This window comes from Wolbachia endosymbiont (group A) of Andrena fulva (genome assembly GCF_964026815.1).
GTDB lineage: Bacteria > Pseudomonadota > Alphaproteobacteria > Rickettsiales > Anaplasmataceae > Wolbachia > Wolbachia pipientis.
Map to the genome: position 1 here is coordinate 57,672 of NZ_OZ034701.1, position 230,686 is coordinate 288,357.

Annotated in this window: 226 protein-coding genes, 6 tRNA genes and 15 pseudogenes (2 of these 247 only partly in view); 114 read left to right on the top strand and 133 right to left on the bottom strand. The window is 35.4% G+C overall.

Annotated features, from left to right (window positions below):
* A protein-coding gene (locus tag AAGD84_RS00270; RefSeq protein ID WP_264723472.1) for a WPE palindromic element domain-containing protein crosses the window boundary here: on the top strand, positions 1-1,886 show its 3' portion. The gene continues 913 nt to the left of window position 1, outside the view; 1,886 of the gene's 2,799 nt are visible here — the last part of the coding sequence; its start codon lies off the left edge, out of view; the stop codon is at positions 1,884-1,886.
* A 117-nt stretch (positions 1,887-2,003) separates the two neighbouring features.
* Here the strand turns inward: AAGD84_RS00270 and AAGD84_RS00275 are convergent, their stop codons facing one another.
* A complete protein-coding gene (locus tag AAGD84_RS00275; protein ID WP_341818023.1) occupies positions 2,004-2,621 on the bottom strand; it encodes a transposase in 618 nt (205 codons plus the stop codon).
* Positions 2,622-2,687: 66 nt separating this feature from the next.
* Between AAGD84_RS00275 and AAGD84_RS00280 the strand changes: the two genes are divergently transcribed.
* Positions 2,688-3,547, top strand: a protein-coding gene (locus AAGD84_RS00280) for an IS630 family transposase (RefSeq protein ID WP_264705388.1) whose coding sequence is annotated in 2 segments (ribosomal slippage) — positions 2,688-3,012 and positions 3,012-3,547 — 861 coding nt in all. Because the reading frame shifts where the segments join, the coding sequence is not laid out codon by codon here.
* A gap of 28 nt (positions 3,548-3,575) precedes the next feature.
* On the opposite strand, the pseudogene AAGD84_RS00285 reads toward AAGD84_RS00280, so the two are convergent.
* Positions 3,576-3,959, bottom strand: a pseudogene (locus tag AAGD84_RS00285) (IS66 family transposase); the annotation flags it as partial.
* Between the two features lie 124 nt (positions 3,960-4,083).
* Between AAGD84_RS00285 and AAGD84_RS00290 the strand changes: the two are divergent.
* From AAGD84_RS00290 to AAGD84_RS00300, 3 genes are read left to right on the top strand one after another with little or no spacing between them, the layout of a single operon-like run.
* The gene (locus AAGD84_RS00290; RefSeq protein ID WP_341818024.1) at positions 4,084-4,674 is read left to right on the top strand and encodes a hypothetical protein; all 591 of its coding nucleotides are present in this window, start codon (positions 4,084-4,086) and stop codon (positions 4,672-4,674) included.
* A complete protein-coding gene (ltrA, locus tag AAGD84_RS00295; protein ID WP_338476458.1) occupies positions 4,659-5,960 on the top strand; it encodes a group II intron reverse transcriptase/maturase in 1,302 nt (433 codons plus the stop codon). The genes AAGD84_RS00290 and ltrA (AAGD84_RS00295) overlap by 16 nt, the downstream gene beginning before the upstream one ends.
* 11 nt (positions 5,961-5,971) lie before the next feature.
* Positions 5,972-6,154 (top strand): hypothetical protein, encoded by a 183-nt coding sequence (locus AAGD84_RS00300; RefSeq protein ID WP_341818025.1) that lies wholly within the window; start codon positions 5,972-5,974, stop codon positions 6,152-6,154.
* Here AAGD84_RS00300 and pnp read toward each other — a convergent pair.
* From pnp to AAGD84_RS00330, 6 genes are all read right to left on the bottom strand, one after another.
* On the bottom strand, positions 6,096-8,369 hold the full coding sequence (pnp, locus tag AAGD84_RS00305; RefSeq protein ID WP_095742791.1) for a polyribonucleotide nucleotidyltransferase: 2,274 nt from the start codon (positions 8,367-8,369) through the stop codon (positions 6,096-6,098). The two genes, AAGD84_RS00300 and pnp, sit on opposite strands and share 59 nt — an antisense overlap.
* A 14-nt stretch (positions 8,370-8,383) precedes the next feature.
* The gene (gene rpsO, locus AAGD84_RS00310; protein WP_006279944.1) at positions 8,384-8,656 is read right to left on the bottom strand and encodes a 30S ribosomal protein S15; all 273 of its coding nucleotides are present in this window, start codon (positions 8,654-8,656) and stop codon (positions 8,384-8,386) included.
* Between the two features lie 12 nt (positions 8,657-8,668).
* A complete protein-coding gene (locus tag AAGD84_RS00315) occupies positions 8,669-8,929 on the bottom strand; it encodes a hypothetical protein (protein ID WP_265038372.1) in 261 nt (86 codons plus the stop codon).
* Positions 8,930-9,014: 85 nt separating this feature from the next.
* Positions 9,015-9,422 (bottom strand): transposase, encoded by a 408-nt coding sequence (locus AAGD84_RS00320; RefSeq protein WP_007548764.1) that lies wholly within the window; start codon positions 9,420-9,422, stop codon positions 9,015-9,017.
* 19 nt (positions 9,423-9,441) lie between these two features.
* Complete coding sequence (locus AAGD84_RS00325; protein WP_010082383.1) at positions 9,442-9,642, bottom strand: hypothetical protein; 201 nt, start codon at positions 9,640-9,642, stop codon at positions 9,442-9,444.
* Complete coding sequence (locus AAGD84_RS00330; RefSeq protein WP_007548762.1) at positions 9,626-9,955, bottom strand: transposase; 330 nt, start codon at positions 9,953-9,955, stop codon at positions 9,626-9,628. Before AAGD84_RS00330 ends, AAGD84_RS00325 begins: the two co-directional genes overlap by 17 nt.
* Before the next feature lie 264 nt (positions 9,956-10,219).
* Here AAGD84_RS00330 and AAGD84_RS00335 point away from each other — a divergent pair.
* The 3 genes from AAGD84_RS00335 to petA all read left to right on the top strand — a co-directional run bounded on the left by AAGD84_RS00335 (position 10,220) and on the right by petA (position 13,739).
* Positions 10,220-10,292: transfer RNA gene (locus AAGD84_RS00335), tRNA-Val, on the top strand.
* Between the two features lie 52 nt (positions 10,293-10,344).
* Positions 10,345-13,047: a DNA gyrase subunit A gene (gene gyrA, locus AAGD84_RS00340; RefSeq protein WP_264723032.1), complete on the top strand. Its 2,703-nt coding sequence runs from the start codon at positions 10,345-10,347 to the stop codon at positions 13,045-13,047.
* 92 nt (positions 13,048-13,139) lie between these two features.
* Complete coding sequence (gene petA, locus AAGD84_RS00345; RefSeq protein WP_010963095.1) at positions 13,140-13,739, top strand: ubiquinol-cytochrome c reductase iron-sulfur subunit; 600 nt, start codon at positions 13,140-13,142, stop codon at positions 13,737-13,739.
* 9 nt (positions 13,740-13,748) lie between these two features.
* On the opposite strand, the gene priA is transcribed toward petA, so the two are convergent.
* Positions 13,749-16,091: a primosomal protein N' gene (gene priA / locus AAGD84_RS00350; protein ID WP_265038200.1), complete on the bottom strand. Its 2,343-nt coding sequence runs from the start codon at positions 16,089-16,091 to the stop codon at positions 13,749-13,751.
* A gap of 144 nt (positions 16,092-16,235) precedes the next feature.
* Here priA and AAGD84_RS00355 point away from each other — a divergent pair, with 144 nt between their 5' ends.
* On the top strand, positions 16,236-18,020 hold the full coding sequence (locus AAGD84_RS00355; RefSeq protein ID WP_341818026.1) for a hypothetical protein: 1,785 nt from the start codon (positions 16,236-16,238) through the stop codon (positions 18,018-18,020).
* Positions 18,021-18,092: 72 nt separating this feature from the next.
* Here the strand turns inward: AAGD84_RS00355 and thyX are convergent, their stop codons facing one another.
* The 7 genes from thyX to ltrA (AAGD84_RS00390) all read right to left on the bottom strand — a co-directional run bounded on the left by thyX (position 18,093) and on the right by ltrA (AAGD84_RS00390) (position 25,831).
* Positions 18,093-18,947: an FAD-dependent thymidylate synthase gene (thyX, locus tag AAGD84_RS00360; RefSeq protein WP_015589436.1), complete on the bottom strand. Its 855-nt coding sequence runs from the start codon at positions 18,945-18,947 to the stop codon at positions 18,093-18,095.
* A gap of 9 nt (positions 18,948-18,956) precedes the next feature.
* Complete coding sequence (murA, locus tag AAGD84_RS00365) at positions 18,957-20,234, bottom strand: UDP-N-acetylglucosamine 1-carboxyvinyltransferase (RefSeq protein WP_006279833.1); 1,278 nt, start codon at positions 20,232-20,234, stop codon at positions 18,957-18,959.
* Positions 20,235-20,389: 155 nt separating this feature from the next.
* Positions 20,390-20,986, bottom strand: a complete 597-nt coding sequence (locus AAGD84_RS00370; protein WP_341818027.1) for a CPBP family intramembrane glutamic endopeptidase — start codon at positions 20,984-20,986, stop codon at positions 20,390-20,392.
* Positions 20,987-21,282: 296 nt separating this feature from the next.
* A protein-coding gene (locus tag AAGD84_RS00375; RefSeq protein ID WP_264705388.1) for an IS630 family transposase occupies positions 21,283-22,142 on the bottom strand; the annotation gives its coding sequence in 2 pieces (ribosomal slippage) (positions 21,283-21,818 and positions 21,818-22,142; 861 coding nt in all).
* A 146-nt stretch (positions 22,143-22,288) separates the two neighbouring features.
* On the bottom strand, positions 22,289-22,612 hold the full coding sequence (locus AAGD84_RS00380; protein ID WP_264329539.1) for a hypothetical protein: 324 nt from the start codon (positions 22,610-22,612) through the stop codon (positions 22,289-22,291).
* A gap of 4 nt (positions 22,613-22,616) precedes the next feature.
* Positions 22,617-23,588 carry a group II intron reverse transcriptase/maturase gene (gene ltrA, locus AAGD84_RS00385; protein WP_341817975.1) on the bottom strand — a complete coding sequence of 324 codons (972 nt, stop codon included), beginning with the start codon at positions 23,586-23,588 and terminating at the stop codon, positions 22,617-22,619.
* Positions 23,573-25,831, bottom strand: a complete 2,259-nt coding sequence (gene ltrA / locus AAGD84_RS00390; protein ID WP_341817974.1) for a group II intron reverse transcriptase/maturase — start codon at positions 25,829-25,831, stop codon at positions 23,573-23,575. Before ltrA (AAGD84_RS00390) ends, ltrA (AAGD84_RS00385) begins: the two co-directional genes overlap by 16 nt.
* A gap of 892 nt (positions 25,832-26,723) precedes the next feature.
* On the opposite strand from ltrA (AAGD84_RS00390), the gene AAGD84_RS00395 reads away from it, so the two are divergent.
* The 3 genes from AAGD84_RS00395 to lepB all read left to right on the top strand — a co-directional run bounded on the left by AAGD84_RS00395 (position 26,724) and on the right by lepB (position 30,528).
* The gene (locus tag AAGD84_RS00395; RefSeq protein WP_264722857.1) at positions 26,724-27,749 is read left to right on the top strand and encodes an extracellular solute-binding protein; all 1,026 of its coding nucleotides are present in this window, start codon (positions 26,724-26,726) and stop codon (positions 27,747-27,749) included.
* A 203-nt stretch (positions 27,750-27,952) separates the two neighbouring features.
* Positions 27,953-28,840, top strand: coding sequence for an aspartate carbamoyltransferase catalytic subunit (locus tag AAGD84_RS00400; protein ID WP_264722858.1), 888 nt, complete (start codon positions 27,953-27,955; stop codon positions 28,838-28,840).
* A gap of 941 nt (positions 28,841-29,781) precedes the next feature.
* A complete protein-coding gene (gene lepB, locus AAGD84_RS00405) occupies positions 29,782-30,528 on the top strand; it encodes a signal peptidase I (protein WP_010962911.1) in 747 nt (248 codons plus the stop codon).
* Between the two features lie 7 nt (positions 30,529-30,535).
* Here the strand turns inward: lepB and AAGD84_RS00410 are convergent, their stop codons facing one another.
* Genes AAGD84_RS00410 through iscU form a run of 4 tightly spaced genes read right to left on the bottom strand, consistent with a single transcriptional unit; the run spans position 30,536 to position 33,738 of the window.
* Positions 30,536-32,500: an Hsp70 family protein gene (locus AAGD84_RS00410; protein ID WP_264722860.1), complete on the bottom strand. Its 1,965-nt coding sequence runs from the start codon at positions 32,498-32,500 to the stop codon at positions 30,536-30,538.
* The gene (locus AAGD84_RS00415; protein ID WP_319803697.1) at positions 32,478-32,936 is read right to left on the bottom strand and encodes an iron-sulfur cluster co-chaperone HscB C-terminal domain-containing protein; all 459 of its coding nucleotides are present in this window, start codon (positions 32,934-32,936) and stop codon (positions 32,478-32,480) included. Before AAGD84_RS00415 ends, AAGD84_RS00410 begins: the two co-directional genes overlap by 23 nt.
* Entirely contained in the window at positions 32,929-33,342 is a 414-nt protein-coding gene (locus AAGD84_RS00420; RefSeq protein ID WP_007548854.1) for a HesB/IscA family protein, read from the bottom strand. The genes AAGD84_RS00415 and AAGD84_RS00420 overlap by 8 nt, the downstream gene beginning before the upstream one ends.
* 12 nt (positions 33,343-33,354) lie before the next feature.
* Positions 33,355-33,738 carry a Fe-S cluster assembly scaffold IscU gene (gene iscU / locus AAGD84_RS00425; RefSeq protein ID WP_151808025.1) on the bottom strand — a complete coding sequence of 128 codons (384 nt, stop codon included), beginning with the start codon at positions 33,736-33,738 and terminating at the stop codon, positions 33,355-33,357.
* A gap of 178 nt (positions 33,739-33,916) precedes the next feature.
* On the opposite strand from iscU, the gene ftsY reads away from it, so the two are divergent.
* A complete protein-coding gene (gene ftsY, locus AAGD84_RS00430; RefSeq protein ID WP_264722862.1) occupies positions 33,917-34,828 on the top strand; it encodes a signal recognition particle-docking protein FtsY in 912 nt (303 codons plus the stop codon).
* Here the strand turns inward: ftsY and radA are convergent.
* The 10 genes and pseudogenes from radA to AAGD84_RS00480 form a co-directional block, all read right to left on the bottom strand.
* Positions 34,815-36,158, bottom strand: coding sequence for a DNA repair protein RadA (radA, locus tag AAGD84_RS00435; protein ID WP_265038219.1), 1,344 nt, complete (start codon positions 36,156-36,158; stop codon positions 34,815-34,817). The genes ftsY and radA overlap by 14 nt on opposite strands.
* Positions 36,159-37,067: 909 nt before the next feature.
* A pseudogene (locus AAGD84_RS00440) lies at positions 37,068-38,056 on the bottom strand (IS630 family transposase).
* Between the two features lie 116 nt (positions 38,057-38,172).
* Complete coding sequence (locus tag AAGD84_RS00445) at positions 38,173-38,910, bottom strand: putative folate metabolism gamma-glutamate ligase (protein WP_264705944.1); 738 nt, start codon at positions 38,908-38,910, stop codon at positions 38,173-38,175.
* Position 38,911: 1 nt separating this feature from the next.
* Complete coding sequence (locus AAGD84_RS00450) at positions 38,912-39,391, bottom strand: dihydrofolate reductase (protein ID WP_341818028.1); 480 nt, start codon at positions 39,389-39,391, stop codon at positions 38,912-38,914.
* The gene (folP, locus tag AAGD84_RS00455; protein ID WP_341818029.1) at positions 39,388-40,668 is read right to left on the bottom strand and encodes a dihydropteroate synthase; all 1,281 of its coding nucleotides are present in this window, start codon (positions 40,666-40,668) and stop codon (positions 39,388-39,390) included. Before folP ends, AAGD84_RS00450 begins: the two co-directional genes overlap by 4 nt.
* Positions 40,665-41,051, bottom strand: a complete 387-nt coding sequence (locus tag AAGD84_RS00460) for a dihydroneopterin aldolase (RefSeq protein ID WP_264722868.1) — start codon at positions 41,049-41,051, stop codon at positions 40,665-40,667. The genes folP and AAGD84_RS00460 overlap by 4 nt, the downstream gene beginning before the upstream one ends.
* Positions 41,052-41,090: 39 nt before the next feature.
* Positions 41,091-41,747, bottom strand: a complete 657-nt coding sequence (locus AAGD84_RS00465; RefSeq protein ID WP_265038212.1) for a CADD family putative folate metabolism protein — start codon at positions 41,745-41,747, stop codon at positions 41,091-41,093.
* Positions 41,748-41,825: 78 nt separating this feature from the next.
* A tRNA-Ile gene (locus tag AAGD84_RS00470) sits at positions 41,826-41,902 on the bottom strand.
* A gap of 42 nt (positions 41,903-41,944) precedes the next feature.
* Positions 41,945-42,268: a thioredoxin gene (gene trxA, locus AAGD84_RS00475; RefSeq protein WP_006279168.1), complete on the bottom strand. Its 324-nt coding sequence runs from the start codon at positions 42,266-42,268 to the stop codon at positions 41,945-41,947.
* Positions 42,269-42,384: 116 nt separating this feature from the next.
* Positions 42,385-43,005, bottom strand: coding sequence for a ribonuclease D (locus AAGD84_RS00480; protein ID WP_264722875.1), 621 nt, complete (start codon positions 43,003-43,005; stop codon positions 42,385-42,387).
* Between the two features lie 172 nt (positions 43,006-43,177).
* Here AAGD84_RS00480 and AAGD84_RS00485 point away from each other — a divergent pair.
* The 5 genes from AAGD84_RS00485 to AAGD84_RS00505 all read left to right on the top strand — a co-directional run bounded on the left by AAGD84_RS00485 (position 43,178) and on the right by AAGD84_RS00505 (position 46,322).
* Positions 43,178-43,250, top strand: a tRNA-Gly gene (locus AAGD84_RS00485).
* 1,093 nt (positions 43,251-44,343) lie between these two features.
* Entirely contained in the window at positions 44,344-44,853 is a 510-nt protein-coding gene (locus tag AAGD84_RS00490) for a hypothetical protein (protein ID WP_341817816.1), read from the top strand.
* Positions 44,838-45,809 carry a group II intron reverse transcriptase/maturase gene (ltrA, locus tag AAGD84_RS00495; protein WP_341817975.1) on the top strand — a complete coding sequence of 324 codons (972 nt, stop codon included), beginning with the start codon at positions 44,838-44,840 and terminating at the stop codon, positions 45,807-45,809. Before AAGD84_RS00490 ends, ltrA (AAGD84_RS00495) begins: the two co-directional genes overlap by 16 nt.
* A 4-nt stretch (positions 45,810-45,813) precedes the next feature.
* Complete coding sequence (locus tag AAGD84_RS00500; RefSeq protein ID WP_264329539.1) at positions 45,814-46,137, top strand: hypothetical protein; 324 nt, start codon at positions 45,814-45,816, stop codon at positions 46,135-46,137.
* 11 nt (positions 46,138-46,148) lie between these two features.
* A complete protein-coding gene (locus tag AAGD84_RS00505) occupies positions 46,149-46,322 on the top strand; it encodes a hypothetical protein (RefSeq protein ID WP_264722855.1) in 174 nt (57 codons plus the stop codon).
* A gap of 51 nt (positions 46,323-46,373) precedes the next feature.
* Here AAGD84_RS00505 and AAGD84_RS00510 read toward each other — a convergent pair whose 3' ends face one another.
* From AAGD84_RS00510 to rsfS, 6 genes are all read right to left on the bottom strand, one after another.
* Positions 46,374-47,120, bottom strand: coding sequence for a hypothetical protein (locus AAGD84_RS00510; RefSeq protein WP_264722940.1), 747 nt, complete (start codon positions 47,118-47,120; stop codon positions 46,374-46,376).
* Positions 47,121-47,206: 86 nt separating this feature from the next.
* Positions 47,207-48,187, bottom strand: a complete 981-nt coding sequence (gene ruvB, locus AAGD84_RS00515; RefSeq protein WP_264722939.1) for a Holliday junction branch migration DNA helicase RuvB — start codon at positions 48,185-48,187, stop codon at positions 47,207-47,209.
* Positions 48,184-48,765, bottom strand: a complete 582-nt coding sequence (gene ruvA, locus AAGD84_RS00520; RefSeq protein WP_264338838.1) for a Holliday junction branch migration protein RuvA — start codon at positions 48,763-48,765, stop codon at positions 48,184-48,186. The genes ruvB and ruvA overlap by 4 nt, the downstream gene beginning before the upstream one ends.
* A gap of 862 nt (positions 48,766-49,627) precedes the next feature.
* Positions 49,628-49,957, bottom strand: a complete 330-nt coding sequence (locus AAGD84_RS00525; protein ID WP_007548583.1) for an SWIM zinc finger domain-containing protein — start codon at positions 49,955-49,957, stop codon at positions 49,628-49,630.
* Positions 49,958-50,920: 963 nt separating this feature from the next.
* Positions 50,921-52,171, bottom strand: a complete 1,251-nt coding sequence (gene tyrS, locus AAGD84_RS00530) for a tyrosine--tRNA ligase (RefSeq protein WP_007548582.1) — start codon at positions 52,169-52,171, stop codon at positions 50,921-50,923.
* Positions 52,172-52,402: 231 nt separating this feature from the next.
* On the bottom strand, positions 52,403-52,720 hold the full coding sequence (rsfS, locus tag AAGD84_RS00535) for a ribosome silencing factor (protein ID WP_006279567.1): 318 nt from the start codon (positions 52,718-52,720) through the stop codon (positions 52,403-52,405).
* Positions 52,721-52,899: 179 nt separating this feature from the next.
* Between rsfS and AAGD84_RS00540 the strand changes: the two genes are divergently transcribed.
* From AAGD84_RS00540 to AAGD84_RS00550, 3 genes are read left to right on the top strand one after another with little or no spacing between them, the layout of a single operon-like run.
* The gene (locus AAGD84_RS00540) at positions 52,900-53,517 is read left to right on the top strand and encodes an AAA family ATPase (protein ID WP_022626414.1); all 618 of its coding nucleotides are present in this window, start codon (positions 52,900-52,902) and stop codon (positions 53,515-53,517) included.
* 34 nt (positions 53,518-53,551) lie between these two features.
* Positions 53,552-53,998 (top strand): RNA pyrophosphohydrolase, encoded by a 447-nt coding sequence (locus AAGD84_RS00545; RefSeq protein ID WP_007548581.1) that lies wholly within the window; start codon positions 53,552-53,554, stop codon positions 53,996-53,998.
* On the top strand, positions 53,995-54,762 hold the full coding sequence (locus AAGD84_RS00550) for a TatD family hydrolase (protein WP_010082353.1): 768 nt from the start codon (positions 53,995-53,997) through the stop codon (positions 54,760-54,762). Before AAGD84_RS00545 ends, AAGD84_RS00550 begins: the two co-directional genes overlap by 4 nt.
* 27 nt (positions 54,763-54,789) lie before the next feature.
* Here AAGD84_RS00550 and mdh read toward each other — a convergent pair whose 3' ends face one another.
* From mdh to AAGD84_RS00585, 7 genes are read right to left on the bottom strand one after another with little or no spacing between them, the layout of a single operon-like run.
* Positions 54,790-55,740, bottom strand: a complete 951-nt coding sequence (gene mdh, locus AAGD84_RS00555; protein WP_007548577.1) for a malate dehydrogenase — start codon at positions 55,738-55,740, stop codon at positions 54,790-54,792.
* Between the two features lie 3 nt (positions 55,741-55,743).
* Positions 55,744-56,316: an NADH-quinone oxidoreductase subunit C gene (locus AAGD84_RS00560; RefSeq protein ID WP_006279573.1), complete on the bottom strand. Its 573-nt coding sequence runs from the start codon at positions 56,314-56,316 to the stop codon at positions 55,744-55,746.
* Positions 56,309-56,815 carry a NuoB/complex I 20 kDa subunit family protein gene (locus tag AAGD84_RS00565; RefSeq protein WP_006279574.1) on the bottom strand — a complete coding sequence of 169 codons (507 nt, stop codon included), beginning with the start codon at positions 56,813-56,815 and terminating at the stop codon, positions 56,309-56,311. The genes AAGD84_RS00560 and AAGD84_RS00565 overlap by 8 nt, the downstream gene beginning before the upstream one ends.
* A 3-nt stretch (positions 56,816-56,818) precedes the next feature.
* A complete protein-coding gene (locus tag AAGD84_RS00570) occupies positions 56,819-57,172 on the bottom strand; it encodes an NADH-quinone oxidoreductase subunit A (protein ID WP_006279576.1) in 354 nt (117 codons plus the stop codon).
* A gap of 18 nt (positions 57,173-57,190) precedes the next feature.
* The gene (locus AAGD84_RS00575; RefSeq protein ID WP_010082356.1) at positions 57,191-57,559 is read right to left on the bottom strand and encodes an HIT domain-containing protein; all 369 of its coding nucleotides are present in this window, start codon (positions 57,557-57,559) and stop codon (positions 57,191-57,193) included.
* A 3-nt stretch (positions 57,560-57,562) separates the two neighbouring features.
* Positions 57,563-57,820, bottom strand: a complete 258-nt coding sequence (locus AAGD84_RS00580; protein ID WP_006279579.1) for a hypothetical protein — start codon at positions 57,818-57,820, stop codon at positions 57,563-57,565.
* Positions 57,821-57,836: 16 nt separating this feature from the next.
* Positions 57,837-58,613, bottom strand: a complete 777-nt coding sequence (locus AAGD84_RS00585; RefSeq protein WP_264722935.1) for a hypothetical protein — start codon at positions 58,611-58,613, stop codon at positions 57,837-57,839.
* Between the two features lie 183 nt (positions 58,614-58,796).
* Here AAGD84_RS00585 and AAGD84_RS00590 point away from each other — a divergent pair, with 183 nt between their 5' ends.
* The gene (locus AAGD84_RS00590) at positions 58,797-60,326 is read left to right on the top strand and encodes a UDP-N-acetylmuramoyl-tripeptide--D-alanyl-D-alanine ligase (protein ID WP_264722934.1); all 1,530 of its coding nucleotides are present in this window, start codon (positions 58,797-58,799) and stop codon (positions 60,324-60,326) included.
* Between the two features lie 50 nt (positions 60,327-60,376).
* Positions 60,377-61,327: a complex I NDUFA9 subunit family protein gene (locus AAGD84_RS00595; RefSeq protein ID WP_012673411.1), complete on the top strand. Its 951-nt coding sequence runs from the start codon at positions 60,377-60,379 to the stop codon at positions 61,325-61,327.
* An 8-nt stretch (positions 61,328-61,335) separates the two neighbouring features.
* Here the strand turns inward: AAGD84_RS00595 and AAGD84_RS00600 are convergent.
* Positions 61,336-61,409, bottom strand: a tRNA-Arg gene (locus AAGD84_RS00600).
* Between the two features lie 754 nt (positions 61,410-62,163).
* Between AAGD84_RS00600 and terL the strand changes: the two genes are divergently transcribed.
* The 6 genes from terL to AAGD84_RS00630 all read left to right on the top strand — a co-directional run bounded on the left by terL (position 62,164) and on the right by AAGD84_RS00630 (position 69,552).
* Positions 62,164-63,624: a phage terminase large subunit gene (gene terL / locus AAGD84_RS00605; protein WP_341818030.1), complete on the top strand. Its 1,461-nt coding sequence runs from the start codon at positions 62,164-62,166 to the stop codon at positions 63,622-63,624.
* Between the two features lie 276 nt (positions 63,625-63,900).
* Positions 63,901-66,351: a type I DNA topoisomerase gene (gene topA, locus AAGD84_RS00610; RefSeq protein ID WP_341818031.1), complete on the top strand. Its 2,451-nt coding sequence runs from the start codon at positions 63,901-63,903 to the stop codon at positions 66,349-66,351.
* 57 nt (positions 66,352-66,408) lie between these two features.
* A complete protein-coding gene (locus AAGD84_RS00615) occupies positions 66,409-67,608 on the top strand; it encodes a hypothetical protein (RefSeq protein ID WP_341818032.1) in 1,200 nt (399 codons plus the stop codon).
* A complete protein-coding gene (locus AAGD84_RS00620) occupies positions 67,575-68,084 on the top strand; it encodes a hypothetical protein (RefSeq protein ID WP_341817816.1) in 510 nt (169 codons plus the stop codon). The genes AAGD84_RS00615 and AAGD84_RS00620 overlap by 34 nt, the downstream gene beginning before the upstream one ends.
* A complete protein-coding gene (ltrA, locus tag AAGD84_RS00625; protein WP_338476458.1) occupies positions 68,069-69,370 on the top strand; it encodes a group II intron reverse transcriptase/maturase in 1,302 nt (433 codons plus the stop codon). The genes AAGD84_RS00620 and ltrA (AAGD84_RS00625) overlap by 16 nt, the downstream gene beginning before the upstream one ends.
* A gap of 11 nt (positions 69,371-69,381) precedes the next feature.
* Entirely contained in the window at positions 69,382-69,552 is a 171-nt protein-coding gene (locus AAGD84_RS00630) for a hypothetical protein (RefSeq protein WP_265038132.1), read from the top strand.
* A gap of 41 nt (positions 69,553-69,593) precedes the next feature.
* On the opposite strand, the gene AAGD84_RS00635 is transcribed toward AAGD84_RS00630, so the two are convergent.
* Together AAGD84_RS00635 and AAGD84_RS00640 are read right to left on the bottom strand one after the other, a co-directional pair.
* Complete coding sequence (locus AAGD84_RS00635; RefSeq protein ID WP_341818033.1) at positions 69,594-70,400, bottom strand: rhodanese-related sulfurtransferase; 807 nt, start codon at positions 70,398-70,400, stop codon at positions 69,594-69,596.
* 89 nt (positions 70,401-70,489) lie between these two features.
* Entirely contained in the window at positions 70,490-70,720 is a 231-nt protein-coding gene (locus tag AAGD84_RS00640; RefSeq protein ID WP_264723484.1) for a hypothetical protein, read from the bottom strand.
* On the opposite strand from AAGD84_RS00640, the gene AAGD84_RS00645 reads away from it, so the two are divergent.
* Positions 70,611-72,128 carry an iron ABC transporter permease gene (locus AAGD84_RS00645; protein WP_341818178.1) on the top strand — a complete coding sequence of 506 codons (1,518 nt, stop codon included), beginning with the start codon at positions 70,611-70,613 and terminating at the stop codon, positions 72,126-72,128. The two genes, AAGD84_RS00640 and AAGD84_RS00645, sit on opposite strands and share 110 nt — an antisense overlap.
* 10 nt (positions 72,129-72,138) lie before the next feature.
* Here AAGD84_RS00645 and AAGD84_RS00650 read toward each other — a convergent pair whose 3' ends face one another.
* Both AAGD84_RS00650 and apaG read right to left on the bottom strand, forming a co-directional pair.
* Positions 72,139-73,032: an Rpn family recombination-promoting nuclease/putative transposase gene (locus AAGD84_RS00650; RefSeq protein WP_264374022.1), complete on the bottom strand. Its 894-nt coding sequence runs from the start codon at positions 73,030-73,032 to the stop codon at positions 72,139-72,141.
* Between the two features lie 177 nt (positions 73,033-73,209).
* On the bottom strand, positions 73,210-73,611 hold the full coding sequence (gene apaG, locus AAGD84_RS00655) for a Co2+/Mg2+ efflux protein ApaG (RefSeq protein WP_179951370.1): 402 nt from the start codon (positions 73,609-73,611) through the stop codon (positions 73,210-73,212).
* A 99-nt stretch (positions 73,612-73,710) separates the two neighbouring features.
* Here apaG and AAGD84_RS00660 point away from each other — a divergent pair, with 99 nt between their 5' ends.
* The gene (locus tag AAGD84_RS00660) at positions 73,711-74,775 is read left to right on the top strand and encodes a 5-(carboxyamino)imidazole ribonucleotide synthase (protein WP_006279559.1); all 1,065 of its coding nucleotides are present in this window, start codon (positions 73,711-73,713) and stop codon (positions 74,773-74,775) included.
* Positions 74,776-74,783: 8 nt separating this feature from the next.
* Here AAGD84_RS00660 and AAGD84_RS00665 read toward each other — a convergent pair whose 3' ends face one another.
* The gene (locus tag AAGD84_RS00665) at positions 74,784-74,945 is read right to left on the bottom strand and encodes a hypothetical protein (RefSeq protein ID WP_264723110.1); all 162 of its coding nucleotides are present in this window, start codon (positions 74,943-74,945) and stop codon (positions 74,784-74,786) included.
* Positions 74,946-75,557: 612 nt separating this feature from the next.
* Positions 75,558-76,751 (bottom strand): bifunctional 2-C-methyl-D-erythritol 4-phosphate cytidylyltransferase/2-C-methyl-D-erythritol 2,4-cyclodiphosphate synthase, encoded by a 1,194-nt coding sequence (locus AAGD84_RS00670; RefSeq protein ID WP_155969285.1) that lies wholly within the window; start codon positions 76,749-76,751, stop codon positions 75,558-75,560.
* Between the two features lie 263 nt (positions 76,752-77,014).
* Between AAGD84_RS00670 and AAGD84_RS00675 the strand changes: the two are divergent.
* Positions 77,015-77,413, top strand: a pseudogene (locus AAGD84_RS00675) (AI-2E family transporter); the annotation flags it as partial.
* Between the two features lie 503 nt (positions 77,414-77,916).
* Here the strand turns inward: AAGD84_RS00675 and AAGD84_RS00680 are convergent.
* Positions 77,917-78,936 (bottom strand): IS110 family transposase, encoded by a 1,020-nt coding sequence (locus tag AAGD84_RS00680; RefSeq protein ID WP_265037747.1) that lies wholly within the window; start codon positions 78,934-78,936, stop codon positions 77,917-77,919.
* Positions 78,937-79,052: 116 nt separating this feature from the next.
* Between AAGD84_RS00680 and AAGD84_RS00685 the strand changes: the two are divergent.
* Together AAGD84_RS00685 and AAGD84_RS00690 are read left to right on the top strand one after the other, a co-directional pair.
* Positions 79,053-79,724, top strand: a pseudogene (locus AAGD84_RS00685) (AI-2E family transporter); the annotation flags it as partial.
* Between the two features lie 129 nt (positions 79,725-79,853).
* Positions 79,854-80,489 (top strand): DnaA ATPase domain-containing protein, encoded by a 636-nt coding sequence (locus tag AAGD84_RS00690; RefSeq protein ID WP_006280257.1) that lies wholly within the window; start codon positions 79,854-79,856, stop codon positions 80,487-80,489.
* 86 nt (positions 80,490-80,575) lie between these two features.
* Here AAGD84_RS00690 and AAGD84_RS00695 read toward each other — a convergent pair.
* Positions 80,576-81,435 (bottom strand): IS630 family transposase gene (locus tag AAGD84_RS00695; RefSeq protein WP_264705388.1). Its coding sequence is split into 2 segments (ribosomal slippage): positions 80,576-81,111 and positions 81,111-81,435, totalling 861 coding nucleotides; the frame shifts between segments, so codons are not numbered across the junction.
* Positions 81,436-81,806: 371 nt separating this feature from the next.
* Between AAGD84_RS00695 and AAGD84_RS00700 the strand changes: the two genes are divergently transcribed.
* The 4 genes from AAGD84_RS00700 (at position 81,807) to AAGD84_RS00715 (ending at position 85,226) form a co-directional block, all read left to right on the top strand.
* The gene (locus AAGD84_RS00700) at positions 81,807-82,793 is read left to right on the top strand and encodes a tyrosine recombinase (RefSeq protein WP_341818035.1); all 987 of its coding nucleotides are present in this window, start codon (positions 81,807-81,809) and stop codon (positions 82,791-82,793) included.
* A 55-nt stretch (positions 82,794-82,848) separates the two neighbouring features.
* Positions 82,849-83,574 carry a lysophospholipid acyltransferase family protein gene (locus tag AAGD84_RS00705; RefSeq protein ID WP_010963063.1) on the top strand — a complete coding sequence of 242 codons (726 nt, stop codon included), beginning with the start codon at positions 82,849-82,851 and terminating at the stop codon, positions 83,572-83,574.
* A gap of 51 nt (positions 83,575-83,625) precedes the next feature.
* Entirely contained in the window at positions 83,626-83,895 is a 270-nt protein-coding gene (gene rpsT, locus AAGD84_RS00710; RefSeq protein ID WP_012673338.1) for a 30S ribosomal protein S20, read from the top strand.
* 80 nt (positions 83,896-83,975) lie between these two features.
* Entirely contained in the window at positions 83,976-85,226 is a 1,251-nt protein-coding gene (locus AAGD84_RS00715; protein ID WP_264723112.1) for a citrate synthase, read from the top strand.
* A gap of 189 nt (positions 85,227-85,415) precedes the next feature.
* On the opposite strand, the pseudogene AAGD84_RS00720 reads toward AAGD84_RS00715, so the two are convergent.
* A pseudogene (locus tag AAGD84_RS00720) lies at positions 85,416-86,559 on the bottom strand (transposase).
* Positions 86,560-86,880: 321 nt separating this feature from the next.
* On the opposite strand from AAGD84_RS00720, the gene AAGD84_RS00725 reads away from it, so the two are divergent.
* From AAGD84_RS00725 to AAGD84_RS00735, 3 genes are all read left to right on the top strand, one after another.
* A complete protein-coding gene (locus AAGD84_RS00725; protein ID WP_265038427.1) occupies positions 86,881-87,237 on the top strand; it encodes a hypothetical protein in 357 nt (118 codons plus the stop codon).
* A gap of 24 nt (positions 87,238-87,261) precedes the next feature.
* Positions 87,262-87,564 (top strand): hypothetical protein, encoded by a 303-nt coding sequence (locus tag AAGD84_RS00730; protein WP_231115838.1) that lies wholly within the window; start codon positions 87,262-87,264, stop codon positions 87,562-87,564.
* Positions 87,565-87,671: 107 nt separating this feature from the next.
* Entirely contained in the window at positions 87,672-89,198 is a 1,527-nt protein-coding gene (locus tag AAGD84_RS00735) for an acyl-CoA carboxylase subunit beta (RefSeq protein ID WP_341818036.1), read from the top strand.
* 53 nt (positions 89,199-89,251) lie between these two features.
* On the opposite strand, the gene AAGD84_RS00740 is transcribed toward AAGD84_RS00735, so the two are convergent.
* Positions 89,252-89,324, bottom strand: a tRNA-Thr gene (locus AAGD84_RS00740).
* Positions 89,325-89,571: 247 nt separating this feature from the next.
* On the opposite strand from AAGD84_RS00740, the gene mutM reads away from it, so the two are divergent.
* Together mutM and pdxH are read left to right on the top strand one after the other, a co-directional pair.
* Positions 89,572-90,387, top strand: a complete 816-nt coding sequence (mutM, locus tag AAGD84_RS00745; RefSeq protein ID WP_264723476.1) for a bifunctional DNA-formamidopyrimidine glycosylase/DNA-(apurinic or apyrimidinic site) lyase — start codon at positions 89,572-89,574, stop codon at positions 90,385-90,387.
* A gap of 16 nt (positions 90,388-90,403) precedes the next feature.
* Complete coding sequence (gene pdxH / locus AAGD84_RS00750; RefSeq protein ID WP_022626142.1) at positions 90,404-90,997, top strand: pyridoxamine 5'-phosphate oxidase; 594 nt, start codon at positions 90,404-90,406, stop codon at positions 90,995-90,997.
* Positions 90,998-91,000: 3 nt separating this feature from the next.
* Here pdxH and AAGD84_RS00755 read toward each other — a convergent pair.
* A tRNA-Met gene (locus AAGD84_RS00755) sits at positions 91,001-91,077 on the bottom strand.
* 62 nt (positions 91,078-91,139) lie between these two features.
* Between AAGD84_RS00755 and AAGD84_RS00760 the strand changes: the two genes are divergently transcribed.
* From AAGD84_RS00760 to AAGD84_RS00775, 4 genes are all read left to right on the top strand, one after another.
* Complete coding sequence (locus AAGD84_RS00760; RefSeq protein ID WP_341818037.1) at positions 91,140-93,299, top strand: ComEC/Rec2 family competence protein; 2,160 nt, start codon at positions 91,140-91,142, stop codon at positions 93,297-93,299.
* Positions 93,300-93,360: 61 nt separating this feature from the next.
* Positions 93,361-94,719 (top strand): hypothetical protein, encoded by a 1,359-nt coding sequence (locus AAGD84_RS00765; RefSeq protein WP_341818038.1) that lies wholly within the window; start codon positions 93,361-93,363, stop codon positions 94,717-94,719.
* Entirely contained in the window at positions 94,685-95,038 is a 354-nt protein-coding gene (locus tag AAGD84_RS00770; protein ID WP_341818039.1) for a hypothetical protein, read from the top strand. The genes AAGD84_RS00765 and AAGD84_RS00770 overlap by 35 nt, the downstream gene beginning before the upstream one ends.
* A 71-nt stretch (positions 95,039-95,109) precedes the next feature.
* Positions 95,110-95,982 carry an RluA family pseudouridine synthase gene (locus AAGD84_RS00775; protein ID WP_264723477.1) on the top strand — a complete coding sequence of 291 codons (873 nt, stop codon included), beginning with the start codon at positions 95,110-95,112 and terminating at the stop codon, positions 95,980-95,982.
* 11 nt (positions 95,983-95,993) lie between these two features.
* Here the strand turns inward: AAGD84_RS00775 and AAGD84_RS00780 are convergent, their stop codons facing one another.
* The 4 genes from AAGD84_RS00780 to AAGD84_RS00795 all read right to left on the bottom strand — a co-directional run bounded on the left by AAGD84_RS00780 (position 95,994) and on the right by AAGD84_RS00795 (position 98,989).
* Positions 95,994-96,344 (bottom strand): diacylglycerol kinase, encoded by a 351-nt coding sequence (locus AAGD84_RS00780; RefSeq protein WP_151807638.1) that lies wholly within the window; start codon positions 96,342-96,344, stop codon positions 95,994-95,996.
* A gap of 97 nt (positions 96,345-96,441) precedes the next feature.
* Complete coding sequence (locus AAGD84_RS00785; protein ID WP_264723103.1) at positions 96,442-97,203, bottom strand: EndoU domain-containing protein; 762 nt, start codon at positions 97,201-97,203, stop codon at positions 96,442-96,444.
* A 124-nt stretch (positions 97,204-97,327) separates the two neighbouring features.
* Positions 97,328-98,515 (bottom strand): phosphoglycerate kinase, encoded by a 1,188-nt coding sequence (locus tag AAGD84_RS00790; RefSeq protein ID WP_265038432.1) that lies wholly within the window; start codon positions 98,513-98,515, stop codon positions 97,328-97,330.
* Between the two features lie 336 nt (positions 98,516-98,851).
* Positions 98,852-98,989, bottom strand: coding sequence for a hypothetical protein (locus AAGD84_RS00795; RefSeq protein WP_213863637.1), 138 nt, complete (start codon positions 98,987-98,989; stop codon positions 98,852-98,854).
* A gap of 618 nt (positions 98,990-99,607) precedes the next feature.
* Between AAGD84_RS00795 and AAGD84_RS00800 the strand changes: the two genes are divergently transcribed.
* The 7 genes from AAGD84_RS00800 to AAGD84_RS00830 all read left to right on the top strand — a co-directional run bounded on the left by AAGD84_RS00800 (position 99,608) and on the right by AAGD84_RS00830 (position 108,811).
* Positions 99,608-100,129 carry a cytochrome b gene (locus AAGD84_RS00800; RefSeq protein WP_010082022.1) on the top strand — a complete coding sequence of 174 codons (522 nt, stop codon included), beginning with the start codon at positions 99,608-99,610 and terminating at the stop codon, positions 100,127-100,129.
* Positions 100,130-100,134: 5 nt separating this feature from the next.
* Entirely contained in the window at positions 100,135-101,163 is a 1,029-nt protein-coding gene (locus AAGD84_RS00805; protein ID WP_077188405.1) for an NAD(P)H-dependent flavin oxidoreductase, read from the top strand.
* Positions 101,164-101,286: 123 nt separating this feature from the next.
* The gene (locus tag AAGD84_RS00810) at positions 101,287-102,537 is read left to right on the top strand and encodes a hypothetical protein (protein ID WP_265038434.1); all 1,251 of its coding nucleotides are present in this window, start codon (positions 101,287-101,289) and stop codon (positions 102,535-102,537) included.
* Between the two features lie 94 nt (positions 102,538-102,631).
* Positions 102,632-103,006: a hypothetical protein gene (locus tag AAGD84_RS00815; RefSeq protein ID WP_265038465.1), complete on the top strand. Its 375-nt coding sequence runs from the start codon at positions 102,632-102,634 to the stop codon at positions 103,004-103,006.
* A 44-nt stretch (positions 103,007-103,050) separates the two neighbouring features.
* On the top strand, positions 103,051-105,405 hold the full coding sequence (locus AAGD84_RS00820) for a type VI secretion protein (RefSeq protein ID WP_265038435.1): 2,355 nt from the start codon (positions 103,051-103,053) through the stop codon (positions 105,403-105,405).
* A complete protein-coding gene (locus AAGD84_RS00825) occupies positions 105,386-108,202 on the top strand; it encodes a hypothetical protein (protein ID WP_341818040.1) in 2,817 nt (938 codons plus the stop codon). The genes AAGD84_RS00820 and AAGD84_RS00825 overlap by 20 nt, the downstream gene beginning before the upstream one ends.
* Positions 108,203-108,325: 123 nt before the next feature.
* Entirely contained in the window at positions 108,326-108,811 is a 486-nt protein-coding gene (locus AAGD84_RS00830) for a hypothetical protein (protein ID WP_010082090.1), read from the top strand.
* Here the strand turns inward: AAGD84_RS00830 and AAGD84_RS00835 are convergent.
* Positions 108,808-109,149 (bottom strand): SH3 domain-containing protein, encoded by a 342-nt coding sequence (locus tag AAGD84_RS00835; RefSeq protein WP_341818041.1) that lies wholly within the window; start codon positions 109,147-109,149, stop codon positions 108,808-108,810. The genes AAGD84_RS00830 and AAGD84_RS00835 overlap by 4 nt on opposite strands.
* Positions 109,150-109,369: 220 nt before the next feature.
* Here AAGD84_RS00835 and AAGD84_RS00840 point away from each other — a divergent pair, with 220 nt between their 5' ends.
* Both AAGD84_RS00840 and AAGD84_RS00845 read left to right on the top strand, forming a co-directional pair.
* Positions 109,370-110,734 carry a pyruvate dehydrogenase complex dihydrolipoamide acetyltransferase gene (locus tag AAGD84_RS00840; RefSeq protein WP_006280214.1) on the top strand — a complete coding sequence of 455 codons (1,365 nt, stop codon included), beginning with the start codon at positions 109,370-109,372 and terminating at the stop codon, positions 110,732-110,734.
* Between the two features lie 69 nt (positions 110,735-110,803).
* Positions 110,804-111,628: a hypothetical protein gene (locus tag AAGD84_RS00845; protein WP_341818042.1), complete on the top strand. Its 825-nt coding sequence runs from the start codon at positions 110,804-110,806 to the stop codon at positions 111,626-111,628.
* A 45-nt stretch (positions 111,629-111,673) separates the two neighbouring features.
* Here AAGD84_RS00845 and AAGD84_RS00850 read toward each other — a convergent pair whose 3' ends face one another.
* Together AAGD84_RS00850 and recR are read right to left on the bottom strand one after the other, a co-directional pair.
* Positions 111,674-112,894 carry a P-loop NTPase fold protein gene (locus tag AAGD84_RS00850; RefSeq protein WP_155969219.1) on the bottom strand — a complete coding sequence of 407 codons (1,221 nt, stop codon included), beginning with the start codon at positions 112,892-112,894 and terminating at the stop codon, positions 111,674-111,676.
* Between the two features lie 3 nt (positions 112,895-112,897).
* Positions 112,898-113,497, bottom strand: a complete 600-nt coding sequence (recR, locus tag AAGD84_RS00855; RefSeq protein WP_400772272.1) for a recombination mediator RecR — start codon at positions 113,495-113,497, stop codon at positions 112,898-112,900.
* Between the two features lie 623 nt (positions 113,498-114,120).
* Here recR and AAGD84_RS00865 point away from each other — a divergent pair.
* Positions 114,121-114,297, top strand: coding sequence for a hypothetical protein (locus AAGD84_RS00865; protein ID WP_179945710.1), 177 nt, complete (start codon positions 114,121-114,123; stop codon positions 114,295-114,297).
* Between the two features lie 311 nt (positions 114,298-114,608).
* Here AAGD84_RS00865 and ndk read toward each other — a convergent pair whose 3' ends face one another.
* Positions 114,609-115,028 (bottom strand): nucleoside-diphosphate kinase, encoded by a 420-nt coding sequence (ndk, locus tag AAGD84_RS00870; protein WP_182309846.1) that lies wholly within the window; start codon positions 115,026-115,028, stop codon positions 114,609-114,611.
* Positions 115,029-115,141: 113 nt separating this feature from the next.
* Here ndk and AAGD84_RS00875 point away from each other — a divergent pair, with 113 nt between their 5' ends.
* From AAGD84_RS00875 to AAGD84_RS00885, 3 genes are all read left to right on the top strand, one after another.
* The gene (locus AAGD84_RS00875; protein WP_264719055.1) at positions 115,142-115,963 is read left to right on the top strand and encodes a hypothetical protein; all 822 of its coding nucleotides are present in this window, start codon (positions 115,142-115,144) and stop codon (positions 115,961-115,963) included.
* Positions 115,964-116,911: a ferrochelatase gene (gene hemH / locus AAGD84_RS00880; protein ID WP_341818043.1), complete on the top strand. Its 948-nt coding sequence runs from the start codon at positions 115,964-115,966 to the stop codon at positions 116,909-116,911.
* Between the two features lie 70 nt (positions 116,912-116,981).
* Positions 116,982-117,779 (top strand): hypothetical protein, encoded by a 798-nt coding sequence (locus tag AAGD84_RS00885; protein WP_006280195.1) that lies wholly within the window; start codon positions 116,982-116,984, stop codon positions 117,777-117,779.
* 3 nt (positions 117,780-117,782) lie between these two features.
* Here the strand turns inward: AAGD84_RS00885 and gshA are convergent, their stop codons facing one another.
* The gene (gene gshA, locus AAGD84_RS00890) at positions 117,783-118,943 is read right to left on the bottom strand and encodes a glutamate--cysteine ligase (protein WP_341818044.1); all 1,161 of its coding nucleotides are present in this window, start codon (positions 118,941-118,943) and stop codon (positions 117,783-117,785) included.
* A 115-nt stretch (positions 118,944-119,058) separates the two neighbouring features.
* Here gshA and hslV point away from each other — a divergent pair, with 115 nt between their 5' ends.
* Both hslV and hslU read left to right on the top strand, forming a co-directional pair.
* Entirely contained in the window at positions 119,059-119,613 is a 555-nt protein-coding gene (gene hslV, locus AAGD84_RS00895) for an ATP-dependent protease subunit HslV (RefSeq protein ID WP_006280198.1), read from the top strand.
* Between the two features lies 1 nt (position 119,614).
* On the top strand, positions 119,615-121,105 hold the full coding sequence (hslU, locus tag AAGD84_RS00900) for an ATP-dependent protease ATPase subunit HslU (protein ID WP_006280200.1): 1,491 nt from the start codon (positions 119,615-119,617) through the stop codon (positions 121,103-121,105).
* Positions 121,106-121,173: 68 nt separating this feature from the next.
* Here the strand turns inward: hslU and AAGD84_RS00905 are convergent, their stop codons facing one another.
* Together AAGD84_RS00905 and AAGD84_RS00910 are read right to left on the bottom strand one after the other, a co-directional pair.
* Positions 121,174-122,115 (bottom strand): FKBP-type peptidyl-prolyl cis-trans isomerase, encoded by a 942-nt coding sequence (locus AAGD84_RS00905; protein WP_010963087.1) that lies wholly within the window; start codon positions 122,113-122,115, stop codon positions 121,174-121,176.
* On the bottom strand, positions 122,108-123,115 hold the full coding sequence (locus tag AAGD84_RS00910; protein ID WP_341818045.1) for a polyprenyl synthetase family protein: 1,008 nt from the start codon (positions 123,113-123,115) through the stop codon (positions 122,108-122,110). The genes AAGD84_RS00905 and AAGD84_RS00910 overlap by 8 nt, the downstream gene beginning before the upstream one ends.
* Before the next feature lie 145 nt (positions 123,116-123,260).
* On the opposite strand from AAGD84_RS00910, the gene acpP reads away from it, so the two are divergent.
* The 5 genes from acpP to AAGD84_RS00935 all read left to right on the top strand — a co-directional run bounded on the left by acpP (position 123,261) and on the right by AAGD84_RS00935 (position 127,056).
* Positions 123,261-123,521 carry an acyl carrier protein gene (gene acpP, locus AAGD84_RS00915; RefSeq protein WP_341818046.1) on the top strand — a complete coding sequence of 87 codons (261 nt, stop codon included), beginning with the start codon at positions 123,261-123,263 and terminating at the stop codon, positions 123,519-123,521.
* 13 nt (positions 123,522-123,534) lie between these two features.
* The gene (gene fabF / locus AAGD84_RS00920) at positions 123,535-124,806 is read left to right on the top strand and encodes a beta-ketoacyl-ACP synthase II (RefSeq protein WP_264723027.1); all 1,272 of its coding nucleotides are present in this window, start codon (positions 123,535-123,537) and stop codon (positions 124,804-124,806) included.
* Positions 124,807-125,057: 251 nt separating this feature from the next.
* Positions 125,058-125,570, top strand: coding sequence for a hypothetical protein (locus tag AAGD84_RS00925; RefSeq protein ID WP_341818047.1), 513 nt, complete (start codon positions 125,058-125,060; stop codon positions 125,568-125,570).
* Positions 125,555-126,856: a group II intron reverse transcriptase/maturase gene (gene ltrA, locus AAGD84_RS00930; protein ID WP_341818048.1), complete on the top strand. Its 1,302-nt coding sequence runs from the start codon at positions 125,555-125,557 to the stop codon at positions 126,854-126,856. Before AAGD84_RS00925 ends, ltrA (AAGD84_RS00930) begins: the two co-directional genes overlap by 16 nt.
* Before the next feature lie 11 nt (positions 126,857-126,867).
* Positions 126,868-127,056, top strand: coding sequence for a hypothetical protein (locus AAGD84_RS00935; protein WP_341818049.1), 189 nt, complete (start codon positions 126,868-126,870; stop codon positions 127,054-127,056).
* 40 nt (positions 127,057-127,096) lie between these two features.
* Here the strand turns inward: AAGD84_RS00935 and AAGD84_RS00940 are convergent, their stop codons facing one another.
* Together AAGD84_RS00940 and AAGD84_RS00945 are read right to left on the bottom strand one after the other, a co-directional pair.
* Positions 127,097-128,560 carry a leucyl aminopeptidase gene (locus AAGD84_RS00940; RefSeq protein ID WP_233395611.1) on the bottom strand — a complete coding sequence of 488 codons (1,464 nt, stop codon included), beginning with the start codon at positions 128,558-128,560 and terminating at the stop codon, positions 127,097-127,099.
* 135 nt (positions 128,561-128,695) lie between these two features.
* Positions 128,696-129,337 (bottom strand): protocatechuate 3,4-dioxygenase, encoded by a 642-nt coding sequence (locus tag AAGD84_RS00945; RefSeq protein WP_010962336.1) that lies wholly within the window; start codon positions 129,335-129,337, stop codon positions 128,696-128,698.
* 870 nt (positions 129,338-130,207) lie between these two features.
* On the opposite strand from AAGD84_RS00945, the gene ltrA (AAGD84_RS00950) reads away from it, so the two are divergent.
* From ltrA (AAGD84_RS00950) to AAGD84_RS00975, 6 genes and pseudogenes are all read left to right on the top strand, one after another.
* Positions 130,208-132,466, top strand: a complete 2,259-nt coding sequence (gene ltrA, locus AAGD84_RS00950) for a group II intron reverse transcriptase/maturase (protein WP_341817974.1) — start codon at positions 130,208-130,210, stop codon at positions 132,464-132,466.
* Positions 132,451-133,422, top strand: a complete 972-nt coding sequence (gene ltrA / locus AAGD84_RS00955; protein WP_341817975.1) for a group II intron reverse transcriptase/maturase — start codon at positions 132,451-132,453, stop codon at positions 133,420-133,422. Before ltrA (AAGD84_RS00950) ends, ltrA (AAGD84_RS00955) begins: the two co-directional genes overlap by 16 nt.
* A 4-nt stretch (positions 133,423-133,426) precedes the next feature.
* Positions 133,427-133,750, top strand: a complete 324-nt coding sequence (locus AAGD84_RS00960; RefSeq protein ID WP_264329539.1) for a hypothetical protein — start codon at positions 133,427-133,429, stop codon at positions 133,748-133,750.
* A gap of 124 nt (positions 133,751-133,874) precedes the next feature.
* Positions 133,875-133,982, top strand: a pseudogene (locus tag AAGD84_RS00965) (DUF3168 domain-containing protein); the annotation flags it as partial.
* Entirely contained in the window at positions 133,957-134,346 is a 390-nt protein-coding gene (locus AAGD84_RS00970) for a phage tail tube protein (RefSeq protein ID WP_209473189.1), read from the top strand. The pseudogene AAGD84_RS00965 and the gene AAGD84_RS00970, both read left to right, overlap by 26 nt.
* A 65-nt stretch (positions 134,347-134,411) precedes the next feature.
* Positions 134,412-135,197: a hypothetical protein gene (locus AAGD84_RS00975; RefSeq protein WP_319803699.1), complete on the top strand. Its 786-nt coding sequence runs from the start codon at positions 134,412-134,414 to the stop codon at positions 135,195-135,197.
* A 383-nt stretch (positions 135,198-135,580) separates the two neighbouring features.
* Here the strand turns inward: AAGD84_RS00975 and AAGD84_RS07480 are convergent, their stop codons facing one another.
* The 4 genes from AAGD84_RS07480 to AAGD84_RS00990 are packed head-to-tail and all read right to left on the bottom strand — an operon-like array spanning position 135,581 to position 136,624.
* On the bottom strand, positions 135,581-135,745 hold the full coding sequence (locus tag AAGD84_RS07480) for an IS3 family transposase (protein ID WP_410541709.1): 165 nt from the start codon (positions 135,743-135,745) through the stop codon (positions 135,581-135,583).
* A complete protein-coding gene (locus AAGD84_RS00980; protein WP_010082071.1) occupies positions 135,738-135,899 on the bottom strand; it encodes a DDE-type integrase/transposase/recombinase in 162 nt (53 codons plus the stop codon). The genes AAGD84_RS07480 and AAGD84_RS00980 overlap by 8 nt, the downstream gene beginning before the upstream one ends.
* A 3-nt stretch (positions 135,900-135,902) precedes the next feature.
* Entirely contained in the window at positions 135,903-136,337 is a 435-nt protein-coding gene (locus AAGD84_RS00985) for an IS3 family transposase (protein ID WP_341815110.1), read from the bottom strand.
* Positions 136,322-136,624 (bottom strand): transposase, encoded by a 303-nt coding sequence (locus AAGD84_RS00990; RefSeq protein ID WP_081818090.1) that lies wholly within the window; start codon positions 136,622-136,624, stop codon positions 136,322-136,324. The genes AAGD84_RS00985 and AAGD84_RS00990 overlap by 16 nt, the downstream gene beginning before the upstream one ends.
* Positions 136,625-136,778: 154 nt before the next feature.
* On the opposite strand from AAGD84_RS00990, the gene AAGD84_RS00995 reads away from it, so the two are divergent.
* From AAGD84_RS00995 to AAGD84_RS01010, 4 genes are all read left to right on the top strand, one after another.
* The gene (locus AAGD84_RS00995; protein ID WP_265038404.1) at positions 136,779-136,997 is read left to right on the top strand and encodes a hypothetical protein; all 219 of its coding nucleotides are present in this window, start codon (positions 136,779-136,781) and stop codon (positions 136,995-136,997) included.
* Between the two features lie 100 nt (positions 136,998-137,097).
* On the top strand, positions 137,098-137,508 hold the full coding sequence (locus tag AAGD84_RS01000) for a hypothetical protein (protein ID WP_264723206.1): 411 nt from the start codon (positions 137,098-137,100) through the stop codon (positions 137,506-137,508).
* Between the two features lie 7 nt (positions 137,509-137,515).
* The gene (locus AAGD84_RS01005) at positions 137,516-138,511 is read left to right on the top strand and encodes an Mrp/NBP35 family ATP-binding protein (RefSeq protein WP_265038402.1); all 996 of its coding nucleotides are present in this window, start codon (positions 137,516-137,518) and stop codon (positions 138,509-138,511) included.
* Positions 138,512-138,570: 59 nt separating this feature from the next.
* On the top strand, positions 138,571-138,747 hold the full coding sequence (locus tag AAGD84_RS01010) for a hypothetical protein (protein ID WP_007548294.1): 177 nt from the start codon (positions 138,571-138,573) through the stop codon (positions 138,745-138,747).
* A gap of 142 nt (positions 138,748-138,889) precedes the next feature.
* On the opposite strand, the gene AAGD84_RS01015 is transcribed toward AAGD84_RS01010, so the two are convergent.
* The gene (locus AAGD84_RS01015) at positions 138,890-139,057 is read right to left on the bottom strand and encodes a hypothetical protein (RefSeq protein WP_160142642.1); all 168 of its coding nucleotides are present in this window, start codon (positions 139,055-139,057) and stop codon (positions 138,890-138,892) included.
* A 180-nt stretch (positions 139,058-139,237) separates the two neighbouring features.
* On the opposite strand from AAGD84_RS01015, the gene ubiH reads away from it, so the two are divergent.
* Together ubiH and AAGD84_RS01025 are read left to right on the top strand one after the other, a co-directional pair.
* Positions 139,238-140,386: a 2-octaprenyl-6-methoxyphenyl hydroxylase gene (gene ubiH / locus AAGD84_RS01020; RefSeq protein ID WP_213863120.1), complete on the top strand. Its 1,149-nt coding sequence runs from the start codon at positions 139,238-139,240 to the stop codon at positions 140,384-140,386.
* A gap of 442 nt (positions 140,387-140,828) precedes the next feature.
* On the top strand, positions 140,829-141,791 hold the full coding sequence (locus AAGD84_RS01025) for an IS481-like element ISWpi4 family transposase (RefSeq protein WP_341818050.1): 963 nt from the start codon (positions 140,829-140,831) through the stop codon (positions 141,789-141,791).
* 2 nt (positions 141,792-141,793) lie between these two features.
* Here AAGD84_RS01025 and pth read toward each other — a convergent pair whose 3' ends face one another.
* Both pth and AAGD84_RS01035 read right to left on the bottom strand, forming a co-directional pair.
* Positions 141,794-142,342, bottom strand: coding sequence for an aminoacyl-tRNA hydrolase (pth, locus tag AAGD84_RS01030; RefSeq protein WP_065094970.1), 549 nt, complete (start codon positions 142,340-142,342; stop codon positions 141,794-141,796).
* The gene (locus tag AAGD84_RS01035; RefSeq protein WP_010962412.1) at positions 142,342-142,953 is read right to left on the bottom strand and encodes a 50S ribosomal protein L25/general stress protein Ctc; all 612 of its coding nucleotides are present in this window, start codon (positions 142,951-142,953) and stop codon (positions 142,342-142,344) included. Before AAGD84_RS01035 ends, pth begins: the two co-directional genes overlap by 1 nt.
* Positions 142,954-143,098: 145 nt before the next feature.
* Between AAGD84_RS01035 and AAGD84_RS01040 the strand changes: the two genes are divergently transcribed.
* Positions 143,099-143,398, top strand: coding sequence for an NADH dehydrogenase ubiquinone Fe-S protein 4 (locus AAGD84_RS01040; protein WP_015588813.1), 300 nt, complete (start codon positions 143,099-143,101; stop codon positions 143,396-143,398).
* A gap of 301 nt (positions 143,399-143,699) precedes the next feature.
* On the opposite strand, the gene AAGD84_RS01045 is transcribed toward AAGD84_RS01040, so the two are convergent.
* Together AAGD84_RS01045 and rsmH are read right to left on the bottom strand one after the other, a co-directional pair.
* On the bottom strand, positions 143,700-144,011 hold the full coding sequence (locus AAGD84_RS01045) for a hypothetical protein (RefSeq protein ID WP_007548286.1): 312 nt from the start codon (positions 144,009-144,011) through the stop codon (positions 143,700-143,702).
* Positions 144,008-144,889 carry a 16S rRNA (cytosine(1402)-N(4))-methyltransferase RsmH gene (rsmH, locus tag AAGD84_RS01050; RefSeq protein WP_265037912.1) on the bottom strand — a complete coding sequence of 294 codons (882 nt, stop codon included), beginning with the start codon at positions 144,887-144,889 and terminating at the stop codon, positions 144,008-144,010. Before rsmH ends, AAGD84_RS01045 begins: the two co-directional genes overlap by 4 nt.
* A 218-nt stretch (positions 144,890-145,107) precedes the next feature.
* On the opposite strand from rsmH, the pseudogene AAGD84_RS01055 reads away from it, so the two are divergent.
* A pseudogene (locus AAGD84_RS01055) lies at positions 145,108-146,354 on the top strand (MFS transporter).
* A 27-nt stretch (positions 146,355-146,381) separates the two neighbouring features.
* Here the strand turns inward: AAGD84_RS01055 and map are convergent.
* Positions 146,382-147,164 carry a type I methionyl aminopeptidase gene (gene map, locus AAGD84_RS01060; protein WP_006279681.1) on the bottom strand — a complete coding sequence of 261 codons (783 nt, stop codon included), beginning with the start codon at positions 147,162-147,164 and terminating at the stop codon, positions 146,382-146,384.
* 132 nt (positions 147,165-147,296) lie between these two features.
* The gene (ftsA, locus tag AAGD84_RS01065) at positions 147,297-148,535 is read right to left on the bottom strand and encodes a cell division protein FtsA (RefSeq protein ID WP_264723220.1); all 1,239 of its coding nucleotides are present in this window, start codon (positions 148,533-148,535) and stop codon (positions 147,297-147,299) included.
* A 138-nt stretch (positions 148,536-148,673) separates the two neighbouring features.
* On the opposite strand from ftsA, the gene def reads away from it, so the two are divergent.
* Positions 148,674-149,213, top strand: a complete 540-nt coding sequence (def, locus tag AAGD84_RS01070; RefSeq protein WP_006279678.1) for a peptide deformylase — start codon at positions 148,674-148,676, stop codon at positions 149,211-149,213.
* Complete coding sequence (locus tag AAGD84_RS01075) at positions 149,203-150,024, top strand: uracil-DNA glycosylase family protein (protein ID WP_264723219.1); 822 nt, start codon at positions 149,203-149,205, stop codon at positions 150,022-150,024. Before def ends, AAGD84_RS01075 begins: the two co-directional genes overlap by 11 nt.
* Before the next feature lie 768 nt (positions 150,025-150,792).
* Here AAGD84_RS01075 and AAGD84_RS01080 read toward each other — a convergent pair.
* Entirely contained in the window at positions 150,793-152,118 is a 1,326-nt protein-coding gene (locus tag AAGD84_RS01080; protein WP_341817859.1) for an IS4 family transposase, read from the bottom strand.
* A gap of 159 nt (positions 152,119-152,277) precedes the next feature.
* Between AAGD84_RS01080 and AAGD84_RS01085 the strand changes: the two genes are divergently transcribed.
* Together AAGD84_RS01085 and AAGD84_RS01090 are read left to right on the top strand one after the other, a co-directional pair.
* On the top strand, positions 152,278-152,793 hold the full coding sequence (locus AAGD84_RS01085) for an ankyrin repeat domain-containing protein (RefSeq protein ID WP_341818051.1): 516 nt from the start codon (positions 152,278-152,280) through the stop codon (positions 152,791-152,793).
* Positions 152,794-152,853: 60 nt separating this feature from the next.
* Complete coding sequence (locus AAGD84_RS01090; protein ID WP_265017841.1) at positions 152,854-153,072, top strand: hypothetical protein; 219 nt, start codon at positions 152,854-152,856, stop codon at positions 153,070-153,072.
* Here AAGD84_RS01090 and AAGD84_RS01095 read toward each other — a convergent pair whose 3' ends face one another.
* Positions 153,073-153,594: a phospholipase D family protein gene (locus AAGD84_RS01095; RefSeq protein WP_265017840.1), complete on the bottom strand. Its 522-nt coding sequence runs from the start codon at positions 153,592-153,594 to the stop codon at positions 153,073-153,075. It abuts the gene before it with no gap.
* On the opposite strand from AAGD84_RS01095, the gene AAGD84_RS01100 reads away from it, so the two are divergent.
* A complete protein-coding gene (locus AAGD84_RS01100) occupies positions 153,593-154,522 on the top strand; it encodes a patatin-like phospholipase family protein (protein WP_341818052.1) in 930 nt (309 codons plus the stop codon). The genes AAGD84_RS01095 and AAGD84_RS01100 overlap by 2 nt on opposite strands.
* 9 nt (positions 154,523-154,531) lie before the next feature.
* Entirely contained in the window at positions 154,532-154,747 is a 216-nt protein-coding gene (locus AAGD84_RS01105; RefSeq protein WP_341818053.1) for a hypothetical protein, read from the top strand.
* Between the two features lie 222 nt (positions 154,748-154,969).
* Here AAGD84_RS01105 and AAGD84_RS01110 read toward each other — a convergent pair.
* Positions 154,970-155,584 (bottom strand): annotated as a pseudogene (locus AAGD84_RS01110) (DMT family transporter); the annotation flags it as partial.
* A 64-nt stretch (positions 155,585-155,648) separates the two neighbouring features.
* Here AAGD84_RS01110 and AAGD84_RS01115 point away from each other — a divergent pair.
* Positions 155,649-156,508, top strand: a protein-coding gene (locus AAGD84_RS01115) for an IS630 family transposase (RefSeq protein ID WP_264705388.1) whose coding sequence is annotated in 2 segments (ribosomal slippage) — positions 155,649-155,973 and positions 155,973-156,508 — 861 coding nt in all. Because the reading frame shifts where the segments join, the coding sequence is not laid out codon by codon here.
* A 134-nt stretch (positions 156,509-156,642) separates the two neighbouring features.
* Here AAGD84_RS01115 and AAGD84_RS01120 read toward each other — a convergent pair.
* The 12 genes from AAGD84_RS01120 to AAGD84_RS01170 all read right to left on the bottom strand — a co-directional run bounded on the left by AAGD84_RS01120 (position 156,643) and on the right by AAGD84_RS01170 (position 167,436).
* Positions 156,643-157,410: an IS630 family transposase gene (locus AAGD84_RS01120; RefSeq protein WP_341818054.1), complete on the bottom strand. Its 768-nt coding sequence runs from the start codon at positions 157,408-157,410 to the stop codon at positions 156,643-156,645.
* Positions 157,326-157,532, bottom strand: coding sequence for an IS630 transposase-related protein (locus AAGD84_RS07485; RefSeq protein WP_410541710.1), 207 nt, complete (start codon positions 157,530-157,532; stop codon positions 157,326-157,328). Before AAGD84_RS07485 ends, AAGD84_RS01120 begins: the two co-directional genes overlap by 85 nt.
* 69 nt (positions 157,533-157,601) lie before the next feature.
* Positions 157,602-159,188: a tetratricopeptide repeat protein gene (locus tag AAGD84_RS01125; protein WP_341818055.1), complete on the bottom strand. Its 1,587-nt coding sequence runs from the start codon at positions 159,186-159,188 to the stop codon at positions 157,602-157,604.
* Positions 159,189-159,279: 91 nt separating this feature from the next.
* The gene (locus AAGD84_RS01130) at positions 159,280-161,208 is read right to left on the bottom strand and encodes an ankyrin repeat domain-containing protein (protein ID WP_341818056.1); all 1,929 of its coding nucleotides are present in this window, start codon (positions 161,206-161,208) and stop codon (positions 159,280-159,282) included.
* Positions 161,209-161,481: 273 nt separating this feature from the next.
* Positions 161,482-162,090, bottom strand: a complete 609-nt coding sequence (locus tag AAGD84_RS01135; RefSeq protein WP_341818057.1) for a hypothetical protein — start codon at positions 162,088-162,090, stop codon at positions 161,482-161,484.
* 130 nt (positions 162,091-162,220) lie between these two features.
* Positions 162,221-162,418 (bottom strand): hypothetical protein, encoded by a 198-nt coding sequence (locus AAGD84_RS01140; RefSeq protein ID WP_341818058.1) that lies wholly within the window; start codon positions 162,416-162,418, stop codon positions 162,221-162,223.
* Positions 162,399-162,800: a hypothetical protein gene (locus tag AAGD84_RS01145; protein ID WP_341818059.1), complete on the bottom strand. Its 402-nt coding sequence runs from the start codon at positions 162,798-162,800 to the stop codon at positions 162,399-162,401. The genes AAGD84_RS01140 and AAGD84_RS01145 overlap by 20 nt, the downstream gene beginning before the upstream one ends.
* A 255-nt stretch (positions 162,801-163,055) precedes the next feature.
* On the bottom strand, positions 163,056-164,336 hold the full coding sequence (gene bioA / locus AAGD84_RS01150; RefSeq protein WP_341818060.1) for an adenosylmethionine--8-amino-7-oxononanoate transaminase: 1,281 nt from the start codon (positions 164,334-164,336) through the stop codon (positions 163,056-163,058).
* The gene (bioD, locus tag AAGD84_RS01155) at positions 164,333-164,944 is read right to left on the bottom strand and encodes a dethiobiotin synthase (protein WP_065095357.1); all 612 of its coding nucleotides are present in this window, start codon (positions 164,942-164,944) and stop codon (positions 164,333-164,335) included. The genes bioA and bioD overlap by 4 nt, the downstream gene beginning before the upstream one ends.
* Positions 164,929-165,687, bottom strand: a complete 759-nt coding sequence (locus AAGD84_RS01160; RefSeq protein WP_065095356.1) for a methyltransferase domain-containing protein — start codon at positions 165,685-165,687, stop codon at positions 164,929-164,931. Before AAGD84_RS01160 ends, bioD begins: the two co-directional genes overlap by 16 nt.
* Positions 165,650-166,303, bottom strand: coding sequence for a hypothetical protein (locus tag AAGD84_RS01165; protein WP_065095355.1), 654 nt, complete (start codon positions 166,301-166,303; stop codon positions 165,650-165,652). The genes AAGD84_RS01160 and AAGD84_RS01165 overlap by 38 nt, the downstream gene beginning before the upstream one ends.
* Complete coding sequence (locus AAGD84_RS01170) at positions 166,300-167,436, bottom strand: aminotransferase class I/II-fold pyridoxal phosphate-dependent enzyme (RefSeq protein WP_065095354.1); 1,137 nt, start codon at positions 167,434-167,436, stop codon at positions 166,300-166,302. Before AAGD84_RS01170 ends, AAGD84_RS01165 begins: the two co-directional genes overlap by 4 nt.
* Positions 167,437-167,460: 24 nt before the next feature.
* On the opposite strand from AAGD84_RS01170, the gene bioB reads away from it, so the two are divergent.
* Entirely contained in the window at positions 167,461-168,411 is a 951-nt protein-coding gene (gene bioB / locus AAGD84_RS01175; protein WP_395462600.1) for a biotin synthase BioB, read from the top strand.
* A 483-nt stretch (positions 168,412-168,894) separates the two neighbouring features.
* On the opposite strand, the gene AAGD84_RS01180 is transcribed toward bioB, so the two are convergent.
* From AAGD84_RS01180 to AAGD84_RS07490, 4 genes and pseudogenes are all read right to left on the bottom strand, one after another.
* Positions 168,895-169,551, bottom strand: a complete 657-nt coding sequence (locus AAGD84_RS01180; RefSeq protein WP_264329542.1) for a hypothetical protein — start codon at positions 169,549-169,551, stop codon at positions 168,895-168,897.
* A gap of 174 nt (positions 169,552-169,725) precedes the next feature.
* Positions 169,726-169,998, bottom strand: a pseudogene (locus AAGD84_RS01185) (TrbC/VirB2 family protein); the annotation flags it as partial.
* Between the two features lie 2 nt (positions 169,999-170,000).
* Positions 170,001-170,306 (bottom strand): annotated as a pseudogene (locus AAGD84_RS01190) (DDE-type integrase/transposase/recombinase); the annotation flags it as partial.
* A 7-nt stretch (positions 170,307-170,313) separates the two neighbouring features.
* A pseudogene (locus AAGD84_RS07490) lies at positions 170,314-171,095 on the bottom strand (IS5 family transposase).
* Between AAGD84_RS07490 and AAGD84_RS01205 the strand changes: the two are divergent.
* Entirely contained in the window at positions 171,087-171,359 is a 273-nt protein-coding gene (locus AAGD84_RS01205; protein ID WP_065095500.1) for a hypothetical protein, read from the top strand. The pseudogene AAGD84_RS07490 and the gene AAGD84_RS01205 sit on opposite strands and share 9 nt — an antisense overlap.
* A gap of 531 nt (positions 171,360-171,890) precedes the next feature.
* Positions 171,891-173,204 (top strand): hypothetical protein, encoded by a 1,314-nt coding sequence (locus AAGD84_RS01210; RefSeq protein ID WP_264373832.1) that lies wholly within the window; start codon positions 171,891-171,893, stop codon positions 173,202-173,204.
* Between the two features lie 523 nt (positions 173,205-173,727).
* Here AAGD84_RS01210 and AAGD84_RS01215 read toward each other — a convergent pair.
* The 27 genes and pseudogenes from AAGD84_RS01215 to AAGD84_RS01340 form a co-directional block, all read right to left on the bottom strand.
* Positions 173,728-175,251, bottom strand: coding sequence for a recombinase family protein (locus AAGD84_RS01215; RefSeq protein WP_065095503.1), 1,524 nt, complete (start codon positions 175,249-175,251; stop codon positions 173,728-173,730).
* Between the two features lie 10 nt (positions 175,252-175,261).
* The gene (locus tag AAGD84_RS01220; protein ID WP_065095498.1) at positions 175,262-175,693 is read right to left on the bottom strand and encodes a DUF2924 domain-containing protein; all 432 of its coding nucleotides are present in this window, start codon (positions 175,691-175,693) and stop codon (positions 175,262-175,264) included.
* A 28-nt stretch (positions 175,694-175,721) separates the two neighbouring features.
* The gene (locus AAGD84_RS01225) at positions 175,722-176,126 is read right to left on the bottom strand and encodes an ankyrin repeat domain-containing protein (RefSeq protein ID WP_264951911.1); all 405 of its coding nucleotides are present in this window, start codon (positions 176,124-176,126) and stop codon (positions 175,722-175,724) included.
* A gap of 182 nt (positions 176,127-176,308) precedes the next feature.
* Positions 176,309-177,610, bottom strand: a complete 1,302-nt coding sequence (gene ltrA, locus AAGD84_RS01230; protein ID WP_338476458.1) for a group II intron reverse transcriptase/maturase — start codon at positions 177,608-177,610, stop codon at positions 176,309-176,311.
* Positions 177,595-178,107: a hypothetical protein gene (locus AAGD84_RS01235; RefSeq protein WP_245611107.1), complete on the bottom strand. Its 513-nt coding sequence runs from the start codon at positions 178,105-178,107 to the stop codon at positions 177,595-177,597. Before AAGD84_RS01235 ends, ltrA (AAGD84_RS01230) begins: the two co-directional genes overlap by 16 nt.
* 33 nt (positions 178,108-178,140) lie before the next feature.
* Positions 178,141-178,866, bottom strand: coding sequence for an ankyrin repeat domain-containing protein (locus AAGD84_RS01240; protein WP_264329719.1), 726 nt, complete (start codon positions 178,864-178,866; stop codon positions 178,141-178,143).
* Positions 178,867-179,050: 184 nt separating this feature from the next.
* Positions 179,051-180,211 (bottom strand): phage tail protein, encoded by a 1,161-nt coding sequence (locus AAGD84_RS01245; RefSeq protein WP_264329720.1) that lies wholly within the window; start codon positions 180,209-180,211, stop codon positions 179,051-179,053.
* Positions 180,211-181,005 carry a baseplate J/gp47 family protein gene (locus tag AAGD84_RS01250; protein WP_065095511.1) on the bottom strand — a complete coding sequence of 265 codons (795 nt, stop codon included), beginning with the start codon at positions 181,003-181,005 and terminating at the stop codon, positions 180,211-180,213. The genes AAGD84_RS01245 and AAGD84_RS01250 overlap by 1 nt, the downstream gene beginning before the upstream one ends.
* Positions 181,006-181,007: 2 nt before the next feature.
* The gene (locus tag AAGD84_RS01255; protein WP_065095512.1) at positions 181,008-181,343 is read right to left on the bottom strand and encodes a GPW/gp25 family protein; all 336 of its coding nucleotides are present in this window, start codon (positions 181,341-181,343) and stop codon (positions 181,008-181,010) included.
* A 21-nt stretch (positions 181,344-181,364) separates the two neighbouring features.
* Entirely contained in the window at positions 181,365-181,619 is a 255-nt protein-coding gene (locus AAGD84_RS01260) for a PAAR domain-containing protein (protein WP_065095513.1), read from the bottom strand.
* Between the two features lie 5 nt (positions 181,620-181,624).
* Positions 181,625-182,089 carry a phage baseplate assembly protein V gene (locus tag AAGD84_RS01265; RefSeq protein ID WP_065095514.1) on the bottom strand — a complete coding sequence of 155 codons (465 nt, stop codon included), beginning with the start codon at positions 182,087-182,089 and terminating at the stop codon, positions 181,625-181,627.
* Positions 182,076-182,558 (bottom strand): hypothetical protein, encoded by a 483-nt coding sequence (locus AAGD84_RS01270; RefSeq protein WP_065095515.1) that lies wholly within the window; start codon positions 182,556-182,558, stop codon positions 182,076-182,078. Before AAGD84_RS01270 ends, AAGD84_RS01265 begins: the two co-directional genes overlap by 14 nt.
* A gap of 9 nt (positions 182,559-182,567) precedes the next feature.
* Positions 182,568-183,059, bottom strand: coding sequence for a phage tail protein (locus AAGD84_RS01275; RefSeq protein WP_065095516.1), 492 nt, complete (start codon positions 183,057-183,059; stop codon positions 182,568-182,570).
* 1 nt (position 183,060) lies between these two features.
* Positions 183,061-183,366 (bottom strand): hypothetical protein, encoded by a 306-nt coding sequence (locus AAGD84_RS01280; RefSeq protein WP_052265018.1) that lies wholly within the window; start codon positions 183,364-183,366, stop codon positions 183,061-183,063.
* Positions 183,367-183,449: 83 nt separating this feature from the next.
* Positions 183,450-183,524: pseudogene (locus tag AAGD84_RS07495) on the bottom strand (major capsid protein); the annotation flags it as partial.
* Between the two features lie 13 nt (positions 183,525-183,537).
* Complete coding sequence (locus AAGD84_RS01285) at positions 183,538-184,863, bottom strand: IS4 family transposase (protein WP_341817859.1); 1,326 nt, start codon at positions 184,861-184,863, stop codon at positions 183,538-183,540.
* Positions 184,864-184,928: 65 nt separating this feature from the next.
* The gene (locus tag AAGD84_RS01290) at positions 184,929-185,894 is read right to left on the bottom strand and encodes a major capsid protein (RefSeq protein WP_341818061.1); all 966 of its coding nucleotides are present in this window, start codon (positions 185,892-185,894) and stop codon (positions 184,929-184,931) included.
* A gap of 32 nt (positions 185,895-185,926) precedes the next feature.
* On the bottom strand, positions 185,927-186,295 hold the full coding sequence (locus AAGD84_RS01295) for a head decoration protein (protein WP_065095519.1): 369 nt from the start codon (positions 186,293-186,295) through the stop codon (positions 185,927-185,929).
* A 76-nt stretch (positions 186,296-186,371) separates the two neighbouring features.
* Complete coding sequence (locus AAGD84_RS01300; RefSeq protein WP_264328556.1) at positions 186,372-187,403, bottom strand: S49 family peptidase; 1,032 nt, start codon at positions 187,401-187,403, stop codon at positions 186,372-186,374.
* Positions 187,403-188,812 carry a phage portal protein gene (locus AAGD84_RS01305; RefSeq protein WP_264328555.1) on the bottom strand — a complete coding sequence of 470 codons (1,410 nt, stop codon included), beginning with the start codon at positions 188,810-188,812 and terminating at the stop codon, positions 187,403-187,405. Before AAGD84_RS01305 ends, AAGD84_RS01300 begins: the two co-directional genes overlap by 1 nt.
* The gene (locus AAGD84_RS01310; RefSeq protein WP_065095024.1) at positions 188,813-189,037 is read right to left on the bottom strand and encodes a gpW family head-tail joining protein; all 225 of its coding nucleotides are present in this window, start codon (positions 189,035-189,037) and stop codon (positions 188,813-188,815) included.
* Between the two features lie 3 nt (positions 189,038-189,040).
* Positions 189,041-190,867, bottom strand: coding sequence for a phage terminase large subunit family protein (locus tag AAGD84_RS01315; RefSeq protein ID WP_065095469.1), 1,827 nt, complete (start codon positions 190,865-190,867; stop codon positions 189,041-189,043).
* Positions 190,864-192,333, bottom strand: a complete 1,470-nt coding sequence (locus AAGD84_RS01320) for an ankyrin repeat domain-containing protein (RefSeq protein WP_065095471.1) — start codon at positions 192,331-192,333, stop codon at positions 190,864-190,866. The genes AAGD84_RS01315 and AAGD84_RS01320 overlap by 4 nt, the downstream gene beginning before the upstream one ends.
* 19 nt (positions 192,334-192,352) lie before the next feature.
* Positions 192,353-192,832 (bottom strand): hypothetical protein, encoded by a 480-nt coding sequence (locus AAGD84_RS01325; RefSeq protein ID WP_065095468.1) that lies wholly within the window; start codon positions 192,830-192,832, stop codon positions 192,353-192,355.
* Positions 192,833-193,015: 183 nt separating this feature from the next.
* Entirely contained in the window at positions 193,016-194,908 is a 1,893-nt protein-coding gene (locus AAGD84_RS01330) for a hypothetical protein (protein ID WP_264328554.1), read from the bottom strand.
* A gap of 131 nt (positions 194,909-195,039) precedes the next feature.
* Positions 195,040-196,260 carry a DNA modification methylase gene (locus AAGD84_RS01335; RefSeq protein ID WP_065095466.1) on the bottom strand — a complete coding sequence of 407 codons (1,221 nt, stop codon included), beginning with the start codon at positions 196,258-196,260 and terminating at the stop codon, positions 195,040-195,042.
* A gap of 103 nt (positions 196,261-196,363) precedes the next feature.
* Positions 196,364-196,828, bottom strand: coding sequence for a Holliday junction resolvase (locus AAGD84_RS01340; RefSeq protein ID WP_065095465.1), 465 nt, complete (start codon positions 196,826-196,828; stop codon positions 196,364-196,366).
* 218 nt (positions 196,829-197,046) lie between these two features.
* On the opposite strand from AAGD84_RS01340, the gene AAGD84_RS01345 reads away from it, so the two are divergent.
* Positions 197,047-198,279, top strand: coding sequence for a hypothetical protein (locus AAGD84_RS01345; protein ID WP_065095464.1), 1,233 nt, complete (start codon positions 197,047-197,049; stop codon positions 198,277-198,279).
* Positions 198,245-199,360 (top strand): hypothetical protein, encoded by a 1,116-nt coding sequence (locus AAGD84_RS01350; RefSeq protein ID WP_065095463.1) that lies wholly within the window; start codon positions 198,245-198,247, stop codon positions 199,358-199,360. The genes AAGD84_RS01345 and AAGD84_RS01350 overlap by 35 nt, the downstream gene beginning before the upstream one ends.
* A gap of 1,228 nt (positions 199,361-200,588) precedes the next feature.
* Here the strand turns inward: AAGD84_RS01350 and AAGD84_RS01355 are convergent.
* From AAGD84_RS01355 to AAGD84_RS01380, 6 genes are read right to left on the bottom strand one after another with little or no spacing between them, the layout of a single operon-like run.
* Positions 200,589-202,670, bottom strand: a complete 2,082-nt coding sequence (locus AAGD84_RS01355; RefSeq protein ID WP_341818062.1) for an AAA family ATPase — start codon at positions 202,668-202,670, stop codon at positions 200,589-200,591.
* 35 nt (positions 202,671-202,705) lie between these two features.
* Positions 202,706-203,902 carry an AAA family ATPase gene (locus AAGD84_RS01360; protein WP_245611004.1) on the bottom strand — a complete coding sequence of 399 codons (1,197 nt, stop codon included), beginning with the start codon at positions 203,900-203,902 and terminating at the stop codon, positions 202,706-202,708.
* Positions 203,887-204,378: a hypothetical protein gene (locus tag AAGD84_RS01365; protein ID WP_065095312.1), complete on the bottom strand. Its 492-nt coding sequence runs from the start codon at positions 204,376-204,378 to the stop codon at positions 203,887-203,889. The genes AAGD84_RS01360 and AAGD84_RS01365 overlap by 16 nt, the downstream gene beginning before the upstream one ends.
* Before the next feature lie 32 nt (positions 204,379-204,410).
* Complete coding sequence (locus tag AAGD84_RS01370; protein ID WP_065095313.1) at positions 204,411-205,217, bottom strand: AAA family ATPase; 807 nt, start codon at positions 205,215-205,217, stop codon at positions 204,411-204,413.
* Positions 205,218-205,240: 23 nt separating this feature from the next.
* Complete coding sequence (locus AAGD84_RS01375; protein WP_065095314.1) at positions 205,241-206,053, bottom strand: ATP-binding protein; 813 nt, start codon at positions 206,051-206,053, stop codon at positions 205,241-205,243.
* Between the two features lie 52 nt (positions 206,054-206,105).
* Positions 206,106-206,594, bottom strand: coding sequence for a sigma-70 family RNA polymerase sigma factor (locus AAGD84_RS01380; RefSeq protein ID WP_065095315.1), 489 nt, complete (start codon positions 206,592-206,594; stop codon positions 206,106-206,108).
* A gap of 251 nt (positions 206,595-206,845) precedes the next feature.
* On the opposite strand from AAGD84_RS01380, the gene AAGD84_RS01385 reads away from it, so the two are divergent.
* From AAGD84_RS01385 to AAGD84_RS01465, 17 genes are all read left to right on the top strand, one after another.
* On the top strand, positions 206,846-207,529 hold the full coding sequence (locus tag AAGD84_RS01385) for a hypothetical protein (RefSeq protein WP_065095316.1): 684 nt from the start codon (positions 206,846-206,848) through the stop codon (positions 207,527-207,529).
* A 21-nt stretch (positions 207,530-207,550) separates the two neighbouring features.
* Positions 207,551-207,847, top strand: coding sequence for a hypothetical protein (locus AAGD84_RS01390; protein ID WP_065095317.1), 297 nt, complete (start codon positions 207,551-207,553; stop codon positions 207,845-207,847).
* A 17-nt stretch (positions 207,848-207,864) separates the two neighbouring features.
* Positions 207,865-215,163, top strand: coding sequence for a neuraminidase-like domain-containing protein (locus AAGD84_RS01395; RefSeq protein WP_065095318.1), 7,299 nt, complete (start codon positions 207,865-207,867; stop codon positions 215,161-215,163).
* A 1-nt stretch (position 215,164) separates the two neighbouring features.
* On the top strand, positions 215,165-217,117 hold the full coding sequence (locus tag AAGD84_RS01400; protein WP_265038507.1) for a DUF4815 domain-containing protein: 1,953 nt from the start codon (positions 215,165-215,167) through the stop codon (positions 217,115-217,117).
* A gap of 17 nt (positions 217,118-217,134) precedes the next feature.
* Positions 217,135-218,310: a hypothetical protein gene (locus tag AAGD84_RS01405; RefSeq protein ID WP_341818063.1), complete on the top strand. Its 1,176-nt coding sequence runs from the start codon at positions 217,135-217,137 to the stop codon at positions 218,308-218,310.
* Positions 218,311-218,314: 4 nt separating this feature from the next.
* Complete coding sequence (locus AAGD84_RS01410; protein ID WP_264329726.1) at positions 218,315-218,515, top strand: hypothetical protein; 201 nt, start codon at positions 218,315-218,317, stop codon at positions 218,513-218,515.
* The gene (locus AAGD84_RS01415; protein WP_265038505.1) at positions 218,512-219,771 is read left to right on the top strand and encodes a hypothetical protein; all 1,260 of its coding nucleotides are present in this window, start codon (positions 218,512-218,514) and stop codon (positions 219,769-219,771) included. The genes AAGD84_RS01410 and AAGD84_RS01415 overlap by 4 nt, the downstream gene beginning before the upstream one ends.
* Positions 219,772-219,781: 10 nt before the next feature.
* Positions 219,782-220,342: a hypothetical protein gene (locus AAGD84_RS01420; RefSeq protein ID WP_264329729.1), complete on the top strand. Its 561-nt coding sequence runs from the start codon at positions 219,782-219,784 to the stop codon at positions 220,340-220,342.
* Entirely contained in the window at positions 220,335-221,510 is a 1,176-nt protein-coding gene (locus tag AAGD84_RS01425) for a phage tail sheath subtilisin-like domain-containing protein (protein WP_264329730.1), read from the top strand. The genes AAGD84_RS01420 and AAGD84_RS01425 overlap by 8 nt, the downstream gene beginning before the upstream one ends.
* A gap of 11 nt (positions 221,511-221,521) precedes the next feature.
* Positions 221,522-222,028 (top strand): phage major tail tube protein, encoded by a 507-nt coding sequence (locus AAGD84_RS01430; protein ID WP_264329731.1) that lies wholly within the window; start codon positions 221,522-221,524, stop codon positions 222,026-222,028.
* A gap of 46 nt (positions 222,029-222,074) precedes the next feature.
* Positions 222,075-222,332, top strand: coding sequence for a phage tail assembly protein (locus AAGD84_RS01435; protein WP_264329732.1), 258 nt, complete (start codon positions 222,075-222,077; stop codon positions 222,330-222,332).
* On the top strand, positions 222,329-222,460 hold the full coding sequence (locus AAGD84_RS01440; RefSeq protein ID WP_265040494.1) for a hypothetical protein: 132 nt from the start codon (positions 222,329-222,331) through the stop codon (positions 222,458-222,460). The genes AAGD84_RS01435 and AAGD84_RS01440 overlap by 4 nt, the downstream gene beginning before the upstream one ends.
* Positions 222,442-224,727 (top strand): phage tail tape measure protein, encoded by a 2,286-nt coding sequence (locus tag AAGD84_RS01445; RefSeq protein WP_264329733.1) that lies wholly within the window; start codon positions 222,442-222,444, stop codon positions 224,725-224,727. The genes AAGD84_RS01440 and AAGD84_RS01445 overlap by 19 nt, the downstream gene beginning before the upstream one ends.
* Entirely contained in the window at positions 224,727-225,074 is a 348-nt protein-coding gene (locus AAGD84_RS01450) for a phage tail protein (protein ID WP_265038504.1), read from the top strand. The genes AAGD84_RS01445 and AAGD84_RS01450 overlap by 1 nt, the downstream gene beginning before the upstream one ends.
* Positions 225,075-225,100: 26 nt before the next feature.
* Positions 225,101-225,280: a tail protein X gene (locus AAGD84_RS01455; protein WP_265038503.1), complete on the top strand. Its 180-nt coding sequence runs from the start codon at positions 225,101-225,103 to the stop codon at positions 225,278-225,280.
* Positions 225,277-226,242, top strand: coding sequence for a phage late control D family protein (locus AAGD84_RS01460; protein ID WP_265038502.1), 966 nt, complete (start codon positions 225,277-225,279; stop codon positions 226,240-226,242). Before AAGD84_RS01455 ends, AAGD84_RS01460 begins: the two co-directional genes overlap by 4 nt.
* 151 nt (positions 226,243-226,393) lie before the next feature.
* Positions 226,394-226,825 (top strand): ankyrin repeat domain-containing protein, encoded by a 432-nt coding sequence (locus tag AAGD84_RS01465; protein ID WP_319606855.1) that lies wholly within the window; start codon positions 226,394-226,396, stop codon positions 226,823-226,825.
* Positions 226,826-226,954: 129 nt separating this feature from the next.
* On the opposite strand, the pseudogene AAGD84_RS01470 reads toward AAGD84_RS01465, so the two are convergent.
* A pseudogene (locus tag AAGD84_RS01470) lies at positions 226,955-227,227 on the bottom strand (transposase); the annotation flags it as partial.
* A 63-nt stretch (positions 227,228-227,290) separates the two neighbouring features.
* Between AAGD84_RS01470 and AAGD84_RS01475 the strand changes: the two are divergent.
* The 4 genes and pseudogenes from AAGD84_RS01475 to AAGD84_RS01490 all read left to right on the top strand — a co-directional run.
* A pseudogene (locus AAGD84_RS01475) lies at positions 227,291-227,985 on the top strand (IS630 family transposase); the annotation flags it as partial.
* Between the two features lie 60 nt (positions 227,986-228,045).
* Positions 228,046-229,371 carry an IS4 family transposase gene (locus tag AAGD84_RS01480; protein ID WP_341817859.1) on the top strand — a complete coding sequence of 442 codons (1,326 nt, stop codon included), beginning with the start codon at positions 228,046-228,048 and terminating at the stop codon, positions 229,369-229,371.
* Between the two features lie 13 nt (positions 229,372-229,384).
* A pseudogene (locus AAGD84_RS01485) lies at positions 229,385-229,591 on the top strand (transposase); the annotation flags it as partial.
* Positions 229,588-229,806 (top strand): hypothetical protein, encoded by a 219-nt coding sequence (locus AAGD84_RS01490; RefSeq protein WP_341818064.1) that lies wholly within the window; start codon positions 229,588-229,590, stop codon positions 229,804-229,806. The pseudogene AAGD84_RS01485 and the gene AAGD84_RS01490, both read left to right, overlap by 4 nt.
* A 42-nt stretch (positions 229,807-229,848) precedes the next feature.
* On the opposite strand, the gene AAGD84_RS01495 is transcribed toward AAGD84_RS01490, so the two are convergent.
* A protein-coding gene (locus AAGD84_RS01495; protein WP_341817957.1) for an IS630 family transposase occupies positions 229,849-230,686 on the bottom strand; the annotation gives its coding sequence in 2 pieces (ribosomal slippage) (positions 229,849-230,384 and positions 230,384-230,686; 861 coding nt in all) (it continues 22 nt past the right edge of the window).

Consider the following 230,686-nt stretch of genomic DNA (forward strand, 5'->3'; position numbering starts at 1 on the left):
TAGATTACGTCTTTGATACAACTGCCGATCTAAGCAAAGTTAGTAGTGGACATGTTGGCAATATTGAAGTCATCACTTGTGATTCCAGAGAGGAAGAAGCACAAGTGACATCATTAATTATAGAAAATGAAGGTTATGAAAACATTTCTTTGGTCGTCTTTGATAAATTACTTGCAGCTCGTATAGCATGTTTATCAAGGCAACACAGTGCCATACCGGAAAATTACCCTTATATAACGCTTCTGCTTTATAGTATCGAAGTTTTGACCTCAAATTGGAGCAGTGTGTCATTACTTTCGCTCCTTAAACATAGGCTAGTGACTTTTGGTTACACTCAAGAAGAGTACACTCGGATTTTATCTGAATTTGAAATAGAGATATTACGCAACTTTAGTACAAATGGCCTGAGCGATATTATAAATGCTATCAATGCCCATAAAAAGCTAAAACATAAAGAAGATATATTACTTATTATCAATAAGTTAGAGGCTATATTTAATCCTTTGCTTAATTCTATAAATTACTCTATTTCTGATGTGGTAGCAACTCATTTGCAGTGTATTAATATATTATCTGGTATAAATTTTTCAGAGCTAAATAGTGAAATAGGTAATTTCACCTGTAATTTCTTGAATGCATGTGAGGGTGTAGAAATTAAGTGCTCCTTAGAGTTATATAGCCAAATTCTGACCTTATTTTTAGAGAAAGAGTTTTTCTCTGTAGCAAGTGACTTGAATAAATTCAGCTTATATCACAACAAAGTTGTAATACTTGCTGGATTTAATGAAGCGCCAAGCTTTCAAAATCCGCTTTTGAATGCATTTACGAGAGAAAAATTTAATCTTCCTTCCGTGCAAGAAGAGCAGGGGTATTTTTTTTATACTTTACACAATTTGTTTTGTGCAAGTAAGGTTTATATTACAAGATCGCTAAGCCATAGAAAACCAATTCTATTGCAGCGTTTGGAAATTCTACTCAAGGAGGGGAAGCAGCCGTATCGTGATTGGCTAAGGATATTAAATACGCCTGAATGTACTGTTCCATGTACTCAGCCTATGCCAAAACCTCAAACCGAAGTTAGAAAAGAAAAAATGCAGGTGATGTCTTGCAGTGCAATAGAAAAGCTAATTCGTAATCCTTATTCATTTTACGTTGAATATATACTGGGCCTTAAACAATTAAGAGACTTGAATTTTAAGCCATCGATATTGGAATTTGGCACTATGGTACACAACATTCTTGCAAGATATTTACGCAACAAAAAATCTCCAATGAGCATTGCACGAGAAGCATTCTCGACTAGTCAGTTTAATTTTTCAAATATGTGGTGGGTAAGACTACAAAAGATAATTCAATCTTTTGTCGAATTTGATGAAACTCGAAGCAATTATGTTGAGTTGGAAAAGAACTTTTCCTGTCCGATATTTCATATTCCAGCGCGTGACACTGGTTCTTGTGATCAGTATGAAACTGCTTGGATGACAAATAAGCCACAAGAAATTTCACTGATAGCAAGATGTGATAGAGTTGAGTATCTACCAAGTGGGCAAGTGGCAATTATAGACTATAAGCTTGGTACACCACCTTCCAATGAAGAAGTAATGTCGGGATTTTTTCCGCAATTAATTTTACAAGCCTTAGCGGTAGAACATATAACAAAAAGAGAAGTCTCAGAACTTGCTTATTGGAAACTTGATTATGATAAAATAAAAGTTATTTCTATACAAAATTATAGATACAAAATGCAAGAATTAAAAAATGATCTGCCTGGTTTTTTATCTAACTATTTAAGTAATTCCACACCCTTTATTGCCTCTCCATATTTTGATAAATTCCTGAGATTTAACAGTTATAAACAGCTAGAAAGGGTAGGAGAGTGGTTGTAAATGGTGTCATCCGAGTACCTGACACTGGTTTCCATCCAAAAGGGTGTCATCCCAGTGCCCAGACACTGGGATGGCTTTGTTGCATCACACTTTATGAGATGGTGATTTATGGTAAATTCATGTAACTATCTCAAATTTAGCCATACCAATATCAGTGAATTTATTAAGCAAATAGCATTTGATTAGCAGTTCTTTTTCTCGATTTATCTCAGATTTATTCCTAAAACTAAATCCGAATATTTGCTTTAATCTTGAGAAAAACCCTTCAATATAAGATCTTTTCCCATAATTTACTTCTTTTTTCCATTCTTTCATGCCATCTTCACAGTATAATTTTATTAACCTAATAGCAGCATTCCTGTCAGACATATAATCTATTTCTGGATGTTCTGCCGCATTGTTTATTGGTGGAATTTTTGTCTTTATATCATATTCGTTACACAACTTATAAAACTTGTGCCTATCACATGCTCTATCTGCATATAGTGCTTTTATGGCATGCTGAAAATCAACTTCTTTTAGCAAATCACAAGCTCCATAGTGATCAGAGTAGACACCGTTACTGTATTTTACAGCTATGGCTTTTTTGTTGTTTATATTCAACATTACGTGCAATTTTCTCGTTTGCTCATAGCCACGATATTTTCTGTCAGTGCTATTTTCCTTGCTGTGACCAGGAGTGTTGTTGTATATACTAATTCCTGTACTGTCTATAGCAATTTCGATATCTTCCATATTATAGCTCTTTCCATAAAAGTCCGGATGTGATAGGATAAGGGTAGATGATGATAAGGAGGTTGAATGCCAGCAGCATATAGTTATGATTTAAGAAAAAAAGCAATGGAAGCGCTAGACGAAGGAGAAAGCAGAGAAACAGTGGCAGCAAGATTTAAGATTGGACGAACTACTTTATGGGAGTGGCAGCAAAGAAGAAAAGAAACAGGAGACTTTCAATCAAAAAAACTTGGAAATGGGGGTTACAATCACAAAATTACCGACTGGGATACCTTTGCCAAATTTGCCAGAGAACACGGAGGAAAGACTCTATCGGAAATGGCTAAACTTTGGAACAACGTTAGTATCCAAACGATCTATCGAGCCCTTAAAAAAATTGGATTTACGCGCAAAAAAAGACATATGGATACAAGGAAAGAAACGAAGAAAAACGTGCTGAATTTTTGAAAATTATAGCGACAAAAGAACCTAAAAACTTAGTGTATATAGATGAGTCTGGCATTGATAACACCGAAGACTACCCCTACGGATATTGCCAGAAAGGACAGCGGTTTTATGCCTTAAAATCTGGAAAGAAAACTCAACGAATCAGTATGGTTGCAGCCTTAAGTGGAAGAAAGATAGTTGTTCCGTTAACCTTTGAAGGCCACTGTAATATGGATGTTTTTAATGGATGGTTTGAGCAATTTTTGACACCGATCTTGGAACCTGGACAGACTGTCATTCTTGACAATGCTACTTTTCATAAGTCTGATAAGATTATCGAGCTTGCTAAAGGGGTTGGTGCAGAAATTTTGTATCTGCCGCCTTATTCTCCAGATTTCAACAAAATTGAGCATCATTGGTTTGCTATAAAAAACAGAGCCAGGAAAAACATTCCTCTATTCGAATCCTTTCGTCGTGCTGTTGATTCTGCCTTCCTATGACCTGTTCGGACTATTATGAGAAATGCTATACTACATAAGGCCTAATTTCCGGAAGATCAACTTTTTGGTGAACATAAGGTTTTTCGCATATTACAAGCTCTCCTCCGCATTCGCAAATATTAGGCAACTCTATTTTTACTACTTTATCCGCTTCCATTGTAGCATGAAAATTTCCTTTATGCCCAACCTGATCGCCAACATTCCTTTCGCTTTTTGGCTTGTCCTTTTTTGTTTTGTACAATTCTTTAGAGCTCGGTAGAGATGAATTTTTCGAGTTTAAACCAAGCCTTTCCTTTAATTCAGCGTTCTCTATCTTTAAAGCTTTATTTTCTGCTTTTAAGTTTTCTATCTCTGCTTTCAGTTTTTCTATTTTTTGCTGTAAATTTTTGCAAAGTTCTAAAAGGTTTACCACATTACCTCACTTTTGCTCTATGATTATCTTTTTAGATCACTTTGTCTACCTTATTCTACCACTCCGCTGAACGGATACCTTGGGTTAGCTATAGCTAACACCACAATTGTACTAACATTGTGATTTGAGAACAACCTTCACCAGAAAGGGTGTCATTCCAGTGTTAAGCACTGGAATGACGAGAGGTAACGCAAGGTGCGCCAAGGTGCGCCAAGAAGTGCTTGGAGAACAGTTGGTGAAAATCCAACACAAACAAAGTCTAGCCAACAGTTTGGAACAGACCACTATGTTGCATGAGGTAACGAGTGTAATAGAGCTAGTGGGATGGACAATGCAGGGCACAACGGAAGTGAAGGAGTGGAGTCCCGAAATACCTGAAGACATAGAGGTCGACATGTTCATGGCCATGGAAGACAGCATGAAGGATAACGTAAAGGCAAGTTATCACTCACTCTATCGGGATCTGAGACCGTGCCATGTATTGAAATGGACTTCAAGTGAACTTGGGAGATCCCATGCATTCCTATTAAGGTACGTTGGAACAAGTCAACAAAGGCAAGAACTAGCGGAAGATGCAGGGGAAGTCGGACTGATTGATAGTACTCAGAATGTGGGAAAGCCACGTACAAGGGGAAGCGATCAGCAATATAGTAACTGGAATAGGGATTGCTATGCCAATACAACGGAGGTAGGAATAACATGCGATATAAACTAAACCAGATAGCAGTAAGAGCAAAGCAAGATAAGCGACTAAAATTCACATCGTTAGTCCATCTGATAAATACAGAGAATCTTGCGAGATGTTATAAAGAACTGAAGCGTAACAAGGCTTGTGGAGTAGACCAGATAACAGTGGAATCATACGGAGAAAATCTGAATGAGAAACTCGAAGTGCTAGTAGAAAGTATGAAGAGGAAGCAATATCAACCACAACCAGTAAAGAGGGTATATATACCGAAAGCTGGAAGTAAAGAGAAACGCGGACTCGGAATACCATCGACCGAGGATAAATTAGTACAGATTATGCTGAAGAAGATATTAGAAAATATTTACGAGGCAAACTTTCTGGACAGCTCATATGGATTTCGACCAGGAAGAAACTGTCATCAAGCGGTAAATGCACTAGATAAAGCAGTTATGTACAAGCCAATAAACTACATTGTAGAAGTGGATATCAAGAAGTTCTACGATAATATACAGCATAAATGGCTAATGAGGTGTCTAAGGGAACGAATAACTGACCCAAATTTGCTGTGGTTAGTAAAGCGGTTTCTCAAGGCAGGGATAGTCGAAGCTGGAAATTATGAAGCAACAAAACAAGGTACACCACAAGGCGGTATAGTAAGTCCTGTATTAGCAAATATATACTTACATTATGTGTTGGATTTATGGATAGAAAAGAAATTTAAACCAAGATCCAGAGGATATATACAAGTAATAAGGTTTTGCGATGATTTTGTGGTTTGTTGCGAAAGTAAGGTAGACGCGGAAGAATTTCTGGAATTACTGAAACAAAGGCTAAATAAATTTGGGTTGGAAGTATCTGAAAACAAGACCAGAGTAGTAAAGTTTGGCAAGAGGGAGTGGCAACGAGCGATAAGAGAGAAACGAAGGACGGAAAGTTTCAATTTTCTGGGGTTTACGCACTATGGTGCAAAAAGTCGTCGTGGTAGATTAATGATGGGACATAAAACCTCTAAGTTAAATCTAGCCAGAAAACTAAAAGAAATCAAGGAGTGGTTGAAAATAGTCCGCGGAAGTATTCGACTTAAAGATTGGTGGCAAGTACTGAAGGCTAAATTAACAGGACACTATAACTACTTTGGTATTAGCGGAAATTATTGGTGTTTGAAACAATTTTACACATCAGTAAGAAAGCTAGCATTTAAATGGATAAATCGGCGTAGTCAGAAAAAGAGTATGACCTGGGAACAGTTTGTACACTACGTAGAAGTAAATCCATTACCAAAGCCAAAAATACATTTTTCTTTATATGCATAAGAGGGACGACTGTGAAAACTAATATTGATGAGCCGTGTGCGGGAAATCTGCAAGCACGGTTCTTTAGGGGGAGTTGTAGTAATAAAACTCAAACGAGAGGAGTAAAGCTACAGCTTCTACCGAACAAGTTTACTCTTAATAAAAACCTGATGATGAATCATTATTACCAAATTTCGGCCTATTTCTGTTGCTGAAACCAGAACGAGGACGAGGAGGCCTCTTATGGTGACTTCCTCCAGGTTTTCTACTAAATGAATTATTGTAATAATTATCCCTGTCATTTGGACCATCTTTCCTTTCCTCGTTGTAAAGCTCACCTTCAAAAAACTCTCCCGTCTCTTGATCAACCCGACGTCTTGACAACTTTGGACACCCACCTTTTTCGAAGTCAATTACTAGTGCTTTGAAAGTATCATCTTGTTTAAGTACGCTCTCTATAGAATCTATATGTTCATTAGCTACTTCACTTATGTGCATTTTTCCTTTTCTGCCATTAAGAAATTCAAGCTCTACAATAGACTTCTCTATTCTTACAACCTTGACATCAACTATAGAACCTTGTTCTAGTTCTGTTATTGAATCAATCATCATACTCTTTGCAATTTCAGCTTCAGTGCCACTCGTAGCAAAAACAGAAACTTTACCATCATCTCCTATTTCAATTTTTGCATTACTTCTTTCACACACACTGCGTATATTTTTCCCCTTAGAACCTATAGCAGCAGAAATTTTGTCTTTATCTATGTAAAATGATAACATCCTTGGTGCATGGTCTTTGACATCATCACTGTGTTCTGAAATCACTGCATTCATTTTTTCTAAAATATGTAATCTTCCAGCTTTTGCCTGTTCTAAAGATTTTTCAACAATTTCAAAGCTTATACCAGAAATTTTCATGTCCATTTGTAGCGCCGTAACCCCTTCACTAGTTCCTGCTACTTTAAAGTCCATATCACCAAGATAATCTTCATCACCAAGTATATCGGAAAGTATTACATACTCGTCTTTATCTTTGATGAGACCCATAGCAATTCCAGCAACAGGGGCCTTTATTGGCACACCCGTATCCATTAAAGCAAGAGAAGTCCCACAAACTGTTGCCATAGAAGAAGAACCATCAGACTCCAAAATTTCGGACACTACTCTTATTGTATAAGGAAATTCAGACTTATCGGGTAAAACAGGATGAATTGCTTTCCAAGCAAGTTTGCCATGACCGATTTCTCTTCTTCCTGGTGCACGCGCAGCAGAAGTTTCTCCAACAGCAAATGAGGGAAAGTTATAATGCAACATGAAATGCTCACGTCTATCCCCTTCAATATCATCCACAATTTGCTCATCTTGAGTGGTGCCAAGAGCAGTAACAACCAGTGCCTGAGTATTGCCTCTTGTAAATAGTGCAGAACCGTGAGTTTTGGACAGAATATCAACTTCAACTTCTATCTGACGTATCTCATCATGCTTACGACCGTCTATCCTTACACTTTTCTTCCTAATTATTTCACGTACTAAAGATCTTTCAAAGTTTTTTACTGCATACGTAATTAACTTTTCGTCTTTTCCAGTTTCTTTAAGAGTATTCAATATATTCTCTCTGATCGCTTCTAGAGCTTGAACTCGCTCTTGTTTTACTGTTTGCGAATATGCTTTTTCAAAATCTTTACCGTATTTTTCGAGCTCTTGTGTTATATCTGATGCATCAATAGGGGCAAAGCTCTCAGGTTTATTGCCAATTGTATCAGCAAACTCTTTTATGAGCTTAATGACAGGCTTAAGGTGTTCATGGCCAAATTTTATTGCATTAAAAACATTTTCTTCAGAGAGCTCTTTCACTTCTGATTCAACCATTAAAATTGAATTTTCATCACCAGACAAAAACAGATCCAAGCTGCTTGCTTTCATCTCTTGAACAGAAGGGTTGAGTATATAGTTATTATTTTCATCACAACCAACCATCACTCCAGCTATAGTAAAGTGAAAGGGAACACCAGAAATTGCAAGAGCTGCAACAGCACCAATCAATGCTGGCACTTCAGGAGGATTGACTGTATCATAAGTTAATAGATTGCACACCACACTAATTTCATCATGAAATCCTTCTGGGAATAGTGGTCTTATACTTCTATCTATTACTCTTGAGATTAAAGTTTCTCTATCAGATGGCTTGCCTTCTCTTTTAAAAAACCCGCCAGGGATCTTACCCATGGCATAGCTTTTTGCGATAAACTGCACATTTAAAGGTAGGAAATCAACGCTTTCTTCCTTCTTTTTACGTACAACAGTTACTAAAACAGAAGTATCACCGTAATTTACAACTACTGAACCATGAGCTTGGCGTGCTATTTTTCCTGTTTCTAAAGATAAGGCACGACCACCCCACTCTATAGATTTTTTTATAATTTTAAACATATTAAATTCCTCGATTATTTTCTAATGCCTAACTTCTCTATTAATTCCTGATAGGCTTCATTACCAAATTTACGCTTTATATAATTTAAGTGCTTGCGTCTTCTACCTATCAATATAAGTAAACCACGCTTAGAGTGATGGTCATGCTTGTGCACTTTAAAATGCTCAGTTAAGTTACTGATCCTCTCGGTCAAAATTGCACATTGTACAAAAGATGAGCCTGTATCATCTTCTTTAATTGCATATATATTTATCAAACTCTTTTTCTTTTCGGATGTTATCGACATCTAAACCTCATTTTAAATATTAAAAACACGAATAGGTTTCACACAACCATAAATAAAACTGCAGATTGCAATAGGTACACTACCCACCACCGTACAACAAATATCATGATTCTTTAAATTACGCAAGTTATTTAATACAACTTCCTGACCTTTTCTGATTTTCCCCGAATCTTCTAGGGAAATTTCAACTTTGAACATCGATTTTAAAGCCGATTCAATGGGGATGACGAAACTTTTTGTATTACTCCCTGTCACTCCATCATCTTCTGTCATCCCACCCCCCTCTGTCATCCAAGTAGCTGACACTGGGATGGCTTTGTTGCATCGCTCTTCGGATAGTAGGTAACGCACAATAAATTTATGAAGCTATCTCAAATTTAGCCATACCAATATCAGTGAACTTATTGAGCAAATAGCATTTAACAAGTAGTTCCTTCTCTCTATTTGTCTCAGATTTATTCCTAAAACTAAACCCGAATGTTTGTTTCAGTCGCGAGAAAAAACTTTCTATATAAGATCTTTTTCCATAACTCATCTCTTTTTTCCACTTCTTTATACCATCTTCATCATATGACTTTATGAGCTTGACTGCAGAATTTCTCTCAGCCATATAGTCTAACTTTGGATGCTCTGCTGCGTTGTTTTTCGGAGGAATTTTCGTTTTTATACCATATTGATTACACAGCTTATAGAGCTTTTCTCTGTCATATGCCCTATCTGCATATAGTACTTTTATGACATACTGAAAATCGACTTCTTTTAGCAAATCACAAGCTCCATAGTGATCAGCCGTTACTGTATTTTACAGCTATGGCTTTTTTGCTGTTTGTATTCAACATTACATGCAATTTTCTTGTCTGTTCATAGCTGCGATACTTTCTATCTTCGCTATTTTCTTTGCTATGACCAGGAGTGTTGTTGTATATACTAATTCCTGTACTGTCTATAGCAATTTCGATATCTTCCATATTATTTTCTGCAATCATTGATCTTAATATTGAGTTTCTTAAACCTTCTTGATGATTGTGAATAGCTGATAACTTGCAAATTTTTCCCAATTTGCTCAAGGTATCCTGCTATAAACCCAACTGTTTGCCTCAGGCCTATTCTAAATAAACAAGTTATTATGTGCACCAAAATTACAACTTTATCGCTATAAATATTGTTGCCACCTGGTATTTTTGGACCATTCTCGTACCACTTTTCTATGGCTTCGTTGATATAATGAAAAATATTTCCTCTTTTTTCTAGAAATTTGTTATATTCGCTATGGTTACTGACCCTCATTTTTTGTGGCATATTTTTTCTTTCAAGGTTAAATGGCTATTTTATAATGAATTTTGTCAGTAGCCACCAGATTTTTTCAGTTGCTATGCAACAAAGCCATCCCAGTGTCGGCTACTTGGATGACACCATTTATTGTAAGGACTTACCTCACATTTACTCTATGATTATCTTTTTAGATCACCTTGTCTACCTATTTTGCCACTCTGCTGAACGGATACAATTTATTGCTATTTTTGTTTACAATAATAATATTGAGCTATAGAATTAGATCTAAAGGGGCAATTAGCTCAGCTGGTAGAGCATCTCGTTTACACCGAGGAGGTCGGCAGTTCAAGTCTGTCATTGCCCATTTGCTTAACTGAATGTTAGTATTATTAATTACTTCAATTAAAGTGTAGAAAATGCAGGATAATATAGTACCAATCTCAATAGTAAAAGAGCTGGAAGATTCTTATCTTTCCTACGCAATGAGCGTTATCATAAGCCGGGCTATACCTGACGTGCGGGATGGATTTAAACCTGTTCACAGGCGCATATTATATGCAATGTCAAGAGCTGGATTCGATGCCGGTAAGCCATATAAAAAGGCAGCTCGTATAGTTGGGGATGTAATGGGGAAATATCACCCACATGGTGATGCAGCTATTTACGATTCCTTGGTTAGAATGGCCCAAGATTTCTCTCTTCTTTTACCACTTGTTGATGGGCAAGGTAACTTTGGTTCGATAGATGGAGATCCACCAGCTTCAATGCGATACACAGAAGCAAGACTTCAAAAAGTGTCGCACTTTTTACTGAATGATATTGATGAAGATACAGTTAATTTTAGGCCAAACTACGATGGAAATGAAACAGAACCAGTTGTGCTGCCTGCAGAGTTTCCGAATCTATTGGTAAACGGTGCAAGTGGTGTTGCAGTTGGTATGGCAACCAATATTCCTTCTCATAATCTTGGAGAAATAATAGATGCTTGTATATTATATGTAAATAATCCTGAAGTTACTTTGGATGAGTTACTTGAAGTGATGCCAGGGCCGGATTTTCCAACTGGGGGAACAATTCTTGGAAGGTCTGGAATAAGATCAGCATTTGCAACTGGTCGTGGATCAATTGTTGTGCAAGGCAAGACTCATATAGAAGATCTGCCACAAGATAGGCAAGCAATAGTGATTGATGAAATACCTTACCAGGTAAATAAAGTAAAATTAATTGAGAAGATAGGTGAGCTTGTAAAAGAAAAAAGAATTGATGGTATAACAGAAATTAGGGATGAGTCCGATAAGTCTGGTATTAGAGTAGTAATTGACCTCAAAAGAAATGCTGAAGCAAGTTTTATACTTAATCAAATATTGGGGCTAACTCCACTAAGAAGTAGTTTTAGTGTTAACACTTTAGTGCTCAATAACAACAGGCCTGCTTTGATGTCATTGAAAGAAATCATAGAGGCCTTTATTGATTTTAGAAAAGAAGTGTTAATCAGGAGAACAGAATTTCGTCTAAGAAAAACGAGAGAAAAAGCTCATATATATATAGGGCTCTACATTGCGGTCCTCAGCATAGATGAAGTGATAAAAATCATCCGCGGTGCAAAAGATCCTGCGGAAGCAAGTAGAGAACTTTTAAATAAAGAATGGAAAACTTCGAATGAAATCAACACTATTATCGAGTTGATTTCAGATAGCGCAAGTTTTTTGAAAGATGGAGTGTATAGATTAACTGAGCTACAAATTAAAGCTATCCTTGATATGAAACTGCAGCGTTTAACAGGCCTTGAAAAAGACAAATTAGAAGCTGAGCTAAGTTCAATGATCAACCTGATAAAAGAATATATCGCTTTTCTTGGCTCAGGAGAGAAGTTGATGAAAGAAATAAAAAACAATCTACAAGAAATAAAGAACAGATTTGCTGTGCCGCGAAAAACTTCAATAGAAGAGTCAGACGCGGACATTGAAGCTGAAGATCTAATTCCACAAGAGGATATGGTGATAACCGTAACTATGAATGGTTATATCAAGCGTGTAAAACTTTCTCACTACAGAACTCAGCGTCGTGGTGGAAAAGGAAAGCTAGGACAGGGATTAAAAGAAGAGGATGTAATCACAGAATTATTTGTTGGAAATACCCATACTAGCTTTTTATTCTTTTCTAACATTGGTCGAGTTTATAGATTAAAAGTTTATAAGTTACCTCTTGCAGAGCCAACCGCACGTGGAAGAGCACTTGTTAACATATTTCCGCTTAGCGATGGTGAAACTATAACTAATATCATGCCATTGCCAAGTGAAAATGACGAAAATCAAAACATAGTTTTTGCTACTGCCTATGGAAACATAAGGCGTAACTCCTTAGCGGACTTTCACTATATTCCAAGCAATGGAAAAATAGCAATAAAGCTCGATGAAGGAGACAAATTAGTATCGGTTAAGGTATGTAATGAAATTGACCATGTTTTACTTTCAACAACGCTTGGAAAAAGTATCAGATTTGTTGTAAGTGATGTGCGTCAATTTAAGAGTCGCAATTCAGATGGCGTAAGAGGTATCAAACTTGTAAAGAATGACAGCGTGATATCCATGACCATATTAAATGGGATAGGTGTAGCAACAGAAACAAAAGAACTTTACTTAAAAGTTCCACTTGCAAAAAGACTGGGGACTGCAATTAATAACTCCATTGATTCTAAATTGGAAAAGACTTTGAATGATTTAGGAATAGATAACGAATTATTCTTAAAACTTGCAGTGAATGAGGAGTTTATATTAACTATTACTGAAAATGGCTTTGGTAAAAGAACTTCTGCGTATGAGTATAGAGTAACTAACAGGGGTGGTGTTGGTATCACCAATATTCTTACTACTAGCAGAAACGGTAATGTTGTTGCTAGTTTTCCAGTTGAGCAGGGTGATAATATAATGCTTATTACAGATAAAGGAAAGTTAATTCGCATTTCGGTCAATGAGATTAGAATTGCAGGACGCAGCACTCAAGGAGTCACTCTGTTTAAAACAGAAAGTAGAGAAAAAGTGGTGTCAGTAGCGAAAATTGAAGATCCTGATTCCACTGAAGATAGTATTTTTGAAGTTGAAAACTCTATCGCTTCTTAACCGTAGTATAGGTTAAACAAAAAGCGCAAGTTTTTGTTGATTAATACGCAGTATTTAAATTAAAATATATACTTATGGCTAAGTAAAGATCAATGGACAAAAAATTAACTAAAAATAAAAAACCACTGGCAGACAAAGAGGATAAAAAAACACCTCCTGTTAAAGATCTTACTAAAAATAAGAGTAGGAGAGATTTTATAACATTAACTACATGCGCTATGGCAGGTATAGGAGCTGCAAGCGGACTTTGGCCACTGGTTAAATCTATGAATCCTTCTGCTGAAGTTCTAGCAACTTCCACAGTGGAGGTGAATTTGTCTGGAATTCAGGAAGGACACGGAGTAAAAGTAAAGTGGCAAGGTAAACCAGTATTCATTCGTAGACGCACAAAGCAAGAAATTGAGGCTGCAAGAGCTGTGAATGTGAAGAGCTTGAGGGATCCTCAATTAGATGAGCAGAGAGTATACGAAGGAAAAGACGAATGGTTAATTATGCTTGGAATATGTACACATCTTGGGTGTGTACCGGTTGACCACGCTACAAGAGATGGTAATGGTTGGTTCTGTCCTTGCCACGGTTCATATTATGATACATCAGGCCGAGTGATTGGGGGTCCTGCACCGAAAAATATGGCTGTACCTGATTATTTTTTTCCCAGTGAGAATGTTGTGGTAATTGGCAAGAAGGCTTAACGGAACTCGTTAAAAAAAACTCACAGGATCAACATCTATTATCACTGCAATACTCGAATTCAAGTTACAATTTTTAATCCAATATTTCAGCTTTTTTTGTATAGATAAACTGTGTTTATTGTGTATTTTTAATAATACCCTATGCCGATACTTATTATTTAAAAAATTTATTGCTGCTGGTGATGGGCCAAGAATTTCAAATTCCTTTTTGTCTACACCTACATTTTTTTCCTGGATACAAGTAGTTAAGCTACTTGGATAACAAAGAAGAGATTTTACTATTTCATTCGCTGCTTTTTGTGTTGCAATCTGATTCTTACCACAAATTATAAGCGCTATTAATCTGCTAAATGGTGGCATTTTGGCTTCGCGTCTTGACTTAAGTTCGATTTCATAAAATGAGTCTCTTTTTTGATGCAGCAATGCTTTTATTATTGAACTTTCAGGATTATTAGTTTGCACTATTACCATTCCTTTTTCATTAAACCTTCCTGATCTGCCTGCAACTTGGTGCAATAATTGATACGTCTTTTCCGCTGCTCTTAAATCAGAATTTTCGAGGCTCAAATCTGCATTTATTACTCCAACCAAAGTTAATTTGGGAAAATTGTGCCCCTTAGCAATTATCTGTGTGCCGATTATAATGTTCACCTCTTCCTTTAACACTAAATCAATGATGTTACTAACCGACTTCTGATCGCTGCTTATCATCGCAGTTTTTGCGTTTGGTATTAATTTCACCATTTCTTCAAGTAACCTTTCAATTCCTATGCCGTAGAGGGACAATGGCTGTTCACTTTGGCAATTAGAGCATTTTTCTGGAAGTTTCAATTGATAAGAGCAGTGGTGGCACAAAAGAGCATTTTTTTTCTTGTGATATGTAAGCCAAACAGCACAATTTAAGCAGGAAATTTTATATCCACACTTTTTACAAATTGCCAGTTGTGCATACCCTCTGCGGTTTAGAAAAAGCATAACCTGCTGTTTTTTCTCTATGGTTTGTTTGATGCTTTCAAAAAGCTCAGAGGAGATCCATTGCTTGTTGTTCCTCATATCTACTACTTTAATGAGTGGCAATTCTGCACCACCAAATCGCTTAGTTAGCTTTACATGATTGTAATTCCCGTTTTTAACATGATGAATCGTTTCAAGCAGTGGAGTAGCTGATGATAAAATAATCGGAATATTTTCAAATTTGGCTAAGATTATCGCCATATCTCGAGCATTATATATAATTCCCTGTTCTTGTTTAAAAGATGAGTCGTGCTCTTCATCAACGATAATCAATTTTAGGTTTTTATAAGGCAAAAAAAGCGCTGACCGTGCACCAATAATTATCTGCGCATTTCCATTTGCTATATTGAGCCAATTATTCCGGCGAGTTTTTGGAGTGAGCCCTGAGTGCCATTCAACTAAGTTTTTTGATATCTGACCGCGAACACGATTTACCAATTGTGAAGTTAAAACAATTTCAGGTAGGAGGATTAAAATTTGTGTATTACCTTCTCCTGATGTCATTTCAACATATTCTGGTGTCATACTAGTACGTGGCAAAGACGGTATGCTAAATGTTACAGTGGGTTTTGCCTTGAGTATAAAGGTGTCATTCCAGTGCTTGACACTGGAATCCAGGAATTTTGATTGTAAATTAGGTATTGGTTTTAAGTTAAAATAAACATTTGTAATGAGGTTATATGAAAAACTGGATCCCAGTGTCAGGCTACTCGGATGACACCCTCTTGGTAGACCCAAATCACAATGTTCGTACAGTTGTGTCTCTGGGCACTGGGATGGTAAAGTCTGAGCAGCATTTGGAACGGCAGTGTAATTCTTAATCAATTGTGCAATCACAGAGAGATAAACTTCCGTTTTTCCAGATCCTGTCTCACCGTCAAGCAAAGTCACTGAATACTCGTTCAAATTGCTGATTATTTTATCACTAGCTATCTGCTGTTCAGGGCTTAATTGGCAACTTATTTCACTTGTTTCCTGCTTTTGTTCAACACAAACCAATTTATCTATGTGATTTACTTTTAACACTCCTCCCATTATCACTTTGGCAAGCATACCAATAGGTATTAAATTGTATTGTGCAACCCACTCTGCAAATGCAATCAATTTTGGTCTAATATTTGGTAAATCGATTTTTTGCTCAATAAATTTTAATTCTCGGTTACTTTTATCACTGTATTTCCAAACTATTCCGATTAAGCGTTTTTTGCCAAATGGCACCACTACGTAATCTCCAAGTAAAATCTCAGTATTTTCCTCAATTGCATATGAAAATAACTGATCAATTGGAAGTGATAGTAATACGTCAACTGTTTTTGCCATAGTGATTGAGTTTAACATTGTTTTAAAGAGCTTGTAACTTTATTAAGCTTGGCAATATAGATGAATCGGTACAGAGAAAATCTTAACGTTTAACACATTTTTCATAGTACAGACCGTATGATTGATAAATAAAATGATTTATAGAATTTGTGGAGGCTACCAATGGTCAACGACAAGATTAATTTGAACTTTGAAATAGAAAAAGGCGAACCTATAGATCGATACTACTTTTCTGCACATATAAAGCTTACAGATGAAAGCAAAAATCTTTTGCGCGAGAAGCTTGGCAGTACAATTCAATTCGATAATCTAGATGATCACTTCAATCTTAACCATGAGAATTTTTATATCTACTACAACAAATATAGTGAGCACAATGGTAGAAGTGAGCTACACGTTAGGGATGATAACGGTAAATATTTAACCTCCAATCTTCCACTTAATTACTATGGATTCTCAATGGAACTATCACCTGACGGAGCGTCAATTGCAGATTATGGTTTTTATCCTCTGTATGCAATCTATAACCCAAATCACTATGATAAAGCAAAGGAAAAAGTATTTGATGATCACGGTGAATTGTCACCAATTGCATCAAATGTGTTAGATAATTTTTTAAGCAACACAAATAGCTTAACCACACAAGATATATTACAAAATGTATTCTCACAACTGCAGAAGAAAGCTGATGAAGAAGCAGAAAGATTGGCAAGAGAGAGAGAAGCAGAAAGACAAAGGGAGGAAGAGTTAAATGAAAAGAACGAGGAGTTAAAAGAACTTGTAGAAAAGGATGAGATTAAAATATTCAAAGTGGTAAAAGGTAATGATTTAGGTAATGGGCATTCAGCAGTAGTTTTACAACTTGATGGGGAAGAAGGTGACAAGATACCTCTCGACTCTAGTAAATACTACATAGCAGAGTATAGACACCACCCAGAATGGGAAGGCGATGAATATTTAAATTTTGTTAGCCCTGATAGTGATATGCTGGTTAATTATGAAAACTTATTTTTTGTGCTCAATCAAAGCTCCTACTCAGACTTTGAAAGTGGGTTTTATTCAGAAAACAGAACCGATCCCCATAATTATGCTAAATATTCAAAGGAACCATATTTGAGTGGTGACCAGCTATCTGAAAAATTATCTAATGAATTGGAGGAAGATAGCAATCAGATAGGTACTGAATTTACAATTGATGATGAGCAAGTAGACGAAGAAGTTGTGGTAGAGAGTGAAGCCAAGTCTGGGGAGAAAGGAACGGTTGGTGAGGATAACGCAAAAAATACTATACAGGAAGAAGAATCTAACTATATAGATCAAATGCAAGCGGATGATAGCAGCAGTTATAAACCAGCTTTGCAAAGCAATCGTGATGATTATGCTGATACGAAAAAAGCTCTGCAGGAAAAATTGCATGGAGATGAAATACACAAGCAAAGTAATGAGAAAGCTCAAAAAGATATAGAAGTAAAAAAAGTAACTGTGGAAACTGACAGTAGCAGTAATAAGACTGAAAAACAAACAAAACCAACAGAAGATGAACAAGAAACTGTTATGGCAAGTGTGATAGAAAATATGGATAAAAATTCTGATATTGAAGCAGAAACTTCTAACAGTGTTGCAAATTCACAACATCCCTTAAAAATAAAGACAGGAAGTCCTCTTGAAGTGGGAAAGTATAAGGTGGAGCTGCAAGTGACATATGATGATGTAAAGAATTTTTATGATACCGTACGTGGTAAATATCATGCTGGCGATGGATATAACTACGAACAAGTAATGGTTTTATATAATGAAATTGTTAGGCCCGCTCACAATCATCATTACGAGCTGTTTACTCTTGATGAAGCACATGTTGCTAATGATCACCTGTTTATCAAGGGTCAGGATTTTGGAACTCTAAATGATTTTAATGAGATGTTCTATAAAAGTGATGAGTTAATGTGATGTAAAAAGCAAGATTCAATCTGGTGAACGAGAGTTAACTGACAGAGGAGATTGACACGTATGCCTTTATCTTTAAGATTGTTTATCAAGTATAGACATCAGCTCGCCCCATTCTCTTTTACCAATATTACTTTCTTCTCTAGTAACGTTTTCCCCTTTAATTAATTTGCGAATTATTTCTAGACCAGTTCTTGAAATACAGGCTGATTCTAGGCAATATTCAACAAAGGCATTGTAGGCCAGTGGAACCCATTTTTTTATTATATCCAGCATAACTTCTGCATAAACTCTGATTTCATATTGGGCATGCTTATCAGCTCTAAGCTTCAAAAAATGAAGGAGATTATGCAGATCTATTTTCCAATAAAATTGCGTGTAGTAATTAAGCATTAGGTTAGTTCTGGCAATTTCTCTTGCAAGACCCTGCTCAATAAATTTTTCATAATGAGAATATACTAAATTAGAGTCATTTGTTAGAGAATCTATTATTTCCTTTGAGGTATCTGGATCAAAAGCTTCCCCGCTACCTTGTTTATTATTGTCAGATTGTTTTGCAACTTGTTCTGGTTTAGGTGTATAAAATTCATTATCAAGTATTGAATACCTTGCTGAATATTCATTCACATTTGCAGTTCTATGCCTTATCCATTGCCTTGCAACAAAAATTGGAAGTTTCACGTGAAACTTAATTTCACACATTTCAAATGGAGTTGTATGATGATGTCTCATTAAATACTTTATAAGTGCTTCATCCTGACTTATCTGTTTTGTTCCCTTGCCATAAGAAACACGAGCAGCTTGAACTATAGCGCTATCAGAGCCCATATAATCCACTACTCGAATAAATCCATGGTCTAATACCTTATGTTCTTCATATAAGATTGCATCTATTTCTTTTACTATAGTTCGTTTGGTTGCTTCATTCATAAAATATCCTCAAGACGAAATGGAGATATCAGCTCCACATGAATTGAGTTTTTCATGCATTGCTTCATATCCTCTCCATAAATGATGTGAATTGTTTATTATAGTTTCTCCACCGGCTACCAAAGAAGCAAGCACCAAAGCTGCTGTTGATCTTAAGTCAGTAGCATATAGATTAGCTCCAGATAAGCTTTTTATTCCACTTATAGTAGCTTTGCTTTTCTCGATGCTGATATTAGCACCTAACTTTCTCAATTCATCTGCATGTGTAAATCTGTTTTCAAAAATGTTCTCTTCAATTACTGATATCCCATCAGCGATGCACATTGCAGACATCAGTTGTGGTTGCATATCACTGGGAAAATTGGGATATGGATCTGTCGCAACGTTAGCAGACTTAATAGAGCCATTTTTTCTGGAAATAACAATGCCTCCATCATACAGTTCAACCATAGCTCCTATAGTCTCCAACTCATTTGTAATACACCTTATATCAGATAGATTTATTCCTTCCAACTCCAACTTACCACCGGTTATTATAGCAGCTAGTGCATAGGTGCCTGCTTCTATGCGATCTGGTATTATTTTATGAACACATCCATTTAGTGCTTCAACTCCTGTTATTATGACCTTTGTATTATCAATTTCAATATCAGCACCCATTTTCTTCAGAAAATCTATTAAATCAAGAACTTCCGGCTCAGTTGCAGCATTGTTTATTGTTGTCACTCCTTCTGCAAATGTTGCTGCCATTATTACATTTTCTGTTGCGCCAACACTTATTTTCTCAAATGTGATTTCTTTTCCTTGTAGCTTTCCTTTCACTGTTGCAATTATATTATAGCCGTCAATTTCAATTTTAGCTCCCATTTCTTCTAATGCTTTAATATGCATATCAACGGGACGCTTTCCAATGTTGCATCCACCAGGAAATGCTGTTCTCGCTTTGCCAAATCTGCTAAGCATTGGACCCAATATTAGAAAAGAAGTTCTTAGCTTACTTGCGGTTTTATATGGCATCACGTGATTGTTGATATTGCTGCAGTCAATTTTCAAAGTATGGTTCGCTTTATAATTTTTATTGTGCATAAAGTTCACTTCTGCTCCAAGACTTTCAAGCAACTTAGACATTAGATGCACATCAATTAAATCAGGTACATTATGCAAAATTACCGGGGAGCTACTTAATAGACTTGCTGCCATTATTGGTAAAACAGCATTTTTTGAGCCATTAATCTTGATTTTTCCGACCAAAGGTTTGTAGTTATTTCTTATTAATATCTTGTGCATTTAATTAGATATAAAGTATAATTCATTAGTTTATTGAAGTCTTACTAAGTATAATAGATTGACCGTAAAAGGCAAAATTTGCTTTTTCTTCCTCATCATCCCAGTGTCATGCTACCTGCATGACACCTGATGCGAATTGCCCCCGAAATTTTATACTATGAATTACTCAAATGACGCTCTCGAGCTTTATCAAACCAAATAACACCAATTGCAACAATGAAATAACCAGCTGCTCCTAATGTAACGCGAATTACTGCATCGAAAGTTGACAGAGGAGGAGACGGCATTAGAATGCTCAAAACACTATACACAAGATTATTTGTTGCATGAGCAATAGTTACTGGCCAAATCGAGTTGTCTTTTTCAAACAACCAGGTAAACATTATAGACATTGCACAAATATAAAGGGTATAAGCACAAATAGTCGGGAATGTAAAGCCATCCTTCCACAAAGCTGAGCCAGCAACCACATAAGTTGGTATGTGCCATACTGACCAAATAATACCGACAATAATTGCTCTGATATAAAAATTTGATATTTTGCTTTTAAGATTTTTCAAAAGATAGCCACGCCAACCGATCTCTTCACCAAGAGACATAATGATCCACATCACAAAGGTTGATAATAAAACAAATAACATCACTAATGGACTCAAAACTGCACTCAAATCCTTTACACGGTCTAACGTAAAAGACTCTCGGAAAAATGAAAAACCGCAGTAAATTGACAAAAGACCATTGGAAATTAGCATACTTACCAGAATAAGTATAAACCCTAATAGACAGTTTTTTGGCGAACTAAGTTTAAAAAGATCCCTTACCTTCTGTTTATTATAAATGGTTAGCAAAATTGCAACTGAAGCCGGAACAAATGTTGTTAATAATGTTATGTCTTTGAAAGGTAAGCACCAAGCTATAATGCACGTCAAAAAATATGTAATTACAACAAATAATGTACAATTAATAGTGGTTAAATTGTTCGGTAGAAGCTGTAGCTTTACTCCTCTCGTTTGAGTTTTATAGCATTTCTCATAATAGTCCGAACAGGTCATAGGAAGGCAGAATCAACAGCACGACGAAAGGATTCGAATAGAGGAATGTTTTTCCTGGCTCTGTTTTTTATAGCAAACCAATGATGCTCAATTTTGTTGAAATCTGGAGAATAAGGCGGCAGATACAAAATTTCTGCACCAACCCCTTTAGCAAGCTCGATAATCTTATCAGACTTATGAAAAGTAGCATTGTCAAGAATGACAGTCTGTCCAGGTTCCAAGATCGGTGTCAAAAATTGCTCAAACCATCCATTAAAAACATCCATATTACAGTGGCCTTCAAAGGTTAACGGAACAACTATCTTTCTTCCACTTAAGGCTGCAACCATACTGATTCGTTGAGTTTTCTTTCCAGATTTTAAGGCATAAAACCGCTGTCCTTTCTGGCAATATCCGTAGGGGTAGTCTTCGGTGTTATCAATGCCAGACTCATCTATATACACTAAGTTTTTAGGTTCTTTTGTCGCTATAATTTTCAAAAATTCAGCACGTTTTTCTTCGTTTCTTTCCTTGTATCCATATGTCTTTTTTTGCGCGTAAATCCAATTTTTTTAAGGGCTCGATAGATCGTTTGGATACTAACGTTGTTCCAAAGTTTAGCCATTTCCGATAGAGTCTTTCCTCCGTGTTCTCTGGCAAATTTGGCAAAGGTATCCCAGTCGGTAATTTTGTGATTGTAACCCCCATTTCCAAGTTTTTTTGATTGAAAGTCTCCTGTTTCTTTTCTTCTTTGCTGCCACTCCCATAAAGTAGTTCGTCCAATCTTAAATCTTGCTGCCACTGTTTCTCTGCTTTCTCCTTCGTCTAGCGCTTCCATTGCTTTTTTTCTTAAATCATAACTATATGCTGCTGGCATTCAACCTCCTTATCATCATCTACCCTTATCCTATCACATCCGGACTTTTATGGAAAGAGCTATATTACTACAACTCCCCCTAAAGAACCGTGCTTGCAGATTTCCCGCACACGGCTCATCAATATTAGTTTTCACAGTCGTCCCTCTTATGCATATAAAGAAAAATGTATTTTTGGCTTTGGTAATGGATTTACTTCTACGTAGTGTACAAACTGTTCCCAGGTCATACTCTTTTTCTGACTACGCCGATTTATCCATTTAAATGCTAGCTTTCTTACTGATGTGTAAAATTGTTTCAAACACCAATAATTTCCGCTAATACCAAAGTAGTTATAGTGTCCTGTTAATTTAGCCTTCAGTACTTGCCACCAATCTTTAAGTCGAATACTTCCGCGGACTATTTTCAACCACTCCTTGATTTCTTTTAGTTTTCTGGCTAGATTTAACTTAGAGGTTTTATGTCCCATCATTAATCTACCACGACAACTTTTTGCACCATAGTGCGTAAACCCCAGAAAATTGAATTTCCGTCCTTCGTTTCTCTCTTATCGCTCGTTGCCACTCCCTCTTGCCAAACTTTACTACTCTGGTCTTGTTTTCAGATACTTCCAACCCAAATTTATTTAGCCTTTGTTTCAGTAATTCCAGAAATTCTTCCGCGTCTACCTTACTTTCGCAACAAACCACAAAATCATCGCAAAACCTTATTACTTGTATATATCCTCTGGATCTTGGTTTAAATTTCTTTTCTATCCATAAATCCAACACATAATGTAAGTATATATTTGCTAATACAGGACTTACTATACCGCCTTGTGGTGTACCTTGTTTTGTTGCTTCATAATTTCCAGCTTCGACTATCCCTGCCTTGAGAAACCGCTTTACTAACCACAGCAAATTTGGGTCAGTTATTCGTTCCCTTAGACACCTCATTAGCCATTTATGCTGTATATTATCGTAGAACTTCTTGATATCCACTTCTACAATGTAGTTTATTGGCTTGTACATAACTGCTTTATCTAGTGCATTTACCGCTTGATGACAGTTTCTTCCTGGTCGAAATCCATATGAGCTGTCCAGAAAGTTTGCCTCGTAAATATTTTCTAATATCTTCTTCAGCATAATCTGTACTAATTTATCCTCGGTCGATGGTATTCCGAGTCCGCGTTTCTCTTTACTTCCAGCTTTCGGTATATATACCCTCTTTACTGGTTGTGGTTGATATTGCTTCCTCTTCATACTTTCTACTAGCACTTCGAGTTTCTCATTCAGATTTTCTCCGTATGATTCCACTGTTATCTGGTCTACTCCACAAGCCTTGTTACGCTTCAGTTCTTTATAACATCTCGCAAGATTCTCTGTATTTATCAGATGGACTAACGATGTGAATTTTAGTCGCTTATCTTGCTTTGCTCTTACTGCTATCTGGTTTAGTTTATATCGCATGTTATTCCTACCTCCGTTGTATTGGCATAGCAATCCCTATTCCAGTTACTATATTGCTGATCGCTTCCCCTTGTACGTGGCTTTCCCACATTCTGAGTACTATCAATCAGTCCGACTTCCCCTGCATCTTCCGCTAGTTCTTGCCTTTGTTGACTTGTTCCAACGTACCTTAATAGGAATGCATGGGATCTCCCAAGTTCACTTGAAGTCCATTTCAATACATGGCACGGTCTCAGATCCCGATAGAGTGAGTGATAACTTGCCTTTACGTTATCCTTCATGCTGTCTTCCATGGCCATGAACATGTCGACCTCTATGTCTTCAGGTATTTCGGGACTCCACTCCTTCACTTCCGTTGTGCCCTGCATTGTCCATCCCACTAGCTCTATTACACTCGTTACCTCATGCAACATAGTGGTCTGTTCCAAACTGTTGGCTAGACTTTGTTTGTGTTGGATTTTCACCAACTGTTCTCCAAGCACTTCTTGGCGCACCTTGGCGCACCTTGGCGCACCTTGGCAATGCCCGTGCAATAAAGACAAATTTCCTATGGTATTATTGTTCCTATTTTTGTCTTGATGATGCACTTCAATTATGTCCTCTGACCTAAAATATAGCTGACAATAATTACATTTACCCTGTTGCATCTTCAGTAATTTTATCACTCTTAGTGACTTATCTGGTACTCTACGACTGCTCCAATATATCCAGTCTCCATCATATGGAGATTTTGCTCCTCTCACTTTGATATGCCGCTTAATAGCATGGTCTCCATGTTTGATAAGATATTTTCCATTACTTGTCATAAACCTCCAATTATCATTCTTATACCTTTTAAAGTATTTCCTCTTTATCCAGTATTTGCCTTTATTTGTATGTTTACGTACTGCCCATTTCCATAGTTTTCTAAACATAACGCTATCTAGTAACTCGAAGACTTTCCTTGAAATCACTGAAGTATAATACTGACACCATCCTCTAATAAGTGGATTTAGGTTTTTTATAATAGCTTCTTGTGGTGCTCCACACATTTCTTTAAGTTTGTACTTAGCGGTTAATGTATATCGTTTTATAGAGTTGCGGCTCGGTTTTATTAGTAACTTGTATGTTTTCTTACCTTGTTTTACTGTATGCTGTCGTATTGTAAATCCAAGAAAATCAAAGCCTGGTTTTTTTTCCTTTAGAGGATTCAATGAATGAGAAATTTTTGTCTTTGATGACTTTAATTCTAATCCAATGGTTTTTAACCATTCCTTAATTAAAATCTCTGCCTTAAGCACAATTTGCTTACTTTCATGAAATACCACAAAGTCATCGGCATAAGTAATTATGCTGAGTGATCTTTTTGCCTTTTCTCTACATGATCTACCAAGTTTTTCTTTTCTATAGCTTCTTATCTGATCTGCCATTGTTTCTTTTAAATAGCTTTCTAAACCATTTAGAGCGATACAGGCGAGCAATGGAGAAATTGTTCCTCCTTGGATAGTACCACTTTCAGTTGGTTTATATATTCTATTTTCCATAACACCTGCTTTCAACCACCCTCTTAATATTTTCTTTAACGTTGGTGTGGTATTGAGCTTTTCAAGTAGTTTATTATGGTTAATATTGTCAAAGCACCCAGATATATCAGCATCTAAGATGAATGCTGTCTTTCGACTCAACGCTTGAAATATTGCTTCAATGGCATCATGACATGATCTACCAGGTCTAAAACCATAAGTGTTTGGCTCAAATTTTGCCTCCCACTCAGGTTCTAAAGCCATTTTTACAAGTGTTTGTTTTGCTCGACACGATATAGTGGGTATCCCCAATGGGCGTTTCTCATTCTTTCCAGGTTTTGAAATCCAAATGCGTCTTGATGGCTTTGCTTTCTCCCTTATATCTAAGGAGTTTGCCAATTGCAATCTTTCTTTTTGACTAAGGTTAGCTTTTCCATCAATACCTGCAGTTTTTTTCCCTCTGTTGTCCTGAGTTACCCTTCTAACTGCTATCGTTCTTGCACTTGTTGATTTGAGTAATAATCTCTGAAGATTGTGCATCTTTTTGATATCATTACATTGTGAAGCTCGGTAAATTCGTTTTTGTAGCTTAAACGAAAATTTCTCTAGCTTGCGCCAAGGAATTTCATTCCATTCATACCTAACATTTTGTTGGCTCATAACATATTCACTACTATTTACAACTTTACCTTCCAAATTACAGTGTCCACGTCTGCATATCCTAGACATTACCCTAGGCATTAGCTTCTTAAACAATCCCTCCACACAGAGACTTGCGGTTGGCTACCTGCTTGTTACTCTTATAAAGATTAACAAGAGCTTCCATGTGGTTACTCCGTTCCATGAAACCATTTCGTGTTGGATTTAGGTTCTTACTTTTTGCCGAGAGATCGGAAACATCTTGATTAAACGTGAGCATTTTAATCATCCATTCTCTGTACCTTTTGGTTTATGCGTATCAACCTTTTTTTTCGCATATTTGCAATGACGACAATTCAAACATAAGTTTCTTTCGTAACCATATCTAACTCTTCTCGAGAGGATTTATTATAAGGTTTAATATTACTCCCTTTTAGTTCATGCTTGCACCCTAGAAAATTGCCAATTTCCTAAAATGTGAACTATGATTTCAACCAGATGTTATGGTGGATGGAATTTAACCATCATGATTTCATGACATCGGATCGCACACTCACTTTTGCTCTATGATTATCTTTATTATCTTGCTTTGTCTACCTTATTCTACCACTCCGCTGAACGGATATAATTTACTAAACAGAAAAAAAGGCAAAAGAAACCCTAGGGTAGCTAGTTATTCACTATCCATTTTTTAAGTTGGCGTTTTTTAATGTTTTAAATAGCGCATTTCAGCTTATATTAGGTAAAAACCTAGAAATATTGTGAAGACATAAGGTGCACATAGTGCAAAAAATTAAAAATAAGACGCCAACTACGTTGTTTTCTTGCTGTTTAATCTGCACAGATGAAGATAACTGAATACCTTCAGTTTCATGATAAGGGGGCTGGCGAAGGGTGTCAAGAAAGTTTTTATGATTTATCTAACGAACTTTGCACTTGCTAAAGTTGTACCATCTTGGTAACTTTAACTGAAAGAAGTTATTTTTTATCCAATATGAAAAAAGCCTTTATATTCACATCCTTAATAGCAATTATATTGATAGTTATTACTTATTTATACAGAAACGACGGAACTAATGACTCACAAGTGGTAAATGTTTATTCATCGCGCAAAGAAGAATTAGTACGTACTTTGTTTGATGAATTCACGAAAAATACAGGTATTAAAGTACGTTACATCATTGATGATTATTCTCAGCTACTTTCACGAATGGAAAACGGTGGTGAAGCTGACTTATTTTTGACTGCTGATGCAATCAACTTAATTCTAGCAAAAAAAAGAAGACTTTTATCTCAAGTAGATTCAGAGGTTTTAAAAAGTGTTATACCTGCAAGATTTAGAGACAGTGAAGATTATTGGTTTGGTCTTACAAAAAGAGCTAGGATATTGGTTTACAATAAAGAGTCAGTAGACCCTAAGGACTTAAGTACTTATGAAGATTTAGCAAATGAAAAATGGAAAGGAAAAATATTAGTGCGTTCTTCTACAAGTCCATATAACAGATCGTTAATTGCTTTTATGATTGCAAATAATGGTTTTGAAAAGACGAAAGAATGGGTAAGCGGAATTGTGAGCAATATGGCAAGAAAACCAAGTGGTGGTGATACTGATCAAATTTACGCCGTAGCAGCGGGTGAGGGAGATGTTGCAATAGTAAACAGCTACTACTTTGCGAGAATTCTTTCATCAGAAAATAAAAAGAATGTTGCAGACAAGCTAGGGGCTTTTTTTCCTAATCGCAACGATCACGGTGTAATGGTAAACATCAGTGGTGCAGCAGTAACAAAAAACGCAAAAAACAGGGAAAATGCTATAGTCTTATTGGAATTTTTAGTAAGCAAGCAGGCTCAAGAGTTATACGCTAAAAAAAACCAAGAATATCCTATTATTGAAGGCGTTGAAACTTCCGATATACTAAAATCTTGGGGAAATTATTCACAAAGTGATTTGCCTCTAAGTGAACTTGAGAAGCATCTTTTTGAGGCTGTTATGATAGCGGATGAGTGTAAGTGGAAGTAATCCCCAGCGCCACTAAACATTGGGATGAAAGATTTATGCTAATATACCTTACTCTTGACTCGCTGAACTTTTTCTTCCTTCTAACTTAATTTTGACTTTACTATCTTTTTCCGTTCTTTCACCAAAACAATTGCTGCACAAGAAGTCTATTGAAAAAAGGTAATAAGAAAGTAGAATAGGTTCAAGTAGTTGAAAAGGAAACTATGAACAAGAGAAGGAATTTGTTAAACATCTCAGACCTTACAGTCGATGATGTAGAAAATATAACTAAGTTGGCCAACCAGTACCTTAAAAAAGAAGTTACAAATGGTCATATCTTGGAAAATAAGACAGTAATAAATTTATTCTTTGAAGATTCAACGCGTACACTTGCGTCTTTTGAAATAGCAGCAAAAAGCCTTGGAGCAAATGTTGTAACTTTGCCAATAAGATCTTCTTCTATTAACAAGGGAGAAGATCTAAAAGACATGATCAAAACATTAAATGCAATGAATCCTGATTACATAATAATCAGGCATAAAAGTAGTGGTATCATTAATACACTGGCAAAGTATGTTAACTGCTCGCTAATCAACGCAGGCGATGGAAGCAGTGAACATCCAACTCAAGCTCTTGCAGACTATCTTGTAATCAGCAGTCATAAAAAGCAAATAAAGGATCTCAAAGTTGTGATATGTGGAGATATTCTGCACAGCAGAGTTGCAAGGTCAAATATAAGGTTGCTAAAAATGTTTGGAGCAGAGATAAGCTTGGTCGCACCACCAACTTTAATTTGTAAGCATTTTCCTGAAGTAGATTCAGTCCATTATTCATTAATTGAAGGTATAAAAGATGCTGATGTAATTATGCTTTTAAGGCTGCAGAGAGAGCGCATGAATAATAGTTTTTCAGAGAAAGAATATTTTCATTTGTATGGACTTGATTCACAAAAGCTATCATACGCAAAACCAGATGCGATTGTTATGCACCCAGGGCCAATAAACAGAGGGATTGAGATTAGCAGTGATGTAGCAGATTGTGTTATTTTACAGCAAGTAGAATTTGGATTGGCAATACGTAAGGCAGTGTTGCACTATTATAGGCCTTGCTAATATTAAAAGATGCTACACAACTAATGCAAAAAGGGGGGGGCATGAAATGACAAGGCTTGTAAATGGTTTGAGAATGGCCATTAAGATGTTAAGGCCGAGGATATGGTGTGGAAGTTTTTACGAAAGCCTGAAGTCAATCAACAACCTTGCAGAACGGCAAATTAGACGGCTATCGTAAAAACAGCTTTTTCACCTGGTCGGAACATGGAGAAAGATTTGTGGAAAGAATGTTGTCGATATTTTTGACATCACGTCTCAATGGCCAAAATCCCTTCCAAAAGTTACGACTGCTTAGTTCTTTATTCATTCTCACAATCCGTGAACGGTTACAACCTGGATTCCAGTGGGCTTTGTTGCATCGCTAGCTATGATGGATTAAAGATAAAAAAGATAGGGAATATCAGTAGCTTATTATTCTGGTATTTATAACAAGAACGGTCAATGAATACCTAAATTTGAGTAAAAGAAATTTCACTACCATTTACCAATCCGGCTAAAATTCAAGAATTTCAATGCTTTAGCTATTTTCAATAGAATTAAATTTATTAATATAAATAACAAATTACTATTCTTAAATTTGATCAGATTGATTGCAAAAAAACAAGATTTTCAATAGGTTGCTTATAATCCTAACTATAGTTAGCCTTTCATAAGTAGCGATGCAACAAAGCCATTCCAGTGTCAGCTACTTTCATAACACCATATTACCTTAACAAAAGCAAATGTTCGTACAGATGTGCATCAGCTACTTTCATCTGCCACCTGCAAATTGCAATGTTCGTACAGTTATGTGTCACGCTACTTGGATGACACCGTTGAAAGAAATGAACCGCCTTTTCAAAATTGTTTTGAATAGAGGAATAACATTCACAAGTAAAATTTCATATTACCATTTTTTAATTTATGTATTATAATAAGCTTAATTTATAAGAAAAACAAAGTTGGAAGAACTAAGCAAAAACTGGGTGATAAGAACGGGAAGATTTTTATCTTCATTGTTTTTTTTACTGTTGATTGCGCTATCAATACGTAGTTTTTTATTCGAGCCATTTCATATACCTTCTGGTTCAATGAAAAGCACCCTACTTGAAGGGGATTACATTTTTACTAGTAAATATTCATACGGTTACAGTAAACACTCCTTTCCATTTTCTCCAAACATTTTTAGCGGCAGGATTTTTTACACCCCTCCAAAGCGTGGCGACATAGTAGTTTTCAAACCCACAAGAAATGACAGCATCAGGTTTGTTAAGCGAGTAATAGGAACACCAGGTGACAAAGTGCAAATGATAGAGGGAGAATTATACCTAAATGATCAGAAAGTAGAGCGAAGGCAAATTGAAAGTTTTTTTGATTATGAGTCAAATCGTAACATACCAAGATATATAGAAACGCTTTTAAGTGGCAAGGAACATGAGATTTTGGTAGATGACATTTCTAATAAGCTATCATATAATACTCCGGTTTATTATGTACCTAACGATCAATTTTTTGTTATGGGAGACAATAGAAATAATTCTTTAGATAGTAGGTTTCCTGAAGTTGGTTTTGTACCAATGGAAAATATCATTGGGCGTGTAAGCATAGTTGGTTTATCGTTTAAATTGGGAAAGGTCGATTGGTTACCATTTAATTTCAGATTACCTGTTGCTTTGAGATTAAATAGGGTATTGCACAAGGTTGTGTAAGCTTTTTCTACCTATTTGTTAATTCACACAACTCTAAAGAAGAATTTTCTAACTCGGCGATAGTGTTGTTAATTTCATTCAAGTCATTGCCTTGTAAAGCTTTTTTTGCATTTTGTAATAGGTTTTTCAACTTTTGATCAGTGGAAAAGTTATTATTGTTTTCAACCAAGTGTATGAGTTTATTTCCATTAATTTTAGCACCTGCAAGGGAACGAGCCTTCATATCTTCATCAAAGCTGTTTATTGACTGGTTAACCATATTTTGAACATCAGCTTCACTCAAGCCAAAACTTGAATTTACTTCAACTGTCTGCTCGATTCCAGTAGTTTTTTCTCTTGCAGTAACAGTCAAGATTCCGTCAACGTTAACTATGAATTCTATTTCAACTCTTGCAGAACCTGCAGGCAGTGGCGGTATACCTTTTAGTTCAAACTGCGCTAGAGATTTGTTATCCTCTATCATTTCACGTTCTCCCTGACAAACGTGAATTTTCATTGCTGTTTGCCTATCAACATAAGTTGTAAACTCTTTTATCTCTGAAACTGGTAGTGGCGTATTTCTTGGTATGATTTTTTCAACTATGCCTCCCATAGTTTCTATGCCAAGTGATAAAGGTAGAACATCCAGGAGAATATTCCTATCTTTTGAGCTCGAAGTTAAATCATGAGCCTGCAGAGCTGCCCCAATGGCAACTGCTTTATCTGGATCCACGTCATTTAGTACTTTATTTCCAAAGAGTTTGACTAGTGAATTTTGAACCAATGGTGTTCTAGTTGCACCACCAACTAAAATTACTCCTTTTATATCGTCAATTTTAAGATCTATATCGCTTATAGTACGAGTGACTATATTGATAGTCTTATTGACCAAAGAACTGATTGCCTGCTCGAATTCTTCTCTGGTAATTTCACATTCAAATGGCTTGCCGTTAATGCTGAATTCAAAAATGCCTGAGGTGTTTTTGCTCAGATATTCCTTCACAGTACGCATATTGTAGATTCCAGCGTCACGCGCTTCAGGTTGCAATTTGCAGGTAGTTTGCGCAGCAGGTGGTGTCATTCCAGTGCTTGAAACTGGAATCCAGTTCTTACTATACAATTGCCTGGTGTGCTCATTTGCAATTAAATTTTCTGGATCCAAGTAGTCAGGGCACTGGATGACATCTTTCTTAATGGAAATCATACTTACATCACAACGTTCGTACAGTTGCGCGTCAAGCGCTGGAATGATATTTGATACTTTCTCTCTATACTTATCAATCACAATTGAACTCAGCAAATGATCAAAATCATCACCGCCGAGTTTGGTGTCACCACCAACTGCAAGAACTTGAAACACTCCTTGATGCAATTTCAATATCGAAATATCAAATGTTCCACCACCAAGGTCATACACTGCATATATTCCACTGCTATTGTTCTTTTCAATGGAGTAAGAAAGCGCTGCAGCGGTTGGCTCGTTAACGAGGCGAAGAACTTCTATTCCAGCTAATTTTGCCGCATATTTAGTTGCGTTACGTGCTGAATCGTCAAAGTAAGCTGGCACAGTAATCACTGCTTTTTTTACTTCCAGTCCCTTAGACTTTTTTACCCTCTCACATAAAGCTTTTAATATCTCAGCAGAAATCTCAATAGGAGTAAGATACTTTTCCTCTGCGCATTTTATTCTAATAACTTTTTCGCTTTCATGATCTATTTCAAAATTGACGCCTTCTTTATTTAATTCTTCAACACTTTTACCCATTAAACGCTTTATTGAGTAGATTGCATTTTGACCGACGTCACAGCCAGTTTTCAATGTATTATTTTCATACGAAATAACAGAAGGCAGTAGCTCTCTTCCCTGTTTATCTTTAAATATCTCCACATTGCCAGCTTTATTCACCATAGCAATCAAAGAATTGGTGGTGCCAAGGTCTATACCAAAAACTACTTCACTTGAATTTGGTTCAGAAATTTGAATTGGTTGCATTCTTTTTCACCTCCTCAAATGACTTATATAAATATTTCAATCTTAAGACTTGTGTAGCAGCTCCATCAAAATTCTTTACAGCAAAAGTGTTAATTAGGTTTTTAATGCAACCTTTTATTTTTTCATCAATCATCCTGCTTGCAAATTGTAGATCGTCGCAGTCTAGTAAGTACTCTCTTATTTCCATTGATTCACTTAATATTTCAGAATTTAAGTAGTCCTTTTGGCTTTTCACATTAAAAAAATCCAGCAAATGCTCAGCACGTTTTAGCGGTGACTTTAGTATCTGATAAGCTCTGTTAATATTTTCCATGTTTTGGGACTGTCTTTCATTTATATCAGTCCTGCTTAGCTCAATATATTTTTTCTCTAACTCATCAAAGCTGATATTGAAAGCTGGTTCAATTTCAAACAATGCAAAATAGTTGCTAGACATGAAAACTCTCTCCACAACCACATTTTCCTTTCTCATTAGGATTTTTGAAAACAAAACCCGATGAAAATTTTTCTTCTACATAATCCATTTCAGAGCCAAGAATAAACATGACGGATTTTGGGTCGATCAACACTTTAACTTTTTGGCCATCACTACAGTTTTCCTCAATTATCGACTCTAAAGGACGAGTATCATATGCATATTCAATGTCATATTTTAAACCAGAACATCCTTTTTGCTTAATTAGCACTCTTATTCCTATTGCTTCTTCCGGTTTCTCAAGGTTAGTATGCTTCTTTTGGTCCAATAAATACCTTATCCTTTCTACTGCTTCCGCAGTTATAGTGATAAGTTTTTTATTCTTTTTTACAGTTTCACCTCCGCCTACTTCTTGATATTCACCCATGTTCGTAGCTTCTTAATTCTTTTGTTTACTTTGATAGTCATGAATAGCAGCCTTTATAGCATCTTCAGCAAGTACCGAACAGTGTATCTTCACTGGAGGTAAAGACAACTCTTCCACTATTTGAGTATTCTTTATCTGTGTAACGTCACTGATGGTTCTTCCCTTTATCATCTCTGTTAACAAGGAACTTGAAGCAATGGCAGAACCACAACCAAAAGTTTTAAATTTTGCATCTTCAATAACACCTTTGTCATTGACCTTTATCTGCAATTTCATTACATCACCGCACGATGGTGCACCAACTAGACCAGTGCCAACACTTGGATCATTTTTATCCAGAGAGCCAACATTCCTTGGATTTTCGTAATGATCTAAAATTTTCTCATTATAACTCATAAAATTACCTGTGAACCGCTATTCTACATTATAACATATTTAGGTTAAAAACTAAAGTAAAATACACTAGCAAACAGTATATTTTACTCACAAAATATATGGGTTACGAGTGTATTTACTTTACAAATACATGTAGTGCATGTCATTCTCTATATTGTAATTAAAAAGGAGTATTCTCTTGAGTTTATTTGGTAACCTTTATAAAGGCTTGTTAAAAACTTCTTCTCGCTTTAGCGACGGGGTGAAAAGTATTTTTTCTGGCAAAAAAAAATTAGATCAGTCGCTTTTAGATGAGCTAGAAGAATTGCTAATTAGCATGGACATTGGTCATAAAACTTCCAAGTTGATTATTGACAGGCTCACAAGCATCAAGTTTGACAAGGAAGTTGAACATAATATTATCTCGCAGCAGTTAATGAACGAAATAGAAGCTATATTGAGCCCAGTTGTACAGCCGTTAATTTTAAATAAAAAACCACATATAATAATGGTATGCGGAGTAAACGGTAACGGTAAAACCACAACTATAGGTAAGCTCGCATATAAATATAAGGAGATGGGAAAATCCGTTATGCTTGTTGCATGCGATACATTTAGAGCTGCTGCTAGTGAGCAATTAAACATTTGGGCAGAACGTTCTGATTGCTTAATTGTTACTGGAGAGTACGGTAGCGACTCTGCAAGTGTGGCATATAGAGCTGTAAGTCAAGCTATAAAAGATAACATTGATGTTGTTCTAATTGACACAGCAGGAAGGCTGCAAAATAATGTGAACCTTATGGAGGAGTTATCAAAAATATATAGAACGATAAAGAAATTGGATGACACTGCCCCTCATGACGTTATTTTAGTTCTTGATGCAACTACCGGCCAAAATGCTTATAGCCAATTAGAAGCATTTAGCAAAATGGTTAATGTTACCGGGCTAATCGTAACAAAGCTAGATGGCACTGCTAAGGGTGGAGTGGTAATTGGACTCGCAGAAGCCTATAAGATAAAGTTATATGCTATAGGAATTGGCGAAAGTATAGAGGACTTAAGGGAGTTTACTAGCAAAGAATTTGCTGAAGCGTTATTTAATTGTAATTAAAGACTTCTCTTAATTCCCTTACGTGACCAAGCTTGATTATTTCAATATCATGAGAAGAATAATTGCCATTTTTAGGCATAATTGCTTTTTTGAATCCTAACTTTTGTGCTTCTTTTAGTCTGAGATCAGCATGCGAGATGTTCCTAATTTCTCCTGAAAGTGCAACTTCACCGCAGATTATTGAAGAAGTTGGCAGCGGTAAATTTACTACACTTGAAATAAGGGAAGCAGCAACAGCAAGATCAGCCGATGGTTCCTGTATTTTGAGTCCCCCTGCAATGTTTAGGTATACCTCTTTATCATGCAAAAACATTTTGCAACGAGCATTTAGCACCGCAATGATCATAGCCAATCGATTAATATCCCACCCAACTACTGCCCTTCTTGGGGTTGCCATATTAGTCCCTGCTATTAATGCTTGCACTTCCATTAAAATTGGTCTTGAACCTTCAATTCCTGCAAATACGGCGCTGCCAACTACTTCTCTGTCATGGGCCATCAGAAACAATGATGATGGGTTATCAACAGGCACAAGTCCTGCTTCAGACATCTCAAAAACACCAATTTCATTTGCAGGGCCAAATCTATTTTTAATAGTACGTAAAATGCGGTATTGATTGCTATTTTCACCTTCAAAATATAATACCGTATCCACCATATGCTCCAAAGTTTTAGGTCCAGCTATTTGTCCATCCTTAGTTATATGGCCAACTATTAAGAGGGAAATACCATATTGTTTCGCAAGAATGGTTAATTCATGTGCGCAAGTGCGGACCTGAGTTACAGTTCCTGGTGCTGATGTAATTCTGCTATCATACATTGTTTGTATAGAGTCAATTACTAAGAATTTAATACTTTTGTTTTCCTTTATTGTTGCTACTACATCAGTTAAAGACACTGTAGACAAAAGCTTAATTTTAGGTTCATTTATCTTAAGACGCTTTGCTCTGAGGCTCACTTGCTCTAAAGATTCCTCGCCGGATACATAAAGACATTCAAAAGAGGAAAGTTGCACAACATTAGCTGCAATTCTAAGCAAAAGGGTAGATTTCCCAATTCCAGGTTCGCCACCAATTAAAATGCTAGCACCTTGAACGATACCCCCACCAAAAACTCTATCTAATTCTTCTATTCCTGTTAAAAAACGACTTGGAGTGATAATTTCGCTACCCGATAACGTCTTTATTAAAATTGGCGCAGATATACTTCTTTTGCCCGTTTTTACTGCTATTTCCTCAACAACTGTATCCCAATTGTCACATGCAATACACTTCCCTACCCACCTACCAGTGCTGTGACCACAGGATTGACATACATATACAGTTTTCATCAAAGCCAAAATTATTTTGTTGTAATTGTAATAAAAATTAGCTGAATATGCGAAGTAAATCTATAGCTAACCCAAGAAAGGGTTCCCTATGTCATACCGCGATTCATTCGCGGTATCTCTAGATCCCGCTAACAAGTAGCGGGATGACGAGCTTATCGTCACGCCGCCGCGAACCGTCATACCGCGATTCATTCGCGGTATCTCAAAGCATAGATCCCGCTAACACGTAGCGGGATGACGAGGTCATGCCACCGCGCGAACCGTCATACCGTCACGGTATCTCTAGATCCCGCTAACACGTAGGGGAATGACGAGGTCATGCCGCCGCAAACCGTCATACCGCCGCGGTATCTCTTAGCCGCTAACACGTAGCGGGATGACGGTTGTCGTTTAGCTACAAACGTTAAGAAATTTACCAAATGAAAAAAAAGGCAAAAGAAGCCCTGGGGTTATTATCCGCTTTAAAATATTGGCGTTTTTTATGTTTTAAACGCTTGACAAGCAAGATTAAGCTGCTTTTAATTGCAACTAACTTACGCTGCAAATGTTTAAGAAGTTTACTAAGCAGAAAAAAAGACAAAGAATCCCCGAGTTAGCTAGTCTTTTACTATCTCTGTCGAGTATTGGCATTTTTTGATGTCTTGTAACGCTTTATAAGCGCGTTCAGCTTATTTAGATAAAAATCTAGATGTAGATGAAGTTTTGTAAAGACATACAGTATCTATGTACTGCAAAAAATTAAACATAAGACGCCGATACATTAAGTAATCCTTACCTTTTAATCTGCAGATTGGCGAAAGCAAATACAATAGCTTCAATTTTATGATAAGGGGGCTGGCGAAGGGTGTCAAGTAAGTTTTTTGTTTCTATTCCCAATGTTATATGGTTATGTAATACCAATTCTCATTACTAACGAATCAAATAAGCGGCATTGCAGAGTTTTTTAATTGTGGAGTGAGAAAGAGAGGTAATAAATTTGCACAAAGCGCTCTCAAGCAAAGCAATTGTGTCGTAGATTTTGTTACGCAAAATGTTCTGTTTTATATATAACCAAAACCTCTCAACAGGATTGAGGTCAGGTGAGTATGGTGGTAGGTATATAATGTCGATATTTTTAGGTACTTTTAAATTTTTTGACTTATGCCAACTAGCACAATCCATGATAAGAAATGCCTCCCTTGTTGCTAAATATTGTGACATCTGCTCAAGGAATATATTCATACAATCAGTATTGACGTTTGAGCTAGAACTTTCTCCATTTCTGGGATTAACTGCACTATAGAGATAAAAATTTTGCCTACCTAGTTTTACCTTAACCTGTGTCCTAATGCCTTTTTTAAACCACCCGTGTCCAATCTTTGAATGTGTGCCAAACCCCGATTCATCGAAGAAAAATAGCTCTTTTTCAGGATACATGACAATAGTTTCATTAAGATTTTTTTTTAAATTCCTCTTGTTTACTTTTATCTTGTCCGTTATGCACTGGTCTTGGTGTGATATATGAGAATTTCATTCTTTGCATATTACGGTGTACTGTAGATTTGCTGATATTCAAACCAAACTTTTCTTGAATTCTTATTTTCATTTCTTTTATAGTAATATTGGGGTTTTCCTCTATCCACACCTCAACTTGTTCACGTTGACTTTGATTCAATATAGTTTTTCTACGGCGTTGAGGCGGAGCAAATAATTTTTCTTCTCTGCCAAATTTTAGGTCATGCAGTAAGTGCCTTTCTTGAAATGCAGCATATCTTTGCTACGGCTGTTATACTGTGCTTTTTTGCTGCAATTACAGCATTTAGTTTTTTTGCAACATATGCGTTATTTCTTACTTTCTTCAGCATTTCTTTTGCTGATTCCACCACTTTTTCATCCAATAATTTTGATCTTAATGCCATTTAAACCTCGCTACTTTACTTACTTCAGTATGGCTTTTTTTCTATTATTGTCTATCCGTTACTTGTGTAGCGGGAATTGGTATAAGAAGTCTAATAGCAAATTTTTAAGTTCCTCTTTAACTCTTTAACCAGCGGGCTCGCATGAGGAGAGGAGAGTAAAGGTCCTCTTCCATAGATATCTTCACACTTTTTTCTTCTTCTGTAGTTGGCGGACGAGTAAGAAAGTGAATCTTTGGTGCGCCACTAATTATTGCCATTGGTGTTTGCTCCGCCCCTTCTCCCATAACTAAAACAGCAGACGTTGCCAGCGCATCAAGAAGATTGACTTGTGTTACTTGCAGTGGTTGATCATAAAGATCTGGCTTGCCTATATAGGAATAAAATGGTTCAAATCCACACCAACCAAGAGCAACGCCCGTAACCCCAAGGCGCATAGGTGTTATGTTACTATCTGTAATCAAAATACCAAGATGTTTTATGCAGTGTTTTGTCTTGAGATAGTTCCATATTGATAGAGCTGTTTTCTGAACATCCTTTGGGTATAAAATATACATTTCATTACCATTTGATTCATCAATACCAGCAGATGGAATTAAGATATTGTCTTTGATTGTTAAATAGATGCCGTAAGAATTATGGTCTACATCAACAATTGCATCAGCTTCTCTTTTGATTAGCTCTTCTTTAGAACAAGCAGTTTTGCAAACCACTTGTTTTTGACAAATAGAAATGATTTTTGATGTGATAGCAAGAACAACTTCCTCTCCTAGCAACTCTGAAACATAGCGATCAAGAACCTGCTCTAATACTTCCCCACATTCAATGCGGTGGGTATAAATTGCTTTAACATGCATATTAACGTATTAGCCTACATATAGTATAATCTTTCGTTTTGGTGAGAATAGTTTTATGCCATCCATCAAGAAGTGTTAAGTTGAAATATACATCACCTTTATAGGGTTTGTGAATTTCTGTTATGATAAATTCTGAGATTAGATCATACTCCAAAAAAAGATGCGCTATTTGTGCTCCACCAATCATGAAGACTTTAGAATTACTTTGGATTGACAAAAACTCTTGCATAGAAGAAATAATAGTGCATTTTACTCCTCTGTTAAAACAAGAATTTAATTTGTCACGAGAAAAAACAACAGGGATACAATCCTTTAATATGTTTTGAGACATAGTTTCAAATGTTTTTCTTCCCATAACAATAACTTGTTTGTCAGTCACCTGACGAAAATGATCTAACTCACTTGGATAATGCCAGGGCAATCCATTATTTATTCCAATTACCCCCTTGGGATCAACAGCCATAATTCCGATAACTATCATCCCTGTAAAGCAGCTTGAGCTACAAAGAATCGCATGTGATCACGCACATTATGCACTCGAAGGAAATCAACCTTGTTGTGCAATGCAGATGATAAAGCAATTGTTTCTAAATCTCGGTTAAAGACAGGTTCTATAGAAAAAGAAGAAATAAATGACTTTCTAGAATGACCAACCAGAACTTTGCAGCCAAAACTTTGCAATGCTTCTATATTGCGTAAAATCCAGATATTCTGATATAGAGATTTGCCAAAACCAATACCAGGATCAATAATGATCGAGCTTTGATCAAAACCTAGAGCTAGTAATCTATTAATGTTCCTTTCTGCCCAATTATTTATGGTATCAATTGGATCAATGTCACTTGGGATAATGTTGTCACTATATGGTGGTATGGAGAGTGAATGCATAATAACGATACTACATCCACTGCTAGCAATCGCTTTTAAGGTATTATCATCTAGATCTCCCTTCTGATCGTTTACCCAGGCAATGTTGTAGTGCTCCAAAACGTTCAAAATAACATCTGGCCAGAAACTATCAATGCTGACTTTAATGTCACCAACTTTCATATATTGATTAAGGTCATCAAGTACTGGTTTTAAGCTTGCATACTCTGCTTTTGGAGTTTGTATTGAGGAGCCAGGTCTTGTTGATTGAGCACCAAGTTCAACTATGCTTGCACCATCTGATAACAGCCGCAGTGCCTGCTTGGTTGCTTGATCTGCATCATAATAAAGACCACCATCTGAAAATGAATCAGGAGTAATATTGACAATACCTATAAGCTCTGGTGAAAGCGTAAAACTCCTTAAAAAGCAATCCTTAATGTTAGGGTTAACAGTACCAAACGTTTTGTTAACTACTGCCATAGGGTTCAGCATTGTCATCAAGTGAAGCAAAAATGGTCTGTTTATCAATTCTGGGTGAGGAATCTTAAGGTAGGGTGTATCAAGTGTCAGGTCATCCCATAACAAAATATCCAAATCAATAACGCGAGGTGCCCATTTTTCATAGACCTGCAGACGGCCAATGTCACATTCAATTTGTTTAAGGCCCTTTAACAGCTCTTCAGGAGAAGAAGAACAACTTCCATACACAACCATATTTAGAAATGGCCTGTCCCACCCAGGTGGAGCATCATTTGGTAAAATAGCCTTAGTTTCCAGAATAATTGAAGATTTTAAATTTTTAAAATAGCGTTCCTGCAGTAACTGAGCAGCCTTTTGTAAATGGGAAAAGCGATTCCCCATATTTGAGCCAATAGAAATGTAAATCATTCTTGCAACGCATTACGATAAGTAAAGAAAACACCTCCATGCACACTGGGGACAGGTGGTGCAACTTTGTGAATAGTTACGCCTATAGAAGAAATAATAAGCTTTTTTTGCATCACAAGGTTATTAATGGTCCTGTATATATCATGAGTTAAATGCTCGATTAAGTTGAATTGCTTGCTTTGAACGAGAGATTGAATACTCTGAACTACCTCCAAGTAGCATATAGTATCCTCAAGCCGGTCAGTTGTAAGTCCTAAAGGGGGGGATTTAAAGGTAAAATCAATATTAACACTAACTAATTGAGAATGATACTTCTCTTCTGCACTATAGCCTAAATGAACCCAAAGCCGTAAGTCAGATATAAGAAGATTACATGCAAACATTGCATTCCAACATCACTGAGTTTAAGCTACTTACAACTACTAACACACGCTAGCATTCATCATTCCATCAAGAAAACCCCACAAGAGCCTTGCTCCCTTTTGAGCACCCTGCATAACTTTATCTTGCTCTTTTTCATCTAGATCTTCAATAAGATTTGCACATTCCTCAGAATGCCATTCATCAGCATGCATATGGACCGTAAAAAATTGAAGAGAACGCTCATCACTTATTGAATAGTGTTTTTTTAAACCTTCAATTTTAGACTTAGAAACCTCTGGAGTTTGACGTTCATAAGCATAAAGTGCACCCAAACCGGAAGCAAAATCTGATCGTACAATATCAAAGTAACCGTCAACTAATTCTTGTGTCTCCTTAACTTGTGCATCTTCAAGAAGATCAGACCGTGCTACTCCAAGTCCTTCAGCAAAACGCTTCCATAACTCTGGATGATTTTCATCACCTTGTTCTTCTTCTATCAAATTACCAAGCAAAACCTGTCGCATTTTTAGATCTGGGCACAGAAAATGTATACCACTGATATAACGAGGAAACGCAGCAACGTGGTGATAATATTCCTTAGCGTAGGTTTGTAGAGCTTCAAGGCTCAATTTTCCTTCATTCCATGACTGGTAGAATGGATGATTTAGTAAGTGCAATTCATCTAACTTGTTATTTAGAGACTTAGTAAATTCCATCATTTCCCCCATTACATTAATATATAGTTCATATACTATAGTTTTCTCATTGTTACGATCATGCTAAGATCAATACAATGGTGGGATTGGTAGGACTCGAACCTACGACCAATTCGTTATGAGCGAACTGCTCTAACCGACTGAGCTACAATCCCTTTTATCAATATTTATAATACACACAAAAGCAAATTTGTCTATTAGCTTATTTCACTATCAACCCAACTTGACAAATCATTTGTTGCACCAATTTTGCGTGCAATTTCCTTACCATCTTGAAATATGATTAAAGTGGGTATAGATTGCACTCCATACTTACTCGGCACTTCAGTCCCTTCATCTATGTCGAATTTGCAGATCTTAATCTTGCCTTTCCTGTCTTTAGCCAATTGTTCGATACGTGGCATTAGACTTTTACATGGCCCACACCATTCTGCCCAAAAGTCTATCAGAACAAACCCTTTATAGTCAGTGACTTCAGATTTGAAATTTTGATCATTTACCGATGTAATATCATCACTCATAAAATACCTAAATTTTTGTAAAATATAGCGTATCTATTAGCAACTAATCAACTAAATTCTTACCGCAGAGCTTGAAAAATTGCCCTAGAGTGTTTTGCACAAACAAAAAACTTCTATTACATCTGGTGGTTAAAGATATCCACGTTTTCCCAACCCATTAAATCCAACTCAATACGAGTAGGAAGAAATTCAAAGCACTTTTGGACCAATTCTTTTCTATTTTCACGTTCCAACATTAAATCTAGCTTTTCCTTTATCCTGTGGAGATACAAAACATCAGATGCAGCATAACTTTTTTGCTTGTCTGTCAAATTTTCATTTCCCCAATCAGAAGATTGCTGCTGCTTATTTAGTTTGGTATCAAGCAGCTCTAAGCACAACTCTTTTAAGCTATGATTATCTGTGTAAGTGCGAACTAAACGTGAAGCTATCTTTGTGCAATAGCACGGAAGTGCCCAAGTTTCCAAGTAATAACGTATTATGCTCACATCAAATCGCGCGAAGTGAAATATTTTAGTTATATTTTTATCCTCTAATATTTTTCTCAAATTTGGCGCTGTATAATCGTTCTTGAGTTGAACTAAGTGAGCGTTGCCATCATTAAAAGAGAGCTGCACAAGGCATAATCTATCTCTGCTATGAAGTAGCCCCATTGCCTCGGTATCAACAGCTATAGACCTTATATCATCTGGTATTGAACTAGCTGGCAAGTCGTCTTTATATAAAAATATTCCCATAAAGCTTTGTGGAATAATTAAAAACTTATGATAATCAAAAATAAGCCTTAAGTATACGAAAAGATCATAGAAGGAACCACGCAAATTTATGGGCTCTCACATTTTTCATGTACACGGGGTTTACAAATCGCTGTATATGCCTATAATTAAGTAAATTTAGGTTAATTTAATTGCGGGAGTAGCTCAGTTGGTAGAGCGCAACCTTGCCAAGGTTGAGGTCGAGGGTTCGAACCCCTTCTCCCGCTCTTTGCTTTCAAAATCATTTCGTCAAAAATCCCTTGACAAACTCCGCTAGCCCCCTTATCATGAAACTGAAGCTATTGTATTTGCTTTCGCCAATCTGCAGATTAAAAGGTAAGGATTACTTAATGTATCGGCGTCTTATGTTCAATTTTTTGCAGTATATAGATACTGTATGTCTTTACAAAACTTCATCTACATCTAGATTTTTATCTAAATAAGCTGAACGCGCTTATAAAGCGTTACAAGACATCAAAAAATGCCAATACTCGACAGAGATAGTAAAAGACTAGCTAACTCGGGGATTCTTTGTCTTTTTTTCTGCTTAGTAAATTTCTTAAACGTTTGCAGCGTAAGTTAGTTGCAATTAAAAGCAGCTGAATTTCGCTTGTCAAGCGTTTAAAACATAAAAAACGCCAATATTTTAAAGCGGATAATAACCACGGGGCTTCTTTTGCCTTTTTTTTCGTTTGGTAAATTTCTTAATGTTTATGGCTAAACGACAACCGTCATCCCGCTACGTGTTAGTGGGATCTCTTGTTAGCAGCTGAGATACCGCGAATGAATCGCGGTATGACGTAGGACTGCTGTCATTCCAGCGCGTGACGCTGGAATCCAGTTCTTATTACCTGGTGTAAAGTTAAGTTTCCTGGATCCCAGTGTCTGGGCACTGGGATGACAAGAAAGGAGCACTGGGATGACAAGAAAGAGGCTACTTGGATAACAGAAGAAGGAGGCTACTTGGACAACACCCTGACAACCATCATCCCGCTACGTGTTAGCGGGATCTGGAAATACCGCGGCGGTATGACGTAGGACTGCTGTCATTCCAGTCTGGAATCCAAAAAAGGATGATGTCATCCCAGTGCTTGACACTGGGATCCAGCTTCTGTGCAACCTCATCAAAAACATTCATTTAGTATAAACTTTCCATGCTAGTTTGCTTGCTTACAAGCAAACTTTCCTGGATCCCAGTGGGCTTTGTTGCATCGCTCAAGTGAAAAGAACTGGCAGTTACTGACAAAATTCATTATAAATAGCCATTTAACTGTTGAAGAAAAAATATGCCACAAAAAATGAGAGTCAGTAACTGCCAAGGTGCGCCAAGAAGTGCTTGGAGAACAGTTGGTGAAAATCCAACACAAACAAAGTCTAGCCAACAGTTTGGAACAGACCACTATGTTGCATGAGGTAACGAGTGTAATAGAGCTAGTGGGATGGACAATGCAGGGCACAACGGAAGTGAAGGAGTGGAGTCCCGAAATACCTGAAGACATAGAGGTCGACATGTTCATGGCCATGGAAGACAGCATGAAGGATAACGTAAAGGCAAGTTATCACTCACTCTATCGGGATCTGAGACCGTGCCATGTATTGAAATGGACTTCAAGTGAACTTGGGAGATCCCATGCATTCCTATTAAGGTACGTTGGAACAAGTCAACAAAGGCAAGAACTAGCGGAAGATGCAGGGGAAGTCGGACTGATTGATAGTACTCAGAATGTGGGAAAGCCACGTACAAGGGGAAGCGATCAGCAATATAGTAACTGGAATAGGGATTGCTATGCCAATACAACGGAGGTAGGAATAACATGCGATATAAACTAAACCAGATAGCAGTAAGAGCAAAGCAAGATAAGCGACTAAAATTCACATCGTTAGTCCATCTGATAAATACAGAGAATCTTGCGAGATGTTATAAAGAACTGAAGCGTAACAAGGCTTGTGGAGTAGACCAGATAACAGTGGAATCATACGGAGAAAATCTGAATGAGAAACTCGAAGTGCTAGTAGAAAGTATGAAGAGGAAGCAATATCAACCACAACCAGTAAAGAGGGTATATATACCGAAAGCTGGAAGTAAAGAGAAACGCGGACTCGGAATACCATCGACCGAGGATAAATTAGTACAGATTATGCTGAAGAAGATATTAGAAAATATTTACGAGGCAAACTTTCTGGACAGCTCATATGGATTTCGACCAGGAAGAAACTGTCATCAAGCGGTAAATGCACTAGATAAAGCAGTTATGTACAAGCCAATAAACTACATTGTAGAAGTGGATATCAAGAAGTTCTACGATAATATACAGCATAAATGGCTAATGAGGTGTCTAAGGGAACGAATAACTGACCCAAATTTGCTGTGGTTAGTAAAGCGGTTTCTCAAGGCAGGGATAGTCGAAGCTGGAAATTATGAAGCAACAAAACAAGGTACACCACAAGGCGGTATAGTAAGTCCTGTATTAGCAAATATATACTTACATTATGTGTTGGATTTATGGATAGAAAAGAAATTTAAACCAAGATCCAGAGGATATATACAAGTAATAAGGTTTTGCGATGATTTTGTGGTTTGTTGCGAAAGTAAGGTAGACGCGGAAGAATTTCTGGAATTACTGAAACAAAGGCTAAATAAATTTGGGTTGGAAGTATCTGAAAACAAGACCAGAGTAGTAAAGTTTGGCAAGAGGGAGTGGCAACGAGCGATAAGAGAGAAACGAAGGACGGAAATTCAATTTTCTGGGGTTTACGCACTATGGTGCAAAAAGTTGTCGTGGTAGATTAATGATGGGACATAAAACCTCTAAGTTAAATCTAGCCAGAAAACTAAAAGAAATCAAGGAGTGGTTGAAAATAGTCCGCGGAAGTATTCGACTTAAAGATTGGTGGCAAGTACTGAAGGCTAAATTAACAGGACACTATAACTACTTTGGTATTAGCGGAAATTATTGGTGTTTGAAACAATTTTACACATCAGTAAGAAAGCTAGCATTTAAATGGATAAATCGGCGTAGTCAGAAAAAGAGTATGACCTGGGAACAGTTTGTACACTACGTAGAAGTAAATCCATTACCAAAGCCAAAAATACATTTTTCTTTATATGCATAAGAGGGACGACTGTGAAAACTAATATTGATGAGCCGTGTGCGGGAAATCTGCAAGCACGGTTCTTTAGGGGGAGTTGTAGTAATAAAACTCAAACGAGAGGAGTAAAGCTACAGCTTCTACCGAACATTATTTACATAGGAGTGTGTATGACAAACACCAAGTTAGAGAGAAGCCGGATGTGGTGAAAGTCACAAGTCCGGTTTCGAAGTCGAGTGGGGAGAGGTGACTTTCCTCACTTAGATAACTAATGCTTCATGTAAAGGTTTTGCTTCGTATTGTCTTCCTATTTTTGCCTCTTTATTCGCACGTAGCTGTTCTTCAGTAACACCATTACTCTCAAGAAGTTCTACAGAACCATTATCATGAATATTAATTTTAATATTACATTCTTTTTCTTTGGCATACCATTTTAAAGCCATTTGATATGATCCATTAGCTACTTCATAAATTCTTGCCCCATCCTTATCAATTTGGCAACGTGCCCCCCTTGTTTTTTGGTCAGGTAGTAGCAACGTAACTGTCTTTACATCGTACTTTTTGCACATATTACCACTTAGAATATCATGCAAGTTTACTTCTTTTGTATAATCGTTCAGCGCAATTCTTATGACAGGCTTAACACTGTTATCTATATTTTTAGTTTCTCTTAATTTTATAAGCTTTGCATCAATATTTTTAGATATCTCTTCTTCAATTTGTTTAGCAGCTTTGCCTACAATTTCCTGACCATGATATTTGGTCTCCTCAGCAGTATATCTATACATACCATCGCTATTCTTATGAATATGAGGTTTCACTATTACTTTATTAGTAATATTAGTAGAAGGGTTGTTCTGATCTACAAAGAACTTCTTCCATGTTTCTTCATCACCAAGAGTAACGTACCTACGTTTATCCTTATTCGGTATTAACCCAGGTGCGCTACCAGCAGCAATATTTTGATCAACGATCAAAGATACAGTTTCAGTACTATTAGTTAACATATATGCCTCCATTATTTTTAATATATAAATGTTAGCATATAGATATCACGCCAATTGGTCAACATAAATTATTGATGGCAAAGCTTTTAATGTTGAAAGCTCAAATACTCCTTTGCTTGGTCGGTTAGAACGCGTCCTCTTGGTGTGCGCTTTACAAAACTAATTTTGATTAAATAAGGTTCTACTGTTTCTTCAATATTGCCAACATCCTCAGATAGCGCAATAGATATAGTGTCAATTCCAACAGGTCCTGAGGTGTTGAATAAAAATCTTAGATAATGCACATCAAGTTTATTGAGTCCCATTTTATCTACACCCAATTTTAGCAATACAGAATCAGCGACTTCATAAGTGATTTTTTTATCATCTTTCACTTCAACAAAATCCCTTATCCTTCTGAGTAACCTCAAAGCAATTCTTGGAGTACCGCGCGCACGGCAGGCAATTTCCCGTGCAGCACCCTCTTCAATTTCAGCAGAAAGAACTCTTGCGCCTCTTTTTATAATATCGACTAGCTCCTCAAAAGAATAAAACTCAAGATGCAAAGGAATGCCAAAACGATCTCTGAGTGGCGCAGAAAGTAATCCAAGCCGTGTAGTTGCTCCAATTAGCGTAAATGGTGGTAGATCTATCCTTAAAGTGCGAGTAGATGGACCTTCACCTACTAATATGTCCAAGCAAAAATCTTCCATAGCAGTATATAAAACTTCTTCGATGCTGCGATTTAATCTATGGATTTCGTCGATAAATAGAACATCTTTTGCATTTAAAGTGGTAAGCACTGCAGCCAAGTCCCCAGCTTTACTAAGTAAAGGACCAGAAGTTGCGCGAAAGCTAACTCTTAATTCTTTAGAAACAATTTGTGCTAAAGTTGTTTTGCCAAGCCCTGGAGGACCGTACAATAAGACGTGATCTAAAGCTTCAGTTCTCGTCTGTGCAGCGTTTATAAACACTTTTAAATTTTGTATTAAGTCTTTTTGCCCGACAAAATCATCAAGTTGCTCAGGCCTGATGTTAATATTGCGCACATCTTCAGTATATTCTTTACCGCACGATATTGATTTCATAATGTTAAGAGCTCCTTAAGCGCCATGCGAATAATGTCCTTAGTGTCCAGGTTTGACGATTCGTCTTGTATTTTTTTTATCGTATCATAAGCTTTCATTTTTTCATACCCAAGATTGATCAATGCTGAAAGGGCATCTTCATTAATTGGATTAAAGTTATTGTTATTTATTTCTAGTTTACTTACTTTGCCACTCAATTCAGTGATGATTCGATTTATGAGTTTCAGGCCAAGTCCGCTCATCTTGAGTGTTACTTTATCTTCATTCATAATTGCCAAAAATAGCTGTTCTGGAGTTAATTTACTCAAAATTGACATTGCAGTTTTATAGCTAACACCGCTTACTTTAACTAGCAACCTCAAGCACTGCTGTTCTTCTTTGCTTATAAAACCATATAGCTGAGTAGTGTTTTCTCTGTTATTTGCATAGGTTTCGATAAGTAATTTGATTCTACTTCCAATTGCACAAGCACTTAAAGTTTTGGCTGAAAGATACACCATATAGCCAACATCATTCACGTTCAGGATTATGTGATCACTGCGCACTTCATCAACTATTCCGCTTAGATTTCCTATCATTTTTAGCACTGTATAGGGTTCAGTTTAAATACTCCTGGATCTTAGGTCAAGCAAACGAACATTATAACAGGGAAACGTGGCTAAAAAACCACTTGACAAACTCCGCCAGCCCCCTTATCATAAACACTGAAGCTATTTATTTATCTTCTCTGTACAGATTAAATGACAAAAAAACTCACGTATCTGGCGTATCATGTTTAATTTTTTGCACTATGTGCACCTTATGTCTTATAAAATTTCTACCTACATAAGCTGAAACGCGCTTATAAAGCGTTTAAAACATAAAAAAACGCCAACTTAAAAAATGGATAGTGAATAACTAGCTACCCTAGGGTTTCTTTTGCCTTTTTTTCTGTTTAGTAAATTTCTTAACGTTTATAATTTAGATTAGTTGCGGTTTAAAAGTAGCTGAATCGCGGTTATTAAGTGTTTAGAATAAAAAAACGCCATACTTGAAAGTATAATGTAAGTAATTAGCCAATCATGGGGCTTTTTTTGCCTTTTTTTTCGTTTGGTAAATTTCTTAATGTTTATAGCTAAACGACAACCGTCATCCCGCTGCTTGTTAGCGGGATCTATGCTAAGAGATACCGCGGATGAATCGCGCGGTATGACGGTTCGTGGTGGCATCTCGTCATCCCGCTACGTGTTAGCGGCTAAGAGATACCGCGGCGGTATGACGTCTTAGCCATAGATTACCTGATCTCACCATCTTTCCGGTTGTTTTATACATAATTCTCGGATTTTGAAAGTTCACTTTGAATAAATTGCTCATATTCTTTATCCTCTAGTTCTTCAAAAATCTCAGGATAATGTTTACTGGAACGAGTAATTATTGAAATTAGCTCTTGCTTTGTTTTTCTTAGTAAAACCTTTCAAAGAGAGTCTGTTCATCTGGGCGCGCAGACGATCGATACTCCTTTCTATCAAGTGCAACCAAAGCAAAACCTGTTGCAGCCATATGCTTACATGGACCATAATACACAAATGCAGGACAGGAACATGTTCCACTCAAAAGAGGACCATCGTGCTTTAGTGTTACTCGATATACATTTGATCCAACTACCTTTGATTTAGCTTGAGATTCATTAACAGATATAATCTGTACCTTTCTTTTGTCAAAATAATCCCTTCCTCTGGAGCGGTAGGGTTCTTTGATAAGACCTGTGATATCTTTATAATACAGTCTCATTTTTACCTCCTTTAAAACCCTCAATTTTCTAATATATCCTTTCTTCCATAAAAATTTATTAACTCACCACGACTTTTATATGGCCCTGCGGACAATTTTATAGTGCTATAGCTAACTCAAGAAAGGTTTCCCTACGTCATACCGCGATTCATTCCATAACTGTATGAACATTCATTTTTGAAGGTAAATTGCACAGCAAATGGTGTCATGAAAGTAGCTGACACTGGAATCCAGCCTTGCCGTAATCTCATCAAGAACGTTGTGTTTTAACATAAAACGGCTACTTTTATACTTACCAACTTAATAAAATTCCTGGATCCCAGTGGGCTTTGTTGCATCGCTACTTATGAAAGGCTAACTATAATTAGGATTATAAGCAACCTATTGAAAATCTTGTTTTTTTGCAATCAATCTGATCAAATTTAAGAATAGTAATTTATTATTTATATTAATAAATTTAATTCTATTGAAAATAGCTAAAGCATTGAAATTCTTGAATTTTAGCCGGATTAGTGAGTGGTAGTGAAATTTCTTTTACTCAAATTTAGGTATTCACTGACCGTTCTTGTTATAAATACCAGAATAATAAGCTACTGATATTCTCCACCTTTTTTATCTTTAATCCATCATAGCTAGCGATGCAACAAAGCCATCCCAGTGTCAAGCACTGGGATGACAAGAAGAGGGTACTTGGATAAGAGGCATTGCCCTCCTGGTAGGCCCAAATTGCAATGTCCGTACAGTTATGGATTCATTCGCGGTATAGATTCCGCTAATGAGTAGCGGAATGACGAATTTGTTGTTTTTCAAATTGTAGGTAAACCTAAGCCACTTTAGCTATATATAATAGAATTTCGCTTTCTACTATCTTTCCAGTTGTTTTATACATAATTCTCGAATTTTGAAAATTTGCTCCATATCTAATTTCTCACTTGTATAAAATTTGTTTTCTTACTTCGAGACCTAATCTACCACAACTTTTATATGGCGTTTCTTTCCTGCAGATAATTTTATAAATGGCTGATCTTTAAAGCTTTCGAAATTTATTACATGATCAATATTGTTTACAACATTATCATTAATCTTGCATCCGTTGCCCTGTATTAAACGCTTTGCAGCGCCTTTTGAAGGTTCAAAACCGGTGTCATGTAGTAGGTCTACTAAGGATATGCCGCTTGCAACTTGTTCTTTTTTTATGATGTAATCAGGAAGTAGTGAGCTATCTTCATTCTCAAAAGCAGAAATTGCAGCAAATTGTGCAAGTTCCGCTTCTTTGTCACCATGACATATTTTTGTCACTTCTGTTGCCAAGACCTTTTTTGCTTCATTTATTTCTTGATCCTTTAAAGACTCTAATTTTCTAATCTCATCAATTGGCACATCAGTGAGCAATCTTAAAAAACGTCCAACATCTTGATCATCAACGTTGCGAAAATATTGCCAGTAGTCGTAAGGCTTTAGCATATTATCATCAAGCCACACTGCTCCACTTTCAGTTTTGCCCATTTTTTTTCCTTGTGCATTTAATAAAAGAGGCATGGTAAGGCCAAATAGCTCAGGTAAATTCAACTTTTTTCCAAGTTCAATTCCGTTTACTATATTTCCCCACTGGTCTGACCCTCCAATCTGCAGACGACAATCATATTTTTTGTTTAATTCAATAAAGTCGTAAGCTTGCAATAGCATGTAATTAAATTCCAGAAAGCTTAAGGTTTGCTCTCTATCCAGCCTGGTTTTCACACTATCAAAACTTAGCATACGATTTACAGAAAAATAAGCTCCTATATCACGCAAAAAATCTATGTATTTTATGTTATCCAACCAATCTGCGTTATTTACTATCATTGCACCAGTCTTGCTGTCATTAAAAGACACCATTTTCTCTAATATTCTCCTTATACTGGATGTATTTTGATTGATGTTCTCTACAGGCAAGATGCTTCTTGCTTTATCTTTGAAGGATGGGTCACCAATTTTTGTTGTGCCACCTCCAAGTAAGACTATCGGCTTATAACCAAATTTTTGTAGGTGACAGAGCATCATAATCTGAATTAGGTGACCAGCATGAAGACTTGGTGCTGTGCAATCAAACCCAATGTATGCAACTATATAATTGCTCTGCAATAATAATTGATCTAGTCCTTCAATGTTTGTGCATTGGTATAGGTACCCTCTTTCTTGGATGAAATTTAAAAATTCAGATGCGTGTTTCATTTTATAAACCCCAGTCTATCCTGTCATTAATGCCGAAGGTAACCCTAATAGAGAAGCCAGTGCCCAGACACTGGAACTTAATTATAAACAAGCACACTATACAACGTTTCCGATGAAATTGCATGAAAAACTGGATTCCAGTGTCAGCTACTTTCATGACACCACTACCTGTGCAGGAGTTGCCTTCAAAATTACAACGTTTGTGCAATTGTGTACCAGCTATCTGGATAATCAATTCCATAACTCTTCTATTTTATAATACTCCCTTACTTCCGGCCTGAATATGTGAACCATTATGCCTTGAAAATTCAAAACCACCCAATTGCCTTCATCCATACCTTCTACATCTATTTTATCATGTGGCTTGAGGCTTTTTATTACGTGCTCAGCTAAAGCTTTAACGTGACGGCTTGAATCACCAGATGCAATAATCATATATTTTGCAATAACGGTTTTATTCTGCACATCAAAAGTTACTATATCATGACCTTTATTTTGATCTATTATCTCTTCAATTGTACTTCTTATCGATTCCATATCGCTAAGCATTGTTTACAGGTTATATGATTCATTTATAATTATATACTCAAAATTTCTAAATATGAACTATTTTCAACGCAACTACTTGTTAAAGGTATTACCTGCATCTATTTTATCATCATGTTTTTAGCATGTACAATGTATATACTTTTTATATAATTGAAAATAGCTTTTTACTAGTATTCATTATGGGCAAGACTCTCATCTACTTAATCGGCTTTCCAGGCAGTGGTAAGTTTACTACTGCAAAGGAACTGTGTAAAATCATTGGTGCAGTAATAGTAAGCAATAATCTATTCAATAATATTATATTTGATATTGTTAAATTACAAAACGCTGAAGTTCCAGATGACCTATGGGAAAAAATTTTTGCAGTTAGGGAAAATGTATTAGCAATACTGGAAAAACACTACGTAAAATCAAAACATTATATATTTACAAATGAATTGATAGAGGGTGATCCCTATGACCAAAGATTATATAACTCAGTGGTAAATTTAAGTAAAAAAATGGACATGGAAATTTTTTCTGTAGTATTACATTGTAATAATGAAAAACTAGTAAGACGTGTCCAATCAGAAGAGAGATATCAGGAAAATAAAATTACTGATCCGGATTTTGCTATAAAGAAAATTGAAGGGAAAAGGCTATTTATACCTGAGGGTTCGCTTGAAATTGATAACTCGAACTTGAGTGCAAAGGAAGTTGCAAAGAAAATTGTTGAAGAGATGAAGAAAGAAAAAAATGGAAAATTAATTAAAACTTCTGTAACAAATCATTTAAAAACAGAGCGTACTCGTGGTTGAGCAGAAAGATAAGTACCGTCCTTGTGTTGGCATAATGCTATTTAACAGACAAGGACATGCCTTTATTGGAAAACGCTTTGATAGCGATTCTTACTGGCAGATGCCACAAGGAGGTGTTGATGATGGTGAGGAACTGGAACAAGCAGCGTTACGTGAGTTGCTAGAGGAGGTTGGTACTAATAAAGTAAAGGTTATAACTAAAAGCAAGGATTGGATATACTACAACTTGCCTGAAGAAGTTATACCAATATGCTGGAATGGAAAATATTCTGGTCAAAAGCAAAGGTGGTTCTTAATGAAGTTTTGCGGAGAGGATGAGGACATTGATATTAATTATACTGGTCATCCAGAGTTCAAAGAGTGGCGTTGGCAAGGTATAGATAGTTTAGTAGCCAGTGCTATATCATTTAAAAAAGAAGTTTATAAAACAGTGATAGAAGAGTTTTCTTCTATAATAAAAGCCTCAACAATAAGCTCATGATAGTAGATTCTCATTGCCACTTGATTTATTTTTCTGACGATGAAATACCAAAAGTAATTTCAAGGGCAGAGCAAAATGGTGTAAAGGTTTTGCATAACATATGCGTAAGCATTGACGATGTTCCTAAGTTATTAAAAATTTCTTCATCCTATGATCAGGTCTACTCCTCTGTTGGTATACATCCGCTTGATGCTGCTATAGAAAACGGTGAGTGTATACATGTTGATGAATTAGTTGAATTTACCAAGAACCAAAAGGTAATTAGTATCGGTGAAACCGGGTTAGATTTTTATAAATCTGACAACAAAGACAATCAGAAAAAAAGTTTTGCATTACATATAGAAGCGTCAAGAATAACTGGACTACCTTTAGTTATTCACACAAGAAGCGCTGATAATGAGATGATCGATATGTTAAGGTCAGAAATGAAAGCCGGTGCTTTTAGTGGAGTAATGCACTGCTTTGCTTCCTCTAAAGAACTTGCTTATCAATCTATAGATTTGGGGTTATATATTTCATTTTCTGGAATTATTACTTTTAAAAATGCGAGCTTACTCAGAGAAATTGCACAAAATGTACCACGCGAGCGTGTTTTAGTCGAAACTGATGCACCATATCTATCACCTGAGCCTTATAGGGGAAAAAAGAATGAACCAGCAATGGTGAAATACGTTGTTGATTGTTTGGCAGAGTTGTGGAATGAGTCACCAGAACAAGTAGCGAAGGTAACCACAAGCAACTTTTTTAGGCTGTTTGAGCTATAAAGAAGCTCTATAAAACCATTAATTTGCTTATGAACCTAAAGATTTCACCAGCTCTCTCACCGAGTTTACAGACTTATTAAACATTTCTTGTTCACTATCATTCATTTTAACTTCTAGGATCTTTTCAATTCCGTTTTTTCCAATAATTACAGGAACACCAATAAACAACTCTTCTACACCATATTCACCATTAAGGTAAGCAGCACATGGTAATATGCGCCTCTTATCTTTTAAATATGATTCTAACATGCATATAGCTGAAGATGCAGGAGCGTAGTATGCAGATCCAGACTTAAGCAGATCAACTATTTCTTTACCGCCATTGCGAGTGCGTTCAACTATTTCATCGACTTTTTTCTGTGTGATAAGACCCATATCGATAATTTGAGTAAGTGGAACTCCAGCAACTGAAGCACAATTGATTAGTGGTACCATAGTGTCGCCATGTCCTCCAAGCACAAAAGCAGATATATCTTCAACTGAGATATTTAACTCACTTGCAAGAAAGTAACGAAAACGGGAAGAATCAAGCACTCCTGCCATGCCAACAATCATATTAGTTGGAAGGTTTGAAAATTTATGCACCACTGAAACCATGGCATCCAAAGGGTTGGTAACCACTATTACAAACGCGTTTGGAGAATATTTTTTAATATTTTCGCCAACCTCCTTCATTACTTTAGCATTGGTTTGCAGGAGGTCATCCCTGCTCATTCCAGGTTTTCTAGCGATGCCAGCGGTTATTATAATTGCATCGGAGTTTTTTATATCTTCATACCTATTTGTGCCAGTAATATTGACATTAAATCCATCAATAGGGGATGATTCTGCTATGTCGAGTGCTTTACCTTGTGGTATTCCATCACTAATATCAAGTAAAACAACATCACCGAGTTCCCTTAGTGCAATCATATGGGTGAGAGTTCCACCGATATTTCCTGCACCGATTAAAGATATTTTTTTTCTTTGTACTGTCATTTTCTACTCCTTTGTATTTACTTTTATGGTTTTACCTTCCCAAGGCGATAAGCTATCAAACATACGAAAATCTTGCGGTAAATCTATAGGATTATACACAACCTTTTTTGTCTCTATATCATATCTTACTTCCTCATAACCAGTGAGAGGGAAATCTTTTAACATTGGATGACCTTTGAATCCATAGTCTGTTAGAATCCTACGCAAATCAGGGTGATCAGAAAACTCTATTCCATACATATCAAACACTTCACGCTCAAACCACAAAGCCGTACTAAATATCTTCGCTACACTTGGAGGCATGTCGCTTTCACATAACTGAAGCTTTATGTGTACTCTAATATTATGCACAATGCTGAGCAGATTGTATATTAGCTCGAAACGCTTCTCTCTATTTGGATAGTCAACCCCAAAAATATCAACTAATAGTTCAAACCTACACTTTTCATCATCACGTAGAAAGAATAGGTACTTTTCAATTTCATCTAAAGTTGAATATATTACAATAATGCCATCATCTTTTTGAATGCACTCGCATTTGGTCTTTTTTTGTATATACTTTGCAGTTTTATCCATTCCGAGTCCGTTTTATTTTGTTTTGTAGGCATAGCATTCCATATAGCAACGCCTCAGCGGTTGGTGGGCATCCAGGGACATACACGTCAACTGGCACAATTCTATCACAGCCTCGGACTACTGAATAAGAGTAATGGTAATAACCACCACCATTTGCACAACTTCCCATGGAAATAACATACTTCGGGTCTGCCATTTGATCATAAACCTTGCGCAATGCTGCTGCCATTTTATTAGTTAGTGTGCCAGCAACAATCATCACATCTGATTGACGTGGGCTTGCACGAAACATTATACCATATCTATCAAGATCATAACGGCTGGATGCAGTATGCATCATCTCAACTGCGCAACATGCAAGACCAAATGTCATTGGCCACAATGAACCAGACCTTGCCCAATTCATTACATAATCTGTTAAATCACCAAATTTAGTGACAAGAAACCCTTCTTTTTTATAACGACCCCAGTCATCATTAGATAGAATTTGATTTGTCATAAACTACTCCCACTCTAATGCACCTTTACACCATTCATAGATAAAACCTATAGTGAGTATTGCAAGAAATACCATCATAGACCAAAATCCACCATAGCTTATCTTAGATAAAGAAACAGCCCAAGGAAAAAGAAAAGCAATTTCTAAGTCAAATATTATAAATAATATTGAAACTAGGTAAAATTTAATGTCAAAATTTTTCCTTGCACTGGATAGTGGATTGAAGCCACACTCATATGTGGAAAGCTTTTCACCATCTGGCTTACTCACTGCAAGAAACATAGGCAATATACCTAAAGCAAAAGATACTACAATTGATACGCAGATAAAGATTACTATGGTTAAATATTCGCTCATTTAACAAAACATATAACACTATGAGTTTACATGCTTTCCTAACTTTTTACCACCTAAAATATGCACGTGAAAGTGTGGTACAACCTGCTCTCCATTTTCACCGTAGTTAGTGACTAATCTATATCCTGTTTTTTCTAGATTATATTTGTGTGCTATCTCTCTTACAGTTTTGAAGAAATCCGCTATTTCCTCTTCAGGAGCTTTTAGAATGAAATCATCATATGAAATATATTGATTTTTTGATATAACTAAAATATGAACTGGTGCGTCAGGGTACTTATCATGAAAAGCTAGTACATTTTCATTTTCATGTACCTTCTCACAAGGTAACTCACCTCTTAATATTTGAGCAAAGATGTTATCGCTATCATAAACTTCATTGCTCATATTTTAAGAGCGACCTTTCCCTCTTTCTTCGTTTTTCTCTACATTAGGTGTAGATAGTGGTTTTATCGCTTCACCAGAAGCATCTTCAAGATTTAAAGAGCTTACAAGTTCCCTTACTTTTACCATGTCCTGCTGTTCTTTCAAAAAGGGTTCTATTCCACTTACCCTTTTTCCAGTAATAACTCCTGGTTGTAAGTGATACATATCCCCAGGAACAGTTAGACTATGATGTCTTTCCTCTATTTTTTTAGCTTCACTCATAATACTCCCCTATAACTTATTTTTGCATTCCACAACTTTGCGACTTACCTGCTTTTATAGCTTCTTGCGCCCATTTTTTCTCACCTGAAGCTATAGTTTCTGAAGGCTGACCAACATCAGACTTCACAACTTTGTCTGATGACTGCTTTTGATTATCATAATACAATTTTTCTGCAATACCATTTAGCAATTTTAAGTCTGTATGAATTTTAAATTCTCCACCGGTAATTTTTGCCAGCTTCTTAAGGTCTTCGTCAACTTTATTAGCAATTCCTTTAAGAACAAGCTCTTTTATTTCTTTCTCGCTCTTTCCTTTGTGTTTAGGATCGTTTTTAATGTCATTGGTAATTTTTTTAACATTAACTTCAACTACAATTTTGTTTTCTCCTCTAAAAATAGTTACATTCGATAAATCTTTTTTTATTGTATTTAATTGCTCTGGGCTCAAGTAAGGTATATCTCCTGTCAAAGTCCTTGATGCTAAAAAACTTACCTTTCCTGTCCCTTTCTTTTGCTCTGTTATTTCTACACCAAGATCTTTACTAGCTTGTGTGGTTTTTATGGGTGGATCATATTCTTCAAGTGGGTTGCCAATAATAGAACGCCCGCCATTTTTTATGTCGTGCCGCATTTCATCCCAGGACTTAAACCAATTCTTTGGCCATATAGGGTATACTGCACCCTTGACTAGAACTTTTACACCTCTACCCAGAAAACTTCCTACTCCCGAAGCTGCATTACCAACTTTAGCTAGTATAGAAGTAGATTCTTCATTTTGGTCGTCTTTTGGCATACACACCTCCAAGTTACTTTCTACAACTAAATACATTTTAATTATAGACGAAAAAATTTAAACTTCTATATCCATTATAAGATAGAATTATAGGGATTGCAACCATTATTTGTACATTATCTAAAACATGTAGTATTTTCGCTACTTTTATTGTTCAATTTATTATAAAGAATACTCTAAATTATGTTTAAATGGAACACAAATAATATCATTGATGCAACTGGCGGAAGAGACGTAAATGGTTGTAATTGGATACATAGCTCAAATATTTCAACGGACACAAGAAGCATAAAAAAAGGTGATTTATTTATTGCCCTCAAGGGAAAGAATTTTGATGGCCATAATTTTTTGCATGAAGCGTTTTTAAAAGGGGCTGTCGCTGCAATAGTGAGTGAGGGTAAATATAAAAGTTTCCCTCTCATTATTGTACAAGATACCCTGAAAGCTTTGCACGATATGGCATCATATTACATTAGAAATGTTCTTATTGATGCTAAAGTTATTGCAGTTACAGGCAGTGTCGGAAAAACCACTACAAAGGATATGCTACACACTGTTTTATCGCAATATGGAGTGTCCCATGCAAACGAAGGTAACTTAAATAATAATATAGGGTTGCCTTTGACAATTCTAAAAGCTCCAAAAAACTGTCAGTACTTAATTCTTGAAATGGGAATGAATAAAGCTGGTGAAATAAAAGAATTATCAAAAATTAGTAATCCGAATATTGCAGTTATTACCAACATCGAACCTGCACATACTGAAAATTTTTCATCACTATTTGACGTTGCACAAGCGAAGTTAGAAATTCTGTATGGTATGAAAAATAACGGTACTTTGGTTTTAAGCAGAGATAATAAATATTATGATTATCTCTCATCACACGCCAATAGAAATGTAATAAGCTTCGGTAAAGATAAAAATGCTGAAGTTTGTTTACTAAACTTAATAAGAAACGATGAATCTTCTGTCATTTCAGCACTATCTTCTTTCATCCCAGTGCTTGACTACTTGGATCCAGGAAGTTCAATTGCAAATGAGCATATCAGACGGTTGTATAATAAAGACTGGATTCCAGCGTCACGCGCTGGAATGACATCAAACCGAGTTGCTAATAGATTAAGTTTAAAAATCAGGCTGAGTGATAATCAAATTATAAACTGTAATTTACGTGTACAAGGTGAGCATTTTGCTTATTCGCTACTTGCTGTTGCAGCAGTTGTGCAAAGCCTCGGACTTGATTTATCAAAATTACCACTTGCACTTAAGAATTTTAGTGTAGCGAAAGGTAGAGGCAATATTCATAAGGTCAAATGCAATAAAAAATATATACATTTAATTGATGACTCCTATAACGCCAGCCCTGCTTCGATGAAAACTGCAATAAAAACTTTGAGTACATATTCTAATCAGAGAAAAATAGCTTTGCTTGGTGATATGTTGGAACTTGGTGATGAAAGCATAGAGTTTCATACAGATTTGGTTAAGATTATCACAGAAAATAATATAGATAAAGTTTATACAGTTGGTAAATTTATGTTAGAATTGCATGAGCTTTTGCCAGATAATATAAGAGGCACGCATTTTAATGATTCTAATCAATTGAAAAGTGATTTAGCTAACATTATTCAGAATAATGACGCAATTCTAGTTAAAGGCTCACGAGGAATGAAAATGGATCTTATTGTACGGGAATTCGTAATAAAATATTAAGCGAAATCATTGTATTAATTTACAGTAACAAATTATTAGGAACTTTAATTGTGACAAAACGTGTAATTATTTTTGGTGGAACGGGGTTTATAGGGAAACACATCGTAAGACGCTTGGCAGCAGAAGGATATTTAATAAAGATATTCACTCGTAATCAGGAAAAAGCTGCTTGTTTAAAATTGTGTGGCAATTTAGGACAAATATCAATATTTAAAGGCGATTTTTTTGATGAAAAATCAGTTCTGGAGGGTATGGAAGAATGTGATGTAGCTATAAACTTAGTGGGAATATTATATGAAGCAAAAAAGCACGATTTTTACGCTGTTCACGTTAAAATAGCTGAAAGGATAGCAAAAGCTGCAAAAATGAAAAATGTACCTATGATGATACATTTTTCTGCTATGGGAATAGAAAATAGCAAGTTGTCAAAATATGCCAAAAGTAAATTGGAAGGTGAAAAAGCTGTAACTTCAGCATTTCAAAAAGCAATAATAATTAGGCCAAGCCTTGTATTTGGTAAAGAAGACAACTTCTTTAATAAATTTGCAAGATTAGCAACTATTCTTCCTTTCTTACCACTAATTGGCAATGGAACAACTAAATTTCAGCCAATATGTGTAACAGACTTAGCTGAAGTGGTATATCGTATTATCAGTTTTAATAAGCAAGACAAGAAAATTTATAACATGGGTGGACCAAAGGTTTACTCTTTCAAAAGCTTATTGAAGTTTATTCTGAATGTTACTAACAGAAAGTGTTTGTTGATCAATGTATCTTTTCCAATGGCAAAGTTAATAGCTTTCTTTTTAGAAAATAAAATTATTTCTATGCTGCTAAAACCAATAACCGGAGATACGAACCCTATGCTTACTCAAGATCAGGTGAAAGTTATGATGAATAGTTCAATCGAAAAGTCAGTTGACCTTGAAACAATGAAGGTTCGACCATTAGCAATTGAAAATGTGGTGCCAGAGTACTTGAAGATTTATAGAAAGTATTGATAAAAGAGTGTGCCCGGTGGGATTCGAACCTACGACCCACAGCTTAGAAGGCTGTTGCTCTATCCAGCTGAGCTACGGGCACACAACATATATAAAATGCTTCTTAGTACAAGTGAAGTCAAGTACTTCGTGTGAATATGATGTTTATCTTGCGACACCTTGTCATTGCAGTTGTGTGTCGCGCGCTGCCAAAATTGGATGCGAGAAGTCTATTTATTTTAGAAAATATTATATAGAAACTTGCTTGACAAGCCTTGCCAGTCCCCTTATCATGAAACTGAAGCTATTGTATTTGCTTTCGCCAATCTGCAGATTAAAAGGTAAGGATTACTTAATGTATCGGCGTCTTATGTTCAATTTTTTGCAGTATATAGATACTGTATGTCTTTACAAAACTTCATCTACATCTAGATTTTTATCTAAATAAGCTGAACGCGCTTATAAAGCGTTACAAGACATCAAAAAATGCCAATACTCGACAGAGATAGTAAAAGACTAGCTAACTCGGGGATTCTTTGTCTTTTTTTCTGCTTAGTAAACTTCTTAAACATTTGCAGCGTAAGTTAGTTGCAATTAAAAGCAGCTTAATCTTGCTTGTCAAGCGTTTAAAACATAAAAAACGCCAATATTTTAAAGCGGATAATAACCACGGGGCTTCTTTTGCCTTTTTTTCATTTGGTAAATTTCTTAATATTTATAGCTAAACAACAACCGTCATCCCTAAGTATCCCGCTGCTTGTTAGCGGGATCTAGAGATACCGCGACGTCTCACCTATAGCCTTCAGTGCTCCTTTTTTTGTCATCCCAGCGTCACGCGCTGGTTTCAACATTATATCATGAACTTTCTAAAATTCATTGAGTTATGCTTTCAAACGGTAGTGCCGGGGTGTGAGTATAATAATTATCGGTACATAAAAGTCATAGCAGATAGGCTGGAAGCAGCGAGCGCTGGTGAAGTGAAACGAATAATATTCAATATGCCTCCGCGTTCGATGAAGTCCATATGTGTAAGTGTTGCGTGGCCCGCATGGATACTGGGAAATCAGCCAACTGCAAGAATAATAGTTGCAAGTTACTCCCGGCTGCTTAGCGAAAAACACTCGCTCGACACCAGGTGCGTGATGCAGTCTAGTTGGTATAGAGCGCTATTTCCAGAAGTAGAACTATCCAAAGATCAGAATACTAAATATAAATTTCAAACAGTGCAGAGAGGATACAGAATTGCAACATCAGTTGGAGGGACGTTAACCGGTGAAGGTGGAGATTTCATCATCGTGGACGATCCGCTCAGTTCTGCTCAAGCTTTGAGTGAAACGTTTAGAAAGCGTGCTACAAACTGGTTTGACCAGACTTTAGTAACCAGGCTCAACGATAGAAAAAAAGGAGTCATCGTTCTTGTGATGCACAGGCTACACCAGGAGGACTTAACCGGGCACCTTCTCTCCAAACCGAAAAACATATGGAACCATACTTGTTTACCGATGATTTCTGAAAATAAGGAGATCATTTATTCAATCAAAAAGCCAGCGCCTCCTGTTCCTGTCATCCAAGTAACTATAAATGAGCGCATCGGGTGGCTGTATAATAAACCAGTATCACGCATTGCACCTGCAAGGATTTTATACTCAAGAGAAGAAGGTCAGTTGCTATATCCCCTCGATGGAGGAAAAGAAGAAGTTGAGATGATAAAGGTTGAACTTGGGAGTTACGCTTTTGCTGCACAATATCAACAGAACCCTCTGCCACTTTCAAGTGGTATAATTAAACGAGAGTGGTTGAAGCGCTATAGAAATTTTCCTGACGATCTTTCGCATGTAACTCAAAGTTGGGATACTGCGGTTTCAACAAGTAACATGAGCAACTTTAGTGTCTGCACCACCTGGGCAAAAATAGATAATAAATTCTATTTACTTGATGTATATCGCGCAAAGCTTGAGTATCCAAAGCTTAAAGAACAAGTTTTATCACTAGCTGCAAGATGGTCACCACACGCGATTTTGATCGAAGCCAAAACAAGTGGTCAGCAATTAGCACAAGAGCTGAAGGCAAACAGTCATTTGCCCATTATCGAAATAGTGCCACATGATGGTAAGCTCACTCGATTCCACCGGATTGCTCCGATGATAGAGTCTGGCAAGGTTTTTCTGCTGCACCAAGCAGTATGGCTGAACGATTTTGAGTATGAGATTTTAATGTTCCCAGAAACGCGCCACGACGACCAAGTGGACAGTACCGTGCAATATTTGCAGTGGGTGAGAAACAGTACCTCTAGGGTTACGGCTGTACGGGCATTGTGATTTGAGAGCAATTTCCACAAGGGAGGATGTCATCCCAGCGCTCCTTTTTTTGTCATGCAAGTAGCTGACACTGGAATCTAGCTTCTCGTTGCTGCTGCGATCATATACTATTGTAATGAGCCTTCAAAGTCGCTTGAAAATATCAACGTCCAAGGGTTTTCTAAAGAGGGTCAAGAACCTACTTTGTAAAATTCACAAGAACCATTAAAATATTTTTTTACTTTTCATTGTATATTTCTCAACATATTATCTTTAAGTACTAAAATAATTAACAATATGGCATTATTAATAGTTGAATCACCTGCGAAAGCAAAGACGATAGGTAAATATTTGGGTAAAGAGTTCAAAGTAGCTGCATCCTTTGGACATGTGAGGGATCTTCCAGCAAAAAACGGCTCCGTCGATCCGGATAATGATTTTGCTATAAAGTATGAGACCATTGAAAAAGCAGAAAAGTATATAAAAGAGTTAGTAAAAGCCGCAAGCAAAACATCAGATATATATCTTGCAACAGACCCAGACAGAGAAGGGGAAGCAATGGCTTGGCATGTGATAGAGACATTAAAAGAAAAGAAAGCAATCAGTAATGAAAACAACATTTATAGAGTAGTCTTTAATGAGATAACAAAAAGAGCAGTACAAGAAGCAATAAAAAATCCACGTGAAATTAATATGGATTTAGTGCGTGCACAACAAGCACGTAGAGCTTTGGATTATCTAGTTGGATTTAGTTTGTCACCACTGCTGTGGACAAAATTGTCGGGAAGCAAGTCTGCAGGGCGAGTGCAGTCTGTTGCATTAAAGATTATATGCGAACGAGAAGATGAAATTAGTAAATTTATAACACAGGAGTATTGGAGCATAAAAGCAGAAATGCAAAATAGCAAAGATGAGGCTTTTTTTGCTATGCTAAGCCACTATGACAATAAAAAGCTAGAAAAATTTGATATTAAGAATGAAGAAGAAGCAAAGAACTTAGTCAGGGAGATTGAATCAAGGCAATATGCTGTAAGCACAGTAGAACGCAAGCAAGTTAAGAGAAACCCGCTTCCTCCGTTTATTACTTCAAGTCTTCAGCAAGATGCAGTGAATAAACTGTATTTTAATGTGAAAAGTGTTATGCGCATAGCGCAAAATTTATATGAAGGTATCGATATTGGTGGTGAAACTGTAGGGTTGATAACTTACATGCGTACAGATGGGTTTCATATTGCAGATGAGGCTATAAACTCAATTAGAGGGTCAATTAAGTCATTATATGGTGATAAATATTTACCGCAGTCTCCTCGTAAATATGTAAAAAAGGTCAAAAATGCTCAAGAAGCACATGAAGCAATTCGTCCAACTGATATCAATAGAACACCGGGTAGTATTAAGGATTACTTAACGCCAGAGCAATTTAAATTGTATGATTTAACCTGGAAAAGGACCATTGCAAGTCAAATGGAGTCGGCGATTCTTGATCAAGTGGTAGTCGAAATTAGTTCTACTGACCAGAAAGTAGTTCTGCGAGCAAGTGGGTCGAGTATATTCTTTGATGGTTTTTATAGAGTCTACCAAGATAACATGGAAGCCGAAAATGAAGGCCTGCTACCTGCCATGAAGGAAGGGGAAGCATGTAAGCTGATTTCAGTTGAGCCAAAACAGCATTTCACTCAGCCGCCACCTCGTTATAGTGAAGCAAGTATCGTTAAAAAAATGGAAGAAATCGGTATAGGTCGCCCATCAACTTATGCAACAATTATTTCGGTATTACAAGATCGTGAGTACGTTTCATTGGATAGCAAAAGGTTTATTCCAAGCAGTCGTGGTAAAATCGTTACTATATTTTTAGAAACTTTTTTTCAGCGTTGTGTAGAGTATGATTTCACAGCACAAATGGAAGAAAAGCTTGACTTAATTTCAAATGGACATGCAGATTGGAAAAAAGAATTAGGCCACTTTTGGGTGCCATTTTTTGGTCATGTAAACTCTGTCAAGCAAATGACGCATGATGAAGTTTTCAGCGGCATTCACGATTTGGTAATCGATTGGTTTTGTTCAGAAGAAGGAAAAAAAGAGGTGAATACGAAATGTCCTGATTGCTTAGGTGGCATATTGAAATTGAACTTTGGAAAAGCCGGGATGTTCCTTGGATGTTCTAACTATCCTGAATGCAACCATACAAAAGAAATTACGGGCAGTAACGACAATTCAGAATATCCAAAAAGTTTAGGTATAGATGATATAACAGGACAAGAGGTAGTAATTAAAAAAGGTCCTTTTGGGCTTTACCTGCAGTTTAATAATGAGTCAGAAAAGAAAAAGGCGGTTTCTATACCAAAAGATATAAATGTTAATGATATTGATCTGAGCACCGCTACTCAGTTACTTTCCTTGCCGAAAGTAATCGGAGAACACCCTGAAACCGGAAAGGAAGTAAAAATAGGCCTTGGACGATTTGGATACTATATTTTCTATGATGGTAAATACTTTTCTCTTAAGAAAAGCTCCAAAGAGGTGCTGAATACAGAATTGAGCGAAGTTGTACAAATTATTGCAAACAGTCCACGCAAAGAGTTAAAATCTCTCGGGGTTAATGAAAAGGGAAAAGAAGTTTTTATCTGCAACGGTAGGTACGGATTCTATATAAAATGCGGTAAAACAAACGTTGCTTTGGGCAAGAGTGCAGATATTGAGAGTATAGATCTGGAGAAGGCTTTAGAGTTGATTAAGGGTAAGAAGTAGACTTTTATTGAAATATTAGGTAAAGTTAAAATATACTCTAATAATGCGGTGGGATAAATGATATTTTACACACAGGGCGACACTCCAGCTTTATGTAGGTTAGATTACACGGATGTAAGTAAGTTAGTAGGCATACCAAATATCACAAGACTTGATTTAACTGAGTGCAAGATTAGTGTTGAAATTGTAAAAGAATTAGCTGAGCTCAAAAATCTTACTTCACTTCATTTAGGTAAGTGCAAGATTAGTGTTGAAGTTGCAAGAGAATTAGCTAAGCTTATAAATCTTACTTCACTTGATTTAAGTGAGTGCAAGATTAGTGTTGAAGCTGCAGGAGAATCAGCTAAGTTCACAAATCTTACTTCACTTAATTTAGCTGGGCACAAGATTAGTGTTAAAGATGCAAAAGAATTAGCCAAACTTACAAATCTTACTTCACTTGATTTAGGTAAGTGCAAGATTAGTGTTGGAGTTGCAAAAGAATTAACCAAACTTACAAATCTTACTTCACTTGATTTAGGTAAGTGCAAGATTAGTGTTGGAGTTGCAAAAGAATTAACCAAACTTACAAATCTTACTTCACTTAATTTAGCTGGGCACAAGATTAGTGTTAAAGATGCAAAAGAATTAGCCAAACTTACAAATCTTACTTCACTTGATTTAGGTAAGTGCAAGATTAGTGTTGGAGTTGCAAAAGAATTAACCAAACTTACAAATCTTACTTCACTTGATTTAGGTAAGTGCAAGATTAGTGTTGGAGTTGCAAAAGAATTAACCAAACTTACAAATCTTACTTCACTTCATTTAGCTGGGTGCAATATTGGTGTTGAAGTTGCAAAAGAATTAACCAAACTTACAAATCTTACTTTACTCAATTTAATTGGTTGCAAGATTAGCAATGAAGTTGCAAAAGAATTAGATAAACTCAAAAAAAATCTTCCTTCACTTAATATAATTGGTTACAAGATTAGCGGTAAAGGTGCAAACGTAAAATTGCAGGATGAGGTATCAAACTCGCAAGAAAAACTTAAAAGCAGTAGCAAATACTATATTTGTGGAGCAACAGTTGGTTTAGTTATTGGTCTAGTTGCAGCATATTGTTTAGGGGCTGCTGCTTTAACTCCTGTTGGTGTTTCTGTTGCAGCGTTTATTGCATCTGCTGTGGTTGGCGCGTTACTCGGAGCTGGGGTGGGTTATGCTGTGGTGCGCCAAGGTGCGCCAAGGTGCGCCAAGAAGTGCTTGGAGAACAGTTGGTGAAAATCCAACACAAACAAAGTCTAGCCAACAGTTTGGAACAGACCACTATGTTGCATGAGGTAACGAGTGTAATAGAGCTAGTGGGATGGACAATGCAGGGCACAACGGAAGTGAAGGAGTGGAGTCCCGAAATACCTGAAGACATAGAGGTCGACATGTTCATGGCCATGGAAGACAGCATGAAGGATAACGTAAAGGCAAGTTATCACTCACTCTATCGGGATCTGAGACCGTGCCATGTATTGAAATGGACTTCAAGTGAACTTGGGAGATCCCATGCATTCCTATTAAGGTACGTTGGAACAAGTCAACAAAGGCAAGAACTAGCGGAAGATGCAGGGGAAGTCGGACTGATTGATAGTACTCAGAATGTGGGAAAGCCACGTACAAGGGGAAGCGATCAGCAATATAGTAACTGGAATAGGGATTGCTATGCCAATACAACGGAGGTAGGAATAACATGCGATATAAACTAAACCAGATAGCAGTAAGAGCAAAGCAAGATAAGCGACTAAAATTCACATCGTTAGTCCATCTGATAAATACAGAGAATCTTGCGAGATGTTATAAAGAACTGAAGCGTAACAAGGCTTGTGGAGTAGACCAGATAACAGTGGAATCATACGGAGAAAATCTGAATGAGAAACTCGAAGTGCTAGTAGAAAGTATGAAGAGGAAGCAATATCAACCACAACCAGTAAAGAGGGTATATATACCGAAAGCTGGAAGTAAAGAGAAACGCGGACTCGGAATACCATCGACCGAGGATAAATTAGTACAGATTATGCTGAAGAAGATATTAGAAAATATTTACGAGGCAAACTTTCTGGACAGCTCATATGGATTTCGACCAGGAAGAAACTGTCATCAAGCGGTAAATGCACTAGATAAAGCAGTTATGTACAAGCCAATAAACTACATTGTAGAAGTGGATATCAAGAAGTTCTACGATAATATACAGCATAAATGGCTAATGAGGTGTCTAAGGGAACGAATAACTGACCCAAATTTGCTGTGGTTAGTAAAGCGGTTTCTCAAGGCAGGGATAGTCGAAGCTGGAAATTATGAAGCAACAAAACAAGGTACACCACAAGGCGGTATAGTAAGTCCTGTATTAGCAAATATATACTTACATTATGTGTTGGATTTATGGATAGAAAAGAAATTTAAACCAAGATCCAGAGGATATATACAAGTAATAAGGTTTTGCGATGATTTTGTGGTTTGTTGCGAAAGTAAGGTAGACGCGGAAGAATTTCTGGAATTACTGAAACAAAGGCTAAATAAATTTGGGTTGGAAGTATCTGAAAACAAGACCAGAGTAGTAAAGTTTGGCAAGAGGGAGTGGCAACGAGCGATAAGAGAGAAACGAAGGACGGAAAGTTTCAATTTTCTGGGGTTTACGCACTATGGTGCAAAAAGTCGTCGTGGTAGATTAATGATGGGACATAAAACCTCTAAGTTAAATCTAGCCAGAAAACTAAAAGAAATCAAGGAGTGGTTGAAAATAGTCCGCGGAAGTATTCGACTTAAAGATTGGTGGCAAGTACTGAAGGCTAAATTAACAGGACACTATAACTACTTTGGTATTAGCGGAAATTATTGGTGTTTGAAACAATTTTACACATCAGTAAGAAAGCTAGCATTTAAATGGATAAATCGGCGTAGTCAGAAAAAGAGTATGACCTGGGAACAGTTTGTACACTACGTAGAAGTAAATCCATTACCAAAGCCAAAAATACATTTTTCTTTATATGCATAAGAGGGACGACTGTGAAAACTAATATTGATGAGCCGTGTGCGGGAAATCTGCAAGCACGGTTCTTTAGGGGGAGTTGTAGTAATAAAACTCAAACGAGAGGAGTAAAGCTACAGCTTCTACCGAACAGTACATATCTTGAAAGCACTGAATTAAACAATATGCAACCACGAAGGAGTTGTTGAAGATCCGTGTTAAATTCTAGTACAGGAGCTTTTTTCTAATGCTAAAGTTTACAGTTGAAACAAACCACCTGGCCACGTGGAACTGATTTCAGTTTATCAGTTGAAACTTGATTTGAGCAGAGTATGCATTTTATTGTGTTGCTTGGAGTAAGTGAGTTATCAACAGCAATTCTATCATCAAAAACAAAACACTCACCTTCCCAATTACCATTTTTATTATAAGTTTTTTCAAGGTAAGAAAGAATGCCGCCTTTAAGATGGTAAACATCACTAAATCCAAGATTTTTCATGTACGCTGTTGATTTTTCGCATCTAATCCCACCAGTGCAGTACATAGCTACTTTCAGGTCTTTACTCTCAGAGAAAGACTTTGCCCACTCAGGAAAATCGCGAAAACGCTGAGTATGTGGATTGATTGCATTTTTAAACTTGCCTAATTTCACTTCATACTTATTTCGTGTATCTATTACTAAAACGTCAGGTTGAGAAGTAAAATCATCCCAATGCTCTGGATCAACATATTTACCTTTAAGGGAAATATCAAGATTGCCTACACCAAGATTCACAATCTCTCTTTTTAATTTTACCTTCATCTTGCTAAATGGTTGATATTCTGCTGCACTCTCTTTCCATGTAAGGTCCCTTAGCCTATAATCAGAACGTAGAAAATCGAATATTTTATCAATCGCGTTTCTTTCACCAGATACGGTTGCATTAATACCCTCTTCTGCAAGGAGTATAGTACCCTTTAATTCAATGTTGTCGCATGCAGTTTTTATTTCGTCTTTCATGTCATAATAATTAGAGAGTTCTACAAAGTGATAGAAAGTTGCAATGACGAAGCTCATGATTATTCACTTATCAACTAAAAACATGATATACAAAATTATAAAGATATTCAATAGTACGGCTGTTAATTACTGGATATCTTTAGTTTTTACATATAACATTTTAATATCAAATATAGATCCAAATTAATGTTTTTGAGAGTATTTAAAAATATATTCTTATTTTCAGTAAGTATATTATTCGTCTGTCCTATACTATCGTTAATATCGATTCTATTTACAGAATCAGCAAATTCTGGATGGGTAATCAGCACACTTTTCCCTGAATATATACTGAGTACGCTAATTTTGATGATAGGAGTGGGGGGGATATCCTTCATATTTGGAGTGATTCCAGCATGGCTCACCACATTTTTTTCATTTCCTGGAAGTAAAATTTTTGAGATTGCTTTGTTCTTTCCGATATCGATTCCTGGATATATAGTAGCGTTCGTCTATGTGAATACACTAGAATTTTCAGGTCCGGTGCAGAGCTCATTAAGAGACATTTTAGAGTGGGGCAAAGGTGACTATTGGTTTCCTGAAATAAAATCCCTAGGTGGTGGAATATTAGTAATGGGATTTAGTTTATATCCATACGTTTATATGCTAGTCCGCTCAAGTCTAAAGAATGTTAGTAACTCAGTCACTATTGCGTCAACACTTGGGTTCTCCTCATTGAAGAGCCTGTTTTCTGTCATCATACCTTCCATACATCCATCAATTATAGCTGGGTTGTCCTTGGTGCTAATGGAGGTAATTACAGATTTCGGCACACCACAGTTTCTTGCTATCGATACTTTTACGACAGGAATATATCGCACCTGGTTTTTACTGCATGATAAATATTCAACTACTGTTTTAGCAGTTGCAGAATTGATTTTCGTTGCAACACTAATAGCTATCGAAAAAAAACTACAAAAAAAAGGAATATCTTACTCTTCAATCAACACTAATGCAGATTATCACAACAAACGGGGTGTAAGTGGTGCTATACCGTTAATTTGCACTTATGTTATGTGTGCATTACCAATATTGATAGGGTTTATTTTGCCAATGATTCCACTCATATATTGGAGCATAGAGAAGGGGTTTTTCATATACGAAGCAAGGTTCTATAATATAATAGCAAATAGCGTTAGTTTATCATTTATTACCGCATTAATCTCAATTAGCATTGCAATAATGATTGGATATACGGCGCGTAAAAGTAAGGTAATCAATAATGTAGCACGTCTCATTTCTTTAGGCTACACAATTCCAAATGCAATTATCGCAATTAGCATAATAATATTTTTAAGCAGAATATCTTCTTTCATTACTCAATATATTGTGGAAATTAGCTTGGTAGGAACTATTGGCGCATTAGTTTACTCATATTTATTTCGTTTTTTTGCTATATCTTTCAAGGCGGTAGAATCAGGGCTCAAAAAAACACCAAATGAAATTGAGTGGACTGCATATACTATGGGTCATGGACCTATTTCCACATGTTTGAATGTTCATATCCCTCTCATCAAGAAGAGTATATTATCGGGATTTTTGCTCGTATTTATGGATACTATCAAAGAGCTCACAGCAACACTTATTATAAGACCATTTAATTTTGAAACTATATCAACTAGAATATATGAACTTGTAAGCGATGAGCGCTATAGAGAAGCTGCCCCATTTTCGTTAATAATAGTTATAATAGGCTTAATCTCTACAATAACCTTATTTACACTTGATGATAAGGATAAAAAATAAACGTAACCGTTCACAGATTTCCACTTAATTCTTCAATCTCACTAATAGAAAGGCCAGTAAACTTGACAATAGTGTTGACATCAACATTATTAGCCAGCATTGCTTTTGCGACTTCAATTTTCCCTTCAATTTTCCCTTCCTCTTTACCAATTTTTTTGCCTTTTTCAGTAGCAAGATCAAGTCTGTATTCAAGAATGGCTTCTTCTTTCCGTAGATCCATTATCCTTTCTTCGTAAGCTACTAAATCTTTTTCGTTCCAACGAAACTTGTCTAATTCATCATATGCTAGCTTTATTATTGGCGCTTTTTCTGCTATCTCTTTTAAGTCCTCTTCTGTTGTTTCTTCTGCGTATTTAAAAAAGAAACACCACCTTTCTACTATACTTTCTAACTGCTCTACTTTATTTTTTGCGAATTTAGGCAACTCAATAAAGACAAACTGAAAATCTTTTAAGTAATGGCCGTTAGTTTTTATATCACGTATATTGTGAGTAGAAATATAATCAACTTCTTCAGGAAGTAAGTTACAATTTGATATAGCAATAAAGAAGACTTTCTTTAAATCAATGTAGTTGCCAGATTTATCTAATTGTCTTGAGTAGGCTTTAGCGGCATATAATTGAGCGCGTTTTTCGAAGCCCTTGTCTCTAGCGAGCTGCATTTCTGCTATATATCTATTTCCGTGAGAATCCTTGCAGAGAACATCAACAATACTTTGTTTATCAGAGGCAACTTCGGGATCCATAATAGTGCTAAGAAACTCAACTTCTTGTATTGCATTTATCTCAGTAAACCCTAAAATATCGTTCAAAAAGTGGATCAGGATATTCTTATTTTTTTCCGTTCCAAAGATTTTTTTGAAACACAAATCATTGCGAGGATCGAGAAATTTTGAAAGAGCCATGGCAAAAATGCTTGAAAATATTAATAATTATACACTATTATTAACAATTATTCAACCATATTTTTGAAGATAGCTAGTTTCTGTATTTATTTTAAATTGAAGAAAGCTCAAATGAAAGATCGTGCTTTGCTAAAAATCACAGAATGCAGTCTGGTTACAAATAAACTATTTTGACAGTTAATGGGGTCTAGTTTTGATGTATGGACTATCCAAAGAAAAGGGTGGTATCATAACTTCAAAAACTTTTATGCTTTCTTCATTCAGAAATTCATACTTACCCTGCATTATTCCTGACGGTACATTTAAGTAGGTTCCACTTGTGTATTTAAATACCTCTCCAGATTTTATCACAGGCTGTTCTCCGATAACACCAACTCCGGCAATTTCATTTACTTTGCCCTTATAATCTATTATTTGCCAATGACGACTTAACAATTGAATAGTTGATTGGCTTTTGTTTTTTATCTTAACGTTATACATCCATACATAGCAATTTTCATAAGGAATGGATTGCTCTTCAATGTAAATTGGTAAAACTGTAACTTCAACAAAGTTGGTAGTCAATGTGTATTCTAGAATCATTATAGAATATTCATGATAAAAAGATAACATTCTAATTATATACTTTTTTCATAGATTTTTCAAGTATACTTTAATTAGGAAATATCAATTTATAGTATGAATGAACCAGATGCGCTGAGCAAAAAAGTAATAGGAATAATAGGTGGTGGACAATTAGGTAAAATGACTGCTATCGCTGCAACAAAACTTGGACAAAAAACACATGTTTTTGCCAGTGCTAAAGACGATCCGGCTTGCTCTGTTGCTGATGATTTCACAATAGCAGATTTCTCTGATAAGAAAGCTCTTGAATCTTTTGCACAGAGTGTGGATTTAGTTACTATTGAGTCTGAAAATATTCCATGTAGTGCAATTGATATCGATGTAAATTTTTATCCGGGTAAAAAAGCGTTACACATTTCGCAGAACAGACTGAGAGAAAAGGATTTTATTAAAAACTTGGGTATAAAAACTGCTAACTATAAGAGTATACAAAATTATAATGAGCTACTGAAAAGCAGTAGAGCTTTTGGCTATCCAATAAGGCTGAAAACAACAGAAATGGGTTACGATGGAAAAGGACAATATGTGCTTGAGAATGATTCTGAAGTGAAGCAATTTGCTTCCTTTGATTGGAATACAGAGTACATTCTTGAAGCAAGTGTTGATTTACTGAAAGAGGTTTCAATAGTCGTTGCAAGAGATAAAAACTGTAAAGTAGCTTTTTTTCCTATAGCAGAAAATTACCACGTTGATGGAATACTTGATACTTCAACAGTGCCAGCTAAAATAGATAGCAAATTAACTCAAGAGGTACAACGAGCTGCAAAGAAAATAGCAAATGCGCTTGATGTAATAGGAATTCTGGCTATTGAATTTTTTGTTACTAAAGATAACGAATTGTTAGTTAATGAACTAGCTCCCAGACCTCACAATTCTTGCCACTGGAGCTTGGATGCATGTAACGTTAGTCAATTTGAACAGCTAGTTAGGATAATATGCGGGCTACCTATGCAGGAAGTAGTATTACGCTTTCCTTGTATGACAAAAAATATAATAGGTAATGATATATATGATTCTCATAAGTATTTGAGCAACGAAAAAGCTAGTTTAACCATATATGGGAAAAAAGAGGTTAGAGATAAGCGTAAAATGGGACATGTCAATATAGATTTAAGTTAACAGTTTTTCTACGTCATACCGCCACAACTGTACGAACATTGTGATATGAGAATAATCTCCGCCAGGAAGGGTGTCATCCCAGTGCCCAGACACTGGGATCCAGTTTTCCATATAATCTCATCGAAAACGTTGTAACCACTTTCTATGCTAGTTTGCTTGCTTACAAGCAAACTTTTCTGGATCCCAGTGTCTGGGCACTGGGATGACACCCTCTTGGATGGAAACCAGCGTCAGCTACTTGAATGACAGCAGTCCTACGTCATGCCGCCGCGGTATCTCTAGATCCCGCTAACACGTAGCGGGATGACGGTTGTCGTTTAGCCATAAATGTTTAAGAAATTTACCAAACGAAAAAAAAGGCAAAAGAAGCCCCGTGGTTGGCTAGTTACTTACATTATACTTTCAAGTATGGCGTTTTTTTATTCTAAACGTTTAATAACCGCGATTCATCTGCTTTTAAGCCGCAACTAATCTAAATTATAAACATTAAGAAATTTACTAAACAGAAAAAAAGGCAAAGAAAACCTAGGGTAGCTAATTACTCACTATCCATTTTTTAAGTTGGCGTTTTTTGATGTTTTAAATGCTTTATAAGCGCATTTTAGCTTGTATAGCTAGAAATTTGATAAAGACATAAGGTGCACATAGTGCAAAAAATTAAACATGAGACGCCAAATACGTTGAGTTTTTTTGTCATTTAATCTGTACAGAGAAGATAAATAAATAGCTTCAGTTTCATGATAAGGGGGCTGGCGAAGGGTGTCAAGTAAGTTTTTTCGTTTCTATTTCCAATAAAAGTTTGTATGCAATAACACAGAAGCATGCACTGCTATTCCTTCATTTCTTCCAATATAACCTAATTTCTCTGCAGTGGTTGCTTTGATATTTACAAATTCATCATCAATTTCTAATGCTTTTGATATGAATTTCTTCATTTCTACTTTGTAAGGCGATATTTTAGGCTCTTCACAAACTATAGTAATATCTAAATTAGACACGCTGTACCCTTTTTCTTTTGCTTTTTTAGCAGCAAAGTCAAGAAAGTGAGATGAATTGCAATCTTTCCATTCAGAGGAACTAGGAGGAAAGTGCTCTCCTATGTCGCCACATCCCAGTGCTCCGAGTATTGCATCAACGATTGCATGTATTGCAACATCACCATCAGAGTGCGCTTCTATTGCCATGTTGTGTTCAATTTTCACACCGCAAATTTTTATAAAGCTTTCAGCACCATTTTGAACTTTAATGAACTTATGTATATCATAACCGGCTCCGACACGAAATTTTGGCTCTTCAAAAAGAAGCTTTGCCATATTGATATCCTCTTTTGTGGTTAACTTAAAATTGCTTTTCTCACCTTTAATAATCGCAACATGTTTTTTGTGCTCTACCATTAGTGATGAATCGTCAGTAAATTCTTTGACTGATTGATGGCATGATAATAATTCTTTGAAATTAAAAATTTGAGGGGTTTGTATGGCTCTGAGCTTTCCTCTTGAAATCGTAGATTCAATAAAACTATTACTCACCAATGACATAGTGTCTTCAACTTCTATTGCTGGAACTACTCCTGTATATTGATCATTAATCATAGATTCAACCAAGTTATCTATCAGAACATCTGACACAAAAGGCCTACAAGCATCGTGTATAACTACAAAATCTGGGTTAACTTTTTGTAAGCTTTCAAGCCCTAGTTTAACTGAACTTTGCCTGTTTTCTCCTCCGTATACAGGGCTTAGTAATTTAGTGTCTGTAATTAGTGATATAGCTTTCTCATAGAAACTTTCATGGTCTCTATTAATTGCTATTCTTATGTAATCTATATATTGGTTAGCCAGAAATCTTTTAATTGTATGAAATAAAACAGATTTACCTGCCAGTTTTATATATTGCTTAGGAATCGTAGAATTGCATCTACTGCCTACTCCCGCTGCAACTATTAATGCTGCTATTTTGTATTTCTTAGCGCACATATTTCTTTTTGTAGAAGCTTTCCTCTCTATCCAAGATTCTTTCCGAAAAATAAAATTTCTGACATCATATAAAAGTTACTTCCCCTATTAACTAGCATAATTATAATAGCAAAAGAGATATTTAGAGAGCTCAAAATCTATCTTTGCCTGCGGATTAAACAACTAAATTTTAGTAAAAAATGATAGTATTACAAATCGTAAAATACTTTCAACATAGGAAAAATAAATTGCATATTTTTCAGTAAATTAGCTATGCTAAACACATGCAAAAACGTCATATAACTATTTGTTTCATACTGCTTTTTATAATAGGGATGTTATTCCTGATGCGTCCTATGATTTTTCCATGTTTAATATCTATTATTATTGCATATTTGTTTAATCCGCTAGTAGTCAAGTTTGAAAAGTATAGAATACCACGTTCATGTTCTGTAATTTTTATAATACTTATTTTATTAATAGCTTTTATACTAGTCATAACATTTGTTTTACCTATTATATATGTTCAAATTACTTCAATATTAAATTTCTTAGTGAGTAAAGTGCCTTCATTAAAGTTTAAAGTAATCCCCTCTGTATTAGAATTTCTTAATATGAAAATCGAGGATAGCTTATTTGATCATTTATCTAAAAATCTAGCAGAAAATTACAGCAACTATGTTCTCTAATTGCATGAAAGTCAATAATAATTTTTTGTATCATGAAAAATATTTTTTGATGTAAAACTCAGGTCTGATACAACCTTTTATTTACTATCGTATTATCTTATTCAATCAAAAGGGGTTTTATTGGCAATAAAAACACCAGCACTAAATTTCTAATTAATCCCTTTTAAATTATGCAGCCAATGAATATGTGGATAAATACGCCACACACGCCACACACATTTAAAGTATTTATCCACATATTCATTAAGCTTATAAAAACTAAGGTATCATTCTTTCCCTCCATAGTCTTAATATAAGTTAAAATAGCATGCTTCCATGGTTCTCTCCGCGGTCTGATATGGCTAATTTGTATTTTAGCCAAGCCGCACTATACTTGTTAGGCGGAAGTGGACGGCAACATGTGTCTTACGAAGTCTATGCTTCAACCTAGGATCTTGCTTATCCCTTCCATCGGCATTGCTATCTTTACTTTACATCAAATTATCTACTTTTTGCATTTATTGATAACAAAATTCTGTTTTACTAACCAATATCCTATGCATAATTACAGACAACTTCCGCGCTACGGCAACAATTGCTTTCTTCATACCCTTCTTTTTTGCAAGCCTCAATCCCCAGCTTCTCAATTTAAATTTCCTTTTACATTTTACCAGTAAGACTTGTGCTGCTTCGTACAACACATTCCTACATTCTACTGGTCCCATTTTTGATATACTTCCATGCCGATCAATCTCTCCAGAAGCGTACTGTCTTGGGCTCAATCCCATATAGGCTCCAACTGCATAAGATGTTTCAAACCTATATGCATCATCTATCGCAGCTTTGTATGTCATTGCTACTATAATACCAACTCCTGGAACAGTAGTTAATAATTTACAATCCTCATCTTTTTTACCTTGCTCTGAGAGCATTTTGTCAAGTTTTCTTATCGATTCTTCTATTGTTTCTAAGCTATGTACTAATACTTCAATTGAGTTCTTGCTAATTTCATCTAGCTCATTAATTATTTCTTGCACTTTTAAAACGAAACTTGTAGATCTGGCACGCTGATCAATTTTTATCCCGTATATTTTTAATAATCCTCTTATTGTTCCCTCAATTTTCCCTCTGCTACGTGTTAATTGTCTTCTGCTTCCAAGCATTATTTTAATCTGACAAGCTTCATCTGACTTTACTAATACCTCTTTAAATAGCCCAACTCTCATCATTTGTGCTATACCTCTTGCATCATTTTTATCATTCTTATTGATTCTTGCAGACAATGCTGCTGCCATATGCCTTGCATCTACACAAGTTACTGGCAATCCAAATCTCCTCAATTCTTTGCACATTGATATTGATAGTTGTCCACTTTCTATCCCTATTGCTTCATATTTTTTGCTTTGACTAAGCAAATACTCCGCTATTGTACTGCTTTCACTTACAATAACTTCTTCTTTAACAATTTTTCCTTTCTCATCAATGATACTGATAAAAGTTTCCTTGAGTGAGACATCTAATCCACTATAATATTTCATGAGGCTGCTCCTACTGTAAAAGTTTAAATTATTTTTGAAGAACTAATTCTATTGAACTTGTTACTTCGTGCTAAAATAATGGAGTATGTCTCTCCATCATTCAATAGCAATTACAGTATGTATCTTATTTCATGAATGCTCTTGATATTGCTAGTAACTTTATAATCCAAGTGTTAAGTTCAAGCTTTAACACGGTATCATTAATGGTGATTACTCCTGTAGTGTTTTTCTATATATTACGTGATTGGCCTTTAATTATAGAAAAAGCTAGTAAATTAATCCCTATTCCTTACAGAGGAAAAATTGCAGATTATTTTTCCAAAGTGGATTTCATTATATCTAATTATCTAAAGGGGCAGGTAAATGTATGTATTGTCATGATGGTCTTTTACTCTGTGAGTCTGAGCATAATTGGATTGGAACACTCTATTGTTATTGGAATTTTATCAGGAATGTTAACGTTCATACCTTACGTAGGGCCATTATTATATACCATTATTGGGTTTTTGAGCGCTATCACTCAATTTAGTGGATGGTTTGAAAGTGCTGCTGTTTTGCTATTATTTGGTGTTGGACAATTAATAGATTCAAATATATTAGTTCCTTTATTAATAGGAAAAAAAGTTCATATACATCCAACTGTAATTATTCTGGGAATTACTATATGCGCTTCATATTTTGGATTTACAGGTATATTACTTTTTATTCCAATAATAGCAATGTTCAATGTATCAGTAGAATATGCAATCAATAAATATTTTAAAAGTGAGCTTTATAAAAACGGCTAACAGACCTTTTGCATAATCAATTTATGGTAAGAGGAGAAATGAGCCCAGAATACCTGACACATTTGAGGAGCGTAAGTAAATTTCTGCGCAAAAATTACTACCAGAAAGAGGTTACGTAAGAGGTTCAACGTGCAATTAAATTTATTTAACAACAATCAAGCTGATTATAGCCGGCAAAATTACATCATCTTAGATGAAAATAAGCACGTATATAATTCGGTAGTTAATGATTTATCTTGGAAATGTCTGATTCTTTTTGGACCTAAAAGCTCCGGTAAAACTCATCTTGCTCATATTTGGCAATCAATAAACGATGCAATCTTTATCAATGTGAATAACTTCGTAAGCGAGATTAGGTATAGCGATGCTTTTATTTTAGAAGACGTACAAAACATTAAAGATGAAGCAATGTTATTACATTGTTACAATTACATGAAAGAAAACGACAAGAGGCTGCTAATCACTTCTTCAATTTCACCAAAAAAGCTTAACTTCAAACTAAGAGATTTAAGTTCTCGAATATTATCAACTATCAGCGTAAAAATTTTGCCTGCAAGCGAGGAATTATTAAGAATTATGCTAATAAAACGATTTTCAGATAAACAGTTAAAAATTGATTTAAAAGTGATTAATTATATTTTAGCAAGAATAGAACGTTCTTTCTATAGCATTGATAAAATTATAGAAAAGATAGATAATGAATCTATAGGGTCAAATGTGACCGTTCCTTTTATTAGCACTTTATTAAAAAAAGATGCCATTTGATTTCTTCTTTTGTAAAGGTGTATATTAAAAATTTATTAACACCCATAACACTAACGTATAGCATTTCTCATAATAGTCCGAACAGGTCATAGGAAGGCAGAATCAACAGCACGACGAAAGGATTCGAATAGAGGAATGTTTTTCCTGGCTCTGTTTTTTATAGCAAACCAATGATGCTCAATTTTGTTGAAATCTGGAGAATAAGGCGGCAGATACAAAATTTCTGCACCAACCCCTTTAGCAAGCTCGATAATCTTATCAGACTTATGAAAAGTAGCATTGTCAAGAATGACAGTCTGTCCAGGTTCCAAGATCGGTGTCAAAAATTGCTCAAACCATCCATTAAAAACATCCATATTACAGTGGCCTTCAAAGGTTAACGGAACAACTATCTTTCTTCCACTTAAGGCTGCAACCATACTGATTCGTTGAGTTTTCTTTCCAGATTTTAAGGCATAAAACCGCTGTCCTTTCTGGCAATATCCGTAGGGGTAGTCTTCGGTGTTATCAATGCCAGACTCATCTATATACACTAAGTTTTTAGGTTCTTTTGTCGCTATAATTTTCAAAAATTCAGCACGTTTTTCTTCGTTTCTTTCCTTGTATCCATATGTCTTTTTTTGCGCGTAAATCCAATTTTTTTAAGGGCTCGATAGATCGTTTGGATACTAACGTTGTTCCAAAGTTTAGCCATTTCCGATAGAGTCTTTCCTCCGTGTTCTCTGGCAAATTTGGCAAAGGTATCCCAGTCGGTAATTTTGTGATTGTAACCCCCATTTCCAAGTTTTTTTGATTGAAAGTCTCCTGTTTCTTTTCTTCTTTGCTGCCACTCCCATAAAGTAGTTCGTCCAATCTTAAATCTTGCTGCCACTGTTTCTCTGCTTTCTCCTTCGTCTAGCGCTTCCATTGCTTTTTTTCTTAAATCATAACTATATGCTGCTGGCATTCAACCTCCTTATCATCATCTACCCTTATCCTATCACATCCGGACTTTTATGGAAAGAGCTATAATTGGAATCTCTATCTGTCCATGTTAGAATTATAATCAATGTTATGTTATAATAAATATAGATAGATACAGCTAAGAAGTATTCTATATTTATAGTAGAGCTCACTTTATAAGGTGTTTTTTATAGATTTAACGTTATAATTTAACTATGATAAGAGTAAGATTAAATTTAAGAAAAAGGTTAAAGCAAAAGTTTGTGATGTTCGCTCTATTGATAAATGCTTTATTTGTCTCATATTTTCTCATAAGAAACACAGGGAACACTTCTAATCAAATTATAGCCAAAGAAATAAATATAGGAACTGATAATGAAAAATAAACAGTCGCAAAATAAAAAAGAAAATCTTTACATAACATATTACATAGATGCTTTAGCTTCAGAGAGGTCCGCTGCACAAAATACTCTGGAAAGTTATCGTTCGGATTTACACCAGTTTGAAGAATTTTTATTGGAAAGCGGCACTACCTTGGTTGGTGTAAACAAAACCAATATTAAAGATTATGTGAAATCTTTATGTACACAAAAAAAATATAAAAGTAGCTCTATATCAAGAAAAATATCCGCTATGAAAAATTTTTACAAGTGTCTATTTAATGACGGAATAATAGATTTTAATCCAGCGCCGGCTAATGATGCTGAATTAAAGAATCCAAAAGTTTCTCGTCCTTTGCCTAAGTATTTAAGTGTCGAAGAAATATTTTTGCTAATGGACACAGTGAGAAAATCAGCAAGCGAATCGAATAAAGAGATAAGCAGTAAAAGGCTATGTGTGATTTTAGATATCCTTTACTCTTCTGGAATGCGTGTTTCTGAACTAATTAGTATGAAATTATGTGAAGTGTCACATTTAATAAACAGTAATAACAAAGAATGCTATATAATAATAAAAGGAAAAAGTGGTAGAGAGAGGCAAATTCTTTTTAATGAACAAGCATTGCAGAGCCTTAGAAATTATTTATCAGTTCGTGATAATCTGATCTCTAAAGAAAAGGAATCCGATTGGCTATTCCCAGGTGATAAACCTAATAAACCAATTACAAGGCAGAGGGTCGGTCAATTAATGAAGGAGTTGGCAAGAAAATGCAATATTGATGAAAATAAGATCTCTCCACACGTGATTAGGCATTCTTTTGCTACCCATCTACTAAATAGCGGAGCAAATATTGTGTTGATACAGAAAGTTCTTGGCCATACTAACCTTTCTACAACACAAATATATACTCATATTGCTAACGAAAAGTTAAAGGACAAATTAGCTGATTCGCATCCTATTACTCAGATGATCAATAATTAAATTTATTGTTTTTAATTTGTAATAAAGTTAAATTTAAATAAATTTATGTGAGTTTGTGATTTCAAGTTTATTGTTTAATTTCTTTCTTATATTATGGGAGGTATTCTATACTTTCATTACTCTCCCTGTAATTTTCTTTTCTGAGTGTGTAATAACCATTTTCCTCGTCTGTTCGGTGAGAGTTGTATTATTCATGCTGCGTTTATTATGTGGCATTAAATATGAAGTGAGGGGAATGGAAAACATCCCTAAGCAACCTTTTATCATTGCATCTAAACACCAATCTCCATTTGAAACATTTATTTTTATACTACTATTTAGAAAAGCGGTTTTTATTTTAAAACGTGAATTGAAATGGATTCCATTCATTGGTTTGCATCTTATAGCGCTGAAAATGATTTTTATTAACCGTTCAGATGGTATCAGTTCTATACGCCATATAATCAAACTAGCAAAAATGCGTATAAAAGAAAATAGAAGCATAATAATATTTCCTGAAGGTACAAGAACAACTATAAACCAAAATATAAAATATCAACCAGGTATTGCTGCTTTATATAGCGTATTATCTGTTCCTGTGTTACCGGTTGCTTTAAACACTGGTTTGTTTTGGCCAAAAAGCATACTTTCTCTGAGAAAGAATCCCGGAAAGGCAGTAATAGAAATATTGCCCCCAATATATCCTGGGTTAAACAAAAATGAATTCTTGCAAAGTTTAGAAAAAATTATTGAAGAGAGAAGCAGTAGATTAACCATAGGAAAAACTGATATTGCAAATTAACAAAAAAACTTTATAATTAAAAGAAAAGTACAGTATTTTAGGTATTAATATATGGCAAATCATAAGAGTGCTAAAAAAATGATAAAGGTAATAGCAAAGCGCACTTTAATAAATAAGATGCGGAAAAGTAAAACTCGCACCTCTATTAGAAAATTGGTTGATATAATCAAGTCTGGCGACAAAGAAAATGTTGTTCTGGCATTTCGGAATGCTGAATCTAATTTACACAAGTGTGTGAATAAAGGTGTTATTCATAGGAATACTGCTGCGCGTAAAATAAGTCGCTTAAATGCAAAAGTAAAAGCATTGATGACCGCTTAATACGGTTAATGTAAAGTTAACTGTATTAATATATACTCCTCAGTTTGTATATTCTGTATAAAATTTAAGTAGCTTAAGTGATGGATAAAAAAGTGCTATTAGAACTAAGTAATGGATTAAAAATCGAGCTACCTGTATTAAGCGGAACAACAGGTCCTGATGTGTTAAATATCAAGGATTTATATAAGATGACAGGATTATTCACTTACGATCCAGGGTTTGTTTCTACAGCTTCATGCTCTTCTACAATTACATTCATTGATGGAGATGAAGGAGTTCTTAAATATAGGGGACATAATATAGCTGATTTGGCAGAGAATAATAATTTTACTGCTGTGATTTATTTATTGCTCTATGGTGAATTACCCAGTTCAGAGCAACACAAAAAATTTCTTCTCAAAATACAAAAATTATCCAAAGTATCAGAGCAAGTTACAAATGTAATCAAAGCATTTCCAAAGACTGCTCACCCTATGTCGATTTTAATTGCATGTTTTGCAAGTTTGTCAGCATCTTACCATGAAAAGCATGGCAACAATGTCAATGGTGAAGACCTAGATTTTGGAATTTCTGCAATAGCGCAAGTTTCCACAATTATTGCAATGATTTATAGGCATATCAACAATCAGGAATTCATAAATGCTAACAATGAATTAAGTTACAGTGAAAATTTCTTGAAGATGATATTTGGCGATGCTGTTGATAATGATAAAAGCGCCCTTTTTGCAAAAGCTCTGGATAAAATATTTACTCTCCATGCTGATCATGAACAGAATGCTTCTACGGCGGCTGTCAGATTGGTGGGATCGGCTGGTTCTAATCTGTTTGCAAGCCTCTCTGCAGGAGTTGCTACACTTTGGGGACCAGCACATGGTGGAGCTAATGAGGCAGTTATAAATATGCTAAAAGAGATAGAGCAAAGTGGAGATATAGATAAATTCATCGAAAAAGCTAAAGATGATAAAGATCCATTTAAATTGATGGGATTTGGACATCGTGTTTATAAAAATTATGATCCGCGCGCGCGTATATTGAAAGGCGCTTGCCATGAGGTTCTAAGTAAACTAGAACAAAATAATGAACTGCTTAAAATTGCAAAAAAACTTGAAGAAATAGCTTTAAAGGATGAATATTTTATTGTGCGTAAGTTATATCCAAATGTTGATTTTTACTCAGGTATAATAATGAATGCTATCGATATTCCCTCAAATATGTTCACACCTATTTTTGCACTTGCAAGAACCACTGGTTGGGTTACTCAGTGGTATGAAATGATAAATGATAAAGAAACTAAGATCTGTAGACCAAGGCAACTCTATTTTGGTAAATAAATTTATTTTCACTTCATTAGACTTCTTGCATAACCCAAACTAAGTAGAAAAAAGGTGTCATCCGAGTAGCTGACACTGGTTCCTTTACGACGGAAGTGTCCAGAGGTGTCATTCCAGTCTGGAATCCAGAAAAAAGGATGGTGTCATTCCGTATCCGTTCAGCCAATGGCGTCAACTTAAGAACTTTCATTAGCAAACTCTCCTAAAGACATGATGGCGTTTAGGCTTATCTACTTTATTGCGGCTGTCCCGGTCGGATTTTAACTTTAGCGCGTATACTTAAAAAGGGCTTGAAAGTTTTTTGGCGCAATAAGTACCTGATAGAGTTTCTGTCTCATTACACTAAATAAAACTGAAAAATTTAAACGATACTCAGTAATTTGATCTGGGTTCCAAGGCCCTTGTGCATCACATATATGAAGCGATAATATATTGCACATGACCAAGTTTGCCCAAAATTCTTGTAATACAGCCTCTCCAGAAAAATTCTCTAACTCTGCTCCTACTTTGAGTCGTTTATAGCACTCCTCTATGTGCCACCTTAACACATAAGCTTTGCTCCAAAGTCTCGGTCAAAAACTCTGTTTCTCAGTTGGCTAATGTCAGCACTATAACTCTTACTTTCTGTCCTTTCATTTTATTTTTTAGCTTTTCATTTTCTAATATAAAATCAAAATCTAATTTGCCAGCGTTCCCATAGCTTACTATAATTTCTTTTTTGCAAGCGAAAAATAAAATCTACTTCCAAATCATAATGCTGCTGAATGAATTTTACTGAAGACGATCATAGATAAATAATAATTTCTCTTGATTTAATAAACGCATTTGAGTGATAACTTCGGGTAATTGCTCTGCCGCCAACGTTTGTTCACCTATATTCCAAGCTGCAAGACGAGCACTGCAAATTAATGAAGTACACAAATCAACAAACAAATTGCCAATGGTGCCTGTTGTTCCATTTGGTTCAAACTCGGATACAATTTCCCCAGAGCTGGGTAATCTCATACCAGAACCATCTGCTGCAATAAGTCTATAGCCTCTCCAACTCAGGTTCATCCTGATAGGCTGTTTGGATGCTTAAATTCTTGAAAGCCTGTATGGCAAATCTTATACCTTGCTTTAGAAAAAGCTTGCTTTGAGGGTACATGTCAATGGCTCCATAAGTTCACATTCTATTCCCAAACTTTTTTTAACTAACTTTAAAATCATAGAAAATACTGTCGAAAAAGGAAGTTTTCTTGTTCGTGTAAAACTCAACACAATGGATTTTCTGAAAAGTTTTCGAGTATATTGCATTTTTAATTTGTAAGATAAGATCTTTTCCTTTTTGCATGCCTCACCTAAAAAAGACACATTTTAAACTTTTTTGTTGCAATAAAATAGAAACAAAAGTGCTGTCCCTTGCACTCTTTGGATAATTTAATGATAAAAAATTTGGAGAGAAATTTTATACACAATCTCTGACATTTTTCCTTAAGTTGACGCCATTGCCTGAACACTTACCTAATGATGAAGCTATCGAAAACATAGCAAAGAGACTTCAAAAATCTATAGACGATGCAAAAAAGCACAAGGTCATGTTTAGTGTTGATGTATTCCAAGGAGAAAAAAGTCATCAATAATAGATTATTCGATACTGATCTTATACCACCTCATGGAGCAAGATAAAAATGTTACTGAGACTGGAAAAGAAAAACTACGGCCTCTTATGTTAGAAATGTTTAATCTAGTTTCAACAGGCACTGATGTGAGCCAAGAAGTTCGGAGATTATTGCCAGAAGATATACTGAAAGAACGCGGCGAATATTTGTCACGTCTAAAACAAATTGTAAGTGATAGTATTGAAAATGACAAAAAAAAAGAAATTGTAGTAGAAAGAGATAATAAATTTTATTATGTACAGTGTCCAGAAAAAAGTGTGATCACTCCTGCAAAATTTATGAACTCCCCGGAATTTAAGGACTTAGGATATGGTGCATTGCGAATAGGAGAAGGAGATAATCTAATCTGAATAAAAAGCTGGCAATATCATGATATGCAAGGCAAAGTAAAAATGACCTTTAGGGTAGGCGATGAAAAGATCGAAATGATTTTATCTTCTGAAAAAGCTGAAAGTTTTGGTAAAATAATGGTACATATGGATGACAAAAGTTGTGAAATCTTCTCAAAGTACCTAAAAGAGCTAGAAAAAGAACCTCGTATAAGCAAGGTTGTTGAAGCTGCTAAAAGTTTTGCACAAACAAAAAGCAGTGCAGTTAGTCCACCTCTTTCTAATATGAAAAGTGTTGACACATCGCAACATTTTCAAAGTAGTGACCATGAATCACCAGAGCATTAACAATTATCATACATACATTGTTGCATATAGCAATAGTGTATGTGTATAGTTAGTAGGGTTTGTAAACTTAATAAAGTCTACAACTAATTTGAAAACTACTTTATTGTATGCAAGACTTTAAAATACTAGAAAATCTAAAAACCAAAGCACTAGAAGCTGAAAAAGGAGGCGGTTCTGACAGGATTACCAAACAACATGAAAAAGGGAAATTAACTGCTAGAGAAAGGCTCAGTATATTGCTCGATGAAAGTTCTTTTGCAGAATACGATAAATTCGTAAAACATCATGCAAATGATTTTGGCATGCAAAATGCTAATTTTTTAGGTGATGGGGTAGTGATTGGTCATGGTACTATTTATGGCAGAAAAGTTTTTGTTTATTCTCAGGATTTTACTGTCTTTGGTGGTTCACTTGGTGCGTCACATGCAAAAAAAATATGCAAAATTATGGATATGGCAATTAATGCCAGAGTTCCAATTATCGGACTAAATGATTCTGGTGGAGCCAGAATTCAGGAAGGAGTAAATTCTCTTGCTGGTTATGGAGAAATTTTTCAAAGAAACGTAAATGCATCGGGTGTTATACCACAAATTTCTTTAATTATGGGCCCATGTGCAGGAGGTACAGTTTATTCCCCAGCATTAACTGACTTTACTTTCATGGTGAAAAACAGTTCATATATGTTTATAACCGGGCCAGATGTAGTAAAAAAGGTTACCTACGAAGATGTAAGTTTCGAAGACCTCGGTGGAGCAAAAATTCATACAAGCAAAACAGGAGTAGCGGATTTTGCATTCAATAATGATGTTGAAATGCTGCTAAAAATGCGTGAATTCTTTACTTTCTTACCAGCAAATAATCAAGAATCACCAAAATCTGCACCAATCTGTAATGATGTTGACGACATTGATGAATCCTTAAACACTCTAATTCCTACCAATCCTAATACTCCTTATGATATGTATGAACTCATTGAAAAAGTTTGTGATGAAAGGAATTTCTTTGAACTGAAACCTGATTTTGCTCGTAATATCATAACTGGTTTTGGTAGAATTGGAGGAAATACTGTCGGTATTGTTGCAAATCAACCTATGCACCTTGCAGGATGTTTGGATATTGATTCTTCAAGAAAAGCTGCGAGGTTTGTAAGGTTTTGTGACGCATTTAACATTCCGATCATCACACTTATTGATGTTCCAGGATTTTTGCCGGGTACAAATCAAGAATACAATAATATAATACAACACGGAGCGAAACTGCTTTACGCTTACGCTGAAGCGACCGTGCCGAAAATTAGCCTTATCACTAGAAAAGCGTATGGTGGTGCATACATTGTTATGAATTCGAAACATCTAAAAGGTGATATAAATTATGCCTGGCCAACTGCTGAAATAGCTGTGATGGGCCCTGAAAGTGCAGTTGAGATTATATTTCGACACGAAAAAGATCAGCAAACGTTAATTAAAGAATATAAAGAAAAATTTGCTAACCCATTTTTTGCTGCATCATATGGATACATTGATGACATTATAGTGCCAAGTAAAACAAGGTATCACTTTTGTAAAGCATTAGAGCTACTCAAAAACAAGAAGGTAGAAAGGATATGGAAAAAGCATGACAACTTACCTCTGTAACTTTCTTCTAAGCCTTGCTTACAAGTTATGCAATATTATAAGTATAATCAGTGTGCCGTTACCAAGACTCGAACTTGGGACCTCGTCATTACCAATGACGTACTCTACCACCTGAGCTACAACGGCAAGTTTATATATTATGATAATGAATAACACAAAAAAGAATAAGGAAAAAGAAGAGGAGAAAAAAAGATTAGCGAAAGCTTTAAAGCAAAATATTTTGAAAAGAAAAAAGCAGCAACAGAGTAGACAGAGAACCCTTTCAAAACTCGTTTGTGGTGAGGAATTTTTAGGAGAAAGCACCGCAGAATACTCGAATGTATTTGAGAACGACAAAATTACCATCAGAAACTTAAGTTTTGAAGGAGGTATCATGCCAGAACTACCGGAAGTGGAAGTAATCTCTAATTTTTTGCTTGATAAAATTAAAAACAAGCAAATCAGTAATGTTATAGTGAATAATTGGAATTTACGTGCCCCAATAACAAAAAATATTGATGATATGCTAAAGGGCAAAGTCATACGCAACATCAAGCGTAGAGGTAAGTATACCATCTGGAATACAGATGGTAGTGTGGCTGTAATCATACATCTTGGCATGAGCGGAAAGCTTATATATGCTGACCACGATCAAATGCGGAATAAGCATGATCACGTGGTATTTTTATTTTCTGACAATACTTCAATAATTTTTAATGACCCAAGAAGATTTGGATTAGTTATCGTTTTAAATAAAGAACAAGAAACGGATTTTTTTAGCGATTTTGGAATAGAGCCCCTCACGGATGAATTCAGTGGAGATTATTTACAGGAGTTGCTGAAAAACAAAGAAGTGAATATCAAATCAGCGTTAATGGACAATAAATCAATAGTTGGCGTAGGCAACATATATGCTTCTGAGAGCTTGTTTAGAGCCTGTATATCACCACTCAGGTCAGCAAAAAACTTGACCTATAGAGAGTGCGAAAAACTTGCTGCTGAAATAAAAAATACTCTGGGTGATGCAATTGCTGCAGGTGGCTCAACACTGAAAGATTATGCACAGCCATCTGGATCTGCTGGATACTTTCAAAATAACTTTTACGTATATGGTAAAGTTCAAAAACCTTGCAAGATTTGCAATAATATCATAACACTTATACGACAAAATGGCCGTAGCACTTATTTTTGCAACGCGTGCCAGAATTAAGATTTTATTTTTTGATATGATATTTTCACTTGAAAAAGATCCATTTGATTTGTTTTCAAAGTGGTACAAAGCAGTACTTAATTCTCCGTGTGAACAACCAACTGCAATGACGCTAGCAACTTGTAGCAAAGACTGTATTCCATCTGCAAGAGTGGTATTACTAAAGGAATATAGCAAAGAAGGTTTTGTGTTTTTCACTAACGTAAACAGTAAAAAAGGGAAAGAATTGACTGAGAACCCCAAAGCTGCGTTAGTGTTTCATTGGATAGAATTTGCTAGGCAAGTGCGAATTGAAGGAGAGGTTAAACTTCTAAACGATGAAAGAACTGACAAATACTTCTCTTCTCGAGCGCTGGGTAGTCAAATTAGCGCATGGTGCTCAAAACAATCGAGCATTCTGAAAGATTGGCAAGATTTTGAGCAAGCTATAAAATTGAAGGAAAAAGAATTTCACAATACACAAGTTTCTCGTCCTGATTTTTGGGTGGGATTTTGCGTAATCCCAAAAGTAATTGAATTTTGGCAAGAAGGTGAATATAGGAAGCATATTAGATTTAGATACACTCTTGTTGAGGGAAGCGATTGGAAAGTGGAACAACTATATCCTTAAAAATGGTTGCGGGAGTAGGATTTGAACCTACGACCTTCAGGTTATGAGCCTGACGAGCTACCGAGCTGCTCCATCCCGCGTCGTTGCTTATTTAGTTATTATATATACAAATAATGAAAAAAGAAAAATAAAATTTCACCACATGCAAATATCGACACACTTATTAACTTTTCTTGACATAATAGTTAGTTATATACGTAACAATCTGCGCAATGAACAATATAACTTGATACTGTGGTTTCCTGTTTTTCAGTGTGTAGGAATTCTAACCTATTTTTCCCTAAGTTTTGAACCAAGCTGCATATCTATTTTTCTTTTGCTTTTACCCACACTAATTTTGATTGCAATATTGTATAAAAGGTACGCGATATTGTGTATCGCTTTAATTGCAGTGCTCATAGGATTTACAGCTAGTAAATTAAGAACAGCTTTAGTTGATACTCAAATTCTTGATAAAGAGAGATATGTAAAAGATATCGTTGCCACAGTGAAGGATATTAACGACAGGGGCTCATATAAACAATTTCTGCTTTCTGTTGAAAAATCCCCTACTATCTCAAAATCCTCTCCTGTCATCCCAGCGCCCCCTTTTGTCATCCCAGTACTTGACCTTACCCAGAAAAAAAAGATATGGATTCCAGCGTCACGCGCTGGAATGACACCGGATAGAGCTCTAGATAACATCAGAATATCAGTTAGAACCAAAGTGGAAAAAGGCATTAAAATAGGCGATCAAGTAAAATTATCAGCAAAACTCTTCCCTCCAAAAATTGCGCCTTCGGAGTATGCATACGATTTTGCAAGAATAGCATATTACCAGAAAATAAGTGCAACAGGTTTTGCAACAAGCAAAATAACCCTGCACAAAAAGGCTGAAGCAAGGAAATTTCTAGAGTATATAGAATCTTTCCGTCAATACATTTATGAAAACCTGCAGCAAAATATCAAAAAACCACATGTAGACATAATTTCTGCATTACTGATCGGTAAAAAAGACGGCATAGATCAAAAAACTATGGACGCGATACGAGATTCAGGTATAGCACATTTGTTTGCCATATCTGGTTTGCATTTATCATTCGTTGCTGGTCTGTTTTTTGTAGTGTTTCGTAATTTATTCGCAATATCTGAAACTTTGACTCTTAAGTATAACACCAAGAAAATATCTGCATTTCTTACCATTTTGCCAACCACGTTTTATTTGTTGATTACCGGTATGCAAATTTCTGCTCAGCGTGCCTACATCATGGTGATTTTAGTACTCGTTGCAATAATGATAGAGAGAAAATATCGAGGGTTAATAGCAATTGCGTTTGCTGCTGCAGTGATACTTATCATAGAACCAGAAGTAATTTTAAAGCCTGGCTTTCAGATGTCATTTTCTGCTGTTTTGGCACTGGTTGCCAGTTATCAAATTAATGATAATAAATTGTTCAAAATAAAAATAATGAAATATTTTGTGTCGATAATGATTAGCTCAGTAATAGCAAGTTTAGCAACTGTTCCGTACACGATATACAATTTTAATTATTTTTCAATTAGTGGCATTATCACAAACTTAGTTGCTATACCAATAGTTACATTAATTATTATTCCACTTGGAATAATTTATGTCTTATTGATTCCTTTGGGTATTGAATGGATTATAGCGCCATTTATAGAGCGCCCAATTGACAGTATTTTGTATATAACAAATGCAATCGCTAGTCTTCAGTATTTGGTTATTCCCATTCGTACTTTTCCTGCATCATCAATTATTATAATAACACTTGGTTTATTGTGGTTGTGCTTGTGGGAAAGAAATTGGCGTTTCTTCGGAATTTTCTTTATTGTACTGGGTATTTGTTTTAGTGCCACATATAAAACTCCTAATATTTTAGTGAGTAGCAACAATATTGCTGTAAAAGAAAGTGATAACTTACTATATTCTCTCACCAGAAAAAATAGGAACTTTGTTGTCAAAACATGGGCGAAACAAAATGGGCAGAACCAAATTTTGAATCATACAAAATATAGCAACCCAGATAAAAGGCTAAAGTGTAACGATTATGGCTGCATATATAATAAAGGAAATAATAAATCAGTACTGCTTGCTTATAAAAAAGAAGATATTTCAGAAAATTGTGATAAAGTTGATTTAATAATTCAATTAAGTGAATTCGACTATTCAGTTTGTAATACTAGAACTATTAAATACACCAATTTAAAAACATATGGCACACATTCAATTTGGTTAACAAATCGTTACGTAAAGATTAATAAAGTGCGCTCTAATAGGCCTTGGCACATGTTGAAAAATTAAGAAACTTGATTTTAAGGTTTGGTTAATGTATACCTAAATAAATTAAAACTAGAAAAATGTTATGGTTACAGACACTAAAGATCCTTTCAAAGACTATTTTGATTTTTTAGGATTTAGAAAACTTTCTGACCAGCCCAGTAGAATTTTGAGCTCTATAAGAAAGTATTCTGGTACTATATCGATAGCAAGTACCATTGCTACTCTTATAGCATTTACTGCCTTTTCTATTCATCCTGTTACAGTAAGTATTGCTGGGTTTGCGTTCACGCCAGCACCTCTTGCCTTTATTCCTCTTATAGTTCTCTTATTTACTGCTGTTATAAACTTTATAAATACACAAAAAATAAAAGAGAATGAAATAGATAAAAAAATAGGAAACTATCAAGTTGATGAACAGTACAGCCAGATTGCTCAAGAAGCTAAAAAAATTGAAATTGTAACAAATTTAGATCGTAAGAGGAAAAAGCTTTCAATAGTTTTACCAATTTCTAAGACGCAGAGAGAAATACTAGAAGATATAGAAGCAGAAAATAGAAATAGGATTCTCTTGTTTACTGGATCATATGTATTTGGTACTATTATAGTAGTTTCAGCAATATCACAATCCATTAATGCTCCAATAATATTAATAGCTTTATTAGTCGCTATTCTTTTATGCATCATATCAACACTTAGCAATCTAATAAGTAATAGCGTGGATCATGAAAATCATACTATTAGAAAACACAGTTCTTTAGGTCTTCTATTTCCATACTGGTCTGGAAAGGGCATGGTTGTATCAGTAGTAGAAAATAAGCTTGGTAAAAGGGAAAATGAACTAATATCTCTAATGAAAAAACTACTTAGTCCGCTTTGCAACTCATTTGACAGTAACCTTAAAAAAGCTTGCGATTTACTTGATAATAGTCTTTTAAAGCCTGCAAATATTAACATTAAAGAAACGCTTGATCACCTAAAAAAAATCAGAGAAGACATCAAAAAAGATTTAGATTGGCTACATGCAGAAATTTCAGAAGTTTTAAACAACACTAAAGAATTGACAAAAAAAGCACATTCACTAGATATTGAAGGTACTTTTTCTAGGTTAGAGAATGCTATTAAAATTGCTGAAGATAAAATTGAACGATTTGAACCAAGCCGCCTTGTAGGCTGGCTTCGATCAACTACGCAGTCTAATGATAACGAGTTCCTTAGCATGCTAGAAAAGTTAAAAGAGGATGCAGAAAAGGAGAAAATAGAATTGAAAGAACAATTAAAAAAAGTAACCGATGAACTAGAAGAGTTAAAAAATAAACAAACTCAACCAAGTACGCCTGATTCAGGAGCTAAAAATGAAAATAGTACTAATAATTTATTAACATTAGAAAATAAAGTCAAAGAACTACGTGACACAGTTAGAGCTGGAAGCAGAACAAAATAAGCTGCAGCAAAAGAAGGAAAAGTTAGAGCAAAAAAAATCTGAACAAGAAAAAACAGATGAATGGAAAGAAAAAATCAATGGCAACCCAAGTGACTTTCTATATTATTTATTAGAATCTATTAAGCTGGAAGAAAAAGATAATAAAGAAAAAAAGGTTGAGGCAACATTACGGGATTTTGATAACAAAATAATAATTCACTGGAAAGATGGCTCTCAAACAATTTGCCATATTAAAAAACAAGGTGATCTTCCTAGTACAAAAGTTGATTTTGTAGATCAAAATATTCAAGCAGCATTTGCAGTAGCTCACGCGGGGTAGTTGTTATAGACCACTTAGAAGTAACCTTAAGTGTTAATAATGATAAAGAGAAATTAAGGTTAGACACCTATATAGCTGAAAAATGCAACATATCACGCAGCAAAGCGCAAAGATTGATACAAAATGAGCAGGTGAAATTACTTGGCACACCGATAATTAATAATGACTACATAGTAAAACCAGATGAAGAGTATGTGGTGCATCTCGTTCAACCTGACATATCCACATCAATTGAGCCTAATTATGACATAAAACTTGATATCGTCTATGAAGATGAGGACATTATAGTTCTGAGTAAACAAAGTGGATTAACAGTGCACCCAGGTGCTGGGACAAACAATGATACGCTTTTGAACGCAGTTATCGCTCACCTTGATGTAAGACCAGGAATTGTTCATAGACTCGATAAAGATACTAGTGGGCTAATGGTAATTGCAAAAAATGAAGCAGCCCATAGTTTTTTGTCTGAATTGTTATCGAATCGCAAAATAAAGCGGGAATACTTAGCAGTAGTTTGGGGAATATTATCTTCCCAGCAGGGAACTATAGAAACTAACATTGCTCCAAAGCGTGGTAATAAAGAAATGATGTGTGTTACAAAAACAACGGGCAAATTAGCAATCACTCATTACTCAGTAGAGAAAGTTATAGGACAAGCAAGCCTCGTTAAATGCACTTTAGAAACAGGTAGAACGCACCAAATTCGAGTCCACATGAGCCACATAGGACATTCTATAGTTGGTGATCAAGTTTATGGGAAAAATAGTAGTAAAAGCACAAAATATGCTAAAAACTCTAGTTTTATTCGTAATTTCAATAGACAAGCACTACATGCTTATACACTGGGCTTATATCACCCCAAAAGTAAGGGATACATGGAATTTGTCTCTGATTTACCGCAAGATATAAAAACTTTAATTGGTGAGTTTGACAACATATCTTAATAACATTCGTATTAACCTGTCAATATTATCATCCATGTTATCAGGAAGTTAATTAATGAAAGAAAAACTGCTGCACTACCTAGATCTTTCACCTTTTTTGAAAGTATGTGTTGTTCACTGGAAATACGCTCAATTGTCGTTTCAAAAGCAGTGTTAACAATTTCCACAATTAACACCAGGAATAGACTGCTTATCATTACTGCACGTTCTAGATTACTTACATCCAAAACAAACAAAATTGAGACACATACTATAAAAAGCAGTAACTCCTGTCTGAACGCAATTTCTGATATAAAAGCTGATTTTATTCCTTCACAAGAGTATTGAATTGCTTTTATTAGACGAATAATGCCCTTCTTCATTATTATTCACAAAACCCTTTAATCAAAATTTTAACTCATTTGGATTTGCTACACCCTATAACATTTTTATCATTTGTTCACCCTATTGGTTTTGAAATTAAGATTTACTGCAACTACAATAAGTACTCTTATCATCACATTTTGGTGTTAAGTCGGGATAGAACATGAGTATAGCATCATTCTTTCTTACAAACACTGATTGATAATCGTCATCTTCCATTTTATACAGGCACATTCCATCCTTTCCTAATTCCTTAAACGCCTTAGTTGCAGAAATTAAAATATCATCAGCATGAAGGTTATATGCGTATCCATTTGGGCATTTAACTTTCACTTCCCCATCCTTACCTAAATATTTCATTCCAAATGTATAAACTGGCGGCTTAATATCTGATTTATTGCATAGGGACTTATCATTCCAAATTGCACCTGCCCATTTATCTTCTTGAGCTTCAACATATCTACCTACAAAATGCATGCCACCTAATTTATCGTTTGGCTCACCACAAAAAATATGTCCAAACCCTACAGTTTCTTTTTCACTTCCACTATTTGTAAACCAAATGTTAGCCAGCTCATCTTTAAATAACTCCAAATCCGCATCTGGTGTGACAATTTGATGATCAAGCTCATCATATATTCCTTTCACTACTTCTTGATGCTGCGGACAACTAAGTAAAATTTTGAAATCTTCTTTATCTGGATGTGCTCCCCAATCTCCACAAACTTTCAACACTCCTCTATCGAAGTCAGTTAATTCTGGAAACGGTGGTATATAACCTGGTTGTGAACTGAAAAATGGTTCAAAATTGACCTCAACATTTTCTTCTACATAGCCGGTGTGAAAATAATGATCCATAATATAAAAAATAAACCCTATTATTGGTATTATTAAACACAAAATTAGTTTAACTGTCTTCGACATAATCACGTTCACAAAAAAGCTAGCTTACAAGAAACAATTTAAAAAAGTTTTAATCTAATCATTTTTGCAGAGCAGCAACTCCTGGCATTTCGTCACCACCCAGCCAACTTAAAAACGCTCCTCCACCAGTGGAAACACATGTAAAATCCTTATCGGTAAGGCCTGCAGCGCTTATTGCAGATAGACTATCACCTCCCCCTATTATGCTGGTTAACTTTCCTTTGTGCGTTAAGTCACTTACGACTTTCATTACCCCTATTGTACCATTTGCAAAAGCTGAATGTTCAAAAACACCAATAGGTCCATTCCACAGCAGAGTCTTACTGCTCGCTATTATACTGCTTATTGTACTCAAAGTTTGTGATCCGATATCCAAAATTATATCACCGTCCAAAATGGACTCAGTTTTTCTTGAAATACTAGTGCTGTAATCAGAGTTTACTGCAACCAGAACGTCTTCTGGCACAACTATTTTGCAATTGTTTTTATTTGCTGTTTCAACAATATTATGTAGAAGGTCGTCAACACCATTTTGAAAGAAAGATTTCCCTATATTTACTTTGCTAAATGACAAAAAATTATTGGCTATTGCACCACCTAGAACTAGGTAATCAACCTTTTCTGTTAGCTTCATAAGCACTTTTATTTTAGTTGATATTTTAGCTCCCCCAACTATCGCAGTAATAGGTTTAGCTTTAAACGATACAGCTTTTTCAAGACACTTTAGCTCATCTTGTAAGCAAAATCCCGCGTAGGAAGGTAAAAACTCTGTAATGCGTGAAATAGAAGCGTGAGCTCTGTGAGAGCAAGAAAATGCATCATTGACATATGTATCCGCCAGAGATGCTAATTGTCTGGCAAAGTTTGCATCATTCTCCTTTTCACCTTCATAAAATCTTAGATTCTCTAGTAATATTATATCTCCTGCATCCATAGCACTCACTGCTTTTTGCACTTTTTCACCAACGCAATCATCAATGAATTTCACTTTTTTATTTAGTAACTGTGATAAAGTGTCAATTATATTTTTTAGTGACAGATTATCGTCTCTAGCCTTTGGGCGTCCGAAATGCGATATAATAATAATCTTTGCACTCGCATTCACTAAATAATGAATAGTAGGCAATGCTCTCAAAATACGAGTGACATCACGAATTTCTCCATCTTTTATAGGAACATTGAAGTCAACTCTGAGTAAGACGGTTTTATTGTGAAGATCACAATTTTCTATACTGGGTATATTCATTGTAAAACTAAAGCTATAAAGCCACTATACAGCAGTTTGACCTAAAGTAAAGTTTTGAGTTATACGAACGTTTAAGGAAATTTGCACGCCAAACGCTTGACACTGGAACCTTATCGTCATGCCACCACGAACCGTCATACCGCGATTCATTCGCGGTATCTCTAGATCCCGCTAACAAGCAGCGGGATGACGATTGTCAGGGTGTCATCCCAGCGCCCCTATGATGTCATTTAAGTAGCTGACACTGGTTCCTTTATGATGGCAGTGCCCCTATGGTGTCATTCCAGTGCTTGACACTGGAATCCAGCCTTTCCATAATCATCAAAACATTGTATTTTAACGTAAAACAGCTATTTTTATGCTCACCAACTTAATAAAATTCCTGGATTCCAGCGTCACGCGCTGGAATGACATCACAGGAGCACTGGAATGACACCATTTGTTGTGTTTAACAAAGTTCGTACTTAGCTTCATGTTAGCTATAAATATTAAGAAATTTACCAAATGAAAAAAAAGGCAAAAGAAGCCCCGTGGTGGTTGGCTATTTACTATGTACTAAAATATCGGCGTTTTTTTATTCTAAAACGCTTGATTAAGAGCGATTTAGCTGCTTTTAACTTGCAACTAACCTACACCGCAAGTGTTTAAGAAATTTACTAAGCAGGAAAAAAGGCAAAGAAACCCCGTAGTAGCTAGCATTCAAATTCTCCCTTGTCAATTTGACGTTTTTTGCTGTCTTAAACGCTTTGTAAGCGCGTTTCGGCTTATATAGGTAAAAATCTAAAAATTTTTAAAGACATGCGATGCACGTAGTGCGAAAAATTAAACATGAGACGCCAAATACCCTAAGTTTTTTGTCATTAACCTGCACAGATTGCGAAGATAAATAAATAGCTTCAGTTTCATGATAAGGGGGTTGGCGGAGTTTGTCAAGTAAGTTTTTCGTTTAATCCGTTTCTTGATTTAGGTGCCCTTGACTTCCGGCTGGGTCGAATTTGTATAGCTACATTGTCGGTAAATCTAAATTGCTTTAATGATTTTGATTGAAAAATAGTTTTTCTATTATATAAATGCTACTTTAGGGTAATCAAAATGGAAGACGATAAATATAGCCTAGGTTTAAGAGTTATCCATTGGTTGATGGCTGTTTTTATTATCGGTATGCTTTGTTCTGGACTTTATATGAAAAGCCTGCCACTTAGCAATGAAATTAAGTTCAACATATACGCTATTCATAAGGCTTGCGGTATCACTATTCTTGGATTAATCATAGTACGCATATTTTTTCGCGTCTTTACTTATGTTCCACCACTTCCAGCAAATTTTTCTCGGTTTGTAATCAATATAAGTAAAGCAGTACACTTTGGTTTATATTCTTTAATGGTGCTAATGCCACTATCTGGCTATGTCATGTCTTCTGCTTCTGGCAAACAGATCAAATATTTTTTTCATATCCCTTTGTTGATTAATCAAAACAAAGATCTAGCTAACACGGCTAACGAGCTACATTCGATGCTTGCATATTTTATGGTACTCTTTATAATCTTACATATACTTGGCGCCTTAAAACACACATTTATAGATAAACAAAACATTTTTAAACGTATGATATAGGTTATATGTTAAGTAGCCTCTGGAAAAAAGGAACAGATTTTCTTGGCAGTGAGTTTGCTATAATGGGTGGTGCTATGAGCTGGGTTTCAGAGAGAAACTTGGTCTCAGCAATCTCAAACGCTGGTGGTTTTGGTGTGATTGCATGTGGTGCAATGTTCCCAGACTTACTGGAAAAAGAAATCATAGAGACACAAAAATTAACTAACAAGCCATTTGGTGTAAACCTAATTACTATGCACCCAAAGTTGAGTGAGTTGATAGATGTGTGTATTGAAACGAAAGTGAGCCATATAGTGCTTGCCGGTGGACTGCCAACAAAGCCTAATATAGAAAAAATCAAGGGTGCAGGCATTAAAGTTATGTGCTTTGCACCAGCATTAAGCCTTGCGAAAAGGTTAGTAAAAATGGGAGTAGATGCATTAATAATAGAAGGAATGGAAGCAGGTGGGCATATAGGTCCAGTTAGCACTTCTGTTCTTGCACAAGAGATATTGCCTCATTTTAAAAATGAACAAATACCAGTGTTTGTTGCAGGTGGAATAGGAAGAGGTGAAATGATAGTTAATTACCTGGAAATGGGAGCAAGTGGCTGTCAAATAGGTACATTATTTGTCTGCACTAATGAGTCAATTGCCCACAAAAATTTTAAGGAAGTGTTTATTAAATCGGCCGCACGTAATGCAATACCTTCTGTACAGATAAGTGCTGATTTTCCTGTAATTCCTGTAAGAGCTATAGCCAACAAAGCAAGCGATGACTTCATGAAGCGTCAAAAAGAAGTTATTGATGAATACCAAAAGGGACAGATCTCAAAAGAAGATGGGCAGCTTGAAATAGAAAAGTTCTGGGCTGGAGCTTTAAGAAGGGCAGTGATTGAAGGAGATGTTGAAACAGGATCTTTAATGGCCGGCCAAAGTGTTGGCATGGTTGATAGGGAAAAGCCTGTAAAAGAAGTAGTGGATATGTTAGTTCAACAAGCAAAGAATCATATTAATAGCAAATCTGTAGAAGTAGAAAGCCCAGAAAGCAAATAGTTAAGCGACCTTCCAATAAGCAAGTTGCCGCAATTATTTATAATATGGCATAATTGCCCAGTTTTAATGTAAAATTAACGCTAAAGAGGTATCTATACATTTTATTATGTATGGAGGAATGTTATGCACAGTCCCTTTAAAAAACCTAAGAGTAAGGAAGGAGATATTAACCAACAATTGAGCAACACTATATACAGAAAGGTAACAGCAGAAAATTATCAAGAAAATCAAGATGAGACTTCCAAAGAATGCAAAAGGTTGTTCAAGCAGGGAGCTAGTCCTAAAACATTGGCTGAATTGGAAAAAATACTGAGAGAACGACAAAATGAGCAGGCTATTGCAAAACACTTAGAGTCATCCAAGCAAGGAACTAGTCCTGAAGCATTAGCTGAGTTAGAAAAATCAGTGGGGAAAAAAAGAGAACATTATAATAATTATATCCAACACTTTCTTCCAGCGTTGAAAGCAGAAATAACAGAGTCAAAAAAACTAGACTCAAAAAAAAAGGCAGCAATAGTACAAACAATTTTGGATATTACTAACAGGAGCAGCAGTGTAAGCTCAATACCAAATGCTGTTGAAGAAAATATTGAAGATCAAATGCAGCTAAAACATATTGAAGAGCAAAACAACACACAAGAAACACCCTTGAATGTAGCTGAGAAAAAAAGTGGTGATAATAAAATACTTAGTAATTCAGATGTTACAGAGGAAGTGTTTGAAAAATATAGCAAGGTTGTGAAAGAAATAGAGGAGAAGCAAACTTCTAAACTCAGTAGTGGCAATGACTCAGATAGTGGAATAGACTCACCTGGACTGAGTGAAAAAAACTCGATATCACCAATAAATAGTAGAAAAAACAGTTTAACATCAATAGCAAGCACTTCATCTGAGGAAAGTTTAAACTCAACATTGAGCTCTGTTGAAGAAGATAATGGCTTACAACCAGAGGGTGGAGAAAAAACTGAGTTATTAGAATCAAATTTGGAATCCCCAAAAGAAAACGAGACTCAAGTGCAGCCAGAGCAGACTGTAAAAAAAGAGCCAAAAATGCAAGAAAATGAAAACTCAGATGGTCAAGCAAATCCAGATCAAGTTAAGAAAGATATCCTACTTAAAAACCAACCCAATAACAGAAATCTTCACGTTGCACTTGTAGCAGGTTGTGCTCTCTCCACAATAGGGTGCATTGTTGCAGGAGCAATGACATCAGGATTGATAGGAGCAGGACTACTTGCTATGGTTGCAGTGCTTGCTATAGCAGCAGTAGCTGAATTGCATTCAAACTTCCTATCAAGTAAATTAACATCCATTAATGTGAGTCCTCTTGTTGATGATAAGAGCTTACAGCATGTTCGCAGCGGTAAAAATTAAATATGTGTTACTTGTAGTGGATAAGTGAATTCAGTTCTTGCCTATTGATATAAAAGTTGTTATATTTGAGGAATGTTTAAAAGGTGTTTAGTTGATGCGCATTCAATTGAATAAAGTTTTGGTTTTTATAGCCTTATTAAGTTTCGTTTTTGCATCATATTCTAGCGAAGCAAGTTCGGCGAGTGATGAATTAAAGGGTATACAAGAAACGGTAAAAAATTTTATTTCTTCATTTTCAGTTAAAGATACTGTAGAAAATATGAGTCCTTCAACAATCATAGGGTTGTGTATAGCTGCAGTGATACTTGCAGTAGTGTTCAGAGGTCTAATCTTTTTTATGATAATGTTTGGTGTACTGGTCCTGATGTTCGGTAGTACAGAAAAGGCAACAGACTACTTAAAAGAAAAATTTAACTTTGCAAAAGATATAAAATTACAATCCGATAGCGAAAAAAAAGATAAAAATTAAGATAGTATTTTTATCTTTTTTAATTATCTTTATTGAATACGCATATGCAGTTAAAAGTACCAACAGTTAACTCTAAGATTAAAAAAAAGAACAACTTAGCATTACTAGAAAGCATTGATTTAGATTTTGTTCCTTATGCTTGTCATTACGATGAAGAAACCATACTAACAAAACAGGGAGAATTGTTAAAAATAATCAAGTTAGAAGATTATTCTTCTGTTGATAACTACAGCGACCTCAGAACTGAAATTAGAAAAAGCATATCAAAAAATATTAATAGCCTGTATTTTACCGTTTGGATTCATACCGTTAGAAAGCGCAATAAACTGAGCTTGAAATGGAATAAAACTGAAGACTTCTCTGACAACCTACATTCAACGTGGTTTAATAAACTAACTGATAGTAAATTACAGTATATAAATGAACTATACATTGTAATATTGTTTAGCGATTTTGGCAAGCATACTAATAATTCGTTTTTTTTCAATAGAATAAAGAATAAGCATAAGTTGTCTTTACAAGAAAGCCATCAGGAGTTGCAAAAGATAACTGACGTAATTCAAAATGATTTAGGACCTTTTGGAGCTAAAAAACTGAGTCTAAGGTTTAGTGAAGGTAAAATATATTCTGAAATGATAGAATTTCTCCACTATATTGTTACATTAACGCACAAAGATTATCCAATACATGAAAGGGACCTGTCGCAATATATTAGAAATTTTAAAATAGCTTTTGGTTTCAATACGTTTCAAACAATATTTGAAAATCAACAGAAATTTGGCTCTATTTTCAGCATAAAAGAATACCGGGAAATCTCTTTAGGTAATATAGATAGATGCTTGCAGCTTGAATCTGAATTTATCATTACAGAAATAATGATATTTACTAGTAATAACAAAGCAATAAAAGAATTTAAAAAACAAATCAACATGCTGCAAATTAGTGAGGATAATACCTTACTTAAAAGCTCAGGAATTGAAGAAATAATAGAGCTTGAAAAGACCTCTAGTATAGACTTCTGCCAACAGAAAATTATTTTTACAATATTTGCAGATGATAGGAATAAGTTAGCTGAAAGTATTAGTGATTTATCTTCTATAATGTCATTAGTTGGCTTCATGATGTTTAGAACTGATTTACATATGGAAAGTCATTTTTGGGCACAACTTCCAGGCAATTTTGCTTTTATTACGCAACCGAAAAATATCTTAACAAAATACGCTTGCAGCTTTGCTATGCTGCACGATTTTACGTCAGGTACATTAAAAGGAAGAAGGTGGAAAGAAGCGGTAATGATTTTTTTCTCAAAAAAAGGAAATCCTTACTTCTTTAATTTTCATGGAAAAAGAAATAATGGCCATACTACGATACTCGGAGCTCCAAATTCAGGCAGAACTTCACTCATTAATTTTCTATTATCAGAATCAAGAAAGTTTAACCCAAGAATTGTCATATTGGATAACACTGGAAAATCAATAATTTTTACTAAAGCAGTGAGTGGTAAATATTACATAATCGATCCAAAATATAAGGACAAAAGCCTAAAATTTAATCCACTAAACATTGAAGATAGTGCTTCCAATCGCAATATGTTGGTTGAACTGATCAGAAGAATGGTAGCCGATACGAGCTTGGTGGACGTAGAAGAAAAGATAAGAAAAATTGTGGATTCTATATTTGCTATACCCAAGGAATCACGTTCTATTTCACAAATTTCTGAGGTGCTCTTGCTCCTTGGGGGTAAGATAAGTAGATGGTGTGACGATGGTGACTTTGCTTACTTATTTCAAGATGGTAATGAATCAGATATTGACTGGGAAACAAAAATTATATCTCTCAACACCGCAAACCTTACAAAACAAAAGGAATGTATGTCCGTGATACTTTACTATTTTTTATATTCTTTTGAGGCAAAATGTGATGGCTCGCCTGCAATACTTGTTTTGGATGAAGCATGGGAGATAAGTAATATTTTTCCTACAGAGAAAGAGTTTGATAACTGGATGCAAAGAATGACGGAACTAAATGTTGTAGTAATCCTAAGTACTGAAAATTTAAATCTCGCATTTGCTAGCAAATTTACTCAATATTTAGATAAACATGTTGATACAAGAATCTTGATGCCGAACGTCAATGCAAATAGATTATACATGAAAGCATTTTCTTTATCAAAAGAGGAGCTGAATATAATTCTGCAGACGCCAACGCAGGAAGGTTTATTTTTGATAAAACAGTATAAAGGATTAGTAACTTTAAATTTAGATTTAAAGAATATGCAAGAAATACATGTACTTTCAGCTAACAAAGAGACGATAAAGTATATGTATGAGGCAATAAAAGAAAAAGGAGAAGAAGTTAATGAGTGGTTACCGGTATTTTATGAGAAGTGTAAAGCTTAATTTCTTATTGATATTTTTTTTGATACTTGGTCTTTCGTATCAAGGATATGCTGATTGTCCAACATTTGTAGAAAGTAATACTTGGTGGGAAGCAATAGTTGGTGGAGATTGGGTAAAGGAAATTAAGGTGCAAGCAATAAAAGATCAAGGAGTTGATGGTTACTTTAATCCCAAAATTAGAGTATGTGCTTATGATGGACAAAGTTATTGTTATGACTTACAAAGTGGGGAATCCTGCCGCCAGATATATGGAACGCAAGGTACAGGAGCTGGAGTTTCTGCTGCAGCTTTTATTGATTGGGAAGGGGATAAAACAAAAGCTGGAGGAGAAATTGCTCGGGGTCTTAAATGGGAATGGGCAGACGGTGTTACTGATGAGGAAAAAAGAAGATTCGCTAACTCTCCTAGAATATGTGCTTGCAGTCAAAAAGGGGCTTGTATGTCAGGAATTTCTTCATGGGGTTCTAGAGTATTTTCGGGTGAGAATATTTTTCGTCCTGGGGAGATGGAAAAAGTCTGTGATACCTGCTACCAAACGGCAGTAAAATGTGCTCCCGTGCCACTTGCACCTAGCCCCCCTCCATTCTGTGAACAACTTGCGATGTCACCTCCACAAGTTAGAATTATCCCTATAACACATGAAGACAATGATTACTTTGACCCTAAGGTTAAGGTAATAGCTGGTGATCTAATAGAAGAAGACGGAAAGATTGGAGAAAAATTAGATTTCCCTAAAGAGTATGGAAAAGATAAAGCTAAGGAACACCCTATTACAGACAAATATGGCACCACGTATGACTTCAAAACCTATAGAGAAAAAGATAAGCTCTGCGCTGAATACCTTGGAACTCAAAGTATAAATGAACAAAATCCACAGTTCGTCCGCTGTTTTCCTGCACCACCTGCTCCAGAACCTGAGATAGTGGAGATAGTAAATAAAAATACATTGAAAGTAGAAATGAAGATGAGTGAGAGCACTTGTGCTAAAGCACATGGAACCTATAGTAATGGTTCCTGTACTTTTAATGTTAATACTGACCTCAACCATCCTATAAACATTGGCCCCCTATCTTTAAAAGTAGTAAAACCAGCAATAGTAGCAAAAACAACTGATAGTAATATTGATAATATTATAGAAGGTATATTAGAAAGTAATCCGCAACAATTTAAAGTTCTGAAAGAATATGGCTATGTTCCTGATGTGCAAATTAAATGTTCTAAAGGCGGAAGTTTTTATAGTTTTAATGATTTTGAGAAAAAGTTAAAAGACAAATCTATTCAATGTGAATTTAATAACTCTGGGCAGCCGGAAATAGAAGTAAAGTATAAAGGAAATTCTAACAGTAAAATGCTTTGTCTTTCTGGATGGCAGCCAGAACCAGAGGAGTTTGTTCTTAAAAGAGAAAATAAAATAATACCACTAAAATTAATGGGAACAAGATATACTAAATACAATGCTGTTTACTCCAAGGAATTAAATCAGTTCTATTATCTTCCAAGCAAGGAAAATAAAAGAGCCGATCTCTTAAACAGAGATCAGAGTGAGTTAGATAAAATAATATTCAATAAACAAGGGTATGTTTTCTTCCCTGATGAAAATGAGCAGAAGAAGGGAGAATGCAGTTACTGTGTAAAAAGAAATGATGAGATAGACGATACATTTAAATCTAGTAAAGGACTGAAAGTAGTATACAAATTGACGGATGTAGAGCATAGAGAAAAATGTAATCAAGGTGATGATGGTTGTATCTGCTTTACTGGAACATGCAGCCGTTCAACACGATATGTAGACAAAGAAAACACTCAACCTTTTTATACAAAGATTTCACAAAATACAAATGGCGTTGTCACACAACAAGAAGCACCAATTAAAGCAAACAGAACGGAGGTCTTTTACGCTGATAAATTGTGTAGGTTCGATTTAGAAGGTCTCAAAAAGAAATTAAAAGAAAAATTAAAAGAGATAATCAAGGAACATCTGAAAAATAAGAAACCAGATCTTGAAAAAAATAATGAAAAATCCTATGATCATAAAAATAAAGATGTTTATACAGATGACTTATCAATAAAATTTGATCGTATTAAAATAGAAGCGTGGGGAAGTGGTGAAGCAGGTCATATACAAGGTAGTGGCTGTGACAATCAAAAATGCCATTCTACTGAAAGCAGAGTAGGGATGCCAGGAGATTATATTAAAGCTAAACTGAAAATCGATCCTAATTATCCTATAATTAAGGTGCAAGTCACAGAGGGAGGGGGTAACCAGGAAAGTAACTTCTCAGATAAGGACGGGGGACCTGTTTTCATAGAAATGTGCAATTCGCAGAAGCAACATTGCCAGCAACTGATTACTATTGCAGGTGGAGGTGAGTATAGAACATACGGTGGTAAGGGTTATGAGGAAACAGTAATTCATAAGCAAGATTTAAAGCTAGAGGAGAAAATTGTAAAGGCAGATAAACTGAAGTCTACACAAGACAATCAAATAGCATATATAGAAAATGGTGAAATCAAGTATGAAACAGTAGAGTGTGGAAGTGGTTTGAGAAGCAGTAGATCTGGTGCAGGTGGCTGCATTAATAAAAGCAAAGGAATTTATGGTAAAGGCTCTCCAGGGTATGTGAAGATTAGACCTATTATAAAGGAATTTGACGAAGAAGAAATAAATGCTGCTATTAAAAAAGTAATAGAGGATCTATACGATCTTGAAACTATGACTGATTTTTGGGTAGGGGATCTTAACGTGAATATAAGTGGGATAATTAAAGAGGAAGTCAAAAAAGAATTATCAAGGTAAAAAGATATAGCTCTGGAAATGATGCTCTTGTTTTAATAATTAATTAAAGTAAAGCATGTAGTAAATGGTGTAATTGCTTTATCTTAACAAAAAGGTATAACGAATGTAAGAGGAGGGTGCTTTATGTCTCTAAAGAATAAAATTTCTGAGTTAATAGAACAACAATTTAGCATTAAATACCATGACAATTATTTGGCTTACACTATACATAATTGGGCTGCAAGCGAAATATCTGATTCTATTACTTTTTGCATAATTGGTTGTGGAAATTGCAAGATTGGATATCAAGATGTTGCAAAGTCATTCAACATAACAAAAGAAGAAATTGACCAAGGTAATATTGCAAGCATAGAAAGTAAAATAAAAAGTGAAGCTGAAAAATCAGGTAGCGAGTTTTCTGAGTTGATTTCTAGAGTGGATCAATCGCTAAAAGAGCAGAGTGAAAAGTCTATTGTACAAATTTTAGATTCATCCGCTGAGGAGATGTTAAGGAGTTTCTGTGATAGCCCTGTACAGTCTCCAGAGCCTCAAGAACCCTCTGCTTCATCTGAAGAGCATGCTACAGAAGGCCCAGAAACTAGTGTTAATTCAGATCTTTTGTCAACCTAATCAACCCCATATATATGTTTTTTTTGTACCCATGCTTTGCGTTTTGGGGTGGAAAGAAAGCACCATTCTTCGTTGCATTTTTCTATCTTCATCACAACAAACTTGTCTATTTTCATAGTAATCTTGCTGTCTACACTCTGTTTTTGATATCCATAAGTATCTTCTTTTACAATCGTGTAGCGCTTATCACTAAGAAGATTGCCTTTTATCCATCCGCAGTCTTCATCTATATCGCAGACCTTTTTCCAACTCTCAAACTCTTCTATCACTTTCAGGGGCAGATTTTTGCAAGTGTATATCCATTTTACAGGATAGTGAAACCCTGGCCCCGTTCTCATGTTGATCTTATTTGATTTGGTTGAAACAAAGTTGTTAGCAAACAAGCTATGGCTAAATAATAAAAACAATAGGATAATAGTACTGAACCAAGATCCCAGTGTCACGCACTGGGATAACGTGAGGGATAGTGTAACAGACTTATTCATCATAATTCACGATTAGGTTGACATAAGATAAAGAGTAAATTAAAAATTGAATAGATCTTTAAATGCAAAATCAATGCCTATAGAAATATTAATGCCTGCTCTTTCACCGACAATGAGCAAAACTGGAGGAAAAATTGTAAAGTGGCATAAAAAAGAACAAGACAAAGTTGAAGTAGGCGACGTAATTGCTGAGATAGAGACTGATAAAGCCATAATGGAGTTTGAATCTATAGATGAAGGAGTTTTAGCAAAAATTTTAGTAACAGAAGGAACAAGTGGCGTGCCTGTAAATCAACCAATAGCTTTAATGCTGGAAGAAGGAGAAGATGAAAGTGCACTTAACAACTATACTTCAACTTCCATCAATAGTGCAGTTAAAAAGGAAGTGACAAAAAGTGCTGTTGATAATCAAAAATCAGAACACCAAGATTTAAACGGAAAGCCAATAAGTCATTCTTCGGTGTCATTCCAGCGCGTGACGCTGGAATCCAACCCCTCAATGTCATCCCAGTGCTTGACACTGGGATCTAGAAAAGAAGAATGGATCCCAGTGTCAGCTACTCAGATGACAGAGGGTTATGCAGAAGGTAGAACAAAAATAAGCCCATTAGCTAAGAAAATAGCTCAAAATGAAGGGGTTAATGTGCAGCAATTAAAAGGTACAGGACCATATGGTCGCATAATTAAGGCTGATGTGTTGGAGTTTTTAGGCAGTGGTATACATACTGAAAGTCCTGAGAAAGATACCATAGTTGAAGTAAGCAACATGCGCCAAGTGATAGCACAGCGCCTGACTGAATCAAAACAGAATGTTCCACATTTTTATTTAACTGTAGACTGCCAGGTTGATAAGTTAATATCGTTAAAAAACGAGATTAACTCAGCAGATGAAAACAATAAAGTAACAATTAATGATCTAATCATAAAAGCTGCAGCTTTCAGCATGAAAAAATTTCCTGATATAAATTCTTCGTGGATAGATAATAAAATACTGAGATATTCAAATATAGATATTTCAATCGCTGTGGCACTTGAAGATGGGCTAATTACTCCTATAGTAAAAAATGCTGATAAAAAGGGTATTTTATCTATATCAAAAGAAGTGAAAGATTTAGTAAGCAGAGCAAGATCTGGAAAATTGAAACCTGAAGAGTTTCAAGGAGGAGGGTTTACTATCTCCAACTTAGGGATGTTTGGTATAAAAGCCTTCAGTGCTATAATCAATCCGCCGCAATCTTGCATTATGGCAGTTGGTGCATCTAAAAAACAACCAATTGTTATGAATGAGAAAATAGAAATAGCAGAAATAATGACAGTAACGCTCTCTGTTGACCATAGAGCAGTTGATGGGGCACTCGGAGCAAAGTTTTTAAATGCCTTTAAGCATTATATAGAGAATCCTCTGGTGATGCTTATTGAAACTGCGGTAATCTATTAGCATTGTTATTACAAAATTAATACCTCTAAGTTTATACTTTTATTAGTTAATAGGTTTAGAGGTAAAAAAATGAATACTACAGTAGAAAAAAATAATCCAAAAATTTTTCCTCAAAATGAAGGAAAGATTAACTTAAAAGGCATGGTTGCCCCACCTGTTCCTCCGAAATCTTCCCAAGCTAAATTTGCTGGAATAAAAGCAATTTTTGAGCGAAATGTACCTCATTCTCAAGCAAATGATAGTAATAAAACAGTGAGTAGCAATCTTGGAAGAACATTTGGCCCAACAATGCAAAAACTCATGGAAGACAACATTCATAGCACTCCTAACAAACAACGCCGCAATTCAGGGGATAGTGGTATCAGTGATATTAGTAGCAGCACTTCTGATGATGAGGATAGAACAATAAAAGATAAAATGATGGAAAATGTTAAGCAGGATAACCATCAAAAAAGCTTTGATTTACATAAAGTACAAGCAACTGATGAATTAGAAACCGTAAAATTTCTCAAAACGCTAAGCAAGAAAGAAAGAGAAAAACTTGGTTTTTCTCCTAAACAGCAAAATAACCAAAAGGTTGAGACTAGCAAAAAAACTTATAATCCACTTGATTGGAATCCAATCTATCAAGGTAAAAAGCTCTTTAGCTTAGGCAATATGTCGAGTAATTCGTCTTCATGTAGTGAAAAAAGCAATATTTCAGATGTAAGCGATAAGTCTAATAATTCAAACATTGTTAGATGTAATATTACTAGGAGTAACAGTAAGGAAGACCTTCGTAAACCTGATGCTTCACATAATGACAAATCTGCAGGTAAAAAATTATCTAATGTCAATGTAAGCGAATTAATCAGAAAGTTTGAACAAGGTAATGACATAGTAAAAGGGCGTTAATCAAATGTTACCCTATCTTTGTATATGTGAAGGTAGGGTATCTTTTCAAAATAGTATATCCTTTATAGCTTTGTTAATTTTTGACTCCCTCTCTGCAAAAGCAGTTTCTAGAGAGGTTTTAAGTTTTTCCCATTCTTCTTGACCATTTAGAACTAAAGATTTATATTCATTTTCAATTTTTTCCAAGGATCTTTGACATGAGGAATCTAGTTCCTCATATATATCAATATTTATTGATTGCAGTATTACCAAAAATGCAAACAAATTCGGATCAGGTAATTCTTCTCTTGTGTGATTCAGAAGACACAGCTTTATTTTTTTTACGCAGTATTCTATTGTTTTTAACGATAGTGACAGGCTTTCTGCATAAAATATAAAACTATCTACAATCAAATTTTTTGACTTTTTCGGTAATTTAATATTTTCAAATAGTTCTTTTGTAAATTTTTCTATCGGTTGTTTTGGCAAATGTAAAGAGAGATCAGTAAAAGATTTTAGGTCAAAATTTGGTCCAAGTATTGTGCTGATTGCTCTTTGTACATTACTCTTATCTTTACTTACAGAAATAATGAAAACCAGCCCCTCCACATCAAGCATATACTTTATAGATTCCAAAAAATCGACAACGAATTTAGGACGGCACACATCAAGATTATCCACCATTATATAAATGTTTTTGTCTTTTCTGATTTTATTAACCACATCCGCTAACTGTATTTTGAAATCTCTAGTACTCTCTTTTCTTCTTTGGAGAAGACTTAATTCACTCAAGACAAAACCTATGTCTTTTTTATCAGCCTCTTTTGCAGCATCAAGAAATACTGAAAGCATAGCAAGTGGAGATTTACTGATCAGCTTTCCTAGTGTGTTTAGAGAAAATAGCTCTTGGTTTATGTTCTTGAACTGTTGTATAACGCTTCTTTTTACTTCATACGATGCAAATAAATCTTCAAATAGAAAATTTAAAAAAGAAGGAAGTGGTTGGTCCAATGCATTGATATCCCATGCACTATAATAAGCTACAATTTCATTTTGCTGTTTTAACTCTTTTACCCATTCTTTCAAAAAAAACGTCTTGCCCCATCCATCATATCCTTCTAAAGATATTATTGTAAAAGACTGATCAATTGTTTTAATTATAGTGTTGAATTTACCTGAAAATTGCTTATAGTTTAGGCGGTCATTTTCCCAAGCCACCACTTTAAGTGGTGGCACTATTTTTTTCTTTTTGAATGTTATGAGCGATATAAGTTTTTTTAAGCACATGTCTTATTTTATATTTAACTCATATTCTTGTCTTGAAGTAAGTGCTATCCTCAGCGTTCCTTCATCAAGATAGTCAATTTCTCCGCCCATTGGTATGCCGCAAGCAAGGCGTGATATTTTCACATCCAAATTTTTTAGCAATTCAATTATATATTGTGCAGTAACTTGGCCCTCTAATGTCGGATTAATTGCGATAATTATCTCTTCAATTTTAGACTCTGTCACTCTTTTCAGAATAGTGTCAAGGTTGAGTTCTTTTGGACCTATGCCATTTATTGCAGACAATCTGCCACCCAAAACATGGTATAAACCTGAATATATATTTCCTTTTTCAAACGCCCATAGATCACCTAATTCTTCTACTACACACAGTAACTTAGTGTCACGTTTTGGGTTAGTACAAATAGAACAAGGTGACTTAGTATCTAGATTTCCGCAAACTTCACACTCTATTATAAGATCTGCTAGCTCTTTAATCAAAGATGCAAGTGGTAGCATAACTTTTTCTTTGTTTTGGAGTAAATGTATAACTAACCTGCGTGATGATGATGGCCCTAAACTTGGCAATTTAGAGAAAGCATGAACTAGATTTTTTATGTTAATGTTCATCCAATAAATTCAGAATAGGTAGTCAAATGGTAACATCAAACCCTTTGTAAAGAAAGTGGTAAGTTTCTCTTGATCCCACTTTGATCAGCTATAGAAAAAATTTTTTACTTTAACGAAAAAAATTACTTCCGCACACTTAAAGCCTGATTATAATAGACTTCTTGCATAACCCAAACTAAGTAGAAAAAGGTATCATCCAAGTAGCTGACACTGGTTCCTTTATGACGGCAGTACCTTCTCCTGTCATCCGAGTAGCCGACTACTTGGATCCAGGAAATTTAACTCTACCAAGTAAATGTACAATAAGAACTAGATTCCAGACTGGAATGACAGCAGTCCTACGTCATACCGCGATTCATTCTCGGTATCTCTAGATCCCGCTAACAAGTAGCGGGATGACGGTTGTCAGGCTAGCTGTCATCCCAGTGCCCAGACACTGGGATCCAGAAATTTTAATTGTAAGTAAGCATACTGGGTTGATAAGTATAAAAGTAGCTAGAAAATAAACATTTTTGATGAGATTATATGGAAAACTGGATGCCAGTGTCAAGCACTGGCATGACACCCTTCACGGACTTTTAAATTACTTTAGCTATAAATATTAAGAAATTTACCAAATGAAAAAAAAGGCAAAAGAAGCCCTGGGGTTATTATCCGCTTTAAAATATTGGCGTTTTTTATGTTTTAAACGCTTGACAAGCGAGATTCAGCCGCTTTTAATTGCAACTAACTTACGCTGCAAATGTTTAAGAAATTTACTAAGCAGAAAAAAAGACAAAGAATCCCCGAGTTAGCTAGTCTTTTACTATCTCTGTCGAGTATTGGCATTTTTTGATGTCTTGTAACGCTTTATAAGCGCGTTCAGCTTATTTAGATAAAAACCTAGATGTAGATGAAGTTTTGTAAAGACATACAGTATCTATATACTGCAAAAAATTGAACATAAGACGCCGATACATTAAGTAATCCTTACCTTTTAATCTGCAGATTGGCGAAAGCAAATACAATAGCTTCAGTTTCATGATAAGGGGGCTGGCGGAGGGTGTCAAGCAAGTTTTTTCGTTTCTATGTTGTCAGCTACTTGGATGACGCCAATCTGAGTTAACTACACCAACTCACATTCAGCAAAAAAGAAAGCTATCTCCTTACGAGCATTTTCTAGACTATCCGAGCCGTGGACTCTATTTTCACTAATATCATCAGCAAAATCACCCCTGATTGTGCCTTTATCTGCCTGCTTTGGATTGGTAGCTCCCATGATTTGTCTGTATTTACTTACTGCATTTTCACCAACTAAAACTTGAACTACCACAGAACCAGAGGTCATAAACTCTACTAATTCCCCAAAAAAAGGCCTATCTTTATGAATTTCATAAAACAGCTCTGCTTGTTTTTTTGTTAGTAACATCATTTTTTGTGCTGTGATTTTCAGCCCAGATTGTTCGATGTAGGAATTTATATTGCCTGTAATATTATTTTTTACTGCATCAGGTTTTAAGATTGAAAGTGTCTTCTCAATTGCCATATTATTTCCTTATATAAAATAGTATATTTATAGATTTATTTTATTGTAAATTTTGATTTGATAAAAGCAGTTTTTTATTTATAGTTAAGAATAAACCATCAAGGAGGTATTGTATGGGTGAATGTTGTAAAAATAACACTACTAAACAAGCTGAGCCTACCACTAAAAAACAAGCTAAATCTACTACTAAAAAATTAGTAAGTAACTTTAAGTCATCACTTTTTTGTGGAACAAAAGGATTTTTAACTTTTAATTTGGCCTTTTTAAGTTATTTGGAATATAGTTCACATCATAATACAGAATTAAAAAAAGGTGCTGCCTTTGCAATGAAAAGGAATACTATTCCATTGCTTGAAATGGCTATCATAGTGCCATTTGTTTGTTTTGCACTGCCAGCTATGCTAGGCAGTATGAGCCTCATGCAATGCGCACTTTTATGTGCTTCCTTAATGATTGCCACATGTTTTATTGTCAGAACTTTTCATCTGCGTGAGAAGTTAATGGAAAAAATCACTAACCATAGTAGAAAAGAAATAGATGCGGAATTTAAGAAAGATACTATAAAATTTCCTATCTTTGATCAAAATAGAAAACACACCGAGTATAATTCGCCTAACTCAGGGCGACTACTGGATGAAACAAGTAGCACCTCTCTTTTCGTTAAAGTTTTACTTTTTCCCCTCAAGGTTCTTCTGAATGTCCTGCAAAGTTGTATAATGCTATCTTTAGCTGCTGTTGAACTTCTTGAAACGGTACCAAGTCTTTTTGTCGATACATTTTTCGATTGGAACTTCACATCCACCAAGAGTAACCTGAAGAGATCAGGCCACTTATTGTATGCCAGTGTAAGAAATTTAGTGCCTATAACTAAATTTGATGAGTGTGTAGCTAATTTTATAGGCACCCCAGAAGTAACTTGTTGTAGTAGTGCGTAGGTGAAAAAGGCAGTTATCTTATTTAATCTTGGCGGGCCTGATTCACTAAATGCGGTCCGTCCTTTTTTATTCAACCTTTTTTATGACAGGAGAATAATCAATCTACCGAATCCCTTTCGGTTTCTTTTAGCAAAGTTTATATCTGCGAAACGAGAAAATACTGCACGAAAAATATACGAGGAAATTGGAGGTAAATCGCCAATTCTAGAGAATGCAAAAATGCAAGCTAATGCTTTAGAACTAAAATTAAACGAAAATAGAAACCATGTACACAAGGTATTCATCTGCATGCGCTATTGGCGTCCATTTGCTGACGAAGTTATTGAAAGTGTAAAACAGTTTGATCCTGACGAAGTAATTCTGCTGCCACTGTATCCACAATATTCAACTACCACAACTCTGTCATCCATCGAGAATTGGCAAAAAAATGCTAAACGGTATGGCCTAAAATGCAATACAAAAATGATTCACCGTTATTATGATAACCAAGATTTTATTGAAGCTCACACTAATCTGATAGCTAAGTACTATAAATTGGCTAGAAAAATCGGTAAACCAAGAGTCCTATTTTCAGCCCATAGCTTACCTCTTAGTATCATTAAAAAGGGCGACCCTTACGCTTCACAGGTAGAAAGAAGCGTAGAGTTAATAGTAGAAAAGTTAGCTATCAATAACTTAGATTGGTCAATATGTTATCAGAGTAAGATTGGTCCTGTAAAATGGCTAGAGCCAAGCACTGAAAGTGAGCTATTACGCGCAAAAGCTGATGGTGTACCTGTAGTTCTATCACCTATATCTTTTGTTTCTGAGCATTCAGAAACTCTAGTTGAACTTGATATAGAATATAAAGCAATTATCAAGGATGGATATTACTTTCGTGTGCCAACTCTCAGTACCGATCCCTTGTTTATAAAATGCTTAGCCGATTTGTGCATAAATCTCCCTTAAAGTCCTGATTCATAGGGCTTTTCTTTTAGGATTTTATGTGATAGAATAACAGGAAGTTATTAACTATTTCATGCCAAACAAGCTAAAAAAGAAATCTAACATACTCGCACAAAGGGTGCATGATATTTATGATCATGATTTCAGGAAGGTAATCTGCATCACAACAGGTTTAACAGCCCTATTGTGTAAGATTTCACTGCAATTTTGCTGCGAGTTCATTGACAATAATAGATCCAATATCTTTCTTATACGGAATGTTGCTCGACTAGTAAAGTTTCCGACATCTATTCTATACATTGCCCATTCTGCATTTACTCTACAGGATCTAATTAAGGATTACAGAAACCCTGAGAGTAAAAAAGAGCTGGCAAAAATTGTGGGTAAATCGGCTAATCTTGCAAGCAGCACCATAGAAGCGCTAATGATGTTGAAAATCATCCATTTTTGCACTGGAAGCAATACAGACATAATAAGTTATATTAACTTAACCTCAACGATCCTATTTTTGTTCATTTCAGAACCTATAAGCTATTATTATACATGCAAGGAATATCTGGATAATAAGGATCCTGAAAAGTCTGCTGAGTGTAAGAAGGACCTTATTATTAGCACATTAACTTTGTCGTTAGGTTTATTAAACTTCATATTAAGAAGGATAGAGACTCCAACTATACCAATAAACTTAGGTAATGGTATAATCTATAATTTCAACTTAAGCGTAACAGTCAGCATAATATATAGTGCAGTATTTCTTGCAGTTCAGCTTGACAAATTGTTTCAACAACCTGTCAATGATGATCCTTCCACTGAACTTGATGATGTTCATAATATAAACGGTCATTCTAATGACAGCACTGTAGAGGTATAAGAATTAGGGATGAAAAGATTTTATTTCTACTGCCAACGCTAGTACTGCTAATTTGCTAACAATACTCCAAAGTGATAGAATTTTACCTTCTACAACCTGGCTAACATCATGAAACTCACAGTCAGTGGCATTCAAGCTAGAATATACATCTTTTCTGCTATTACATCGGTATAAGTAACATGTTGGAGTATCTCCTATATAGTATATTAGCGGTTCTGCAGAACTGCTTTTAAACATGTCAATGGTTGGTACACCTTCTTGTATAATAACGCTATTGATTGCTATTCCTTCTTTTATCTTTTTCATTTTATGACGCTTTTTTTTATTGAGGTTTAATATTTCCTCTCCACTTGTTGCTGTTATAATGCCCATCCCATATGTGCCATTGCTTGCTTTGATAAAAACGTAAGGTTGTGTTTTTATTTCATATTCCTCATATTTTTTTTGCACTAGAGATAATATTTGGTCAACTTTAGTTGCTACTGCTCCTAGTGACAAATCATCATCAAAATCAACTCCATCACGGCTCTCTGTAAACACAGAAATTAGCCATGGGTCTATTTTAAATTTGCCACAAAACTCAGATGCTAATTCTTGATAGATTTCAAAATACTTAAATTTCTGCCTGCTATGCCAACCGTATAGTGGGCTTGGTACTATATCTTGCTTTACGTCTTTCAGCGTGTCTGGAATGTGGCTCGTCATATCACGGTTCAGTATAATAACATCAGGCACAAATCCTGAAGTTGTCTTTAGCAGAGAGTTTTCTTTCACAACAGTTTCATACTGTTCTATTAAATTGTATACTTCATTATATAAAAGGCCAATTCTAGTCTCAAAACCTGCGAGTTGTAGTATTTTCTCTATAACAAATACGTTTTCTATATACATTTTATTGCGTGTATAATTTTCCGGTATTATAAGAACCTTTTTGTATTGATGTCTTTTAAAATAGCTTTTTATCAATCTTGCTGCCATCGTTCTTGATTCTTCACTTAAGTTATTGAACCCCGCAGGAAATAAATTAGCGTCTACTGGAACGATTTTATAGCCAGAGTTTCTAAGATCTATAGAGCTATAAAATGGCGATGTAAGGCCATTAAATTTTGCTTCGAACCAATTATTTATACTTTTTTCCAAATCTGGGTGAATTATGTTTTGCATCTGCACTTTAAATGTTATAAGGAAGGTATTATATTATAAGCTATAGTTGAACATATTTAGTAAATTTGACTAAAGATTAAAGTATAATGAGATTCTTATTTAAAGTGATAGAAAAATGATTCAACACGATAACAATAAAATGTATGGCACTACTATATTATCAATTAGAAAAGATAAAAGTGTAGTAGTAATAGGTGACGGACAAGTTTCACTGGGCCACACTGTTATAAAATCTGGAGCAAAAAAAGTTAGGCGTCTTTCTGGTGATTCCGTAATTGCTGGATTTGCCGGGGCAACAGCCGACGCATTTACTCTTTTTGAAAGATTAGAATCTAAACTTGACAAGCACCCAGGGCAATTAATGAGAGCATGTGTTGAACTTGCAAAAGACTGGAGAATGGATAAATATCTGAGGAAATTAGAAGCTATGATGATCGTTGCAGATAAATCTATTTCATTAGTAATTACGGGAACAGGTGATGTTCTTGAACCTGAAGATGGAGTCGCAGCTATTGGCTCTGGGGGAAATTTTGCTCTATCTGCAGCAAGAGCTTTAATTGACATTAAAGGAATATCAATAGAGGAAATTGCGAAAAAGGCTATGAAGATAGCTGGCGATATATGTGTTTATACAAATCATAATGTAGTTATTGAAAAGATAGAGGAGTGATATGTCTTCCAAGCAAAAAACTTTATGCACCAATTTTTCCAATCAGCCCATAACCCTTTCAGAAGGGCGGTCTTGTAGTAGTGACACCTACGATGAAAAAGATAACCTCTATAAAGATACTAAGAGTGGTTTTGATTCAAATGACAGCGATGTTCAAGTTAATGACAGCACTCAAGTTTTGTTAGATGACCTGCCACCACAGAAGATAGTTAAAGAATTGGACAGATTCATAATCGGACAGGATGATGCAAAGCGTGCTGTTGCTATTGCGCTCAGAAATCGTTGGCGTCGCAATCAGGTTCCATTTCCATTGCGTGATGAAATCATACCTAAGAATATATTGATGATCGGTCATACAGGGGTTGGTAAAACTGAAATAGCTCGTCGCTTAGCAAAACTTGCCGGTGCACCGTTCATAAAAATTGAGGCAACGAAGTTTACTGAAATAGGGTACGTTGGACGTGACGTTGATTCGATAATACGCGATTTAGTTGATGCAGCAATAGTTTTAGTTAAAGAGAAAGCCCGTAAAGCCTTAGCTAAAAAGGCTTTAATTTTAGCTGAGAAAACAATAGTAAACTCTATGGTAGGCGAAAATGCAACCGAAGAGAGTAAAAAAATTTTTAGAGAAAGGTTGAGGAATAAAGAGTTTGAGGACGGAGAAGTTTCTATTAACGTCAGAGAGAGCAAGAGTATGTTACCTACTTTCGATATACCAGGCATGCCAGGTGGGCAAGTTGGTGTGATGAATGTAACAGAAATAATGGGCAAGATGTTTAACGGGAGCAAAAAAACAAAAACTATTACGGTGAAGGTAAAAGAAGCGCGTGAAATATTAATTAATGAAGAAAGTGAAAGGCTAATGGATGAAGATAAGATAATCAAAGAAGCCATTGATCTTGTTAGTAATGACGGTATAGTATTTTTGGATGAAATAGACAAAATTGCAGCGCGTACAGAAGTAAAAGGTGAAGTAAACAGAGAAGGAGTGCAACGCGATCTGTTACCATTACTTGAAGGAACAACTGTTACAACTAAGTATGGCCATGTAAAAACAGACTATATATTATTTATTGCATCTGGTGCTTTTCATCAGTCTAAACCATCTGACCTCTTACCGGAATTGCAGGGCAGATTACCGATCAGGGTAGAACTTAAGGCACTTACTCAAGAGGATTTAATAAGAATATTAAAGGAACCAGAATCTAGTTTGTTAAAGCAGTACATAGCTTTAATGAAAACAGAAAATGTGACACTTGAGTTCACTGATGATGGTATAAAAACCATAGCTGAAATAGCGTTTACAGTTAATAGGCAAGTGGAAAATATAGGCGCAAGAAGGCTTCACACTGTCATGGAGAAGCTTTTAGATGAAATAAGTTTCATTGCTTCTGAGAAAAATAGCGAAAAATTCATTATAGACAGCAAGTATGTAAAAGATAAACTTGAGTCAATTTCGAAGCAGCTTGATTTATCTAAGTTTATACTTTAGGAAAAACGAAAAGCCTACTTTAAGTAGTATAGAGAGTGTTCAGAAGATTAGCCAGTAGACCTAAAATTTCAGCTATATTCTTTAGGCTGTTTTTCAACAGTAGAATGGTGTGCTGCGACCTCTTGCTTAACATCTAAGCTTAAGTCAATTATTGAGATATTTTCTTCATCATAATCTATGTCTTTTATTAACATATCGTCAGTAATAGTCAAAAGGTCAGGCGGAGAAAGAATAGTTCTTTTATTACCAGCTCTCATTCCCACAACTCCAAGCTCTATAGCAAGTGGTATTTTTTTATCGCCAACCCTAAATTGCACTGTTTGATCTTTGACTATATATTCCCCATTATGCTCCTTTACGCTATATTTAACCGATATCTCATCACCGCACCTTACTTGTTTTCCAGTCTTGTTAATTAAGTCATTAAAAACCATCAGATTATTTACTGAGTCGGGATATTTATCCTTTACTTCGATCAGTTTGACGTAATAAGAATTAAAATTCATTTTGTTCTCATTGGCAATAGTAACTACACGCTCTCCGCCTTCTTTCATACCTATTACCCCTAAACTCACTTCTTTTAGGTCATCTTGACCTATTTTCAAAGTAACATCAGAAACTTTGCTAGGGAGTGTTGCTGAGTTATTATTAGAAATTTTATATATTTGCAATAGGACTTCCAGGCCACAAAAAGCCTTGCTGCCACTGCCTTCAGTAATTTCATAAAAATTTATTGAATCTTCTTCCTTTTGCTGCGTTATTTCTTCTAAATATTCTGTCAGCCCATGCTTTTCAATATAGCGGTCAAGTGCTGATTCAAGTATTGGCTTCACTAGGTAATGTGCTATCGTCTGTATCAAACCACCATGCGTGGCATTTATCTCATAAAGCTTGTCCTTTTTTTCCGGTTTACCTTTGTTTATATAGACAATAGTAAACACAAAAGCAGAAGTTAAAGTGAGAATCATTACTACGGAAATAAGCATTTGTAATATAATTTTTCTAACCATCTTTCTTTACTTGATTCAATAAATCATATAAATAATTAGTATCCCCTGAAAGCGCACTCAAATTATCCAAGCCTTGTTTAAAGAGGCCGTCTATATAGTCCTCTACTTCACTTTTACCAAGCATAGACATAAGATTATTTGTTTTATCTTGTTCGTAGTCTTCAATATCATCCTTAGCTTGAAAGATAAGCCCTAGATTTATTCCATAGTTATATAACGCTTTACGTTGCTTGTCTGTAGCACCCCCGATTATAGCACCTATTTCACATGAAGCTGCAAATAGTTTTGCGGTTTTCATCAAATGAATTTCTTTTATTTTATCAGCTTGGCCAGACGTCATTCCAGCGTCATACATACAGCCGTACGAATGTTGTAGTTTTAAGGTAGAAAGGGTGTCATGCAAGTAGCTGACACTGGAATCCATTTCATGTTCAGCTCCACTATTGCATGGCTTTTTGCACGAAATGCTTGTAGGCAAAGCCTTCTGGATCCCAGTGTCCGCTACTTGAATGACAGAGGGTTGGGGGCTAAAATCTATATGCTCACTGTTAATATCTAAAGCCTGTCCTCCCACCATTCCCCTAATTCCTATTGCCTGAGAAAGAACTTTTATGATCTCACAGCGTTTCTCATTTAACGAAGATAATACCTCAAAAGCCAGAGTAAGTAGTGCATCTCCGGCAAGCACTGCTGTTGCTTCATCAAATTTTTTATGGCAGCTTAGCTGGCTTCTGCGAGTATCACTGTTGTCCATGCACGGTAAATCATCGTGAATTAGAGAGTAAGCATGAACAAATTCAATTGCTGCAGCAACTGATATTACTTTTTTAGCTTCCGCGTTAAACACTCGCGATGAAGCTACGACTAAAAAGGAGCGTATATGTTTTGCAGGAGCAAGGAGTATATAACGCATAGCTGATATAAGCTTATTCTCGCTATTTTCGGGTAAGAGTTTATTTACTTCTACAATAAGCAAATTTTTTGTTGTTTCGTCTAGCATTTTTGAATTGTTAATTGTTTAGCACGTAACGCTAGCCAGCTAGGGCAGTAGAAAACTTTACTGTAGTTTACCAGTTATAAAAGATATTGCAAACATAAAAATTTTTTATAACATCAAAGAATAGGTTATTTTTTTGGTAAGAAATGTGAATAGCGAACTAGCAAAGAGCACTAGAGAAGACATAGAAGAAAAAGTGAAAAAGATTATACTAGAGCATATTAGTAAGGATTTAGAGAAATTCAACAGCTCTTCAAAGCTTTCGGAGCATGGTACAGACAGCTTAGATGCAGTTGAAATCATCATGGCAGCAGAAGAAGAGTTTGGAATAGAAATTCCAGATGAAGACGCACAAAAAATGGAAACTATGGAGCAAATAGTTGAGTACATTAATAATAAAAAAGGCTAATAGTTAGTGTTAAATGAGCAGAAGAGTAGTAGTCACTGGTGTTGGTTTAATCACTCCACTAGCGGCAGATGTTGACAACACTTGGTCAAGGCTAATAAAAAGTGAGTCTGGCATAAAAGCAATCAATACGGATAGATTTGACTCTTCTGATCTTGCTTGCAAAATTGCAGGGCAGGTGCCGTTGCAATCAGACAACATTGAGCACCATTTCAATCCACTAGATTATATTTCTGAGAAAGACTCAAAAAGGACAGATCGTTTTATCCATTACGGTATTGCAGCAGCTATTCAGGCAGTAGATGATTCATTAATTTTGGAAAGCCAAAATATCAATCGGGAACGTGTTGGTGTGACTATTGGCTCTGGTATAGGTGGTCTTCCGTCAATTCAGGAAAATGTTATTACCATGCAGGAAAAAGGGCCCAGACGTGTCAGTCCATTTTTTGTCCCTGCAAGTCTAATAAATTTGATATCTGGCCATATTTCTATTAAATACGAATTTACAGGTCCAAACGATTCAGCAGTAACCGCATGTGCAACAGGTGCGCATGCAATCATAAACTCAGCAAGAACTATAAAACTTGGTGAAGCGGATGTTATGATTGCAGGTGGAGCAGAAAGTGCACTGTGTAGAGTTGGAATTGCAGGTTTTGCATCTATGAAGGCGTTATCAACTAAATTTAACGATAAACCGGAAGAAGCTTCAAGGCCATGGGATGAAGAACGCGATGGTTTTGTTATGGGTGAAGGAGCAGGTATATTGGTGCTGGAGGAATACGAACATGCGAAAAAAAGGGGGGCAAAAATACATGCTGAACTGGTTGGGTACGGACTCACAGGAGATGCGCACCACATTACAGCACCACATCCAGAAGGAAGAGGCGCATTTAAGGCAATGCAGCTTGCTTTAAAGAGCGCACAAATTAATCCCAATCAAGTAGGGTATATCAATGCACATGGAACTTCAACGCCACTTGGAGATAAAATTGAAGTAATAGCAATGAAACAGTTATTCGGTGACTACGTTTATAAAACACCTGTTTCTTCAACTAAATCTTCTATAGGACATTTACTTGGTGCTGCAGGGAGCGTTGAAGCAATATTCAGTATTCTTGCGTTAAATAATGGAATTATTCCGCCAACCTTAAATTTACACAAGCCTTCAGAAGGATGTGATTTAAATTTTGTACCGTTTAAAGCTCAGGAGCATAAAATTCAATATGCACTTTCTAATTCGTTTGGTTTTGGTGGCACTAATGCATCGCTCATATTTGGACAAGTTTAGTTGATGTCACCCCAGTGTCTTCCTCTTGTCATTCCAGTACCCTCCTCTTGTCATGCAAGCAGCTCTCCTACTGTCATCCCAGCACGTGACACTGGGATGACAAACGGTTGTGAAATGGAATACATATAAAAATTAAACTATCAATAGCAATTCAAAAAGAAAAAATATTCTATTCATCCCTGAAGAAGTATTTTATTGACAATTTATGAATAAAGATCAATAATGCAGAAAAGGAATTGATGGGCGTATGCATGGTGCGCCAAGAAGTGCTTGGAGAACAGTTGGTGAAAATCCAACACAAACAAAGTCTAGCCAACAGTTTGGAACAGACCACTATGTTGCATGAGGTAACGAGTGTAATAGAGCTAGTGGGATGGACAATGCAGGGCACAACGGAAGTGAAGGAGTGGAGTCCCGAAATACCTGAAGACATAGAGGTCGACATGTTCATGGCCATGGAAGACAGCATGAAGGATAACGTAAAGGCAAGTTATCACTCACTCTATCGGGATCTGAGACCGTGCCATGTATTGAAATGGACTTCAAGTGAACTTGGGAGATCCCATGCATTCCTATTAAGGTACGTTGGAACAAGTCAACAAAGGCAAGAACTAGCGGAAGATGCAGGGGAAGTCGGACTGATTGATAGTACTCAGAATGTGGGAAAGCCACGTACAAGGGGAAGCGATCAGCAATATAGTAACTGGAATAGGGATTGCTATGCCAATACAACGGAGGTAGGAATAACATGCAATATAAACTAAACCAGATAGCAGTAAGAGCAAAGCAAGATAAGCGACTAAAATTCACATCGTTAGTCCATCTGATAAATACAGAGAATCTTGCGAGATGTTATAAAGAACTGAAGCGTAACAAGGCTTGTGGAGTAGACCAGATAACAGTGGAATCATACGGAGAAAATCTGAATGAGAAACTCGAAGTGCTAGTAGAAAGTATGAAGAGGAAGCAATATCAACCACAACCAGTAAAGAGGGTATATATACCGAAAGCTGGAAGTAAAGAGAAACGCGGACTCGGAATACCATCGACCGAGGATAAATTAGTACAGATTATGCTGAAGAAGATATTAGAAAATATTTACGAGGCAAACTTTCTGGACAGCTCATATGGATTTCGACCAGGAAGAAACTGTCATCAAGCGGTAAATGCACTAGATAAAGCAGTTATGTACAAGCCAATAAACTACATTGTAGAAGTGGATATCAAGAAGTTCTACGATAATATACAGCATAAATGGCTAATGAGGTGTCTAAGGGAACGAATAACTGACCCAAATTTGCTGTGGTTAGTAAAGCGGTTTCTCAAGGCAGGGATAGTCGAAGCTGGAAATTATGAAGCAACAAAACAAGGTACACCACAAGGCGGTATAGTAAGTCCTGTATTAGCAAATATATACTTACATTATGTGTTGGATTTATGGATAGAAAAGAAATTTAAACCAAGATCCAGAGGATATATACAAGTAATAAGGTTTTGCGATGATTTTGTGGTTTGTTGCGAAAGTAAGGTAGACGCGGAAGAATTTCTGGAATTACTGAAACAAAGGCTAAATAAATTTGGGTTGGAAGTATCTGAAAACAAGACCGGAGTAGTAAAGTTTGGCAAGAGGGAGTGGCAACGAGCGATAAGAGAGAAACGAAGGACGGAAAGTTTCAATTTTCTGGGGTTTACGCACTATGGTGCAAAAAGTCGTCGTGGTAGATTAATGATGGGACATAAAACCTCTAAGTTAAATCTAGCCAGAAAACTAAAAGAAATCAAGGAGTGGTTGAAAATAGTCCGCGGAAGTATTCGACTTAAAGATTGGTGGCAAGTACTGAAGGCTAAATTAACAGGACACTATAACTACTTTGGTATTAGCGGAAATTATTGGTGTTTGAAACAATTTTACACATCAGTAAGAAAGCTAGCATTTAAATGGATAAATCGGCGTAGTCAGAAAAAGAGTATGACCTGGGAACAGTTTGTACACTACGTAGAAGTAAATCCATTACCAAAGCCAAAAATACATTTTTCTTTATATGCATAAGAGGGACGACTGTGAAAACTAATATTGATGAGCCGTGTGCGGGAAATCTGCAAGCACGGTTCTTTAGGGGGAGTTGTAGTAATAAAACTCAAACGAGAGGAGTAAAGCTACAGCTTCTACCGAACAAAGTAGCTGACACTGGAATCCAGAAAAAAAGAAATATGTATCAGCTACTTTCATTTGCTGCGCCTCGAAAATAAACGTTCATGTAGCTAAGCCATAAATCCAGTATAAAGACCTTTAATCATTGGCTTCGTAGTACTTCTCAACCAACTTATTAAGTAACCTTACACCAAAACCTACTGCTCCTCTTGGACAAATGTCAGTACCTTTCTCGTGCCAAGCAGTGCCTGCGATATCTAAATGTGCCCAGCAAGTTTCATTCACAAAACGCTGTAAAAACTGTGCAGCCATTATGCTATCTCCACCAGAGCCTGCAGGAGCGATGTTTTGAACATCAGCAATCGGTGAATCAATAATTTTGTCATAAGTTTCATTCATAGGAAAACGCCATAACTTCTCATTTACTTCATTTCCTGCATCAATCAGACGGTTTGCTAATTCATCATTATTTGAAAAAAGACCAGCATATTCGTTATTTCCAAGTGCAACCACTATAGCACCAGTTAAAGTTGCAAGATCAATCATAAATTTTGGTGAGAATCTATCTTGCGTATACCATAAAGCATCTGCAAGTATGAGCCTTCCTTCTGCATCGGTGTTCAACACTTCTATTGTTTGTCCAGACATTGAAGTTACTACATCACTTGGTCTTTGAGCATTACCACCCACTGCATTTTCTGCAAGTGCGACCACGCCAATTGCATTTACTTTTGCTTTTCGTCCTGCTAAAGCATGCATCACCCCAACCACAGTAGCAGAGCCTGCCATGTCATATTTCATCGACTCCATACCACGTGAAGGTTTGAGTGATACTCCACCAGTGTCAAACGTTATACCTTTACCAACAAAAGCTATAGGCTTTTGTTCTTTAGAAGCTCCATTCCATTTTATCACTACTAATTTTGGTTCTTTACTACTTCCTTGTGCAACTCCAAGCAAGGCTCCCATTTTTTTCTCTTCCATCTGCTTTTTATCAAGCACCTCGATTTCAAGGCCAAGCTTAGTAAGTTCTTTTTTTATATGATCAGCATAGGATTCTGGATATAGAATGTTAGGAGGCTCTGTTATAAAAGAGCGCGCAAGAAATATACTCTCACCTTCTTGCCTTAAGTGCTCAAATGATCTTTCAGCATTACTTAATTGTTCATCTTTTACTAATACGGTAATCTCCTCTACCTCTGTAATTTTCTCATCCTTTTTAGTTTTATACTTATCAAACTTAAAACTACGCAGAAACGCACCATATGCAACATTTGCTGCACTACCTTCGATTAAAACCGCTGCTTTTTTAATTTTTAATCTGCTTAGCTCACAATATATTTTACCACCAATATTTAATTCTTTATTTTCATTCCATTCATCCTTCTTACCCAGTCCAACAACTATAACATTTTTTTCTTCTGGCAAAGCAGTAGAGAAAAATTCACCAAAACTTCCATTGAAATCGCTAAATTGCTTTATATTATCTATGACCTGTTTTCCTTGCAAAACTCCGCCATCATTTACGGTTTCGTTGTCTTCAAATAAACCCATTACTATTGTTTTAAAATCGGGCGAAATTTTAGAAATTGTTATTTTCATTGCTGGTATCTCCGTTGCAAATAATTGTAAACTGTACATAAAACATAGCAAAAACATCAGTAAGATATTTTTCATATACATCCTAAGTACAATAACACTTAAGTTTACTATGGACTACCTTACATGCAAGGTTTTTTATCTTTTATTAGAGAACTTATTATATCCGCCCAAGGTAATGTTAAACGTATAGGTTTTTATGACCTGATCACTGTAAGTAAATGGTGTTATGAGAAGGCTTGCAAGCCCATTACTAACAAAATCTTCAAGAACAGGATCAGCGCAATTATCGCAATTATGGTCAGCAAAAAACATTTGCGTTGTGAATTCTGGAAAATCCGGATGTTGAACTAGAAAGTTGATATGTGGAGCTCTATCACCAATTTTACCAGGTGCTATCGTAATAAAATTATAATAGCCAAGATTATTCACTACAAACCTTCCTGATCCAGCAAAATTCAGATCATCCTCTATATTCTTATCGTAATGGTTCACGCCGCGTGAATTCGCGTGCCATATAGAAACTACAGCATTTTGTATTGGTAAGCAGTTTATATCAGTAATTCTACCCACTATGTGTATTAATTCCCCTATTGCACTATTTGGAGAACCAGGTTTCCTTCTTAAATTGTTTGAAGAGCTAAAATTTTTTGGCCTTGCATCAAGGTCATATATTTCCGGAGTTTTAATGCAGTTGAGCAAAACAGGATCAGCTGCAAATAGCGGCAAACTGAATATCATTTGTACTAAAAGTGCTAACAAGATATTTTTCACATTCATTTCATTTATAATAGACTTCTTGCATAACCATATAACAAACTTTTATTGGAAATAGAAACGAAAAAACTTTCTTGACACCCTTCGCCAGCCCCCTTATCATGAAACTGAAGGTATTCAGTTATCTTCATCTGTGCAGATTAAACAGCAAGAAAACAACGTAGTTGGCGTCTTATTTTTAATTTTTTGCACTATGTGCACCTTATGTCTTCACAATATTTCTAGGTTTTTACCTAATATAAGCTGAAATGCGCTATTTAAAACATTAAAAAACGCCAACTTAAAAAATGGATAGTGAATAACTAGCTACCCTAGGGTTTCTTTTGCCTTTTTTTCTGTTTAGTAAATTATATCCGTTCAGCGGAGTGGTAGAATAAGGTAGACAAAGCAAGATAATAAAGATAATCATAGAGCAAAAGTGAGTGTGCGATCCGATGTCATGAAATCATGATGGTTAAATTCCATCCACCATAACATCTGGTTGAAATCATAGTTCACATTTTAGGAAATTGGCAATTTTCTAGGGTGCAAGCATGAACTAAAAGGGAGTAATATTAAACCTTATAATAAATCCTCTCGAGAAGAGTTAGATATGGTTACGAAAGAAACTTATGTTTGAATTGTCGTCATTGCAAATATGCGAAAAAAAAGGTTGATACGCATAAACCAAAAGGTACAGAGAATGGATGATTAAAATGCTCACGTTTAATCAAGATGTTTCCGATCTCTCGGCAAAAAGTAAGAACCTAAATCCAACACGAAATGGTTTCATGGAACGGAGTAACCACATGGAAGCTCTTGTTAATCTTTATAAGAGTAACAAGCAGGTAGCCAACCGCAAGTCTCTGTGTGGAGGGATTGTTTAAGAAGCTAATGCCTAGGGTAATGTCTAGGATATGCAGACGTGGACACTGTAATTTGGAAGGTAAAGTTGTAAATAGTAGTGAATATGTTATGAGCCAACAAAATGTTAGGTATGAATGGAATGAAATTCCTTGGCGCAAGCTAGAGAAATTTTCGTTTAAGCTACAAAAACGAATTTACCGAGCTTCACAATGTAATGATATCAAAAAGATGCACAATCTTCAGAGATTATTACTCAAATCAACAAGTGCAAGAACGATAGCAGTTAGAAGGGTAACTCAGGACAACAGAGGGAAAAAAACTGCAGGTATTGATGGAAAAGCTAACCTTAGTCAAAAAGAAAGATTGCAATTGGCAAACTCCTTAGATATAAGGGAGAAAGCAAAGCCATCAAGACGCATTTGGATTTCAAAACCTGGAAAGAATGAGAAACGCCCATTGGGGATACCCACTATATCGTGTCGAGCAAAACAAACACTTGTAAAAATGGCTTTAGAACCTGAGTGGGAGGCAAAATTTGAGCCAAACACTTATGGTTTTAGACCTGGTAGATCATGTCATGATGCCATTGAAGCAATATTTCAAGCGTTGAGTCGAAAGACAGCATTCATCTTAGATGCTGATATATCTGGGTGCTTTGACAATATTAACCATAATAAACTACTTGAAAAGCTCAATACCACACCAACGTTAAAGAAAATATTAAGAGGGTGGTTGAAAGCAGGTGTTATGGAAAATAGAATATATAAACCAACTGAAAGTGGTACTATCCAAGGAGGAACAATTTCTCCATTGCTCGCCTGTATCGCTCTAAATGGTTTAGAAAGCTATTTAAAAGAAACAATGGCAGATCAGATAAGAAGCTATAGAAAAGAAAAACTTGGTAGATCATGTAGAGAAAAGGCAAAAAGATCACTCAGCATAATTACTTATGCCGATGACTTTGTGGTATTTCATGAAAGTAAGCAAATTGTGCTTAAGGCAGAGATTTTAATTAAGGAATGGTTAAAAACCATTGGATTAGAATTAAAGTCATCAAAGACAAAAATTTCTCATTCATTGAATCCTCTAAAGGAAAAAAAACCAGGCTTTGATTTTCTTGGATTTACAATACGACAGCATACAGTAAAACAAGGTAAGAAAACATACAAGTTACTAATAAAACCGAGCCGCAACTCTATAAAACGATATACATTAACCGCTAAGTACAAACTTAAAGAAATGTGTGGAGCACCACAAGAAGCTATTATAAAAAACCTAAATCCACTTATTAGAGGATGGTGTCAGTATTATACTTCAGTGATTTCAAGGAAAGTCTTCGAGTTACTAGATAGCGTTATGTTTAGAAAACTATGGAAATGGGCAGTACGTAAACATACAAATAAAGGCAAATACTGGATAAAGAGGAAATACTTTAAAAGGTATAAGAATGATAATTGGAGGTTTATGACAAGTAATGGAAAATATCTTATCAAACATGGAGACCATGCTATTAAGCGGCATATCAAAGTGAGAGGAGCAAAATCTCCATATGATGGAGACTGGATATATTGGAGCAGTCGTAGAGTACCAGATAAGTCACTAAGAGTGATAAAATTACTGAAGATGCAACAGGGTAAATGTAATTATTGTCAGCTATATTTTAGGTCAGAGGACATAATTGAAGTGCATCATCAAGACAAAAATAGGAACAATAATACCATAGGAAATTTGTCTTTATTGCACGGGCATTGCCAAGGTGCGCCAAGGTGCGCCAAGGTGCGCCAAGAAGTGCTTGGAGAACAGTTGGTGAAAATCCAACACAAACAAAGTCTAGCCAACAGTTTGGAACAGACCACTATGTTGCATGAGGTAACGAGTGTAATAGAGCTAGTGGGATGGACAATGCAGGGCACAACGGAAGTGAAGGAGTGGAGTCCCGAAATACCTGAAGACATAGAGGTCGACATGTTCATGGCCATGGAAGACAGCATGAAGGATAACGTAAAGGCAAGTTATCACTCACTCTATCGGGATCTGAGACCGTGCCATGTATTGAAATGGACTTCAAGTGAACTTGGGAGATCCCATGCATTCCTATTAAGGTACGTTGGAACAAGTCAACAAAGGCAAGAACTAGCGGAAGATGCAGGGGAAGTCGGACTGATTGATAGTACTCAGAATGTGGGAAAGCCACGTACAAGGGGAAGCGATCAGCAATATAGTAACTGGAATAGGGATTGCTATGCCAATACAACGGAGGTAGGAATAACATGCGATATAAACTAAACCAGATAGCAGTAAGAGCAAAGCAAGATAAGCGACTAAAATTCACATCGTTAGTCCATCTGATAAATACAGAGAATCTTGCGAGATGTTATAAAGAACTGAAGCGTAACAAGGCTTGTGGAGTAGACCAGATAACAGTGGAATCATACGGAGAAAATCTGAATGAGAAACTCGAAGTGCTAGTAGAAAGTATGAAGAGGAAGCAATATCAACCACAACCAGTAAAGAGGGTATATATACCGAAAGCTGGAAGTAAAGAGAAACGCGGACTCGGAATACCATCGACCGAGGATAAATTAGTACAGATTATGCTGAAGAAGATATTAGAAAATATTTACGAGGCAAACTTTCTGGACAGCTCATATGGATTTCGACCAGGAAGAAACTGTCATCAAGCGGTAAATGCACTAGATAAAGCAGTTATGTACAAGCCAATAAACTACATTGTAGAAGTGGATATCAAGAAGTTCTACGATAATATACAGCATAAATGGCTAATGAGGTGTCTAAGGGAACGAATAACTGACCCAAATTTGCTGTGGTTAGTAAAGCGGTTTCTCAAGGCAGGGATAGTCGAAGCTGGAAATTATGAAGCAACAAAACAAGGTACACCACAAGGCGGTATAGTAAGTCCTGTATTAGCAAATATATACTTACATTATGTGTTGGATTTATGGATAGAAAAGAAATTTAAACCAAGATCCAGAGGATATATACAAGTAATAAGGTTTTGCGATGATTTTGTGGTTTGTTGCGAAAGTAAGGTAGACGCGGAAGAATTTCTGGAATTACTGAAACAAAGGCTAAATAAATTTGGGTTGGAAGTATCTGAAAACAAGACCAGAGTAGTAAAGTTTGGCAAGAGGGAGTGGCAACGAGCGATAAGAGAGAAACGAAGGACGGAAATTCAATTTTCTGGGGTTTACGCACTATGGTGCAAAAAGTTGTCGTGGTAGATTAATGATGGGACATAAAACCTCTAAGTTAAATCTAGCCAGAAAACTAAAAGAAATCAAGGAGTGGTTGAAAATAGTCCGCGGAAGTATTCGACTTAAAGATTGGTGGCAAGTACTGAAGGCTAAATTAACAGGACACTATAACTACTTTGGTATTAGCGGAAATTATTGGTGTTTGAAACAATTTTACACATCAGTAAGAAAGCTAGCATTTAAATGGATAAATCGGCGTAGTCAGAAAAAGAGTATGACCTGGGAACAGTTTGTACACTACGTAGAAGTAAATCCATTACCAAAGCCAAAAATACATTTTTCTTTATATGCATAAGAGGGACGACTGTGAAAACTAATATTGATGAGCCGTGTGCGGGAAATCTGCAAGCACGGTTCTTTAGGGGGAGTTGTAGTAATAAAACTCAAACGAGAGGAGTAAAGCTACAGCTTCTACCGAACAAAGTAATTGTGCTATGGATCAGCACGATGAAATTTTACATTCAACAATTAATTTTGATATTTTAATAAAAGGAGGTGATAATGAGCAAATTACAGCTAAAAATTAAAGATCATGACAATAATTTTATTGTGTTAAATAATATAAGAAACCTAAGGTTTACTTTGCGTAATAACAGAGAAGAGGTGAAAGATATTTCTTCTTTTGGCTGGAGGAAAGTGCTCGATTGTGCTGGAAGCAGACACATTACGATAAAAATTAATGGAATTTTAGACTCTGTATTAGCTGATGAATTATTACGTAATTCTGCTATGCTAAACTCTAATAATGATTATGAAATTAGTTTTAATGCTAAGGAAAAGATAAGGCTTAGGTGTTCAGTTGAATTGTATGAGAGGTATTATGATCCTGTTACTTTTGACAGCTTTACTGTAGTTTTAACTAGTGCTGAAGTTGTAAACGCTTTTCATTAATGTTAATTTAATTTTTTCATATACAATAGTAACTGGTGAGAATTTTAACTAAATTAAAAAAAATCATGAACGACAAAGACCTTTTCGAGGAAGACGGTGATGATATTGAAGAAAATAACGATGATAAAAGAGAGAAAAGTTTAGAAAATGAAAATCAGCAAAATCAAGAAGAACAACACAAAGAGGAAGATAAGCAATACATAATACAGTATATTCAAGACTATTTGAAAGTTTTTGAGGATATTCTAAATCAGATCGACGAAGGAATTGATAATTCGGATAGTTACGAAAGGACTATGCAAATAAAGCGAAGCATAGACAGGCTCATAGAGACTTTATATAGTCAGGCTGCGTCCGAAGATATTGATGCAGAATTTGAAACTACCAAACACACTCGCGATAAATCAGAATCTATGAAAAGAGTTAGAGAGAAGAGAAGAAAGCAAGTGATAGAAGAAGTATTAAGTAGCATGTTTGCCCAGCAACAAAAGGAGCTAATGAACGCTAAACACTTAAGTCATGGACATGAAACAGCAAAAGATGGGGATGTCCACGAAGCAAAGGAAAAAGTGAAGTCTTCAATCAGGGGAGTGTTGTTTTCGGTGATTGCTCATAGGATGGATCCAAGAAGGAGGGCAGGGGAAACTGCTGACGGTAACGAAAAGCAAGCTCATATACATGGCAGGGAAGCAGTTGGTGGAGCTTTAGGTGCATTGTTAAAAACGTTTTTAACAGCGGTTGCTGCTATTGTGCATGAAATTGCTAAACCACTTCAGAAACAGGAAACATCTTTTGCAAAACAAGTTGAAGAAAGCAGAAACGCAGATCCACAAAAGGGTCGATCTGTGTAGATTTCTCCTTGTAATAATCTTTCGATTCTACTGTCTGTTAATTCAAATTAGGGTTATAAAATTTTAGAAGCCAGCTCTTATATAACCAATTTATAGCAAGAAATTACGATACAAAAATCAGCGTCCGTTAGAAAATAAACATAACACAGGGTGATAGAGTTGCCCCTATCCATAAGCGTCAGTTAAGCTCAAAATTGTAAGCTTAAAATATGGTTGAATAATTATTAACGTTTTTCAGGCATTTTTGTTATGGGTGCGCCAAGTAAGCGTTTAGAATACAATTGGTGAAAATCCAACTGACCTTACCCAGAAAAAGTGGAGAGAAAGTGTGGAATGTTTTTTACAAAAAGAATGATGCATCAAATTGTTCTGGAATGCAATAGTTAATAGTGACGTTGTTTGTTATAAAAAATTTCTATGTATTCAAATATTGCAGTTCTAGTGTGTTGAGCAGAGTGTTGTGAAGTATCAATAAGTATTTCTCTTTTCAATAAGCTAAAGAAGCTTTCTGCAACAGAATTGTCGTAACAACAGCCTTTATTACTCATCTATATTCTTTACAGCTAAGAGATATTGATACCCTTGCGCAGTATATTGTGAACCTTGGTCACTGTGCAGCAGTAGATTTTTAACAGGTTTACGCCTATTAATGGCCATTAATAAAGAGTTCATAACCAATTGTTTATTTATTGCACTACTCATTAACTACCATACGTGAGAATTATTGCTGCCAAATATAGCCATCCCTCCTTGGTTTTGATGTAAGTAATCCCATACTTTATTTGGTTGATCAACAATAAAGTTTTGATCTAGTATATTGGGAGCTACGACTCTACTGTCCGTTTGTTGTTTCTTAATTTTAAATTTTCTTCTCAATATAGCCTGAATACCATTTTTCTGCATAATACTTTGCACTGTTTTTAAGTTGCAACTTTTACCCAAAGCCTTCAATTCAGCATGAATTTTAGGAGCTCCATATCTACATTTAGAAACTTGATATATTTTTTGAATAGCTTCGAGTAGCTCTTTATTTGCTGATTCTCTACTGCTTATTTTTCTTGTAGTCCACTTATAGTAGCCACTAGCAGAAAATCCTACATAATTCCTGTACTTTATAGCAGTTACTATATAAAAAAATATTTTACTCTTTTTGACTGGCCAGGGCTTTTTTTTAAATGTCTCTTTCCCTTATTACTCTTGCTTTGTAAATCAAACCTCTCTTTGTCGTAAGGAGCCATGTTACCTCTACCTGGAAATGCATCTGCTGCCGACTTTTTTTCGTTGTGTTTCTTTATCCATTTTCCTAATAAACCACCCTTTATTCCTAAATCCTTTGCTATTTTTGTAATTGTTTGACCTGCCTTTCTTTGTTCATTTGCCAGTTTAACAGCTTCCAATTTGAATTCTGCTGTATATTCTCTTACCATTTCTAATCCTCCAAAATTTTATTTTACCCAAAAAAACTCTTTTCTTTCTCTCCACTTTTTCTGGGTAAGGTCAGTCTTTAGGCACCCAAACAAAGGGAAATGCTGGATAAAAAGAAAATACTTTAAAAAGTATAATAACGATAACTGGCGTTTTATGACAAGTAACAAGATACATCTTATTATACACAGCGATCATGTTATTAAACGACATATCAAAGTGCAAAAAACCAGATCTCCATATGATGGTGATTGGGTATATTGGGGTAAACGTCTGAGAAAAATACCAGATAAGCCATTAAGAGTAATAAAACTATTGAAGTTACAACAAAGTAAATGTGATAATGTAGACTATGGTTTGAAAGTGATGATATAATAGAAATACATCATAAAGACCGGAATAGACGAAACAATATGATCAAAAACTTATCTTTGTTACATGGACATTGTCACGATGAATTACACAGGAGGTGTGCATGAAAAGCACCAAATTGGAGAGAAGCCGTATGAGGCGCAAAGTCTCACGTACGGTTTTGAAGTCGAGTGAGGAGGGGCGACCTTCTTCACTTAGACAACAGTATGCAGATGAAACTACGGAAGAAGACTTAAGGAAAATAGCAGAAAAAGCACCAATAATAAAGTTAGTCTACGATGAATTAGACAGGTTTAGCTGGAATGAAAAAGATTTAGTAGCTTACGAAGAAAGAATAATGGATCTGCGGAAAGAAGAAGGCATCCTCGTTCAAAAACTTGATGAGGGAAAGATTGAAGGAAAGATTGAAGTAGCAAAAAACCTACTTAAGGCTGACATCTCTATTGATATTATCTCTCAGACAACCGGCCTTCCTCAAGCTGAGATTAAACGACTTCAGGAAGAAATCACCTAAAAGGCTAATGATCAACGAAGAAATTGTAAGAGAGAGCTTAAAAAAAGTCGTAGAACAAGAAAGTGGTAAAACTCTTGGTATAATATCCTCAATCATTATTAAAGGTGGGGACGTTGGTTTTGCGCTTGAAGTTGCCGGTAACACGCAAGCAAATGAAGAATTAAGAAGAAATTGTGAGCAAGCTGTTAAAGCTATACCGGGGGTGACAAAAGTGACCGTGGTTGCTACTTGTCAAAAACAAACTGGGCAACAAAAAGCTAAATTACATATCGAAGGAGTGAAAAATATAATCGTTGTGGCCTCTGGTAAAGGCGGTGTGGGCAAGTCCACAGTTGCGCTAAATCTTGCTCTCTCATTAGCAAAGTTAAAACACAAAGTTGCGCTGGTTGATGCAGATATATATGGTCCTTCAATTCCTAAAATGCTTGGCGCTGAAAAATTAAAGCCAGAAATACAGGATAGTAAAGCAATGCCTATAGAAAAGTATGGACTGCATACTATTTCAATTGGCTATTTTATCGATAAAGATCGTGCAGCAATATGGCGCGGACCTATGATTACAAAAGCACTTTATAGTCTGCTAATGGGAACAAAATGGTCCGATATAGAGTATTTGATAATTGATACACCACCTGGAACTGGCGATGTGCATTTAAGTCTTATGGAAAATTTTAACTTAACTGGGGCGATAATAGTTTCAACTCCACAGGAGCTCTCTTTAATCGATGCTCGCAAAATTTATGATATGTTTACAAAGCTCAGCGTACCGGTTATTGGCATTGTAGAAAATATGAGTTATTTCATTCAAAGCGGCTCAAAAATATACATATTTGGAAAAGACGGTGCAAAAAAAATGTCTGAGGAGCTGGGCATCAAACTTCTAGGCAGAGTTCCTCTAGATCCACAAATATGCCATGCTTCTGATTGCGGAAATCCTTTAATGTTAAGTGAGGATTTGGCAGAGATTTATGAAGACATTGCTCAAAGTATAGTTAAACAATAGAATAAGCGTGAGAAACATGCGAATCAAAGTCCTCTTTTGTTAGTTACAAAATAGACTGCTTGCATAACCATTATTTACATGAAAAATTAGCAGCTTTTGTCATTCCAGCGCGTGACGCTGGAATCCAGAAAAAAAGAAGAATGGATCCCAGTGGGCTTTGTTGCATCGCTAGCTATGATGGATTAAAGATAAAAAAGGTGGAGAATATCAGTAGCTTATTATTCTGGTATTTATAACAAGAACGGTCAGTGAATACCTAAATTTGAGTAAAAGAAATTTCACTACCACTCACTAATCTGGCTAAAATTCAAGAATTTCAATGCTTTAGCTATTTTCAATAGAATTAAATTTATTAATATAAATAACAAATTACTATTCTTAAATTTGATCAGATTGATTGCAAAAAAACAAGATTTTCAATAAGTTGCTTATAATCCTAATTATAGTTAGCCTTTCATAAGTAGCGATGCAACAAAGCCATCCCAGTGTCAAGCACTGGGATGACACCTTTATGTTTGAGGCAAAACCGGCCATAGCATTTAACACACTGCCTTCGCAAAATGTTCGTACAGTTGTTCGTTACGTGCTGGAATGACAAGGTGGAGTGTCTTTAGATGTCATCCAAGTAGCTGACACTGGGATCTAAAAAATTTAATTTATATATAAAGTTTGTTTAAACTATTTTCAAAACAGATAAAATATAATTTTACAATTAGCGTAAATAAAATGAATTATGATGTAATCATTTCAGGTGGTGGGTTACTTGGTCTTATTACTGCCATTGGCCTCAGTTGTGACTCTGTGTCTGTAGCTGTGATTGAAAAAAATAGTCTACCACGTGTAGTAGATGATAATCGAGCATTTGCTATTTCTCAAGGCTCGAAAAAAATATTGGAAAAGTTAGGGATTTGGCAGTTTGTGGAAAGTGAAGCTGAGCCAATACTTGATATATGCATATTAGATGCGGTTACTGTGCATTACAATCATAAAATGGTTAGCGAAGAGCCAATGGGTTATGTTATCAACAATGCTACTATATGGAATGCAATCAACAATAATTTTCTAAATAAACTGAATATATACTCTCCACATTCCTATAAAACAATTGCTTGTGATTCAGGATATGTGGAAGTGATTCTTGATAATAACCAGGAATTAATATCATCGCTACTTATCTGTGCTGAAGGCAAAAACTCTAAATTACCAGAGTTATTTTCTATACCGACAGTGAAATTTGACTATAAACAAAGTAGCATAGTATTTAATGTAAAGCATGAACTGCATCACCAAAACTTAGCTGTGGAGCGTTTTTTCCCTGGCGGTCCATTTGCAATTCTACCGATGAAGGGTGGCTATACTTCTTCGATAGTTTGGACAGAAAAATCTGAAATTTCAAAAATGCTAATGGATCTGTCTGAAGAAGAATTTATTATAGAGCTTAAAAAAAGATTTGGTTCTTATTTAGGAGAGATAAAATTAGAGGGTGAAAGAAAACTTTATCCTTTAAGTTTTGCTTTCGCAAAAAAGTTATATAAGGGTAGAGTTTTGCTTATCGGCGATGCAGCACATTCAATTCATCCAGTTGCAGGTCAAGGGCTTAATCTTGGAATTAGAGATGTAGAAAGTGTTATAAAGCACGTAGTTGCTGCAAAAGCGGCTGGTACTGATGTTGGCAGTAGTTATTTATTAAAGAAAATTTCACGTAACAGATACTTTGATAATTTTACAATGGCGCTTGCAACTGATGGATTAAATAGGATGTTTTCCAACAGAATATTCTGCGCTAAAGCACTAAGAAATCTTGGCTTGATTGCAGTTGAAAATTCAAATTTCCTCAAAAAACGCTTCATTCGGCATGCTATGGGATTTATATAAATCACTATTTTATAGTTAATGCAAGTCAGGTTTCCCACGTCATACCGCCGCGGTATCTTGGCCGCTAACACGTAGCGGGATGACGAATGTATCTGTTTAGCAGTTGTGTTAAAAGTCAATAGAAAAATTGATGTAGCTGTGGATAAGTACTTTTATCTGTATAAACGTGCTTATCCACAGCTATACTGGCTCTTAGATAGAAACAGACAGAGAGTTATATTCCTCAGTAAAAACCCTGTCATCTCTGACTAAAGAGTTAGCAAGAATAAGCAATTTCCTCATGGCAGCAGTGGAAGCAATTTTATATGGCTTTTTATATTGACTATATAATCTAGTAAAGAAAGGTTTGATATAGGAATTAGGGGGGGAGGGGGGGATGTATGGTCCCAGAGTGTGATGGTATGATAAAATATGAGAAAACAATACCATCAAAGGAGGAATTATGGGACAAATATTACATGGGTGCGCCAAAACAACAGAGACAATTCGTAGAGCAATACAAAATAGTAAAGAGAGCATAGCAAAACTCTCCAGGTACTATAACCTTAATCCAAAAACTATCATTAAATGGAGAAAACGGTCTTTTGCCAAAGACGCTGATATGGGTCCGAAGCATGCAAGATCAACTGTTTTAACTTTAGAAGAGGAGGCTGTAATTGTTGCATTTCGTAAGCATACTCTATTGCCATTAGATGATTGTCTCTACGCTTTGCAAACCTCAATCCCACACTTGACTCGCTCTAGTCTACATCGTTGCTTACAGAGGCACAGCATTAGCAGACTACCAGATGTTGATGGCGAAGTTAAACCAAAAAAGAAATTCAAACAATATCCTATAGGCTATTTCCATATTGATATTGCAGAAGTCAGAACAGAAGAAGGAAAGTTATATTTGTTTATTGCAATAGATAGAACATCCAAATTTACGTATGTTGAGTTGCATAAAAGTGCTACAAAACCTATAGCTGCTGAGTTTCTACGTAATTTGATTAAAATTTTACCATATAAAATCCACACTATTTTGACAGATAACAGTGTACAATTTACCAACCAAAAACGCCATAAATACGCTTTTCAACATATATTTGATAGAGCTTGTGAAGAAAATGACATTGAACACCGTCTAACAAAAGTTAGCCATCCTTGGACAAATGGGCAAGTTGAGCGTATGAACAAAACTTTAAAGAATGCCACTGTTAAGAAGTATTACTATCAGTCTCACCAGCAACTCAAAGAGCATCTTTATGACTTTGTTATGGCCTACAATTATGCTAAAAGACTCAAAACTCTTAAGGGTCTTACACCTTTTGAGTTTATATCTTTACAGTGGACAAAATCTCCTGAATTGTTCATACTAAATCCACACCATCACACTCTGGGACCATACACTCCATGTGTTTCGTAATATTATACAATCAAATTGATAAAAGCTGTATTATCTCCTTGCAGCATTAAGTGTATATTTTTTGCTATTTTTTCCACTAAGGGAGTAACATTATCAAAATTTGAAAATTTTGATAACACATAATCTGCTAAGCTTCTTTGATCTTCAGGTCTACCCACTCCAAATCTCAAGCGCCAATAATCGTTGCCAATAAAACTATCTATGGATTTAAGTCCATTATGTCCAGCAGAGCTACCACCTTTCTTTATTTTTATTCTTCCAAGTTCCAAATCAGCGTCATCGTGTATGACAACAATATTATCTAGCGATAATTTGTAAAAATTTCGTATTTTTGCAACAGGGATGCCTGAATTATTCATAAATGAATAAGGCTTTATTAACATGATTTTATTATCATTAATTATGCCAGAGGTTATTAGATAATCGGCTTTTTTAGAGAACGACTGGAAATTCCAATATTTGCAAATTGTATCAACTACGATGAAGCCGATATTATGATAAGTTAACTCATATTGACCACCAGGGTTACCAAGCCCAACTATCAGGTGCACTATTCCTCTGTTTCTGCTTGAGGTTCTTCAACGTCACTATCGGCAGCAGAAATTGTAACAATGGTAAAATTTTCTTCTTCATGAGCTACAAACTTAACACCTTCTGGTAATTTTACATCATTAATATGTATAGACTGGCCAATCATTTTACCGGATAAATCAACTTCAATAACCTGAGGTATTTTATCAGGAGAGCATTTAACAGCAATAGAACGACACAAAACATTAAGCACTCCACCTAATTTGATTCCTGGAGCTTTACTTTCATTCACAAATGATAGAGGTATGTCTATTTTAATTTCACTGCCTTTATCAACAAACTGAAAATCAACATGTTGCACAGTATCCTTTACTACATGCAATTGGATATCGCGAACAAGAGCATATTCCTTTTTGCCCGAAATATTCAGCTCTATCAAATGTGCAGAAAGAGAGCCTGACTTATATTGCTTTGTGAATTCCTTTGCAGACAATGTCAAATTTACATTATCATGGCCCTTTCCATATATGATTCCAGGGATGTTTCCTTTCTTCCTTAGAGAATGCATCGCTTTTGTTTTTGTTATATCACGTAACTCTGCATTAATTGTTACTATTTCCTGTTGCGTCATCGGTTACTCCTATTCAGCTAATCCTTTTAATATAATTTAATAATAATATAACATAAAAATATTTATTTCAAACTTCATTCTTTCATACTAATTGTTTGTGAAAGGATTTATTTAGATATATATTTAAGCTTATTTAACAAGAACTATGGGCATTGATGATAAAGTAGTTTTTAGGATTTATAAACCAACAAAAACTGCAACACAATCTGGTTTAGGTAATACAAATTTCTGGCACCTGAAAATTGAATCTGGCTCTTACTACATTGAACCTTTAATGGGGTGGGTTGGCTCAAAAGATCCAAAAAAACAGATTGTATTAAAGTTTGATTCTCTTGAAAAAGCAGTATTCTACGCAAAAAAACGCAACGTTAAATACATAATTGAAATGCCAAAAAATGTTAAGAGGCTGCCAAAATCTTACGCAAGCAATTTCATACTAAAGTAAGTTGCACAACAAATGGTGTTATGCAAGTAGCTGACACTGCTCTCCTTTGTCATCCCAGTGCCCAGACACTGGGATCCAGGAATTTTATTAAGTTGGTAAGCATAAAAATAGCTGTTTTACGTTAAAATACAATGTTTTTGATGATTATGGAAAGGCTGGATCCCAGTGTCAAGCACTGGGATGACACCATTTGTTGTAAACTCACTTTTACTCTATGGTTATACTACCTTGCCGCTATCCTGAACGGATACAAAGTAAGTTTTATTGTGATGTGCTCATCTGTAAAAAATAAGACTTAATCTCACTGTTGATCATGGATTTTAAGTTGTGCTAGCACACTGCGGCCATTTAGAGAGTCAAGATTTTTAACCTGGCTAGCCAGTATTAAAGAGTTATTTTTCAGGTATTTCTTTACAAGGCTTGCAAGTCTTTTTGGATTATTCAAATAGCTCCATTCTGCTTGTAAAACTTTTATATCACTTTGTACTAAATTAATTTCACTTTTTATTTTTATTAGCTCTCTATTTAACGACTGAACATGTAATTTTACCTTAAATAGTCCTACAATGCTAAGAAAAAACATAACTATTGAGATGATGCAGAAAGTTCTCACGACAACCTCTGTATAGCTCTTAGTTTTGCTGAGCGTGAACGCGGATTTGCACTTACTTCTTCTATACTTGCTTCGATCACTTTTTTATTTAGAAGAGAGAATGTCTTGCAATCAGTAGCACATAAATCTTTAAAAAAAGTTTTGACTATACGATCTTCTAAGGAATGAAAGGTGACGACAATTAATTTGCCATTCTCACTTAAAATCTCAGATGCAGCTTTAATACCCTTTTCAAGTTCTCCCAGCTCATCGTTTACCCATATTCTGATTGCCTGAAATGTTCTGGTTGCAGGATCAATTTTGCTTTTTCCACGAAATACCACGGAACGTACAATATCCGCAAGCTCAAATGTAGTTTTGATAGTTTTCTTCTTCCGTGCATTTATTATTGCTCTTGCAATTTTGCGAGAATGACGTTCGCCTCCGTAGTTATATATAGTATTTGCGATTTCTTCTTCGCGTAAAGCGTTAACAAACGTTGAAGCGTTTATATAAGAAGAGTTATCCATGCTCATATCGAGTGGACCATCATGTAAAAATGAGAACCCTCTATCTCCGTTATCAAGCTGCATAGATGAAACTCCGATGTCAAAAACTATTCCATCGATACCTTCAATATTGTTGCTATCTAATAAATTTTTAATATTACTAAACTTCTCAATGAATAGTTTTATTCTATCTGGATATCTAACGCTTAAATCATCATAAAACTTAGTTACCGTTTCATCTCTATCAATTGCATATACTTTGCAATCAGCTGACTCCAATATTGCTTTGCTATACCCTCCAGCTCCAAATGTGGCGTCCACGTATATGCCACCATCCTGCGGTGATAGTAGTGATAGCATCTCTTTTAACAAAACTGGAGTGTGTGTCATATCAAAAAATTTAAGTACAGTTGGTGTAGATATCCTACTCTACTCTACTCTTCACATCAATTTTATTTATGTACATAGATTTTCTTGCCAAAATATGGTATCTTATCGGAATATATGAGCAATAATATTAAAATCAAGGTTTAATATTGTTAATATAATATTCACATAACGTTCACATTTTTTTTTATATATAAGATCAAACAGGCTATAGGGAAATTATGCAGCAAATAACAAAAGTAATATTTTCAAGTTTGATTTGTAACACTTTATTGTGGTATGACCACATGCTTTTTGGCCACTTAATAAACATAATAGGTGGTGTGTTTTTTCCATCGGATGATCAACTAACCAGCGTATTGAAGGCTTTTGGAGTGTTTGCAGTGGGTTTCTTAATGAGACCAGTCGGTGCTGCTATATTTGGTCACATTGGTGATAAACATGGCAGAAGAGTTGCCTTATTGCTCTCGATTATATTAATGACTTTATCAACCGTATTAATTGCTTTTGTTCCAGGCTATCAAAGCATTGGAATACTAGGTCAATGCTGGTAGTGTGTTTAAGATTATTGCAGGGTATATCTCTTGGAGGAGAAGCAGGAAATGCACCATTTTTAATAGAACATGCTCCTAAAAACAAAAAAGGATTTTTTGGCAGCATTGAAGTATTAAGCGCAATTTTTGGTTCAGTATTAAGCTTGATAGCGGTACTCATATGCAAAAAAGTATCTGATTTTGAATCTTGGGGGTGGAGATTACCTTTCATTTTCAGTTTAGCAATGGGATTAATCAGCATATATATGAGATATATACTTGATGAAAGCCCAGAGTATAAAAGACAAAAAAATCCGTCTAAATTGCCATTAAAAGAGTTATTAAACAATTACAAAAAGCCTGTTCTAATATCAATAGGTATTGACTTGGTTGAAAATGCGTCTCTCTATATATATTTGGTCTTTTTCAATGTGCTTACGAATAAAATATTAACAGTAAATACTCATTTTAATCATATAGTGGAAATACTGAGTCAAATTGCACTTGGAGGATTGACAATATTGTTTGCAATACTTTCTGATAAGGTAGGAAGAGAAAAAGTTATGAAGTTTGCATTTATAGCTTTTGTAATAGTGAGTTATCCAGTTTTTTCAATGTTATGTAGTGGCAATTACTTGCTGGCACACATTCTTTTTATAATTCCAATAGCTGCATCGCTTGGTCCTGTCAGTGCACTTATGTGCGAATTATTTCCAACAAAGGTTCGGTACAGTGGATTTGGTTTATCAAGAAATATAGCTGCTGGATTTTTTGGCGGCCTTGCACCATTTATATGCACAACAATTATCAAGGTTACAGGACAAGAGACTTCAGCTAGTTTTTACATGATTTTCTGTGCATTAATTGGGCTAGTTGCTATATCGCAAATTAAGGGTGAGCTTTCTTCAAAATCACCCAAAGTAAACCAAGTATAGTTGCAGTATAGCAGAATTTAAAAAAATCTAATTATAAGGCGGGAAGTGCCAATTTTTAGGTGATAATGTGAATATTTCAGCACCATCTTTTGTTACTCCGAGCGTATGTTCAAATTGAGCAGAAAGTGAAAGATCGCGTGTTGTCACTGTCCAATCATCGAGTTTACTGAGCAGAGTCTCATGTTTTCCAGCATTAATCATTGGCTCTATTGTAAAGAACATACCTTCCTTCAAGACGAGATTTTCATCTTGATCATAGAAATGCACTACATTTGGTGGAGCATGAAAGACTTTTCCTATACCATGTCCGCAGTAGCTGCGTACGATAGAATATCCAAAATCTCTAATATATTTCTCTATAGCAAGCCCTATTTCATTTAACTTATTGCCGGGCTTAACTTGTTTGATTGCTTCCATCAATGCATGATAAGTAGCGTCACACAAGCGTTTTGCTTTTATTGATGGCTTGCCAACCCAAAACATGCGACTTGTATCACCATGCCAGCCATTTAAAATCACCGTGACATCAATATTTAAAATATCTCCATCTTTAAGTGGTTTATTATCGGGAACACCATGGCACACAACTGCATTTTTTGAAGTGCAAATCGATTTTGGATACCCCCTATAGTTTAGTGGTGCTGGAATTGCACCTGCATTAATTATAAAATCATGACATAGATCATTTAACTCATTAGTTGTCACCCCTACCTTTACGTACGGTGCAATGAAATCAAGAGTTTCAGCAGCAAGCCTGCCAGCCTTGCGCATAAATTCAAAATCTTCTTGTGAGTGTATAGTTATGTTCATATTTTCCATGTCTTATTGTAATTGGTACGCTTACTCGCAAGTACATAAACATAATAATTTTACATATTATAAAAATAAGCCCTATGGATCCTAGTGTCAAGTCATTTGTATGAAAGGTGGTAAAACAGAAATCTAGACTGTAACTTTTGATTTAACCCAATTATACAATTTACTCATTTTACCATCCTGACCTAAAATACCAGAATTATTTTTATAAAAAGTGTCAACTATTAGCTTTATAGAGCCTATAGCAGCAGAAAATACAGGATTTTTATCATATTCGCCATCAAGACCGCTACAAGACTCAGGGCACCCAATTCGAACTTGCTTATTGAATATATAGCCTGCAATTTCCTTCATGCTTGTGAGTTGACTAGTTCCACCTGTGATCACTACTTTATTAATTGGATCTTTCTGCTCTTGAAATTGCTCTCTTACCATTTCAAGTATTTCTTCAACTCTTGGTCTTATGATGTTAATAAGCTCAGATTTGAATACTTGAGTAGGTTCATCATTTTCGTTGTTTTGCATTGTAATGTACTCATTCTCATCTATTGAAGTTACGATAGTGCTGCCATACAGTATTTTTATATACTCTGCGCGTTCTATGCTTGTGCATAGCCCGTAAGCAATATCTCGAGTGATATGAACACCACCAATTGGAACGCTGCTTGCATACACAAGTTTCCCTCTTTTGAAAATTCCAATTGCAGTGCACCCACCGCCTATATCAACAATAGCAGTCCCGAGCTCTTTTTCATCTTCACTTAGACAGGCAAGACCTGCAGAATATGCAGAAGCAATACAACCTGCCATATTTAATCCACCATTATTGGTAATACAGTTTTCAATATTGGTAAGCGCTGGACGCGAAGCAGTGACAACATTAACATCAGCAGATAGTCTTTTTCCATACAATCCACCAACTTCTTTTATGTCAGTCATGTCATCTAAGTGATATTTCAGTGGTATATTGTGAATGATAACATTTTCTTCAATATATTTCTCAAACGTCTGAAAAACTACACGTTTTATATCCCGGTCAGAAATTTCATGATTAGCTGCAATAATTTCATTATGTACATTAAAAGATGAGATGCCACATCCAGCAATATTCACATATATCTGATCTATAGTTTCCTCTGACACTTGCTCAGCTAAACCTATAGTTGATGAGATGGAGTAATTTGCGTGTTTTACATTAGTTATCGACCCACCGTTTACACCTTCTGCAATCTTATAGCCCGTTCCTGTTACTTTATAGCTGAAGTTGCTATTTATCTTAACGATTAGACAAATAATCTTTGTTGTACCTATGTCTAAAACAGCAAAAACGTTTCTCTTTGGTTTTGCTATTACTGCAGAGTACATTAGTTAACCTTATTACGCAATTTCATTTAAATTGTAGCTTTCTTTAATAATTTATATTTCTATTATAGATATAGCAACATTTTAATATACACTAAATTCTGGACAAAAGGAAAAGCAAAACATAGAATTATAATTTTTATGTCCATATTACCAATTGTAATTGCCCCTGATGAAAGACTAATCACACGTGCCAGTGAAGTAACAGATATAAACGATAAAATTAAAGAATTAGTAAACGACATGTTCGAAACTATGTATGATGCAGAAGGTCTTGGCCTTGCTGCAGTGCAAGTTGGAGTGTTAAAGAGAATTTTTGTTGTGGATGTTCAGCTAGAAACAATTGAAAATGAGCCAGCAGGATATGAATCAATTGGCAAATTTTGCATGATTAATCCAGAAATTACGGAATTATCTGATGAACAAGTGACTCTCAAGGAAGGGTGCCTTTCAATTCCAGAGCAAAGCTATGAAATTAAGCGTCCAAAGTATTTAACTGTGAAATACAGAGACTTAAATAACGAAGAACAGACGCTAAAAGCTAGTGGTTGGCTTGCAAGGTGTATTCAGCATGAATTAGATCACTTAAACGGCATATTATATATTAGACATTTATCTAAATTAAAGTATGATATGGCCATGAAAAAAGCACAAAAGGTTAAAAAGCATTATGAGCAATAAAGACCTAGAATTATTAAAATTTTACCATGAAGTGGGCGTTGATTGCACACTAATGGAGGGTGAAGAGGAAAAAAAGCTGGAGAGCAAAGAGAGTGTACAACCCTCTGTTATCCAAACTGGGACCAAGAAGAAAGATGCAGATATGCGCTGGGATGACACTAAAGATGGAAAAGACATGTTTCCAAGTGACTGGATAATCGAAGCAAGGAAACTTGCAAGCAAATGTAATAGTGTGGATGAACTAAGAAGTGTAGTGAAGTCATTTGAAGGTTGTGAAATAAAAAAAACTGCAACTAATACTGTCTTTTCCGATGGTAATCCAAACGCAAAAGTTATGCTCGTTGGTGAAGCTCCAGGAGCAAATGAAGACCTTAAAGGCATACCATTTTGTGGTGCAAGTGGAATGTTGCTCGATAAAATGTTAAATGCAATCAATCTTGATCGCACCAAAGTTTATATAAGCAATACCGTATTTTGGCGCCCACCTGGCAATAGAAAGCCAACCGACCTAGAGCTTGATATGTGCAGACCATTTGTTGAGAAGCATATTGCACTAGTTTCACCGCAAATTCTAATTTTGGTCGGGGGAATTGCGTGTTATAGCCTTCTTGACAGCACAAAAACTATATCGAATTTGCGTGGTAGATTTCATACGTACACTAACCAATATTTGTCCAATTCAATCACCACAGCCGCTATATTTCATCCAGCTTACCTACTTCGCCAACCGGCACAAAAACGTTTAGCCTGGGAGGATTTGAAGAAGATTAGGGAGTATCTTGATAACACCAATAACTGTACGAATACTTAACACCACTGGTGTCGGAAAGTAGCCCGCAGAAACAAAAAACTTACTTGACAAACTCCGCCAGCCCTCTTATCATGATAGTGAAGCTATTGTATTTGCTTTCGCCAATCTGCAGATTAAAAGGTAAGGATTACTTAATGTATCGGCGTCTTATGTTCAATTTTTTGCAGTATATAGATACTGTATGTCTTTACAAAACTTCATCTACATCTAGATTTTTATCTAAATAAGCTGAACGCGCTTATAAAGCGTTACAAGACATCAAAAAATGCCAATACTCGACAGAGATAGTAAAAGACTAGCTAACTCGGGGATTCTTTGTCTTTTTTTCTGCTTAGTAAATTTCTTAAACATTTGCAGCGTAAGTTAGTTGCAATTAAAAGCGGCTGAATCTCGCTTGTCAAGCGTTTAAAACATAAAAAACGCCAATATTTTAAAGCGGATAATAACCACGGGGCTTCTTTTGCCTTTTTTTTTATTTGGTAAATTTCTTAATGTTTGTAGCTAAACGACAACCGTCATCCCGCTGCTTGTTAGCGGGATCTATGCTTTGAGATACCGCGAATAAATCGCGGTATGACGTAGAGCTCGCGTTAGCTACACTTTTATGCTTACCAACTCAGTATCCAATCAAAACCTGGATTTCAGTGTCAAGCACTGAAATAACACCGAAAGGGCTACTGCTGTTTTGGATGGAAACCAGTGTCAGCTACTTGAATCTGCCACGCAAATTGCCTGCAAATTGCAATGTTCGTACACATACGCGTCAAGTTAAGAGATTGTGAGCAAATTTAGAGAGGTTAAAGTGGATACTCTAGCCCTTCTACGTTTGTCTTTTAATGAAAATCGCGACCAAGTTATAGTGAGTTTTTTAAGAAATACTTTTAAACTATTAATCTTGGTTAATACTAAAAATAACTCTCTAACCCGTCTTTTTAGCTCAATAAATGCCTTTGTTAAGCTAAGTTCTGTATTCTTTTTCACTTCTGTGCAACCAACTATGCCGTGAAATATAAGAATTGCGCACAATTTAGCATATAGTTCACATAATACTCTGCATGGCTTTCCTTTTAGCTTATCAAGTCTGATATGGCTTTTATACAATTTAAATAATAACTCAATTTGCCACCTTACTCTGTAAATCGTTAATACTTGCTCAGCACTAATTTTATTTTCTGGAACATTAGTTATAAATATTGACCAGTTCAACAATTTTTGATTTCTTTTAGAGGATGTATATCCCTGCGATCTTGCTAATCTATTAGCTTTCCTTCTTCTGGCTATAGACTGTTCTTCAGTTAGTTTCTGACATATAATTCTTACTCTAATTTTTGCTTCTTTTCCTAACAATACCTCGTTTTCTAAAAATAACTTATCCTCTAAACATTCTAATAACTCCATTTTTTGATTTGTTTCTACATCATATACGTTGGTATCGGATTTATAACGACTTATGAAATAAGCTCCTATTTCATTGATTTGTTTAAAAGAACTTGGCACAAAATAACCGAGATCAGATATTAGCAAATCATTGCTTGATATATTACTTAAATGTTTCCTATATCCCTGGTCTGATCTTATTCCCTCCGTTAAATTAAGTTGGTCTATTATCTGATTCATGTAATCGAAAACTAATTGTAACTTTATTCCAGACTTAGTATTGCTTTCATAGCCACTGTAGCTAGTACCATAACCTTTATACATCTCTTCCATACTGTTAGGTAGAGTAATATAGCTACTGTCCAATAATTTAACACTATTAAATTGCTGTAAGATTTTGCAATCAACTTGCAAGATATTTTTAAAGAGAACCACAGATTCATTATACATCCTTTTCATAAATTCCACTGCTTCTTCAGTAAATCTAAAATCCAAACCTTGTTTTGTTATATCTATCGAGTCCTCGTTTAGTAATTGACACATTGTTTCTACGCTACAATTATCAACTCCTATATTACCCAAGACCATGGCTTTTACGAATGATGAACCTTTTAGCTTTCTCTTTCTTTTTATAAACCTTGTTGTAATTGAGATTTTCTCTGCTTTTTCATTAAAAAATTCTTTGAGCTTTTTTGATAAGCAAGTTATTTTATTCATTGGTTCTCTCACTAAAAGTATATCTGGGAGAACTTATACCTTATTATTCTATCTCTTTCATACCTTTATTTCCTTAACTTGACGCGTATGGTGTTATCAGCATCAACGTTAAAGGAAAATCAGTAAAACAAATGTTTAATGTTGAAAAAAGTATTGAATATGAATAGAGACTCAAGAAATAAGCTACATTTTTGGTGGTGTATAACAATGATAATATGTGTTGTTATTACCTGTTGTTATATGAGAACAAAAGCTACAGACAATTATAAAACAATACTGCGGATTGCATCTGAAAATTGTAACTTAGAAATTGTGAAGTTTTCAGTAAAAAATTTATTAGATATAGATATGCAAATTTCTAAACTTACTACATTACATTATGCTGCAGGAGAAGGATGCTTAGAAGTTGTCAAGTTTTTGATAGACGAAGGAATTAATGTAAATATTATCAACGGGTATGGAAGTACAGCACTTCACAATGCTGCATATCGAGGAGATTTAGAAATAATAAGGCTTTTATTGGAGAAAGGTGCAAATCCTACAATCAGAAATAAAGATGGAAAAAATCCAAGAGATGTAGCTGTACTAAGATCACGGCACAATAAAGATAAACCATACGATGAAATTATACACTTGCTCTATAATGCTGAAAAGGAACACAAATCTGAGCAGTAATATTTAGTAACTGGAAACAAGAAGTAGTTGAAAGTTTTTTATTACACAGTTAGGAGAAACATGCAAAATCAAAAAATCCCAATTACAGTAATTATCACGTTATTAATCCAAACCGTAGCATTCATATGGTGGTTATCCAAGTTAGACTCAAGGGTACAACTTCACGATAAGCTAATAGAATATGGTTTAATGGAAAAGGTTCTTGTACTTGAGGAAAGGGTGAAAAATCTTTCTGAAGAGTTGGATGATTTTAAAGCTAGCAACTTAAAATGTGAGTAATCAATTTTCTATTAATGGCGTATAAGCATCAGATTGAAATTGACGATCCTTCCAGTTTTTGATGTATTGCTCGACTAATGGAGGATCTCCTGTTATAATTAGTAGATTCTCAGCGTTTTTTTTCTGTGCGGCGTCAGAGAAATTGAAAGATCCAGTTATAATTTTTTGGTTATCAATAATCATGACTTTATTGTGAGCGATTGCTGGTTTGAAATCAATATAAATCTTAATACCTTGCTCAAATAACTCGTTGATGACACTATATTTTGAATGAATTTGCGACTTATCAAGAATTATCTTAACTTCTACACCTCGTTTTTTGGCTTGAATCAAGGACTCAGCAATAGGCTTTGAGGTAAATTGGTATGCCTGAACCAACACGGATTTTTTAGCATGATCCACAGAATCAATTATTAGATTGGTGCAATTTTCCCCAGGAGTGAAACATACAGTAGTAGTTGGACAAGAAACACAACCTGATAAAAGAGAACAAGTTAATAAAATCAATAAATATCTAAACATGACTAAATATATCCTTTCAGTAGATGGCGGAGGCATAAGGGGCATCATACCAGCAATAATTTTAGCAGAAATAGAAAAGAGAGCAAGGAAGACAATTTCCCAGATCTTTGACTTAATGGCAGGTACTTCAACCGGTGGAATTGTTGTAGCAGGATTATGTAAAAAAGATGAACAGGGCAATCCCCAATATTCAGCCAATGATTTAGTTGAGCTTTACCAAGAGTACGGAGCATATATTTTTAAGTCTTCATTTTTGAGAAGATCAATATTTTCTTGGCTTAATTGTGCACAATACCCACACAAAAACATCGAATCGATATTAGAAAAATATTTTGGTGATGATACTCTACAAAACACTTTAAGTAAGGTACTGATAACAAGTTATGATATTCATAACAACCGTCCTTTCTTTTTCAAGAGCTGGAAAGAAGATAGAAATTTTATCAAATTGAAAGATGCATTACGAGCTACAACTGCATCACCTACTTACTTTGTACCTAAATATCTTAAAATCAACCAAAAGGAAATGGTATTAGTGGATGGAGGGGTTTTTGCCAATAATCCAGCGGCTTGTGCATATGCAAGTGGTAAGAGGTTATTTCCTAATGATGATATTCTACTGTTATCGATAGGTACTGGAAGAACAGATAGAAGCATAGAATATGTTAATTCAAGAAGATTTGGAAAAATAGGCTGGATCAAGCCATTACTGAATGTGATGTTTGCCTCAAGTTTAGATGCAGTAAATTACCAACTTGATCAAGTTATAGCTGATAAATATATACGTATACAATCACAATTGAAAATAGCATCAGCTGAGATGGATAATATTACATCAAAAAATATCAAATCTCTTCAGCAAGAGGCAAAGGCAATGATAGAAGGTAACCAAAAAGTAGTCGATAAATTCTGTGATATTTTATCTTGATACGTAGAAATGCCAAAAAAATTCTGTAACAAGGGATATCGCCTCTCCAAAAAAGTGTTTCAAGAAGCTAAGCCAAAAATACTACTTCAAAAATGGCTTCAAAAAACTGAAAAGAAAAATAAAAAAATTAAATCCAATATAGGGAGCAAGAGATTAGCATTTTTACTGACAGTTGCCACACCAGCGTTCAATTTAGCCAGTACTAACCATCAGCATCAATTTTAAAAACATTAAAGAAGTTAACGCAAATTAGCAGCAAAATCTAAAGAAGCTGAACTGGAAAATCCAGCAGAAATTCAAGATTATGGCCATACTGTTAGCTAAAAGGTCAATCTCTGCTAATCCAGGTTCATATAGAGGAATTTTTCCTGATTTCAAAAGTTCTTAGTATTTATGTCAAACGCTTACATTGTACCAGATACTACTCCTAATCCTTAAAAAGGTAGCTTAGCATCTTGAGTCATAAACTTTTGTTGTTACACTATTTTTCTTAATTGCCTTACCTTCCGAATAAGCTATAAATAAGGTTGATGGTATTAATATCAAAGTACCATATAAAGCACTTTTATCAGGTAATTCATTAAATATAACGTATGCTACTATTGCAGAAATTATTAGCTCTATGTATCTATACGGTGCAAGTGCAGTAGCATCAGTAAGAGCAAAAGCTTTTAACATGAAGAACAGAATTAGGTTTGAACTTATTCCCAAAATCAGCAGTAATATTAATTCTAACAAGGAAGGCATATGCCAATAAAATAACAAAGATGGAGTGGAAAAAATTGTTGTTGTTAGAGCTGAGTAAAATAATATACTTATTATTGTCTCCTTCATTACAAGCTTCTTATTAAGTACATCTAGTATAGCGAAGATTAATGCGGATACAATAAAAATAAGAATTTTAGGATTAAAGTCCTCGCTATAAGCTTTAGTAGTAATAGCAATACCAATAAAACCAATGACAGCTACTACCCATCTTTGCCAAATTATATTTTCTTCCAGAAAAGGAATTGCAAGAAGCATAACAAATAATGGTATTGAGAAACCTATAATTGTTGCAGTTATAGCTCTTTCCATAAAAGTCCGGATGTGATAGGATAAGGGTAGATGATGATAAGGAGGTTGAATGCCAGCAGCATATAGTTATGATTTAAGAAAAAAAGCAATGGAAGCGCTAGACGAAGGAGAAAGCAGAGAAACAGTGGCAGCAAGATTTAAGATTGGACGAACTACTTTATGGGAGTGGCAGCAAAGAAGAAAAGAAACAGGAGACTTTCAATCAAAAAAACTTGGAAATGGGGGTTACAATCACAAAATTACCGACTGGGATACCTTTGCCAAATTTGCCAGAGAACACGGAGGAAAGACTCTATCGGAAATGGCTAAACTTTGGAACAACGTTAGTATCCAAACGATCTATCGAGCCCTTAAAAAAATTGGATTTACGCGCAAAAAAAGACATATGGATACAAGGAAAGAAACGAAGAAAAACGTGCTGAATTTTTGAAAATTATAGCGACAAAAGAACCTAAAAACTTAGTGTATATAGATGAGTCTGGCATTGATAACACCGAAGACTACCCCTACGGATATTGCCAGAAAGGACAGCGGTTTTATGCCTTAAAATCTGGAAAGAAAACTCAACGAATCAGTATGGTTGCAGCCTTAAGTGGAAGAAAGATAGTTGTTCCGTTAACCTTTGAAGGCCACTGTAATATGGATGTTTTTAATGGATGGTTTGAGCAATTTTTGACACCGATCTTGGAACCTGGACAGACTGTCATTCTTGACAATGCTACTTTTCATAAGTCTGATAAGATTATCGAGCTTGCTAAAGGGGTTGGTGCAGAAATTTTGTATCTGCCGCCTTATTCTCCAGATTTCAACAAAATTGAGCATCATTGGTTTGCTATAAAAAACAGAGCCAGGAAAAACATTCCTCTATTCGAATCCTTTCGTCGTGCTGTTGATTCTGCCTTCCTATGACCTGTTCGGACTATTATGAGAAATGCTATAATTATTAGAATGAAAATATCATACTTGGCTCTCAAGAAATTTCCTGTTGTACAGTGGTAAGGTTTGGAGAAAAAGATTGGCTTGGCAACGATAATTTACTATAGCTAACCCAAAAAAGGTTTACCTGAATACTGAAAAACGGAATCAATGGCAGAACTAATATCTGGCCAAAAGGTTTGTAGAGCTTTCCTTATCGAATGTTTGATGGCAAACCAGAATTTCTCAATTGGATTTAAATCCGGCGAGTATGGGGGCAAAAATAAAACTTTACATCCAACACTTTCTATTAATTTTCTTGTTCTTTCAGATTTATGAAGGCTCGCATTGTCGAGAATGACAGTTTGTCCAGGTTTTAATATTGGAACAAGCCTATTTTCAATGTACGCTTCAAATATTTCGCTATTGCAATACCCATCAGTTACCCACGGTGCTTTAACTTTTCCTTCATTTAGCGCTCCAATTATGCTTACTCTTTTTCTTTTAAATCCTGGTTTATCAGCAAATAACCTTTTGCCTTTTAGAGACCATCCATATGCATAAAATTCGTTATCTTCTATGCCTGACTCATCTATAAATACCAAACTTTCCTCATTTATTTCTGCTACTTTTTTTATGAATTCTCCTCTTTTTTCTTCATCCCTTTCCTGATAGAGAAAAGTTTTTTTATATGTATAGTTTACTTTGTTAAGGTAATTGTATACTGTGTTTTTGCACATATTACCAAATGCTTCTATTATCTTTTCAATTGTAATATCCAGATTCTCATTTAGAAATTTGGTAAATCTATCTATGTCTTTAATCTTATGACCATATCCTTTTGATAACCTGAATATGGTTTTATGCTTCCTGTTTCTTCTTTCCTTTTCCTCCACAAATATATCGTTTTTATGCTTACTTTAAATACTTGACTAATTTTTTTTATTGTCATTGTTTTTTCACTGACTGCTTTGAGAACACGGTCTCTCAGATCCTCACTATATGGGCTTGGCATCATTTTCCTTCTAATTACTTATTATTCCATTCTAACACATTTCGCAATGCAGGTAAACCTTTCTTGGGTTAGCTATAGCAACTCTTCTGCTCTTCCATAATCATCTAAAGCTATATAAGTGATACCTTGATTTGTTTTAGCTATAGCTACCTGAAAATGATCTTCTCCATAATAATTTTCTAAAATAGGTAGTGCCCTTTCTAGTAACTCTTTTGCTGTCTGATAATCACCAAAACCTCTACAAGCAATACTAAGATTTACTAACATTTTAGCTGACTCAAAGTGCTCTTCTTCATAATTGTCACCTAAAATAGAGAATACTCTTTCTATTGACTTTTTCGCTCTTTCATAATCACCTAAAGATCCATAAGCAATACTCAGGTTTATTAGTACTTGAGCTAATGAAGAACGATCCTCCCGATAATGATTCTCTAAAATGGGAAAGGCCCTTTCTAGTAACTCTTTCGCTGTCTGATAATCATCTAAAGCTCGATAGCTGATACTCAGATTTACCAGTGTTCTAACTAATTGAAAACGCTCTTCTTCATAATCTTGCTTTTCAATTTTTAAAGCTCTTTCTAGCAAATCTTTTGCTCTTTGGTAATCACCTAAAACTAGATAACTGTTGCTTAGATTTACTAGTCTTTTAAATACTTCAAAATGATCTTCTCCGTAATGCTTTTCTAAAATAGGCAAAACCCTTTCTAGCAACTCCTTTTCTCTTTTGGGATTACCCAAATTAAAATACCCATCACTCATCCATGTCAACAAATTTTCAAGATAATCCTTTTCTATTTTTTCTTTATCTTGAGGGTTCTTTTTTAACCAACTATCTATACGTGATAAAAATGCCTCTAAGTGCGGTAATAATTCTCGTTTTTTTAAATAGTCTTCTAATTTATCACTACCATAAGGAAAACTTGCTCTGAGTAGCTCGAAAGTCTCTTTCATAACTTCTTCGCTTTTACCCTCTTCTTCTAACGCTATTTTTGTCACTTCTTGAACTAATTTATGAATACTCAACACACCTTGATCTTGTTCACCATTAACCATAGAATATTTTATAAGTAAACGAACAGCAGACCTTAATTCCTCTTCATTATTTCCTGTCAAATCTAAAAAGAATTCTCTACTAATATTGTCAGTTGCAAGATAAGAGATAACATCAAGAATCCTTAAAGCTAAATTTCCATACTTTTCATTGCTTGCTATCTTATCGGTTGTAATCTTCCAAGTTATGAAAGTTGTTTTTGCATAGTTATTATCAATTCCTCTAAATCCTTCATAATTAAGCAAATCTTTCGCTTTTTTCTCATATTCCTTTAGGTAATCATCTATATCAAATTTTCTAGTAACTCTTTGATCTTCAATATATGATATTGCTTGCTGTATAGCTAAAGGAAAGTGTTGTAATTTCTCTACCAAAGCTTTTATCTTTTCATTTTGAGATTCATCTTCTATACTAAAGCCCTTTTTTACAAATTCTATCGCTTCTTCTGACTTTAATTCGTTTAGATTAATAACTTCTATCCCCCTTTCCCACTCTCGATTACGAGAAGTAGTTAAAATATAAGGTCCATTACCACCCGGTAATGAATCATGAATTGGTAAAAACTTATTCAAATAATTACTTTTCTCGGCATCATCAAAAATAAACAAGCTTTTACTATATTACTGAAAAATTCATAAACCTCTTCTATGAGAGCTTTTATATCCTTTTCTTTTCCATTCTCATCTTTTATATCAATTCTTAGTTATTCTTCGCTAATCGAGTAAATGATTCAACAAGAGCTATCTCACTTTCAGCATTGATCCATATAACGTTGTCATAACAATCTTTACTATATTCTTGAACATATTGTCTAGCTAACTCAGTTTTTCCTATTCCTCCTAAACCGCTAATTGAGGTTATTTGTGATATTACTGTTACTTTTTCTGAACTACATTGTATCTTATTATGTAGGTCAATTAACTCTTCCCTTCTTCCAGCAAACAAAATTACTGGCTTTTTCACATTAAACCAAATAGGCTCTCTTACTTTTTGTCCTGCTACAACTGCATCATATATCTTATCAAGCTTTTTATTCACTTTCTCAAAGCTTTCTTCACTTTCTTTCCTTCCCTCTTTAATAGAATCTGCTATCTTTTGATTAGTTTGCTGATGTTGATTAACTAATTCATCAAAGACTCTCTTAATCTCATTTTGATTACTTTCTACATAACTTGATAACTCATTAAAATTCTTACCTATATAATCCTCTAATTCGTTGAAGTTTTTTTCAGCTTCCTGTTCCATTTCTCCTTTGAATTTGCTTAGCAACCTCTCTTCGACTAACTTCGGATCTTGCTTATTAAGCTCATCCAATAATTCATCTTTCCATTTTCCCTCATCTAACTTTAAAATATACCTATACTCCTCCCTAGAAGGATTTTCTTCAATGTATTCTCTAGCGAATTTTTTTATTTTACTTTCCAATTCCCATTTAAAAAGAAGACGATAGCCATATTTGCTAGTATCACTCTTTCCATCTATTCTCCTATAGTATTTATCAGCACTACCATCACTCTTTATTGTTACTAATCCCGCTTTATCAAATAGTTCTGCAGTATTCCATGAATTCGAGTTTTTACTTTCTAAAGTATGTCCTAGCTTAATATGAGGAACACCAGTGTAGGTTTGTTTATATCTTTTTGATTCTCCAAAAATAATACCCTCAGTAATTGAGGAAGCACAAAGCTCTTTTTCGGTATTTTTTCTATAGTAATCAACCACTCTACTCACAGCATCTTCTGCTAATTTTGTCATTGCTCTCTGCCAACTTCCTTCTGCTGTTACTTGTATAAATTGGCTCTCAAAACTTTGAAAAATCTCAATACCAGATTTTACTAACTCTTCCCTGACTTTGATTGGATCCTTTTTAAATATATACAATTGATCTATCAGCTTTTTAAGCTCTGCTCTATTATAACTACTACCAATGCTGAATATTGCTTCTTGAAGAACGTTAATTCCAATAAGAGAAAAGGCCTTTATTTTTATGTCTTCTGTTCCTTCTGTTCCTCTCCTTCCTATAGCCATTACTTTATTAGCAAACTCAGCCCATTTACCTTGCTTTCCTCTTTGATTTTCTAGTCTCTCATAGTACTCTGATAAAGAGCGTTCATAAATAAATACAAAACCTTCAACAAACTTTCTTAGCTTTTCATGTACTTCATCCTCCTGTGCAGAAAGTCCTTTTACTTGATCAGAAAATTTTTTTAAATGTTCTTCTAGAGTCCTAATAATCTCTCCCTTATTTTGTTGCTTAGCAATATCTAGTGGAGTTTTACCTTGATTATTTTTAATATTTGGGTCTATACCAGACACATTCAAAAGAAGTTCAACAATGTCTTGATGATTTTTGCTTACAGCAACATGTAGTGGTGTATTACCACCATCATTGAGATCAATATCATTAATATTTTCTACTTGAGTAAGTAACCCTTCAATTTCACTAATCTTATTTAGCTGAGGATTATCCGTTCTATGCTCACGTATCGCAAGAAACAACTTGGCAATATTAATATCATTAGGGTTATATTGACGTCTTATTCTATTTTTAAATTGAAAAGATTTTTCTTCCCTATCTAACTTAACTGCTTGTGAATCTGTCCTGAGATAATCTATTACCTTCACCATAAAGTTAATTACTTATTTTATATTTAAATTTAAGATCATATTAGATTTTATTATATATTAGTAAATGAAATCGATAATACAAGTAACTTTTATAGATATTGTATCTTTAGGCTATTTTATTGTCCCAAGTTTGGGACAATAAAATAACCATTTCCAGCGCTCAAAATCAAGAGACGTGAGAAGTGTTTTTCTTGGAATGTGTTGATCTACCAAGCTTTCATCTGTTAATAATTGAACAATTATAGCAAATTATTCAACAATAGACCACTGTATTTATTCACAACTTGCTGCTGCAGTATATCCATTGACTGCAACTTTATCGATGCTAATCTTTTCAAGTGAACTTGAAAGTTTATTACAATAACATACAATTGCAGCAGCAACCAGACAACAAGCTCCAACACCTGATATTACTCCTGTTACCAGCAAACTAGCACTGAAAGTAAAATATGCAACTGATGCAGCAATTCCTGCAAGCACTCCAGCTATCGCTAATTTCCATGTAGCTGTGGTAGGCCACTTATTTTTTTGTACGCTTTGTGTTACAAGAATACTTCCATTGCTTGAATTATTAGGCTGCATGCCATTGGTTTGAGAACTATTCACTTGTCCAGAGCTTTCGTTAGCTACCGAAGACATTTCTTGTTGAACAGAAACAAGTTTTTGACTTCCGCTTTTATCAGATGGAGTTTCCAGCATAACAGGAACTTTTCCTATATTTTTTACATTCGTTGAAGTTACCGTTGCAGCAGGTGTAGCAGAAGCTTGTACATGTGTGTTATTTCCTTCAAATTCTGTCAACCGAGTAGAATTAAGTTCACTTTCTACACTATTTTCAGGTACTGTAGTTTCAATTTTATTCCGCCCTGATATGTTCTGCAACTGCTCTAGATTTCTGACAGACTTCGGTTCTTCCTTTTCCTTAAACTGTTGTTTAAGCTGCTCAATCTGCTGATTGCTTTTACTGACCTGACCATTAAACCTACCAATTTCACTTTCCTTTCGTGCTAACTCATTTTGTATCTTTGTAATCTGATCTTTTTAGGGTGTTTCTTTCTGCCTCGATTGAGAAAACTTTTTCATTAAGCTCCTTAACTTTATCACTCTTTTTCTTCAACTTTTCCACTTTATTAATCAACTCTATAGCAGCATTGCTACTTCCCTCCAATTCTCGCTCTAGCTGATCTCGTTTATCTAGAAATCTCTTCAATTTTATTATTCAATCTCATAGCAGGATTTCTACTTCCTTGCAGCAGTTTTTTTTCAGCATTTGCATTGATTCTAGCAACACTAATTGCTGCTGATTCACTATTTTCCTTACCTATTCTGTTTAAATCTAGATTATGTATACCATTTCTTTTGGGTGAAAGATTTTTAATTCGAGTTTTAGTCTTCCTTGCGTAAGGATAACTTCTTGCAGCAATTTTTTTTTCAACACTTGCACCGATTCTAGCAACACTAATTGCTGCTGATTCACTATTTTCCTTACCTATTTTTTTTAGATTACGTATACTATTTTCTTTGAGTGAAAGATTTTTAACATTTTGACATGTTAAAGGATCTTCACCAATACCCCCTGAATTAAATTCCATTATAAGCCCTCCTACATTGTCATATCGCTTAAGCTAGTGAAACACCACTGTATATATAATTACTTGAATATTTCCACAAAGCAACATTTTTTTATAAAAAACCAATCATAAAAATTGCCTTAACTTTTTTGCGAAATCACTATTAATTTACCAGTAATTTTCAATAAAAACTTAATTGATACAACCATTTCTAGCAACAAAAAGCAGCTAGCGCGAGAAGATTTTTTCTTGGAATCGCGTGGTCTGGTAAAGTCACTATGAAAAAATCCTGAGAATATTTCTGATCTTATTATAAGCTTCTTCAAGCTCAAAAGTGCTTATTGAATAAGGCGGTAGTAAGTAAACTGAATTACCAAGTGGCCTGATTAAAAGTCCTTGCTCTAAAAATTTTATCTTTAGTGTTTGTGCATCATGAACATCAAAAGCTGCTATTGTACCAGTCACACGTGCACGCTCGACGTTCTTACAAGCTTCAGACAAATTTACTAGTTCCTTTTTATGTATACTATGAATCCTCTTAATTGACTCCATGGTATCGTGTTTTACTAACAAGTCTAAAGAAGCAATTGCGGCTGCACAACCCAGGGGATTGGCAGTGTAGGAGTGACCATGAGCGAACGCTTTAGTAAAATGTTCACTTAAAAATGCTGAGTAAACTTCTTCGGTAGTAATTGTGAGAGCAAGTGGAAGAAAACCTCCTGTTAATCCTTTAGAAATACATAAAAAATCTGGTACAATTTGAGTTTGTTCAAGAGCAAAATAAGTACCAGTACGGCCAAAGCCGGTCATAACTTCATCACAAATTATCAAAATTCCATGCTGGCGTACCAAATTGACAACTTTTCTAACAAACTCTGGACAGCACATCCTCATGCCACTTGCTCCTTGCACCAAAGGCTCTAGAATTAATGCAGCAATTTTACGAGAACCAGCACGTAAGTGACCCTCTAGTACTTTAAGAGAATGTTCCTCTTTATTTTCTATTTTTTCATCTTCGTCCCAGGTTTCTGGAAAAGGTACTGTTAAGACAGAAAATAACAGATTTGAAAATGCGTCATGGAAGCCGGACTTAACGCCTACACTCATCGCGCCAAATGTATCTCCATGATACCCTCCTTCAAAACTCAGAAAAGTAGTTCTTTCACGGTTACCCTGATTCCACCAGTACTGATAGGCCATTTTTAGTGCTACCTCAACAGTAGTTGAACCATTGTCTGAAAAGAAAAATCTGGATAATTTATCTGGTAGTAGAGTTTTTAACTTTTCACAAAGCGTTACTGCAGGCTCATGAGTAAATCCTGCAAAAATTACATGTTCTAAAGTCATGCTTTGCTCATATATAGCCTGAGCAATCTTGGGATGAGCGTGACCGTGCAGATTTACCCACCAACTGGAAATCAGATCGAGGTATGGTTTATTATTCTCATCATAAAGATATGACCCATGAGCTTTCTTAATTGCAATTGGAAATTTGGCTACTTTCTCTTGCGTAAAAGGATGCCATATGATTTTTCTGTCACGTTCGCTTAAATTCATTGTTCCAAGATAGCTTTTAATCGATTTGAGAGTGGTATTTGCATCAGATGTTCTCTATCAACTTGTTGCAGTTTGGGTACTGATGCTAACACCTGTGCTCTACCATAAAATTCTATTGCTTCAAGATTATCTTGATTGGGTAGTCCATTTAAGATTATCCCCAAAATAGGAATATTTCTAGCACGTAGCGCTTCTAAGCTGAGCAATGTGTGATTAATTGTGCTAAGTGTAGACCTTGCAACTAGAATTGTTGGAATGGCGAGTTTTTTGATTAAATCGACCATTAGTGTGGTTTTATTGATTGGAACTAAAACTCCTCCAGCACCCTCTACGATTAAGTTATGTGTTTTGGGCAAGCTAATCCTATCGATATTAATGCTATCATTCTCCAGCGAAGCTGCCAAGTGGGGAGATAGGGGTCTTTTATAAACAAAATTTTCTTTATAAACGTTGGCGTTAGTCAAATTGCTCATTTGATGACTATCTGTACCTAGAGTACTTCCAGTCTGGATGGGTTTGAAATACGAATACCCAGTGTGTAGGCAGAGCCAACTGCTTATAGTAGTCTTACCAACGTCGGTATCTGTTCCTGTTACAAAGATCTGCATCTACTTAAAATTCCAAAAAATACTTTATAGGTAACATTAATCTTGCCAGTATAGGTTTTTACGATCTTCCTTAGATCAGGAAAAAAAATTGCTTGGCTACTTTGATTTGCTCCTAGATTCCTAAGGTATCTAATAAATTCACTTGCGCTTGGAAAACACAATGTGAATTCTTGCGAGTCGAAAAAATATTTTTTTGGTTTCAGGTGAAGTAAATAGCTTTCTAATTCTTGTTTAGATGGATACTGATGAGTTGGTGCAGGTAATAAGGATTTTGTAAAGACTCTAGACCATTCATTAAATGTACCATCCAGTAAACACGAAAAAACAAAGACATTTGAACTATTGTATGATTTCTTTATCATCTTTTTTAAATTGCGCACCCATTGAAGTGCTAGGTTTGAAATGGTAAGATCGTGAAAGCCAAAGTCTAGTGTTTCCATATCGCCTAAGATGAATGCAACTTCCTTATATACTGCTAATTTTTCTTTTGTTTTTGCCAACATACTAGGTGATATGTCATTTAAAGTGAACTTGCTTTGCAGAAAGAAACTAAACAAAATTTCTGGAATGTAGCCTGTACCTGTACCCAAATCTAAAATAGATCGTGGATGAAATTCAGGAAAACAACTTTTTAACAAATTGATTAACTTTGCAGCACATTCTTTTTGAATAAAAGCTACATTATCATAAGACGAGCTTGCTCTGCTAAAATTGTCCTGTATGTATCTCTTTTGTAATTCCATTACAAAAACTTATAATTTGCTCGTACACAAAATGATATTCGCATAACCCTAGACTATGGTAACCTCTGCTATGCATAACAACTTTAACATCTTTATTGAAGTTATCATAGATAAGTTCCTGGGGTACGATTGTATCATTTGTTGCACCTAATATTAATAGTGATGTGCGTGGTAGCTGATGTACTGTGGTGAGTAGCTCTAAATCCTGCATTAGTTTTGCTTTATTTAACCGATTGAAAGAGTTGTAGTTTAAGCCGCATTTTTTATGGAAGGACATCAGGGTATCTACTGGATCCATTCGAAAGTGCTGTATCATCGTTTTCAACTCTAACTTGCGTTTTTTGTGTAATCGTAAATCAAATCCTAAAAAATTGATAAAAGCTTGTACACCGATAAGTCCATTAAACTTTACATTTAAGGAAGCTAGTTTTATTAGTCCAAGAGAATGTCCAATACCAATAAGTGCACCATCTTCTGGTAAGTTTAGGTTTTCTTCTCCAAAATAACCAAGATCTAAACAATAGTAAGGAATTTTAGAAAAATATTTATTTATAAGAGGTTGAAAGAACTTATAATCAAATCCCCAACCGTGACAAAATACAAAGTAATAGTTCATATTTGCTGAAGAACATGCACTAAATAGTCTAGGTTGCTTTCAGTATGATTCACATTGAGTGCAATACGTAATCTTGATGTTCCAGAAGGAACAGTAGGTGGACGTATAGCAGAAACAACCAACCCTTGTTTCAAAAGCTTTTCTTTTGCACTCATTACAGTATCCTCATCACCTAGAACTATTGGTATAATGTGTGTAACTGAATCACCTGTGTTAAATCCAAGATTTTGCAGGTTGTTTCTTAAATTTGCAGCCTTAAAGGATAAAGTCTGGCGTTGATTAGTAAAATGTTTTACTAAATCCCAACTTTTGGCTGCTGCACCAATTATCATTGGAGAAAGAGAGGTTGAATAAATAAACCCTGGACATTTATTGATTAGGTAATTCTTTATAACATTAGAACAAGCAACATACGCACCAAAGCACCCTAAAGCTTTACTAAAAGTACCCAAGACTAGATGTGGAACTTTCTGAAGGTTAATGTAGGTAGATAAGCCATATCCATTACGACCAATAATGCCTGTTGCATGTGCTTCATCTAAATACAGAAAAGCCTCATATTCTTTACTAAGAGCAAAGATTTCCTCTATTGATACAATATCTCCATCCATACCGAAAATTGTTTCAGTAACAATGAACTTCGATCTTAAGTCATTTTTAAATTTTATAAGTAAATTACTCAAGTGATTCATATCGTTATGTTGATACCGTACAAGCTCAGCATCACTTAAAAATACAGCTTGATATAAACTTGCATGATTTAATTTATCAAAAAAGACAATAGGCTTGTTACCCAACACTGATTGATCTAACAAGCTTGCAAGAACCGTTATATTGGCCTGAAAACCTGAATTAAAGATAAGAGCTGACTCAGTTCCTTTGTCTTGGGCAATCCTCTTCTCAAGGTCTTCAAATATTTTTTTATTACCTGAAAGCAACCGAGAACCAGTGGATCCTACTCCAAGCTGTACTCCAGAGAGCTTTGCTGCATCAAATAGTACTTCTGACTGACTTAGGCCAAGGTAATCGTTGGTAGAAAAGTTGATAAAACTCTCCAGGATAGCTTTTGGCAATTGGCGATATTTTCTTTTACTCTTTAGTATATTATGATATTTTTCATATGGTTTATACATAACCTATCTATTAAGAGGTGTTAAATTATGACAGAAGAATGGGCTTTTGCCAAGGCAGAACAAATCTTTAATCTTCCATTTCCTGAGCTAATTTATACAGCACAAACAGAACATAGGAAGCAATTTAATCCTAGTGGAGTGCAAATTAGTACACTTTTAAGTATTAAAACAGGTAGCTGCCCAGAAAATTGTTCTTACTGTCCCCAATCAGCACACTATAACACCGGGTTACAAAAAGAGCCTTTGTTAGAAATTGCTGAGGTAATTGAAGCAGCAAAATGTGCAAAAGAGGCTGGAAGTAGTCGTTTCTGTATGGGAGCAGCTTGGCGTGGTCCACGTGATCAAGATTTAAAAATTGTTTGCGAAATGGTCAAAGAGGTGAAAAAATTGGGCCTTGAAACGTGTGTGACTCTTGGGTTGTTAAAAGATTACCAAGCAAATATGCTAAAGGAAGCTGGCTTAGATTTTTACAACCATAATATTGATACATCTGAAGAATATTATCATAAAGTCATAACTACACGTATTCTCCAAGATCGCTTAAAAACGTTAGAACACGTACGCGCATCTGGGATTAAGGTCTGTTGTGGTGGTATTCTTGGTATGGGTGAGACTAATGAGGATCGAATAAAAATGCTAGTTCTCATTGCTAATTTGGATAATCCTCCAGAATCAGTACCAATTAATATGCTGATAAAAATTCCTGGAACTCCACTTGAGAATGTGGCCGACGTTGATCCGTTTGATTTTGTTCGTACTATTGCAATAGCCAGAATTATGATGCCAAAATCTTATGTACGTTTATCAGCTGGGCGAGAAAAAATGTCAGATGAATTGCAAGCATTGTGTTTCCTTGCAGGTGCTAATTCAATTTTTTACGGTGAAAAGCTACTTACAGCTCAAAATCCAGTACCTGAGCAAGACAATCACCTATTTCAAAGATTGGGGTTACGAAAACTTCATATAGGAAATTAAAGGAATTTCTGCATTGACAGAAAAAAGATCTATTTCTTATTATAATTTTGCCTAAAATTTTTTTCATTCTTGGATATATTACCATTAATTTAGCATTATATATTATTAAAATCTCAAGCAAATCAACCATTTCCAGTGGTCAAAACCAAGAGCGGTGAGAGCTTTTTGTTTTGGGATGGATTGGACTACCAAGTGTACCGTTCGAACTTTTCTTTATAATAATTCTACTATACCACAAAACTAGCTATATTAGCCTATTTTTGCCGCATTTAGATATGAATTAATTTACTTAGTTTTGTTACAACAATTTCAAGCTTTTATTTTCACAACGCTGCTTTTATTTAAATCGCTCTCACGAAGGTAGGTACTTTTTTGTGGTTTTTGTAAAAAGTAAATAACTAAATTTGTCATGGCACTAATAGGCTGATGTTTTTATAAAATCTTTTCTATATTAGTTCAAGCCTTTCAAAAATTTTAAATCTCTCATATCTGCCAAGAAGGACCTGCAACTGGTTCATTAGTTACGTTGTTAAATGCAGGGCTTGGTGTTTGTGCTAAATCTGACATTTGTAATTGCATCATTATCTTCTCGGCTACTTTCTGTTCCTCTTTTAATATTTTTCTTTCCTCCTCAGCAGCAGCTCTTGCCTGTTTTATTTCTGCAATTACATGAGACCTCAATTCGTTGATAGCCACATCATCAAATTTTAAGTCATCTTTTGCAGATTCATTTTCTTTTTGTTCACGCTTAATAAAGTTTTTGTTTAATCTATTAAATTCATCATTTAACTTCGACAACTTATCAAATTCTTCCTTACCAATAGATTGCTTACTCTTTAACTCTTCTTTGAGGCTTCTGTATTCATTGCAAATACCCTTAATTTTTTCTTTATAGTCTGTATTTAAAACTAGAAAAGTATATTGTTGCTCTAAAGATTCTTCCGCAGCCTGATTACATCTGATCTTCCTAGATATATTGAATAAATCTTCTGCTTCATCATACAATAAACTAATAGCTTTTACTCTTGCCTGCACTTCCTCTCCAGCTTGTATCGCTTTTTCAAGGCGTATTTTGGCTTCTTTTACCTCTCTCTTAAAAAAAATACTCCATTTTTGTTTTGCGGCAGGTCTTTCATTCATCCTGAAATTAGTACATACAATTTCGCAGCAGGTCTTTTTTCATCACGCTTCCGATAATTTTTATTTTGTCCTACTTTACTCTGATTAGATTTAAGTAAATGATACAAGAAGTACCACTTACCTAAAACTTTTGAGACTTGCAGCATCTTTCGTTTGCAGGACTAGCAGAAGGCTCTACTTACATGATATTGCATCCGGTTTTATTGCACTTACAACTGTAGGAGCGCCGAAAAACACAGCAGTAAACGTACCCAATGCAAAAAGCGCAGGCCACGGCATTCTGCCGAATATTGCAAGCAAAGCCGCACCTATTATCACTATCGTGATCATCGGTCCACCTAGTTTGCGAGCGTACTCCATTATTTTACATATTACGTCTGCTGTTGTGTCCAGTCTAGCTCCAGTTCCATCTACAGCTACAGCTTCAAACGCAAAAGAGAGAACTAATACATACGCTCAACTTGTCCATTTGTCCAAGGATGGCTAACTTTTGTTAGACGATGCTCAATATTATTTTCTTCACAAACACTATCGAATATGTGTTGAAAAGCGTTCTTAAGGTGCTTCTGATTGGTAAACTGTATACCGTTATCTGTCAAAATAGTGTGGATTTTATATGGTAAAATTTTAATCAAATTACGTAAAAACTCAGTAGCTATGAGTTTTGTAGCACTTTTATGCAGCTCAACATAGGTGAATTTGGATGTTCTATCTATTGCAACAAACAAATATAACTTTCCTTCTTCTGTTCTTAGAACCTGTTTAAAATCTCCTCAATAGAAGAGAGATGAAGGAAAGAACAACCATTTGTAGGCTAGTGTTAAGTTTTCGCTCGCAATTTTTCCATAACCGTCTACATTTTTCTAACCAAGCAAAAGATCTCTCAACAACCCATCTTTTTGGTAATACAGCAAAAGAGTGTAATTCACTTCGCTTTATTACTTCAACAGTTGCACCAATAATGGCTTTTATTTGTCTTGCAAAATTTTCTCCTGTATAGCCTGCATCAACTAGTATATTTTGAACTTCAGAGAGGTTTTCTCTTGCATTCTCAACCATTCTCACAGCACTGCTACGATCGGTTGTTTCTGCCGTTGTCACATAAATTGCATGTGGTAACCCTTGAATATCAACTGCTATATGACGTTTTATGCCTGAAATCTTTTTGCCTGCATCATAGCCCTTTTTTTCAGCAGTATCTGTGTTTTTTACACTTTGAGCATCAATTATGCAGAAACTGGTTTTCTCTTTCCGACCACTGTTTTGTCGGACCTCTCCAACTAATTTTTTTTAAGACCAATTCCAGCAAACTTGGTTCTTCTCCATTTTTTTTATTCCACATTTGAAAATAGTAATATATGTTTTCCCACCTTGGAAACTCTTTTGGTAACATTCTCCACTGACAACCACTTTTTAGCACGTCCACAAAATACTTCGTATATATCAATTAATCTTGGTCTCGTTTTCTTTTTCCTACTTTCTAAAATTGGTTTGATTTTTTCAAATTGCTCTCGACTTATGTCGCTTGGATACCTTTGACTCATTTATATACCTCATTATTTACCTGTTCCTACTTTAGCTCATCTCTTTGGGATTTTAAACAGGTTCTTACAGAAGGCAGCGATGTAATATTAACTTTCTATACTAGTTTGGGAGAATTAAAAGTTAGATTATGCCCTCATGAAGAAAATAAAAATTCGATAAAAGTAGAAGTGAGTAAAGAAGGTGCACTTCTACTGAAGGAAATAGAAAGTTACAATAAAGGAATAGAAGATTGTGAAGAAATAGGACAAAATTGCTTATTGTGAGGTTTATCGTTTATTGAAGCTATAGACCGAGGAGTTTTTCCTAGATCTGGTGGATTAATGCGTCCTGAAGTAATAAGCGAATCCAATAAGCAGAAGGGTTCATGGGTAAAACGTAAGATGAAGATTCAAGAAGAGTTTCTGATTCTAGGAGAGGAATTGCTAGGTAAATTATGCAGCTAACCACTTTTGCATCTGGAGTGATTTTGCTTTAGTATATAATCAAGTGTCAGTTTCTGTAACACTGTTCTCATCCCAACTGTGAATTAGATTTTAGGTAAATTATTGAAAATCATTGCTTTTTTAATTAAGTTTGATCAAATTTAAAAGTAGCGTATGCATCATGCGGCTAATATCAACATTCGTTATTGGGAACACAAATGATAAATTTGTTTAACTTCTCAATTATAGGCAAAAACAGCTCTTTTTCATGTGTTTTATAACTAACGGAAATTGGTATTAGAAAAATTATACTTGCATTAGCTTTCATTTGTGCTAATTGTTGTAGATAATGTATTCATAGATTAAGGGAGTATGGTGTTAGAATGTATTTCAAAGAATGAGCAGGTTTATGCAAATGGTGGGTTAGCTAATGAAGAACAGCATACGGAACGTTTTGGTCGGCAAACCATTGAAGGCAATGCATCATTGTTAAGTCAAGAACAAAGTGATGATGACTGGAATGAGTCCGTTATTGAAGACAAAAATACTGTTGTTGAAAGTTCTTTTGTTCCAGAGAACTCAATTTTAATGAATTTAACAAATCTGTTGACTGAGAGCGAAAAAGTTTTGATTAATGAGTTTCGTGAAAAGATGGAAAATATAATGAAAAAGTTTCATGAAAATAGATACGAAAATTCTGCAGAGGTCACTCTAGAAAAGATAGAACATTTAATAGATGAGTATTTGAAAAGGAAAATAAGACTAAATTTATGCTGTGATCAATATGAATGCACTGTGTCAAATTTTGTATTCAGCAAAATAATTGATATTGCTAATAGTGTTATTCGTATAACTCCTACTACTAGATCACGGTATAAAGAAAACGGGGAAGAGGCAATAGATGAGTGGGAGGAGAGTGAAAAACCTTTATTCAGTATTGTCAGTAAGCTATTATTAGCAGGTGCGAAAATAAACTCTGATTTTTACGATCATAGAATGATAGATGAAATTATGTACGGAAATGATGAGCCTATTTTTGCAGAATGCGAAAAAATTAAGAAAGAACTAAAAAGTATAGCATATGAAGGTTTAGTAAACAAGAATGAACAAGCTCAAGATGATGATCTAACAGTAGAAGTGGATAACAATCTTGCTTTTTTTAGGTGGCCACAAAACAGTATTGTTGAAGTTGTGAAGGTTATAAATAGTAAGGTGAATGAAAATTTCAATATAGAAAGTGGCATTTTGCAGATTGGAGAAAGTATAGTAAGAGTTGAAAGTGTAGGAGGAAAAAGGAACTACACAGATGTCTTAGGAGGTAGCATCGAGATGTCTTTTTCTACTGAGGTAGGAAAGATTAGTATTTATCTAGGTCCTAGGGATGAAGGTAGTAATAGAATAAAGGTAGAGCTTGATGAAAAGAGCAAGGAGAAGTTTGACAAGTTAAAAGATCAATCAAGTCTAGGGGAAAGCTGTCTTTTAGGGGGAAAAAGTGTTTTACAAGCTGTAAAAGGTGGAGATTTTGAAAGAAACTGCGGAATACTTATAGAGTTAGCTGAAACTATTAAACAATCAGATTTTGTAGTGAAAGAATCAGGTGTTCCTTCTACTCTTATGAGGTCAATTGATAGTTTAGACCAACTGCAAAAGATGGAAGCTTCGAAAGGAATATTAGTATGTTCATAAGGTAGCTAAAATTATTAAATAAAAGAATAGTAGGTAAATAAGTATTGAGTTAATAATTTAGAGATTGTTCTAGAAAAGTTTACCATTTACCTGAAGCTTTGAGCATAACATTTTGTCCTCGGTTTGAAGGAGATTGTGTAATAACATACAGGTCTATGTCTTCCACTTTCTCGAGCTTGGTTATACAGCGCAAAACCCATACACGTCATTCCCACATCTGCTGCCACTGCAAAATGAATGGAAATGTTCAAAACATAAAGTGCAACACAGCTTACCAATAACGCTGATACCAGTTACAATTGGTTGATTTGATGTTTTTCGTATATAGGATTTCCTTTACTATAAAAACATGGTTCTATTTCAGCAGAAAAGGGGTTGTTATGTGAGTTTGACTCTTGCTCAATAGTTTGCTCTGGTTTCATATATAAATTAAAAATCTTTACTATTCATACTAATATCCTCATATAATTTAATGTCAGTTTTTGTAACACTGGTTCACGTCAAGACTATTCATTTCCTTTTGTTAAACGGTGCAATTAAAACCATAAAATCTCTTCATTTGTTCACTCCACAGTACCGGCATTTCCCTCAAATCAGCTAGCTTTAAACTTCTTGGCTGTCTTCCATTTACTATGTCTTCTTTAATTTTTGGTGCTAAATAATTCAACCTCAAAATTTGCTGTATACGTCTTGTACCTATATTAATTTTAACGCTCAGCTCTTTCAGACTTGCATATTTTCCTTCCTCTAGCTGACGTTTCCACAGATGGGCTCTCACCACTGCTTTGAGTAACGCATTATTTGTTTTTCCTTCTGGTTCTACTACTGTGCATTTATTTCCTTTCTTCTTTATTGGTATAAATTTTTCCTCTGATTCAGAATGCACTTCTATTCCATCTTCTTTCACCAATACTGTTTTTATTAACTTTTTCACTACTTCCTTCTGTTTTCCAAAACTTAAATTTTTCCACTCTTCCGCTTTTTCTCCCCATTTTTCATATAAATCTTCTGCTCTCTTCATCGCTTCTTTTTCCACTTCTCCAGCGACTATTGTTCGGTTTTCTGATTCACAATTTTTTCCCCTTAAATGATTATTGCACACGTAATATCTATACCTTTTATTTTCCTTTTTTGCATAGGTCAGCGTCATATTTACATTACAGCTCTTGCACTTTATTATTCCCTTTAGTAGCGCCTCTTCATATTTTGCTTTTCTATATGGCTGATTCCTTATCAATTCCTGCGCTTTTTGCCATTTTTCTTTTTCTATTATTGCCTCATGCTTTCCCTCATACTCTTTCTCATAATGTCTTATCTTTCCCACATATATTGGATTTGTTATTATTCTTCTCACCGTCGCTTTCTTAAATATCTCTCCTCCTTGTACTTTTCCCGATTTTGCTTCAAACTTCTTTGTTCGGTATCCCTCTCTATTTAACTCTCTTGCCAATTCTGCCATTGATTTTAGCTCCATATAACTCTCAAATATATGTTTTACTATTTTCGCTTCTTTTTTATTTATTATTAATTCTTTATCTTTTACATCATATCCAAGAGGTAAAGTTCCACCCATCCATAAACCTTGCTCTTTTGATGTTGCTATTTTATTTTTTACTCTCTCAACTATCATCTCTCTTTCTAGTTGTGCTGCTCCTGACAATACCGTTTGTACAAACTTTCCCATTGGCGTATTATTGTCAAATATCTGTGTTACTGCTACAAAATTTACTCGATGCCTTCTAAAAAATGACGTTACTTCTATACTATCTTTTGTTTCTCTTGATAACCTATCTAGTGTATATACTACTACACAGTCTATCTCTCCTCCTTTAACATCTTCAAATAATTCCTTTATTGCTGGTCTTTCTAAATTTTTCCCTGAATATCCTCCATCATCGTACCTTTTGGCCAATATTACCCAGCCTTCTCTGCTCTTTATGTACTTTTCACATGCTACTCGCTGGGCATCAAGGCTATTAAACTTCTGCTCGAGACCATCTTCATTTGATTTTCTTGTATATATCGCACACCTTACCTCTTTTAGCATTTTATTCTCTTCAACTTTCATTTTTATCACGCATCCCAAATAATAAAGGTCCGTTGTAGCTCATTCCCATTATTTTTCCGGCTACTGCTGATAATGATGTGTAAAATTCTTCTCTGTAGATTAAACCCTTATCTGTTACCATTACCGCATGCGTTTCCTCACCTCTCTCTAGTATTAATTCTGTACCTTCTACTGGTAATTTATCGCTACTTATTCTTTTTCCCTTCTCTATCCGATCTGCCAGATACTCTAGTCTTTTTGTCCCCTTTCTTGACATTTCTCCATACGCTTTTTCCTGCATTCTATAAGCTAATCTTGGTATCAGATATTTCTTTGAGTATCTAGGCACTTCTTCTCCATATACCTTCTTCCATATTTTTCTCAGCTCATCCAAAGGTTTTCTCTCTAAATTCATTACTTTCTTTTCTGTTTCTTCCTCCATATTTTCAGCCTCTCATAGAAGGTTCTATTTATTCAAATAACTTTTCAATTCTGTCCGTTTCTTTCTTCAATACTTCAGTTACTTCTTTACTATTTTTTGCATAATCTATTGCTGTCATCCCACATTCATCCTCTTGTTCTATTTCTCCTCCAGCTTTTACCAGCTCCTCCACTATTTCTTTTTCACCTACCATGCACGCAAGGTGTAGAGGTATGCATTTATTTCCATATTCCTCAGCATTTACGTCTGCTCCTGATTTTATCAATTCCCTCACGATTTCTAGACGTTTCTCCGTTACCGCTAGGTGCAGTGCTGTGTATCCTTTCACATCTGCTGCATTCACATTCGCTCCTTTTTCGACTAATAACTCCACTGTTTTTACCTCTACTGCATAATGTAGAGCTGTTCTTCCATTCTCGTCTCTTTCATAAATATTTTTACATGAGTTCTCTAATAATTCTTTTGCTGACTTCTCTTTCTCTTTTTTACTGTTCGGTAGAAGCTGTAGCTTTACTCCTCTCGTTTGAGTTTTATTACTACAACTCCCCCTAAAGAACCGTGCTTGCAGATTTCCCGCACACGGCTCATCAATATTAGTTTTCACAGTCGTCCCTCTTATGCATATAAAGAAAAATGTATTTTTGGCTTTGGTAATGGATTTACTTCTACGTAGTGTACAAACTGTTCCCAGGTCATACTCTTTTTCTGACTACGCCGATTTATCCATTTAAATGCTAGCTTTCTTACTGATGTGTAAAATTGTTTCAAACACCAATAATTTCCGCTAATACCAAAGTAGTTATAGTGTCCTGTTAATTTAGCCTTCAGTACTTGCCACCAATCTTTAAGTCGAATACTTCCGCGGACTATTTTCAACCACTCCTTGATTTCTTTTAGTTTTCTGGCTAGATTTAACTTAGAGGTTTTATGTCCCATCATTAATCTACCACGACGACTTTTTGCACCATAGTGCGTAAACCCCAGAAAATTGAAACTTTCCGTCCTTCGTTTCTCTCTTATCGCTCGTTGCCACTCCCTCTTGCCAAACTTTACTACTCTGGTCTTGTTTTCAGATACTTCCAACCCAAATTTATTTAGCCTTTGTTTCAGTAATTCCAGAAATTCTTCCGCGTCTACCTTACTTTCGCAACAAACCACAAAATCATCGCAAAACCTTATTACTTGTATATATCCTCTGGATCTTGGTTTAAATTTCTTTTCTATCCATAAATCCAACACATAATGTAAGTATATATTTGCTAATACAGGACTTACTATACCGCCTTGTGGTGTACCTTGTTTTGTTGCTTCATAATTTCCAGCTTCGACTATCCCTGCCTTGAGAAACCGCTTTACTAACCACAGCAAATTTGGGTCAGTTATTCGTTCCCTTAGACACCTCATTAGCCATTTATGCTGTATATTATCGTAGAACTTCTTGATATCCACTTCTACAATGTAGTTTATTGGCTTGTACATAACTGCTTTATCTAGTGCATTTACCGCTTGATGACAGTTTCTTCCTGGTCGAAATCCATATGAGCTGTCCAGAAAGTTTGCCTCGTAAATATTTTCTAATATCTTCTTCAGCATAATCTGTACTAATTTATCCTCGGTCGATGGTATTCCGAGTCCGCGTTTCTCTTTACTTCCAGCTTTCGGTATATATACCCTCTTTACTGGTTGTGGTTGATATTGCTTCCTCTTCATACTTTCTACTAGCACTTCGAGTTTCTCATTCAGATTTTCTCCGTATGATTCCACTGTTATCTGGTCTACTCCACAAGCCTTGTTACGCTTCAGTTCTTTATAACATCTCGCAAGATTCTCTGTATTTATCAGATGGACTAACGATGTGAATTTTAGTCGCTTATCTTGCTTTGCTCTTACTGCTATCTGGTTTAGTTTATATCGCATGTTATTCCTACCTCCGTTGTATTGGCATAGCAATCCCTATTCCAGTTACTATATTGCTGATCGCTTCCCCTTGTACGTGGCTTTCCCACATTCTGAGTACTATCAATCAGTCCGACTTCCCCTGCATCTTCCGCTAGTTCTTGCCTTTGTTGACTTGTTCCAACGTACCTTAATAGGAATGCATGGGATCTCCCAAGTTCACTTGAAGTCCATTTCAATACATGGCACGGTCTCAGATCCCGATAGAGTGAGTGATAACTTGCCTTTACGTTATCCTTCATGCTGTCTTCCATGGCCATGAACATGTCGACCTCTATGTCTTCAGGTATTTCGGGACTCCACTCCTTCACTTCCGTTGTGCCCTGCATTGTCCATCCCACTAGCTCTATTACACTCGTTACCTCATGCAACATAGTGGTCTGTTCCAAACTGTTGGCTAGACTTTGTTTGTGTTGGATTTTCACCAACTGTTCTCCAAGCACTTCTTGGCGCACCATAATTTACCTCACCTTTTCTTTAAATTTAAACCCCTAAGCCTTCCTTCTCACCACCTCATCTATCATTTCATTCACTTGGCTCATTATCTTGCTCGCTAAATTTTTACACTCTTCCCTTATTAGCCCCTTATCTCTCTTTCTTATTTCTTCTATCTCTATTATTTTTAACTCAGGTAAATAGCTCCTATCCAACATATCTGCTATTTCTCCCACTAGACCCTCTATTCCATAGCACGTCAGTTTTCTACTTTTTGTTATTCCACCTTGCTTTCCCAGAAATTTCCTCGCCTTTTCATTCTCTCCATTATCCCATAGGCCATACCTTTCACTCTCCCATATATAATACATTGGTGTTGCACCATATTTATCCAGTTGATTAACTGCAGCTCCCGCTTTTACTAGCTCTTTTATTATTGCAATTCCTGCCCCTAGCCTACATGCAGAGTGCAGTGGCGTACATCCGTTGATATATTTAGTGGCATTTATTTCTCCTCCTCCCCTGATCAGCACTTTTACATTTTCTAAACTTCTCGCAAATACTGCGCAGTGCAGTGATGTATAACCCTTTTTATCTCTTGCATTGATGTCCGCTCCTTTTGTTATTAATAACTTCACTGTTTTGCAATCGGAGATTTCTACTGCATGGTGCAATACTGTTTCCCCTTTTTCATCTTTTTCATTAATATTCTTAAACGAGTTCTCTAATAATTCATAAAATGACTTATTAAAAGCTTCTCTCTTTTCCTTGCTAAACCTCATTACATACCTCACTATAAAAACATACGCCAATTTCGCTCTCTTTAGTGCAAGATCAATTTTTTTTGTTTACTTGCTACTATTTAAGTTATGTGCGTTTTGGCATGAAAAAGCAAGTCTTTTTCTGTTTATTTCATACACTTTAACCTATTATTAATATAATATATGAGGATATAAATATAAGTACTTAACTTATTATAGATATTACTTGGCTATTTTTCCAACTTCTGTTCAAATGTCGATGTTCGTGCCATGTTAGTACACCTGGGTAAAACACTAAAATGTAATTTTCTAACTCCTGTATTGCATCCTTTTGCTTTGAATCCAATTCGTTTTCAAAATGAATGTAGTGTTCTGCTACGCTAAATCTTATTATTTTGGGGGTAGAGAAATTCTTTACTTGATAGTGGTGAACGGCAAAAAATCTTTCTAAAATTGGCTTGTATTTTAAATTCCACAGTTCTTCAGATAGTTTGCTACTTCCCAATACAAATTTATTTCCTCTTTCTTCTACTCTACTAACTGGAAAGCACGCATTTATGTCTCCTAAATCCCAACTATCCGATAATATAACTTGCGCTTTCGCAAACTTAATTGCCGGTAATAAGCTCTGTGGTAGCGGATATAGCGCTTTGAAGTTATACCACACATGATTTCTTTCATAAATACCGTTATAATTCTTTGTGTGAGGTTCGGTTTCTCCAAGGATTGCTACATCCAACCGATATATATCATTGCTTAAAGCTCGTTCATAATGATCGCGTAGATAGTTTTCTACAATCCTAATAACTGGACCATGAGACATGAAAAAATTTACTCTTCCAAATGATAACACTGGGCCATCTTTTTCTATTTTTACCCCCGAATAGTCAGAAAGAAGATCTCCAAATAAACTCTCATCCAATATAAATCTCTGCGCATTATAATAATCGTTAAAAATCCTCATTAGTCTCGATCTTGCAGGTAGTGATAGTTTTGCTAATTCTACTACTGCATCAACAAAGAAATCATTTGGTACGTCTCTTATCCCTACCTGCAACTCAAAAAAGTGTTTACCGGGTGGCTCTTCAATAATTGTAATATCTTCTATATTTGCCCATTTGAGCGCTATTTTGAGTGATGCTGGGGTTCCTCTTAAACGCTGAAATTTTACTCCTTCTACTATAGCTCTTCTTTTATTTTTTACCCAACGCAGTATCTCTTCTAAACCATATTCTTCTATTATCCACTGCAGTATTTCATCTTTAAGACTAAATTTAAATTCCTTGATGCAACTTGGATTAACTTTGTAGTCGATTGCTTCTACTAGCGCTTTTTCTTGTTTGTTTGCATTTGGTGGCAGTAACATTACTCAACCTTTAAATTTCTCAAACTTGCACACTCATTACCTAGCACCACAACATCCTCTTTTGGCTCGATTAATTCCACGTTTTCTACACCATCTACAAATAAATTCGCTATTATCCAAGATTTTGTAACGTTCCATCCCAACCTTTTACTTGCTTCAAACTTCTTAATAAACTGCTTCTTGATTTCTTCCTCTGATGTTATATAATTCGTGCTGATTCTGCTGTGGATATCTATTTCCATAATATTGCAGCCAATTACTGTTACTGTATCGGTTAAAACTCTTATATCATCTCTAGTAACCTGCTTTTTTACAATTTCAAGTAGCTCTTCTAACGCCATGCCAGTTGTGGATAATTGTGTTGATAAAATCGAGATCTGTACTTTCCCTGGTATAGGTGATTCTACTAGCGCATCCTTTACTCTTCTATCTGCCGAAAGTGCATGATAACGATAATATTCTTTGCTTCCTCCTGTTGACCACCCCTTTATTTTTGCTTTGATTCTTTTTCTAAATCGTTCGTCATCTTCTTCTTTCTGCCTCTCTACTCCATAAAACTCAGCCAAATTATCAAGATCTTCTCCTGTCGCAAATTTAAGTAAATTACTCTTTACTGCTTCATTTATTCTTTCTCTAAGCAAAAGTTCTCTCCATGCTGCTACCTCCAGAATCTTTATCGCTGGATCACTTTCAACTAATGCTGTAAAACTTTCATCTCTACGCACTAACTCTTCCTTCATTCTCGAAAAGATTTCCTCAAAGTTCAGTGGTTCGATAATATTTGGCTGCTGCATTTTTAAACAACTACTCCATTAATATTTATGAACTTACCTTCTGAAAGATAGACACCTTCTAAATTCAATGTTACTCTCCCTTCTTTTACTCCTTCAACTTTTACTTTTTCTAACTTAAATCTCTTTTCCCATTTTTCCAAAGCTTCTGCAGTTGCTGCATATATCTCAAGTGTTAAATCTCTATTTATTGGCTTATCCACCAATTCAAATAATCTTGAGCCATAATCTCTCCTCATTATTCTACTGTTAATAGGAGTAGTTAATATATCAATTATTGATTGTTTCAGATGTTCTATTCCCTCTAATTCTTTACCTGTTTTAGCGTCCATTCCTTTCATTTTTCGACTATTTTAATTTTTTTATTTTGAAAACACACTTTGATTTTTACTTACTATTTGAAAACTACAGGATGCCACATCACCTGTTCTCGCTACACCAATACCATTTACAAATACGTTGTTTGATCCTTGCGTTAGTGTTTCCCCAATACTCAAGATATCACCCTTACGACAAGCAGGTCTACCATTAACAAATACATCTTCACTCCCGCTCACACAGACATGAATCGGCATACCTGTACAATGATCTCCTATGCAAACAACTGCTTTACTCATATATATCAATTTAAATCTACTCTTCTTGCTTTTAATTTAATACTATCTTTTGTCATTTCTATACTCGATTTCCCAGCCTTCAGTGTTATTTTGTCCACTACTTCAATCTCTAAATGATGCTTCCCTTTATCATATAACAATCTTGTTCCATCTTGAAATTTTATACTATTTATTTCTTTTTTATTCTCTGGTGCAGGGTATTTTTCCTGATATATTCCTCCTAATACCACTCCTAATGATAGTTCACCAAAAGGAGAAAATATCATAACCTGTTCACCGATATCTGGTGGAGACCAATCTCTATCTTTTCCTGCTTTGCTCGTTACCCATGGCAGATAATCTGTTAAAAATTCTCCTATTTTCACTCTTACTTTTGCTTTTTCATAATCTATTTCTTTAATAATTCCGATACGAATAATATTCGCTACTTTTCTCTGTAACTCTGCAATGGCAAAATTATTTTCCAACATGCATTTCTCCCACTGCTATTTTATGTGGCTTAATTTTCCCCTCTAACCAGACTGATTCTCCAAAATGCAGATAGTGAACCCATTCAACCAACCACACTAAATATGCATCGAGCTCTGGCCTAAAATCATCTCCTCCTCCTGATATAAATTCTCCTGGTGAAACATTTTTCACGTTCCAAGTATTTTTATTTACTACTCTTGCTACTTCTGCTGCTAATGACCTTACAACTAACGAGGAATACTCGACTGTTCCATCAACTACAATTCTCGCTTCAAATCTTGCTTTCAGCGCTAATTCCTCTGTTCCAGGATCTTTTCCCGATTCTAAACTCACAAGCTCTACAAATAACGCTGGCGCTAATAATTCTTTCCTTATTGCTGGATAAATTTCACATGTCTGTATAGACGGTATTTCTTCCTTCAGTGTGCTGCAAATTGCTTGATGTAAATCTTTCCAGAACTTTGTCATGCATATAATTTAACTCATGTAATGTATAAAATATTTTTCAAATACCTTTTCAACTTCATAATTAACAAGATTCCCTATTATCCTTGAAGCCTCAGGTTTCAGTGGCAACTTAACTTCCTTTATTGGCAATGCTGCCCTTCCTTCACGTTTAAACATACCGCTATTTCCTTTTGGCATAACTGCTGCAAATCCTCCTATAAACTCATGCTTTCCTACTTTCGATCCTCTTCTTGTTTTTTGTATCTTGCCAATTGTCGATGCTCTAATGTCATAGAGATTTGCTCTAATTAACACTTCTAATCTGCTAGTTTTCGCCTTAAAAATTCTTAATCTCTTTCTTATCAAACTTAATTTTATCTTCTTTTCCTCACTAATTTCTTTTGCTGTCTTCAATTTTAGCCATAGTGCTGTTCTGTTTAACGCTCTCACTATTGCTAATTCTATTTTTTTTCTTTTAGCATTTACACTTTCTATTACCTCAACTTCTATATGAACAGACATTTTACACCCCATACGCTTCGATTCGCCAGACCATTCCAGATTTATCTCTAAGTGGTGGTGTGTGTATTTTGTATTTGCAATCACCTATAACAAAAATATCTCCTACAATTGGCCTCAGTATATCAAAAATGCTTACCTCAAGAAAAAGCATCTCTCCCACAAATTGTCCTTCACCAATCTCGTATAATTTATCTGGCTGTTGCTTTAATACCTGTACCATATATGACTTATCCTTTGATTTATATAAAGCCACTTCTCCTAAATGGGCAAAACAATCTTTAAATAATCTCTTAATATTCTCTTGCACGTTTCTCCGCTATATACTAACATTTATATGCTAAGAAGAGGTAAAGCATTCTTCTGCCTCACACCGCTTTATATTTGCTCTACCTATGTTGCAACGATCTTGACTAGTATCGCTGGACGGTGGCACATTGGCAGAGGGTTTGACTGCGTATGCAAATCCATACGCGTCAAGTTAAGAGATTGTGAGCAAATTTAGAGAGGTTAAAGTGGATACTCTAGCCCTTCTACGTTTGTCTTTTAATGAAAATCGCGACCAAGTTATAGTGAGTTTTTTAAGAAATACTTTTAAACTATTAATCTTGGTTAATACTAAAAATAACTCTCTAACCCGTCTTTTTAGCTCAATAAATGCCTTTGTTAAGCTAAGTTCTGTATTCTTTTTCACTTCTGTGCAACCAACTATGCCGTGAAATATAAGAATTGCGCACAATTTAGCATATAGTTCACATAATACTCTGCATGGCTTTCCTTTTAGCTTATCAAGTCTGATATGGCTTTTATACAATTTAAATAATAACTCAATTTGCCACCTTACTCTGTAAATCGTTAATACTTGCTCAGCACTAATTTTATTTTCTGGAACATTAGTTATAAATATTGACCAGTTCAACAATTTTTGATTTCTTTTAGAGGATGTATATCCCTGCGATCTTGCTAATCTATTAGCTTTCCTTCTTCTGGCTATAGACTGTTCTTCAGTTAGTTTCTGACATATAATTCTTACTCTAATTTTTGCTTCTTTTCCTAACAATACCTCGTTTTCTAAAAATAACTTATCCTCTAAACATTCTAATAACTCCATTTTTTGATTTGTTTCTACATCATATACGTTGGTATCGGATTTATAACGACTTATGAAATAAGCTCCTATTTCATTGATTTGTTTAAAAGAACTTGGCACAAAATAACCGAGATCAGATATTAGCAAATCATTGCTTGATATATTACTTAAATGTTTCCTATATCCCTGGTCTGATCTTATTCCCTCCGTTAAATTAAGTTGGTCTATTATCTGATTCATGTAATCGAAAACTAATTGTAACTTTATTCCAGACTTAGTATTGCTTTCATAGCCACTGTAGCTAGTACCATAACCTTTATACATCTCTTCCATACTGTTAGGTAGAGTAATATAGCTACTGTCCAATAATTTAACACTATTAAATTGCTGTAAGATTTTGCAATCAACTTGCAAGATATTTTTAAAGAGAACCACAGATTCATTATACATCCTTTTCATAAATTCCACTGCTTCTTCAGTAAATCTAAAATCCAAACCTTGTTTTGTTATATCTATCGAGTCCTCGTTTAGTAATTGACACATTGTTTCTACGCTACAATTATCAACTCCTATATTACCCAAGACCATGGCTTTTACGAATGATGAACCTTTTAGCTTTCTCTTTCTTTTTATAAACCTTGTTGTAATTGAGATTTTCTCTGCTTTTTCATTAAAAAATTCTTTGAGCTTTTTTGATAAGCAAGTTATTTTATTCATTGGTTCTCTCACTAAAAGTATATCTGGGAGAACTTATACCTTATTATTCTATCTCTTTCATACCTTTATTTCCTTAACTTGACGCGTATGGTATGCAAATCAGTCCCTCTATCAAATCTTCTTGGCTCTTGTTTTGCATAGAGTGGCTGTCCTAGTGTATTTACTGTTTCATTAAAATCTGCTGGTGCAAAATATGTTGTAAATGTGCTCGCTGTTCCTACTGGAAAACAGTGTCCTGTATCCCTTTCTATAAACCTTCTTACGGTTCCTTCAGGATCAGTTGCTTGCCCTCTATATTCCTCAAACGTGATTCCACAAAACGTAAATCCTGATCTCATATCATTCCTTAGCGCTGCTCCTTCTTGCCATCTTTCATATGCTTCTTTCACTTTACTATGCGAAGTTAATGCATCAAAAAACTCAGGGCTTACCAAGGCATGAATTCCGGTCATATATTCACCACTTAGATTATCTTCTATATGCCGGAGTACTTCCAGACACTTACGCTTGACATCTGTTGTTGCTGTTCCAAGGGCAAAATTTACTACTTTTGGTGTTATTTCAAATTCGTTGTACAGATTTAATAATTCTGACCCATCAGCATCTAAAATTATTCCCTTCAGCGCTCCCATTCGCAAATGCTCTAATGTTATTGCATGTTTGTTTCTCATTAGCTGTAAATGGTCAGTTATTACGTCTGCTAGCGCTTTAAGTTCACTTTCTGATCCAAATGCCCTTATTCCCTGTACTTCCTCTGGTAACACTACATCATCATGCGGAATATGTGGAATCGTAAATGTTCTTACCTTTCTTTTTCCTCTTTTTCCTACTGTTGCTGGCGCCCCTGGTACTTGCGTTGGTAATAAACTTAATACTCCGTTGTGTTCTTCTATGGTAATATGTCTAAATCTTACTGACCTACTTGGAAACAAATTTAGATTTTCAACTCGTCCATAATTTATCGGCAATATATTCATCGCATTTGTTAGTGCCGTCATACTAAATGCTGGATTTGTAAATGGATTTTGCATTTTTTTTCTCCCTTTTTTCCTATTAATTTTAGTTAAATTCCCTTGCGGACAATGATCCCTCGTGCTTCAAGTTGCTTTATTGCTGCAGCTTTCTGCTCTTCAGTGATATTTGCTGGCCACACAACCGCATGATCTGCTAGTATTGCACCACGAGTAATAATTACTGCTTTAGCATTTTCTGTCGCATTTACATCACTTACTACTGCACCTATCGCTGTTTGTGTACCATCTGTGGCAGTTGGATTTATTATCTTAACCATGCTATCTTTATCGAGAGCCACTACTGTACCAAGCTTTAGGTTCTGCCCTTTTGCTACTGTTATCTGATCTCTTGAATATAGACTTGATGCCTCATACTTTAATAAGTCACCTAGATTATTTTGTTCGGTTATACATGTCATATTTTCTTTTCTCCTTTTTTTCCTTTAGTTTTACCGCCATGTTTGTAGTTATTGTACGCGGCGGTTATAAAAAAACTTAAATACTTGATTGTGCTCTAGCTTTAGCTACCTGCATCATCAATTCTTCTCCTGAATTCTGTGGTATTGCACTCAGTATCTCTGTCTTTTTCGTTCGCTCTGCAAGTAACTCCATTAAAACTTCCCGTGCTTGCTCAACACTTACGCTTTGCTCAATAAATTCTCCTATCTTTTCTGGCATCTTTGATACATTACATAATCTTATTATCTCTAAAATTTCTCTACGACAGTTCTCGTAGCTTTCCTCAATAGTTGTCATACTAACACTCCTACTTTTATGATTGTTGATAAATTCAAAAAATGTTGTAACTCCATCTGCAAGACCTATTTCTATTGCTTTCTCCCCAAAATATAGCCCTGCCTCTGTTGATCGAATCTTTTCAATTGAAAGACCTCTGTTCCTTGCTATCAGCTGCACAAACATTTCATATAGTCGGTCTACTTCTTTTTGTAAGCTTCCCAGACTTTCAGACGTCATTGGCTCATGTGGGTTTAAATCATTCTTTCGACTACCAGCAAAGATTGTGGTGTACTTAATACCTTGCTTTTCATCAAACCTACTTTGATCGATATGACTTGCTATTACTCCAATACTGCCAACACCAGAAGTTCTGCTCACAAATACCTTCTCAGCGCTAGAAGCTATAGCATATGCAGCAGAATATGCATCATCATTTGCTATTGCAATAATTCTCTTTTTTGTTCTTGATTCATAAATAAAATCAGCTAGGTCAAAGACACCGTTTACTTCCCCTCCTGGACTATCTATGTCAAGTAGAATCGTCTCTATGCTTTTATCTCCTAAAGCACTCTCTATCTCTTCATGAATATTTTCATACGAAGTCATATCTAAAATATGATCAAAAGCTTCTGTTTTTTTTGTCAAAACTCCATAAATACGTATTATTGCTATTCCTTTTGGGTTTATATGAAAATGCTTTAAGTTCTTAAAGATAGGTTGTTTGCTGTTATATAATGATAGTAGTTCAAAGCTTCTTCTCTCTACCATTACTGGTTTATTTATCCACATCACCTTCCTTCCCTTTTATGATTAACATCAGAATCGAAACAAAGTCCAAAAGAATTAGCTCGCTTTTGATCTTCTGCTATTTCTTGGTCAATTTCTTCTACATCGTAACCCATTTCTGATACTACTTCTGCTCGACTTTTGAAGCCATTTCTTACCGACATTTGTTGTGCTTGCTGGTCTTTAAGCGGATCTACCCAATCAAATCCCTGTGGTATCCATTTCACATCTTTAAATATTTGATTGTCTGTTGTAGAAAGCTCTCCAGATAAAGTGGCAAGTTCTAGCCATCTACTCCATACTGGTCTGCAAAATTGGAATACCATAATGTTATGTTGCAGCATAGCGCATCTACGACGAAACTCTATTAATCCTGCTCTGATTGATGAATAATTAACACCGGTTAAATCTCCTGTTAGTTGTTCGTATGTTATCCCTGTGCCTATTGCTATTGCCCTCAGTTGCTGTCTCATGAATGCTTCATAGCTTCCTCCTACATCTGATGGCTCTGAAAATTTTATGTCCTCTCCTGGGTCTAAAAGCTGCATTGTTCCAGGTTCCAGGCCAGATAGTGCTACTCCTTGCTCATTTGCTTGCGCCTCACCTAAAATATTTGCTTCAGGATCAAGTCTTGTAATAAATCCCGCAAACATTGCTGCTGTCTTTTTTCTCACTAATTCTGCATCATCGTATTGATCAAGCTCATAAAGTTTCAGAAGTATACTCGAAAGCCATGGCTCCCCTCTGATTTGCCCAGGTCTTAATGGTCTATAGATATGTAAAACATCATTTGCTGGCACTCTCACTGATTCGCCAAACGAACCTTCACCAGGGTGTTCTTTAAATAGGTAATATGCTTCTCTTTGCCCAAGTCTATTGAACTCAATCCCGTTTCTTATTACATTACTATTGGCTAGTGTTTGATTGCTCTTGTTATCTAAATGTTCTGATTCCAATACTTGAAGTTGCAATGGTACAGAAAATCCATCTTCGAGTTTACGATGTCGGAGGCGTACAAAACACTCTCCACCTTCTATCATACTTCTGCATACTAGAGCTTGTAATCCATAAAAATCACTTACTCCACTACTGTCTGCTTCATCTGTCCATTTCAGCCATAATTCTTGTACTTTCTTTCGAAATTCTGCATTCTTTGCTTTTGATTGCGGCTTTATTCCTGTTCCAATAGAGTTACTTACTATTGTATCAATAATATTTGCTGCATATGGATTTTTTCTCACCATATCACGAGAGCGGCTACGCAAGTGCTCAAGGCTTTGAGACAGCAAATTGTTTATACTTCCTAACTCTGGTTGAAAGTGAAAAAATCTTCTTCCTGAGCCTGCTGCATCCCACGCTGAGCTTTTTATCTTTGGTTTGTTAAATAATTGCTTGAAGGTTTTTAGCAGCATTTATAAAATTCCTTTACTCGTTGAAAAAACAATTTTCCTCTTTGGCCTCATGCCTGCAACTTTTAACTCAGCCTTAATTCGTTGTCTTAAATTCAATAAATCATTTATTTGAACTTCTCCGTACCGCACAACATGGTCACCATATGCAATTGAGACAACTCTTTCTCCGCTTTGCAGCTTCTTTATCGCTTCTTCGACTTGAATTAAATAATCTTCGTTATACATTTACTACTTGCTGATCCATTTACTTTTCACTATTTTCTTTGATTTTTTACTTTCTGGTTTTTCACTTAAACTATTCCATTTACTCTCTGGCCATCTGTCTATTCCCAGTGCTATCGATGCTGCTCTTGCGTAAATTCGGCAATCTAGTACTTCATTTCTTTCTCTTACCTTCTGCCACTCTTGTTTAGTGTATCCTTTTACTACCTTGCTGACTAATTGCTCTGCCGTTAGCTGCTTAAAATATTCAGGTGCATACTCCGGAAAATGACAATATCCTGCTGGCACTTTCTCTTCTTCTTTCAAAATATTAAGTAATTGAAAAAGCTCTGACTTTAATATCGATACTCCTACTGGCCATAGCTTTATTCCTCTTTTTAGCTTTTGACCACCAACTGTTATATCTACTCTACTTGGGCTACTCAGCGGCACTAGCGCTTTATTTACACCTTTCACTGCCATTACTCTTCCAGAGCCTTGATGACCTCTTACCCAATTGTATACTTCCTGTGTTGCATATCCTGCATCAACTGCCATCATACTTATCATATATTCAAGCCCATTTTCACCGATAAAATGATGATTGAGGAGCTCCGAAAGCTTTTTCCATACTTCTCCACCTCCTGTATCTCCTTCAAATACTCGGTAGTCTATTGACCAATTTTCACGGCTTTTTCCCCAGGCTACAACTTCCACCTCTAGACGATCTTTTTGGACATCTACTCCTGCAGTAAGTACTACTTCTCTCCTAGGTACTGTGCCAATCTGAAAAAATTCTCTCCTGTTAAATAATTGCTTCCAGTCTGGTACTTCTCCTTTATCTACCCAAGTTTCTCCAAGCGTTGTGTTTATCCAAACTTTCAGTAATTGTTCACTTTCTTTGGCATGGAGAAAATCTTCTACTGCTTGTTGCCAACTATACCAGCCAACTGGACTATAAAGACTTGAAAGGTGAAATCCTATTACTTTGCTATTGTGTACTTGATTTGTAGCTCTCCATTCTCCACGGTCTAGCATCTCTGTCTTTTGATGATTTTCTATTTTGCTGCTACATTCAGTGCAGACATAATGTGCTGTTCTTGAGTCGTTGTTTTCCCATTTAATTTGTGACCATTTTAGAACTTGATAGTAATTACAATACGGACATGGTACAAAAAAGTACTGCTTATCTGTTGCTTCAAATTCTTTCTCAATTCTGCTTATTCCATGAATCGTTGGTGTTGATACTAAAAAAATCTTTCGCCGTGCAAATGTATTAGTACGGGCTATGCTGAGTAAAACTGGATCTCCTTCACCTCCTGAATCTCCTGGATAGGCATCAATCTCATCAAGAAAGAGATATTTTACTGGCATAGAACGAAGTCCTACACTGCTATTTGCTCCAGTTATTACTACTATTCCACCTGGAAATTCCTTACTCTGTACAGTATTCCCTGAATCTCTTGACCTTGGGTCTTTTACTTTACTTTTTAAACATGGCGTACTCTCTATTAACGGTGCAAATCTTCCCTTCGACCAACGTTTTCCCATTTCAACTGTTGGCTGTACTACCAGCATTGGACCAGGAGTCTGATCTATGATGTAGCCAATCCAATTGTTACCAGCTTCTGTTCCACCAATCTGCGCTCCTTTCATGAATACTACTTTTTCTGCTGGTGAGGACGGAGAAAGTGAATCCATGATCTCTTTTAAATAAGGAGTTCTCTCTGTTCTCCATTTTCCTGGCTCTGATGCTGCAGTTGGTGCTAAAACTCGATACTCATTTGCCCACTCTGACACTTTAAGCTGGGGATCTGGTCTTAAACCTTCAGAAAAAGCTCTAGCGTATATCATTGTCTGCATCTACTAGTAATTGGTTCTAACTCAACGTCATTAACAGTAGAACTACACTCCTCCAGTTCCATAAACATCTTTTTCTGAAATTCGTTTTCTATATATCTTTTGCTCACCTCACTTATCATTATTGCTATAATAAGTGCAAATATCCCTGTTATTGTTGCAAAAATGATTGCATTGCTTATTGTTGTTGCTGTTAACCCTATACATACCGCTATTGCTACTGCACTTACTGAGGTAAAAACACAGATCACATTGTTGTATTTTCTTACTTTTGCATCTCTATGTTCTATACACCTATAATAAACTGGTACAGACTTGCCTATCTCGTCTGGTAATTTGATGCTCTTTTCTTTAAATAAAGTTTTTAGCAATTCTAAATTATTTGACTTGATTGCTAAGTGCAAAACAGGTGTATAGTTTGCTCCTTTTTTCAGCAATAACTTTACTACATGTAAATGCCTTTTTTCTGCAGCAAGATAAATTGGTGATAGACCTTTATTATTTACAATATCAATATTGATTTCTTCTTTTAAAATTGCATCTACAATCTCAATTTCTCCTCTTTGTGCAGCTAAATGGAGTAGACTATTCTTTTCAGAACCGTATTTATTACTCATCAAAGCCTTCTTTATCTCAGGTTTAGCGTAATCAAATGGTGTCTTGCCGCTATCGTCTTTTACCAGAGGGTCTATATCTTCTCGTGTTAGTAAAACTTCTATTGTTTTAAGTCTTTCAGCGTAATGTAGTGGTGTTTTACTTTCGTAGTCTTGCAAATTGACTTGAGCATTAGGCTCCTTTATTAAGGATTTGAGGATATCAAGACATAAGTCTCTTTCATCGTAATTAGTATTACTTACAGCTATATGCACAGGTGACAATTTCATTGAGTTTTGTCCCATGCGTGCACTATTCACATCTGCTCCAAGCTTTAGCAGTAACTTTACTATTTCCAACTTTTTGTTATTAACTGCATAGTGCATTGGTGTCTGATTTCGTGCATCAAAGACATCTATTTCAGCATTTCCTTCTTTCACTAAAATTTTGACAATATTTTCATGTCCTATGCCTGCTGCTAGATGTAATGGAGTATGATGCAGAGTATTTCGTACATTAACATCAATGCCTTTTCCTATCAAATATCTAACTGCATTAACTTCACCTATCATTGCAGCTAAATGAAGTAAGCTATCTTGTTCTGACCCGTATTTGTTATTAATTAGCGCTTGTAATATTTCTGCTTTTTTCCCTTCTTTGGCGTAATCAAGAGATGTTTTACCATCATTATCTTCTATAAAAGGATTAATGTTCTTTTTCGTGAGTAACAGATCTACCATACTTAATTCATCAAACTCTATAGCGCAATGTAGTGGGGTTTTTCCGTTTAATCCTCTAACATTTACATCTACTCCTGGTTGATTGATGAGACATTTTATTAACTCTAAACTTAAGTTATCAGCCATTTTATATTCAAAATCTTTTTTATATTTGAAATTTAGTATTAGATAATTCTTCAAGTGAGTTTGTAATCTCTTCAGTTAGCGCCATATGAATCTTTTCAGTGTCACTCAGTGATGCAAGCAATGCTGAAACTCTATTTGGAATATTAAGTAAATTATTACGGACAACTCTTGCTACATTAAATGCATCGCGCTTTACTTCTTCTACTGCTACAAGTTCTCCTATCTCAGCCCTAGCTTTTGCCTCAAGAAGTTTACCTCGTTCCATTTCATTTTTTATTCGCGTTTTAAGCAACATCGTGGAAAGTTTTTCTCCGCTTTCTGAATAGTTTTTTCTTCTCAGTGGTTGACTTGGATCTCTGATTGTTTCTATAGCCCTGTTTGCTTGTTCTCGGTCAATGAGTCCATCCTCCAACTCAACTATTCCTTTTTTTACTAAATAACAGACATATTGCTTTGATACTCCTATCTCTCTTGCCCATTCTGTTTGTGTGATTTTCACTTTTTTTTCTCCTCTCTCTTGTTTCTACGAATTTTCTTCTTGAATCTCTGAAAAGGTTTTGCCAGTATCAGCAATTCCCTACCTGTTTATACTTGCCGGCGTCTTAGAGATATTTTACTAATATAGAGCGAAGTACTCCGGTTTATAGCTGCTTTCTTTTTACATAGTGAAATTTGGCTATTTTCAACTAATACTATAAATTGCATCTTTGTAGTTATGAGATTCAACCACTACTTGCTCTAGCGTTAAACTGCTGCATTTGGCATCTTTACTATGGTTTTCTTCAAGCACTTTTGTCCTTGCTTCCTTTATTTCCTCAATGAACTTTCCATTAACTTTTTCTGGTTCAATTCTTTCCTCACAATATACAAGATTTGTGCAATTTGTTTTTCTGTAGTAATGTACTCCAAGGAATATCACTGATAGTGCAAGTATACTCGAGCCTATAAGTAGTGATAACCCTACGTTATTAATCAAAGCGTTCTGGTAAAACTTCTGTACACTATTAATACCACCTTCTACATACAGTAATAAAGGCAATACTATATTTGCAGCAACCAAACTGCTTAATAATGCTGTAAATAATGGCCTATCTTTGATTACTGATTCTACTTTATTTCTTCTACTAATGACTTTGTCGTCAATATTAATGAAGTTGTTCTTACCCTTCCAAGCGTTAAGTGTAAAATGTGAATGAGTACCATTGCTGTATTCCAGTTTGACTGATTTTATTACTTTATCTTTTGGTTGATACTTTAGCACCTGATTCAAAGTTTCATTCGCATTCTTTCCCCCTATTTGACACTCCTCAGTATCTCTAAATTGCTTTATTCCACAAAATATTGTGCTAATTGCAAGCAATGAAGTAATTGCTATCATTGGCATAGTAATATAGAGAGGGCTGTTTGCAAAAAATGCAATAAATTGTCCTTTATCCTGTAGATATACCAAAGCTGCAGAAGCGCTAAGTGCAACAGCAGCTATACCGAAAATTACAAATTCCTTCTGCTGCATTGCATATTTTACTCTTGGCAAAATTCTATTTGTTTTCTTTTCTTTTTTAATTAACGGGGTTTCTTCATTATCACTTTTTTCTGATGGGCTAGTTGAAAGTGTAACTGGACTATCATGATTTAATGACATATTCTCCCATCCTTGCCTGCCACAAAACTCACTCATTTCTGTTACTTGAGAATTTGATCTTGTCACCTCTGCACTTCTATTGTCTATCCCACTATCGCTTCCTTCCAAACTCTTTTTTAAAAATTTCGTATTCAGATCTACAGGTTCATCAGTTATATCTTCTGATTCTTTCTTAATTGATGTTTCTTCAGAATTTGACTTTTCTATCTCTGGACTTTGATCATTTATTTCACCATCTAAACCTCTTTTCGAGAATCTTTTACTTTGGTCTATAGTTGCATACATAGGTTCTCCTATAGCTTCTTGCTCATCACATTTTTCTCCATTTAATTGGAAAGAAGAATGTGGTAGCTTTGGTGGTGCAATATCCTGAATAATACTCAACCGATGATTTTCTGCTGTTCTAGGTGAAGGTGGAGCTACATTTCTAATATTGTCCTTCTCCAACATTCCATTCCTAGGTAACGGCTTTGGTTTATCTCCTAATTCTTTATCCTCTTCCTCTTTTTGCATTTCTTTTGTATTGTCTATTTTGGGGTTGGAAGATGTGTTGGATGCTGCCTCAAACTGATCAAGAGAATACGGACGGTTATATTCTATTCCATTTGCCTCACAAACTGCATTAAATTCGTCCTCTATGTCTTTACCATCATCCAATACTAAAGAAGAACAACTCACTGAAAAATCAGCACCTGCTTCGTCTATTTTTGCTGTAATACTGCTATCGCTACTATTGCTAATCACATTTAAAGAAGCTAGTTTGCATTCAGTGTTCAGGTCAGGTTCTTGCTTCGTACCTTTTTCAAACAATTCAATTCTCTCCTTAACAGATAGTGTAGAATTTGAAACATTATTTTCTACTTCTTCAGAAAACGATGCTTCATTATTTGTTTGCGAAGTTACTACTCCAGCTAACATCTTTTCTTGATTCATTGAGTACATCACATTTAATCCAAAGTTATTTGTTACGCTAAACTCATTAAAATACGGTATATACCAGTATTAATATTACAACTACCAAGGCTTACTAAATTTCTGTTTGCGTTATCTTTTCCACTTTTTTCTTACTGTTTTTCTTCTTGAATCTCTGAAAAAGTTTTACCAGTACCAGAAAGAATTGCTTCCCTACCTGTGTACACTTGCCAACGTTTTATGGTTACATCTACAAATTTTGAATCTAGCTCTATTGTCCTACAAATTCTTCCTGTTCTCTCGCATGCAATCAGTGTACTTCCAGAGCCGCTAAATGGATCAAGTACGATATCTCCTGATCTACTGCTATTAACTATTGCTCTTTCCATTAGCTCTACTGGCTTCATTGTTGGATGTAATGAGTTATGCACTGGTTTGTCATAAAACCACAGATCACTTTGATTTCTACCCCCATGCCACTCACGTTTATTGCCGCTTTTCCATCCATAGAGCATTGCTTCGTATTGTCTTTGATAATCTGATCTTCCTAGCGTAAAGTGATTCTTTGCCCAAATGATAAATGTTGACCATTTCCCTCCCGCTTCCTCAAATACTTTTTGTAACGTTGAAAACTCTGATGATGATATGCAGATGTAAATTGCACCTTTCGTATATGCTAAAATATGGGAACAGATGTCGTAGAGAAAAAGTTCGTACTTTTCACCTTGATTATCGTTTAATATTTTTTTCTCTTCTCTTTCCTGACTGCTACCGTAATCAACGTTATATGGAGGATCACATACGGTAATATCTGCCATTTTATTATCTAATACCGCTTTATATGATTCAACTAAAGAGCTATCACCACAATAGATTCGATGATCACCTAAAATCCATAGATCAGCTGGTTTTGTTATTTCTACTTTTTTGTCATCAACAACTAAGTCAGAAAGATCTTCTTCTTCACCATCTAAATCATCAAGAAAGTTTTGAACTTTTTCTAATTCAAATCCAGTCATTTTAAGATCAAACTGTAAATCTTCTAACTCTTGAATTTCTACTTTCAAAAGCTCATCATCCCACTTTGCCCAATTAGCTGATTGATTTGCCAGTAATCGAAAAGCTTTGGTTTGTGGTTCATTTAGATTATCACTTAAGACCACTGGAATACTTTCCATACCAAGTTTTCTTGCTGCTTTAAGTCTTAAATGACCATCAACCACAGTTCCATTGCTTTTTGCAACTATTGGTATACGAAAGCCAAATTCCCTGATTGAAGCACACATTCTATTTACTACATCATCATTTTTACGAGGATTACGCTTATATTCGACGAGGTTTTCAACAGGATAGTAGTGGATTGCTAAATTCATATCTTAATAATTAAAAAGTTAATATTCAAAATATCTCTGACGCTAAAGAAGGCCTGGGGTCAGCACCACCAAACCCGCCATTCTGGCTGAAAGGACCCACTTTTTATGGATTTTTCGTCTTATTAACATTTTTACTGAAATCCATAACATAGAACATTAATGCTAAAGCATCAGATTCATTATCATCTTTAGGCAAAAACCCTTTTTCCTTTACAGCTTCAATAACTTCACTCTTACTTGCATTGCCTTTGCCTGCTATAAAGCGTTTTATAGTTTTAACATTAACACCTTTGTATGGTACGTGATGTTCTTCACACCAAGCAGACAGCACTGCAAGAAAACCACCATAGCAATGAGCTGCATCAGTTCCTAGATGTCTTCTCACCCCCTCAAAGTACACTGCAGAAATCTCTTTCAAAGAATTAAGCCAATTGCGAAAACTTAAAAAACACATGCCACCTCCACTGAAACGACTACCATGAAAGCTTTTGCTTCCACTTTCAATTATTCCATCTGTTAGAATTGCCCAGCCTGTTTGTTTGCCGAGATCGAGTGTTAGGATTGACACTTATATTCAGAATTTGTTTCGCTAGAGTGCTATATAATATATATTCAGGATTTGAAAAATTTTTGTCCAAAAAATCTTCTTCATAAATAAACTTTTTAGAAAAAAACTTGGTTAAAAATCAGTAAACAAGCATTGTATAATTATTGGTCAAGGCTTTCAGATTTCTATCTTAACAGTGTAATTAATCTATTATGCTAACGTAGCTTAGCTAATTTCTTATGAACGTTTACCCAAACCGTAAATTCTGGGAAGATGATTTAGAAGTACCAGTTAACTACTTACTTGAGCGTTTTCACAATACAGAAGTCCGTCATTCTTGGATGAATTCACTTTCTGGTAGGCAGTTAAGTGTTATCTTTCAACACTGCTTTAAAGACAAGCTAAATGGTCAACTCTTTGATGATCAAGACTACGATAACACATCCATACAATATAAACGTAAAGTGATTGCTAAACATTTAGACTCTCTAGTTATTTATTACCTGATTAGCTGTTTTGAACGTGCAAAGCTTGAAGCTACTGTCAGTGAAATTGCAAGATCTGCATTGACTGAGGAACTCATGAAATCCTACCTTCTAAAAGGTAACAATAAATACGACAAAAAGTCTTTGTTATTTCTATTGTTTCATGTAGATCACAACCTTTTAAAGTCTGTCTATCACTTTGAAAAAATACAAAGAAAAGGTTCTGTATCATTTGCTCTTCAAAAGACACCACGACAACCAAATGTTCCATTTAAAGACTTCATCTCTCAGGAAACCATAGTGCAGATACTGAAAGAAGACGACATTAAACGCAATGACGGTTTTGAAAATCAATTACAAGGTTTCTTCTACCATCAAAATCGTTTATATGTATTAGTTCGTAGAGCTAGTGGTATAGATTTACTACTAAACTCAAATAAGGTTATTCATGGTCATAAGCCAGATTGGATGATTTTGGATTTTCTAGTTAATGGTACTCAAGTAGATCTTACTGCCAAAAATATTGATCAAGCTACAGAGATAGCAAATAGCATTGCGAGTCGTTATTTTAGCTCTGAATGTGTTTTTGTAAACGCGCAGGATAAAAACTTTGCAGAGCAAGTATATAAATTCATTAAAGTTTGTGTTGATGGCTCTGATTCAAATATATTCACTTTTGAGTTAAAATTTCAGTCAAATCGTTTCAATTACAGCTATACTAATATCACTTTGACTGTTGCTCCATATGATCCTATTGCACCGGAATTGCATGTTTTAAAGCCATTTGTAGGAGACATAGTGCCATTTATAGAGTCGATTAAAGTAATATTTCAAGGCAAAAAGATAGGCTTATTTTTCAAGCGAAGTGATGAGTATATAGCAATTTACTACTCTGAACATCCTCTGAATAAAAGGGAAAGAGAGGATTTTAAAGCATACATAAAACAATTTTATGGTCTTACAATCTTGCCAAGAGCAAATCTCTGATCTTCTTAATTCTGGCAGCTCTTGGGTTAATCCAAATCAAAATTATATCGAAGCAGCAAGGTATTTGTCGAATCTTGAATTAATTAAGATGCAAGAGAGGGCCTATATTATCTGCTCTCATAGACAAGATAAATTAGATTGGCCAAATATAGTTGATCCATACTGTAACAATGAGATTTTCATTGATGAGAACTTTAACGAAGCATGCGATAATATAATTTGTGAAAATTGCAACCGTGATATTTTACCTAATACCTACAAGAAGCAAAGATTTCACCGCTTATCTGCATATTTAAACCCAGAGAAATTTATGAATTGGTTTGAAGGTCAGCTAAGTAATACGCATTTCATGTGGCAAAAAGTGGAAAGTGGAGTTTATCATGTTGGTGGACAAGGTAAGATTGTAAGTTTAATCATACTTGATTTTTGCACCAATCCAACATTCTTAACGATAGATAAGCTTAAAGCTAATCCAACTGTATTAATAATACTGAGAAAAAATCCATCAAACATACCTCTTGATTTGCCCATAGTAAAAATGGTTGACCTTTTCTTTCAGCATAAGACGTTAATTGAAGTATTCCAAGAAGCAGCACAAAGAGGAGTACTAGAGTTCATACCAAATACTTCAATGCAAATCTTACATACTGCACTTAATCTAATTGAACCTCCTAAAGAGAAGGAATTGCTAAAGTTGCAATTGATAGAGGGCTCACTTTACGTAAACAATATAGAGATTCTAAATAAGAAAGCTGTAGCATGTATGAAGGTTTTTCGCATATTATTTGAACAATTTTTGCATGATTGTAAAAAAGAATTACCTCCTGAAAAACACATGTTGCTTAGCATAACTGAAATAGAAAAGCGCCTAAATCTTGATCCAGAAGCAGATCCAGAACATCACATCAGAAAACCACTAAACACAATCCAAAGAACAATAAAAACCACCTTAGCTAAAAAGTTAGGATTAAACATCGAACGTAATGATGTGATTCAAACAGTTGGTTGGCCTGGATCATCGCGTAAAGATTATGGCTACCGTATTAACCCTTTCACTGTGCTGATAAAAGTAGTTCGTTAAGTTTTTAGTAGATTAAAGTCTCTCCGGTTCAAATCACCTATAAATAGTTTCCCAGTTCCCATTTTACAGTTGGAGCAGGGCTAGTAGCTTTTGGTTTTATATCACCTGCAGCATAGGTGCTTTAACTGCTCTTCATATTGCCTTGCATTGACAAATTTTTTCCTTCAAAGAAGATTCACTCGTTGAGATTTCCAAAATGGCACCATGCAAGCCTGCTAAAAACAGTATTCACCTATTGTAGATAAGGTATGTTTTTTGTCTCTTTCAGGCTTTTGTTTTTTCTTAAGTCTTTACAGCTAAAATAAAACGTGATATGGCTGCACAAGGTTTTCTATTGAGTTAAGCTACACATGCCCCTCATTGGGTTTTTAATGTAGTTTACAAGAGTTCTTTGGGTTAAACCTATAAATTTGGGTCCACCAAGTGGTATAATTACTCTAAAAAGCATTAAAAATAGGAATTAAAAAAATAGACTGTTATCAAGATGAATTTTTCTTCAACTGCTTCTGTGCTAATAATCACAATAGATATATTACATACTACTAATATGTAATATATTATATATATAAAGGAATCTGCCATTCTGCCAACTTGCTCAAATCAGCCATAGAAGGGAACTTTGGAACATATTTCAAGTTGGCAACTTTCTGCCATTCTACCAACTTATTACTTTTTCTAAGCTACTGATTTTCTTATATTTTTATCAATTTTAAGTTGGTAGAATGGCAGATTCTTCAGTTTGCCAACTTGCCATCTTGCCAACTTAATATATAATTCTACTATCTCCTTTTGCAATGTTATACATTTCTTGGTTTTTAGCTGTTAACTGCATTTGGTAAAAGATAATAATTTGGAAATTTTTGGTATAATCTGTGCTCCTAGGTCCTGATCTTTCTCAAGCAGCTCATTGAAATAGTATTTTCTCTCCTCTCTTTAATTCCTTAGTCCTACTATATTCAAATTTTCAGATATTTTTAAAAGGCTTGCCAGACATGTTTATATCTGTTCTATAATTATCTTTTTAGCATTTGTATTTACTTTGCTATTTTGTTGAATGGGTATTTACTTCCAAAAAATTTTTGTTTCAGACCCCTAATTCGTTTGCTATCTATAAAGAGGCTATTTGCTTCTTTAGCTTTCCTATAGATGTTATCTATAATGAAGATTGAGTAACATTATATTTTCATTATACTAATAATAATTAACATTGTATATTATCTTTCCCATATTATTTCTCAGAGTTATGTAAGACCCATACATCCCTATTTTCCACAGGTAGAGTCGCTCCATTGTTTGGTACAAGATAGTAATCTGGTTTTACCAATACATACTGATTTTCAGCAATTTTTAGCTCCATGTCTTTTACACATAGGTAACCATGCTTCGATCTTGTGTTTGATAATCCATATTCATCACACTTCTTGAAAAATTTTATATGACCTATCATTGCAAGATTACTAATTCTTTCACGAATGCTACGATCACTACCAAGTCCGAACTTTCCTTCAAAACACTTTGCAAAGCTAGCTGCAGTATATACTTCTCCTCTATACGCTTCATTAGAGATTAACTCTAAAATTATATCACATCTTCTTAGACGTTCTAAATCCAATTTAGTATTATAGCTAGACCTTACTATTCTTTCTGAATTTAATGTATCATCAGATTGTACAAACGCACCGTTATGCCAATAAAATGAAATCTTTTCTTCGTTAGATGCAGAATAATTTGACTTCTTACGGCAAAGTACTCGTTCATTACCAGAAGCATCAGCTTTATCTGGCTTTGACAAGTACCAACGAGATCTTACTGTACTATTCCACGCAGTTGAACCACCTGTACCTGTTTTACGTATTATTCCTGAATCAGAAGGATGAGCACATAATAATACAGCTCCTTTTATTACTTTCACTATTTTTCCACAACAACTTTGAATAAATTGTCTCACATGAGAGCGATTGTTTTCATTGCCACCAAATAAGTCTGCTGCTGTATCTAAAACTACTAGCTTTGGTTGAAACAATTTAATATCTTCAAGTAATTCTTCAAAGCAATGAGTTAATTTACCTATATCTTTGTTATCAAATATCATGAGTAGATTATCTTTCCACACTCTCGATAAAAAGCCAATATTATCATGAAAGTCACAGGATTCCATATCTAACTGATATAATCTATTTATAGCACACTGTCTTCGCCACAGCTCTTCTGTATCATCTTCACAAAATACACCATATGTCTTCATCTGCTCAATTTCCATTCCCAACCAAGATTTACCTGTGCTCGCTGCTGTCATTAGTTGTTGAGCAAGTAGAGACTTTCCCATACCACCATCACCGTAGAGAGCCGTAACACTTCCAATAGGAAGCCAATCTTTAACAATCCATTCTCTTTCTGGAGCAATATTAGCCCAAGCTCTGGTATCTATTCTCAACGATTTTTTTGAAGGAGCCTTTTTTGTACTAAGGATGAACTCTTTAACATTTACACCTTCTTTCACGCAATCAGCAGCGTCCCAACCCTTTGGTTTATCTTTAGGTATTTCCAAAATGCAAAGTTCTTCAACTCCAAGACAAGTAAGTTTCATAGCAGATTTTTCAGCGTATTTCTTACCTGCTTCATCATTATCTGGCCATATAATAATGTGTTTACCTTTAAGTGGAGTCCAATCTGTTTTTTCAATAGGTGCATTTGCTCCAGACATTGCTGTTGTTGCAGTTATTCCTTTCTCTATCAGCGCTTCTGCACATTTTTCTCCTTCAACAAGAATAACTTTATCGGACTTCAAAATACCTGGAATATTATAGAGTGGCCTTATCTTCGGTGCACCAAAGTCGGACTTTTTTATATCAAAAGGAAGATATCGCTTCCCATTATCATCATCGTAACGATAGATTCTAACAATAGCTTGGCCGTTTTCACCGTAATAATCCCAATATGCAGTTGGACTACTTGAAGTTTTGAAATGACCAAGCCACTCAGCTATAGAAGCCATTACTTCAGGAAACTCTATTCTTGTACTTTTTCTATTTACTCCCGCCCAAAGGTCGATAATGTCACCACCTTCTCCTGTTGCAAAATCATGCCATAGGCCAGCTTCACTACCACTTAATTCTACTACTAGACTCTTTCCTTTATCACCTTGTACATTGCCTACATAAAACTTATCACCACGAAAAGTTCCTCTTGGTAATAGATATGAAAGGCATGATCTGATATTTAACAGAAGCTGAGCTTTAAGTTGTTCTTTTTCTACTAACGGTGCATTTTTTCGTGGAGCTGCAGTATTAAAATCACAATAGATACCCATAAAATCTCCAATATATTTAAAGTTTAGAAATTTGGTTAAGCTGTGGCTATCCAGCGTCCGTTAACCATGTTTATGAATTTTGTTGGTATTGGTTTGCCGTTTTTAAGTTCGTACATCAATTGCAGAGTATTCCTTTCTGGCCTAAATATCATTACTCCAGATGTATATAAACTTCTTAAAACATTAGCACCACTCAATGCTTGAAATGGATTCTTTTTTAACGTGGTTGTTGACACTTTTTTTGTGTAATGTGTAACTATTACTCCAGCCGTAGGATTAGTTATAGAGCGTAGTTCATCAATACTATTTTGCAGAAAAGAGATCATACTCCTATAATCAAAAACAGAGTCTATTACTATAAGATCAACTGTTTTTACATCGAGATTTTCCGACATAATTTCCTTTATTTTTTCCACATTCAAAGTTAACTGTACTTTTTTAGTAATAACTAAGTTTTCTGTTCCTTCATCAAGGATTTTCTTGCTGATTCTTAGCTTCTGTAAGCGCTCTCTTATGTAATCATATTCCATTTCATTCTGTAGATAGAATATCTTAAGTGGCTTTGCAGGCTTCATACCAAGAAATGATACTCCAGCAGCTAAATGTACTAACATGGAAAGTAGAAAATTACTTTTTCCTATTTTTGGAGTTCCACCTATGACCAAAAGACCACTTGGAGTTAGAATTCTTGGGCCTATTATATCTTTTGGCATTGGTGATTTATCATTCAAGTAATGCCTTGCTGAAAACGATGTAATTTTATGTTTTGTTGTGTTTTCTTTAGTATTTAACCACTTCTTAGCGGAATTTATATCACCTTTCACTAAAGTCCAAAGATCAATGATATCACCACTAATTCCTTTAGTAAAATTATGCCAATTTCCAGCTTCTTTACCCACTATTTTAACTGTAATCATATCCCCGTCACAGTTGCCAACATAAGTCCTCTCTCGATAAAAATTACCGTTTGGAATTAGGTAAGGTACACACTCCTTAATATTATCAATCAATAATCCTTTTATTTCCTTTCTCTGCATAAAACCCCCATACATACTTTTCATACGTTTAGAGCTGAGATTAGCTAGCTCACAAACAGTTTCAAAAGACTCTGAATCAAACCATTTAATTGCTTCTTTCTTTAGCTCTAGATTTTTTCCTGCTGCATCTTTGATAGCTCTCTCAATTACAGCAATCCAGAGCTTCTCTTCGTCGTACTTCAAAATGGCAACCAATCAACTTCAGATTGTTCTGGAGTAATAACCGTAGCAATCTTGTTCTTTTCTCCATACCGATCAGCTTCAATGCCAACTTTTGCAGTAAACTCTACCCCGTTAAAGTCAGCTATAGAGTTGACTTTTCTAGCAATAGCTGCTTTTTCTGAAGTGTCATTTGAATGAATGTTCCGTGCTGACTCCAAAATACTTCTAAGCATAGAACGACCAGATTCTCCCCAAGTATCTTCTCCTTCAACTCTTGCTTTGCCACTTTTAATACCAATTACTTGAAAAATCTTGCGTTTTGCATATGGACCTTCAGTGACAGTAAATTCAACGTTTAAATAGATGCTGCCAGTAGTGTAGCTTTTCGTGAACCAATTTTCATAACCTCCTGGTTTAATTGCCATTTTTACCTTGACTATTGTACCTTTTGGTATTAAATTACTCTGTAATTTTGCAGTATTAAAATCAGTTAAAAAATCTGTTAGCATATTGTTCCCTATAAATTAAGTAAAAAAAAGAATCAACTCCATTGGTCTACAAGTTTCCAACGACCATTTATCTTATCGACAAGCTTGCTTGCCACACGTTCACCATTTCGCAGCTCAAACACTATTTGACGGGTAGTGCTTTCTTCATCATGAGCAAACATCACCATGCCAGTGCTATAAAATCCACGTAAAGATCCAGCACCGCTTAGGCCTTGAAATGGATCTTCTTCCAGCATCTTTTTGGATAGTTTTTTTGTGTGGTGGGTAAGGATTATACCTGCATCTGGATTAATAATGTTCCTCAGTCTTTCAAGCGTTTTTTGCAAAAAGAATAGCATAGCGCTGTTGTCATTTTCATTACCATATTCACTTGAGTTAAAAATGTTACGAAGAGGATCAATTGCAATAATATCAGGTTTGAAACGCTCTTTAACGGTGCTTTTGATCTCATCTATTTCTTCACTGCTGAAAGATAATTGCACTCTTGGCGTGATAATTAAGTTATTGGCAGCTATATCCAAAAGTTCTTGGTCGAATGTCAGTTGCTGTAAACGCTCTTTCATGTATTCATACTCAATTTCAGTTTGCATGTAGAAAATTTTCATAGGACGACTAGGAGTCATACTGAGAAATGAAACTCCGGCAGCCATGTGAATCAACCAGGAAATAAGAAAATCACTCTTGCCAATCTTAGGTGGGCCACCCAGTACCAATAGACCTCTTTTAGTTAGAATCCTTGGTGCGATTATATCTTCTGGTATTGGCGATTGATCATTCAAATATTCTTTCACACTGAAAAAGGGAATTTTTTGACCGATATTGAAAAAGCTTTGTTCCATAATAATTATTCTCCAATTTTTAATTAAGCAATAGGAGCCAAAGTTTTGGCTTTAATTTTCGCAAGTAATTTACCCAAATGTGGTTCTTCAACCATATTCAGGCAGCCACTTCGATCTTTAGCTGGGTATCCCCAAGTATTAATAGTCTGACAGATAAATGAACGTACTTCTGTGCCATTATCTTTCTTAATTCCAACCATGCTGATTACCTCATCAACAATACCTGGAATCTCACTAGCAGTTTTAGCTCCTTCACATTGAGGTAGCCAAGTTGGACGATTGCAGTCATCGAGATATTGACCTAATGTGCCAACTATGATGATGTCTTTATCTCTGATATGTTGAAACTGATTGAGCCAAGCCATCATCTCTTGAGCAAGTAACCCATAAGCAGCTCTTTTGTCTTCTTTTCCCGATCTATCAGAAAAACACTCAGGTTGCATCCTTGCCCATAAAAGACATAAACGTGAAGCAACGGTTATACTATCTACAAAGATGCATCGGTATTTAGAAGTCTCAGAAAGAAGATCTTTATACTTGCCAGATACATGTTCATGGTGTTTTTGACTGTATGCTTGGTCAGATTTCAGCGCAGGGTTTGGACCACCAATTAGGCAGGCAATATCCCGAGCTTGATTCCAAGTACGAACACTAATTGAATCTCCCTGCCAATCTTGAACAGCAAGCAGACCTGCTTCAAAGTCAAGACATAGTGTTGGTTCACTTATAGTCTTTAAGAGGCTGGTTTTACCAATACCGTAAGGACCAAAAATTACTACTTTTATGCCTGTAGTTGTTTTCAATCTTTCATTATTGTTTAAAATTTTAAAAGTCATTTATTCACCTCAATGGTATATGTTATATATTCAGGAAAGGTAGAATTTATGTTCAATTTTTCTTTTTGCTCTTGTAGTAGATGGAAGAGAGTTTTATACGTATTTTTCTTACCATAGTATTTAAAGTAGTTCTTGATATGTTGTTCATCTTAGCAACTTCATATAAGTTAAAGTACTTGAGTTGTTCGCATATCTTTTGCATCTTTCTTGGTAGCGTTGAAATCATGTAATCTACATCAGTACGTTTTGCTACTTCATCTTCAAAAGCTTCTGTTTTCTCAATATTGACGTAGTTATTAATGTTGCGTTTAATACATAGTTGTTTCTCCAATAAGTTATTGGCACGACGTTCAGTTAATCTTGCTACAAAAGTGTTAAAGCTACCTTTACTTTCATCATATCTATCAAGATAAGTCCAAATTTCACAGAAAAGTTCTTGCTCAAGATCTTCATGAGTTTCATGAGCAAAGCATTCAAAAAGTTTTAATCTCTTAGCTTGATACCGTATATTTTGAACAACTATGGCAGTTTTTAGTTTCATAACTTTTCCCTAAAACAATTAATGCTTTAAGGATGAGAACTTATAGGTGCACTTTGTAGGACAGGAGCAAAAATAAATAATACAGATGCAATTTTTAACCTATTGATATTCTATTGTTTTTTTTCGAGAATAATACAGTTCGATTTTTAAATAATACTGCAACAAAAAATTAGGCAAAAATTCATTTTTTTTGGACAAAAATTTTCCAAATCCTGAATATATATTATATAAGCCTTTCAAACTCATCACAGGTGTCAATTCTTACACAATCAGGAAGAGCAGCAATAGCAGCCAGCATAAAAGAGCAAGTTATACATCTTGCTTGGGGAACAGGTGATTCAAGCTCTGGAAGTAGCCATCAGGTCGAAAAAGTTTTTGTTGAGGGTGAAATAGCTCTAGATCACCACACTATTAAAGATGTAAGGGTTTTTACAGGACAAACAACTTATCAGTCAAGTATAGATTATATAGTTGATAGCAGTAGTGGTGTAATAAAACGTACGGAAAATAGCTCTATCAGGGCAAATAGTGCAGTTACTGTAGAATATAGTGAAAGCACACCACCAGAGCTGATAACTTCTGAAAAACTGCTCAATGAGCTTGGCAGACGTACTGCGAACGAAGTGCTCTTCTGCACAGGTGATGAGAATGGAGAGCTTGTTACTCCCTCCGGAAGGTTTAGGCCCTCAAATGTACCAACTAATAATCTCTATCTTAAATTTACTTTCGATTTCACGGACGCAGCAAATCAAGTTATCAGGGAACTTGGGGTTATGGTTGGTACTAAAGTAAAAAAAGGATTACCTACAGGACAGAGATATTTTGAGCCAAAAGACATTGAAGATTCAGGAATTTTGTTGGTACTTGAACATACGGTACCACTTATTCGAACTGCAGCAACTCGGGAAACTTTTTCCTTTGTTGTCACATTTTAAAAAACTTAAAGGGAGAAAAAAATGATAAATGATGCTATTGTCCGTCTTCAGAAGATGGGACTTGATGATTTAACTGCAAAGCAGCTGCTTAGTTTTAAAGATAATGAAAACTTCTTATACGACTCAGCATTTAAAATTACCGACTTATTCGAAGATAGATTTGTCGAAGCGGTAAAAGATATATTTTTAGAAAGCACAGCACGGGATATCTATCAAAAAGCTGTGGCCAGGAAAAAGTTTATCTCAATTTACATGGCAAACGCTAGGAACATCTCTGAGCCTCATTATCGAGCTCAACGTTGTTGTAACATACATTAAAATTTACAGGAGAAAAAATGCAAATACCAAAAATCTTTAATACCGACGATTACAATCAATGTGAAAGTTGCCAATCGGTACTTAGTCCTGCAGCTTATCTGGTTAAATTATTGGAAATAGTTGATAAATATGAGCAGCCACCTAAATTACTTAAAAAACGTCGTCCTGATCTCTACGATATTAAACTCGATTGTGACAATACCAACAAGGAAAAGCTATATCTTGAAATTGTCAATGAAATAATGGAGAAAAATCTAAAACTTACGCTTAAAGAAGATGATGTCCTATGTAAGCTTGCAACTGCCAAATATCCTTTTAATCTTCCAGCAAATTTTCCGCTAATGAGTATACGTGCTTACCTTAAGAAGCATAAGACAAGCTTAGCAGAGATATATAAAATACTGATTGAAAATGCTGACACTGATGCAGAATTTTTGAGTCTTTCTCCGGAGGAATATGAAGTAATTACGTCTGATAATGAAACAGAAGCTTATTTAAAAGAGGTATATGGAATAAAAGATGGAAAAATAGATCAATTGAAAAATGTTGATAAATTCATTGCACAAACAGGTATAGAGCATGATAAGCTTCAACCATTACTTGATAGCTATAAAGGTGCAAAAAAACTTACTATTACAGAACAAACTATAAATAATCTTGATAATCAAGCACTGAGCTTTCTACATCGCTTCATTCGTTTAGCAAACAAACTTAATTGGTCATTTGCTGAATTAACTCAAGCACTAAATGGGAGTAAAATTGATCAGAAAAAAATAGCAAAGATTAAAAATCTACAAGAAAGATTTAAGCAACCTTTAGCTAAGATATTTGCATTGTATGCTGATAGTTTACCAGAGAGTGTATCAAGTAAAATTGACAGTCTACCAGAATTTAAAGCACTTTTAAGTCAAAAAAGCCTCAAAGATCTAGCTGCTACAGCAAGTAATTATAGCGCATTGCAAAATATTTTAGAAGTAAACAGTAATGAATTAACTGCTTTGATTAACTACCACAATGATCAAGAGGTATTCGGAGAAAAAATTTTAAAAGTATATAAACAAGTTCTGCTTGCAAGATTAGTAAACATACCAATAGCAGAGCTCTTATTACAATTAAGCGTAGAAGGAATAAATCTGGAAAATGTGGTTGAATTTAATGATTGGCTCACAAAACATGCAATTACGACAGAGCAAATACGCAGATTGATTGATCCTGCTTCAAGTAAGCAACTTGCGAAACAATTATATGAATCAACAAAAGAAGTAAAAGATTCGCAGAGTTTCTATAACGAAGTATATAAGTGTGTAGGCAACATTCAACCTGAAATACTCGATGCTATTTATGCATTTACTGTTGATCCCAATAAACCACAGTCATTTTCAGACAAAGGATTTTTAGAAAAGCTCATTCATAACATAGATGTATTTACAACGCTAAAGTTTGAAGTAGAGGGTATTACAAGTTACAAAAGTGTCTATGGAGTAGAGGGAAAATGGTCAATTGAGCAGATTCGGACTCTGTTAAACTATAAAACACTTAAAGCATCATATTCTACACTACCTGAATACATTAACTGGTTATTTGGCAATGACTACAGCAGTGATAAAGTAACGGAGAAAATGGTTCAGCTTACTGGTTGGAGTAAAGATACACTCGAAGCTATTAAAAAAGTCGAAATATTTAAGCAATGTTTTGGCAAGCAAGATTCGGTGAATTCTTTAATGAAGATTAAGTCTCTCATGGATATAGCTGAAATCAATGTCAAAGTTCTACTGAAGCTTCAGGATTTATACAATTTAAAAGCAAGTGAAGGATGGAAAAAATATACCGATACTGAAAAAGATTTAGAACTGATCACTGAAAAAGACGAAGGATATTTAGCAAGAGAAAAGCGAGATATTCTAGCAAGGTACATGATACATACTAATCCAGGTCTGAAAAACATGAGAGATCTTTATGGATTTTTGTTGATCGATGTTGAAATGAGTGAATGTTCAAAGATTTCGCCGATTAAAGCAGCACTAAATAGTGTTCAGCTATACATTCATCGCGCTATGATGAAGATAGAAAAAGATAAAGATAAGGATGTGGAGATTAAAGGCCTGACGGAAGAAGAATGGAAATGGCTGTCCAGTTATCGTGAATGGGAAGCAAGCAATAAGATAAAATTATATCCAGAAAACTACTTAAATCCAACATTACGTAAAATTGTTACTCCAGAGTATAAGAAACTACAAAACACGCTCATGCAAGGAAATATCACCGACGAAGGAGTAAGTGATGCATACATGAAGTATTTTGAAGATTTTGAACAAGTAACTAGTTTAAAAATAGTTGATAGTTGTTATGAAAAAGTAGAAGGAAAAAACACACTGTACGTTATTGGCAGAACTCTTGCGCAACCATACGATTATTATTACCGCGCAGCAGTATTTGATCAGAAAAATCAAAATATACTTTACTGGACTGCGTGGGAGAAAATAGAGGCATCGATTCCAGTTGAAACAATAACCCCAATACATGCATTCAACAGATTATTTATATTTTGGGTGCAACAAATTGAAAAAAGTGAAAATAACGAAAAAAGAATCGATGCAACGATTAATTACATATTTCAAAAACCAAGTGGCAGTTGGACAGCACCACAGAAGCTTGCAAGTGATATTAAAATAGATCCAGTTGATGAAGCAAAAAAATTATACTGGAAGAAAGTGGCAGCTTTTTACCTTCAAGAAGAGAACGGAAAAGAAAAACGGATAGTAATTGTTATCGGCAAAACAAAGTTTGATAGTGTAAGTTTATCTAATCTATTTACTCTTGATGAAGATTTAGTTGCTAGTAAGAATCAGAAAGGAAAGTTTATTAATAATCTTCCTTATAAATATCGTATTATCGACCTAAACAAAAGTTTCCTTAATCGAAAGAGTATAACGATTACAGGAGTTGGCAATAAGGTCATTTTTTTTGGTGGCAGGAGTGGCAATTATCCAAATTATCAATACTTTTCACAAGTAAATGTTTACGATGATAACACAGGAAATTGGACAACTCATACTTCTAGCGAAGCACGATATCAACCAACAGTAGGAATAGTAAGCAACAAAGCTATTTTCTTTGGGGGTACTACAAATAATCGGTTCTCAAAGGAGCTATTTTCCTCAAAAATAGATATTTATGACAGTGAAACAGGAAGCTGGACTACTCATACTGCTAGTGAAGGACGGTGGGATGTAGCAGTGGCAGTAGTAAATCACAAAGCCGTTTTCTTTGGAGGTAAGAAGATTAATGGTGAATGCTCAGCACGAATAGATATTTATGACGATGAAACAAGAAGTTGGACAACATGCACTACTAGTGAAGCAAGAATGAGTGTAACAGTAGCGGTAGTAGGAAAGAAAGCTATTTTTTTCGCAGGAAATAAAGGTTATGATAGTAGTAATCATGTAATATGTTCTTCGCAAGTAGATATCTATGATAGTGAAACAGGAAGTTGGACTACTCATACTGCTAGTGAAGGAAGGTATAGTGCAAGAGTAGGTGTAGTCGGCAAAAAAGCTATTTTTTTTGTAGATATAAAAACTATAGGTAATTCTTCAAAAATAGATATTTATGACAGTGAAACAGGAAGTTGGACTACTCACACCACTAGTGAAGCACGGGAATGGATATCGGTAGCAGTAGTAGATAAGAGAGCTATTTTCTTTGGAGGTTACGAATCCTCACAGATAGATATTTATGATGATGAAACTGGAGAATGGACAGTACATGCTGCTAGTGAAGCGAGGGCTTTTGCAGCAGTAGCAGTAATTGGCAAAAAGGCTATTTTCCTTGGAGGAAATAAAGGTTTGAGAAATGGTAATTTTATATACTCTTCGCAGGTAGATATCTATAATGACGATGAAGTTGATGAAAATAAAAAATGGACTTCACACACCTTAAGTGGAGAACTAGGTAAAGACAAAGTTGCAGTAGTTGGCGATAACGTTATTTTCTTTCGTAGCAAATTAGATGGTAAGTATTGTGAAAAAGTATATGTTTACAACAATGAGGCTGATTATTGGACAACCATAACTTCAAATATTAAAAGCGATGCCTGCTCTATCATTCGAGGTGATAAAGTATCATTTTTCGGTACTGATGAAAATAATAACGTATTCAAACAAGAAATACAAATAAGCATTTCATACCCTTCTTATGATGTAATTAACCGTGATGATAAACTTCATTTAGGGAAAACTAAAAATATCTTTGAAACTAACGTTACTAATAAAAAGGATAATGCTGAACTTCTACATAAAGATGATGATAAAAAGTGGTTAACATTGCTAAGTAATTTTAAAAAGTCCTTATCCCAGCAAGTAATCAATAAACCTGGTTGGTTCATCGTTGAAGGTAACCTCGAGCGTGAAAATATTCGTGAGTCTTTCTTGCTTTTACCTAAAGATTACGATCTACCTGCAATTAGTGAGAAATCAACTTACAAGATAAACAAAAGTGAAAATAAGCTTGAGTTTGAATATGATGGTAAAAGCCAAAAATCTAACTTTCAAGATATAAAATTCTCTTTTACGAGGTTAAACATCACCGGCAATGTTCGCCATTTACGTCAAAAAGCTTATGCTGGTGGGCCAAAAAGTATTTTAACTCTAAAGTCACAGAAAATAGAACAACTTCCATTTTCAAGATTTAATCCAACAGATAGTATCTCTCATCGTCCAAGTGATACTTTGGACTTCAGTGGCGCTTATGGCCTTTATCTATGGGAAATATTTTTCCATATTCCAATGCTGGTTGCTTGGCACTTGCACAAAGAACAGGACTTTGCTACAGCAAGGAAATGGTATCAATATATCTTTAACCCTACCAATAATAATAAAGAATGGCAGTTTTTGCCTTTTGAAAAGCATAACAGTGATAATATCGTTGAGTCGATAAATGATACTCAAACTGCTGAAGAACTGGCAATTGATCCATTTGACCCATACACCATTGCAAAACAACGTACCACTGCATTTGAAAAGTATATCATCATCTCCTACATAGATAACCTCATTGATTGGGGAGATATGCTCTTTGCTAAGGGATCTTGGGAAGCATTAAATCAAGCTACGATGCTGTATATCAGAGCTTGGGATTTACTTGGCCCAAAACCTATTAAAAAAGGAAATTTTTCAGTTCAACCTCAATCCTTCAGTGAATTAAAAGACCATGATTTATTGAAAATGGAAACAGAACTACCAGCTGGTTCACAACTCGCAGTTCAATCTGATGAAGCTCATGATCTTATCAAATACAGCAATTACTTCTGCACACCTGAAAATAAGAGCTTTATTGGTCTATGGGATAAAGTTGAAGATCGCTTATATAAAATAAGACATTGTTTAGATGTTAGAGGAAAAAAAGCAGTATTACCTTTATTTCAACCACCACTTAATCCTAAGCAATTAGCAGCAGCAACTGGCAGTTATTCTCTAGCACTACCAGAGGTGAAGCTAATACCACATTATCGCTTCAGTAAAATGGTAAGTTATGCAAAATCGATAGTTGAAACGGTGATAGAATTTGGCTCAGAATTACTTGATGTTCTGGAAAAGAGAGACGCTGAGTCACTGACTATTCTTTACAACAAACAAGAAGGAATAATCAGTAATTTAATCTCATCGGTTAAAGAAAAGACCATAGAAGCCTTAAAGAAAGAAAAAGATGCACTGAGTGCAAGTTTAAATAATGCTGAGGAGCGTGAATCGCATTATGAAAGTTTAATCAATGCTGGACGTTCATACCATGAAGTGAAAGGAATCTTATCATATTCTGAAGCAACTTCAACAAGACTTGGAGCTTGTGGTATATTTGGAGCTGCAGCATTAGCACATTGGATACCTACAGTATTTGGTTTTTCTTTTGGTGGTGCTAAACCTGGCTTTTCTACACAAACAGGAGCAGATTTTCTGACTACTCTAGCAGATATTAAGAAAGAAGGTGCAGAATTATCCAATATCATAGCAAGTTATCAAAGACGTGCTGAAGATTGGGATCTACAGAAAAAATTAGCTGCCTGTGATGTGAAGCAGATCAACCACACAATAGAGGCAAATCAAATTAATCAAACCATTGCTGAGCAAGAATTAAAAGTACATAAAGAGTCAATCAAGCAAAACCAGGAAAAAAGGGAATTCTTTGAAAGTAAGTTTACAAGTAAAGAGCTCTATGACTGGATGAAAGGGCAAATAGCAATAATATATTTCCAAGCTTATAAGATGGCTTTAGAGATGGTAAAACAGGTGGAAAAAACTTATCAGTATGAGTTGAATAACGATAGAGTATTTGTTACAGCAAGCTCTTGGAACAGCTTAAAAGAAGGATTACTTGCAGGTCATAGCTTGAAGTTTGCTCTTGAGCAAATGGCCAAAGAGTATCTTGATAATAATGAAAGAGCTCTGGAGATTACTAAAACAATACCTCTAAGTCCTATTGCAATCAATGAGTTAAAAACTCAAGGAAGCTGTAAGTTTGCATTAACAGAAAAAATGTTTGATCTTGATTTTCCAGGTCATTATTGTCGTAAGATTAAAAGTATAAGAATTACTATTAAAGCAGAAGTTGCTCCTTATCAGGATATTCATGCTACATTGCAACAAACAGCCAACAGAGTAGTACTGAAACCTGAGATTGAGGCAATAAGGTCATTACTCGATGAAAATAATGAACTCAGTGATAATCAATCATTAAGAGTAAACTGTAATACAAATCAGCAGATAGCAATATCAAAAGGAAACCAAGAAGATAGTGGATTATTCGAATTAAACTTCAATGATGAACGTTATCTACCATTTGAAGGTACAGGGGCGGTATCTGATTGGATTTTAGAGCTACAAAATACTGAAAAAGTTTCTGATGTGATTATACATCTTGATTATACTGCATTTAACGGAGGAAAAGAGTTAAGTAACAAAGTAAAAGCTCTGCCGAAGCTAAAATACTATTATGACATGTTGGCAGTGAAGTTAAGTGAGGTAGATCAAGAAAAGTGGCAAAGATTTAAACAATCAGGAGAGTTTAAGTTTAAACCTTCTTTTTCGACTCGAATTAAAAATCCAGAAATTGATTTAAGTTATAACGGTGTTTATCTCGTACCAAAAATAGCAGATGGGAGTGAGGTAAATATAAAACTGGGTAATAATGTTTGGGATAAGGATACTCATAAAGTAACTGTAACTGAGCTGGAGAATGATTGGGTCATTAAAGCAACTAATGCGAATAAAATAGAGGAGATTACGGTGATAATCCCTTATAAGGCTGAAGTCAATTGGAAGTAACATGAGTTTAAACGGCTATTACAATCGCTTTGATCCTGACAAAGAGTACGAAAAAAGCTTATTCCTGGCAGGAAGGGGTTTACAGTCAGCAGAATTAAACGAGACTCAAGAGTATGCTCTTTTCAAGCTCAAAGGCATAGGAGATGCGATATTTCGTGATGGTGATGTTATAACAGGAAGCAACTGTATCATAGATGGGGAAACCGGCGAAGTCACACTTGAATCGGGAAAAATCTATCTTCGTGGAGCGGTGAGAAAAGTAGGGGGAAAAAGATTTATTATTCCACTGAATACCACAGTTCGCATCGGTGTTTTTTTCGCCCTATCCACTATTACAGAACTTGAGGATGAGAATCTTCGTGATCCTGCCGTTGGTACACGTAATTATCAAGAAGTAGGGGCAGCAAGACTTAAAGTTTCCACCATTTGGGGTTATCAAGCAGAGAATGTTTCTCCCACTTTTTCTACTGATGGAGAATTTTATCCAATTTACAACATTGAAAACGGAGTATTAATAGAGCATTCACCGCCACCACAAGCAAACATAGTAACCACAGCGCTTGCTCGTTATGACAAGGAGGCAAATGGTTCCTACGTCGTAAATGGGCTAGAAGTGATGTTCCTCCACAAAGAAGAAAAGGGAGAAGAAGGGGTAAAAAAGGGTAAAAAAGAAATTTTTGTGATTAATGAGGGCAAAGCTCATGTTGATGGTTATGAAATTGAGTTGCCTCACAGTATTCGTGTTTCTTTTGATGAAGATCCAGATATAAAATCAGTTGAATCAGAACCCCATACTTTTCAGCCAAACAGCGAAAGAGTAATGGAACTGAAGGTTAATGATTTTCCAATCAGCGAAATCAAAAAGGTTGATATCACTGTTCAAAAAACAGTTACCGTTACTCACGGTTCATACTCTGGAGCTATTGATCCGATACCTGACTCTGCGGTACTTGAGATTATTCAAATTAAACAAGGTGATGTTATTTATGAAAACAGTATAGACTATAAGTTAAACGCAGGAAACGTTGATTGGTCATTACCCGGCAAAGAACCAGCTCCTGGAAGTAGTTACTCGATAACCTATCGCTGTCGCACTCATGTAAGCCCTGAAGATATAAATGAAGAGGGATGTAAAGTAAGGGGAGCAGTTGATAACAGCTTGGTTCTGATTGATTACACCTGGAAGATGCCACGCTTTGATTTAATTACTATAGATAGCAAAGGGGTAGTAAGGAGAATAAAAGGAATTGCCCACCCTTGGAAACCATCAATGCCAAAAGCACCTAGCGGACAACTTTTACTCTGCTACATTCATCAGACGTGGAAAGATGGGGAAAAAGAAGGGGTGAAAGTAATGAATAATGCTATTCATGCTGTACCGATGAATGAACTTGAAGCAATGAAAAAAGGAATAAATGATCTTTATGCATTAGTTGCAGAGGAGCGTTTACGCAGTGATGCAAATTCAAGAGAGCCTACCACAAAAAAAGGGGTATTTGTAGATCCGTTCTTTGATGATGATATGCGCGATCAAGGAATTTCGCAGTCTGCAGCAATAGTAAATAGAGAGCTAGTTCTGCCAATAGATGTAGAAGTTGCAGATATTGAAAAAGGTGGGGAAAGATATCTTTTGCCATATGAACTTGAACCGGTACTGGAGCAGCTTTTACAGACTAAAGGAGAAAAGATTAATCCATATCAAGCTTTTGATCCAGTCCCGGCACAAATTACTCTAAATAAAAACATTGACCACTGGACAGAGGTTACCACTAATTGGAAAAGTCCAGTAACCAGAGTATTTAATGTTAAAGAAACAACAGAATTGCTGTCAAGTACTTCATACGAAGCTGAATTTATGAGAGAAGCAGTACAAGATTTTGAAATTGAAGGTTTTGAGCTAGGTGAAAGGCTTAAAGAAGTAAAATTTGACGGCATCATTATCCAACCTATGTAAAAATAAAAAGAAAAAAAGTGGAAAATCAAGGACAAATAAGTGGAAAAATAAAAATCCCAGCAAATATTCCAGCAGGTACTAAATTAGTACAGTTTTACGGGGATAAAGGAAGCTATGGAGAAACAACGTATACTGGTAAAAAAACTATTACCATAGAAGAAAGAAGAAGAGTGATCGCAGCAAGACGAGTTGATCCTTTAGCCCAAACATTTACGCTAAATGAGAGCAGACACATAGGAGGCGTGGAGCTATGGTTTATAAATAAAGGCAAAAAACGTGTTGTTGTGCAGATTAGAGAAACAGCAGTGGGAATGCCCTCGCAGACTGTCATTGCTGAAAGCTATATTGAGCCAAAAGATATAAAGATAGATGGCACAGCAACACGTATTACTTGGTCGCCAGTGTTTTGTCATGCTGGGCAGGAATATGCAATAGTTTTACTTACCGATGACGGGGAAAATGCGGTCAAAGTAGCAGAACTTGGCAAATATGATGCAGTAAATAGCCGTTGGGTAACAAGTCAGCCATATCAAGTAGGAGTATTACTGTCATCTAGCAATGCAAGTACGTGGACACCGCATCAGAATTTAGATTTAACGTTTCGGCTATTAGCAGCAAAATTTAGCGAAAGTTCTCACGTTATTGATCTTGGTAAAGTTACTGCAAACAATACTTCAGATTTAATTGTTTTAACGAACGTCGAAAAAGTAGCATTTGATACCAATGTAGAATTTATCTTAACAGATGAAGAGGGAAGAGAAAACTTTCTGTCTGATAATTTGCCACTTGCACTGCGTGAAAGAATAAGTGGGGAATTAACGGTAAAAGCAAGCCTAAAAGGAGGGCGAGAGAAAAGTCCAGTGCTATATCCTGGGTTACAGCTAGTTATGGGTAATCTTTCTGAGAGTGCAGATTATGTAACTAGAAGCATTACAGCAGGAGCTAACACTAAAATCACCATAACGTATGATGCGCTGATACCTGGCACTGCAGACGTAAAAGCATATGTGCAAAAAAATGTGGATTGGCAATTAGTAAATTTAACATCAGGAAAACCAATAGGGGAAAACTGGGTGGAGAGAACTCATGTACTGACAAACTTTAATGCTAATGAGACAAGGATAAAATTGGTTTTAAGTGGAACGGTTGTCTATCGTCCAAAGGTAAAAAACTTGCGGATTGTTATAACGTAAAAAAATGCCAAATAATGAAACGAGGCGCGGATATCCTTTACCACATCCAGAGAATATTGCTGTGCAAGATGTAGTACGTATTCGAAAAGCTATAGAAAAAATAGATGAAGATATGAGTGAGAGAGAAAATAAACACAATCAACTTAAGAGTAATTTTGAACGATTTAGATTTGAATCTTTTTTAAATTTGTGGGGTAATGAATGACAATTGCCAAAGAAGTAGTTTATGCATTGCATCAGAGACTGAAAGATCTATCTGTAAATGCTACCCCTGATCAACTCGCCTATCTTGCAAAATCTCTAGAATCTATTGCTGGGCAAAGTACAGTACTTGATATTGTACAGATGACTGATGCAAAATTAAAAGAGCTTCTTGACAGTAGCACAAGTCATTTAAATAAATTAGATAGTAGTAAAAACAATGCATTAGCGGCAATCTCTGAATTAGAAGGAAAGTCGTTAAAGAAAATAGATGAAAAAGGAACAACAAATTTATCACTACTTGATAGCAGAAAAGATTCACATGTTGCCACCATCAATAATGCCGGAGATCTAAATAGCATAAGACACACATTAAATAGCCTTAAAGCCATAAGCGATATACCAACTGGTTCATCAGTTATGAAAGAAATAAAAACTAGAGAAGACCAATTAAAAACCCTTACAACTAAATTTAACTCGATTAATGATTTACCAAATGGGTCATCAATTATAAAAGAGATAAGAAAGCGCAATATGGTTGAACCTGAATCATTACCATTTTTATTTGGCGTTTTAAATAGGAATAATGACCATAACTGGGGAAATGGCCATTTTACAACTGAGCTTGGTAAATGGTATAGCGATACATCATATACCAATAATATGCTTTGCCTGTTAACAGGTGCTCACAGCTATGATATAAGTTATGTTGGGTTCTATAGACCACCAAGTTTGTATTTTATGCAAGGTAAAAATGGAACATTCATCTACAGGGAGTTGTATTCACGTTATCAGTGTTCTTCATATGAATACTCTTATCCATATGCACTCCTGGGAGTAATATTTATAAAAAACACTACAAATAGTGAGATAACCAGAACATTAAATTTTGTTGGTACATCTTATTGGAGCTCGCAGTATGAAGGGGCAGGAGCATTTGTCGGAACACCTGATAATACCAATAAAGGACAAGTTGCATCAATTAGTTGGAAAAACATTTATAATCTTGGAAGCTCAAACAGTGGATTTTCTAGTTCTGGTGTCGTCATAGTTCCTGCTAATAAGACAGTAGCAATCTTATTTTACACATCACCGTACTATTATACGAGTAGCAATAATTATTACACTCAATTTATGCAATGGGGAGTATACAATTTTCGCAGCAATTTTTTAACTACAGGACTTGAAGTAGATGTGGAGAGAACGCTAAAAGCTTGGCAATGTCCAGGATTAGAACGAACTGATCAAATATGGCAATAAGGAGGAATTTGTGACTATTTATATACGTTTTGAAAATCACAAGCAGATTGAAACAACAACGCTTGAAAGTAAGCCAGCTGGTAATGATTGGTACGAGGCGCCAAAGAATTTTGATTGGCAAAAAAGCTATTGTTTAACAGAAGGAGGAGAAATTGCTCAGCGTACTAAAGAAGATATACAAAAGGAGTTACTGGATAATGCGAAGCTTTGTGCATTTGATAGTATGCGTTTCTATTATGATAATCATACTCACCAATATGCAGGTCATTCTCACCAAAAAGCTAAATCTTATGAGATTCAAGCGGAAGCCGCAAAAAGCATTCTAGCAGCACCAGAATCTATAGATGAAAAGGATAAAGAAATTATAGAACCTTTAGCAAAAGTCCGTGGTATTACGGTTATTGAAATGGCAAGAATAATTGAGGAAAAAGTGAAAAAAGCAGTAAAAGAAATAATTAAATGTGAAGAGTTGGAAGACATTACCAAGAAGAAAATTGCAGAAGCCAAAAGTAAAAATGAGCTAGAGAACTTACTAAACGATTTTAAACAAAAGATACAAAGAAATGGCTGAAGAATTTTTACATGGCGTAAATGTTATTGAGGTAACCTCAGGAGCAAAGACAGTACGTACAGCTAAATCATCAGTGATAGGTGTAATTGGTACTGCACCTGAAGCAGATGAGCAAAAATTTCCGCTAAATAAACCAGTGTTAGTTGCAGGAAGCTTAAAGGAAGCAGCAAAGCTCGGAAAGAGTGGCAGTTTACCTTCTGCAATAAATGGAATATTTTCCCAGATTGGTGCAACAGTAGTAGTTATTCGAGTTAAAGAAAGTGAAAACAGCGATCCAAAGCTCAAAGAAAGTGAAACTATTCAAAGTATAATCGGTGGAGTTGATAAAGAGACTGGAGAATATCAAGGGATAGAGGCATTTCTCAGCAGTGAAAGTATAGTTCATGTTGCTCCAAGAATATTAATTGCACCTCAGTTTACTCATCAATTACCAGAAGATGGCAAAAATCCAGTGGTTGCAGCATTAATTTCTATAGCAGAAAAATTAAGAGCTATAATAGTAGCAGATGGACCAAATACTAATGATGAAGAAGCAATTAAATGGAGAAAAAGTGTAGGCAGCTCAAGAGTTTACGTAGTTGATCCTTGGGTTAAGGTATTTATTGAAGGAAAAGAAGAAATCTTGCCATCGAGTCCATTTGTAGCTGGGTTAATAGCTAAGATAGACAGCGAGCAAGGATTTTGGCATTCGCCTTCAAATAAAGAGATAAATGGTATTGTTGGAACAAGCAGGCCTATTGATTTTACGCTCGGTAATATAAATTGTAGAGCAAACCACTTGAATGAAAATGAAGTAACAACGATAATTCATCAAAATGGCTATAGGCTTTGGGGAAATAGAACATGTTCAAATGACTCAAAATGGGCTTTTTTGTCAGTGAGAAGGACTGCAGATTTAATCAACGATAGTCTACTTCGAGCTCATTTATGGGCAGTTGATCGCAATATCACCAAAACTTACATAGATGATGTGATTGAGGGGGTGAATTCTTATTTGGCCAATTTAAAAGCACAAGGGGCGATTATTAGCGGAAAATGTTATGCAACACCAGAACTCAATACACCAACAAACATTGCAAGTGGAAAAGTATACTTTGACTTTGAGTTTACACCACCATATCCGGCAGAACAAATAATATTCAGATCTCATCTCGTAAATATAAGTTAGGAGAAAGCAAAGTGTTACCGAAAATACTGAGAAATTTTAACGTATTCGTTGATGGTCGTGGTTATGCAGGAAAAATAGATGAAATAACCTTGCCAAAACTTACCATAAAAACAGATGAATATAGAGCTGGTGGTATGGATATTCCAATAAATATTGACATGGGCATGGAAAAGCTTGAAGCAGATTTCACTTTTGCTGAATACGATACAGAGCTCTTTCGGCTATTTGGGTTGATAAATGGAAACTCAGTATCTTTAACGCTCCGTGGTGGAATGCAAGGTAGTGGAAGTAATGATATTGAAGCAGTAATAATCAATTTAAGAGGCATTTTTAAAGAATTTGATTTTGGTAACTGGAAACCTGCTGAAAAAGCAACGCTGAAGTGTACTGTAGCTGCCCATTATTATAAACTTACGATAGGTGGTAATGAATTAATAGAAATCGACGCTGAAAATATGATTAGAAAGATAAATGGTGTTGATCAGATGGCTTTATTACAAGCGGTTTTAGGTATTTAGGTTTAGTTTTAAAAAGATTTTAGAATTTTATTTTTTAGGAGAAAGTATGACAACAGTAAAACTTGATAATCCAATAACAGTTGATGGTATTTCTGTATCAGAGCTTACCATTAGACGTCCAAAAGTTAGAGATTATCTAGCTATTGAGAGACTTAATGGTAGTGATCTGAGTAAGGAAGTAACTTTGACTGCCAATCTGACATCAGCTGCAAAAGAATCAATTGAAGAGCTAGATATTGCTGATTATGTGAAAGTACAAGAGGTATTAAAGGATTTTTTTTCACCGATTGTCCAAAAAACTTGAGATTAGAAATACTAGTGCTTGGCTCTATCATAGGTGGTGGAGTTGAGCACATTCTTGATATGGAGATTAGTGAGTTTATTTCATGGAGCAAATTAGCTAGGGAGTTCAAATGTCAGTATTATCGATAAAAATAGGTGCAGTACTTGATGGCAGTTTTAATACTGTAATAAAGGGAAGCAGTAGTCAACTTACCCGTCTTGGTGAGAATATAAGAAAGCTTGATTCATCTTTAAAATCAGTATCAAAGTTTAAGCAGTTGGGTAGTGATGTTTTAACTAGCAGAAGGTCATGGAAAGGTTTTGAGGATCAGGTAAAATCTTTAGCTAAACAAATGAAAGCAATAGAGAAACCAAGCAAAACTTTAAAAGCTGAGTTTGATAAAGCTAAGTTTTCTGTAACAAAAGCAAAAGAAGCATATTTGAGAAAGAGAGATGCTTTGCATTCATTTAATGAAGAAGTAAGGAAAAGTGGAAGAAATATTAAGTCATTAGTAAGTGATCAATATAAACTTGGTTCTTCTATTGAAGTGCTAAAAGGTAAGTATGGTAAGCTTGGGTCTGCAATACGTAGTCACCAAAGTTTTTTAGCAAGCAAAGCACATTTTAAGTCACAAATTATAGAGACTATTGGGCTAGGGCTAACGCTTGCAGCTCCAGTTAAAGTTGCGATTGACTTTGAAAGTGCTATGGCTGATATTAAAAAAGTAGTAAAGTTTGACGATGAAACAAGAGAAGTTGACAAATTTGCGCAGAAACTAAAGGAGATGTCACGTACTATACCATTATCGGCAGCAGAGTTAGCACAAATAGCTGCAAGTGGTGGTCAACTTGGTATTGACAAAAATGATCTTATGAAGTTTACAACAGTAGTTGCCAAAATGACCACAGCGTTTGATATGTCGGCAGAAGAAGCTGGTAATGCTATTGCAAAAATATCCAATGTCTATGGAATTAAAGTTGATGGCATGGAAAATGTAGGTAACATAATAAACCATCTTTCAGATAATACTGCTGCCAAAGCTAAGGAAATGGTTTTTACACTGAATAGAATTGGTGGTAATGCTAAACAGTTTGGTTTAGAAATTGATCAAGCAAGTAGCTTAGCAAGTGCATTCATAAGTTTAGGTAAACAACCTGAAAAAGCAGCAACTGCTATAAATAACTTTCTTAGTAAATTACAGACCGCAAGAGAGCAAAGTCCTGAATTTCACGATGCATTAGATGAGATGGGAACAAGTATAGAAGAGCTCGAACAAACTATTAAAAAAAATCCTCAAGAGGCAATATTGCAATTCCTTGAAACTTTAAAAAGAATAGACGATCAAGAGCGTGCCGGTATTCTTATGAATCTATTTGGTGCTGGGTTTCAAGATGACATTGCTCTTTTAGTAGGAAGCTTAGACATTTACAAGAAAGCTATTGAACATTTAGCTGATAAAGAAAAATATAACGCTTCAATGCAGGACGAATTTAACAATCGGGCAAATACTACAGCTAATAAATTACAATTACTTAAAAATGCAGTATTTGAAGCTGGCATGAATCTAGGGTCAGTAATGTTGCCTACTTTAAATTATGTAGCTGGAAGTTTGAAAGCAATAACAGAGCGTATAGCTTCTTTTGCAGAAAAATATCCAACTTTAACTACGGCAATCATGAGTACTTTAGCAGCTTTGATAAGTTTGAAAGTCTTAGTAGTGGGAGTAGGCTACGGAATTACTTTATTAGGAAGTACAATTTTTGGTCTTAAAGCAACGATATTGGCAACATTTTCATTTTTATCAGCTATAGTTTTTCCTGCAGTAGTAACAGGACTAAGAGCAATAACACTCGCTGTAATGACTAACCCAATTGGACTTTTAATAGCGAGTCTTGTTGCTGGTGCAGCTTATGTTCTAACTAACTGGCAAAAAGTGAAAGACTTTTTCTCTAGCTTTTGGAAATCACTCATTGAACCTATAGGAAAAGCTTTTTCATGGATGGGAAATACAGTTAGTAGCATATTTGCTGAGAATAGCCCGATTAGAAAATTTGAAAATAATGGAAATTTTGTTAATAAGCTTTCTAAAAATAGCATTTTCAGTAACGGAAACCCATTGACAAGTAATAGTGCTATTAAACAATTTTCAGAAAATAGTAAAGGCAATTTTGAGAGTTTTAAAGTTAAAGGTGTTATAGAAGAAAAAAGAGCTATAGAACAAGAAGAAGTTGAGAAAGCATTCAAGAAAAGTAGATGTGAAAATAGTGAATCGAAAGTATATAACCAAGCATTCTATCAAACGTTTAATATCAACATTAAATCTGAAGATGTGCGCAGCGTTGCTGATGCAGTAATAGAACGATTTAGAGAACAAGCACGTGGGGCACTTTTTGATATAGTTGAAGAGTTACATTGATGTTGCTTGGAAAATGTAAGCTTGAACCAATAAGCCTAAGATACAGTAAAGAAAAAAGGTGGTATACAATTGAATGTATTGAAAAAACGTTGCTACAAAACATTGGCTCAGGAATTGAATGTATTGATCTGACAGGAGTGATTTATCCACATTATCAGAGTAATGGCTTAGAACAGCTAAAAAATATACGTGATACTCAAGAACCACACGTTCTGGTTGATAATTCAGGAAATATACTTGGGAATTTTGTTATTATTAATGTAGAAGAAAAACAGATATTATTTTTTCCTGATGGAAAACCAAGAAAAGTTGAGTTTATTTTGAAGTTAAAAAGTTACAGCAAGTGATTTATTATTACACTAAAGAAAACGAAATGTTAGATGAAATTTGCTGGAAACATTATGGATACAGTAGTGGAGCAGTGGAGGAAGTATTGCTTGAAAATCCAGGCCTTGCAGAACATGGAAGTTTTTTGCCCGCTGGATTAAGAATTAAGCTTCCTAAAATTCAAAAAATACTGAAAGAATCTGTTATAAATATTTTAGATGAATGACACCAGATTTTGATATAGTAGCAAAAAATAACCCAGTAACAGAGGTTTTAAAAAAGAGTTTAATATTACTACGTGTCACTGATGGATCAGGTACTACAAGTGACGAAGCTGAGATATGTATTAATTATAGCTCTAGCGCTTTAGAACTTAAGGGTAATTTACAGGTTTTTCTAGGATATAAAGAAACAGGTTTATTACCTATGGGGGTATATAAGGCAAATCAAATTACAATACAAAGTTCACCACAAACTTTAAGAATAAAATGTGACGCTGCAAGTTTAAGAGGATCATTAAAGGAAAGAAAATCAAAGGAATGGAAAGACATTACCTTGGGAGATTTGATTAAAGAAATAGCACAAGAACATGGGTATGAAGGTAAAGTCGCTGAAAGATTTGAAAATATATTTATACCACATACCATTCAAGCAGAAGAAAGCGACATGAGTTTTTTGGAAGGATTAGGCAAAAAATATGATGCACTAGTAAAACCAGCAGGAGGATATATAATTTTTATTCCGAAGGGAGAAGCAAGATCAGCGACTGGAAAGATGTTAGGTACAACAGTACTTACACCTAAAGATATTATAAATTGGGAGGTAAATTTTAATGTGCGTAACAAATATGGATCTGTTATTGCAAAATGGCATAGTTATGAAAAGGGAGAAACTATAGAAGAGAAAGTGGGAAATGAGGGCCCAAGTTATACCCTGCAAACGCTTTACTCTACCGCAGAATCAGCAATTAGTGCAGCAGCAGCCAAGTTAAAACAACTAAAACGTAGTACATCAAGTTTAAATGTAACTGTTCCTGGTAATCCAGAATTATTTGCAGAAGCTAAGATCAGCCTTTCAGGATTTTGTCAGGAAATTGAAGGTGAATGGGTAATTAGCAAGGCAGAACATATTCTGAATAATAGAGGATATCAAACTATAGTAGAGGCAACAGTGAGCAAAGCTGTTTAAGTGAAACTTAAGCAAATGGTCATTTAATTCTAAAAAAATGTTAGACATGAACAAAATAAGTAAGAACATAAAGAATAAGATAAATTTTCTATGGCTGATGATAACAATTATATGTGTTGTTATTACATGCTGCTATACAAAGAGTAAAGCTGTGGGTAATTATAAAGCAATACTACAAATTGCCTCTAAGAACTGCAGTTTGGCAGTTACAGAATTTTCAGTAAAAAACCTATTAGATATTAACACACAAATTCCTATGATGAGAGCTTTGCATTATTCATCTAGTTCAGGGTGTCTGCAAGTTGTAAAGTTTCTTGTAGAGGAAGGAGCTGATATAAGTGCCACAGGTGGATATATGGGATGGACAGCCTTGCATCATGCTGCAGATAAAGGCCATTTAGAGGTTGTTAAGCTTTTATTAGACAAAGGTGCAGATCCCACTGCTACAGCTAAAGATGGAAGAAGACCTAGAAATATGGCTGTAGTGGAATCAAGACACAATAAAGATAAACCTTACAGGGAAATCATTAAGCTACTTGCAGAAGCAGAGGACCGATACGAATCAACAAAAAGTAATCACTAAAGCTGTAAGTTTTCTATAATCTGTATATAAACTTCTAAAACTATCCATAATAGATTAATACCTTCACATGCAAAATCAAAAAATCCCAATTACAGTAATTATAGCATTTCTCATAATAGTCCGAACAGGTCATAGGAAGGCAGAATCAACAGCACGACGAAAGGATTCGAATAGAGGAATGTTTTTCCTGGCTCTGTTTTTTATAGCAAACCAATGATGCTCAATTTTGTTGAAATCTGGAGAATAAGGCGGCAGATACAAAATTTCTGCACCAACCCCTTTAGCAAGCTCGATAATCTTATCAGACTTATGAAAAGTAGCATTGTCAAGAATGACAGTCTGTCCAGGTTCCAAGATCGGTGTCAAAAATTGCTCAAACCATCCATTAAAAACATCCATATTATAGCTCTTTCCATAAAAGTCCGGATGTGATAGGATAAGGGTAGATGATGATAAGGAGGTTGAATGCCAGCAGCATATAGTTATGATTTAAGAAAAAAAGCAATGGAAGCGCTAGACGAAGGAGAAAGCAGAGAAACAGTGGCAGCAAGATTTAAGATTGGACGAACTACTTTATGGGAGTGGCAGCAAAGAAGAAAAGAAACAGGAGACTTTCAATCAAAAAAACTTGGAAATGGGGGTTACAATCACAAAATTACCGACTGGGATACCTTTGCCAAATTTGCCAGAGAACACGGAGGAAAGACTCTATCGGAAATGGCTAAACTTTGGAACAACGTTAGTATCCAAACGATCTATCGAGCCCTTAAAAAAATTGGATTTACGCGCAAAAAAAGACATATGGATACAAGGAAAGAAACGAAGAAAAACGTGCTGAATTTTTGAAAATTATAGCGACAAAAGAACCTAAAAACTTAGTGTATATAGATGAGTCTGGCATTGATAACACCGAAGACTACCCCTACGGATATTGCCAGAAAGGACAGCGGTTTTATGCCTTAAAATCTGGAAAGAAAACTCAACGAATCAGTATGGTTGCAGCCTTAAGTGGAAGAAAGATAGTTGTTCCGTTAACCTTTGAAGGCCACTGTAATATGGATGTTTTTAATGGATGGTTTGAGCAATTTTTGACACCGATCTTGGAACCTGGACAGACTGTCATTCTTGACCATACGCGTCAAGTTAAGGAAATAAAGGTATGAAAGAGATAGAATAATAAGGTATAAGTTCTCCCAGATATACTTTTAGTGAGAGAACCAATGAATAAAATAACTTGCTTATCAAAAAAGCTCAAAGAATTTTTTAATGAAAAAGCAGAGAAAATCTCAATTACAACAAGGTTTATAAAAAGAAAGAGAAAGCTAAAAGGTTCATCATTCGTAAAAGCCATGGTCTTGGGTAATATAGGAGTTGATAATTGTAGCGTAGAAACAATGTGTCAATTACTAAACGAGGACTCGATAGATATAACAAAACAAGGTTTGGATTTTAGATTTACTGAAGAAGCAGTGGAATTTATGAAAAGGATGTATAATGAATCTGTGGTTCTCTTTAAAAATATCTTGCAAGTTGATTGCAAAATCTTACAGCAATTTAATAGTGTTAAATTATTGGACAGTAGCTATATTACTCTACCTAACAGTATGGAAGAGATGTATAAAGGTTATGGTACTAGCTACAGTGGCTATGAAAGCAATACTAAGTCTGGAATAAAGTTACAATTAGTTTTCGATTACATGAATCAGATAATAGACCAACTTAATTTAACGGAGGGAATAAGATCAGACCAGGGATATAGGAAACATTTAAGTAATATATCAAGCAATGATTTGCTAATATCTGATCTCGGTTATTTTGTGCCAAGTTCTTTTAAACAAATCAATGAAATAGGAGCTTATTTCATAAGTCGTTATAAATCCGATACCAACGTATATGATGTAGAAACAAATCAAAAAATGGAGTTATTAGAATGTTTAGAGGATAAGTTATTTTTAGAAAACGAGGTATTGTTAGGAAAAGAAGCAAAAATTAGAGTAAGAATTATATGTCAGAAACTAACTGAAGAACAGTCTATAGCCAGAAGAAGGAAAGCTAATAGATTAGCAAGATCGCAGGGATATACATCCTCTAAAAGAAATCAAAAATTGTTGAACTGGTCAATATTTATAACTAATGTTCCAGAAAATAAAATTAGTGCTGAGCAAGTATTAACGATTTACAGAGTAAGGTGGCAAATTGAGTTATTATTTAAATTGTATAAAAGCCATATCAGACTTGATAAGCTAAAAGGAAAGCCATGCAGAGTATTATGTGAACTATATGCTAAATTGTGCGCAATTCTTATATTTCACGGCATAGTTGGTTGCACAGAAGTGAAAAAGAATACAGAACTTAGCTTAACAAAGGCATTTATTGAGCTAAAAAGACGGGTTAGAGAGTTATTTTTAGTATTAACCAAGATTAATAGTTTAAAAGTATTTCTTAAAAAACTCACTATAACTTGGTCGCGATTTTCATTAAAAGACAAACGTAGAAGGGCTAGAGTATCCACTTTAACCTCTCTAAATTTGCTCACAATCTCTTAACTTGACGCGTATGGTCATTCTTGACAATGCTACTTTTCATAAGTCTGATAAGATTATCGAGCTTGCTAAAGGGGTTGGTGCAGAAATTTTGTATCTGCCGCCTTATTCTCCAGATTTCAACAAAATTGAGCATCATTGGTTTGCTATAAAAAACAGAGCCAGGAAAAACATTCCTCTATTCGAATCCTTTCGTCGTGCTGTTGATTCTGCCTTCCTATGACCTGTTCGGACTATTATGAGAAATGCTATATCACGTTATTAATACAAACAGTAGCATTCATATGGTGGTTATCCAAGCTAGACTCAAGGGTACAATTTCACGATAAACTTATTGAATATGGTTTAATGGAAAAAGTGTTAGTACTTGAGGAAAGGGTAAAAAATCTTTCTGAAGAACTGGATGATTTTAAAACTAGCAACTTAAAATGCGGGTAATCAATTTTCTATTATAGCATTTCTCATAATAGTCCGAACAGGTCATAGGAAGGCAGAATCAACAGCACGACGAAAGGATTCGAATAGAGGAATGTTTTTCCTGGCTCTGTTTTTTATAGCAAACCAATGATGCTCAATTTTGTTGAAATCTGGAGAATAAGGCGGCAGATACAAAATTTCTGCACCAACCCCTTTAGCAAGCTCGATAATCTTATCAGACTTATGAAAAGTAGCATTGTCAAGAATGACAGTCTGTCCAGGTTCCAAGATCGGTGTCAAAAATTGCTCAAACCATCCATTAAAAACATCCATATTACAGTGGCCTTCAAAGGTTAACGGAACAACTATCTTTCTTCCACTTAAGGCTGCAACCATACTGATTCGTTGAGTTTTCTTTCCAGATTTTAAGGCATAAAACCGCTGTCCTTTCTGGCAATATCCGTAGGGGTAGTCTTCGGTGTTATCAATGCCAGACTCATCTATATACACTAAGTTTTTAGGTTCTTTTGTCGCTATAATTTTCAAAAATTCAGCACGTTTTTCTTCGTTTCTTTCCTTGTATCCATATGTCTTTTTTTGCGCGTAAATCCAATTTTTTTAAGGGCTCGATAGATCGTTTGGATACTAATGTTGTTCCAAAGTTTAGCCATTTCCGATAGAGTCTTTCCTCCGTGTTCTCTGGCAAATTTGGCAAAGGTATCCCAGTCGGTAATTTTGTGATTGTAACCCCCATTTCCAAGTTTTTTTGATTGAAAGTCTCCTGTTTCTTTTCTTCTTTGCTGCCACTCCCATAAAGTAGTTCGTCCAATCTTAAATCTTGCTGCCACTGTTTCTCTGCTTTCTCCTTCGTCTAGCGCTTCCATTGCTTTTTTTCTTAAAT

What these genes read in the sequence shown, in the direction of transcription:
- AAGD84_RS00275 (WP_341818023.1), bottom strand. Translation starts at nt 2,621, where the DNA reads ATGGAAGATATCGAAATTGCTATAGACAGTACAGGAATTAGTATATAC.
- ltrA (WP_338476458.1), top strand. Translation starts at nt 4,659, where the DNA reads ATGCGATATAAACTAAACCAGATAGCAGTAAGAGCAAAGCAAGATAAG.
- pnp (WP_095742791.1), bottom strand. Translation starts at nt 8,369, where the DNA reads ATGTTTAAAATTATAAAAAAATCTATAGAGTGGGGTGGTCGTGCCTTA.
- rpsO (WP_006279944.1), bottom strand. Translation starts at nt 8,656, where the DNA reads ATGTCGATAACATCCGAAAAGAAAAAGAGTTTGATAAATATATATGCA.
- AAGD84_RS00315 (WP_265038372.1), bottom strand. Translation starts at nt 8,929, where the DNA reads ATGACAGAAGATGATGGAGTGACAGGGAGTAATACAAAAAGTTTCGTC.
- AAGD84_RS00325 (WP_010082383.1), bottom strand. Translation starts at nt 9,642, where the DNA reads ATGATTGCAGAAAATAATATGGAAGATATCGAAATTGCTATAGACAGT.
- AAGD84_RS00330 (WP_007548762.1), bottom strand. Translation starts at nt 9,955, where the DNA reads ATGCCACAAAAAATGAGGGTCAGTAACCATAGCGAATATAACAAATTT.
- gyrA (WP_264723032.1), top strand. Translation starts at nt 10,345, where the DNA reads ATGCAGGATAATATAGTACCAATCTCAATAGTAAAAGAGCTGGAAGAT.
- petA (WP_010963095.1), top strand. Translation starts at nt 13,140, where the DNA reads ATGGACAAAAAATTAACTAAAAATAAAAAACCACTGGCAGACAAAGAG.
- priA (WP_265038200.1), bottom strand. Translation starts at nt 16,091, where the DNA reads ATGTTAAACTCAATCACTATGGCAAAAACAGTTGACGTATTACTATCA.
- AAGD84_RS00355 (WP_341818026.1), top strand. Translation starts at nt 16,236, where the DNA reads ATGGTCAACGACAAGATTAATTTGAACTTTGAAATAGAAAAAGGCGAA.
- thyX (WP_015589436.1), bottom strand. Translation starts at nt 18,947, where the DNA reads ATGAATGAAGCAACCAAACGAACTATAGTAAAAGAAATAGATGCAATC.
- murA (WP_006279833.1), bottom strand. Translation starts at nt 20,234, where the DNA reads ATGCACAAGATATTAATAAGAAATAACTACAAACCTTTGGTCGGAAAA.
- AAGD84_RS00370 (WP_341818027.1), bottom strand. Translation starts at nt 20,986, where the DNA reads ATGCTAATTTCCAATGGTCTTTTGTCAATTTACTGCGGTTTTTCATTT.
- AAGD84_RS00380 (WP_264329539.1), bottom strand. Translation starts at nt 22,612, where the DNA reads ATGATGGGACATAAAACCTCTAAGTTAAATCTAGCCAGAAAACTAAAA.
- ltrA (WP_341817975.1), bottom strand. Translation starts at nt 23,588, where the DNA reads ATGCGATATAAACTAAACCAGATAGCAGTAAGAGCAAAGCAAGATAAG.
- ltrA (WP_341817974.1), bottom strand. Translation starts at nt 25,831, where the DNA reads ATGCCTAGGGTAATGTCTAGGATATGCAGACGTGGACACTGTAATTTG.
- AAGD84_RS00395 (WP_264722857.1), top strand. Translation starts at nt 26,724, where the DNA reads ATGAAAAAAGCCTTTATATTCACATCCTTAATAGCAATTATATTGATA.
- AAGD84_RS00400 (WP_264722858.1), top strand. Translation starts at nt 27,953, where the DNA reads ATGAACAAGAGAAGGAATTTGTTAAACATCTCAGACCTTACAGTCGAT.
- AAGD84_RS00410 (WP_264722860.1), bottom strand. Translation starts at nt 32,500, where the DNA reads ATGCAACCAATTCAAATTTCTGAACCAAATTCAAGTGAAGTAGTTTTT.
- AAGD84_RS00415 (WP_319803697.1), bottom strand. Translation starts at nt 32,936, where the DNA reads ATGTCTAGCAACTATTTTGCATTGTTTGAAATTGAACCAGCTTTCAAT.
- AAGD84_RS00420 (WP_007548854.1), bottom strand. Translation starts at nt 33,342, where the DNA reads ATGGGTGAATATCAAGAAGTAGGCGGAGGTGAAACTGTAAAAAAGAAT.
- iscU (WP_151808025.1), bottom strand. Translation starts at nt 33,738, where the DNA reads ATGAGTTATAATGAGAAAATTTTAGATCATTACGAAAATCCAAGGAAT.
- radA (WP_265038219.1), bottom strand. Translation starts at nt 36,158, where the DNA reads ATGAAAACTGTATATGTATGTCAATCCTGTGGTCACAGCACTGGTAGG.
- AAGD84_RS00445 (WP_264705944.1), bottom strand. Translation starts at nt 38,910, where the DNA reads ATGCATGTTAAAGCAATTTATACCCACCGCATTGAATGTGGGGAAGTA.
- AAGD84_RS00450 (WP_341818028.1), bottom strand. Translation starts at nt 39,391, where the DNA reads ATGATAGTTATCGGAATTATGGCTGTTGATCCCAAGGGGGTAATTGGA.
- folP (WP_341818029.1), bottom strand. Translation starts at nt 40,668, where the DNA reads ATGATTTACATTTCTATTGGCTCAAATATGGGGAATCGCTTTTCCCAT.
- AAGD84_RS00460 (WP_264722868.1), bottom strand. Translation starts at nt 41,051, where the DNA reads ATGTTTGCATGTAATCTTCTTATATCTGACTTACGGCTTTGGGTTCAT.
- AAGD84_RS00465 (WP_265038212.1), bottom strand. Translation starts at nt 41,747, where the DNA reads ATGGAATTTACTAAGTCTCTAAATAACAAGTTAGATGAATTGCACTTA.
- trxA (WP_006279168.1), bottom strand. Translation starts at nt 42,268, where the DNA reads ATGAGTGATGATATTACATCGGTAAATGATCAAAATTTCAAATCTGAA.
- AAGD84_RS00480 (WP_264722875.1), bottom strand. Translation starts at nt 43,005, where the DNA reads ATGGGAATATTTTTATATAAAGACGACTTGCCAGCTAGTTCAATACCA.
- ltrA (WP_341817975.1), top strand. Translation starts at nt 44,838, where the DNA reads ATGCGATATAAACTAAACCAGATAGCAGTAAGAGCAAAGCAAGATAAG.
- AAGD84_RS00500 (WP_264329539.1), top strand. Translation starts at nt 45,814, where the DNA reads ATGATGGGACATAAAACCTCTAAGTTAAATCTAGCCAGAAAACTAAAA.
- AAGD84_RS00510 (WP_264722940.1), bottom strand. Translation starts at nt 47,120, where the DNA reads ATGTTAACTAATAGTACTGAAACTGTATCTTTGATCGTTGATCAAAAT.
- ruvB (WP_264722939.1), bottom strand. Translation starts at nt 48,187, where the DNA reads ATGAAATCAATATCGTGCGGTAAAGAATATACTGAAGATGTGCGCAAT.
- ruvA (WP_264338838.1), bottom strand. Translation starts at nt 48,765, where the DNA reads ATGATAGGAAATCTAAGCGGAATAGTTGATGAAGTGCGCAGTGATCAC.
- AAGD84_RS00525 (WP_007548583.1), bottom strand. Translation starts at nt 49,957, where the DNA reads ATGAGACTGTATTATAAAGATATCACAGGTCTTATCAAAGAACCCTAC.
- tyrS (WP_007548582.1), bottom strand. Translation starts at nt 52,171, where the DNA reads ATGAAACACGCATCTGAATTTTTAAATTTCATCCAAGAAAGAGGGTAC.
- rsfS (WP_006279567.1), bottom strand. Translation starts at nt 52,720, where the DNA reads ATGCTTAGCGATATGGAATCGATAAGAAGTACAATTGAAGAGATAATA.
- AAGD84_RS00540 (WP_022626414.1), top strand. Translation starts at nt 52,900, where the DNA reads ATGGGCAAGACTCTCATCTACTTAATCGGCTTTCCAGGCAGTGGTAAG.
- AAGD84_RS00545 (WP_007548581.1), top strand. Translation starts at nt 53,552, where the DNA reads ATGCTATTTAACAGACAAGGACATGCCTTTATTGGAAAACGCTTTGAT.
- AAGD84_RS00550 (WP_010082353.1), top strand. Translation starts at nt 53,995, where the DNA reads ATGATAGTAGATTCTCATTGCCACTTGATTTATTTTTCTGACGATGAA.
- mdh (WP_007548577.1), bottom strand. Translation starts at nt 55,740, where the DNA reads ATGACAGTACAAAGAAAAAAAATATCTTTAATCGGTGCAGGAAATATC.
- AAGD84_RS00560 (WP_006279573.1), bottom strand. Translation starts at nt 56,316, where the DNA reads ATGGATAAAACTGCAAAGTATATACAAAAAAAGACCAAATGCGAGTGC.
- AAGD84_RS00565 (WP_006279574.1), bottom strand. Translation starts at nt 56,815, where the DNA reads ATGACAAATCAAATTCTATCTAATGATGACTGGGGTCGTTATAAAAAA.
- AAGD84_RS00570 (WP_006279576.1), bottom strand. Translation starts at nt 57,172, where the DNA reads ATGAGCGAATATTTAACCATAGTAATCTTTATCTGCGTATCAATTGTA.
- AAGD84_RS00575 (WP_010082356.1), bottom strand. Translation starts at nt 57,559, where the DNA reads ATGAGCAATGAAGTTTATGATAGCGATAACATCTTTGCTCAAATATTA.
- AAGD84_RS00580 (WP_006279579.1), bottom strand. Translation starts at nt 57,820, where the DNA reads ATGAGTGAAGCTAAAAAAATAGAGGAAAGACATCATAGTCTAACTGTT.
- AAGD84_RS00585 (WP_264722935.1), bottom strand. Translation starts at nt 58,613, where the DNA reads ATGCCAAAAGACGACCAAAATGAAGAATCTACTTCTATACTAGCTAAA.
- AAGD84_RS00590 (WP_264722934.1), top strand. Translation starts at nt 58,797, where the DNA reads ATGTTTAAATGGAACACAAATAATATCATTGATGCAACTGGCGGAAGA.
- terL (WP_341818030.1), top strand. Translation starts at nt 62,164, where the DNA reads ATGAACTTTCTAAAATTCATTGAGTTATGCTTTCAAACGGTAGTGCCG.
- topA (WP_341818031.1), top strand. Translation starts at nt 63,901, where the DNA reads ATGGCATTATTAATAGTTGAATCACCTGCGAAAGCAAAGACGATAGGT.
- AAGD84_RS00615 (WP_341818032.1), top strand. Translation starts at nt 66,409, where the DNA reads ATGATATTTTACACACAGGGCGACACTCCAGCTTTATGTAGGTTAGAT.
- ltrA (WP_338476458.1), top strand. Translation starts at nt 68,069, where the DNA reads ATGCGATATAAACTAAACCAGATAGCAGTAAGAGCAAAGCAAGATAAG.
- AAGD84_RS00635 (WP_341818033.1), bottom strand. Translation starts at nt 70,400, where the DNA reads ATGAGCTTCGTCATTGCAACTTTCTATCACTTTGTAGAACTCTCTAAT.
- AAGD84_RS00640 (WP_264723484.1), bottom strand. Translation starts at nt 70,720, where the DNA reads ATGAAGGATATCCCCCCCACTCCTATCATCAAAATTAGCGTACTCAGT.
- AAGD84_RS00650 (WP_264374022.1), bottom strand. Translation starts at nt 73,032, where the DNA reads ATGGCTCTTTCAAAATTTCTCGATCCTCGCAATGATTTGTGTTTCAAA.
- AAGD84_RS00660 (WP_006279559.1), top strand. Translation starts at nt 73,711, where the DNA reads ATGAATGAACCAGATGCGCTGAGCAAAAAAGTAATAGGAATAATAGGT.
- AAGD84_RS00670 (WP_155969285.1), bottom strand. Translation starts at nt 76,751, where the DNA reads ATGTGCGCTAAGAAATACAAAATAGCAGCATTAATAGTTGCAGCGGGA.
- AAGD84_RS00680 (WP_265037747.1), bottom strand. Translation starts at nt 78,936, where the DNA reads ATGAAATATTATAGTGGATTAGATGTCTCACTCAAGGAAACTTTTATC.
- AAGD84_RS00700 (WP_341818035.1), top strand. Translation starts at nt 81,807, where the DNA reads ATGAAAAATAAACAGTCGCAAAATAAAAAAGAAAATCTTTACATAACA.
- rpsT (WP_012673338.1), top strand. Translation starts at nt 83,626, where the DNA reads ATGGCAAATCATAAGAGTGCTAAAAAAATGATAAAGGTAATAGCAAAG.
- AAGD84_RS00715 (WP_264723112.1), top strand. Translation starts at nt 83,976, where the DNA reads ATGGATAAAAAAGTGCTATTAGAACTAAGTAATGGATTAAAAATCGAG.
- AAGD84_RS00725 (WP_265038427.1), top strand. Translation starts at nt 86,881, where the DNA reads ATGGAGCAAGATAAAAATGTTACTGAGACTGGAAAAGAAAAACTACGG.
- AAGD84_RS00730 (WP_231115838.1), top strand. Translation starts at nt 87,262, where the DNA reads ATGCAAGGCAAAGTAAAAATGACCTTTAGGGTAGGCGATGAAAAGATC.
- AAGD84_RS00735 (WP_341818036.1), top strand. Translation starts at nt 87,672, where the DNA reads ATGCAAGACTTTAAAATACTAGAAAATCTAAAAACCAAAGCACTAGAA.
- mutM (WP_264723476.1), top strand. Translation starts at nt 89,572, where the DNA reads ATGCCAGAACTACCGGAAGTGGAAGTAATCTCTAATTTTTTGCTTGAT.
- pdxH (WP_022626142.1), top strand. Translation starts at nt 90,404, where the DNA reads ATGATATTTTCACTTGAAAAAGATCCATTTGATTTGTTTTCAAAGTGG.
- AAGD84_RS00760 (WP_341818037.1), top strand. Translation starts at nt 91,140, where the DNA reads ATGCAAATATCGACACACTTATTAACTTTTCTTGACATAATAGTTAGT.
- AAGD84_RS00765 (WP_341818038.1), top strand. Translation starts at nt 93,361, where the DNA reads ATGGTTACAGACACTAAAGATCCTTTCAAAGACTATTTTGATTTTTTA.
- AAGD84_RS00780 (WP_151807638.1), bottom strand. Translation starts at nt 96,344, where the DNA reads ATGAAGAAGGGCATTATTCGTCTAATAAAAGCAATTCAATACTCTTGT.
- AAGD84_RS00785 (WP_264723103.1), bottom strand. Translation starts at nt 97,203, where the DNA reads ATGGATCATTATTTTCACACCGGCTATGTAGAAGAAAATGTTGAGGTC.
- AAGD84_RS00790 (WP_265038432.1), bottom strand. Translation starts at nt 98,515, where the DNA reads ATGAATATACCCAGTATAGAAAATTGTGATCTTCACAATAAAACCGTC.
- AAGD84_RS00795 (WP_213863637.1), bottom strand. Translation starts at nt 98,989, where the DNA reads ATGAAGCTAAGTACGAACTTTGTTAAACACAACAAATGGTGTCATTCC.
- AAGD84_RS00800 (WP_010082022.1), top strand. Translation starts at nt 99,608, where the DNA reads ATGGAAGACGATAAATATAGCCTAGGTTTAAGAGTTATCCATTGGTTG.
- AAGD84_RS00805 (WP_077188405.1), top strand. Translation starts at nt 100,135, where the DNA reads ATGTTAAGTAGCCTCTGGAAAAAAGGAACAGATTTTCTTGGCAGTGAG.
- AAGD84_RS00810 (WP_265038434.1), top strand. Translation starts at nt 101,287, where the DNA reads ATGCACAGTCCCTTTAAAAAACCTAAGAGTAAGGAAGGAGATATTAAC.
- AAGD84_RS00815 (WP_265038465.1), top strand. Translation starts at nt 102,632, where the DNA reads ATGCGCATTCAATTGAATAAAGTTTTGGTTTTTATAGCCTTATTAAGT.
- AAGD84_RS00820 (WP_265038435.1), top strand. Translation starts at nt 103,051, where the DNA reads ATGCAGTTAAAAGTACCAACAGTTAACTCTAAGATTAAAAAAAAGAAC.
- AAGD84_RS00825 (WP_341818040.1), top strand. Translation starts at nt 105,386, where the DNA reads ATGAGAAGTGTAAAGCTTAATTTCTTATTGATATTTTTTTTGATACTT.
- AAGD84_RS00830 (WP_010082090.1), top strand. Translation starts at nt 108,326, where the DNA reads ATGTCTCTAAAGAATAAAATTTCTGAGTTAATAGAACAACAATTTAGC.
- AAGD84_RS00835 (WP_341818041.1), bottom strand. Translation starts at nt 109,149, where the DNA reads ATGAGAACGGGGCCAGGGTTTCACTATCCTGTAAAATGGATATACACT.
- AAGD84_RS00840 (WP_006280214.1), top strand. Translation starts at nt 109,370, where the DNA reads ATGCCTATAGAAATATTAATGCCTGCTCTTTCACCGACAATGAGCAAA.
- AAGD84_RS00845 (WP_341818042.1), top strand. Translation starts at nt 110,804, where the DNA reads ATGAATACTACAGTAGAAAAAAATAATCCAAAAATTTTTCCTCAAAAT.
- AAGD84_RS00850 (WP_155969219.1), bottom strand. Translation starts at nt 112,894, where the DNA reads ATGTGCTTAAAAAAACTTATATCGCTCATAACATTCAAAAAGAAAAAA.
- AAGD84_RS00865 (WP_179945710.1), top strand. Translation starts at nt 114,121, where the DNA reads ATGAAAAAAAAGGCAAAAGAAGCCCTGGGGTTATTATCCGCTTTAAAA.
- ndk (WP_182309846.1), bottom strand. Translation starts at nt 115,028, where the DNA reads ATGGCAATTGAGAAGACACTTTCAATCTTAAAACCTGATGCAGTAAAA.
- AAGD84_RS00875 (WP_264719055.1), top strand. Translation starts at nt 115,142, where the DNA reads ATGGGTGAATGTTGTAAAAATAACACTACTAAACAAGCTGAGCCTACC.
- AAGD84_RS00885 (WP_006280195.1), top strand. Translation starts at nt 116,982, where the DNA reads ATGCCAAACAAGCTAAAAAAGAAATCTAACATACTCGCACAAAGGGTG.
- gshA (WP_341818044.1), bottom strand. Translation starts at nt 118,943, where the DNA reads ATGCAAAACATAATTCACCCAGATTTGGAAAAAAGTATAAATAATTGG.
- hslV (WP_006280198.1), top strand. Translation starts at nt 119,059, where the DNA reads ATGATTCAACACGATAACAATAAAATGTATGGCACTACTATATTATCA.
- hslU (WP_006280200.1), top strand. Translation starts at nt 119,615, where the DNA reads ATGTCTTCCAAGCAAAAAACTTTATGCACCAATTTTTCCAATCAGCCC.
- AAGD84_RS00905 (WP_010963087.1), bottom strand. Translation starts at nt 122,115, where the DNA reads ATGGTTAGAAAAATTATATTACAAATGCTTATTTCCGTAGTAATGATT.
- AAGD84_RS00910 (WP_341818045.1), bottom strand. Translation starts at nt 123,115, where the DNA reads ATGCTAGACGAAACAACAAAAAATTTGCTTATTGTAGAAGTAAATAAA.
- fabF (WP_264723027.1), top strand. Translation starts at nt 123,535, where the DNA reads ATGAGCAGAAGAGTAGTAGTCACTGGTGTTGGTTTAATCACTCCACTA.
- AAGD84_RS00925 (WP_341818047.1), top strand. Translation starts at nt 125,058, where the DNA reads ATGGTGCGCCAAGAAGTGCTTGGAGAACAGTTGGTGAAAATCCAACAC.
- ltrA (WP_341818048.1), top strand. Translation starts at nt 125,555, where the DNA reads ATGCAATATAAACTAAACCAGATAGCAGTAAGAGCAAAGCAAGATAAG.
- AAGD84_RS00940 (WP_233395611.1), bottom strand. Translation starts at nt 128,560, where the DNA reads ATGAAAATAACAATTTCTAAAATTTCGCCCGATTTTAAAACAATAGTA.
- AAGD84_RS00945 (WP_010962336.1), bottom strand. Translation starts at nt 129,337, where the DNA reads ATGAATGTGAAAAATATCTTGTTAGCACTTTTAGTACAAATGATATTC.
- ltrA (WP_341817974.1), top strand. Translation starts at nt 130,208, where the DNA reads ATGCCTAGGGTAATGTCTAGGATATGCAGACGTGGACACTGTAATTTG.
- ltrA (WP_341817975.1), top strand. Translation starts at nt 132,451, where the DNA reads ATGCGATATAAACTAAACCAGATAGCAGTAAGAGCAAAGCAAGATAAG.
- AAGD84_RS00960 (WP_264329539.1), top strand. Translation starts at nt 133,427, where the DNA reads ATGATGGGACATAAAACCTCTAAGTTAAATCTAGCCAGAAAACTAAAA.
- AAGD84_RS00970 (WP_209473189.1), top strand. Translation starts at nt 133,957, where the DNA reads ATGAGCAAATTACAGCTAAAAATTAAAGATCATGACAATAATTTTATT.
- AAGD84_RS00975 (WP_319803699.1), top strand. Translation starts at nt 134,412, where the DNA reads ATGAACGACAAAGACCTTTTCGAGGAAGACGGTGATGATATTGAAGAA.
- AAGD84_RS07480 (WP_410541709.1), bottom strand. Translation starts at nt 135,745, where the DNA reads ATGAGTAATAAAGGCTGTTGTTACGACAATTCTGTTGCAGAAAGCTTC.
- AAGD84_RS00980 (WP_010082071.1), bottom strand. Translation starts at nt 135,899, where the DNA reads ATGAGTAGTGCAATAAATAAACAATTGGTTATGAACTCTTTATTAATG.
- AAGD84_RS00990 (WP_081818090.1), bottom strand. Translation starts at nt 136,624, where the DNA reads ATGGTAAGAGAATATACAGCAGAATTCAAATTGGAAGCTGTTAAACTG.
- AAGD84_RS00995 (WP_265038404.1), top strand. Translation starts at nt 136,779, where the DNA reads ATGACAAGTAACAAGATACATCTTATTATACACAGCGATCATGTTATT.
- AAGD84_RS01000 (WP_264723206.1), top strand. Translation starts at nt 137,098, where the DNA reads ATGAAAAGCACCAAATTGGAGAGAAGCCGTATGAGGCGCAAAGTCTCA.
- AAGD84_RS01005 (WP_265038402.1), top strand. Translation starts at nt 137,516, where the DNA reads ATGATCAACGAAGAAATTGTAAGAGAGAGCTTAAAAAAAGTCGTAGAA.
- ubiH (WP_213863120.1), top strand. Translation starts at nt 139,238, where the DNA reads ATGAATTATGATGTAATCATTTCAGGTGGTGGGTTACTTGGTCTTATT.
- AAGD84_RS01025 (WP_341818050.1), top strand. Translation starts at nt 140,829, where the DNA reads ATGGGACAAATATTACATGGGTGCGCCAAAACAACAGAGACAATTCGT.
- AAGD84_RS01035 (WP_010962412.1), bottom strand. Translation starts at nt 142,953, where the DNA reads ATGACGCAACAGGAAATAGTAACAATTAATGCAGAGTTACGTGATATA.
- AAGD84_RS01040 (WP_015588813.1), top strand. Translation starts at nt 143,099, where the DNA reads ATGGGCATTGATGATAAAGTAGTTTTTAGGATTTATAAACCAACAAAA.
- rsmH (WP_265037912.1), bottom strand. Translation starts at nt 144,889, where the DNA reads ATGACACACACTCCAGTTTTGTTAAAAGAGATGCTATCACTACTATCA.
- map (WP_006279681.1), bottom strand. Translation starts at nt 147,164, where the DNA reads ATGAACATAACTATACACTCACAAGAAGATTTTGAATTTATGCGCAAG.
- ftsA (WP_264723220.1), bottom strand. Translation starts at nt 148,535, where the DNA reads ATGTACTCTGCAGTAATAGCAAAACCAAAGAGAAACGTTTTTGCTGTT.
- def (WP_006279678.1), top strand. Translation starts at nt 148,674, where the DNA reads ATGTCCATATTACCAATTGTAATTGCCCCTGATGAAAGACTAATCACA.
- AAGD84_RS01075 (WP_264723219.1), top strand. Translation starts at nt 149,203, where the DNA reads ATGAGCAATAAAGACCTAGAATTATTAAAATTTTACCATGAAGTGGGC.
- AAGD84_RS01080 (WP_341817859.1), bottom strand. Translation starts at nt 152,118, where the DNA reads ATGAATAAAATAACTTGCTTATCAAAAAAGCTCAAAGAATTTTTTAAT.
- AAGD84_RS01085 (WP_341818051.1), top strand. Translation starts at nt 152,278, where the DNA reads ATGAATAGAGACTCAAGAAATAAGCTACATTTTTGGTGGTGTATAACA.
- AAGD84_RS01090 (WP_265017841.1), top strand. Translation starts at nt 152,854, where the DNA reads ATGCAAAATCAAAAAATCCCAATTACAGTAATTATCACGTTATTAATC.
- AAGD84_RS01100 (WP_341818052.1), top strand. Translation starts at nt 153,593, where the DNA reads ATGACTAAATATATCCTTTCAGTAGATGGCGGAGGCATAAGGGGCATC.
- AAGD84_RS01095 (WP_265017840.1), bottom strand. Translation starts at nt 153,594, where the DNA reads ATGTTTAGATATTTATTGATTTTATTAACTTGTTCTCTTTTATCAGGT.
- AAGD84_RS01105 (WP_341818053.1), top strand. Translation starts at nt 154,532, where the DNA reads ATGCCAAAAAAATTCTGTAACAAGGGATATCGCCTCTCCAAAAAAGTG.
- AAGD84_RS07485 (WP_410541710.1), bottom strand. Translation starts at nt 157,532, where the DNA reads ATGATGCCAAGCCCATATAGTGAGGATCTGAGAGACCGTGTTCTCAAA.
- AAGD84_RS01130 (WP_341818056.1), bottom strand. Translation starts at nt 161,208, where the DNA reads ATGGTGAAGGTAATAGATTATCTCAGGACAGATTCACAAGCAGTTAAG.
- AAGD84_RS01145 (WP_341818059.1), bottom strand. Translation starts at nt 162,800, where the DNA reads ATGGAATTTAATTCAGGGGGTATTGGTGAAGATCCTTTAACATGTCAA.
- bioA (WP_341818060.1), bottom strand. Translation starts at nt 164,336, where the DNA reads ATGAATTTAAGCGAACGTGACAGAAAAATCATATGGCATCCTTTTACG.
- bioD (WP_065095357.1), bottom strand. Translation starts at nt 164,944, where the DNA reads ATGCAGATCTTTGTAACAGGAACAGATACCGACGTTGGTAAGACTACT.
- AAGD84_RS01160 (WP_065095356.1), bottom strand. Translation starts at nt 165,687, where the DNA reads ATGGAATTACAAAAGAGATACATACAGGACAATTTTAGCAGAGCAAGC.
- AAGD84_RS01165 (WP_065095355.1), bottom strand. Translation starts at nt 166,303, where the DNA reads ATGAACTATTACTTTGTATTTTGTCACGGTTGGGGATTTGATTATAAG.
- AAGD84_RS01170 (WP_065095354.1), bottom strand. Translation starts at nt 167,436, where the DNA reads ATGTATAAACCATATGAAAAATATCATAATATACTAAAGAGTAAAAGA.
- AAGD84_RS01180 (WP_264329542.1), bottom strand. Translation starts at nt 169,551, where the DNA reads ATGAATGAAAGACCTGCCGCAAAACAAAAATGGAGTATTTTTTTTAAG.
- AAGD84_RS01210 (WP_264373832.1), top strand. Translation starts at nt 171,891, where the DNA reads ATGGTGTTAGAATGTATTTCAAAGAATGAGCAGGTTTATGCAAATGGT.
- AAGD84_RS01215 (WP_065095503.1), bottom strand. Translation starts at nt 175,251, where the DNA reads ATGCTAAAAGAGGTAAGGTGTGCGATATATACAAGAAAATCAAATGAA.
- AAGD84_RS01220 (WP_065095498.1), bottom strand. Translation starts at nt 175,693, where the DNA reads ATGGAGGAAGAAACAGAAAAGAAAGTAATGAATTTAGAGAGAAAACCT.
- ltrA (WP_338476458.1), bottom strand. Translation starts at nt 177,610, where the DNA reads ATGCGATATAAACTAAACCAGATAGCAGTAAGAGCAAAGCAAGATAAG.
- AAGD84_RS01235 (WP_245611107.1), bottom strand. Translation starts at nt 178,107, where the DNA reads ATGGTGCGCCAAGAAGTGCTTGGAGAACAGTTGGTGAAAATCCAACAC.
- AAGD84_RS01240 (WP_264329719.1), bottom strand. Translation starts at nt 178,866, where the DNA reads ATGAGGTTTAGCAAGGAAAAGAGAGAAGCTTTTAATAAGTCATTTTAT.
- AAGD84_RS01245 (WP_264329720.1), bottom strand. Translation starts at nt 180,211, where the DNA reads ATGTTACTGCCACCAAATGCAAACAAACAAGAAAAAGCGCTAGTAGAA.
- AAGD84_RS01250 (WP_065095511.1), bottom strand. Translation starts at nt 181,005, where the DNA reads ATGCAGCAGCCAAATATTATCGAACCACTGAACTTTGAGGAAATCTTT.
- AAGD84_RS01255 (WP_065095512.1), bottom strand. Translation starts at nt 181,343, where the DNA reads ATGAAAGGAATGGACGCTAAAACAGGTAAAGAATTAGAGGGAATAGAA.
- AAGD84_RS01260 (WP_065095513.1), bottom strand. Translation starts at nt 181,619, where the DNA reads ATGAGTAAAGCAGTTGTTTGCATAGGAGATCATTGTACAGGTATGCCG.
- AAGD84_RS01265 (WP_065095514.1), bottom strand. Translation starts at nt 182,089, where the DNA reads ATGTTGGAAAATAATTTTGCCATTGCAGAGTTACAGAGAAAAGTAGCG.
- AAGD84_RS01270 (WP_065095515.1), bottom strand. Translation starts at nt 182,558, where the DNA reads ATGACAAAGTTCTGGAAAGATTTACATCAAGCAATTTGCAGCACACTG.
- AAGD84_RS01275 (WP_065095516.1), bottom strand. Translation starts at nt 183,059, where the DNA reads ATGTCTGTTCATATAGAAGTTGAGGTAATAGAAAGTGTAAATGCTAAA.
- AAGD84_RS01285 (WP_341817859.1), bottom strand. Translation starts at nt 184,863, where the DNA reads ATGAATAAAATAACTTGCTTATCAAAAAAGCTCAAAGAATTTTTTAAT.
- AAGD84_RS01290 (WP_341818061.1), bottom strand. Translation starts at nt 185,894, where the DNA reads ATGCAAAATCCATTTACAAATCCAGCATTTAGTATGACGGCACTAACA.
- AAGD84_RS01295 (WP_065095519.1), bottom strand. Translation starts at nt 186,295, where the DNA reads ATGACATGTATAACCGAACAAAATAATCTAGGTGACTTATTAAAGTAT.
- AAGD84_RS01300 (WP_264328556.1), bottom strand. Translation starts at nt 187,403, where the DNA reads ATGTGGATAAATAAACCAGTAATGGTAGAGAGAAGAAGCTTTGAACTA.
- AAGD84_RS01305 (WP_264328555.1), bottom strand. Translation starts at nt 188,812, where the DNA reads ATGCTGCTAAAAACCTTCAAGCAATTATTTAACAAACCAAAGATAAAA.
- AAGD84_RS01310 (WP_065095024.1), bottom strand. Translation starts at nt 189,037, where the DNA reads ATGTATAACGAAGATTATTTAATTCAAGTCGAAGAAGCGATAAAGAAG.
- AAGD84_RS01315 (WP_065095469.1), bottom strand. Translation starts at nt 190,867, where the DNA reads ATGATATACGCTAGAGCTTTTTCTGAAGGTTTAAGACCAGATCCCCAG.
- AAGD84_RS01320 (WP_065095471.1), bottom strand. Translation starts at nt 192,333, where the DNA reads ATGGCTGATAACTTAAGTTTAGAGTTAATAAAATGTCTCATCAATCAA.
- AAGD84_RS01330 (WP_264328554.1), bottom strand. Translation starts at nt 194,908, where the DNA reads ATGAATCAAGAAAAGATGTTAGCTGGAGTAGTAACTTCGCAAACAAAT.
- AAGD84_RS01335 (WP_065095466.1), bottom strand. Translation starts at nt 196,260, where the DNA reads ATGAATTTAGCAATCCACTACTATCCTGTTGAAAACCTCGTCGAATAT.
- AAGD84_RS01345 (WP_065095464.1), top strand. Translation starts at nt 197,047, where the DNA reads ATGAACGTTTACCCAAACCGTAAATTCTGGGAAGATGATTTAGAAGTA.
- AAGD84_RS01350 (WP_065095463.1), top strand. Translation starts at nt 198,245, where the DNA reads ATGGTCTTACAATCTTGCCAAGAGCAAATCTCTGATCTTCTTAATTCT.
- AAGD84_RS01355 (WP_341818062.1), bottom strand. Translation starts at nt 202,670, where the DNA reads ATGGGTATCTATTGTGATTTTAATACTGCAGCTCCACGAAAAAATGCA.
- AAGD84_RS01365 (WP_065095312.1), bottom strand. Translation starts at nt 204,378, where the DNA reads ATGCTAACAGATTTTTTAACTGATTTTAATACTGCAAAATTACAGAGT.
- AAGD84_RS01370 (WP_065095313.1), bottom strand. Translation starts at nt 205,217, where the DNA reads ATGGAACAAAGCTTTTTCAATATCGGTCAAAAAATTCCCTTTTTCAGT.
- AAGD84_RS01375 (WP_065095314.1), bottom strand. Translation starts at nt 206,053, where the DNA reads ATGACTTTTAAAATTTTAAACAATAATGAAAGATTGAAAACAACTACA.
- AAGD84_RS01380 (WP_065095315.1), bottom strand. Translation starts at nt 206,594, where the DNA reads ATGAAACTAAAAACTGCCATAGTTGTTCAAAATATACGGTATCAAGCT.
- AAGD84_RS01390 (WP_065095317.1), top strand. Translation starts at nt 207,551, where the DNA reads ATGATAAATGATGCTATTGTCCGTCTTCAGAAGATGGGACTTGATGAT.
- AAGD84_RS01395 (WP_065095318.1), top strand. Translation starts at nt 207,865, where the DNA reads ATGCAAATACCAAAAATCTTTAATACCGACGATTACAATCAATGTGAA.
- AAGD84_RS01400 (WP_265038507.1), top strand. Translation starts at nt 215,165, where the DNA reads ATGAGTTTAAACGGCTATTACAATCGCTTTGATCCTGACAAAGAGTAC.
- AAGD84_RS01410 (WP_264329726.1), top strand. Translation starts at nt 218,315, where the DNA reads ATGCCAAATAATGAAACGAGGCGCGGATATCCTTTACCACATCCAGAG.
- AAGD84_RS01415 (WP_265038505.1), top strand. Translation starts at nt 218,512, where the DNA reads ATGACAATTGCCAAAGAAGTAGTTTATGCATTGCATCAGAGACTGAAA.
- AAGD84_RS01425 (WP_264329730.1), top strand. Translation starts at nt 220,335, where the DNA reads ATGGCTGAAGAATTTTTACATGGCGTAAATGTTATTGAGGTAACCTCA.
- AAGD84_RS01435 (WP_264329732.1), top strand. Translation starts at nt 222,075, where the DNA reads ATGACAACAGTAAAACTTGATAATCCAATAACAGTTGATGGTATTTCT.
- AAGD84_RS01445 (WP_264329733.1), top strand. Translation starts at nt 222,442, where the DNA reads ATGTCAGTATTATCGATAAAAATAGGTGCAGTACTTGATGGCAGTTTT.
- AAGD84_RS01450 (WP_265038504.1), top strand. Translation starts at nt 224,727, where the DNA reads ATGTTGCTTGGAAAATGTAAGCTTGAACCAATAAGCCTAAGATACAGT.
- AAGD84_RS01455 (WP_265038503.1), top strand. Translation starts at nt 225,101, where the DNA reads ATGTTAGATGAAATTTGCTGGAAACATTATGGATACAGTAGTGGAGCA.
- AAGD84_RS01460 (WP_265038502.1), top strand. Translation starts at nt 225,277, where the DNA reads ATGACACCAGATTTTGATATAGTAGCAAAAAATAACCCAGTAACAGAG.
- AAGD84_RS01480 (WP_341817859.1), top strand. Translation starts at nt 228,046, where the DNA reads ATGAATAAAATAACTTGCTTATCAAAAAAGCTCAAAGAATTTTTTAAT.
- AAGD84_RS01490 (WP_341818064.1), top strand. Translation starts at nt 229,588, where the DNA reads ATGACCTGTTCGGACTATTATGAGAAATGCTATATCACGTTATTAATA.